The sequence below is a fragment of the Pseudomonas sp. Root329 genome, from assembly GCF_001424925.1.
In the GTDB taxonomy this organism is placed as follows: Bacteria; Pseudomonadota; Gammaproteobacteria; order Pseudomonadales; family Pseudomonadaceae; genus Aquipseudomonas; species Aquipseudomonas arabinosi.
Genome location: NZ_LMCV01000045.1, coordinates 1 through 162,966, shown reverse-complemented (window position 1 = coordinate 162,966; position 162,966 = coordinate 1). Strand labels below are relative to the sequence as shown.

General features: G+C 59.3%; 149 protein-coding genes and 3 pseudogenes. 66 read left to right on the top strand and 86 right to left on the bottom strand.

Annotation, left to right across the window (positions count from 1 at the left end; translation table 11 throughout):
• Positions 1-771 precede the first annotated feature (771 nt).
• Positions 772-2,043, top strand: coding sequence for an epoxide hydrolase family protein (locus tag ASC74_RS26240; protein ID WP_056745333.1), 1,272 nt, complete (start codon positions 772-774; stop codon positions 2,041-2,043).
• Between the two features lie 2 nt (positions 2,044-2,045).
• On the opposite strand, the gene ASC74_RS26235 is transcribed toward ASC74_RS26240, so the two are convergent.
• The 3 genes from ASC74_RS26235 to ASC74_RS26225 form a co-directional block, all read right to left on the bottom strand.
• Complete coding sequence (locus ASC74_RS26235; protein WP_056745331.1) at positions 2,046-2,645, bottom strand: TIGR00730 family Rossman fold protein; 600 nt, start codon at positions 2,643-2,645, stop codon at positions 2,046-2,048.
• 121 nt (positions 2,646-2,766) lie between these two features.
• Positions 2,767-4,185 (bottom strand): MocR-like pyridoxine biosynthesis transcription factor PdxR, encoded by a 1,419-nt coding sequence (gene pdxR / locus ASC74_RS26230; protein WP_056745329.1) that lies wholly within the window; start codon positions 4,183-4,185, stop codon positions 2,767-2,769.
• Between the two features lie 27 nt (positions 4,186-4,212).
• The gene (locus ASC74_RS26225) at positions 4,213-4,842 is read right to left on the bottom strand and encodes an FMN-dependent NADH-azoreductase (protein WP_056745325.1); all 630 of its coding nucleotides are present in this window, start codon (positions 4,840-4,842) and stop codon (positions 4,213-4,215) included.
• A gap of 189 nt (positions 4,843-5,031) precedes the next feature.
• Here ASC74_RS26225 and ASC74_RS26220 point away from each other — a divergent pair, with 189 nt between their 5' ends.
• A complete protein-coding gene (locus ASC74_RS26220) occupies positions 5,032-5,487 on the top strand; it encodes a carboxymuconolactone decarboxylase family protein (RefSeq protein ID WP_056745323.1) in 456 nt (151 codons plus the stop codon).
• Positions 5,488-5,568: 81 nt separating this feature from the next.
• A complete protein-coding gene (locus ASC74_RS26215; protein WP_056745321.1) occupies positions 5,569-5,889 on the top strand; it encodes a DMT family transporter in 321 nt (106 codons plus the stop codon).
• A 16-nt stretch (positions 5,890-5,905) separates the two neighbouring features.
• Here the strand turns inward: ASC74_RS26215 and ASC74_RS26210 are convergent, their stop codons facing one another.
• Positions 5,906-6,694 carry an alpha/beta hydrolase gene (locus ASC74_RS26210; RefSeq protein ID WP_056745320.1) on the bottom strand — a complete coding sequence of 263 codons (789 nt, stop codon included), beginning with the start codon at positions 6,692-6,694 and terminating at the stop codon, positions 5,906-5,908.
• Positions 6,695-7,096: 402 nt separating this feature from the next.
• Between ASC74_RS26210 and ASC74_RS26200 the strand changes: the two genes are divergently transcribed.
• Positions 7,097-8,041, top strand: a complete 945-nt coding sequence (locus ASC74_RS26200; protein WP_082555896.1) for an aldo/keto reductase — start codon at positions 7,097-7,099, stop codon at positions 8,039-8,041.
• An 18-nt stretch (positions 8,042-8,059) separates the two neighbouring features.
• Here ASC74_RS26200 and ASC74_RS26195 read toward each other — a convergent pair whose 3' ends face one another.
• Positions 8,060-8,740 carry a glutathione S-transferase family protein gene (locus ASC74_RS26195; RefSeq protein WP_056745313.1) on the bottom strand — a complete coding sequence of 227 codons (681 nt, stop codon included), beginning with the start codon at positions 8,738-8,740 and terminating at the stop codon, positions 8,060-8,062.
• Between the two features lie 148 nt (positions 8,741-8,888).
• Here ASC74_RS26195 and ASC74_RS26190 point away from each other — a divergent pair, with 148 nt between their 5' ends.
• Entirely contained in the window at positions 8,889-9,260 is a 372-nt protein-coding gene (locus tag ASC74_RS26190) for a nuclear transport factor 2 family protein (protein WP_056745311.1), read from the top strand.
• A 44-nt stretch (positions 9,261-9,304) separates the two neighbouring features.
• On the opposite strand, the gene ASC74_RS26185 is transcribed toward ASC74_RS26190, so the two are convergent.
• On the bottom strand, positions 9,305-10,696 hold the full coding sequence (locus ASC74_RS26185; protein ID WP_056745309.1) for an aldehyde dehydrogenase family protein: 1,392 nt from the start codon (positions 10,694-10,696) through the stop codon (positions 9,305-9,307).
• A 100-nt stretch (positions 10,697-10,796) separates the two neighbouring features.
• Between ASC74_RS26185 and ptrR the strand changes: the two are divergent.
• Positions 10,797-11,680 (top strand): annotated as a pseudogene (gene ptrR, locus ASC74_RS26180) (putrescine utilization regulator PtrR).
• A 37-nt stretch (positions 11,681-11,717) separates the two neighbouring features.
• Here ptrR and ASC74_RS26175 read toward each other — a convergent pair.
• The 4 genes from ASC74_RS26175 to ASC74_RS26160 form a co-directional block, all read right to left on the bottom strand.
• Positions 11,718-12,179 (bottom strand): MarR family winged helix-turn-helix transcriptional regulator, encoded by a 462-nt coding sequence (locus ASC74_RS26175; RefSeq protein WP_056745307.1) that lies wholly within the window; start codon positions 12,177-12,179, stop codon positions 11,718-11,720.
• 133 nt (positions 12,180-12,312) lie between these two features.
• Complete coding sequence (locus tag ASC74_RS26170) at positions 12,313-12,753, bottom strand: Ohr family peroxiredoxin (protein WP_056745304.1); 441 nt, start codon at positions 12,751-12,753, stop codon at positions 12,313-12,315.
• Between the two features lie 109 nt (positions 12,754-12,862).
• Complete coding sequence (locus tag ASC74_RS26165; protein ID WP_056745302.1) at positions 12,863-13,315, bottom strand: Ohr family peroxiredoxin; 453 nt, start codon at positions 13,313-13,315, stop codon at positions 12,863-12,865.
• Between the two features lie 76 nt (positions 13,316-13,391).
• Entirely contained in the window at positions 13,392-13,832 is a 441-nt protein-coding gene (locus tag ASC74_RS26160) for an Ohr family peroxiredoxin (RefSeq protein ID WP_056745300.1), read from the bottom strand.
• Positions 13,833-14,067: 235 nt separating this feature from the next.
• On the opposite strand from ASC74_RS26160, the gene ASC74_RS26155 reads away from it, so the two are divergent.
• Positions 14,068-15,075 (top strand): Ldh family oxidoreductase, encoded by a 1,008-nt coding sequence (locus tag ASC74_RS26155; protein ID WP_056745298.1) that lies wholly within the window; start codon positions 14,068-14,070, stop codon positions 15,073-15,075.
• Between the two features lie 131 nt (positions 15,076-15,206).
• Here the strand turns inward: ASC74_RS26155 and ASC74_RS26150 are convergent, their stop codons facing one another.
• From ASC74_RS26150 to ASC74_RS26080, 15 genes are all read right to left on the bottom strand, one after another.
• Positions 15,207-16,787, bottom strand: coding sequence for an aldehyde dehydrogenase (NADP(+)) (locus tag ASC74_RS26150; protein WP_056745285.1), 1,581 nt, complete (start codon positions 16,785-16,787; stop codon positions 15,207-15,209).
• Positions 16,788-16,988: 201 nt separating this feature from the next.
• Positions 16,989-18,386, bottom strand: coding sequence for a fosfomycin efflux MFS transporter AbaF (abaF, locus tag ASC74_RS26145; protein WP_056745284.1), 1,398 nt, complete (start codon positions 18,384-18,386; stop codon positions 16,989-16,991).
• A 73-nt stretch (positions 18,387-18,459) separates the two neighbouring features.
• Positions 18,460-19,377, bottom strand: a complete 918-nt coding sequence (locus ASC74_RS26140; RefSeq protein WP_056745283.1) for a dihydrodipicolinate synthase family protein — start codon at positions 19,375-19,377, stop codon at positions 18,460-18,462.
• A 138-nt stretch (positions 19,378-19,515) separates the two neighbouring features.
• Entirely contained in the window at positions 19,516-20,544 is a 1,029-nt protein-coding gene (locus ASC74_RS26135; RefSeq protein WP_056745277.1) for a trans-3-hydroxy-L-proline dehydratase, read from the bottom strand.
• Positions 20,545-20,663: 119 nt separating this feature from the next.
• Positions 20,664-21,386 carry an amino acid ABC transporter ATP-binding protein gene (locus ASC74_RS26130; protein WP_008157200.1) on the bottom strand — a complete coding sequence of 241 codons (723 nt, stop codon included), beginning with the start codon at positions 21,384-21,386 and terminating at the stop codon, positions 20,664-20,666.
• On the bottom strand, positions 21,379-22,029 hold the full coding sequence (locus ASC74_RS26125; RefSeq protein ID WP_056745275.1) for an amino acid ABC transporter permease: 651 nt from the start codon (positions 22,027-22,029) through the stop codon (positions 21,379-21,381). The genes ASC74_RS26130 and ASC74_RS26125 overlap by 8 nt, the downstream gene beginning before the upstream one ends.
• Positions 22,030-22,039: 10 nt before the next feature.
• Entirely contained in the window at positions 22,040-22,705 is a 666-nt protein-coding gene (locus ASC74_RS26120) for an amino acid ABC transporter permease (RefSeq protein WP_008157202.1), read from the bottom strand.
• Positions 22,698-24,476 carry a cis-3-hydroxy-L-proline dehydratase gene (lhpI, locus tag ASC74_RS26115; RefSeq protein WP_056745273.1) on the bottom strand — a complete coding sequence of 593 codons (1,779 nt, stop codon included), beginning with the start codon at positions 24,474-24,476 and terminating at the stop codon, positions 22,698-22,700. The genes ASC74_RS26120 and lhpI overlap by 8 nt, the downstream gene beginning before the upstream one ends.
• A 10-nt stretch (positions 24,477-24,486) precedes the next feature.
• Positions 24,487-25,305 (bottom strand): ABC transporter substrate-binding protein, encoded by an 819-nt coding sequence (locus tag ASC74_RS26110; RefSeq protein ID WP_008157204.1) that lies wholly within the window; start codon positions 25,303-25,305, stop codon positions 24,487-24,489.
• 250 nt (positions 25,306-25,555) lie between these two features.
• Complete coding sequence (locus ASC74_RS26105) at positions 25,556-26,305, bottom strand: AraC family transcriptional regulator (protein WP_056745271.1); 750 nt, start codon at positions 26,303-26,305, stop codon at positions 25,556-25,558.
• Between the two features lie 74 nt (positions 26,306-26,379).
• Positions 26,380-27,636 carry an NAD(P)/FAD-dependent oxidoreductase gene (locus tag ASC74_RS26100; RefSeq protein ID WP_056745269.1) on the bottom strand — a complete coding sequence of 419 codons (1,257 nt, stop codon included), beginning with the start codon at positions 27,634-27,636 and terminating at the stop codon, positions 26,380-26,382.
• Complete coding sequence (locus tag ASC74_RS26095) at positions 27,633-27,869, bottom strand: (2Fe-2S)-binding protein (protein ID WP_056745267.1); 237 nt, start codon at positions 27,867-27,869, stop codon at positions 27,633-27,635. Before ASC74_RS26095 ends, ASC74_RS26100 begins: the two co-directional genes overlap by 4 nt.
• The gene (locus ASC74_RS26090) at positions 27,862-28,977 is read right to left on the bottom strand and encodes an NAD(P)/FAD-dependent oxidoreductase (RefSeq protein WP_056745265.1); all 1,116 of its coding nucleotides are present in this window, start codon (positions 28,975-28,977) and stop codon (positions 27,862-27,864) included. The genes ASC74_RS26095 and ASC74_RS26090 overlap by 8 nt, the downstream gene beginning before the upstream one ends.
• Positions 28,974-29,906 carry a 4-hydroxyproline epimerase gene (locus tag ASC74_RS26085; protein WP_056745263.1) on the bottom strand — a complete coding sequence of 311 codons (933 nt, stop codon included), beginning with the start codon at positions 29,904-29,906 and terminating at the stop codon, positions 28,974-28,976. The genes ASC74_RS26090 and ASC74_RS26085 overlap by 4 nt, the downstream gene beginning before the upstream one ends.
• Before the next feature lie 113 nt (positions 29,907-30,019).
• A complete protein-coding gene (locus tag ASC74_RS26080; protein WP_174553771.1) occupies positions 30,020-30,691 on the bottom strand; it encodes a GntR family transcriptional regulator in 672 nt (223 codons plus the stop codon).
• Between the two features lie 201 nt (positions 30,692-30,892).
• Between ASC74_RS26080 and ASC74_RS26075 the strand changes: the two genes are divergently transcribed.
• Positions 30,893-31,699 (top strand): hypothetical protein, encoded by an 807-nt coding sequence (locus ASC74_RS26075; RefSeq protein ID WP_056745261.1) that lies wholly within the window; start codon positions 30,893-30,895, stop codon positions 31,697-31,699.
• A gap of 39 nt (positions 31,700-31,738) precedes the next feature.
• Here ASC74_RS26075 and ASC74_RS26070 read toward each other — a convergent pair whose 3' ends face one another.
• Together ASC74_RS26070 and ASC74_RS26065 are read right to left on the bottom strand one after the other, a co-directional pair.
• Complete coding sequence (locus tag ASC74_RS26070) at positions 31,739-32,479, bottom strand: hypothetical protein (RefSeq protein WP_056745259.1); 741 nt, start codon at positions 32,477-32,479, stop codon at positions 31,739-31,741.
• 217 nt (positions 32,480-32,696) lie between these two features.
• A complete protein-coding gene (locus ASC74_RS26065) occupies positions 32,697-34,034 on the bottom strand; it encodes a M15 family metallopeptidase (RefSeq protein ID WP_442965803.1) in 1,338 nt (445 codons plus the stop codon).
• 259 nt (positions 34,035-34,293) lie between these two features.
• On the opposite strand from ASC74_RS26065, the gene ASC74_RS31440 reads away from it, so the two are divergent.
• Positions 34,294-34,455, top strand: a complete 162-nt coding sequence (locus ASC74_RS31440) for a DUF2986 domain-containing protein (protein ID WP_080932575.1) — start codon at positions 34,294-34,296, stop codon at positions 34,453-34,455.
• A gap of 14 nt (positions 34,456-34,469) precedes the next feature.
• Here ASC74_RS31440 and ASC74_RS26060 read toward each other — a convergent pair whose 3' ends face one another.
• The 5 genes from ASC74_RS26060 to ASC74_RS26040 form a co-directional block, all read right to left on the bottom strand.
• Positions 34,470-34,925, bottom strand: coding sequence for a VOC family protein (locus tag ASC74_RS26060; RefSeq protein WP_056745253.1), 456 nt, complete (start codon positions 34,923-34,925; stop codon positions 34,470-34,472).
• 143 nt (positions 34,926-35,068) lie between these two features.
• A complete protein-coding gene (locus ASC74_RS26055) occupies positions 35,069-36,634 on the bottom strand; it encodes an amino acid permease (RefSeq protein ID WP_056745251.1) in 1,566 nt (521 codons plus the stop codon).
• Positions 36,635-36,788: 154 nt separating this feature from the next.
• Positions 36,789-37,949 carry an iron-containing alcohol dehydrogenase gene (locus ASC74_RS26050; RefSeq protein ID WP_056745249.1) on the bottom strand — a complete coding sequence of 387 codons (1,161 nt, stop codon included), beginning with the start codon at positions 37,947-37,949 and terminating at the stop codon, positions 36,789-36,791.
• A 3-nt stretch (positions 37,950-37,952) separates the two neighbouring features.
• Positions 37,953-39,344: an aldehyde dehydrogenase family protein gene (locus tag ASC74_RS26045; protein ID WP_056745238.1), complete on the bottom strand. Its 1,392-nt coding sequence runs from the start codon at positions 39,342-39,344 to the stop codon at positions 37,953-37,955.
• A gap of 10 nt (positions 39,345-39,354) precedes the next feature.
• Positions 39,355-40,728 (bottom strand): glutamine synthetase family protein, encoded by a 1,374-nt coding sequence (locus tag ASC74_RS26040; protein ID WP_056745236.1) that lies wholly within the window; start codon positions 40,726-40,728, stop codon positions 39,355-39,357.
• A gap of 212 nt (positions 40,729-40,940) precedes the next feature.
• Between ASC74_RS26040 and ASC74_RS26035 the strand changes: the two genes are divergently transcribed.
• On the top strand, positions 40,941-41,258 hold the full coding sequence (locus ASC74_RS26035; protein WP_056745235.1) for a carboxymuconolactone decarboxylase family protein: 318 nt from the start codon (positions 40,941-40,943) through the stop codon (positions 41,256-41,258).
• An 86-nt stretch (positions 41,259-41,344) separates the two neighbouring features.
• On the opposite strand, the gene ASC74_RS26030 is transcribed toward ASC74_RS26035, so the two are convergent.
• Positions 41,345-42,238 carry an AraC family transcriptional regulator gene (locus ASC74_RS26030; RefSeq protein WP_177338883.1) on the bottom strand — a complete coding sequence of 298 codons (894 nt, stop codon included), beginning with the start codon at positions 42,236-42,238 and terminating at the stop codon, positions 41,345-41,347.
• A 138-nt stretch (positions 42,239-42,376) separates the two neighbouring features.
• On the opposite strand from ASC74_RS26030, the gene ASC74_RS26025 reads away from it, so the two are divergent.
• The 4 genes and pseudogenes from ASC74_RS26025 to ASC74_RS26010 all read left to right on the top strand — a co-directional run bounded on the left by ASC74_RS26025 (position 42,377) and on the right by ASC74_RS26010 (position 45,188).
• A complete protein-coding gene (locus ASC74_RS26025; RefSeq protein WP_056745234.1) occupies positions 42,377-43,120 on the top strand; it encodes an SDR family NAD(P)-dependent oxidoreductase in 744 nt (247 codons plus the stop codon).
• 29 nt (positions 43,121-43,149) lie between these two features.
• Complete coding sequence (locus ASC74_RS26020) at positions 43,150-43,551, top strand: VOC family protein (RefSeq protein ID WP_056745233.1); 402 nt, start codon at positions 43,150-43,152, stop codon at positions 43,549-43,551.
• Positions 43,548-44,488 (top strand): annotated as a pseudogene (locus ASC74_RS26015) (saccharopine dehydrogenase family protein). The gene ASC74_RS26020 and the pseudogene ASC74_RS26015 overlap by 4 nt, the downstream one beginning before the upstream one ends.
• Before the next feature lie 163 nt (positions 44,489-44,651).
• Entirely contained in the window at positions 44,652-45,188 is a 537-nt protein-coding gene (locus ASC74_RS26010; protein WP_056745232.1) for a dihydrofolate reductase family protein, read from the top strand.
• A gap of 38 nt (positions 45,189-45,226) precedes the next feature.
• Here the strand turns inward: ASC74_RS26010 and ASC74_RS26005 are convergent, their stop codons facing one another.
• Positions 45,227-45,679 (bottom strand): hypothetical protein, encoded by a 453-nt coding sequence (locus ASC74_RS26005; RefSeq protein WP_056745231.1) that lies wholly within the window; start codon positions 45,677-45,679, stop codon positions 45,227-45,229.
• 238 nt (positions 45,680-45,917) lie between these two features.
• Between ASC74_RS26005 and ASC74_RS26000 the strand changes: the two genes are divergently transcribed.
• Positions 45,918-46,190 (top strand): DUF2790 domain-containing protein, encoded by a 273-nt coding sequence (locus ASC74_RS26000; protein WP_056745230.1) that lies wholly within the window; start codon positions 45,918-45,920, stop codon positions 46,188-46,190.
• Between the two features lie 63 nt (positions 46,191-46,253).
• Here ASC74_RS26000 and ASC74_RS25995 read toward each other — a convergent pair whose 3' ends face one another.
• The 5 genes from ASC74_RS25995 to ASC74_RS25970 all read right to left on the bottom strand — a co-directional run bounded on the left by ASC74_RS25995 (position 46,254) and on the right by ASC74_RS25970 (position 52,525).
• Positions 46,254-47,192 carry a LysR family transcriptional regulator gene (locus ASC74_RS25995; protein WP_056745229.1) on the bottom strand — a complete coding sequence of 313 codons (939 nt, stop codon included), beginning with the start codon at positions 47,190-47,192 and terminating at the stop codon, positions 46,254-46,256.
• Between the two features lie 228 nt (positions 47,193-47,420).
• The gene (locus ASC74_RS25985; protein ID WP_056745223.1) at positions 47,421-48,371 is read right to left on the bottom strand and encodes an aldo/keto reductase; all 951 of its coding nucleotides are present in this window, start codon (positions 48,369-48,371) and stop codon (positions 47,421-47,423) included.
• 23 nt (positions 48,372-48,394) lie between these two features.
• Positions 48,395-49,885, bottom strand: a complete 1,491-nt coding sequence (locus ASC74_RS25980; RefSeq protein WP_056745221.1) for an efflux transporter outer membrane subunit — start codon at positions 49,883-49,885, stop codon at positions 48,395-48,397.
• Between the two features lie 19 nt (positions 49,886-49,904).
• A complete protein-coding gene (locus ASC74_RS25975; protein WP_056745219.1) occupies positions 49,905-51,389 on the bottom strand; it encodes a DHA2 family efflux MFS transporter permease subunit in 1,485 nt (494 codons plus the stop codon).
• Entirely contained in the window at positions 51,389-52,525 is a 1,137-nt protein-coding gene (locus ASC74_RS25970; protein ID WP_056745217.1) for an HlyD family secretion protein, read from the bottom strand. Before ASC74_RS25970 ends, ASC74_RS25975 begins: the two co-directional genes overlap by 1 nt.
• A gap of 227 nt (positions 52,526-52,752) precedes the next feature.
• Here ASC74_RS25970 and ASC74_RS25965 point away from each other — a divergent pair, with 227 nt between their 5' ends.
• Both ASC74_RS25965 and mug read left to right on the top strand, forming a co-directional pair.
• Entirely contained in the window at positions 52,753-53,379 is a 627-nt protein-coding gene (locus ASC74_RS25965; RefSeq protein ID WP_056745215.1) for a TetR/AcrR family transcriptional regulator, read from the top strand.
• An 8-nt stretch (positions 53,380-53,387) separates the two neighbouring features.
• Positions 53,388-53,909, top strand: coding sequence for a G/U mismatch-specific DNA glycosylase (mug, locus tag ASC74_RS25960; protein WP_056745214.1), 522 nt, complete (start codon positions 53,388-53,390; stop codon positions 53,907-53,909).
• Here the strand turns inward: mug and yghX are convergent.
• The gene (gene yghX, locus ASC74_RS25955) at positions 53,906-54,793 is read right to left on the bottom strand and encodes a YghX family hydrolase (protein ID WP_056745213.1); all 888 of its coding nucleotides are present in this window, start codon (positions 54,791-54,793) and stop codon (positions 53,906-53,908) included. The genes mug and yghX overlap by 4 nt on opposite strands.
• Before the next feature lie 499 nt (positions 54,794-55,292).
• Between yghX and ASC74_RS25950 the strand changes: the two genes are divergently transcribed.
• Positions 55,293-56,861 (top strand): MFS transporter, encoded by a 1,569-nt coding sequence (locus ASC74_RS25950; protein WP_056745211.1) that lies wholly within the window; start codon positions 55,293-55,295, stop codon positions 56,859-56,861.
• A 114-nt stretch (positions 56,862-56,975) separates the two neighbouring features.
• On the opposite strand, the gene ASC74_RS25945 is transcribed toward ASC74_RS25950, so the two are convergent.
• From ASC74_RS25945 to glcD, 5 genes are read right to left on the bottom strand one after another with little or no spacing between them, the layout of a single operon-like run.
• Positions 56,976-59,156, bottom strand: coding sequence for a malate synthase G (locus tag ASC74_RS25945; protein ID WP_056745448.1), 2,181 nt, complete (start codon positions 59,154-59,156; stop codon positions 56,976-56,978).
• Positions 59,157-59,211: 55 nt separating this feature from the next.
• The gene (locus tag ASC74_RS25940) at positions 59,212-59,613 is read right to left on the bottom strand and encodes a heme-binding protein (protein WP_008157093.1); all 402 of its coding nucleotides are present in this window, start codon (positions 59,611-59,613) and stop codon (positions 59,212-59,214) included.
• A gap of 20 nt (positions 59,614-59,633) precedes the next feature.
• Complete coding sequence (glcF, locus tag ASC74_RS25935) at positions 59,634-60,851, bottom strand: glycolate oxidase subunit GlcF (protein ID WP_056745209.1); 1,218 nt, start codon at positions 60,849-60,851, stop codon at positions 59,634-59,636.
• 3 nt (positions 60,852-60,854) lie between these two features.
• Positions 60,855-61,916 carry a glycolate oxidase subunit GlcE gene (gene glcE / locus ASC74_RS25930; RefSeq protein ID WP_056745207.1) on the bottom strand — a complete coding sequence of 354 codons (1,062 nt, stop codon included), beginning with the start codon at positions 61,914-61,916 and terminating at the stop codon, positions 60,855-60,857.
• Positions 61,916-63,415, bottom strand: coding sequence for a glycolate oxidase subunit GlcD (gene glcD, locus ASC74_RS25925; RefSeq protein WP_056745205.1), 1,500 nt, complete (start codon positions 63,413-63,415; stop codon positions 61,916-61,918). Before glcD ends, glcE begins: the two co-directional genes overlap by 1 nt.
• A 234-nt stretch (positions 63,416-63,649) precedes the next feature.
• Here glcD and glcC point away from each other — a divergent pair, with 234 nt between their 5' ends.
• Complete coding sequence (glcC, locus tag ASC74_RS25920) at positions 63,650-64,417, top strand: transcriptional regulator GlcC (RefSeq protein ID WP_056745204.1); 768 nt, start codon at positions 63,650-63,652, stop codon at positions 64,415-64,417.
• A gap of 792 nt (positions 64,418-65,209) precedes the next feature.
• Here glcC and ASC74_RS25915 read toward each other — a convergent pair.
• On the bottom strand, positions 65,210-66,973 hold the full coding sequence (locus tag ASC74_RS25915; protein WP_046049267.1) for an L-lactate permease: 1,764 nt from the start codon (positions 66,971-66,973) through the stop codon (positions 65,210-65,212).
• Between the two features lie 172 nt (positions 66,974-67,145).
• On the opposite strand from ASC74_RS25915, the gene ASC74_RS25910 reads away from it, so the two are divergent.
• From ASC74_RS25910 to ASC74_RS25900, 3 genes are all read left to right on the top strand, one after another.
• Positions 67,146-67,382 (top strand): hypothetical protein, encoded by a 237-nt coding sequence (locus tag ASC74_RS25910; RefSeq protein WP_046049268.1) that lies wholly within the window; start codon positions 67,146-67,148, stop codon positions 67,380-67,382.
• Between the two features lie 42 nt (positions 67,383-67,424).
• Positions 67,425-67,862, top strand: coding sequence for a DUF1801 domain-containing protein (locus ASC74_RS25905; protein ID WP_201784103.1), 438 nt, complete (start codon positions 67,425-67,427; stop codon positions 67,860-67,862).
• Positions 67,863-68,487: 625 nt separating this feature from the next.
• Positions 68,488-69,891, top strand: coding sequence for an MFS transporter (locus ASC74_RS25900; RefSeq protein WP_056745201.1), 1,404 nt, complete (start codon positions 68,488-68,490; stop codon positions 69,889-69,891).
• 57 nt (positions 69,892-69,948) lie between these two features.
• Here ASC74_RS25900 and ASC74_RS25895 read toward each other — a convergent pair whose 3' ends face one another.
• The 3 genes from ASC74_RS25895 to ASC74_RS25885 all read right to left on the bottom strand — a co-directional run bounded on the left by ASC74_RS25895 (position 69,949) and on the right by ASC74_RS25885 (position 72,917).
• Complete coding sequence (locus ASC74_RS25895) at positions 69,949-70,875, bottom strand: sugar ABC transporter substrate-binding protein (RefSeq protein ID WP_056745199.1); 927 nt, start codon at positions 70,873-70,875, stop codon at positions 69,949-69,951.
• Between the two features lie 234 nt (positions 70,876-71,109).
• Positions 71,110-71,898, bottom strand: coding sequence for a TIM barrel protein (locus ASC74_RS25890; protein WP_056745197.1), 789 nt, complete (start codon positions 71,896-71,898; stop codon positions 71,110-71,112).
• A complete protein-coding gene (locus ASC74_RS25885; protein WP_056745195.1) occupies positions 71,895-72,917 on the bottom strand; it encodes a Gfo/Idh/MocA family oxidoreductase in 1,023 nt (340 codons plus the stop codon). The genes ASC74_RS25890 and ASC74_RS25885 overlap by 4 nt, the downstream gene beginning before the upstream one ends.
• Positions 72,918-73,110: 193 nt before the next feature.
• Between ASC74_RS25885 and ASC74_RS25880 the strand changes: the two genes are divergently transcribed.
• The gene (locus ASC74_RS25880; RefSeq protein ID WP_056745194.1) at positions 73,111-75,120 is read left to right on the top strand and encodes a sigma-54-dependent Fis family transcriptional regulator; all 2,010 of its coding nucleotides are present in this window, start codon (positions 73,111-73,113) and stop codon (positions 75,118-75,120) included.
• Here the strand turns inward: ASC74_RS25880 and ASC74_RS25875 are convergent.
• Positions 75,100-76,149: a substrate-binding domain-containing protein gene (locus ASC74_RS25875; RefSeq protein ID WP_056745192.1), complete on the bottom strand. Its 1,050-nt coding sequence runs from the start codon at positions 76,147-76,149 to the stop codon at positions 75,100-75,102. The genes ASC74_RS25880 and ASC74_RS25875 overlap by 21 nt on opposite strands.
• Positions 76,150-76,329: 180 nt before the next feature.
• On the opposite strand from ASC74_RS25875, the gene ASC74_RS25870 reads away from it, so the two are divergent.
• The 6 genes from ASC74_RS25870 (at position 76,330) to ASC74_RS25845 (ending at position 81,951) form a co-directional block, all read left to right on the top strand.
• Positions 76,330-77,442: a fatty acid desaturase family protein gene (locus tag ASC74_RS25870; protein WP_056745190.1), complete on the top strand. Its 1,113-nt coding sequence runs from the start codon at positions 76,330-76,332 to the stop codon at positions 77,440-77,442.
• A 37-nt stretch (positions 77,443-77,479) separates the two neighbouring features.
• Complete coding sequence (locus tag ASC74_RS25865; RefSeq protein WP_008151778.1) at positions 77,480-77,800, top strand: MocE family 2Fe-2S type ferredoxin; 321 nt, start codon at positions 77,480-77,482, stop codon at positions 77,798-77,800.
• Positions 77,801-77,818: 18 nt separating this feature from the next.
• Complete coding sequence (locus ASC74_RS25860; RefSeq protein WP_056745187.1) at positions 77,819-79,060, top strand: NAD(P)/FAD-dependent oxidoreductase; 1,242 nt, start codon at positions 77,819-77,821, stop codon at positions 79,058-79,060.
• 1 nt (position 79,061) lies between these two features.
• Positions 79,062-79,910 carry a hypothetical protein gene (locus tag ASC74_RS25855; protein ID WP_056745185.1) on the top strand — a complete coding sequence of 283 codons (849 nt, stop codon included), beginning with the start codon at positions 79,062-79,064 and terminating at the stop codon, positions 79,908-79,910.
• A 103-nt stretch (positions 79,911-80,013) separates the two neighbouring features.
• Positions 80,014-80,949, top strand: coding sequence for a Ppx/GppA family phosphatase (locus ASC74_RS25850; protein WP_056745182.1), 936 nt, complete (start codon positions 80,014-80,016; stop codon positions 80,947-80,949).
• Between the two features lie 561 nt (positions 80,950-81,510).
• The gene (locus ASC74_RS25845; protein ID WP_056745180.1) at positions 81,511-81,951 is read left to right on the top strand and encodes a cupin domain-containing protein; all 441 of its coding nucleotides are present in this window, start codon (positions 81,511-81,513) and stop codon (positions 81,949-81,951) included.
• 13 nt (positions 81,952-81,964) lie between these two features.
• On the opposite strand, the gene ASC74_RS25840 is transcribed toward ASC74_RS25845, so the two are convergent.
• Entirely contained in the window at positions 81,965-83,395 is a 1,431-nt protein-coding gene (locus ASC74_RS25840; RefSeq protein WP_056745178.1) for an MFS transporter, read from the bottom strand.
• Positions 83,396-83,529: 134 nt separating this feature from the next.
• On the opposite strand from ASC74_RS25840, the gene ASC74_RS25835 reads away from it, so the two are divergent.
• The 6 genes from ASC74_RS25835 to ASC74_RS25810 all read left to right on the top strand — a co-directional run bounded on the left by ASC74_RS25835 (position 83,530) and on the right by ASC74_RS25810 (position 90,549).
• A complete protein-coding gene (locus ASC74_RS25835; RefSeq protein WP_056745176.1) occupies positions 83,530-84,420 on the top strand; it encodes a LysR family transcriptional regulator in 891 nt (296 codons plus the stop codon).
• 482 nt (positions 84,421-84,902) lie between these two features.
• Entirely contained in the window at positions 84,903-86,291 is a 1,389-nt protein-coding gene (locus ASC74_RS25830) for a diguanylate cyclase domain-containing protein (protein ID WP_056745173.1), read from the top strand.
• A 5-nt stretch (positions 86,292-86,296) separates the two neighbouring features.
• Positions 86,297-87,625 (top strand): glycosyltransferase family 2 protein, encoded by a 1,329-nt coding sequence (locus tag ASC74_RS25825; protein ID WP_056745446.1) that lies wholly within the window; start codon positions 86,297-86,299, stop codon positions 87,623-87,625.
• Between the two features lie 2 nt (positions 87,626-87,627).
• On the top strand, positions 87,628-88,476 hold the full coding sequence (locus ASC74_RS25820) for a hypothetical protein (protein ID WP_056745171.1): 849 nt from the start codon (positions 87,628-87,630) through the stop codon (positions 88,474-88,476).
• A gap of 6 nt (positions 88,477-88,482) precedes the next feature.
• Positions 88,483-89,598, top strand: a complete 1,116-nt coding sequence (locus ASC74_RS25815; protein WP_056745169.1) for an HlyD family secretion protein — start codon at positions 88,483-88,485, stop codon at positions 89,596-89,598.
• A gap of 3 nt (positions 89,599-89,601) precedes the next feature.
• Complete coding sequence (locus ASC74_RS25810) at positions 89,602-90,549, top strand: NAD-dependent epimerase/dehydratase family protein (protein ID WP_056745166.1); 948 nt, start codon at positions 89,602-89,604, stop codon at positions 90,547-90,549.
• Here ASC74_RS25810 and ASC74_RS25805 read toward each other — a convergent pair.
• The gene (locus tag ASC74_RS25805) at positions 90,521-90,781 is read right to left on the bottom strand and encodes a hypothetical protein (RefSeq protein ID WP_046049286.1); all 261 of its coding nucleotides are present in this window, start codon (positions 90,779-90,781) and stop codon (positions 90,521-90,523) included. The genes ASC74_RS25810 and ASC74_RS25805 overlap by 29 nt on opposite strands.
• A gap of 429 nt (positions 90,782-91,210) precedes the next feature.
• On the opposite strand from ASC74_RS25805, the gene ASC74_RS25795 reads away from it, so the two are divergent.
• Together ASC74_RS25795 and ASC74_RS25790 are read left to right on the top strand one after the other, a co-directional pair.
• Positions 91,211-92,296: a hypothetical protein gene (locus ASC74_RS25795; RefSeq protein WP_056745163.1), complete on the top strand. Its 1,086-nt coding sequence runs from the start codon at positions 91,211-91,213 to the stop codon at positions 92,294-92,296.
• A gap of 2 nt (positions 92,297-92,298) precedes the next feature.
• Entirely contained in the window at positions 92,299-92,652 is a 354-nt protein-coding gene (locus ASC74_RS25790; RefSeq protein WP_056745161.1) for a DUF1428 domain-containing protein, read from the top strand.
• Between the two features lie 14 nt (positions 92,653-92,666).
• On the opposite strand, the gene ASC74_RS25785 is transcribed toward ASC74_RS25790, so the two are convergent.
• Complete coding sequence (locus ASC74_RS25785; protein ID WP_033056474.1) at positions 92,667-92,861, bottom strand: hypothetical protein; 195 nt, start codon at positions 92,859-92,861, stop codon at positions 92,667-92,669.
• A 60-nt stretch (positions 92,862-92,921) separates the two neighbouring features.
• Here ASC74_RS25785 and thpR point away from each other — a divergent pair, with 60 nt between their 5' ends.
• Positions 92,922-93,461 (top strand): RNA 2',3'-cyclic phosphodiesterase, encoded by a 540-nt coding sequence (gene thpR, locus ASC74_RS25780; protein WP_056745159.1) that lies wholly within the window; start codon positions 92,922-92,924, stop codon positions 93,459-93,461.
• 248 nt (positions 93,462-93,709) lie between these two features.
• On the opposite strand, the gene ASC74_RS25775 is transcribed toward thpR, so the two are convergent.
• The 5 genes from ASC74_RS25775 to ASC74_RS25755 form a co-directional block, all read right to left on the bottom strand.
• A complete protein-coding gene (locus tag ASC74_RS25775) occupies positions 93,710-94,807 on the bottom strand; it encodes a polyamine ABC transporter substrate-binding protein (RefSeq protein ID WP_056745158.1) in 1,098 nt (365 codons plus the stop codon).
• A gap of 69 nt (positions 94,808-94,876) precedes the next feature.
• Positions 94,877-95,761 carry an ABC transporter permease subunit gene (locus ASC74_RS25770; RefSeq protein WP_056745156.1) on the bottom strand — a complete coding sequence of 295 codons (885 nt, stop codon included), beginning with the start codon at positions 95,759-95,761 and terminating at the stop codon, positions 94,877-94,879.
• Positions 95,758-96,639, bottom strand: a complete 882-nt coding sequence (locus ASC74_RS25765) for an ABC transporter permease subunit (RefSeq protein WP_162247457.1) — start codon at positions 96,637-96,639, stop codon at positions 95,758-95,760. The genes ASC74_RS25770 and ASC74_RS25765 overlap by 4 nt, the downstream gene beginning before the upstream one ends.
• Before the next feature lie 29 nt (positions 96,640-96,668).
• The gene (locus ASC74_RS25760) at positions 96,669-97,811 is read right to left on the bottom strand and encodes an ABC transporter ATP-binding protein (protein ID WP_056745152.1); all 1,143 of its coding nucleotides are present in this window, start codon (positions 97,809-97,811) and stop codon (positions 96,669-96,671) included.
• A 337-nt stretch (positions 97,812-98,148) separates the two neighbouring features.
• Positions 98,149-98,910 carry a gamma-glutamyl-gamma-aminobutyrate hydrolase family protein gene (locus ASC74_RS25755; RefSeq protein WP_056745149.1) on the bottom strand — a complete coding sequence of 254 codons (762 nt, stop codon included), beginning with the start codon at positions 98,908-98,910 and terminating at the stop codon, positions 98,149-98,151.
• Between the two features lie 280 nt (positions 98,911-99,190).
• Here ASC74_RS25755 and ASC74_RS25750 point away from each other — a divergent pair, with 280 nt between their 5' ends.
• The 5 genes from ASC74_RS25750 to ASC74_RS31710 all read left to right on the top strand — a co-directional run bounded on the left by ASC74_RS25750 (position 99,191) and on the right by ASC74_RS31710 (position 106,491).
• Entirely contained in the window at positions 99,191-100,567 is a 1,377-nt protein-coding gene (locus ASC74_RS25750; RefSeq protein WP_056745147.1) for a glutamine synthetase family protein, read from the top strand.
• Between the two features lie 226 nt (positions 100,568-100,793).
• A complete protein-coding gene (locus ASC74_RS25745; RefSeq protein WP_056745145.1) occupies positions 100,794-102,284 on the top strand; it encodes an aldehyde dehydrogenase in 1,491 nt (496 codons plus the stop codon).
• Positions 102,285-102,336: 52 nt separating this feature from the next.
• Complete coding sequence (locus ASC74_RS25740; protein ID WP_056745144.1) at positions 102,337-103,635, top strand: NAD(P)/FAD-dependent oxidoreductase; 1,299 nt, start codon at positions 102,337-102,339, stop codon at positions 103,633-103,635.
• A 593-nt stretch (positions 103,636-104,228) separates the two neighbouring features.
• On the top strand, positions 104,229-104,777 hold the full coding sequence (locus tag ASC74_RS25735) for a cupin domain-containing protein (protein WP_007895886.1): 549 nt from the start codon (positions 104,229-104,231) through the stop codon (positions 104,775-104,777).
• Between the two features lie 247 nt (positions 104,778-105,024).
• Complete coding sequence (locus ASC74_RS31710) at positions 105,025-106,491, top strand: hypothetical protein (protein WP_156400855.1); 1,467 nt, start codon at positions 105,025-105,027, stop codon at positions 106,489-106,491.
• A gap of 541 nt (positions 106,492-107,032) precedes the next feature.
• Here the strand turns inward: ASC74_RS31710 and ASC74_RS25730 are convergent.
• The 9 genes from ASC74_RS25730 to ASC74_RS25690 form a co-directional block, all read right to left on the bottom strand.
• The gene (locus tag ASC74_RS25730) at positions 107,033-109,126 is read right to left on the bottom strand and encodes a hypothetical protein (protein ID WP_056745142.1); all 2,094 of its coding nucleotides are present in this window, start codon (positions 109,124-109,126) and stop codon (positions 107,033-107,035) included.
• 249 nt (positions 109,127-109,375) lie between these two features.
• Entirely contained in the window at positions 109,376-109,672 is a 297-nt protein-coding gene (locus ASC74_RS25725) for a hypothetical protein (protein ID WP_056745140.1), read from the bottom strand.
• A gap of 658 nt (positions 109,673-110,330) precedes the next feature.
• Complete coding sequence (locus tag ASC74_RS25720; RefSeq protein ID WP_056745139.1) at positions 110,331-110,732, bottom strand: hypothetical protein; 402 nt, start codon at positions 110,730-110,732, stop codon at positions 110,331-110,333.
• A gap of 153 nt (positions 110,733-110,885) precedes the next feature.
• Complete coding sequence (locus tag ASC74_RS25715) at positions 110,886-112,301, bottom strand: purine-cytosine permease family protein (RefSeq protein WP_056745137.1); 1,416 nt, start codon at positions 112,299-112,301, stop codon at positions 110,886-110,888.
• Between the two features lie 230 nt (positions 112,302-112,531).
• On the bottom strand, positions 112,532-113,695 hold the full coding sequence (gene argE / locus ASC74_RS25710; protein WP_056745136.1) for an acetylornithine deacetylase: 1,164 nt from the start codon (positions 113,693-113,695) through the stop codon (positions 112,532-112,534).
• Positions 113,692-114,369 (bottom strand): DUF1028 domain-containing protein, encoded by a 678-nt coding sequence (locus tag ASC74_RS25705; protein ID WP_056745134.1) that lies wholly within the window; start codon positions 114,367-114,369, stop codon positions 113,692-113,694. Before ASC74_RS25705 ends, argE begins: the two co-directional genes overlap by 4 nt.
• 164 nt (positions 114,370-114,533) lie before the next feature.
• Positions 114,534-114,950 (bottom strand): RidA family protein, encoded by a 417-nt coding sequence (locus tag ASC74_RS25700; protein WP_008027166.1) that lies wholly within the window; start codon positions 114,948-114,950, stop codon positions 114,534-114,536.
• A gap of 24 nt (positions 114,951-114,974) precedes the next feature.
• A complete protein-coding gene (locus ASC74_RS25695) occupies positions 114,975-116,285 on the bottom strand; it encodes a flavin-containing monooxygenase (protein WP_056745132.1) in 1,311 nt (436 codons plus the stop codon).
• A 160-nt stretch (positions 116,286-116,445) separates the two neighbouring features.
• Complete coding sequence (locus ASC74_RS25690) at positions 116,446-117,720, bottom strand: flavohemoglobin expression-modulating QEGLA motif protein (RefSeq protein WP_056745130.1); 1,275 nt, start codon at positions 117,718-117,720, stop codon at positions 116,446-116,448.
• A 180-nt stretch (positions 117,721-117,900) separates the two neighbouring features.
• On the opposite strand from ASC74_RS25690, the gene ASC74_RS25685 reads away from it, so the two are divergent.
• The 3 genes from ASC74_RS25685 to ASC74_RS25675 are packed head-to-tail and all read left to right on the top strand — an operon-like array spanning position 117,901 to position 121,262.
• A complete protein-coding gene (locus tag ASC74_RS25685) occupies positions 117,901-118,563 on the top strand; it encodes a hypothetical protein (protein WP_056745129.1) in 663 nt (220 codons plus the stop codon).
• Positions 118,564-118,621: 58 nt separating this feature from the next.
• Positions 118,622-119,443, top strand: a complete 822-nt coding sequence (ppk2, locus tag ASC74_RS25680) for a polyphosphate kinase 2 (RefSeq protein ID WP_056745127.1) — start codon at positions 118,622-118,624, stop codon at positions 119,441-119,443.
• 49 nt (positions 119,444-119,492) lie between these two features.
• Complete coding sequence (locus ASC74_RS25675; protein ID WP_056745125.1) at positions 119,493-121,262, top strand: SulP family inorganic anion transporter; 1,770 nt, start codon at positions 119,493-119,495, stop codon at positions 121,260-121,262.
• Between the two features lie 16 nt (positions 121,263-121,278).
• Here ASC74_RS25675 and ASC74_RS25670 read toward each other — a convergent pair whose 3' ends face one another.
• Positions 121,279-121,647 carry a DUF5064 family protein gene (locus ASC74_RS25670; protein WP_046049310.1) on the bottom strand — a complete coding sequence of 123 codons (369 nt, stop codon included), beginning with the start codon at positions 121,645-121,647 and terminating at the stop codon, positions 121,279-121,281.
• 213 nt (positions 121,648-121,860) lie between these two features.
• On the opposite strand from ASC74_RS25670, the gene ASC74_RS25665 reads away from it, so the two are divergent.
• Positions 121,861-122,340: a VOC family protein gene (locus tag ASC74_RS25665; protein WP_056745123.1), complete on the top strand. Its 480-nt coding sequence runs from the start codon at positions 121,861-121,863 to the stop codon at positions 122,338-122,340.
• Positions 122,341-122,377: 37 nt separating this feature from the next.
• On the opposite strand, the gene ASC74_RS25660 is transcribed toward ASC74_RS25665, so the two are convergent.
• Positions 122,378-122,803: a hypothetical protein gene (locus tag ASC74_RS25660; RefSeq protein WP_056745121.1), complete on the bottom strand. Its 426-nt coding sequence runs from the start codon at positions 122,801-122,803 to the stop codon at positions 122,378-122,380.
• Between the two features lie 198 nt (positions 122,804-123,001).
• Here ASC74_RS25660 and ASC74_RS25655 point away from each other — a divergent pair, with 198 nt between their 5' ends.
• From ASC74_RS25655 to ASC74_RS25645, 3 genes are read left to right on the top strand one after another with little or no spacing between them, the layout of a single operon-like run.
• The gene (locus ASC74_RS25655; RefSeq protein WP_056745119.1) at positions 123,002-123,373 is read left to right on the top strand and encodes a PH domain-containing protein; all 372 of its coding nucleotides are present in this window, start codon (positions 123,002-123,004) and stop codon (positions 123,371-123,373) included.
• 36 nt (positions 123,374-123,409) lie between these two features.
• A complete protein-coding gene (locus ASC74_RS25650; protein ID WP_056745117.1) occupies positions 123,410-124,075 on the top strand; it encodes a DUF2268 domain-containing putative Zn-dependent protease in 666 nt (221 codons plus the stop codon).
• A 40-nt stretch (positions 124,076-124,115) separates the two neighbouring features.
• On the top strand, positions 124,116-124,538 hold the full coding sequence (locus ASC74_RS25645; RefSeq protein ID WP_056745115.1) for an HD domain-containing protein: 423 nt from the start codon (positions 124,116-124,118) through the stop codon (positions 124,536-124,538).
• Between the two features lie 285 nt (positions 124,539-124,823).
• On the opposite strand, the gene ASC74_RS25640 is transcribed toward ASC74_RS25645, so the two are convergent.
• Both ASC74_RS25640 and ASC74_RS25635 read right to left on the bottom strand, forming a co-directional pair.
• Complete coding sequence (locus ASC74_RS25640; protein WP_056745113.1) at positions 124,824-126,500, bottom strand: MFS transporter; 1,677 nt, start codon at positions 126,498-126,500, stop codon at positions 124,824-124,826.
• A 188-nt stretch (positions 126,501-126,688) separates the two neighbouring features.
• Positions 126,689-127,480, bottom strand: coding sequence for an NAD(P)H-dependent oxidoreductase (locus tag ASC74_RS25635; RefSeq protein ID WP_056745112.1), 792 nt, complete (start codon positions 127,478-127,480; stop codon positions 126,689-126,691).
• A gap of 85 nt (positions 127,481-127,565) precedes the next feature.
• Between ASC74_RS25635 and ASC74_RS25630 the strand changes: the two genes are divergently transcribed.
• Positions 127,566-128,459, top strand: coding sequence for a LysR family transcriptional regulator (locus tag ASC74_RS25630; RefSeq protein WP_056745444.1), 894 nt, complete (start codon positions 127,566-127,568; stop codon positions 128,457-128,459).
• 4 nt (positions 128,460-128,463) lie between these two features.
• On the opposite strand, the gene speF is transcribed toward ASC74_RS25630, so the two are convergent.
• Positions 128,464-130,647: an ornithine decarboxylase SpeF gene (gene speF, locus ASC74_RS25625; protein ID WP_056745110.1), complete on the bottom strand. Its 2,184-nt coding sequence runs from the start codon at positions 130,645-130,647 to the stop codon at positions 128,464-128,466.
• A gap of 464 nt (positions 130,648-131,111) precedes the next feature.
• Between speF and ASC74_RS25620 the strand changes: the two genes are divergently transcribed.
• Positions 131,112-131,900: a DeoR/GlpR family DNA-binding transcription regulator gene (locus ASC74_RS25620; protein ID WP_056745109.1), complete on the top strand. Its 789-nt coding sequence runs from the start codon at positions 131,112-131,114 to the stop codon at positions 131,898-131,900.
• Between the two features lie 62 nt (positions 131,901-131,962).
• Here ASC74_RS25620 and ASC74_RS25615 read toward each other — a convergent pair whose 3' ends face one another.
• Both ASC74_RS25615 and ASC74_RS25610 read right to left on the bottom strand, forming a co-directional pair.
• Positions 131,963-132,862, bottom strand: coding sequence for a bestrophin family protein (locus ASC74_RS25615; RefSeq protein WP_056745107.1), 900 nt, complete (start codon positions 132,860-132,862; stop codon positions 131,963-131,965).
• Positions 132,863-133,058: 196 nt separating this feature from the next.
• Positions 133,059-133,910 (bottom strand): CAP domain-containing protein, encoded by an 852-nt coding sequence (locus ASC74_RS25610; RefSeq protein WP_056745441.1) that lies wholly within the window; start codon positions 133,908-133,910, stop codon positions 133,059-133,061.
• 175 nt (positions 133,911-134,085) lie between these two features.
• Between ASC74_RS25610 and ASC74_RS25605 the strand changes: the two genes are divergently transcribed.
• Both ASC74_RS25605 and ASC74_RS31430 read left to right on the top strand, forming a co-directional pair.
• Positions 134,086-134,706 carry a cell wall hydrolase gene (locus tag ASC74_RS25605; RefSeq protein WP_056745105.1) on the top strand — a complete coding sequence of 207 codons (621 nt, stop codon included), beginning with the start codon at positions 134,086-134,088 and terminating at the stop codon, positions 134,704-134,706.
• 177 nt (positions 134,707-134,883) lie between these two features.
• Positions 134,884-135,090, top strand: a pseudogene (locus ASC74_RS31430) (universal stress protein); the annotation flags it as partial.
• Positions 135,091-135,345: 255 nt separating this feature from the next.
• On the opposite strand, the gene ASC74_RS25600 reads toward ASC74_RS31430, so the two are convergent.
• The 4 genes from ASC74_RS25600 to ASC74_RS25585 all read right to left on the bottom strand — a co-directional run bounded on the left by ASC74_RS25600 (position 135,346) and on the right by ASC74_RS25585 (position 139,288).
• A complete protein-coding gene (locus ASC74_RS25600; protein ID WP_056745103.1) occupies positions 135,346-136,344 on the bottom strand; it encodes an NADP-dependent oxidoreductase in 999 nt (332 codons plus the stop codon).
• 77 nt (positions 136,345-136,421) lie between these two features.
• Positions 136,422-137,291 carry an alpha/beta fold hydrolase gene (locus ASC74_RS25595; RefSeq protein WP_056745101.1) on the bottom strand — a complete coding sequence of 290 codons (870 nt, stop codon included), beginning with the start codon at positions 137,289-137,291 and terminating at the stop codon, positions 136,422-136,424.
• Between the two features lie 47 nt (positions 137,292-137,338).
• A complete protein-coding gene (locus tag ASC74_RS25590) occupies positions 137,339-138,127 on the bottom strand; it encodes an SDR family NAD(P)-dependent oxidoreductase (RefSeq protein ID WP_056745099.1) in 789 nt (262 codons plus the stop codon).
• A gap of 72 nt (positions 138,128-138,199) precedes the next feature.
• Positions 138,200-139,288, bottom strand: a complete 1,089-nt coding sequence (locus tag ASC74_RS25585) for an alkene reductase (protein ID WP_056745097.1) — start codon at positions 139,286-139,288, stop codon at positions 138,200-138,202.
• Between the two features lie 147 nt (positions 139,289-139,435).
• On the opposite strand from ASC74_RS25585, the gene ASC74_RS25580 reads away from it, so the two are divergent.
• Positions 139,436-140,011: a TetR/AcrR family transcriptional regulator gene (locus ASC74_RS25580; RefSeq protein ID WP_056745095.1), complete on the top strand. Its 576-nt coding sequence runs from the start codon at positions 139,436-139,438 to the stop codon at positions 140,009-140,011.
• A 2-nt stretch (positions 140,012-140,013) separates the two neighbouring features.
• Here ASC74_RS25580 and ASC74_RS25575 read toward each other — a convergent pair whose 3' ends face one another.
• From ASC74_RS25575 to ASC74_RS25545, 7 genes are all read right to left on the bottom strand, one after another.
• Positions 140,014-141,126 carry a DUF1214 domain-containing protein gene (locus tag ASC74_RS25575; RefSeq protein ID WP_236713345.1) on the bottom strand — a complete coding sequence of 371 codons (1,113 nt, stop codon included), beginning with the start codon at positions 141,124-141,126 and terminating at the stop codon, positions 140,014-140,016.
• A gap of 66 nt (positions 141,127-141,192) precedes the next feature.
• Positions 141,193-141,723 carry a DUF2867 domain-containing protein gene (locus ASC74_RS25570; RefSeq protein ID WP_056745093.1) on the bottom strand — a complete coding sequence of 177 codons (531 nt, stop codon included), beginning with the start codon at positions 141,721-141,723 and terminating at the stop codon, positions 141,193-141,195.
• 81 nt (positions 141,724-141,804) lie between these two features.
• Positions 141,805-142,857 (bottom strand): alpha/beta hydrolase family protein, encoded by a 1,053-nt coding sequence (locus tag ASC74_RS25565; RefSeq protein ID WP_056745440.1) that lies wholly within the window; start codon positions 142,855-142,857, stop codon positions 141,805-141,807.
• 47 nt (positions 142,858-142,904) lie between these two features.
• Positions 142,905-145,925: an EAL domain-containing protein gene (locus tag ASC74_RS25560; protein WP_056745091.1), complete on the bottom strand. Its 3,021-nt coding sequence runs from the start codon at positions 145,923-145,925 to the stop codon at positions 142,905-142,907.
• Entirely contained in the window at positions 145,913-146,932 is a 1,020-nt protein-coding gene (locus tag ASC74_RS25555; RefSeq protein ID WP_056745438.1) for a substrate-binding domain-containing protein, read from the bottom strand. The genes ASC74_RS25560 and ASC74_RS25555 overlap by 13 nt, the downstream gene beginning before the upstream one ends.
• Positions 146,933-147,534: 602 nt before the next feature.
• Positions 147,535-148,338, bottom strand: a complete 804-nt coding sequence (locus ASC74_RS25550; protein ID WP_056745436.1) for a putative hydro-lyase — start codon at positions 148,336-148,338, stop codon at positions 147,535-147,537.
• Positions 148,339-148,429: 91 nt separating this feature from the next.
• Entirely contained in the window at positions 148,430-149,377 is a 948-nt protein-coding gene (locus tag ASC74_RS25545) for a LysR family transcriptional regulator (RefSeq protein WP_056745089.1), read from the bottom strand.
• Between the two features lie 266 nt (positions 149,378-149,643).
• Here ASC74_RS25545 and ASC74_RS25540 point away from each other — a divergent pair, with 266 nt between their 5' ends.
• Entirely contained in the window at positions 149,644-150,906 is a 1,263-nt protein-coding gene (locus ASC74_RS25540) for an OprD family porin (protein WP_056745434.1), read from the top strand.
• Positions 150,907-151,042: 136 nt separating this feature from the next.
• Entirely contained in the window at positions 151,043-151,258 is a 216-nt protein-coding gene (locus ASC74_RS25535; protein WP_008145745.1) for a TOBE domain-containing protein, read from the top strand.
• 35 nt (positions 151,259-151,293) lie between these two features.
• Here the strand turns inward: ASC74_RS25535 and ASC74_RS25530 are convergent, their stop codons facing one another.
• Positions 151,294-152,163 (bottom strand): LysR substrate-binding domain-containing protein, encoded by an 870-nt coding sequence (locus ASC74_RS25530; protein WP_056745087.1) that lies wholly within the window; start codon positions 152,161-152,163, stop codon positions 151,294-151,296.
• 252 nt (positions 152,164-152,415) lie between these two features.
• On the opposite strand from ASC74_RS25530, the gene ASC74_RS25525 reads away from it, so the two are divergent.
• From ASC74_RS25525 to metC, 9 genes are all read left to right on the top strand, one after another.
• On the top strand, positions 152,416-153,258 hold the full coding sequence (locus tag ASC74_RS25525; protein ID WP_056745085.1) for a transporter substrate-binding domain-containing protein: 843 nt from the start codon (positions 152,416-152,418) through the stop codon (positions 153,256-153,258).
• Positions 153,259-153,328: 70 nt separating this feature from the next.
• Positions 153,329-154,180, top strand: a complete 852-nt coding sequence (locus ASC74_RS25520) for a transporter substrate-binding domain-containing protein (protein ID WP_056745083.1) — start codon at positions 153,329-153,331, stop codon at positions 154,178-154,180.
• The gene (locus tag ASC74_RS25515; protein WP_056745081.1) at positions 154,177-155,601 is read left to right on the top strand and encodes an FAD-binding oxidoreductase; all 1,425 of its coding nucleotides are present in this window, start codon (positions 154,177-154,179) and stop codon (positions 155,599-155,601) included. Before ASC74_RS25520 ends, ASC74_RS25515 begins: the two co-directional genes overlap by 4 nt.
• Positions 155,598-156,809, top strand: coding sequence for an aminotransferase class I/II-fold pyridoxal phosphate-dependent enzyme (locus ASC74_RS25510; RefSeq protein ID WP_056745079.1), 1,212 nt, complete (start codon positions 155,598-155,600; stop codon positions 156,807-156,809). Before ASC74_RS25515 ends, ASC74_RS25510 begins: the two co-directional genes overlap by 4 nt.
• Complete coding sequence (locus ASC74_RS25505) at positions 156,806-157,540, top strand: amino acid ABC transporter permease (protein WP_056745077.1); 735 nt, start codon at positions 156,806-156,808, stop codon at positions 157,538-157,540. Before ASC74_RS25510 ends, ASC74_RS25505 begins: the two co-directional genes overlap by 4 nt.
• Positions 157,530-158,318 (top strand): amino acid ABC transporter permease, encoded by a 789-nt coding sequence (locus ASC74_RS25500; protein ID WP_056745075.1) that lies wholly within the window; start codon positions 157,530-157,532, stop codon positions 158,316-158,318. Before ASC74_RS25505 ends, ASC74_RS25500 begins: the two co-directional genes overlap by 11 nt.
• Complete coding sequence (locus ASC74_RS25495; protein WP_056745073.1) at positions 158,305-159,141, top strand: amino acid ABC transporter ATP-binding protein; 837 nt, start codon at positions 158,305-158,307, stop codon at positions 159,139-159,141. Before ASC74_RS25500 ends, ASC74_RS25495 begins: the two co-directional genes overlap by 14 nt.
• Positions 159,142-159,158: 17 nt before the next feature.
• Positions 159,159-159,755, top strand: coding sequence for a hypothetical protein (locus tag ASC74_RS25490; protein ID WP_056745071.1), 597 nt, complete (start codon positions 159,159-159,161; stop codon positions 159,753-159,755).
• A gap of 98 nt (positions 159,756-159,853) precedes the next feature.
• Complete coding sequence (gene metC / locus ASC74_RS25485) at positions 159,854-162,607, top strand: cystathionine beta-lyase (protein ID WP_056745070.1); 2,754 nt, start codon at positions 159,854-159,856, stop codon at positions 162,605-162,607.
• The last annotated feature ends 359 nt before the right edge of the window (positions 162,608-162,966 follow it).

Here is a 162,966-nt window from a genome sequence, read left to right as displayed (position 1 = left end):
GCCGCCATCGGCCATCCATGGCCGGGGGCGGCTACCGCGGCATCCTTGCCGCGGTGCCCCCTGCGCAATACCTGCGTTCGGCCTCTGGGAAAGGGGCAAGCAGATCAAGTTCAAAAGCCACAGCCACAGCCACAGCCACAGCAAGTCAAAAGATCGCAGCCTCGTTTCACTCGACAGCTCCTACCGGGGGAGGGGTGTACGCACGCTCCTCACCACTCAACAGGCCGAGCGTTAGCTCGCCTGCAGCTTTTGATCTTGATGCACCGCCCCCACGGAGCAGGACCGGAGCGAGGGCATGCCGAGCCTAGGCGAGGCACCGAACGACAGGGGCATGAGCGCTTTGGTTACTTTCGCGCTTTTCGAAAGTGACTCGCTGTAAAAGCGAAACCGTTAGCCGCCGTTACCGCAGAAACGGATATGTACCCCAACCTTAAGTGAACAGCATAATGGTCTGAGCCGGACCTGTTACGCAGCCAATGGCAAGGAAGCACCCAAGGAACTGTTCACGCGCCTCAGCAAAGCCCGCGCCTGAGTCGACATCGTCACCGATCGCCCTCCCTGCGCCCAGCCGGAAGGGCGTTTTGCTGTCTGGAACGCGGCAAGCGTTCAGCGTTCAAACATGAATGACCGGTTTCAGGTTGTGTGAAAACGTCCGGGATTGACTAACCTTCTGACGTCGAGATCGTAAAGGGCGCCATGCACCGCCCGACCTCCGCCCACGCCATTCTCACCACGGACGGACTCATCGTATCCCTCAGCTGAGGTATGAAGATGAAGCACACATTCGCGGTCGCTATTGCGACCCTCGCGCTTTGCGTCTCGGCCCTCGCCAGCGCCGCTCCCGCCGCTGATTCCCCAACCATTCAACCCTTCCACGTCAATGTGGCGGACAAGGACCTCGCCGATCTGCGTAACCGTATCGCGGCGACCCGCTGGCCGGACAAAGAGACGGTTTCCGATCGATCACAGGGCGCACAGCTGGAACAGCTGCAGGCGCTGGTTCGCTACTGGGGCACGGACTACGACTGGCGCAAGGCCGAGGCGCAGCTCAATACTCTGCCCCAGTACGTGACCACCCTCGACGGGGTCGAGATCCACTTTATCTGGGTGCGCTCCCCCCACCCGAACGCTTTGCCGATGATCATGACCCACGGTTGGCCAGGCTCCGTGCTTGAGTTCATCAAGGTCGTCGGTCCGCTCACCGATCCGACCGCGCACGGGGGCAATGCGGCAGATGCCTTCGACGTGGTGATTCCGTCCATTCCTGGCTACGGCTTCTCCGGCAAGCCGAGTGGCATCGGTTGGGATCCGGACCACATCGCGCGGGTCTGGGCGCAGCTGATGCAGCGCCTTGAATACACTCACTACGTGGCCCAGGGTGGCGACTGGGGCGCCCCCATTACCAGCGCGATGGCGCGTCAGGCGCCGGCCGGGTTACGCGGTATTCACCTTAACCTGCCCGCCACGATACCGGCGGAAGCGAGCGCGGCGCTTGCTGTCGGCGGACCGGCGCCGACGGGATTTTCCGAGAAGGAACGCGCGACCTATGACGCCGTCGCCACGCTCGTCAAACAGGGGAACCTGGCGTACAGCACGATGATGGCCGCGCGACCGCAGATGATCGGTTACGGCGCGACGGATTCACCGGCCTTCCTCGCCGCGCTCATGCTCGTGCATCCAGGCTTTGCCCGGTGGACATACGGCGCCGACCCCCAACAATCGCCGACCAAGGATGAAGTGCTGGACGACATCACGCTGTACTGGCTGACGAATAGCGCCACTTCGGCAGCAAGGCTCTATTGGGAGAACATGGGGCGAAGCCCTCTTTCTTCGGCCGCACAGAAGACCACCGAGATTTCGCTGCCGGTGGCCGTCACGGTGTTTCCAGAGGATGTCTACTGCCCGCCAGAATCATGGGCCCGGCGCGCTTATAGCAACCTGATCTACTTCCACCAGGCCGACAAGGGCGGCCACTTCGCGGCTTGGGAACAGCCGCAGCTTTTTACCGAGGAACTTCGCACGGCGTTCCGGTCGCTGCGCTAAGTTCAAACAACCTTGGGACCAATCCATTTCGTGACGGTGGGGGCTCGCCACTGCTCCAGCGCATCAATCAGCGTCGATGGATCGGTGTGGAAGATCAGCATCTCGCTGTGTTCGGCTTTCATGAAACCTTCGTTCACGGCATGGTTGAGCAGGCTGCGAACCGGATTGAAAAAATCGTCGATGTTCAGGCAGGCGACGCCTTTGTGGTGTTCGCCCAGTTGCGTCAGAGTCGCCACTTCAAACAGCTCTTCAAATGTCCCCAGGCCGCCAGGCAGCGCGATGAACGCATCGGCGCATTCACTCATGCGCGTCTTTCGACTGCGCATGTCTGGCGTCACTTCATGCCGGGTCAACCCGCCATGAAGATGCCCGAGGTCGAACAGCAGGCGGGTAATGATGCCAATGACTTCACCGCCTTCGGCGAGCACCGCATCGGCCATGACGCCCATCAGGCCTTTGTCGGTGCCGCCATAGACCAGGCGTATTCCGCGTTTTGCGATTTCCCGGCCCAGGGCTTGGGCACCGTCGACATACTCGGGGTTGAAGCCGAAATTGGAGCCAGAGAACACAGCCAGGCTACGAAGTGGAGGAGGCGTGGGCATCGGATTATTCCCGGTGGAAGGTCAGCCCCCATGATGCGCACGCCTGGAACTGCGAAGAAGATCCAAGAATGGGCTGATGGAGTGGGCCATGACCCTCGACAGGTGCGCAGCGCCGATGCTTTTACATCAACGCCAGAATGCGTTTGCCAAGCTGTTCGGCGGCATCCTGTGAGTCGATGTTGGCGAACCCGAGCAGCAGCGCAGAATCGGTCTGGCCACGGATACTCCAGTCGGTCAGAGCTTCTGCATAAATGCCCGCCTGTTGCAGACGCTCGACCAGCGACTTATCGGATTGCTGGTCCGTCAGCCGAAGGATCAGGTGCATACCGCCCGGCTGCGCTTCAATGCGAATGTGATCGCCCAGGGCTTTCTTCAGCCCCCTCGCAGTCGCCTCCCGGCGTTCGCCGTAGAGTTTTCGCATGCGCTGGATATGGCGGGCAAAATGCCCCTCGGTCAAGAACGTCGCGACGATGGCTTGAGTGAGTTCCGGGCAACCGCCGAGAAAGGTCTGGCTGACGTGTTCGAATCGTTCGACCTGCGCTGGCGGCACCACCAGGTACGCGAGCCGGATGCCGGGATACAGCACTTTGCTGAAGGTCCCGGAGTAGAGCACCCGACCATCACGATCCAGGCTCTTGAGCGCTGGCAGCGGTCGACTGATGTAGCGGTACTCGCCGTCGTAATCGTCTTCGATAATCCAGGCGTGCTCTTGGCTCGCCCACTCAAGGAGCGCCAGACGTCGCGGCAGCGATAGCGACACGCACAGCGGGCTCTGATGGGCCGGGGTGACAACCGTCGCACGCGCGCCGGGCGAACTGTTCACACCTTGCGAGACAAGCATGCCGTCCTGGTCGACCGGGACGGGGGCGACGTCCATTTGAAGATGTTCCAGCAACTGGCGGGTGGGCAGGTATCCAGGGTCTTCAACCAGCACGCGATCTCCCGGTTTGAGAAGCGCATAAGCGATCAGCGCCAGGGTGTTTCGGTAGCCCGAGGTGATGAACACTTGAGCGGGCGAGCAGGTAATTCCCCGTGCGACCTGCAAGTAGGTGGCAATCGCGGTGCGCAACGATTCCAGCCCATAGACAGACGGATTGGCCATGTCCGGGATCCGCGTGGCACGCACGCAGCGTGCGCCGATTTGCGACCAGATTTTCCTGGGAAAGGCGTCCAGCGCGGGCAGGGCCATTTGAAAGGGTAGGACCGGTGCCTTTTGCCTGATGGAAGGGCTTCCCGCTGAACCGAAGGGGCGCTCCGTGGGGGCAGAGGACGCACGCACGTTGATCCCCGGCGCCACGACCGTGCCGGCCTGGCCACGCGACTGGATGTACCCCTCGGCAGTCAGGAGTGAATACGCGCTATCGATGGTGCCTCTGGCCAGCCCAAGTTCTTTCGCCAGTGCCCGGGCCGCAGGTATCCGCTCTCCCGGTGTGAGCACGCCGTCAGTGATCGCGCCGCGGAACCGCCAGTAGATTTGCCGGTAAATCGGCTCCGTGGAGGCTGGATCGAGAGGTGAAAAACTGTTGATTTGATTGGCCATTAGCCTCGCCTGTGCATGCCTTCGCGCTCAGTCTGCGCCAAAAGCGCCGCCGGCATTAGTTAGAAAAAACGCGTGCAGCGCCTGATCTGTCTTGCTCCGGGCCTGCGCTACCGTCTCCGGGCCGAAGGCGGTTCCTTCGACGGTGAAAAACGTCAGGTCATGCAGCCCGATCATGCCCAGCACGGCTTTCAGATACGGCGTCAGAAAGTCTGGCTGACGTGGGTGTTCCCCAGAAAATCTGCCGCCCGATGACACTGCGATAAAGACGGGACGGTCCCGCAGCAGGCTGGTTTTGCCTTCCGGGCCGACATTGAATGTGCGACGAACGCGAGCGATATGATCGATCCAGACCTTCAGTGCGGCCGGTACAGTGAAGTTATGCATAGGCGTTCCAATCACCACGACATCGGCACTCTTCAGTTCTTCAATCAGCGCTTCCGAGCGGGAGATAGAGCCTTCTTGGGAGACGTCTGCGGACGACTGTTGGGAAGTTGCGTAAGGCTCATCCACCTGCGATAGAACGTCACCCGCCACCACTCGGTTTATGACAGTCGCCGTTGGATCGTTATTGAGTAAACACCCAATAATGTTTTTAGAAAGTCGCAAGCTCTCGGAACTGTGCCCGCGAGGACTGCAAGTCACGTGGAGGATTTTCATGATTCACCCGTTTTTGAAATGGTGTAGGGGAATCATTCTAGGAAGCCTATGACCCAGGTCAAAGGTCCATGAATGGAGTTTGTCACTGGGCCATCATGGTCTAGAACACAACACCGATCATGGACCTTATCAAATAGGCCAAGCCGCAGCACGATGGAGTCCTTCAACCCACCACTACAAGGATTCATCATGAGCAATCGTCTCGACTACGCCAAGGCTTCACCCGAAGGTTACAAGGCTTTTGGCGGGGTGTACGTCTACCTGCAAAACAGCGGTCTCTCACACGAGCTGATCGATCTTGTCTACCTTCGGGTGTCGCAAATCAATGGCTGTGCTTACTGCATCGATATGCATTCCCGCGACCTGGTGAAACTCGGCGTTACTGTAGAAAAGCTTGTACTGATACCCGTGTGGCGCGATGCCGGTGAAGTGTTCAGCACCCGTGAACGCACCGCCCTCAGTTGGGCGGAAACGGTCACTCGCGTCGCTGAAACCGGCGTTCCCGATGCGGACTATCAAGCCGCTGCTACCGAGTTCAGCGATAAAGAACTGGCTGATCTCACTTATGCGATCGGATTGATGAACGCCTTCAATCGACTCGGCGTTACGTTCCGCTCGGTGCCTGCGGCTGCCGGCAACGCTTGAAGTACCTCATCAGTCACTAGAACGCTCACCCCGTCTCGCCGAGCCGTAACGCTTGGCGAGTCACCCAACGGAATTATGACTATGGCCTGGGCACTGCTTGGCATCGCTGGCATCCTCGAAATCGCCTTCGCCTTCTACATGAAGGGCTCTGACGGTTTCACGCGATTAACCCCTGGACTCTTGGCGGCCGCCACTGGCTTGTCGAGTGTCTTTCTGCTTTCACTCTCGCTGCGAACACTGCCCGTGGGGACGGCCTACGCGGTCTGGACCGGTATCGGTGCGGCGGGCACCGCAATTCTGGGCATGGCCCTGCTGGGCGACGCCACGACGACGCTGAGGATAGTGTGCATCGTGCTCATTTTGGCCGGTGTCATTGGCCTGCGGTTGGTCGCCGGAAACTGAGGACCAGCGCTTTCACTTACAAACCATCACCCAACACCTTGAGGTACTCGGGACTCTCGGATATCGAGTTGTGCCCTGTACCCGGTATGACCTTCAGCGATGCCACCCCGTCGGCGAAATGCGTGAAGAGCCGCTCCGTGCTGGAACGCGGTATCACTTCGTCGTGCTCAGCCGCGATCAACAGCGTCGGCACCGTGATGTGGGCGGCGTACTTCCAGGATTCAAAGGTGTCCTTGAGCAACCACTTCACCGGGAAGATGGGGAATTGCCGGGCGGCGAGTTCTTCAACACTGTTGTAGGGCGTGATCAGCACCAGACGCGCCGCCGGGCGTTGGCTGGCGAGGCGTACGGCGACGCCCGAGCCCAGGCTGCGACCGACCACCGTAATGTGTGGATGGGTGGCGTAGACCAGGTCAAACAAGGTCATGGCGTCGCGCGAAATCATCTCCTCGGAGGGCGATCCGGAACTGCCACCGTAGCCTCTGTAGTGCAGCAAGTAGACGGCGTGATCGGAAAAAGCTTCGGAAAACGAAGGCAGGCTTCGGGAGACGTCCTCGGCATTCCCACCGAAATAGATCAACGCATTCGGCCCCTCGTGCGGTCTGACGGATACCAGCACCTGTGCGTCGTCGACCGACAGCGTGATCAGTGTTGCCGATGTACCGACAGCGCGGGGTTGCGGGAAGTAGATGAGGGCGCGCTGGAACACAAACAGCGCAGCGCACAGCGCCAGATACACAACGGCGACGATGACGACGATTGACACCAGGATTCGCGGCATTCGGCTAACTTTAGTGGGCGGCATTGACGGCTCTGGCCTGAAGACGGCTATCACTTGATCGCTGTCAGAGTGTAGTAGACCGATAGTGCGACGCAGCGCCCTCCAAAAGAGTGGCGCTGAGGCTAACGCCGATCAGTTAAGCCAAAACGCGATCCGTAGCAGCTGCCGAGCCCGCGAGGCTGCGTTCGGCTGCGTAGCAGTCGTGAAATCAGACGATGCGGTGTTTCAGGAAGACCGAAAACTCAGGTTTTACGACTGCTACGCAGCCGAACGCAGCCTCGCGGGCTCGGCAGCTGCTACAGATTGCGGTGCTTGTTGAGGGGCAAATGGTCGCCGGTAGCTATGCTGATGTGGCCAGCCTCGTGCGTCCGGCGCGAGAAGTGCGGTGGACCGTGGCTGACAGCAAAAATGTGGAAGGGCAATTCCATGAGCCACACTGATGGGTACACGCGTCGAAAAATACTCACGCTGGCTGCCGGTGCTTCGGCGGTTTTCATCTTCGATCCGGCCTTTGCAGCATCCACGCCGTCGAGCGAAACAGGAGGCAAGAACATGCTGACCCGGGCCATTCCTTCCAGCGCCGAACTACTACCGATCGTTGGGCTGGGCACGTATCGCGGTTTTGATGTCGAGCCTTCAAGTCCCGCCTACAAGCAGCTGCCTGCGGTGCTGCGCGCGTTGTTCGAGAAGGGCGGGAAGGTGATCGACAGTTCGCCGATGTACGGTCGCGCCGAACAGACGACCGGTGAACTGCTGTCGATTCATGAGCCGCGCTCGCCGGCGTTTCTGGCCACCAAGGTGTGGACCCGTGGCCGCGAAGAAGGCATCGCGCAGATGGAACAGTCTTTCAAACTGCTGCAGACCGACCGGATCGACCTGATGCAGATTCACAACCTGCTGGACTGGAAAACCCATTTGCCTACGCTGCGCAAATGGAAGGAAGAAGGGCGCATTCGTTACATCGGCATCACCCATTACACGGCGTCGGCGTATGACGAAGTGGAAGCGGTGCTCAAGGCCGAGCCATTGGACTTTTTGCAGATCAACTATGCCCTGGACGATCGCGGCGTCGAGAAACGCATCCTGCCGCTGTGTCGCGAGCGGGGCGTGGCGGTGATCTGCAATCGGCCCTTCGGCGGCGGTGATTTGCTCGCCCGCTTGAAGGACAAACCGTTACCGCGCTGGGCCGCGGATGTGAGGGTCAATAGCTGGGCGCAACTGGCGCTGAAGTTCCTGCTGACGCATTCGGCGGTGACCTGCGTCATCCCCGGCACCGGCAACCCGCGTTACATGGCGGAAAATGCCGGTGCAGGTTTCGGTCCGATGCTGACGGGGGCGCAGCGCGAGCAGTTGATCGACGTGCTGGGGTAGGCGAACTTTCGAGGCCCGTCAGGTGTTGTCCGGCGTCTGGCGAAACCGCTCCGGGATGGCTTCCGCAAACGGATAAAACGAAAACCAGGGCCTGGCTTCGTCAATGACTCGCTGGACGGACGGTCTGTTCATCAGCCTGTCGAAATAGGCTTTCAAGTGACCGTAGTCGTCGGGAAACGGCTCAAGCGTGCTGGCATAGAAAAGTGCCGGGGCCGCGGCGCAATCGGCCAGGCTGAAATCTGCACTGGCGAGCCAGATTCTGGACGCCAACTGGCGGTCGAGCATGCCGTACGCCGTCTGCAGTGTGGAACGTTCTCGGGTCAAATCGCCGTGAGCGTCGCGCAGGCGATCAAACACAATCTGTTGCAGCGGCGCCTGTAGATAGTGGTCGCACACACGGTCCCACAGACGGACCTCCAGTGCGGTGTCCCAATCGTTCGGAACGAGGGGATGTTCACCCGGATAAAATCGATCCAGGTACTCGATGATGATCGTGGTCTCTGCCACGTTGCGCTGGCGAGCGTGGTCGCGGATGACCGGGAACTTGCCGAGCGGCCATAGTGCTTGCAGCTCTGCTCTGTCTGCATCGTTGGCGAGATCGATGATCCGCTTCTCGAATTCGGTAGTGTTTTCGTAGAGCGCGATAAGCACTTTGTGGCAGAACGACGACAGCGGATGGTAGTAAAGAGTCAGCGACATCTCTCAGCTCCTCGAAAGGCAGGTGACCCCCATCATCATAGTCGCCCGTCCGGGACTGTTAAGCGCGCGGTGCTAGACTTTCAGGGTGGGATGGATGATCGAACAACCTGATCCGGCGGTGCGATGGTGAGAACGCTGGAGGTATGACATGACGACTCAACTGCTGGCTAAAGAACACATCAACGTGGTGGTCCGCAATTATGTAGAAGGCATGGTGTTCGCTGATGAAGCCTTGCTGCGACAGGCCTTTCATCCTTCTTGCCGCATCATTGGCCATTACGAAGAAAAGCTTGAATGGGCATCCCTGGAGGAATTTATCAGCGCGATCAAGGCCGAGGGGCCGGCAGCCAAAGAGGTCAAACCGTTTTGGGAAGTGCTCAGCATCGATGTCACGGGTGATGCCGCCGCGGTAAAAGTCACTGATGACTATCTCGGCATGCGATTTACCGATTATCTGTCGCTACTGAACATCAATTACCGCTGGATGATTGTGAACAAGCTGTATTACCTGAACGAATAGCGCGTGAGCCCGGGAGCCAAAAGCTCCCGGGCATCGTTATGCGATCAGTGGCGATCCAGCCACACCGTCTGGGCATTGCAGAATTCGCGCACGCCGAAATGCGAGAGTTCACGGCCAAACCCGCTTTTTTTCACGCCGCCAAAGGTGACGCGTGGGTCGGAGGCGCAATAGCCATTGATAAACACACCACCGGTTTCCAGTTCACCGGCCATCTGCTCGGCAAGCTCGACGTCGCGTGTGTAAATGGTGGCGGCGAGGCCGAACTCACTGTCATTCGCCAGTGCCAGTGCATGCGCTGCATCGCGTGCGGTGATGATCGAGGCCACCGGGCCAAACAGTTCCTGTTTGAACGAGGTCATCTGGTCGGTGACATCAGCGAAGACCGTGGGCTCATAAAAATTGCCAGGGCCTTCAGCCTTCTTGCCGCCCATCAGCAACGTCGCACCTTCTTCCAGGGTATCGCGCACCTGTTGATCCAGTTCATCACGCAGATCAAAGCGAGCCATCGGCCCGATGTAAGTGTCGGCGGCCAGTGGATCGCCGACCACCAGTTTTTGCGTGGCTTCGACGAACTTGCGTGTGAACTCTTCGACGATGCCTTGCTCGACGATCAAGCGTTTGGCGGCCGCGCAGACTTGCCCGGTGTTCTGGTAGCGGCCAATCACGGCGGCTTTGACCGCTTCGTCGAGGTCGGCATCGTTGAGGACGATGAACGGATCGGAACCGCCCAGTTCCAGTACACACTTCTTCAGCGCCGCACCGGCTTGAGCGCCGATGGCGATGCCGGCTCGCACGCTACCGGTGAGGGTGACTGCCGCGATGCGGGGATCGGCGATTGCGGTGGAGACGCCGTCCGGCGTGACGTTGATGACCTCGAACACGCCTTCAGGGAAGTCGGCTTGCTTGAAGGCCTCCCGCAACAGATAAGCGCTGCCCATCACGTTGGGCGCATGTTTGAGGACGTAGGTGTTGCCGGCGATCAATGTTGGGACCGCGCCGCGCAGGACCTGCCAGATCGGGAAGTTCCACGGCATTACCGCGAGAATCGGGCCAATCGGGCGGTATTCAATGCGCGCTTTTCCACCTTCAACCAGCGTCGGTTCAGCGCTCAGCATCGCCGGGCCGTGTTCGGCGTACCATTCGCAGAGCTGCGCACACTTTTCAATTTCGCCACGCGCCTGAGTGATCGGCTTGCCCATTTCCAGGGTGATCATGTTCGCCATCGCTGCGGCGTTATTGCGCAATGCCTGAGCCAGGGCGATCAACAACTGCGAACGTTGATCAACCGGTTTGCTGCGCCAGGCGCGGAACCCGGCAGCAGCGCGGGACAGGGCGGCGTCCAGTGCCGATGCGGATTCGAAAGGGTAGTGGCCGATCTGCTCACCGTTGGCGGGGTTGATCGAAATGGCATGGGTGAGGCTGGAAACTTGAGTCATGGCACCGTCCTGCTAGGTGGGGATGCGCTCAGGTTACGGTGGCGTTTGTTTTCTGGAAACTGAATAATACTGAGCATATCGTTCACGTTTGGAGAATGCCTTGGATCTGGTTCAGCTGGAAATTTTCAAAGCCGTCGCCGAACACGGCAGCATCAGCGCGGCGGCTCAGCACATCCACCGGGTGCCGTCGAACCTGACGACGCGGATCAAGCAGCTGGAGCTGGATCTGGGCGTGGACCTGTTTATCCGCGAGAAGAGCCGCCTGCGCCTGTCGCCGGCCGGCTGGAGTTTCCTCGACTATGCCCGGCGCATTCTCGACCTGGTCCAGGAGGCTCGCGCGACGGTGGCGGGCGAAGAACCGCAGGGATCGTTTCCCCTTGGGTCACTGGAGAGCACCGCTGCGGTGCGCATCCCTGAGCTGTTGGCGGCGTATAACCAGAAGCACGCCAAGGTCGAACTGGATCTTTCCACCGGACCTTCGGGGACCATGATCGATGGGGTGTTGTCTGGCCGACTGGCGGCAGCGTTTGTCGATGGACCGGTGCTGCACCCGGCCTTGGAAGGCGTGCCGGCGTTTGAGGAGGAAATGGTGGTGATAGCGCCGATCAACCATTCCCCCATTCATCGTGCGCGGGATGTTAATGGCGAAAATATCTATGCCTTCCGCTCCAATTGTTCCTACCGACACCACTTCGAAAGCTGGTTCGCCAAGGACGCGGCGGTGCCCGGCAGATTTTCGAAATGGAGTCCTATCACGGCATGCTGGCGTGCGTCAGCGCCGGTGCAGGCCTGGCGCTGATGCCCCGCAGCATGCTCAACAGCATGCCCGGATGCACCACGGTGAGCGTCTGGCCGTTATCGGAATCGTTCCGCTATTTGCGCACCTGGCTGGTGTGGCGCCGGGGGACGGTGTCGCAGAGTCTGACCATGTTTGTGCGCTTGTTGGAGGAGCGCGGGGTGGTGCGGGATGAAGTGGCGCGCTAGTTCGCGCGCTTGAGAATGTCCAGATCGGTGTGCCGGCTCATTCCCCGGCTTTTGTCGACTTGATGAGATTGTTGCGCAGTTTCACGACCGCTTTTTGCAGGATCGTGAACTCGTCGGGCGTCAGGCCCGTTGCGTCGGCGAGGCCCATTTCCGGTTGGCTTTCGCGCAGCTGTCGACCGTTCTTCGTCAGGCTGATCCGCACCTGGCGCTCGTCTTCGGGATCGCGCTGCCTTTGCAAAAAGCCCATCGCTTCCAGTTTCTTCAGGATCGGGGTCAGCGTGTTCGATTCCAGAAACAGCTTCTCGCCCAGGCTGCCGACGGTCTGATTGTCTTCCTCCCACAGCGCGACGATGGTGATGTATTGCGTATAGGTCAGCCCAAGCTGCTCGAGTATCGGCTTGTAAGCCTTGCCGAAGGCCAGGTTGGTGGAATAGACCGCAAAACACAGAAAGTCGGAGAGCTTCAGGTCGGCGGGGACGGCGTTGTCGGTGGGTTTCATGTGCATCCTCGTTGGCCAAAGACGGATGGCTCGCAAAAAACGAAATATACCTCGTATGCGATTGTATCGGAACGACTCTAACTGACGGTGGCGACCGGTTCGACGGCGAAAGTCGAACCGGTCGTACGGTGCATCACGCGGTCAGGGCGTTGATGACCACGTCGATATTGCCTCGCGTCGCTTTCGAGTACGGGCAGATCTGGTCTGCGGCGTGCGCCAGTTCCGTTGCGACGTCTTGCGTCAAGCCTGGCACGCGAAGAGTCAGCCGGGCCTGGAGGAAGTAGGCCGGACCGGTCTGGCCCAGATCGACCTCAATATCAATGGCCAGATTGGGCGGCAGCGTCACCTTCATATTTTTCGCCGCCAGCTCGACGGCAGCGGTGTAGCAGGCCGACCATGCGCCGGCGAAAAACTGCTCTGCCGTTGGGTGCGGCACAATGGCTGCGAACTCGTGTGCCAGTCTAGGGTTTCCAGGCGACGAGAGCTGGATGGAGAGACCGCGGGAAGAGTTGTCACCGTCGCTGAATGTCGTGTGGGTTTTGCCTGTGGCCAGGACTTTTTCGATCTTGTTCATGGTTGAGTCCTCAACGTTTTGTTGGGTTTGTGATTCGTATACGCTTAAAGCGCATACGATATATATGGCGTATCGACCATGCCGATCGATAGCAACGCCGCGCGGTGCGTCAAGCCGTGAGGACGTTCAGGGCCACGTCAATGTTACCCCGCGTCGCTTTCGAGTACGGGCAGATTTGATCGGCGGTGTGCGCCAGTGTCGTCGCGATGTCGTGGGACAAACCCGGCACACGCAGGGTCAATCGAGCCTGAAGGAAGTAGGCCGGACCGGTCTGGCCCAGATCGACTTCGATGTCGACAGACAGATCAGACGGCAGCACCACGTTCATTTCTCCGGCCACCAGGCCGACGGCGGCGGTGTAGCAGGCCGACCATGCGCCGGCGAACAGTTGCTCGGCCGTCGGGTGCGGCTGGGTGGCGGCGAATACGTGGGCTGGCTTGGCGTTGCCAGGCGTCGACAGGGTGATGTCGAGGCTGCCGTCATGGCCGCGCGAGGTAGTGCCAGCGTTACTGACGGTGGTGTGGGTTTTGCCGGTGGCCAGTACTTTTTCGATCTTGCTCATGATGATTTCCTGAGTTTCTACTGTTTTCGTATGCGCTTATATCGCATGCGACATATTTAATGGATTAAAACGATCTTCACGCCGTCAGGACGTTCACCGCCACGTCGATGTTGCCCAGCGTCGCTTTCGAGTACGGGCAGAGTTCGTGTGCGGCGTGCGCCAGTGCGGTTGCGACGTCGTGTGCCACGCCCGGCAAGCGGACGAAGAATCGAGCCTGAAGGAAGTAAGCCTGACCGGTCTGGCCCAGATCGACCTCGATGTCGACAGACACATCGGCCGGCAGCACCACTTTTTTCGCCTTGGCTATGTGTTCGATGGCGGAGATGTAGCAGGCCGACCATGCACCGGCGAACAGTTGCTCGGCGGTCGGGTGCGCTTGTGTGGCTGCGAACACGTGGGCCGGTTTTGCGTCACCTGGCGACGACAGCTCGATGTCTAGGTTGCCGTGGGCACGGGTCGCGTCGCTGAACGTGGTGTGGGTTTTGCCGGTGACCAGTACTTTTTCGATCTTGCTCATGGAGTGAATCCTCAACGTTTCAATAGGTGGCTTGTCTGTCGTATACGTTTGTATCGTATGCGATTGAAATAATACTCGCGCAGAGCTCAATCGGTGTCAAGGGGTGGTGTGGCGTGCAGCCGACGAATGGCCGGGTTACCGGGGTATGCCGAATTCGTCGTCGACCGGGCCTAAAGCGATCAAGCCGTGGCGTCGGGAATGGGCCAGTCTGGGCGGTCTGTCCAAGGAGTTGATGATGAAACGACTGTCCCTGGCCGAAGCTCGCGAGCTGGCCGAATCGATCTTGCTGCACAACGGTTTCAACCTTGCCCACGCTCAGGCGGTGGCCGCCACGGTAATTGCCGGCGAGCGCGACGGCTGCGCCTCCCACGGTCTGTACCGGGTTTTGGGGTGTGTAAATTCGCTCAGGGCCGGCAAGGTGGTGGCCGATGCCGAGCCACGGGTGATCGACCAGGCACCTTCGATCGTGCGGGTCGATGCGGCGGGTGGTTTTTCCCAGTTGGCGTTTCAGGCGGGTCTGCCATTACTGGAGGAGAAAACCCGGGCAAACGGGATTGCGGCTCTGGCAATCAATCGCTGTGTGCATTTTTCCGCCCTGTGGGTCGAGATCGAGCAACTGACCGCTGCCGGCCTGGTGGCGCTGGCCTGTAATCCCAGCCATGCCTGGGTCGCACCGGCGGGAGGCAGTCAACCAGTGTTCGGCACCAATCCCATCGCATTCGGCTGGCCGCGTTCGGGCAAGGATCCGTTTGTGTTCGACTTCGCTACGAGTGCGATTGCCCGTGGCGAGATCGAGTTGCATCGACGCGCCGGAAAAGCGATTCCCGAAGGCTGGGGCGTCGATGCAGACGGGCAGCCGAGTACCGATGCGAATGTGGTGCTCGATGCCGGCGCGATGCTGACGTTCGGTGGGCACAAGGGCTCGGCGCTGGCCGCCATGGTGGAGTTGATCGCCGGGCCGTTGATTGGTGACCTGACCAGTGCGGAATCGCTGGCGTACGACGCGGGCAGCAAGTCGTCGCCGTACCACGGCGAGTTGATCATCGCCCTCGATCCGCGGCGCTTTCTCGGCGAGGCCACCGAGCAGCACCTGGCCCGTGCCGAAGTCATGTTCCAGAGCATACAAGGGCAGGGCGCACGCTTGCCGTCGCAACGGCGTTACGAGGCGCGAGCGCGCAGTCTGGTGGAGGGCGTGCAGATTCCCGAAGCCTTGTACAACGACTTGAAGGCACTGCTGGGCTGAGTGAAAGCCGGACCTGTGGGAGCGAGCCTGCTCGCGAAGGGGCCATAACATTCAGCATTTCTGTCGACTGTTACACCGCTTTCGCGAGCAGGCTCGCTCCCACAGGAGGTCGCTGCACATTTGAGTGTTTTTTACAGCGGTTGGCGGTGGCTGTTGCCGTCGACCAGACGGGCGATGCCCAGCGGATTAGCGTTTTTCAGCGCCTCAGGCAAGAGCGCATCCGGGCAGTTCTGGTAGCACACCGGGCGCAGGAAACGGTCGATGGCCAGGCTGCCGACCGAGGTGCCACGGGCATCGGAGGTGGCCGGGTAGGGCCCGCCATGCACCATCGCATCGCAGACTTCGACGCCGGTCGGATAGCCGTTGAACAGTACCCGACCGACTTTCTGTTCGAGCAGCGGCAGCAGTTCGCTATGGGTTTGCAGATCACCGGCTTCGGCAATCAGGGTGGCCGTGAGTTGACCGTGCAAGCTCTGCAATGCTCGTTGCAGTTCAGCCTTATTGGCTACTTCCACCAACACGGTAGTCGGGCCGAAAACTTCTTCCTGCAACAGAGGATCGCCGTTGAGCAGCAGGCTGACGTCGGCCTTGAACAGCTGCGGCTGGGCCTGCTTGCCCTGTTGTTCGCGGCCAGTCAAGTGGCTGATGTGCGGATGCGCGTGCAGCGCCTGCACGCCCTTGGCGTAGCTGGTTAACGTGCCGGCGTTGAGCATGGTTTGCCCCGGCTGGTCGGCCATGATCGCACTGAGCGATTCAATAAATGCGCTGAACTCGGGGGAGCGAATGCCGATCACCAATCCGGGGTTGGTGCAGAACTGGCCGCAGCCGAGCACCACTGACGCGGCAAGTTCGCTGGCGATTTTCTCGCCCCTCAGTTGCAAGGCTTCGGGCAGTACCAGCACCGGATTGATGCTGCTCATTTCGGCAAACACCGGAATCGGTTGTGGCCGTGCGGCGGCCATGTCGCAGAGGGCGCGACCGCCTTTGAGCGAACCGGTGAAGCCGACCGCCTGGATCGCCGGATGTTTGACCAGTGCTTCGCCGACGCCCGCGCCGTAGATCATGTTGAACACGCCTTTGGGCATGCCGGTTTGCTCGGCGGCGCGGAGGATTGCATCAGCCACGAGCTCGGCAGTCGCCATATGCCCGCTGTGGGCCTTGAACACCACCGGGCAACCGGCGGCCAGGGCGGCAGCGGTGTCGCCACCGGCGGTGGAGAACGCCAGCGGGAAATTGCTCGCGCCAAACACCGCGACCGGGCCGACGCCGATCCGGTACTGACGCAGATCGACCCGTGGCAGCGGCTGGCGGTCGGGCAAGGCCCGGTCGATGCGCGCGCCATAGAAATCGCCACGGCGCAGGACCTGAGCGAACAGGCGCATCTGACCGCTGGTACGGCCGCGCTCACCCTGGATACGCCCGGTCGGCAGCGCCGTCTCGCGGGTGACCAGGGCAACGAACTCATCGCCCAGCGCATCCAGTTGCGCGGCGATGGCCTCGAGAAACTCCGCGCGGCGGCTCGCCGGCAAGTTGCGGAAGGCCGGGTAAGCGGCTGCTGCGGCCTGGGCGGCGGCGTCCACTTCCTGAGTGGTGGCTTGCATGAACGAGTAGGGCAGCGCTTCACCGGTGCTGGCGTCATGGCTTTGCACGGTGATGTTGCCGGCGGCACTGCGCGCACCGCCGATGTAGTTGTGGCCGATGATGTGGGGCATGAAAAACTCCTGTCAAAATGTAAAGCCAAATGCGTTGCCAGGTGCAGCGCATGACCTGTAGCAGCTGCCGAAGGCTGCGTTCGGCGGCGAAGCCGTCGTAAAACCATGCAACGCGGTATCTCTGTCACACCGTGTCGCCCGTATTGACGACCGCTACGCGCTCGAACGCAGCCTGCGGCAGCTGCTACAGGTTGCGTGAGGTCAAGCCAACGAATCACCCCGACGTGCGGTGGCGGGTTCGGCGGTACCCAAGGCAGCGATCCGCGCAGCGGATTCGGCATCCACCGTATGCAGCGACTTGCCACGGGTTTCCCGGGTCAAACCGACGGCGACGATGGAGATCAGCGCGGCGCCGACCAGGTACCAGGCGATCGGTGTCGAGCTGTGGTACTTGTTGAGCAGGGTGAGGGCAATCAGCGGCGCCAACGAGCCAGCGAAGATCGGTGCCACCTGATAGCACAGGGACAACGCGGTGTAGCGCACGTGGGTCGGGAACATTTCGGCCATCAGCGCCGAGTAAGGCGCGTAGGTCATCGACTCGATCGCCAGGCCCAGAGTGATTGCCCCGATGATCAGCCAGTTGTTGCCGGTGTCCATCATCGGGAAGCCGATGAAGCCCCAGAACGCGGTGAGGATCGCGCCGGTCAGGTACACCGGTTTGCGCCCGATCAGGTCGGATAGATAGCCCATCAGCGGGATCATGAAGAAGTGCAGCAGGTGCGCGCCGAACATCAGAAACAGAATCTCTGAAGTGTCCTTGTGCACCACCAGTTTCAGGTAGGTAATCGAAAAGGTCACGACGGTGTAGTAAAGGATGTTCTCGGCAAACCGCGCACCGATACCGACCAGCACCGCACGCCAGTGATGACGCAGCACTTCGACCACGCCCAATTGCTGTTGCTTGTTTTGTGCCTGACGGGCCTGGGCTTCCTTGAAGATCGGCGCGTCATCGACGCTGGTGCGAATCCAGTAGCCGATCAGCACCACCACCGCCGAGAACCAGAACGCTACGCGCCAGCCCCACGCGAGGAATTGCTCCTCCGACAGGTTCGACGACAACAGCAGCAACGCGACGGTCGCCACCAGGTTACCGGCCGGCACACCGGCTTGCGGCCAACTGGCCCAGAAGCCTCGGCGATTGTCCGGGCAGTGTTCGGACACCAGCAGAATCGCACCGCCCCATTCACCACCGAAGGCGAAACCCTGGATCAGCCGCAGCAGCACCAGTAACACGGGCGCGGCGTAGCCGATCTGGTCGAAACCGGGCAGGCAACCCATCAGGAACGTGGTGATACCGACCACCACCAGGCTCAATTGCAGCAGGCGTTTGCGGCCGAACTTGTCACCGTAGTGACCGAACACCAAACCACCCAATGGGCGGGCGAGGAAGCCGACGGCATACAGGGCGAAGGCGGCGAGGATGCCATCGATCGGGCTGTCGGTCTGGCGAAAAAACAGCTGGCCGAAGACCAGTGCCGAAGCGGTGCCGTAGAGGAAAAATTCATACCATTCGGCGACGGTGCCGGCCATGGCGGCGGCCACGACACGCTTGAGTCCCGCAGGTGAGGTCGCGGGGGCGGTGCTGTGAGGATTGGGCATGCTGACGTTTCCTGTAGAGGCGCAAAAAACAGGCAGCCGGGCCGGGTCCGCAAGGGACCCGCCCGGCAATCACTCAGAGACCGACGTCTGGCAGTTCCGGACGGTTGGCCAGGGCCTTGGCCATGATCTGCTCGACGAAAACCCGATCGGCTTCCGGCAGCGCCAGGCGTGGCGGACGGGTCAGGGCGCTGCCGCGACCGGCGATGGCTTCGCACAGCTTGATGCACTGCACCAGGTCGGCACGGGCGTCGAGGTGCAGGATCGGCATCAGCCATTCGTAGATCGGCATGGCTTCGGCGAAGCGACCGGCCTTGGCCAGGCGGAAGATGGTTTCGCCTTCTTTCGGGAACACGTTGGACATGCCCGAGACCCAGCCTTCGGCACCCACGGCGATGCTTTCCAGCACCACGTCATCGAGGCCGGCGAACAGCACAAAACGGTCGCCGACTTCATTGCGCACGTCGATGAAACGACGGGTGTCGCCGGAGGAATCCTTGAAGCACACCACGTTGTCGCAGTCGGCCAGGGAAATCAGGATGTCCGGGGTGACGTCGTTTTTGTAGATCGGTGGGTTGTTGTAAACCATCAACGGTACGTCGGCGTTCTTGGCCACGTAGCGGTAGTGCTCGGCGGTCTCGAACGGCTTGGAGCCGTAGACCAGCGCCGGCATCAGCATGACCCCGTCGACACCCACCCGGCGCACGGCGTTGGCGACTTTGGCCGCTTGAATGCTGGTGAATTCGGCCACACCGCAGATCACCGGCACGCGGCCGCGGGAAGCGTCGACCGCGACTTCGGTCACGGCGATTTTTTCTTCGGCGGTCAGCGAGGTGTTTTCCCCCACCGAACCGCATACCACCAGGCCCGACACGCCGTCACGGATCACGTTGGAAATCACCTGGTGGGTTTTTTCCAGGTTGATGGTGAAGTCATCGTTGAATTGAGTGGTCACCGCGGGGAAGACGCCACTCCAGTTAATGCGCTTGCTCATTGTTGCCTCCGGTTCATTTATTGTATTTCGTATACGATATTGCATGTGAAAAGACTCGGCCAGTGCTTTTTTCAGTTACGAGGGGTTTTTTACTAGCCGTTTGTCAGAGTTTTTTGGTGAGGGTTTGTAAGGCTGTGCTCAGGCACCTGGCCAGGTGTCAGACAGTCGATAGCCTTGTGGCCACGGATCGCTCGGATCCAGCAGTAACTGGTGGGTGCCGGTGATCCAGGCCCGGCCGGAAATGCACGGGTAAATCGCCGGGCGTCCAGCCACTTCCGTCAGCGAATCGATGCGGCAGTGGAACTCGGAACCGATGATCGAACGGCCGATAAAACGCTCGCCGACCTGCATCAATCCCTTGGCCTGCAGCACCGCCATACGCGCCGAGCAGCCGGTGCCAGTCGGTGAACGGTCGATCTTGCCGGGTTGAATCACCACCGCGTTGGCGCCGGTGGCGATGCCATTCTCATAGATGAGGGGCGCAGCGATCTGGCAGAAGGAAATGTGCGACCACTCGGGGTTCAGCGGATGGACAAAGCCCAACTGTTCATTGGCCGCGCGAGTGATTTTCAGCCCGACCTCGACCAGCTCCGCCGCTTCATCAGGACGAATGGAAAAGCCCAGGCGCTTGGCGTCGGCGATCACAAAACTGTCGCCGCCGTACGCGGTGTCGACCTGCAATGAGCCGACGCCTTCGACTTCGATCCAGGCGTCGAGGCGGTCAGCGAAGGAGGGCACGTTCTTGATTTCCACCCGTTCGACCTTGCCGTCCCGGCAGTCGGCCACCGCTTCGATCAGTCCGCCCGGTGCTTCGAGCACCAGTCGGGTTTGCGGTTCGGTCATCGGCAGGATGCCGCTGTCGAGCAACACGGTGGCCACGCACAGCGAGTTGGAGCCGGACATCGGCGGAGTGTCGGCCGGTTCCATGATGATCCAGGCCATCTGCGCCCGAGGATCCTTGGCCGGCACCAGCAGGTTGACGTGACGGAACACGCCGCCGCGCGGCTCGTTGAGCACGAAGTTGCGCAGGGTCTGATCCTTGGCAATCCAGCGTGACTGTTCCCACACGGTAGCCCCGGGCGGTGGCGCGACGCCGCCGACGATCACATCGCCGACTTCGCCTTCGGCGTGGCAGCTGACTACATGAATCACTTTCGATGAACGCATTGTCTGCTCCTTGTTTTGTCTGTTAGGGCCCCTTCGCGAGCAAGCCCGCTCCCACATTTGATTTTCAGTGCGACACAGATCCAATGTGGGAGCGGGCTTGCTCGCGAAGGGGCCATCCGCTACTTCACTGATTTCAGGAACGCCGCAGTTTCCGCATGCACCGGGTTACCAATAACCTGATCAGGCGAACCAATCTCATGCACCAGCCCATTGCGAAAGAACGCCACACGATCAGACACATCGCGGGCAAAGCGGATTTCATGAGTCACCAACACCATGGTCATACCGTCTTCAGCGAGCATGCGCATGGTGTCCAGCACCTCGCCTACCAACTGCGGATCGAGGGCCGAAGTGGCTTCGTCGAACAGCATGTAGTCCGGCGACATGGCCAGGGCGCGGGCGATCGCCATGCGCTGTTGCTGGCCGCCGGAGAGCTTGCCGGGAAAGGCCTTGAGCTTGTCGCCCAGGCCGACGTGAGTCAGTTGCTTGACCGCCAGTTCCTCGGCTTCGGCCTTGCTCTTGCCCAGCACTTTGCGCGGTGCCAGCATCACGTTTTCCAGCACGGTCAGGTGCGGGAACGCGTTCCATTGCTGGAAGACGATGCCGATCTTCTGCCGCAGACGGTTGAGGTCGGTGGCGCTGTGATGGACCTCGACACCGTCGACCCGGATGTTGCCTTTCTGGATCGGCTCCAGGCCGTTGATGCACATCAGCAGGGTCGATTTGCCCGAGCCGGAGCCGCCGATGATCGACACCACCTCGCCCTTGTTCACCGTCAGGTTGACGCCCTTGACCACTTCGAGGTTGCCGAAGGATTTGTGTACGTTGTCGATCTCAATCATTTTCTTGCCACCTTCTTTCCAGACGAGCGCCGAGGCGAGCGACCACCAGGCTCATGACGTAGTAGATGAGGCCCGCGATGCACAGCACCAGCAGCGGTTCCTGAATGCGGGTCACGATGGTTTGCGAGGCGCGCAGCAGTTCGACGATGCCGATCCACATCACCAGCGCGGTGTCTTTCATCACGCTGAGCACCAGGTTCAGCCAGCCGGGAAAGGCCACCCGCGTGGCCATCGGCAGGACGATCCAGCGCAGGTCCTGCAGGAAACTCAGCCCCAGGGAACGACTGGCCCGGCGCACGGTGAATGGCACCGAAAGCACGCCGCTGCGCACGATCTCGGTGAAGTACGCGGCGGCGTAGACCCCGAGCACGATGCAACCAACGCTGAAGGCACTGATGTTCAAACCGACGATGCTTTTCAGCGAGTTGAACAACACAAACTGGATCAGCAACGGCACGCTGCGAAACACGTCCAGCACCCAGGCCAGTGGCAGGCTGGCGCGCGGAAACAGCGCCCGCAGCAAGCCGAACAACAGCCCGGCGAAAGAGCCGAGGATGATCGACCAGAACGTGAGTTTCAGAGTGACCCAGGCGCCATCAAGCAAGAACAACAGGTCATTCCAGGAAAAACTGGTGGTCAACATGCTCACCTCCTCAGTAACGGAACAGTCGCCAGGCCATCAGCCGGGCGACGGCGACGATCGCCTTGGCAATCAGGTAATACAACGCCGCTGCGATGGCGAAGTATTCGAAGGTGCGGAACGTCTTGACGTTGTAGTCCTGGGTCACGCCGGTGAGGTCATTATTCAGCCCGACGATCACCCCCAGCGAGGTCATCAACACCGCCCAGACCATCTGGTTACTCAACGGGTAGAACACGATCCGCAGCAGCTGCGGGACGATGATCATCCGGTAAGCCTGGAAGGCACTCATGCCCAGCGAGCGCGCGGCGCGAACTTGCGTGCCCGGCACAGCCTTGAGGCCACCGCGAAAGTTTTCCGCCAGGTAGCCGGCGTTGTTGAAGGTGATCCCGGCCAGCAGTGCGAACCATGAGCTGACATGCAAATCCAGCGAGCCGAGGCCGAAGTACAGGACGTAGATCTGGAACAGCGACGGGGTGTTGCGGGCGATCGACACCCAGCCGTTGCCGATGCCGCGCAACAACGGTTGTTTGGTTTCACGCATCACTGTCAGGGCCAGGGCGATCAGTACGCCGAAGATCATCGACAGCGCGGCGGTCTCGAAGGTGACCCAGGCGCCGGCGAGCATGTCCGGCAGGGCGCGCAGGGTCGCGCGCCATTGGAAGGTGTAATCAAACATGCGCGGGGCTCTCCAGAGAGGCGGCCGATTGCAGCCAGGCCGGCAAACGTCCACTGGCTGTGGCGCAGCAGGCGGCATCGACACATTCGGCGAGGTTGGCGAAGTGCACCTTGCGGCCCACCAGGCCGGGTGCGTAATGGGCGTACTTGCCCGAGTTGGTCATCAAGGTTTTGGCCGCCAGCGGGATCACCGGCTCGCCGAGCATGCACCAGCAGGTGTCGGTGACCAGGGTCGCGCCGAAGGCTTCGATCACCGCGATATGTCCAGCCTCGCGGGCCTGCTCCAGCACCGCACGACCGCAGGTGATGGCGAGCACCACCTCGGGGTGTTTGTGCCGACCCCGGCACAGCCGCGCCAGATGCGCGAATTCGCTGAGGGAGAAATGCGGGTTGCCCAGCGAGACCACATCTACCCGACTGTCGCGGGCGCTGTTGAGCTCGCGCCAGCTGAGCAGCAAATCCTTCAGGCGGATTTTTTCCACCGGCACATCGGCATCCGCCTCCAGCACCTGCGTCGGGTCGAGTGCTTCCGGGGTCACCCCGGCGATATGGAACAGCGGCGCGGCGGAGGTGGTGGCGAAAGCTGCACCGAAAGCTTTCAGGTCATCCAGGCTCGGCTTGCTCTGTTCCAGTCCCAGCACCAGCGGAATCCGGCTGCCGGCCAGGGCACCGATGTGGTAACCGAGCAAGGGATAGAAGGCATCATCCAGCTCGTGCAAAACCGGTAATTCGATTTGCAGTTTCGCTTTACGCTGCGCGTCCAGATGGCAGCCGATCAGGGGCGCGCGGCCGGTCAGGGCGATGCAGATGTCCAGGTAGTCCGGGTATTTCAGGGTGCGTGCGCCGAGCACGCTGTTGGCATACACCACGGCGTTGGATTCGGCCCAGACGATTTGCTCGCCGGCCTTCGGCGCGCTGTCGAGCAGGTAAGGTGCGCAGGTGAAACTCAGCTGTGCACCCATCGCCATGTACGCATCGCCCAACGCACTGGCCGGTACGCCGAGTGCCGGGTCAATGCCCAACTCGCGCCAACGGCGCTGGTCGACAGAAATGGAATTGAGGGTGGTCGGCACCCGCACGTTTGCTCCCCACTGCACCAGTTGTTCAGCAAAGCGCAGGCTCGCAGGTCCGGTATAAATGCAGCCGTCGATGTGTGCCTGGGTGACATCCACCAGGTGTCGCGCACCTTGCAGTTCAGCCATGCGCAAGATGATCTGCATCGCCACTTGGGCGGCTTTGCCATGCTCGCCGTCGAGCAGCGCCTGATCGTGTTCGGTGAGTTCGATAGCGGTGTTTTTTTCTGCTGTCTGCAACGGACTGTCGAGTGCCTGCCAGGTATCGCCCGGCAGGTGTTCGAGCAGGGTCACGGTTGATTTTTCGACCCGAGCAAAGGCCTTGCCGCTCAACGCGGCGAAGGCCTCCTTGCCGATGCACAGCACCGGCAGGGAACGCTCGAAAATGGTCTGTGCCACAAGCACGCCCAGGGTCAGGATCTCATCGGGTTCGGCCAGCACCAGTGCGGCCGGCGCATGACCGTTGCTGATCAGTTCCATCAGCACACTGCTGCCGGTGCACGAGCCGCGGCCGCTGGGAATTGCCAGCACCCGGCCGGCCAGATGTTCGCCGCTGAGCGGGTGGTGACGGTCGATGACCTCGCCGCTGTACGGATCGACCCCGCCCCAGAAACTCAGCCCGACATCAGCAAACAGCAGGGCGCCTTGTGCGGCGCCGGCGACCAGGCTGCGACCGGTCAGAGAGGTTGGCCTAGGCATGCCGGACACCTCAGTAATAGACCTTGGGCACGGTCAGGTCGGTGGGTGAAATCTCGGTGCCGACCCATTTGGTGAACAGCTCGTTGTATCGGCCGCTGCGCACCTGCTGATTGACGAACAGGTTGAGGTAGTTGAGCAAGCCATACTCGTTGCGCTTGGCGCCCAGGGACACGTAGTCAATGGTGTACGGCGCGTTACCGGCGATTTTCAGGTTCTTGTATTTGCCCGACTTGATTGTGGCGGCGGCCACGGTGTTGGTGACCACGGTGGCGTCGATGTGGCCTTGGGCGACGGCCAGCAGCGTGTCGTTCTGCGACTGATAGGCGCGGAAGGTGCCGGTGCCCCAGTTCTTCACGTCTTTTTCCAGGGCGATGGCTTCATAGGTGCCGCTGGTGTTGCCCAGGGCTTTGCCTTTGATATCGGCGAAGCTGTTGATGCCGGTGTTGTCGCGGGTCAGCACCACCATCTGGAAGGCGAAGTACGGCACGGTGAGGCCGACGGTCTTGGCCCGTTCGAGGGTGTCGGATGTGGACGCAACGATCACGTCTGCGCGCCCGGAGACCAGCGCCGGAATTCGGTCCGGGAAGGGCGTTTCAACCACTTCGGCGTCGACCCCGAGGATCTTCGCCAGGTCGCGGCAGTAGTCCACGTCGAAACCGGCCGGGTTGTTACCTTCATCGCGAAAACCCATGGGCGGGAAGTCCAGAGTCACGGCGCAACGCAGCTTGCCCGAACCAATAATGTCGTCGAGCTTGTCGGCCTGGGCGGTGGCGATAAAGGAAGTACTGAGAACAGCGCTGAGGGCTACGGCAAATGCGGGGTTTTTCATAGAGGCCTCGTTGTCGGAAAGTGCTGTTGGATATCGTATTGTGAATTTCGTATACGATATGTGATTAGCAATGAGCGTGCCTGTTTCCGAACAGAGGCGAGAATTAATCGCCAAGCCTTGAGCTAAAGGTCTTACAAGATTGTGTGAGCAGGGCGTAGGAGAAGAACGCCTCGGTGGGCTGTATCAGGCGGTGTTACAGAAGGGAGCAGTGGGAACGCCGGGCGCCCCTTAAAGGAACACTTGCCCGGGTTCAGCGACGGCTTTCGCGATACTGACTTGGCGCCAGACTGGTCAAGGCACGGAACTGTCGGCTGAAGGCGCTGTGATCGGTGTAACCGCAGCGCAGGGCGATCTCGGTGATGGGCAGGTCGGTGTGCAGCAACAGTCGGGAGCCTTCTTCCAGGCGCGCCTTGTGAATCATCTGCCGTGGGGTGAGCTGGAACACCCGTTTGCAATGGCGCTCCAGTTGCGCCACGGAAAACCCGGCGATCGCGGTCAGTTCGGCAAGGCTGATAGGGCGGGCGAAATGGCTGCGGATATGCGCGTCCACCGCCGCGAGTTTCTGGAACGCCGGGTGGCTGGACTGTGGCGTTTGCAGGTCGCGGGAGATGCCGGCCAGGCCGACGATCTGACCTTGCAGGTCGCGCAGTGCGAGTTTGTGGGTCAGGCACCAGACTGGCTGGTTACCGTAATACAGGTGCAGTTCGAGTTGGTCGGCCAGTTCGCGGCCGGTGGACAGCACCCGCCGATCCTGCTCGGTGTACAGCGGGCCGAAGCGCTCGGGAAAGACCATGTCGGCGGTGCGCCCGAGCAGCTCGTCACTGTGTTTGAAGCCACAGCGCCGGGCCAGGGTCTGGTTGACGAAGGCGTAGCGGGCCTCGCTGTCCTTGATGAAAAACACCACGTCCGACAGGGTATCGAGCAGCGCCGCGATCGGCTGCAGACTGCTCAGCAGGGTGGGCAGGTCGCAGGGTTTGAAGGTAGTGAGCGAGGTATACATGGCGCTGGGCGTCTGGTGGCAATGCCCGGGATCATAAAGACTCGGCGACGGACCCGAAAGCCCCGGACCGGTATTCAGGCCGGCGGGGTGTCGTCCAGGCACAACAAGGTCTCTATCCGCGCCGGACTGAACGGCGGGCGTGGCGCCGAAGGTTGCCAGCCGAACAGGTGCTGCAATGCGCCGCCGCACACCCGGCCCTGGCAAGCGCCCATGCCGCAGCGACTGGCCAGTTTGGCCTCTCGCCAGTCAGCATGCCCGGCCAGCAACCCGTAAGGCACGTCTTCGCAACGGCACACCAGGGTGTCGGGTTGTGCCAGCGACTTGAGTTGCGGATCGAGGGTGAATGCTTTGTTGAGGGCGTTGGCGAAACCCTGCCAGCGCGCACGCCGCGGCCACAATGCTCGGGCCGAATCAAGGTCACCGACGGCGGCGTGGCCAGCGATGGCGCCTTCGACCAACGCCAGTTCACTGCCACCGAAACCGGTGCATTCACCCGCCGCGTAGTGATCGGCGCGGCGAGTGGCCTGCCAGGCATCGACGGCAATCGCCTGATCTTCTAGTTCGCAGCCCAGAGCCTGGCCGAGTTGGGTATTGGGGATCAGACCGAAGCCGCAAGCCAGGCGATCACATTCCAGTTCGACGACTTTCCCTTGCTGTTGCAGGCGTACACCTTCCAGCCGTTCATTGCCCAGGGCGGCCAGTACATAGGTCCCGGTACGGTAATGGCGCTCGAACAACGTGACCGACTGCATCAGTTTGTTGGGCCAGCGTGGCAGTTGCGCGGCGAAACCGGCGACGGCGGCCGCGCGGGCTTGCTCGGCGATGCGCAGGACCCGGGCGCCGTTGTGTTTTGCGGTGGCGGCGCTGGCCAGCAATAACGGTCCGCTGCCGGCAATCACAACGCGTTCGTCCTGCACCGGCAGCCCGCCTTTGATCAATGCCTGGAGGCCACCCGCGCCAGTCACGCCGGGCAGCGTCCAGCCGGGGAAGGGCAGGAGCAACTCGCGGGCGCCGGTACACAGAATCAGTTTGTCGTAATCGATCACCCAGCCTCGATCGGCGTCTTCCACCAGCAGTTGTTTCGGTCCGGCGCAGGCGATCACCCGAGTGCCGGAGTGCCGGTGGATGTTGCTGCACGCCTCCAGTCGCTGGCGCATCTGACGCGCCGGGTTCGGCAGCTTGGCTTGAGGCCCGTCGCGCCAGATTTGCCCGCCCGGCAGCGGGTTGTCATCGAGCAGGACGATGCGTGCACCGCTTGACGCCGCAGCGAGCGCAGCGGCCATGCCGGCGGGACCGGCACCGATGATCAGCAGGTCGGCGTATTCGTTCATGCTTGAGTCTCCACGTGCATGCCGTCACAGCACAGCGTCTGGCAGGCCAGGCGCCGGCGACCGTCGATGGTCACCCGGCATTCCTGGCAAATGCCCATGCCGCACAGCGGTGCGCGACGTTGGCCACTGACCGATGTGCGCGTGCAGCCATCGCCGCTCAGCGCCAGTGCAGCGGCGACACTGGTGCCCTCGGCAACCCGCAGGGCACGTCCGTCCAGCATCAATTCAGGCATAAACGGGCTCTCCGAGAAAACGTTGCGGCAGATACGGTTGCGCGGCCAGCGGCGGCGTTTCGTCGAACAGCTGCGCGACCAGCAGATCGGCGGTGCCGGGGGCGGTCGTCACGCCGAGGCCCTCGTGACCGACTGCCAGCCATAAACCTTTGCGTTGCGGGTGCTGACCCACCAGCGGCAAGCCGTCGGGGCTGGCAGCGCGAAAACCGGTCCAGGCGCGGATGCCGTTGAGCTGAGCCAGACCCGGCATGTAGTCGGTGGCACGCCGGAGCATTTTCGCCAGCATCCAACCCTCGACTTGCGGGTCGGTGGTGCCGAATTGTCGCGAGGCGCCGATGAACAGTTGCCCGGTCGGCCGGGGCTGAATATTGCATGCCGTCGATGGGCCAGTGGCGTTGTGGGCACTGGTGACGTAACCGAGTTCCACCAGGGTGTGGGTGACCTTGCCGGGGTAGCGGTCAGTGATCAGCAAGTGGCCTTTCTTCGGCTCGATCGGCAACTCCGGGCAGAGCTCGTTGGCCTGGACGCCGTTGGCCAGAATCACCGCTTCGGCGCTTAGCCATTGGCCGTTGTCGAGTCGCACACGGTTGCCGTCGACTTCGCTGACCCGCGCCCGGCGTTGGCTGATGTTCGGTGTGTCGAGCATCCAATTAGCCGTCGCCGGCGCATAGAGAATGCCGTCGCCATTGATCAGCAGGCCGCCTTCCAGGCCCTCGCGCAGTTCCGGTTCGCGTTGGTGCAAGGCACTGCTGGAGATCAACTCGCAGGCCACGCCTTGGGCCTGCAAGTTCAGGTATTTGCTGTGGGCGACGGCCATCTCTTCAGCATTGGCCGCCAGCCAGAGCGTGCCATTGCAACGGTAGGCGCAGCCGTCGGGCAGGGCTGGCGCCAGTTCGCGCCAGCGTTGCAGGGAATATTGACTGAGGGCCAGTTCGGCCGGGTTGTCGTCGAGGACCAGCAAGTGGCCCATGCCCGCCGCCGTAGCGCCGGGCAGGCCGGCGTCCAGCACCAGCACGCGCAAGCCGCGACCCGCCAGCGCCTGGGCACAAGCGGCGCCGATGATGCCGGCGCCGATCACGATCACATCGGCCACCAGGCCCTCGTTCACGAGCGAATGCCCCAGGCGAACGGGTCGTCCTGTTCGATGATCAGGCTGGCTTCGGCGCTGATAAAGGCGCGACCGCGAATGGTCGGCACGATGCGCTCGCCCTGAAGTTCGTAGGAACCCTCGAATTCGCTGCCGATGACGCTGGCCTGACGCCAGATTTGTCCCGGCTGCAATTTGTCGTCGGCCGCCAGGCACGCCAGTTTGGCGCTGGTGCCGGTGCCGCAGGGCGAGCGGTCGTAGGCTTTGCCAGGGCAGAGGACGAAGTTGCGGCTGTCGGCCTGCTCGTCATCGGCGAACAGCTCGACATGGTCGATCAAGCCGCCGTCTTCTCCGCGAATGCCTTGAACCTCCAATGCTTGCTGCACGGCGTAGGTGTAGGCGGTCAGCGTGTCGAGGTTATCGCCGGCAATGCGCAGGCCATGCTCGGCAATCAGGAAAAACCAGTTCCCACCCCAGGCGACATCGCCGGTCACTTGGCCGATCCCCGGCACCTGCAGCGCCAGCGCTTTGCGGTAACGGTAGGCCGGCACATTGCGCACGCTGACCGAATGGTCTTCGTGCAGCGTTGCCTGCACCGTGCCCACCGGGGTTTCGATGTTGTGCACCCCGGGGCCGATCTTGCCCAGATGCGCCAGCGAGGCCACCAGGCCGATGGTGCCGTGGCCGCACATGCCGAGGTAACCGCTGTTGTTGAAGAAAATCACGCCGGCACAGGCGCTCGGGTCCACCGGCTCACAGAGCAGGGCGCCGACCAGCACATCGCTGCCTCGGGGTTCGAGCACGCAGGCAGCGCGCCAATGATCATGCTGTTCGGCCAGCCGCTGTCGACGTTCGGCCATGCTGCCGGTGCCCAGGTCAGGAAAGCCGGCGGTCACCAGGCGGGTCGGTTCGCCGCCGGTGTGGGAGTCGATCACGGTGATGCGTTTCATGGGATGGCCACGTCCGTTCAGATGAGTGAACGAAAGAGTGGCCTGTGCGGGGGCTTGTCGGCTTGATGGTTTTATCCAGTGCCGATGACGAAATCGGCACAGTGCGGCAGCGGTCAGTGGTGGTGAGGCAGGTGCTCGAACAGGGTTTTGCAGACCCCGGCAATGTGCTCGTCGAGCAACTTCACCGCCAGGTCCACGTCACCGGCGCGACAGGCCGCGAGGATTTCACGGTGTTCGTGATCGGCGCGCTCCTTGCCGGCCGACAGGCTCATCTGCATGCGCAGGTAGCGCTCCAGTTTGTCGTTGACCGAGCGGATCAGGCCGACCAGAAACGGTCGTTGCGCCGGTTCGTAGAGACAAGCATGCAGTTCCCAGTTGAGCTCGGCCCAGCGTCCCACGTCATCTTCGCCGATGAACTCCTGGCAGATGCGTTCGGCGCGAGCGAAGGTTTCTTCGGTCATGTTGGGAATGGCCAGGCGCAGCACCTTGTCTTCGAGCAGCATGCGCACTTCGAACATCTGCGCCAGTTCTGCATCGGAAACCCGGGTGACCATCGCCCCGCGATTGCGCTGGAACATCACCAGGCCTTCGGCCTCCAGGCGCTTGAGGGCTTCGCGCACCGGAATCTTGCTGACGTTGAACTGGCGGGCGATGTCGTCCTGGCGAATCGGCTCGTCCTCGGCGAAATGCCCGGCGACGATGGCGTCACGCAGATGACGGGTGATGATTTCCGACGTCGAAGGCGAATTGCCAAGGTCGGGAGCGTTGAGTTTTGTCAGGGCCACGGTCGTGATCGTTAGGATGGAATTGCAGATATGGTATACGAATTTGCACTGAGTGTTCCTGCGGCAATGACCAGGACCTCCAGTCACTGCAATATCTTCCCGATCCGATTGCAACTGCTACGCTACGTTCTGGCAGCGCTCGAGTCGTTCATGGCCATCGAGGTGGCGGGCGACAGGCGGTTACCTGCAAGGAGGCAGGCTGTGGTGATCAAGCACATTGGCAATGCAAGTGCAGACATCGTTCCCGAGCCTCTCGCCCGGGAAGAAGTGGAGCGGGTGCTCGCGCTGTTATTGGCCAGCCCGTTGTTCGCCAAGTCCAGGCGGATGGGCAGCCTGCTGCGCTTTCTGGTCGAGCACGATCTTCAGTCCCCGGATATCCCCCTTACCGAGCACGCCATCGGCATCGCGGTGTTTCGCCGTGATCCGGCGGTCTACTGCACCGGCGATGATCCCGTGGTGCGGGTTCAGGTAGGCCGGTTGCGGCGCAAGCTCGCCAGTCATTACGCCACGTTTGGCCAACAGGATCCGGTGCGCCTGAGCATTCCGGCCGGTTGTTATCGGCTGGCGTATCAACGACTCAGACTCAAAGGCATCGCTGTTCGCCATCCTGTCCTGCAACTCCAGCCGTTTACCTGCATCACCCGCGACGGCGACGACTTTACCCAGGGCTTGTGCGAAGAGTTGAGTTGCAGGCTGTTCGAGTCGTTTGAGCAGACGCAAACGCCGGCGAACCATGTGCTGATGAAGGTGCCACGAAGTAGCGTAAAAGCACCGGACCTGGGGCGGGTCAGGCGCGGCAGCTATTCGCTGGAGGGCAGCGTGCGGGTGGAACCGGCCCGTGTCCGGGCCTCGGTACGTTTGATTGATGTCGCTCAGGGGCGAATCCGTTGGTCAGCGCAGTTTGATCGCAATCGACCTTATGGCATTGCCACTCAGGAAGATCTGGCCGAGTCCATCTGCCGGTCGTTGACCGGATATTTCGCCAAGGGTGGCAGCGACGATGCCTGAGGAGCAAGGGCAACGCGAGGTTGCCCCTGAGTATGACGGTTATATCGTTTTCCATTCACCGCCTTCGTAGAGACGAGCTGCATCATTGGTGAAGGTCAGGTCTATTTCGATAGCCTTGGAGCGCGAGGTGCTGAACATGGTGCTGGTCTGCACGTTCTGTTCGAACCACACGAGAATGGTCTCGACAGGGGTCAGAACCGTATTGCCGGTGACCACCTCGTTGACGGCCACGTAGATGGGCGTACTGACCTGATTGCCATCGATGCCGGTGGACAACTGGTTGATCCCCGGGTGAATGGGCGCGTAGTTGTTCACAAACGTGAAGGAAACGTTAGGACCGCCCGTCACTGCCTGGCCCAGCAGGCCGGAGTCGGCGAGTGTCGACGTTTGTCCCAGTCCGATGTTGACGATGTTGGTCGAGACTTTGACTTGCACGTTTTCCTTGAACACGTTGGAGGCGAATAGCTGGTATTGGGGCGTCCAGCTGAATTCATTGTTGCTCAGGTACTTGTCATAGGACTGCCAGACTACGTTGTAGTCTTCGGTACCCACTTTCTTGGCAAAGCACAGCTTGTAGCCGGACTTCTTGAGCTGAGTCAGATCGCCGGCGGCGATCTCGATAGTGACCGTTTTTTGAGTAGCTGCCAGGGTTGACCTCAACACCTTGCCGTAGTCGGCAGGGCTCAGGGCCTTGGTGGCGCCCAGGATCGACTTGACGGCTTCTTGCACGTCATCCTGGAGTTGCTGGCTGTGTTGGCTGACAGCGATTGATTTGCTCATGGTTTCCCTCTTCCTTGGTTGAGTGTTGGGCAATCAATGGGCAGCGGGTTTCCAATCCGGCGGACGGTGCCGATGATGTGTCACGACCCTGTAAGCACATTGATGGCTTCACGGTAGGCGGGTCGCGCAGTACGGCGAAGTGTCTTGGCGTTACAGTCAGGAGGGGCATTGGCGCCGGTGCAGATCAGGAAGTAACAACCGGCGTAACGGAGTTGTATCAACGTTCGGGAAGGTTCCAGCTTTCGCGGATTTGCTCATATTCCGCCTCGGGCATTTGAACCAGCAGAGGGGACTGGCGAGGATCCAGCCAATCGAACAAACGAGAAATATCCGCTTGATCCATAGCGGTGCAACCCAGCGTCGGTGAGGTGGGACCGCGCCAGATATGGAAGAAAATGCACGAGCCCGAGGCGGGGGACGCCGGCGTATTGTGCTCGATGAAAATGCCTTTTCGATACATGTCGTCATCGCGACGCATACGTTCGGAGCTGTTCCAGTCTTTCGAAATAGCCGCTCCGTCGACAAGCTCGTTGTAGCGTGCGGAGTGGCTGTCATCCACGCATTCGATGGTCGAGGTCAGCGCCAGGTAAGGCAGTTTTGTCTCGGCCGTGCTGTCGTAGCCAAACGCCGTCCCCAGTTTGAATACCCCGGCAGGTGCTTTGCCATCACCTTCACGTTTGACCGGACCTTCGCGTTGCTCAACGCTGCTCAAACCCTTGCCCCACGCCAGCCCGCTCTTGCCGACCACCACCGGAAACGACCCTTCGTATTTTCGAAAGGTGTTGCCCTGCCGTTCATAGCGCTGGGCTGTGCCCTGGATGTCAGTCCAGTTTTTTGTGGTGACCACAATCAGCTGATTGGCGGTGTCGAGAGCGTCGCGTGTACCCAGCGGCGTGATGGGGAAGTCCATGACGTTCTTCGGCGAACCTTCTCCGCTGTAGGTGAAGTGCCACCATTCCTTCGAGTACCCGGAAAACCCTTCTTTCTCCATGGCCCTGCTGAGCTTCTGGCGATTTTCTCTGGCGGCAGCGCTGATCGTCGGGTTGTCGGTATGTGCGCGCTCATCGAAGCAATCGAAACCGGTGCCCATGTCGAGCGCACCGTCGCGCCAACGCTGGCCATAAGGGGCCGTGCAATCGACTTGCCCGGCTGAAGGCGTCCAGCTATCGGCGGGCAGGGCATCGGGCCCGGTCAGTGTCAGGTCCACGGTTGAGCCTTTGGAGTGGTTCGACACCCGGGCCACGTAACCCAGGCGCCAGAAGTCCTGCTTGTCCACACGCGGATAGAACTCGGCCTTGCGTGGGTCACCCGGCACCAAAGCGAAACGCCCCATATCGGCAACGGCACGGCTGGGCCGATAACAGTCAAACACCTTCAAACCGTAGCCTTGCGCCCGCAATGCCGTTTGTACCCGAGCGAGGGCCTTGGCGGCGTCCAGCGATAACAGGCACTCCCCAGCGTCGTACCCGTCGAGTGGGTGCCCGGTGAAGTTGTGAGCGCTGGCATAGCGAATGTCTTGCTCGATGCCCGGATCAATCGTACGCAGATACACCATGTTCTCGGGTCGTGTCTCTGCAGCGGCCATGCCGGGCGCGACTATGCTCAGGCACAGAATCCATCGCCGAAGCGAAAACAGTGTCGAGGAGGGCAAAGGCAGGAGGGTGCAGAAAGGAGGCATGCGAGGCTCCAAAGAGGCCGATTCTCAAGCCGGTGACAGTAACATCGCACGACCCGCTGCACCGGGGCCGCTTCTACTTTTTTGCGCAAACCGCAAGCTGATATCATTCAAGAACTTACAAGCCGGGTAGAAAAAAATGAATCGTCGTAAAAAAATACAGCAGTTATTAAAGGCTCACGCCAAAAAGGCCAGTGCCAAATTGGCACCGTCAAGCAAGTCTAAATACATTAGTAAAGCTGACCGTTTGAAGCTGGCGGCTGAATCCAGTCAAGACTCAATCATTTCCTCTGAGAGCTGATCGATGTAGCTCACTCAGGCAAATGCAGCTTCTACAAATGCCTCCAGCGCCTTGTCTTCCAGGATCTCGATAGAGAAGTGCCCGAAGCGCTTGGGTAACCAGATGATGCGTGTCCCGGACGGGGAATGCAGGTTCGCACGGGCCAATGGCTTACCGTTTTCGTCTTCTGGCTGAACACCGGCGACCATCAATTCGTCATAGGCCTTTTCGATGTCCGGTGTCGAGAAGCAGTGGCGATAAATCATCCCCTCGCCCGAGGAGTCCAATAGCTCCTTCAGGTTCCCCGCCAACGGCTGTACAAGCATGAAACGCTCTTGGCCGATCAGCGCAATCGCGTAGCGCACGTGCAGACCATCTCGCTCCCAGACGAGCGTTTTGGAGATCCTGGCTTTAAGTATCTGCGCGTAGTACGCACAGGCTTCTTCGAGGTTCTTGACCAGTACATCGACGTGACTGAACTTCAGTTCCATTGCATGCCTCCTGCCGCACCGACGTCCTATTGACCTATGGATGAGAAATGGGTCCTGATCTCGAGACAGGTGTTGCCTTTTGGGGCCGCTGCGCAACCCAGCGGGAGCAAGCTCCCTCGCCACAGGTTACTCATCTTTAGCGATCAACTTCCAGCCCGCTTATTCAACGCCTCTTCCGCCGCGGCAATTTCAGCCTGACGCTTGACGATCATGTCGCCAATCGGCGGCCCCTGGAAGCGGCGGGCTTCAAAACCGAACCAGACGATGGCCGTCAGCACCAGAAAGCCGATGGTGATGTACAGGGCCCAATCGTTCGGCGGCTGGATGCCGATGACGAAAATGATCACCATCGAGAGGATCGAGAGGATGGCAAACACCGAGTACCAGAAGCGCCCCATGTTCCACGGTCCCATGGTTGGCCACTTCGAAGTGCCGTAGGTAAACAGGCCCAGGATGATGGGTATGACGAAGGAGAAGAACAGGAAGATCACCGTGCAGGACACCACGATGGTGTAGACCGGCGTTGCGCCGACCGATATCACCGACGATCCCCAGTCGAACAATACTGCCAGGGTGGCACCGGTCCAGATCGCCGCCACCGGGCTGCGATAGGTAGGCGAAACCGAGGCCAGTGCTTTCGAGCAGGGCAGGCCGCCGTCACGGGAGAACGCGAAGATCATGCGTGAGACCGAGGTCACGGTCGCCAGCCCGCAGAGGAACTGCGAGATGAAAATCGCCACGTACAGCGCGAGCTTCACGGTTGGGTTGACCTGTGTGTTCATGGCCCAGAAAAACACGTTCCAGCCTTGCTTCGCTGCCTCGTCCATGTTCGGCAGCATCAGCACAAACGAACTGAGCATGACCCAGCCGAACAGCAACGACCAGACCACGGACATGACCATGCCGCGTGGCACCGACATGGCGGCATTCCGGGTCTCTTCCGAGGTGTGCGCAGAGGCGTCATAGCCAGTGATGGTATAGATCGGCAACAGTAGGCCGAGCATGAAAATCCAGCCGTTGGACACCTGTGGCCAAACGCTGCCGCCAGCCTCGCCGGAGTAGTTGCTGAAGGTCCATAGCCGGGCGAACTCATAACTGGGTGCAGAGATCAGGCAGACGATGGTCAGCGCGAGCGCCGTGGCGAAGATCAGATAACCCGAGAAGTCGGTGAGCTTCGCGGTCAGGCCGATACCCAGGTGGTTACACAAGGCCTGGAGGCCGGTCAGGATCGCCAGGAAAATCACCCGGGTCGTGGTTGTGTCCTCCATTCCCAGGGCCGGTCCGAAGGCGCCGAAAAAGAAGTAATAGGTACCGACGTTGATCGCGCCGAGCACGGTGACCAGCCCCAGCAAGTTGAACCACGCGGTCAACCAGCCAGTGAAGCGGTTACCGAGAATCGAGCCCCAGTGATAGAGGCCGCCAGCGGTAGGGTAGGCCGAGGAAATCTGCGCCATGGCCATGGCGAAAACCCCGGAGATCAGGCAACCGATTGGCCAGCCGATGCCGATTGACGCACCGCCCGCACCTGAGGTGCCCTGAGCGAGTGAGTTGATACCACCCGAGAGGATGCAGATGATCGAAAAGGAAATGGCAAAGTTGGAGAAAACGCCCATCCGTCGTGAGAGCTGCTGGGCATAGCCCATGCTGTGCAGCACCTTGACGTCATCGTCTTGCGGCGCGCTCGTGCCGGGCTGACTTGCTGGATTCATGTTGTGTGCCCCTTAGGTTTTGATACGCATCCATCCGGGTTGTACGTGGCCGGATGGGCTGGCTTTCAACCCCTTGTCGTACTGCTCCTGTTCCTACGGATAAAACCCCATCCATGTAGCGTGTTCACACCTTGGCCATGGACAGGCAACTGCTCTACAGACGGCCGTGGTACGCCGCTTCGAAAATTTCTGCCGCGCCATTTCGGGTCAATGGCAGCGGGTTGCCGCCGGCGCAAGGGTCGACAATCGCCATGTCCGCGATCAGGTCGGCCTGCCGATCATCCACCCCCAGCTCAACCAGCGTATGGGGCACGCCGATGTCCTTGCGCAACTTGAGGACGAAGGCCAGAAAACTGTCGAAGCCGGGCGAGGGCAGGCGCAAATAAGCCGCGAGGCGGGTGATGCGTTCCTCGATGGCCGGGCGATTGAATTTCAGGACATAGGGCATGAACGTGGCGTTGGTCATGCCGTGATGGGTGTCGTACAGGGCGCCCACCGGATGTGAGAGGGCGTGCATCCCGCCCAGACCTTTCTGGAAAGCGGTAGCGCCCATCGCGGCCGCCGCGAGCATTTCCGCGCGCGCCTCCAGGTCCGAAGGTGTGTGCACGGCTCGCACCAAGGCATTGGCGACCAGGCGCATGCCTTCCACTGCAATCCCTTCGGCCATGGGGTGAAAACCGGGGGCGCAATACGATTCCAGACAATGCGCAAACGCATCCATGCCGGTGCCAGCGGTGACCTTGGCCGGCATGCCGACGGTGAGCGCCGGGTCGCTGATGACCACGCGCGGCATCATCTTCGGGTGGAAGATGATGCGTTTGGTGTGTGTGCGCTCATCGATGATCACCGCCGCACGGCCCACCTCGGAGCCGGTACCTGCCGTGGTCGGCACCGCAATGATCGGGGCGATGCTGCTTTCATCCGCGCGGGTCCAGTAGTCGCCGATGTCTTCGAAATCCCACACCGGTCGGGTCTGGCCGCTCATGAAGGCGATGAGCTTGCCCATGTCCAGGCCACTGCCGCCGCCGAAGGCGACCACGCCATCGTGTTTGCCGGCGCGCCAGGCGTCGAGCCCGCCCGCCAGGTTGGCTTCGACCGGATTGGGTTTAAGGTCGCAAAACAACGCGACGCCAAGGCCGGCAGCGCGCAAGGCATCCAGCGCTGCGGCGGTGATCGGTGCACGCGCCAGGCCACTGTCGGTGACCAGCAACGGTCGCTGGATCCCTTGGCTGCGGCAGATCTCGGCGAGCTCGGCGATGCGGCCGACACCGAAGCGGATGCTTGTGGGGTAGTTCCAGTTCGCGGTCAGGCTCATGGCTCAGATCTCGTGGCGCAAATGGAAGGATTTCGCTCGGGTCAGGTTGTCATAACCCAGGCGCGACAGCGTGACGCCGCGCCCGCTGTTCTTCACCCCGGTCCAGGCCAGGGCCGGGTCCAGGTAATCGCAGCGGTTCATGAACACGGTGCCGGTGTCGATCTCGTTGCCCAGGCGTTCGGCGACGGCAAGGTCTTGCGTCCAGATGGAAGCGCTGAGCCCGAACTCACTGTCGTTCATCAAGGCGATGGCTTCGTCGTCGCTGGCCACCGGCATGATGCCGACCACGGGACCAAAGCTTTCTTCGCGCATCACCGACATCTGATGGGTGACGTCGACTAATACTTGCGGTGCGAGGTAGGTGCTGCCCGGCGCGTCGGCAGGAAAGTCCTTTGGATCGATCAGCGCCCGAGCGCCCTGTGTCAGTGCGTCGGCGATCTGACCACGAACGAAATCAGCGGCGTTCGGTGTGACCAGTGGACCCAGTGTGGTGGCTTCGTCCAGTGGGTTGCCCAGCACGTATTGGCGAGTCAGCGCGACGAAGCGTTCGACAAACACCGGGTAGATTTTTGCATCGACATAAATACGCTCGACGGCGCAGCAACTCTGCCCGGAGTTGAAGAAGCTGCCATCCACCAGGTTTTCAACCGCGTGTTCGAGGTTGGCGTCTGCGCGGACGTAGGCCGGGTCTTTGCCGCCGAGCTCCAGGCCCACACCGAGGAAACCTCCGACGGCCGCGTGTTCCATGGCCTTGCCGGCTTCGACCGAGCCGGTGAAGTTCACCTGCTGCACGCGTCCAGAGGCAATGATCGCTCCGGTATAGAGATGACTCAGCAGCAGGTTTTGGAACAGTCCTTCGGGCAGATGGGCGCGGCGAAACGCCTCGGCGAACCGTTCACCCACCAGCAGCGTTTGCGACGCGTGTTTGAGGATGACGCTGTTGCCCGCCATCAGTGCCGGAATGATCGTATTCACTGCCGTCAGATAGGGGTAATTCCAGGGTGCGACGACCAATACCGTACCCACCGGCTCGCGTTTGATACAGCGCCGAAAGCCCGCGACAGGCGTAGGCTCAAGCGCTGCCAACGCTTCTGGCGCAATGGCGATCATATGGCGGGCACGCTCTTCGAACCCGCGCAGTTCGCCAGCGCCAAAGCGCACCGGGCGGCCCATCTGCCAGGCCAGTTCCGGCACGATGTCGGCCTTCATGGCCAGCATCGCGTCCACCGCGGCGCTACAGAAGGCGGCGCGTTCGCTCAGTGGCCGACGTTTCCATTGTGTCTGGGCAGCTTCGGCCGCTGCCAGCGCCTGGTCAATCTGCGCAGCATCGGCGCAGCGGCGTTCGGCATAGACCCGGCCATCGACCGGGGAGATCAGTTGAATGGTTGAAGTCATGATGGCGGTCTCAATAGCGCTCAAACCCGCGCTGCAGTTCCCAGTCGGTGATCCGCCGGTCGTACTCTTTCTGTTCCCATTCGGCGGTGTGCACGTAGTGGTCGATCACTTCATCGCCGAACGCCTCGCGCAACATGGTCGAGCCCTGGAGTGCGGCGCAGGCTTCGCGCAGGGTCTTCGAGACTTCAGGCAAGTGTTCGTCGACGTAGGCATCGCCCTCGAAGGGTGGCGCGAGGCTGAGCTTCTCGTCGATACCGGCCAGTCCCGCCGCTATCAACGCAGCGAAGGCCAGATAAGGGTTGAGGTCGGCGCCGCCAATGCGACATTCGATGCGGATGGATTTGCTGCCTTCTGCGCACAAACGGAAACCCGCGGTGCGATTGTCCCGACTCCACACTGCCCGGGTCGGGGCAAAGGTGCCGGCCTGAAAGCGCTTGTACGAATTGATGTAGGGCGCGAGAAAACAGGTGATGTCGTTGGCGTATTTAAGCTGCCCGGCCACCCAGGAACGCATCAGTTTGGACATGCCGAACTCAGCCTTGGTGTCGAAGAACAGCGGCTTTTTACCGTTCTTGTCCCACAGCGAATTGTGGATGTGGCTGCTGGAACCGGCGGCGTCATAACGCCACTTGGCCATGAACGTGATCGCCTTGCCCTGCAGTTGCGCGATCTCCTTGCAGGCGTGCTTGATGATGACGTGGTGGTCGGCCATGGTCAGCGCATCGGCATAACGAATGTTGATCTCTTCCTGGCCCGGCCCCCATTCACCCTTGGAGTTTTCCACGGGAATGCCGCTGGCCTGCAGATGCTTGCGAATCGCCCGCAGCACCGGCTCTTCACGGGTGGTCTGCAGGATGTTGTAGTCCTCGATGTAGTGACCGGCCGTTTTCGGCTTGTGGTAGTTGCGCTCGTGGATCGCCTCGTAGCTTTCGTCGAACAGATAGAACTCCAGTTCCGAGGCGAACATGCCGGTGTAGCCGCGCTCGCGCAGTCGCTCGACCTGCTTTTTCAGAATCGCCCGCGGGCTGTGCGGCAGGTCGCGCCGATGGTGATGATCGAGCACGTCGCAGAGCACCAGCGCCGTGCACTCAAGCCAGGGCACCCGTCGCAACGTGGCCATGTCGGGTTTGAGCACAAAGTCGCCATAGCCTTTGCTCCAACTGGCCGCGGCGTAACCCGGCACCGGTTCCATGTCGATGTCGTCAGCCAACAGGTAATTGCAGCAGTGGGTTTCTTCATGGCCGCTGTCGATGAAAAACTCGACCTGGAATCGTTTGCCGACCAGTCGGCCTTGCATGTCGACCATGCAAACAAGAACGGTATCGATCTCGCCGGAGGCGGCGGCACGCTTGAGTTGGTCAAAACTGAGGAGGGGCTCGGTCATCACGTAGTCCTGCGTGAATTGTTTGGGCCTGTCTGAAATAGCTGTTGCAGACGCTCTCCAGAACAAACCAAAACCTGCAGACGCGAGCATCGTGTGCAATAAGCTGCTGTAAGCGTAGCCTACTGTTGCAGTGTGCAAGTTTCGCAAATCGCAGCCTGATGACTCGGGCGCAAAGGCGAGAACTGATCGCCCTCCAACGCGAGGAAACCAACATGGCAAAGAAGAAAGCGCACAACACCTACCAACGTCTCGAACAGCAGTACCCGGATTATTTGGCTGCCGTGGAGGCTTTGGGTACGGCGGTGCGTCATACCGGCCCACTGGAAGAGATCGTTGTCCAGCTGATCCAGCTCGGTGCCGCGGCGGCCATCCGTTCTGAGGGCGCGGTGCACAGTCATACCCGACGGGCACTGGAGGCGGGCGCTACGCCAGAGCAGATCCGCCACACGCTGATCTCACTGACCAGCACCATCGGTTTCCCGACCGTCGTTGCGGCCATCAGTTGGGCGGACGATGTGATTGAGACGTGAACGTGTTGGCTGGAAGACAGGGCACCGGTTGCCTTGACCCTAAGCAACGGGGTGGGCTCCTTTACACTTCGGCAGTCATTTTTTAGCTATTTTCTCTGGCCCAGGGTTTCTCCAACAATCCGCGCGGCATCTCGCGAGGGCGGCAAGCCGAACACTCGTGCGTAATCGCGGCTGAATTGCGTAGCGCTTTCATAACCGACCTCGAACGCTGCACGGGTGACACTTTTGGCGTTGGCCACCAGCAGCGTCCGGGCCTGAAGCAAGCGAACCCTTTTTTGATACTGCAACGGGCTCAGGGCGGTGACGGCTTTGAAGTGCCGGTGAAAGGCCGACACGCTCATCGCCGCGTGTTGCGCCAGTGTCTCCACACGGATGGGCTTGGCGAAGTCCCGACGAATGTACTGGATGGCCAGGCTAACTCGAGCCATGGCGCTATCGGGTACCGCAATATCACGCAGCATCCAGCCGTGGGGCCCTTGCAAAACACGGTACAGAATCTCCCGCTCGTAGGCAGGTGCCAGGGCCGCAATGTCCTCCGGTCGGCCCATCAAACGCAGCAACCGCACCCAGGCATCCATCAGGTCGGGCGTGACAGCGGCTACCGAAAAACCTGCTTCCTTGTCGTAATGCCCGATGGGCTTTGGCAGATCCGCCAGCAGCGTCGCCAGGACCGTCGGGTCGAGTGTCAGGCTGACTGCCAGATAAGGCTCACCGGAAGAGGCAGGGTGTACTTGACCGACCGCAGGCAACTCGATGGACATGACGAAATAGGTCGCCGGGTCATAGCTAAGCGTGCGGTCTGCGATGGTCATGGATTTACTGCCTTGCAGGATCAGGTTGATCATCGGCTCGTAAACCGCGGCCAGCAGGTGCTCAGGGATTTCGCCCTGGACCATGGCTACGCGGGGGATGCCTGTCTCCGTGCGGCGGTTCTCGGCCCGGGCAGCCAGCGCGCGAAGTTCAATCAGTTGGTTTGTCATGGGGAACATCTGAACTCAGGCTGATACGCCCAGGCAAGCAAAAAGCAGAAACAGGCAGGATTGGAGCAGGAACGGCTGCGCTCGTTGAAATGGCGATGGTTACTGTGGTGACTCATCTCACCGATCCTGGAGCAGCAAATGAGCGTTATCGTAATCACCGGAGGCAGCCGAGGCATCGGCGCCAGCACCGCCGAACACTGCGCCCGACGCGGTATGGGGGTCATCCTGACCTACAAGAGCAATGCTGATTCAGCAAACGCTGTCGTCCAGCGTATCCAGGCATCGGGGGGCAAGGCTGTGGCGCTTGAGCTGGATGTCGCTGATGTGAAGCGGTTCGACAGCTTCAGAGAAACGGTGCAACTGACTTTGCGGGAAACCTGGGGGGTGACCACCCTCGGCGGGCTGGTGAACAACGCGGGCCATGGCTTGTTCAATCCCCTGGAATCGGTCACCGAGGCGCAGTTTGACGACTTGCTGAACGTACACCTCAAAGGCCCTTTTTTCCTGACTCAAGCGTTGCTGCCGCTGATGGCAGAGGGCGCAAGTATCGTCAACCTGACCAGCGCCACGACCCGTGTGGCCACGGCGGGTGTCGCGCCTTATGCGGTTTTCAAGGGTGGACTCGACGTGCTGACCCGTTACATGGCCAAGGAGTTCGGCCCTCGGCGTATCCGGGCCAATGCCGTCTCACCGGGGGCGATTCGCACCGAACTGGGCGGCGGTTTGAATGACGAATTCGAGGCGCTGCTCGCGTCGCAAACCGCCTTGGGTCGGGTGGGTGAGCCGGAGGATGTCGCGCGCGTTATCACCCTGTTGCTGTCCGAAGAAGGAGGCTGGATCAATGCTCAGACGATCGAAGTCGCGGGCGGGTATTTCATCTGAATCGGCACCTGAACAGTGAGGCAACCGCAATGCTTGATCATATTTTTATCTCGGTAAGCGACGTTGATCGTTCCATCCGTTTTTACACCGCGACTCTGACCCCGCTTGGCATTACGGGCAGGCTTGATTACGACGGCAAGGACGGTCCGCCAGGCCACCCGGATCTCAAGGGCTTCGGTGCCAATGGCCGGGTGTTTTTCTGGTTGCGCGAGGGGGTTGTGGAGGGGCGGGCGGCTCACGTCGGCTTCGTGGCGAACAGCAAGGCCGAGGTCGACGCAGCGTACGCCGCGGCTATTGAGAATGGTGCTATCGACAACGGTGCGCCTGGCGCACGCCTGCATTACGACCCGAATTATTACGCCGCCAATGTTCTTGATCCGGACGGTTACAGCCTCGAATTCGTCTACAAAAACTGGCAGCACGCTGAATGAAAAAATTAATGATCTACGGGGCGACGGGCTATACCGGTCGCATGGCTGCCGAGCATGCCAAAGCGCGGGGGCTGGATGTTGTGATCGCTGGCCGCAATGGAGCAACGCTGGAGACTCTCGCTGCGCAACTGGGCGTGCCTTGTCGAGTGTTCACCCCTGATGCCCAGCCCACTGAATCCCTGGACGGCATCGGCGTGTTGCTGAATTTCGCCGGGCCTTTCGCTCAGACGGCAGAGGCCTTGATGCAGGCCTGTATCAAGGCCGGGGTTGACTATCTGGACATCACGGCCGAGATCAATGTCTATCGGCTGGCGGAACAGCTTGGCGCTCGGGCGGCCGAGGCGGGTGTCATGCTCCTGCCCGGGGTCGGCTGGGACGTGGTGCCGACAGACTGCCTGGCGATGCATGTTGCTCGCCGTGTGCGCGAGCCGACATCGCTAAGGGTTGCGCTACAAGTCGCTGGCGCCATGTCGCGGGGATCGGCCTTAAGTGTCGGCGAAATCATTGGCGCGGGCCTGTTGGCGCGGGTTGATGGGCTACTGGTTGCAACACCCGATGCGCAGCCCCGGCACTTCGATTTTGGTGACGGCCCGGCACTGTGCGCGCCACCGGCATTCCCAATATCGCCATGTTCGTGAACATCACCGGCGACGCTTTTCCTGAAGGCGACCTGTCACAACTGCCCGACGGCCCAAGTGCTGAGCAGCGAGAGGCTCATCGCGCCCGTGCTGTGGCTGAAGTCATTGGCGCTGATGGCAGCCGTGCGCGTTCAGTGATCGAGACCGTCAACGGCTACACCTACACACCGTTGGCGGCTGTGGAGGCTGCGCGCCGGGTGCTGAACGGTGATCGGCGACCAGGCTTTGAAACGCCGGCGCGGGTGTTTGGCGTCGGATTCGCGCAGACGATTGCAGGTTCGACAATCACAGATTTTTAGGGCGCGACAACGTTCGATTTCGCACTGACCATGAGCAAGGCTGCCGACGTGACGCTGCTGGGTTCGACGGGCCGCATCATTAACATCAGCTCCATTCAGGGTGGGCTTTGTGTTTGGTCTTTGTTCTGATAAGGGTATATCGCGAATAAATAGGGAGCGTCCGATGATCACCGCACACGTTTTCATCGCCATAAGTCTGGATGGTTTCATCGCCCGGCAAGATGGCGACATTGAGTGGCTGTTACAGCGCGATGATCCGACCGAGGATCACGGCTACGCAGCCTTTATCGCCGACATTGACATGATCGTGATGGGTCGAGGAAGCTATGAAAAGGTGCTGACCCTCGACACATGGCCCTATGACCGCCCGGTACTGGTGCTTTCTGAACAGCTGGCCGATACACCCGTGCCCGAGGCGCTGCAGGACAAGGTTCGGTTCTGCAACCTCACGCCAAAGGACGCGATTGAGAAACTGGCGGGGCAGAACGTACGTCGGATTTATGTCGATGGCGGGCGGCTGGTGCAGTCATTCCTGCGCGAAGGGCTCATTGCCGATATGGTCATCACCACTGTTCCTGTGTTGATCGGCTCGGGAAGGCCGCTGTTCGGTGCATTGATAAAGGACATTGATTTGAGACTGGTATCCAGCCGTAGCTTTCCGTCGGGGCTGGTGCAATCCACCTATCGGCGGGCCCCATGACCTGCCCGAGATGAAGGCGGGGGCAGGCCAAATCGAGGCTATTTCCCCGGGCCTTTCTGTCTGATATCTCCGCAAAAAATATCGATGTTGCCACTGTCCGGTGCACTTCGAACGACAATGGAGTACTCACCGGAAAGCAGGACCGGCAGTGCGACCGGTGCGCTTCTTGAGAAAGCCCAGCCGCGTATGGCCTGGCGTTCGGTGGTGACATGATCATTCATGGCGTAAGCGACTGGCCCGGGATGCTGGCAGCTGCCTTTATTGATGAAGGTGTAGAGGCGCAAGGGCAGAGACGCTCCGCTTGGAGCACCACTGATGAAGAAACTGAACCCGGTGTCTTTGCCCCAGTCGGCCAACGTTACATTGCCGATCTGACCGGTGTTCTGCCGCGTGGCAACCAAAGTAACGCTCACGCCATGGTTTGATGAAGTGGTGCAGCCGAAAAGGCTTGCGGTGACCATTAGCGCTGCAAGTGAGTTTCTGCGCTTCATTGCCAACCTCCTGTGCTGAAGAACTGCAATGAGAGATTAGCGGGTATAGCTCATTAATCACCTCCCTGGCGTTGCCTGTTCGAAATTCTCCATTCATGCGGAATCTGGCAACAGTGTTTGTCCGGTGGGCTGCTGTTTGAGGGAGGGGTAAACACCTAGCATCGTCCCTACCCAGTGAGCAAACAGAGTCAATGTCAGCCCGCTCACGAGGTTAACTTTTGACGATAGGGTGAATACGATGAAAATCTCAAAACTGGCGATGTTTCTTGCGCTTGGCGTTTTAGGTACACAGGCCTTTGCAGGCGAGAGCCATTCAACTGCTGCGGACAGCAAGTTGCCTGTTGAAACGTACACTTACGACACGAAGCTGGATATCCAGAAAGTCATTACGGTGACCGATATTCCTGACCAGTGCGGGCCAGTCCCGGCGCAAATGACGTATGAAGACTCTCACGGTCAACGGCATATCCTGCAGTATCAAGTGATGGGAACTGGCTGTTCAAATGGTTGAGTCGTGTGTGGAAGATGGAGGGTCGACACTCCATGCCTGCCGCACTCGTGATTTCAAATGTTGTTATCGTTTTCCGGGTGAGCCTGTGATTTTTTCATCGGATGCCAACAAACCCGGAATATAACTTTTAAGAAACTCCACCCATGTCCTGATCTTTGCATCCACGAATTTTCGTGATGGGTAGATTGCAAACAAATTCAACGCTTCAAGATGATAGTCGGGTAATACCCGCACTAACGTGCCCGCCCTGAGTCCGTCGACTGCCGAAGCAATAGGCTGAATGCCGATGCCCATTCCGTTTGTAATCGCGATGGTCATGCCATCGGCGGTGTTGATGTGCAGGGGAGACAGCGGGATGTTGACGGTTTCCATGCCTTCTGGTCCCTCAAATGCCCAGTTTTCAGCCGGCATGACGGTATTAACAATTCTCAGACAATCATGTGAGCCAAGCGCACTCGGGAACTCCGGGTGTCCGCGTTTCTTCAGGTACGCAGGCGAAGCGCAGAGGATGCTGTAGGTCATGCCGAGCCGCTGAGCGACAAACCCTGAATCGGGTAAATCCCGCGCTAAGACAATCGACATGTCATAGCCTTCTTCCAGCAAGTCAGGAAGCCGGTTGGTCAGGGTCAAATCAAACATCACCGAGGGATGAGTCTCTCTATAGCGGGCGATGGCATCGATCACGTAATGATTGCCAATGGCTGACATCGCGTGAATTTTCAGCCGGCCAACGGGCAGGGTGTGAGCAGTGCCGGCTTCTTCGTCCGCTTCGCGCATCTCTTCAAGAATTTTCTCGCAGCGTTGCAAGTAGCGCAGACCGGCTTCGGTCAATGCCAGGCGCCGGGTTGTCCGGTTAATCAGGCGAGTTTGAAGCCTGGCCTCCAGGCTGGAGACCGCTTTGGAAACGTTGGTTGTTGTGGTGTCCAACATCTCTGCCGCCGCGGTAAAGCTTCCGCTTTGAGCGACCGCCACAAAAAAACGCATGGTTTGGAATACGTCCATCGTCTCCACCTCAGGGGTATGGATAAAAAGGGCGGCCAATCAGTAAGGAACGACACGATCCGTAGCAGCTGGCGAAGCCTGCGAGCAGTCGTGAAATCAGACGATGCGGTGTTTCAGGAAGACCGCAAACTCAGGTTTTACGACTGCTTCGCAGCCGAACGCAGGCTTCGCCAGCTGCTACAGATCGAGTTTTGGCTTAACTGATCGGCATTAGCCCTTAGTGGTGTATTACTTTTTCTGCGGAATAAATCCAGGTACACCCGTTTCTACTACTGAATTGAAGCGTACCCGGGTTGTAATCTCTTCCTGAATTTCACGCATGGCCCTGTGCGGCAGGGTAGAAATATCAATGTTTTCGCGGATATGACTCGGAGTAGCAGACGTGGTCAGAAAAGCGACTCCCCGCTGTACCGACCAGGCCAATGCCACTTGAGCCGGGGTCTTCTGTATGCGCTTGGCGATCCCTGTAATCACCGAGTCTTCCAGTACGTTCGGCTCCATACCATGGCCGAGTGGCGCAAACGCAAGAACGATAATTCCGTGCTGCTGACAAAACTCAAGCAGCTCCCATTCAGGCAGATAAGGGTGGGACTCGACCTGCACGACGGCGGGTTTTATCCGGGCCACTGCCACAATCTCTTGTAACCGCTCCAGCGTGATATCAGACAAGCCGATGGACTTGCAGCGGCCTTCATCCACCAGGCGCTCAAGTGCCCGCCAGGTCTCTATTAACGTCACGCCTGAATCGTAGATGACTCGACCGTGCTCGTCTCTTGGGTCCTGATCATCACCGGGTTGAAAGGCAAACGGCGTATGGATCAGGTAGCAATCGATGTAATCAACCTGAAGCCGTCGGCAACTGGCTTCAAAAGCAGGTTCGACTCGCTCGGGACGATGGTTGGTGTTCCACAGTTTCGTGGTAATGAACACGTCCTCGCGCCGGACCTTACCCGCCTCAATCACTTCCTGTAGGGCAACGCCGACCCACTCTTCATTTCGATAACGTTCTGCACAATCGAAATGGCGAAATCCTGCTTCCAGCGCGGCCTTGACCGCTTGTGTTGTCACGGAGAGATCCCGAAACAGCGTGCCAAAGCCAACGGCCGGCATCTCACCCGACCCGTGTATCAGAGGGAATCGGGTATCGCGAAGTGCGTCGTGAAATGATTCGTAAGGCATAGTTTTTACTCCAATGTCTGGCGCTACTGATAGGAAGGTTTCTGGTCTTCGCGACTGGCCACTCGTTGATCAAACACACCGGCGGAATTACCGCCGAGTGCCACGTACAGCCGCACCGTGTCGAGGTACTGCGCAGTCTTCACTCTGATTTGACCCAGTAACGCTTGCTCATAGGCACGCTCAGCCTCCAGCACCTGGAGAATGCTGTTCTCGCCTTGCGCGTAGGCTTGTTGGTTCAACCGGAAGCTCGTTTCAGCCGCTCGCAACGCGTCCTCCTGGGCGAGGTTTTCCTCTGCGTCATGATTGATGGCCTGCAGCGTGTCGGCGACCTGACCGAACGAATTAATGACGGTTTGCTGGTAGCCGGCGAGGGTTGCCTTGTAGCCGTCGACGGCGGCCTGGCGTTCAGCTTTGAGCGTTCCGCCATTGAAGATTGGAGCAGTCAGCCCCGCAGCGAAGCCCCAGAGTGCGGCGCCGCCATTGCCTGAAGCAGCCTGCGCAAGAGACGCGGACAGCTCGACATGGGGATAGAGGTTGGCTGTCGCCACGCCAACCGCGGCGCTGGCCATGTGCAGTTCTGCCTCTGCTTGCCGTACGTCCGGCCGGTCGTGGGCCATTTCGGAGGGCAGGCTGACGGGCACGTTTGCCGGCAAGGCAAACTCGGCGAGCGTGAAGTCAGGTGCGATCCAGTCAGCCGGGCCTTTGCCCGTCAGAATCGAGAGCGCGTGTCGGGCCGAATCACGCTGCTGGGCGAGGGGCGGCAACAGCGTGCGGTCCTGAGCGAGCCGCGTTTCGGCCAGCGAAACATCGATCTGCGTGGTGCTGCCATTGGCGTGCGCCATGCGCACCAGTTCGAGGTTCTTTGTGTCATTGGCCAGCAGTTTCTCGACGGCTGCCATCTGCGCGTTGGCCGAGGCCAGCAACAACGCCTGACTCGCGACATCGCCCGTGAGTGTCAGGTACGCCGCTTCGTAGCGATGCTTCTGCAGGTCGGTAAACGCTTGCTGTTGTTCGACCTGGCGCTTGTTACCGCCGAAAACATCAAGGTCGAAGCCAACCCGTGGCCCTATTGCATAGAAATTGGAGATGGAAGGTTCTTTCGCGTTGTGCACCCGTTGGCGGCCAGCCTGGGCGCCAAAGTCGACCTGCGGATACAGCGCTCCTTCCGCCGCAGCGACGAAGGAAGCCGCTTGCCGGATCGTCGCGTCTGCCGCGACGAGCTCAAGATTGCCATCAATGGCGCGACGGACAAGCTTGTCGAGCTTCGGCGAGCGAAACGCAGACCACCAGTCACCATTGACCTTTTTGCCCAGGTCAATGCGCTGTTCGCCAGGGTTGGTGCTGCCTTGGCCAAGACGCTGCTCGGCCTGCTGGTCGTAGTGCTGCGACAGGCTCGGTGGCGGCATTTGATAGTCAGGGCCGACGGTGCAGGCGGTCAGGAATGCAAGAGCCGACACCGCAGCGAACGTGGTTTTGAACATCTGTCTGTTGATGAAGCGTGCATTGGATTTCATTTGGCAAACTCCACGAAAACTAGTTGGTCGGAACGGGCTTGCGAAGAAAGACAACCAGTGGGCTGACCACCAGCATCGCGAACATCAAAATCTTGAACTGGTCGACCACCGCGATAAACGCTGCCTGGCCGGTGATCATTTCGTTGAGCCCCGCCAGTGCTTGCAGGGACGTCGGCGCGGAATGCGCAGCGGCGCGATACGGCGTCAGGTTACTGGCCAGCGCCATGTGCATCGCCTGCGTGTTGTTGAAGAAAAACAACTGCACAATCGCAACGCCGAGGGTGCTGCCGTACACCCGAGACAGATTGAACAGGCCGGTGCCTTCGGGGCGTAACGTCGGGTCGAGTGTGCTGAACGCGACCTTGGTCAGCGACGGCATCAGCATGCCGATGCCAATCCCCTGGATCGCACCCGCCACCGCCACGGGCGACCAGTCCATCAACGGCGAATAACCGAGCATCAGCCAGTTGGCATAAATCACCACGGCGACGCCTGCCGCCACGAACAGTCGACGGTCGAAACGCTCGGGCACACGGCCCATCAACAGGAACGCACCGACCAGCCCGATCCCGCGCGGAATCGTCAGGGAACCCGTGGTGTCAGGCGGGTAGCCGAGAATCTCGTCGAGCATCGGCGAGGTCAGCGCCATGGTCGACAACAGCACGAAACCCACGGCGAAAAAGATGACCGTCGACAGCACAAAGTTGCGGTCGTTGAACAAACGCTTGTTGAGGAAATGCACCTTCGTGGTCAGCACATGCACAGCGAACAGGTAGAGCCCCAGTGCACAGCCGATCGCTTCCAGCCAGATCTCGGTCGAGGAAAACCAGTCCAGGCGTTCACCACGGTCGAGCAACATTTGCAGACTGATCAAACCCAGCGTGAAGCTGCCGAAACCAAAGAAGTCGAACGACGGACGTTTCTCGGCCTTTTTCTCGGCAAGCAACAGCGCCATCACCAGGAAGATAAACGCCGACAGCGGAAGGCTGATGTAGAAGATCGGGCGCCATCCGAAATGTTCGCCAACCCAACCGCCGATGCTCGGGCCGCTGACGATGCCGAACAGCACGATGGCCGTCCACGTCGCGCCAAATTTCGCACGCTTCTCGAGTGGCAATGTCTCCAGCGCAATCGCCATCGACAGCGGTGCCAGCACGCCACTCGCCAAGCCTTGAATAATGCGCGCGCCAATGAATTCCAAAGGCGTTGTTGCCTGCGTCGCGAGCAGCAAGCCAAGGACGAAGAAGGCCAGCGCAGCTTGGTAAACCCGCTTCAAGCCAAAGCTCCCGGCGAGCCATTGCGCAATCGGCATAGTGATGGCGCTGGCCGCGAGGTACGAGGTGAATATCCAGCCAGCCTGGTCGTCGGTCATCGACAGGCTACCCTGAATCAACCTGAGTACTGCATTCGGAAGCGGCAGGTTCGCCGACTGCATGTAGGTGGCGAGCAACGCGGCGAACCTTAACGTTCCCGCACCTTGAGGTCCGGCAAGATTGGCGTTCATCAGAAGTTACCTGCGGTCAACAGCGCTTTGAGCGGGTGCCACCAAGGCGTGCGATACCGGGTATCGACCTTGACCGTGGCGCTGGTGCCCGAGAAAAGGGGCAGGGCAGGGTCCCTCTCATCGAGTTCGAGACGGACCGGTACCCGCTGCACAACCTTGACCCAGTTGCCGGTCGCATTTTCGGGCGGCAGCAGGGCGAAGTCCGATCCGGCACCGGGGCTCATGCTGGTCACGTGGGCTTTGAAAACGCGATCAGGGTACGTATCGATACTGATGGTCGCTTCCTGGCCTGGACGCATGTGGGTCACGTCGGTTTCGCGGAAGTTGGCCTCAACCCAGATCTCTCGATCGGACAGCAGCGCAAACGCTGGCGCACCGTTGTTCACATAGTTGCCAACCTGCAAGTCGTCGACCTTGGCCACGATGCCATCGTCCGGCGCATACACCGTCGCGTACGAGAGATACAGCTGCGCCTCGTCGAGCTGAGCCTTGGCCTCGCGAACCGTCGGGTGGCTATCGGCTTCGATGTTTGGATTGCCGTTCAAGGCAACGACCGTACTGGCGATCTGTTGTTCGACCGACGCGATTCGTTGTCGGGCAACTTTGAGGTCGGTGTCGGCGCGCTCGTAAATGGCGCGCGAAACGAACTCGGTCGCGACCAGCGCCTTCTTGCGTGCAAACTCCCGCTGGTCGAAATCGGCCGACTCTTTGGCCGATTGCAGTTCGGCCTGCTGCTGGCGGTAGCTGGCCTTGAGGCCATCGATGCGCAGCCGCGCAACGCTCAGTTGTGCTTGTGCACGGTCAACGGCGATCTGCAGCGGTTTCGGGTCGATCCGGAACAGTATCTGGCCCTTGTGAACAGGCTGATTGTCCTCGACGGCGATCTCGACAACTTGCCCGGAAATGCGCGCATTGATCGATGCCTTCGCCACTCGGGCGTAAGCGTTATCGGTCGAAACAAAGGGCTCGCCCGCCACATAGTGGGCGTACCCAACCGCAGCGAAGAGCAGAGGAAAACCCACCATCAGCACTGGCCGTAATTTCTCTTTTAACGGCTTTTTGATGAGCAAGTCAGACGGGTTCGGCCCTGGATGCTCGAAGGTCTGTGTAGCTGGGATGTCGAACTGTTTGGTCATGATCGAATGCACCTATTAACCGGGAAGTCGGGCTAACACCCACAAAAACAGCCATACCGTGTGGCGGTCAGGAGGATCGCTCCGCCGCCTCTGTTTCGTCGCCGCAATACCCAGTTCGAGCTCCGCTACAACAAACCTCAAAACCAAGGAATTTCTGGTTCCTTAATTTTGTGCGATGGTGTAAGAATATCCCCCGAGCCCATCTTCATTCAAGGATTTTGTACGACATGGCACAAAAAAAGATTACAGAGTCGAAAGGCCGCGGCCGCCCACGCGCGTATGACCCGCAGACAGCGCTGTTGCAGGCGCTTGATGTTTTTTGGAGTACCGGATATTCCGGTGCTTCTCTGGACAGCATTGCCACGGCCGCTGGCATGAATCGCCCAAGCCTCTATGCGGCATTCGGCGATAAGCACGCGCTCTATATCAAGGCGCTTGAGCAGTATTGGGAGTTTGCCGCTGCGGCCATGCAGGAAGCGCTGACGGACAACGAACTGACCTTGAGCCAGGCATTGATGCGGTTTTATGAGGGGCAGTTGTCGATCTACTTCTCGGGTGACGGCCAACCGCGCGGTTGTTTTGCGATCGGCACGGCGACGACCGAAGCCGTAGAGGACTCTGAAATACGAGACGTGCTGTCGGACCGGCTCAGCAGGCTCGATGCCGATCTCGAAACGCGTCTGCGAACGGCCATCAGTTCCGGCGAGTTGAAAAGCGATGTCGACCCCGCAGCCCTTGCCGTCCTCGCGTCATCCCTGCTGCATAGCATTTCCATACGTGCGCGGGCGGGCAAATCCCGCGCTGAACTGACCGAGCTTGCACGCAGTGCGGTCAACGTGATCTGCGGTGGGTGAGGTTTACGGTGAGTGAAGGACTTGAAGATATTCTTGCCGAACAGCTGGCCGTGATTTTTTGTGGGATCAATCCAGGCGTGACTGCCGCTGCCCAAGGCCATCATTTTGCGGGCCGGGGCAATCGCTTCTGGCGCACGCTGCATCTCGCCGGCTTTACGCCTGAGGAGGTGCGCCCGGAAAACGATCGGACGATTTTGCAGTATCAGTGTGGATTAACGGCCGTGGTGGAACGGCCGACGGCGCGAGCGGATCAGTTGTCTGCCCATGAATTCATCGCTGCGGCTGCGGACTTTGAACAAAAAATCGCGCGTCATGCGCCACGCTTTGTGGCGTTTCTCGGTAAAGCGGCGTATTGCGCGCTATCCGGCCAACGAGACATTGCATGGGGGCTTCAGCCAAAGACCTTCGGCAATGCCTCGGTATGGATCCTGCCCAATCCCAGCGGTCGAAATCGCGCGTTCACGCTTGATCAACTGGTGGGCGCGTACCGCCAACTCTATTTGGCAACAGGCGAGCAACCTCACCATTAAGCCAGGTACCGCCGAAACCACCCCAGCGTCCGGTCCCAGGCCAGCTTGGCCGCGGCCTCATCGTATCGAGGCGTGGAATCGTTATGGAAACCATGATTGGCCCCGGGGTAGATGTACGCTTCATACGTCTTGCCCGCGGCTTTCAGTGCCTTCTCATAGGCGGGCCAGCCTTCGTTGATGCGCGTATCCAGTTCACCGTAGTGAAGCATCAATGGCGCCTTGATGCGGGCGACATCCTTGGTCTCTGGCTGTCGGCCATAAAAAGACACGGCAGCCGCCAGTTCTGGATAAGCCACGGCCGCCGCATTGACGACGCCACCGCCGTAACAGAACCCGGTGATCCCGACTTTTCCAGTGGTCGCGTCATGCTTCATCAACCACTCGATGGCGGCGAAAAAGTCGTTCATGAGCTTTTCCGGGTCGACAGTCGCTTGCAACTCCCGGCCTTTGTCATCGTTGCCCGGATAGCCGCCCACCGACGTCAGGCCATCAGGGGCGAGGGCGATGAATCCAGCCTTGGCCACACGCCGCGCGACGTCTTCGATGTACGGGTTGAGCCCGCGATTTTCATGCACGACCACCACCGCCGGCACCTTGCCGGCAGCTTTCGCCGGGCGCACCAGATAGCCACGGACCTGCCCGTTGCCCTTGGGGGATGGATAGGTGATGTACTCGGCAACAATGTCCGGGTCGGTAAATTCCACCTGCTCGGCGAGCGCATAATTCGGACTCAGGGCGGCGAGGAGGGCGCTGGCGGTCAAACCGCCCAAGGTGAACAACGCCGCCCGATCCAGAAACTCTCGCCGGTTGATCTTGCCGTGGGCGTAGTAGTCGTACAGTTCGAGCAGTTCCGGGGCAAAGTCTTTCGCAGTGAGACGGGTCATCTGTGCGCTTCCTCTTGGGCGGGCCGATTGCTCTGTCGGTTGGACAGGGTGGGCGATACCTGTCGAGGGTAGCTGTTCACAAAAAAGAGGCCGGAGCAATCTGTAGCAGCTGCCGAAGGCTGCGTTCGGCTGCGAAGCAGTCGTGAATCCGGCTAACGCGGTCCGCCTGACGCACTGCAGTGGCTGATTTTACGACTGCTACGCAGCCGAACGCAGGCTTCGCCAGCTGCTACGGATTGTGTCGTTCCTCAACTGATCGGCATTAGCCTCGCAGACTGGGTTAAAACGCGGAGAGGGTGACTCAAGCAAACGCCCAAAATTGTTTGGGGCGCTTGCTTTTGGGGTGGGGCAGACGGAAAAGGGCTTTCAGCCCACATGTCAAACAATATGAAACAAATAGCCGATTGAGTTGTGATGTAACGAAATTATAGAAGTGTTCTGCTTTCTTAAACCCTCGCCATGGAAGTGCGCAGGGTTCGTTTCACGGAAATATTTCAAAATGTCCCGTGATTTTTTGGGTAATAAGGAGTTTCAAGCAATGCCGTTAATAAGTGAGACAGCGCAACACAAAGCAAAATCAAAACGATGGTCAGCCCTAACCGTGCTAATGCTGCCAGTACTACTGGTGACCGTAGACAATACGGTGCTTGGATTCGCGTTACCAAAGATTGCCGAGGCCCTGAGTCCGAGCGCTAGTCAGCAGTTATGGATGATCGATGCCTATTCGCTGGTATTGGCGGGATTACTGGTGTCGATGGGTAGTCTGGGCGATCGAATCGGTCATCGAAAGTTGTTACTGGCCGGGTCTTTGGGTTTTGTCATTGTGTCGGTGCTGACCGCCTATTCCCAAACGGCCATGCAACTGATTGCCGGTCGAGCTTGCATGGGGATTTTCGGTGCGATGTTGATGCCCTCGACGTTGGCATTGATACGTTCGGTGTTTCTGGATCGAGAGGAGCGCAGAGTCGCTGTCGCGATCTGGGCAACAACGCTGACGGTAGGATCAGCACTCGGTCCTTTGGTCGGTGGGGTTTTGCTGGAGTTTTTCAGCTGGGGGGCGATTTTCCTATTGGCAATACCCGTATTGGTACCGTTGTTGGTATTGGGACCAGTGTTGTTGCCCGAGTCCGAGAAAGACTGTTCAGGGCCATTGGATCCGCTGAGCATCCTGCAATCGATGGTTGCCCTCAGTGCCATCGTTTACGGCATTAAACACAGTGCCAGTAATGGTCTCGACTGGATGGCGCTGACAGCATTTGTAATCGGCATGGTTGCTGGGTGGATGTTTGTGCATCGGCAGTTACGTCTGCCTGTGCCGCTGATGGACCTGAGTCTGTTCCGAAGTGGCGCCTTTAGCGGCTCCGTACTAATCAATTTGATGAGCCTCGCGTTCCTCGTCGGCTTTGTGTTCTTCACCACTCAGTTCTTACAGATCGTCCTTCAGATGTCCCCGTTGAATGCCAGCTTTGCGTTAGTACCTGGTCAGATCATGGCGATCGTAGTGGGAATGGCAGTCGTGCCTGTAGCGCGGCGAGTACCGGTGCATGTGCTGGTACCGATTCTGATGGCGTTTGCTGGGGCGGCGTTTTTGTTGGTCGCCAGCATCGGCAGCAGCCTGACCGTTCTGGTGGTGGCTTTTGCCTTGCTGAACATCGGCGTGGGCGCGATTGCGACGGTATCCAACGATGTGATTTTATCGGCAGCACCGCCGGAAAGGGCGGGTGCGGCGTCCGCCATTAGTGAAACGGCCTATGAAGTGGGTGTTGTTTTGGGGACGACGGTGCTTGGTGGTCTGGTCACAGCCTACTATCGCGGTGCATTGCAGCTTCCGGGCTTTTTGAGCGAGGTTCAGACGATGCTGGCGAGTGAGACGCTATCGGGTGCTAATCATGTAGCGGTGCAGTTGTCAGGAGATCAGGCAAGAGAGCTGATGACGCAGGCGGGAAGTGCATTCGAGGGTGGAATTAATCTGGCTTCGTGGGTGACGTTCGGCTTGGCACTCATGGCGATATTGATTGCCTGGCGCGCTCTGCAGACACCGAAGACGAAGCTTGCTGAAGGGCAGTGATCGAAAACGAACGTCGGGCCGTTTGCCACACGGCCCGACTGTTTCAGTGCTCGCAGTTACCAAGCAGGTTCCAGGTTTTCACCCAGTCTGCTCAGACTCCGTTGTTCCCTCTGTTTACGCCCTCGACTGCTTACACACGCGCCGGAATTTATGCAGCAGCGGCTCGGTGTAGCCATTGGGTTGTGCGCATCCCTCGAACACCAGTGCGCAGGCCGCTTGAAATGCAACTGACTGCTCGAAGTCCGGCGCCATGGGTGTGTAGATCGGATCACCGGCGTTTTGCTCATCGACGACCCGCGCCATGCGCTGCAAAATCTCGACGACCTGATCCTGGGTGATCACCCCGTGTCGCAGCCAGTTGGCCATGTGCTGGCTGGAAATGCGCAAGGTCGCCCGATCTTCCATCAAGCCCACGTTATGGATGTCGGGCACCTTCGAGCAGCCGATGCCTTGTTCGACCCAACGCACCACATACCCCAGCAAGCCTTGCGCATTGTTTTCGACTTCCTGACGAATCTCATCGGCCGACCAGGATGGGGCGGTGACGACTGGCACGCTGAGCAAGCCTTCCAGAAGTGCCGGGCTGGCGGCACCGAAGTCCGTTGTTTCAAGGGACTCCTGCACCGAGCGCACGTTGACCTGATGGTAATGCAGCGCATGCAAGGTAGCGGCGGTCGGCGAGGGCACCCACGCGGTATTCGCGCCCGCTTTCGGTTGGGCGACTTTCTGTTTGAGCATATCGGCCATCCGGTCCGGCATGGCCCACATGCCTTTACCGATCTGCGCTCGCCCACGCAATCCACAGTCCAGACCGACGAGCACGTTGTTGCGCTCATAGGCCTCGATCCACGCGGTGTTTTTCATGTCGCCCTTGCGCAGCATCGCGCCCGCTTCCATGGCGGTGTGCATCTCGTCACCGGTGCGATCCAGGAAGCCGGTGTTGATGAACGCGACCCGTGAGGAAGCTGCGGCGATGCAGGCCTTGAGGTTGACGCTGGTGCGCCGCTCCTCGTCCATGATGCCCATTTTCAAGGTATGGCGTTCGAGTTGGAGCAGGTCTTCGATGCGGCTGAACAACTGTTCGGCGAAGGCCACTTCGGCGGGGCCGTGCATTTTCGGTTTGACGATGTAGACGCTACCGGTCCGGGAATTACCGCGACGTTGCAGGTCATGCAGGGCAATCAGGCTGGTGATGACGCCGTCGAGAATGCCTTCCGGGATTTCCAGTCCGCCCTTGTCGAGAATCGCGGGACTGGTCATCAGGTGTCCGACGTTGCGGATGAACAGCAACGAGCGCCCGTGCAGCGACAGTGAGCGGCCATCGGCTGCGGTGTATTCGCGGTCCGGGTTCAGCCGCCGCGTGATGGTTCTGCCGTTTTTCTCCAGGTCCTCTTTCAGGTCGCCCTTCATCAAACCCAGCCAATTGCGGTACACCTGCACCTTGTCATCGGCGTCAACCGCCGCCACCGAGTCTTCACAATCAATGATGGTCGAGAGCGCTGCTTCAATCAGCAGATCCTTGACCCCAGCGGCGTCAGCCTGACCGATGACGCTCTGCCGATCGATCTGAATCTCGACGTGCAGATCGTTGTTTTTCAGCAAAATGGCTGTGGGATCAGCGAGTGAACCCTGATAGCCAATGTACTGCGCGGCGTTCGACAAACCGGTTTGGCTGCCGTCATTCAAAGTGGCTTGCAGTGTGCCGTTTTCGATTCGGTAACGCGCTACCTCGGCATGGGAACCACTGCTCAAGGGGAATGCCTGATCCAGGAAGCCACGGGCAAACGCGATGACTTTCGCGCCGCGCACCGGGTTGTAAGTCCGGCCCGGTTCGGCGCCGCCGTCATTGGAAATCACATCGGTACCGTAGAGCGCGTCGTACAGCGATCCCCAGCGCGCATTCGCGGCATTCAGCGCATAACGCGCGTTGACGGCCGGGACAACCAGTTGCGGTCCGGCCTGTACGCTGATCTCTGTATCGACGTTGGCGGTGCTGACCTTGACGTCTGCGGGTTGCGGTTGCAGGTAACCGATACCGCTCAGGAAGCTGCGATAAGCCGGCATGTCCGTCACCGGACCCGGGTGGGCGCGGTGCCAGGTGTCCAGTTCGGATTGCAGGCGATCACGCTCAGCCAGCAGCGCGCGGTTGATAGGTGCCAGTTCATGCACCAGTGCGGCGAAACCACCCCAGAACGCCTGAGGGTCCAGGCCGGTTCCCGGCAGCACGTCCAGATCAACGAAACGTTGCAAGACAGGCGCGACCGTGAGGCCTTGGCAGTTCACGAAATCGGTCACTTTTTGCATCTCCATCACACAGTGTTATCGAGCGCTAAATCGCGCCCGGCTCAAGTCAGTTCAGGCATTGCGCCCCGGCCTTGGCCACCTGCGCATCCTGCTCGGCTTTGACACCGGACACCCCGACCGCGCCGATCACCTGGCCGTCGACAATGATCGGCACGCCGCCCTCAAGGGACGTCAGCAATGGCGCCGACAAAAAGGCATGGCGCCCGCCATTGACCATCTCTTCATAGCCTTTGGATTCGCGCCGGCCCAGGGCCGAAGTGCGGGCCTTTTCGGTGGCGATGTAGGCGCCAATCGGCGCGCACCCGTCGAGGCGTTCGAGGGCCAGGGGATGGCCGCCGTCATCGACAATCACGATGGTCACGGCCCATTGGTTGTTCTGCGCTTCGGTGCGTGCCGCCGCGAGGATTTGGCTGACTTCGGTCTGGCTCAGTACGGCTTTGCTTTTCATGGGGATTCTCCAGTACTCGGTTAGGGCAAGGCGGCTTCGACCAGTTCGATCCAGTGCCTGACAGGGGTTCGGCCCGCACCGTCGAGGTGGGACTGACAGCCGATATTGGCCGTGACAATGACTTCGGGGTGTCCGCTTTCCAGCGCAGTGAGCTTGTTGTCGCGCAGTTGTCGCGACAGTTCGGGTTGGGTGATCGAATAGGTGCCCGCCGAGCCGCAGCACAGGTGGCTGTCGGGAACGGCGGTGAGATTAAAGCCCAGACTCGTCAGAATCGCCTCAACGGCGCCGCCGAGTTTTTGCGCGTGTTGCAAAGTGCAGGGGCAATGGAACGCCAGACGCTGGCAGCTTTGTACGCCGAGTTTTTCCAGTGGCTCATCACGCAGCACTTCAACCAGGTCCTTGGCCAGTGCGCTGACCTTTTTCGCCTTGTCGGCATACCCCGGGTCGCTGCTGAGCAGGTGCCCATAGTCTTTGATAAACGCACCACAACCGCTGGCGGTTTGCACGATGGCCTCGGCGCCGTTTTCAATGCTTGGCCACCACGCATCGATGTTGCGGCGGGCGCGATCCAGGCCGGCCACCTGAGCGTCGAGGTGATAATCCACGGCACCGCAACAACCGGCTTCGCTGGCTGGCGTCACGCTGATCCCCAGCCGATCGAGGACTCGCGCGGTGGCCGCGTTGGTATTCGGCGACAGGCTCGGCTGCACGCAACCTTCGAGCATCAGCACGTGTCGGCTATGGCGGGTGGTCGGGCGTGGCTTCGCCGGATGCACGTGACGCGGCAATTTCACTTGCAGGGTATTGGGCAGCACGGCGCGGAAAATCTGGCCGCTGCCGACCAACCCCTTGAACAGTCCCGGATTGGGCACGACCGCACGTAACCCCTCGCGCAACAGCCGCTGGCCGAGTGGACGCGGCACCGCCGCATCGACCACGGCGCGGCCGATGTCCAGCAAGTTGTGGTAATCGACACCGGAAGGGCAGGTGGTTTCGCAATTGCGGCACGACAGGCACCGATCCAGGTGCTGCTGGGTTTTCTGCGTGACTTCGTTGCCTTCCAGTACCTGTTTGATCAGGTAAATGCGGCCTCTCGGGCCATCCAGTTCATCGCCGAGCAATTGATAGGTCGGGCAGGTGGCGTTGCAGAAACCGCAGTGCACGCAAGTACGCAGAATGCTTTCGGCTTCTTCGGCGCGAGGCAGTTGGCGGGCGTGTTCGCTCAGGGTGGTCTGCATGGGTCAAAGCTCCGCGTACAGGCGTCCGGGGTTGAAAATGCCCTGGGGGTCGAGTTGTTGCTTGAGGTTCTGGTGGTAGCGCATCAGCGCGGCCGGCAACGGTTGGAACGGGCTGTCGATCAAGCCGTGGCTGTAGCAGGTCACATGCCCGCCGACTTCTTCGACAACCTTGCGGATGAAGGCGGCTTCGGCATTGGATTTGAGCCAGCGCTGCGCGCCGCCCCAGTCGATCAGTTGACGACCGGGCAGGGACAGTTTCGCGGTGTTGTTCGGCAAGGACAGGCGCCAAAGCGGTTGATCCTCATCGAAGAAACTCAAGCGCTGCTCGTTCAGATCGGCCCAGTACGAGGCGTCCAGCAACTCGCCGCCCAAACGGTCGTGGGCGGCTGCCACCGAGCCTTCGCCACCCTCAAGCCGTAGGTGCAGGCGTTGACCGTCATGACACGCGGCGCTGATCGGCAACGGCTGCTGGCCCCATTCCGCCAGGCGCAACAAGGCGCGATCGCTGTCGATGTCCAGGCTGATGCTCATGCATTGACGCGGCTTGGGCAGAACCTTGAGCGAGACTTCGGTGATCAGGCCCAGCGAACCATAGCTGCCGGCCATCAACCGCGACAGATCGTAACCGGCGACGTTTTTCATGACCTCGCCGCCGAAGCGCAAATGCTTGCCGTGCCCGGTGATGACCCGAGTCCCGAGGACGAAATCGCGAACGGAGCCTGACCAAGGGCGGCGCGGTCCCGAGAGCCCGCTGGCGATCATGCCGCCCACTGTGGCGTCACCGAAGGTCGGCGGTTCGCAGGGCAACATCTGCTGTGCCGCGTCCAGCACTGCGGATAATTCTGCCAAAGGCGTGCCGCAGCGCGCGGTGATCACCAGTTCAGTCGGGTCGTAGCTGACGATGCCGCGGTGGGTGCGCGTGTCGAGCACTTCACCTGGCACAATGCGCCCCAGGAACGCCTTGCTGTTGGAACCCTGGATGCGCAGTGGCGTGGCGTTTTGCAGCGCCTGGTTGACCTGCTCCAGCAGTGTGCCGCTGTCATCGATATCGTGTTCGGTGCGCATCAGAAACGCTCCAGTTCAGGGAAGGGCATCTGACCCATATGGACGTGCATCGCGCCAAACTCGGCGCAGCGGTGCAGGGTGGGAATGTTCTTGCCGGGGTTGAGCAAACCGCTCGGATCGAACGCGGCTTTGACGGCATGGAACACGGTCAACTCATCGCTATTGAACTGCGCACACATCTGATTGATTTTCTCCCGGCCCACGCCGTGTTCACCGGTAATGCTGCCGCCGACTTTCACGCACAATTCGAGGATTTTGCCGCCCAGGGTTTCGGCGCGATCGAGTTCTCCCGGTTGATTGGCATCGAACAGAATCAGCGGGTGCATGTTGCCGTCACCGGCGTGAAAAACGTTGGCCACCCGCAGGCCGTACTCGGCCGACAACGCGGCGATCGCCTGCAGCACGCCGGGCAGCTCGCGGCGCGGAATCGTCCCGTCCATGCAGTAATAATCCGGCGAGAGACGGCCCACCGCCGGAAAGGCATTCTTGCGTCCGGCCCAGAAGCGCACGCGTTCGGCTTCATCTTTGGCCTGGCGCACTTCGGTGGCACCGGCCTGTTCCAGCACCTGGCGCACGCGGTCGCAGTCATCATGGACGTCGGCTTCAACGCCATCGAGCTCGCACAACAAAATGGCTTCGGCGTCGACCGGATACCCCGCGTGGATGAAGTCTTCGGCGGCGCGAATGGCCAGGTTGTCCATCATTTCCAGGCCACCGGGGATGATGCCGGCGGCAATAATGTCACCCACCGCACGGCCGGCCTTCTCGACGGAATCGAACGCTGCCAGCAGCACTTTGGCGGTCTGGGGTTTGGGCAGCAGTTTGACCGTGACCTCGGTGATGACACCGAGCATGCCTTCGGAACCGGTGAACAACGCCAGCAGATCGAAACCCGGAGAATCGAGCGCCTGGGAACCCAGGCTTAGGTGTTCGCCATCGACGGTGAGGATGTCGACCTTGAGCAGGTTGTGCACGGTCAGCCCGTACTTCAGGCAATGCACGCCACCGGCGTTTTCCGCCACATTACCGCCGATTGAACAAGCGATCTGCGAGGAAGGGTCCGGCGCGTAGTACAAGCCAAACGGCGCTGCAGCCTGGGAAATCGCCAGGTTACGCACCCCCGGCTGAACCCGAGCCGTGCGGGCAGCGGGGTCGATGTGCAGAATAGAGTTGAAGCGCGCCATCACCAGCAGCACGCCTTTTTCCAACGGCAATGCACCGCCGGACAAACCGGTGCCGGCACCGCGGGCGACCACCGCGACCTGTCGCTCATGGCAGAGTCGGAGCACGCCTTGCACCTCGTCGATGTGGCGCGGCAGCACCACCAGCATGGGCGTGGTGCGATAAGCAGAAAGTCCATCGCATTCGTACGGTTTGAGCTCTTCCTGTTGATGCAGGACTTCCAGATCCGGCCACTGCGTGTGCAGGGCTTGCAGCAGGGCAGTTTTGTCGACGTCAGGCAGGACGCCGTCGACGCGTTCATCGTAAAGAATGTTCATAGTCGGTTGACGACCCTCAGTTGTTTTTATAGGAGGTCTGTGTCCGTTTACCACTGACTTGCATGATTGGCCTGAGGCGTTCTACTGTCTATGTGTTGTTTGGCTGGTCGAACCAGTTTTTTGTTCGATGGTTTTTTATTGGTGCAAAAAAATAGTTTTAAAACATAAGCTTATGTTTGTGTTTGAACATCTGTGGTTTTGGCAGTGAGACTGGTCATACCAGTTGGAGAGTCGATGGAAAGCGCAGAAACGAGCCGCAACCCGCAAGTCGCCGACGTGGTCTGTGAACGCATCGAACGACTGATCGTGGACGGGGTGCTGAAGACCGGGCAACTGTTGCCCTCGGAGCGTCGTCTGACCGAAAAGCTCGGCGTTTCCCGCACGGCACTTCGCGAGGGGCTGAAGCTGTTGCGCGCTCGCGGGATTATCAAGACAGAGCAGGGCAAAGGTTCATTTGTCGCCGACCTTTCGGGTCACGGTGCCGCGTCGCCGCTGATGCACTTGTTCAGCTCACAACCGCGCACGCTCTACGATTTGTTCGAGGTCCGCAGCCTGCTCGAAGGCGAGTCCGCACGCCTCGCGGCGTTGCGCGGAACCGACGCCGACTTTGTCCTCATCACCCGCAGCTACGAGGCGTTGATCGATGGCCACAGCCGTTCGCTGGAGGCGTCCGAACACGCTCGACTCGATCATGCGTTTCACCTGGCAATCTGCGAGGCCTCGCACAATCCGGTGCTGGTGCAGACCTTGCGCTCACTGACGGACTTGCTGCTCAACACGGTGTTTGCCTCGGTCAACAACCTCTACCACCGAGAGCCGCAAAAGCGTCAGATCGACCGTCAACATGCGCGGCTCTACAACGCCGTCACCGGCCGAATGCCGGAACAGGCACGCAAGGCGGCCATCGCGCACATCCAGAGCATCTGTGAGAACCTCAAGGAAATCGAAAGCGAGGAACAACGATTGGTTCGGGCCACGCTGCGACTTGAGGGGTGGGCGTAATGCTCGGGTCTTTAGGTGGGCCGAGGGCTGATCGGGGGCTTTGATTGGGTGTATATCCGTTTCTGCGGTAATGGCGGCTGGCGGTTTCGCTCTTACAGCGAGTCACTTGGAAAAGCGCCAAGTAACCAAACGCTCTTGCCCCTGCTCCGGTCCTGCTCCGTGGGCCCGCCGCCATCGGCCATCCATGGCCGGGGGCGGCTAACCCGGCATCCATGCCGGGTTGCCCACTGCGCAGAACCTCTACTCGGCCTCTCGAGGGGGCGACTACCGCAAAAACACTGCGAGGCGGCCTACCGGCCGGCCTGTCTCTTCAAGCGTACGCATTCCCCCTGTGGGAGCGAGCCTGCTCGCGATGAAGCCCTGTCAGTCGACATCAATGTTGAATGTAAGTCCGCCTTCGCGAGCAGGCTCGCTCCCACAGTTGGATTTTTGGCAGGCATGACATAAGTGTCCACCGCCAATGACCTTGACAGACATCAGGTCGGCTATCAGGCCGCCTCGCTTTGGCTTTTGATCTGGCTTTTGATCTTGATCTGCCCCGTCGGAAGGCCGAGCGCAGGTTCTGCGCAGTGGGCACCGCCCCCGGCCATGGATGGCCGATGGCGGCGGGCCCACGGAGCAGGACCGGAGCGAGGGCATGCCGAGCCTAGGCGAGGCACCGTACGTCAGGGGCAAGAGCGTTTGGTTACTTGGCGCTTTTCCAAGTGACCCGCCGTAAGGGCGGAACCCTAAGTCGCCATCACCGCAGAAACGGATATGCCCCCCATCCCATCCCACCCCGAACTACATCAATCAATGCCCCCCAACAACCATATGACTGAACGGCGCCACATACGCCTGCAACGTCACCAAACCACCGACCAGAATGGCCAGGATGATCGAATGGAAAAACACGTAACGCAGGATTTCCCCTTCATGCCCGTACCAGCGGGTGGCGGTCGAGGCCACCACGATCGACTGGGCGTCGACCATCTTGCCCATGACCCCGCCGGAACTGTTGGCGGCAGCCATCAACACCGGGCTGAGGCCCAATTGCTCGGCGGTCACCCGTTGCAAGCCGCCGAACAGTACGTTGGACGCCGTATCCGAGCCGGTCAACGCCACGCCGAGCCAGCCGAGCAAGGTGCCGAACATGGGGTAGAAAATGCCCGTCGCGGCGAAGGCCAGGCCCATGGTCGCGTCCAGACCCGAATAACGGGTGAGGAAACCGAGGGCGAGCATGGCGGTAATGGTGATCAGTGAATAGCGCACCACCCACAGCGTTCGCAGGTACTGGTGGATCAATTGCGGAATGGAATAACCCATCAGCAACCCGCCGAGAATCGCCGACAGCAGGATGCCGCTACCGGTGCTGGTGAACCAGGTGAACTTGTAGACCGCGTCCTCGGTTTTAGGCGCGGGCACCACCGGTGGAACCTTCTCGATCTGCTGGTGAATCGTGGTGAACGTCACGACTGGAGCGAAGATCGGGTTCGCTTCGCGCATCGGTTTGCCTTGAGGGTCGAGCTTGGCCGAATGGGTGGCCGGATCAATCGCCGGGCGGGTATCGAACATGTTTTTGAAGCCCTGGGTGCCCCAGGCGAACACGAACACGGTGAGGATGATCCACGGCATCCACGCGCGCATCACCGCAGGTTTGGCATCGCTGGCAAAGGTCGCGCTGGCGACGGGTTTTTCGTCATGCTCTTCGGCTATTTTGGAATTGTCGACGCGCCCGGACAGCGCGGCGGAGGTATGCACGGTGGCCGGTTTCCAGACCCTGAGGAAACCGGTCAGGCAGGCCATGGAAATCAGCGCGGCGATCACGTCCACCAGCATCGGTCCGTGGTAGTTGGACACCAGGAACTGCGGCACGGCAAAACTGACCCCGGCCACCAGAATCGCCGGCCAGATTTCCAGCATCTTGCGCCAGCCGGCGAAGGCCCAGATCAACCAGAACGGCACGATCACCGAGAAGAACGGCAATTGCCGGCCGACCATCATCGACAGCTCCATTTCATCCAGCCCGGTCACCTTGGCCAGGGTGATGATCGGCGTGCCCAGCGCACCGAACGCCACGGGCGCGGTGTTGGCGATCAACGCCAGGCCAGACGCGGCCAGCGGCGAGAAACCCAGCCCGATCAGAATCGCCCCGGTCACCGCCACCGGCGTGCCGAATCCGGCAGCCCCTTCGAAGAAAGCACCGAAGCAGAAGGCAATCAGCAGCAGTTGCAGACGTCGATCGTCAGTGATGCGCGCGAGGGAATCCTGCAGCACTTTGAACGAGCCGTTCTCGGTGGTCAGCCGATGCAGGAAGATGATGTTGAGCACAATCCAGCCAATCGGCAGCAAGCCGTTGGCGGCGCCGTACAGTGCGGCCGAGCCGGCCATGTTCGCCGGCATGCCGAAGGCGAAGATCGCGATCACCAGCGCAGACGCGAGGGCCATCAATGCAGCCAGATGCGCCTTCACATGGAAAAACGCCAGGGCTGCCAGCATCACCACGACCGGCACTGCTGCCATGATCGTTGAAAGTATCGGGTTACCGAACGGATCGTAGATTTGCTGCCAGACCATGTTCCACCTCTGCTTTTTATTGTTGGGAGTGCAGACCCCGAGGGGGCGGTGGCTTCTAGTATAGGTGGCATTACGCCGCTGTCCTGGCAGGCCTTTGAGTGGGCCGTACTGAGCTAACATGGCCAATGGGTAAATGCGCTACTCGGACTTCAACGACGGGAGAAATGCAGCCATGACTGAACGCCATATGCACCACAAGGAAACGCTGTCGAACGGATGCAAGATCGAGGTCAAAACCGAGATCTTGAAGGACGGCTCACTGGGGATGTTCATCGGTGTTTACCGGCCGGACGGCACGGCCATTTTTGAGGACCATGATCCAAAACCGCATCTGCTGGACATGGAGGCTGCCTTTGACTGGGGGATCGAAAAGGCCAAGACCCTCGGCAACAGTCAAAAAACGCTGTAAAGCCCGGTTTTGGACACCCTCATGAAGCAGGCGACAACCACCATGAAGAAAGAGCAGGTCGGTGCAAAGGAAGAAGAGGGGGGAGCTTCGGCCTCTCAGCTGATAGACGCGAGAATCAAGGAGCTGGGCGATTGGCGAGGCGAGACGCTCGCTCGGGTCCGAACGCTCATCCAGCAGGCCGACCCCGACGTGGTCGAGGAATGGAAGTGGCGGGGCGTTCCAGTGTGGTCGCACGCCGGAATCATCTGCACCGGTGAGACCTACAAGCAGGTCGTGAAGCTGACGTTTGCCAAGGGCGCCTCGCTGGACGACCCTTCAGGCCTCTTCAACGCCAGTCTCGAAGGCAACACCCGGCGTGCCATTGATTTGCATGGGGGCGACACGCTTGATGAGAAAGCCTTGAAGGCGCTCATTCTCGCTGCCGTGGCGCTCAATACATCGACAGCGGCCGCTCGCACCAAACCGGCTGCGAAATCCTGATCCGTCTTCGCCGACCTGGCAGTCGAAAACCACTCTGACGAGATGACTGCTATCGATGTCTCTCGTCATGAGCTTTTTAAGTGCGTTGTCGTACAACAATGTTTAATCTTCAAAACCTTCATATCTCGCTGACAACACCCGATACATCCCAGCGCTAACTGGCCCACAGACTACGTCCTCTGGACCTGATCGAATTTCTATCGAGCAGCCTTTGTCGAGACGAACGGCTGTTTTTTCAGATTGACAGCCCGGTAGTGAACTCGATATAAAAGGCGCAGTTGTACGACGACAGACGATCACAGACTGTTGAACCCTAAAAATAAAAAAGAGTGTCGGCCTATCATGAACACAACCCGCCCGCGCATCGCCCTGAATGCCGCTTCCTATGGTTCGACCTTGACTGCTTGCCCATCCCCACAGTCAGGCTTGTTGCATACGACTATCCCACCAAACGCCCGATAGCTCTTGCCAAATGTCCGACTCCAGCCACTGAGCATGGAGTACCCATTTTCGAGCCCGCAATACAGTGGCGCTGACCCATCGCGTTTTGGCGATGCTTCACGACACAATTGATCTCGCTTGAAACCGAGAGATCATCACCATAATCCAACAATAAAGTGATGCCATGAATCTGAACGAGCCCATCAATCCGCAACGAATCGGCCAGGCCGTCGGCAAGTACCGCTGGACGATTTGCGCGCTGTTGTTTTTTGCCACCACCGTCAATTACCTGGACCGCCAGGTACTGAGTCTGTTGGCGCCGGATCTGTCGACGCAATTTGGCTGGAGTAACACCGATTACGCGAACATCGCCTCCGTCTTTCAGTTTGTGTACGCGATTTCCATGCTGTTCGCCGGCCGCTTCGTTGACAAGATCGGCACCAAGACCGCCTATGTGGTAGCGATCGGCATCTGGTCGACCGGCGCGATCATGCACGCCTTTGCGGTGCCGATGGGTGAGGGTATTGCCGGCATCAGCAGCGCCTTGGGCCTTGCCGTGATCCCGGTTTCGATCGCCGGTTTCATGCTGTCGCGCGCCGTACTGGCGATCGGCGAAGCGGGTAACTTCCCGATTGCGATCAAGGCCACCGCCGAATATTTTCCGAAGAAAGAGCGTTCCTTCGCCACCGGTATCTTCAACTCCGGCGCCAATGTGGGCGCGGTCCTGGCACCGATCTGCGTGCCGCTGATCGCCGGTATATGGGGCTGGGAAGCGGCATTCATCGTGATCGGTGCGTTGGGCTTCGTTTGGGTGGCGGTATGGATTGCGCTGTACGAAAAACCGGAGCAGCAAAAACGTCTGTCGGTGCAAGAGCTGGCCTACATCCGCAGCGATCAGGGCGCACAAGCGCTCACCGGAACAGACTCGGGTGCCGCCGCTAAAAAAGTATCGTGGTTCAAATTGCTGACCTACCGCCAGACCTGGGCCTTTGCCTTCGGCAAGTTCATGACCGACGGCGTGTGGTGGTTCTTCCTGTTCTGGCTTCCGACCTACCTGTCTGCGCAATACGGCATGAAGGGCCAGGCCATCGTGTTGCCGCTGGCCGTGCTGTACAGCATGACCATGGTGGGCAGTATCGGCGGCGGCTGGTTCCCGAGTTATTTCATGTCACGCGGCGATGCGCCGTATGACGGCCGTATGAAAGCCATGTTGGTGATTGCTTTCTTTCCGTTGCTGGTACTGCTGGCGCAGCCATTCGGTTACATCAGTTTCTGGGTGCCGGTGCTGCTGATCGGTGTGGGCGCATCGGCGCACCAGGCGTGGTCGTGCAACATCTTCACCACCGTGTCTGACATGTTCCCGCAAAAATCCATCGCATCGGTGGTCGGCATTGGCGGTTTGGCCGGCGGCTTGGGTGGGGTAGTGATGACCAAGACCGGTGGTTGGGTGATCGACCATTACAAACTGATCGGCGATATCCATACCGGCTACATGATCATGTTTGCCATCTGTGCGCTGGCCTATCTGGTGGCGTGGAGCGTGATGAAGGCGCTGGTGCCACGCCATAAGGAAATCACCGACCTGTAAACGGCCACGCGCATGGCCTGCTGACTTTCCGTCCGCAGGCCATGCGCCCGTTTGACGCTATTTGTAGCGTTGCTCAAACACGGCCACTTGCTCCGGCATGATCAGCTGGAAGGGCACCCAGACATCCGTCTCGACTGGCTCCCCTTTGATCATTTTGATGGCCGCTTGCAGCGCGCTCGTCGCTTGCGCTTTGGGGTCTTGAAATACCGAGGCGACGAGCATCCCGCGCTTGATGGCCGCCAGGCCGTCGGGCAGCCCGTCAATGCCGACAATCGCAATCTCGCCCTTGGCTTTGCCGGCTTGCTGCAATGCCATGGCGGCGCCGATGGCCATCTCGTCATTGTTGGCAACGATGGCATCAAAACTGGTACCTGCCAGCAGCCAGTTGCTGGTCAGGTCCATCCCTTTGTTACGCTGCCACTCGGCACTTTGTTGTTCGACGATCTTTATCCCTGGATAGTCCTTGAGTACCTGTTTGACGCCTTCGGTACGGTCGTGCGTGGAGTTTTGCGCCAGGTCGCCCATGATTATCGCGATGTTGCCTTTACCCCCCAGTTTGTCGGCCAGGTAGCGCATCTGCAGTTGACCGGCCTCAATGTCATTGGACGCCACCGTGACCACGCCTTTGGGCAAGACGCGTTCGTCCGGGTGGCGGTTGACGTAGACCAGCGGCGTCTTCGCCTCGACGGCAGCGCGCGTCATGTTGGCGGTGGCGGCGGTGTCCACCGGCAAGACGATGACCGCATCCACTTTCTGGCTGAGAAAGCCCTCGACCTGATTGAGTTGGCGAACCACATCACCCTGGGCGTCCTCGAACTGGATCTGGACATTCTCCTTTTTCGCGGCCTCTTCCAGGCCGCTGCGCACGTAGGTCATGAAGTTGTCATCGACCCTGGCAATGCTGACGCCGATGCGATAGCTGGCGGCGGCCCATTGGCTGAACAGTAGTAACAGCGTGGCAAAAAGCAGTGTGCAACGACGCATGATGGTTTTCCTTTTTTGTTATGAGTTGAAATTCATCAAGTTCAGTCAGTCAAGCCGTAATGCGATCTGTAGCAGCTGTCGAGCTTGCGAGGCTGCGTTCGGCTGCGCAGCAGTCGTGAATCCGGCTGATGCGGTCTGTCTGATACACCGCAAGTTCTGGTTTGACGACTGCTTCGCAGCCGAACGCAGCCTCGCAGGCTCGACAGCTGCTACAAAGAGTGCGTCGCTTAAGGCTCAATCCAGCGTGAAGGCCTGTCGGAAGCGTTCGAGTGCCGCTTCGCTGTCGCCACTGGCCCAGCCCTCGAGCCCGACGACTCCGGTGTATCCCATGCCAAACAACGCTTTGGCAATGGCCGGATAATGGATCTCACCGGTGCCCGGTTCCATGCGGCCGGGGACGTCGGCGACCTGGATTTCCCCGATGGCGCTGCCTGCGCGCTGGATCAGTTCGATCAGGTTTCCTTCGCCGATCTGCGCATGGTAAAGGTCCAGGTTCATCTTCAAATGCGGGCTGCCAACGGCCTCGATCAACGCCAGGGTATCGTCGGCGCGAGCGAACGGGGTGCCGGGGTGGTCCACCTCGGTATTGAGGTTCTCCAGCAAGAATACCCGGCCTGCTTCTTCACCCAGGCGGGCGATTTTTTCCAGGGTCTTGCAGGCGCTCAACCACATGCGTCCTGTGGTGAGGGCCACGGGTTTGACCGGCAAGCCTTTGTCGCCCAGGCCAGTGCCATGCAGGTTCAGGCTCGGGCAATTCAGTTGGGCGGCGACGGCCAGCGATTCGCGTGCGCTGTCGAGCAGGTGCTGGATGTCGTCGGGATCGGTCAGGTTGCCCGAGATGTAACCCGTCATCGAGGTGAAATCAGCGCCGGTGGCAACAAGGGCCGGAATGTCTTTCTGCGTCCAGTCCCAGAGTTCGGCGCTGAAGCCCAGCGCGTGAATTCGTTTGACGCGTTCGGTGAACGGCAGGTCGAGGAAGACCATCTCGGCACTGATCGCCAGTTTGAACGGTATGAAACTCATGAACGGGCTCCGTGCACGCGCACCGCTTTGCCTTGCTGGAAGGACTCGATGCACGCGCGGGCAATGGCCAGTGCCGCCCGGGCATCTTCGCCGCTGGCGAGGGGTGTTTCGCCGGTACGCAGGCAGTCGACAAAGTGGTTGAGCTCGGCCACATAGGCATCTCGCAGCAGGTCGGTGTCCAGGCGCTGGGTGTCGGCCTGGATGCCATTGGCCAGATAGCGAACCAGGTCAGAGTCATTGACGCTGCCCATGGTCAGCATGCCGGCGCTGCCGAACACTTCCCCCCGAACGTCGTAGCCATAGACGGCCTGGAAATTGGCCTCGGCCGTGGCGATGGCGCCGTTGTCGAAACGGATCGTCACCACGGCGGTGTCGAGGAAGCCCTTGTCCTTGAAGTCCGGTGCGATCAGGGCATCGGCCATGACAAAAACCTCGACCGCTTCGGCGCCGGGATTCAGGTAGCGCAGGGTATCGAAGTCATGAATCAGGGTTTCGAGGAAGATCACCCTCTGCGGCGAGGCGGCCGGATTGTTCAGCGCCGGGTCGCGAGTCAGCGAGCGCAGCAGTTGCGGCGTACCGATACGACCGGCGACCACGTCCAGGTGAGCCGTGCGGAAGCTTTTGGCAAAGCGCCGGTTGAAGCCGACTTGCAGCGTCACCCGTGCGTCGGCAGCGGCGGCGATGGCGCGGTCGGCTTCGTCGAGGGTGATGGCCATGGGTTTTTCACAAAACACCCCTTTGCCGGCGCGGGCTGCACTGATCACCAGTTCGGCATGGCTGCGGGCCGGGGCGGCGATCAACACGCCGTCTATTTCCGGGTCGTCGAGCAATTGCTGTGGATCGATATAGACCCGCTGCACACCTAATTCTTCCGCCAGGCGGGCGGCCTGGCCGGGTGTCGGGTCGGCGATGGCGGCCAGGCAGGCACCGGGAATGTGCCGCGAGGCCGTCAGACCGTGAAAGCTGCCCATGCGGCCAGCACCGATGAGACCCAGGCGGATGATCTTGGACGTACTCATGAAATGACTCCCTTTTATTGTTGTTCAATGACTCGACAGCAGGAATGTCCTCGCTGGTACAAAGCAGGGAGCAAGGGCTGTGCCAATATTTAAATCATTGATATTTAAGGGGATATTTAAAGGTGTTTGTAATAAGTGTTCATTTCGATGACATGTCTATACTGACATGTCGAAAATATGAACATAGGAGCAAATGGTGATCCCACAGCCAATGGCCTTCAGCGTGCAAGACCTCGATTACATTACGGCGCTCGGTCCGGCATCGTTAAACGAAGGACCGATCGCTGAGCTGGAGCAGGCCTGGCTGGCGTGTCTGAACGGTCGCACCGAACGACCTGCCGGGGTCAGGCAGGTGATTTGGGACTCCTGGCTACGCAGTGTCAGTGCCGGCCTCGATCCTGATGATGGTCAGTACCGATTTGTCACCCCCGATGTGCTGGCCGCGACACTGGCGACCAATCGTGTGTTGATCACGGCGGCGGCGGAGGTCATGCGCGGGTTGCTGGCTTACAACCCCCGGGGCCATATCAACCTGACCGATGCCGAAGGGACGACGCTGTATTTCTGCGGCCTCGATCTCACGCCGGTGGGCAGCCGGCTGCTGGAGTCGGTGCAGGGCACCAACTGCACGGGGCTGGCGCTTGCCGAAGACCGATTGGTGTATGTGCTGGCCGAGGAAAACTTCGGCGTCGGCCTGCGTCGGCGGCGCATGCATTGTGCCGCCGCGCCGATCCGGGATGCGCAGGGCCGGACACTGGCCATGCTGACCCTGACCGCAGAGCCGGGCTGGTTTCATTTCCATACGCTGGGCACCGTGCAGGCAGCGGCCGAAGCGGTCTCGCGGCAGATGGCGCTGCAAGCGTTGCTGGAAGAACAACAAACTGTGCTTGAAGTCCTCAACGAAGGACTGGTGGTGCTGGATGAGCGGGGCTGCATCAAGGCGCTCAACCGTTATGCCCGCCAATTGTTCCGCGTGGGCCGGGACCTGCTGGGCAGTCCGTTCCAGCGCTTGGGCCAGAGTGAACTGACCGATGAGATTCTGCTGCGCGGCGGGGAAGGGCTACGGGACCTGGACTGCACGTTTGAATTGCATGATCGCAGTCAACTGGCGTGCCTGGTGTCCGTGTGCTCGCTGGAGCAGGGTGGAAGCATCGTCTCGTTGCGGGAGAACCGACGCATCCGGGAAATTACCCGGCGAATCATCGGCACCCAGGCCAGTTACACCTTCGAGACCATTCAGGGCAGTTCGSGAGCCATACAGGACGCGTTGCACCTGGGGCGGATTGCCAGTCGCAGTGATTCGACCACGCTGATTCTGGGTGAAAGCGGTACCGGCAAAGAGCTATTCGCCCAGGCGATTCATAACGCCAGTGACCGTAGCAGCGGTCCTTTTGTGGCCGTCAATTGCGGAGCTATTCCGCGAGATCTGGTGCAGAGCGAACTGTTCGGTCATGTCGAAGGCGCCTTCACCGGCTCGGCCCGCGGCGGCTCTGCCGGGAAGTTCGAATTGGCCGATGGCGGAACGATCTTTCTCGATGAAATCGGTGATATGTCGTTTGATGCCCAGGTCAGCCTGCTGCGCGTCTTGCAAGAAGGCGAGGTGACGCGTGTGGGCGCGAAAAAATCGCAGCAGGTGAACGTGCGCATCATCGCTGCTACCCACCGCAACCTGAGCCAGGCGGTGGCCGAGGGTGCTTTCCGCGAGGATCTTTACTACCGGCTCAACGTCCTGAACCTGACGGTTCCGCCGCTGCGGATGCGCCACGAAGATGTGCCGTTACTGGCGCGGCATTTTCTCAGCCGTTGCGCCCGCTCACTGCGCAAGTCGGTGCAGGGCATCTCGCCAGAGGCACTGGATATTCTGTCGGCCTACCACTGGCCGGGTAATGTTCGCGAGCTGGAAAACACCATTGAACGGGCGACAAACCTGGCCATGACCGAACTGATCCAGCCGGGTGATCTACCGTTTGAAATCAAGCAAAGGCAGTGGCCGTCAGCGCCGGGAAATGTGCCCGAACCCCATACTGCACTGGACCTTGGCGCCCATGAAATGAATGCGATCATTGCGGCCCTGAAGGATACCCGCGGCAACATCCGCCTGGCGGCCAAACAGCTGAACGTTTCTCGTGGCGGGCTGTACAACAAGATGAATCGGTTCGGACTGAGTGCCGATGCATTCCGTTCAGGGCCGGGCATTCTCTGACGTGACGATCTGCAGTGGAATATGGATGCGATGCCGGGCCGGATCGAAGTCCGGCGCGGTCTGCAATTCCACCAACAAATCGACCAGCGCCGCCGCCAGCAATCGCGGCTGGGAATCGATGAGCAAACTGATCAAACCCTGCGACAAAGCCTGGCGCGACAGCTCGGTCGACTCCTGCAAAATGCAGCACAGCGACGGCCGCTTCGGTAACTGCGACAGGGCACTGATGATCCCGTCGCCGCCACCGCCGACCACGCACAAACCCCGCAAATCGTCATGCCGCGACAACAGTTCCAGCGTCGCCTCTTCGGTGATGTCGCAGTTGTCCAGGTTGATCACCGCTTCAAGCAGCCGCAACCCCGGTGCACGCTCCGCCAGGTAACTGCGCAGCCCTTCGACCCGTGCCTGATGGCCGAGAAAACGGTGACCGCCGAGCAGAACCCCGATGCTGCCTTTGCGCGCACCACAGGTGTGAGCCATCAGCCAGCCCATGGTGCGCCCGACCTCATGGTTATCCTGGCCGACGTAAGGCTCATTCGCGGCCTCATCGATGTCGGACAGCAGCGCGATCACCGGCACGCCGGCCTCTCTGATCTGGGCGATGGCGGCATTGATCATCGGGTGAGCGAAGCTGACCACCGCCAGGCCATCGCACTGCACCGCCAGTTGTTCGATCTGAGCAACGATGGCGCTCGGTGTGCGATCAAATACGTACTCGAACTGACAGCTCAGGTTGGCGCCGGTCTGACGCTGTGCTGCCTCGGTAATGGCGGCGGCAACATTGGAATAGAACGCTTGGGCGGTACCGAGCAACAGGATGCCGAAACGATAGCTGGGACGCCGTTCGCGGATCCGCTGACCGATCAGCCTGGCGGCAAAATAACCAACGGCTTCGGCGGCCTGGAATACTTGCTCGGCAGTGGCCGGGTTGACCGGCGCCCTGGCGTTGAGTACCCGGTCGACGGTGGCGACACTCAAGCGAGCGTGCTCGGCGACCGTGGCGATGGTGGGGCGTTTAGTGTTGGTCATGGCGGGTCCCGAAAACGCCTTGATAGAAAACTATCAAGCCTTGCTGGGCCTGGATGATAGCTTGATAGGGAATGTATTCAAGGGCTTGAGGGTAATCTTTGGGCTCTCTATCTTTTCTCCCACGATGTGATCCCGCGTCGAAAAGTGCCTGAAACCATCAAGCTTGCGGAGAACAATAAAATGCCTGAACAAAACGCAGCCTATGAAAACCGCGGTAAACCCGTGCCTCGGGATTATCGATTGATCGGTCCCGAAGCCGCCAAAGCGGCGCAAAAAGGCTTGGTGTCGGCCAGCTGGTACCAATCGCCCATTTCTCGTAAACGCATGAAGGAATTGATGCAGCGCCGCGACGGCCCGGCCTTGCGCGATACCGCGATCTGGTTGCTATCGATGGTCGTCACCGGCTTCGGTGGTTACTGGTTCTGGGGCTCCTGGGCCTGCGTTCCATTCTTCTTCGTCTATGGGCTGCTTTACGGCACGGCGTCCAATTCCCGCTGGCACGAAGCGGGTCACGGTACGGCGTTCAAAACCCGCTGGATGAATGATGCGGTCTACCAGCTGTCGAGCTTCATGTTCATGTTCGAACCCCAGGTCTGGCGCTGGAGCCACGCGCGGCACCACACCGACACCATCATCGTCGGCCGCGATCCGGAAATCGTCGAGCCACGTCCGCCGAGCCTGATCAATATGGTGCTGAGCCTGTTCAGAATGCCCTACGCGTTGAAGACGATGGGGTCAGTCTGCCGGCATGCAGTCGGGCGGATGGATGAAGAAGAGCAGACGTTCATCCCGGAATCCGAGTGGCCCAAAGTGGCGAGGGACGCACGCGTCTGGCTGGTGATTTATGGGCTTGTCGTGGGCGCTGCACTGTATTTGCAAAGCTGGTTGCCGCTGATGTTTATCGGTCTGCCAACCCTTTACGGCGGCTGGCTGTCCTACCTGTTTGGCCTGACGCAACATGTTGGCCTGGCTGAAGACGTACTCGATCACCGCAGCAACTGCCGCACGATTTACATGAACACGGTGCTGCGCTTCATGTACCTCGACATGAACTATCACCTCGAACATCACATGTATCCGATGGTGCCGTTTCATGCACTGGCGCAGCTTCACGAAGAGATCCGCCACGACTGCCCGCCACCGTATACCAGCCTGTTCGAGGCCTTCAAAGAAATCCTCCCGACCATCTGGAAGCAGCGCAAAGACCCTACTTATTTCATCCGTCGCCCTTTGCCACAACGCGCAGAACCTGCCGCAACCGCCCGGGCGGAAGCTGAAGTAACGCCGGCCTGACACCTTCCTGTCTGTACCCCTAACAAGAGAAAACGCCATGACCGATCAATGGATCGATGTATGTGCCGTGGGCGAGATTAATGAAGAAGACGTCATTCGTTTCGACCATGGCCAACACACCTATGCCGTCTACCGCTCCGCCGACAGCGAGTTCTTCGCCACCGCGGGCCTGTGTACCCATGAGTCCATCCACCTGGCCGATGGCCTGGTGATGGAGCATGTCATCGAGTGCCCCAAGCACAACGGGCGCTTCGACTACCGCTCCGGCAAAGCCCTTGGCGCACCGGTGTGCGTCAACCTCAAGACCTATCAGGTGCGGGTCGAGGCGGGGCGTGTCCTGCTCGCCATCACGGTTTAATTGCAGGGAGTCTGTGCCATGAATGCTGCCAATGCTCCACTGGTCATCGTCGGCGCCGGGCATGCGGGTGGCCGAGCCGCGCTGACCCTGCGTGCTGAAGGTTATAGCGGTCGCCTGATCCTGATAGGCGATGAATCTCACCCTCCGTATGAACGTCCGCCGCTGTCCAAGGGACTGTTGCAGGGCACGGTAGATCTGGCGGGCTACAGCTTGTGCGACAGCGCTCGGCTCGCCGAACTGGACATCGAACACCTGGCCGGCAATCCGGTGAAAAGTCTGGACCCGCAGCAGCATCGTCTGCAGTTGGCCGACGGTAGCTGGCTGGCCTATGCGCGTCTGTTGCTCGCCACGGGAGGGCGCTCGCGGCGACTGGCCTCTGTGCCCGAGCATCTGGGTAACGTGCTTTATCTGCGGACCCATGACGAAGCGCTGGCCCTGCGCGCTTCGTTGCGGCCCGGTGCTCGGTTGGTGATCATCGGCGGCGGCTTCATCGGACTCGAAGTCGCCGCGACCGCCCGTGCCTTGGGGTGCTCCGTCACCTTGCTCGAAGCCGGACCGCGCCTGGCCGGTCGGGTGTTGCCGGAGCAACTGTCTAGCGTCCTGCTGGAACTGCATCGCAGCCAAGGCGTGGATGTCCGCTTGAACGTGGTCATTGAGGCGGTGCAAGGCAACACGTGCGTCGAGGCGGTGCAACTGGTCGACGGCGAGCTTCTGCCTTGCGACCTGGTGGTAGTGGGCATCGGCATGCAACCCAACACTGAATTGGCCGAGGCTGCGGGGCTCGAAGTCGGGCAGGGCATCCGTGTCGATGCTCAGTTGCGCACCAGCGCGCCGGACATCTTTGCGGCGGGCGATGTCTGTGAATTTAAGCTGCACCCGCAAGGGGTTTTCCAGCGTCAGGAAACCTGGCGCAACGCCGAGACCCAAGGCCATCACGCCGCCCTGAATCTGTTGGGCGGCGAGCAACCTTTCGAGGTCATTCCCGGTTTTTGGTCTGATCAGTACGACTGGGGATTGCAGATCGTGGGTGTGATCTCGAACGCCGAACCCACGGCGAGCCGGGTAACCCCGGATGGCGGATTCCTGTTGTTCTACCTCGATGCCGAGCAACGTCTGCAAGGTGCTTGCGGTTGGGGCCAGGGCAATAGCGTCGCGAAGGACATCAAATTGTGCGAGAGGCTGATCGCCAACCATAACCCCCTCTCGGTGGACGCGTTGGCCGATGCCGGTGTGCCGCTCAAACAACTGCTCAGGAGCTGACATGCGTGAATTTCTGGTATTTCAGTCCCTGTGGGCCATGCAAAATCAACATGGCCAATGCGACCTTCCCATGGAAGCGCAGCTGGAGAAAATCGCCGCCGCCGGCTTCGATGGGATCACCGACCATTTCTGGGTCGCGCCACATGCGGCACGCCTGAGTGCCGCCGCCAAGGCGCAGGGCCTGCAAATCGAAGGTCAGCTGTTCCCCCGCACGGTGGATGATCTGGCGGCGGCGATTGATGTCGCTTCCTGCTACGGCTGCCACCACCTCACGCTGCAAGCCGACGTCCGTCCGCGCACGCTGGCGCAAGCGATCAAGCTGATCGAAGGCTGGCAGCGTCTGGCCGAACAGGTGGACTTTCCGATCCTGCTGGAAACCCACCGTTATCGCCTCACCAGCGACCTGTTATTCACCCTCGACATCCTCGCTGAAATGCCCGATCTCAAACTGTTGGCCGACTTGTCCCACTATGTCGTGGGCCGCGAACTGCCAGAGCCGGCCACCGCCGAGGACGACGAGCAGATCCACACGATCCTGCGCCACAGTTGGGGTTTCCATGGTCGCGTCGCCAACGGCGAACAGGTCCAGGTGCCGTTGAGTTTCGCCCAGCATCGACCCTGGCTGGAGCGCTTCCTCGGCTGGTGGCGCTATGGGATTGAGGATTGGCTGGCCCGACCGAACACCCCCGCCAGTCTGTCCTTCACCTGTGAACTCGGTCCGCCGCCGTATGCCATTACGGGTGCCGACGGAGCCGACATCACCGATCGCTGGGCCGAGGCGTTGATGCTAAAGGAGCTGATGCGCAAGGTCTGGAAGGACTGTCAGGTACGATCTCTCGAGGGGCTCTGATCTGCTCATCCGTAAAAATAGAGGGTGTCATCTTAGCGTCATCGACCCCATGGCAATATCCTCGCAAACCGCCTAGCGCGCTCAGCTTGCAAGGAATCGCCCCATGAAAGGAGACGCCTCTCTATTTGCAGCCATTGACCTTGGTTCTAATGCGTTTCGCATGATGATCGGCCAGTCAGTCCGACGGCGTCAGGGGTTCGTGATCCAGGAAGTGAAAACCCTGCGTGAACCTGTCCGTTTGGCGGAGGGGTTTCAAGGTGGCGCGCTGGACGAGTTGGCTCTGGATCGGGGATGGCAAGCGCTCGCGCGATTTGGCAAAAAGTTACGCGGCTTCGAGGCCGGTCGTGTGCGGGCGGTGGCGACCAGTGCCGTGCGCGAAGCCGACAATGCGCAACTGTTTTTAGCCAGCGCGGAGCGGCACCTGGGGTTTCGGATTGATGTCATCTCTGGGCATGAAGAGGCCCGACTGGTGTACGCCGGTGTTGCCCATACGATACCCGGTACCGAAAACAGGCGATTGGTCGTGGATATCGGTGGCGGCTCCACTGAATTGATTCTGGGGCAGGGCGCTCAGCCCTTGATGACCGAGAGTATTGCCATCGGCAGCGGCAACTTCGGCGCACGCTACTTTCAGGGTGGCTGTATCACGGCTAAGGCGCTCCTGGAGGCTGAGCGTGTGGCCACTGTTCAGTTTGAAAAAGTGGCGCGTCGTTATCGCACGCTGGGTTGGCAGCAGGTGATTGGCTCTTCAGGCACCGCACGGATGCTGGCTAAAGTCCTCAAGGCCAACGGGTTGAACGACTATGGCGAAAGCGGCATCACCTACAGCGGTCTGTTGCGTTTGTCGTTGCGCCTGCTTGAAGTGGGGCATGTCAAACAGCTCGGTCTGGCGGGCTTGCAAGCCCATCGCCAGAGCATCTTGCCTGGCGGTCTGGTGCTCATGCTGGCGGCATTCAAGGTATTTGGTGTCTCACACATGACGCCTTCCGAGCCAGGTCTGAGGTTTGGCGTTCTGCATGGTCTGATGAGTAAACACTGATCAGCCCGTAGCAACCTTGCCTCGATGAAGGCCCGGTCGTCATTGGCCCCAGTGAGGTGTGTCACTTGTGTTAGTGTTTTTCCATCCTGCCGCGCTTCCCACAGGGCAAAATCGTTCTAAAAAGCCCGCCTTGCGCTTTGGACTTTGGACTACTCTTGAAGATGTAGGTGAAGACGCAGACTGATGCGCAAGCGGATGGCGAGGAAACGTGGGGCGCGTTCCGAAGGGTACACGGTTAGAAAGATCTCCGCGCTGAGATCCAGCCCTTATGCCGTGTGAAGCAGGACAGCACAAAACTGTTCTGTGGGAGGCCTGATAAACCTTGTAAGCCGGAGACCAGCGCCGGCCACCTACTCGATTTACGAAGCCCGCCTTGTGCGGGCTTTTTCGTGTCCGCAGGATCCGTTTGTATCGGAACGTATCCCGCGCACCTGCAGCTACCTTCGCATACAAAACCAGGGCATTGGCGACACTTGCGCGATACACGGCGACCTCCAAATAGAGCCACCGCATCCGCGGCAAGCTCCGCGCGCATTCCCGCGCACTGATTGGAGAAATGCCATGTCCCGTTTCAACCGCCGTATTTCTGCTGGCATGCTCGGCGTCGCCGTTGCCGCGGCACTCACCGCCTTCGCGGGTCTCTCTCAAGCACAAGAGGCGCCTCCAGCAAAAAGCTGGCAGGCGGGTCTTCACCGCACCGATCTGCTGCGCCAGGATCTCGATGTCGCCGGGCGTGAAGTGATCCAGGTTCTCGTTGATTTTGAGCCGGGTGTGGTATCACCCAAGCATTCTCATCCCGGGGTGGAAGTGGCCCACGTGATCGAGGGTACGTTTGAATATCAACTCGAGGGTCAGCCTCCTGTAACGCTCAAGGCTGGCGATTCCTTGTACATCCCCGCAGGCACTGCGCACGTCGCGAAGAATATCGGCGCGAACAAAGCGTCTGAGCTGGCGACGTACATTGTGAAAAAAGACACGCCACTGGTCGTGCTGGAAAAGTAAACGCCCTGTCGACTTACCGACGGTCACGACGCACTGCCAGCGCGCGGCTTCCCAACGCGATGGCCAGTGCGACAGCGATCAGCACCAGCGCCACGGCGAAGGTGATCCGCAGACCGCTGGCAACCGCTTCGGGTCGCGCCGTTGCAATGTCGACCGAGGCCGATGCGAGCGCGAACACCGCGCCCAAGGCGGACGCCCCCGTGATGAGTCCCAGATTGCGCGACAGATTGAGCAGGCCGGAGATGACGCCTCGCTGGTCCGGCTGAACATCCGCCATGACCGCCGTGTTGTTGGCTGTCTGGAACAGGGCATAGCCGAGGGTCATCACGACCATCGGCAAAAGGTAGCCACCGATGCCGAACGTCTCTGGCAATACCGATAACGTGAGACACCCGGTCGCCATGGCGATGAGCCCGGCGAGGGTCATGCGCTGGGCGCCAAAGCGGTCGGCAATACGGCCGGCGGGCACACCCGTGAGTGCCGCGACAAACGGCCCGACTGACAAGACCAGTCCAACCCGAACGGCATCGAGGCCGAGCCCATGCGCGAGGTAGAAGGGCCCGACCACGAGTGTCGCCATCATCACGGTCGCGACGAGCAGGCTCATGGCGAGGCTGCCACTGAGCACGGGATCGCGGAACATCGCCAATCGAATCAACGGTGAGGTGACGCGAGCCTCGGTGAATACAAAGAGGCAGGCGCCGCCGCCCGCCGCCAACAGCAAGGCGATGTTGAACGGACCGAAACTGCCTCGGCCAAGGGTCATGGCCAGCGCATAAGCGGCCAGCGTCAACGCCAGCAGCAGCGTGCCCAGCGGGTCGAAGCCGGCGCGATCGGTCTTGGGCTTCTGGCGATCGGCGGGCAAATAACGATGCGCGAGCACCAGCGTCAGCAAGCCCAGCGGTACGGTGATGAGGAAGATCGCCCGCCAGCCAAACCCGCCAATCAGCAGGCCACCGAGCGACGGCCCCATCGCGGTGCCAATCGCCGACATCGTCCCGAGCAAGCCCATGGCGCTGCCGGTTTTTGCCTTCGTCACCGTCTCACCGACAAAGGCCATGGTCAGCGCCATCATGATTGCTGCACCGATTCCCTGCAGTGCCCGGGCGCCAATCAGCAGCCAGAGCGTGGGCGCAAAGCCGCACAGGGCCGACGCCAGGGTGAACACGCCGATGCCGGTCAAGAGCAGCCGCCGACGGCCAGTGATATCACCGAGCCGACCGACACTGACAATCAGGGTGGTAATGGCCAGAAGGTAGGCGAGGACGATCCACTGCACGTGCTGGAAGGAGGCGTTGAACACCTGGGCCAAGGTCGGCAAACCCACATTGGCGATGCTGGTGCCGAGCGAGGACAGCAACATCGACAGCGAAAGACTGGCCAGCGCCCACCGAACCGACGGTGTCTGTTGTGCACGCTCTGCGACTGCACTGATTGATTTCATGCTGTTCCTCTTTTCTGGCCACTCCCGAAGCGGAGCTATCAGAAATCTACGCCCCGGCCTAACATGGCGGAAGGCGCACCGTTTGCACTTGATACGTGCGTTCAACGCCATATCACTCTGCCACGGGGCGCCGCATGTCCACTCCCGATTTCAACTTGCTGATCACCCTTGATGTGCTGCTCGCTGAAGGCAGCGTGGCACGCGCCGCCAAACGCTTGCGCCTGAGCCCGTCGGCCATGAGCCGGGCGCTGGCGCGATTGCGTGAAACCACCGGCGATCCGCTGTTGGTCAGGGCCGGGCGGGGGCTGGTTGCCACTCCGCGAGCGCTCGAACTGCGCGAGCGGGTCAGTCAGCTGGTGCAGGACGCCGAAGCGGTCCTTCGGCCTGCCGAGCAACCCGACCTCAAACAGCTGAGCCGCACGTTCACGCTGCGCACCAGTGAAGGCTTTGTCGAGAATTTTGGCGCGGACCTGATTGCCCGCGTCGCCGAGCAAGCCCCTGGCGTGCGGCTGCGCTTTATGCACAAACCCGACAAAGACAGTGCGTCACTGCGCGACGGCACGGTCGATCTGGAAACGGGTGTGGTGGGGAAGGCCGCTGGCCCGGAGTTGCGTACCCAGGGCTTGTTTCGGGATCGTTTTATTGGCGTCGTACGAATGGGGCATCCGCTGAGCGAAGGCGAGATAACCCCCGCGCGTTATGCGGCGGGCAGCCACATCAGCGTCTCTCGGCGGGGGCTCGACAAGGGACCCATTGATGAAGCCCTTGAGCTCCTGGAACTGGAGCGGCCCATAGCAACAATCGTTGCAGGCTTCTCTACTGCGCTGGCGCTCGCCCGGGCCACTGACCTGATCGCCAGCGTTCCCGAACGCCACACCGCGAGCCTGCGCACCGGCCTGCACAGCTTTGCACTGCCGTTGTCTCTGCCGGCGTTCACCGTCGCCATGCTCTGGCATCCGCGACTGGATGCCGACCCTGTGCATCGCTGGTTGCGGGGTTGCCTTCGGGATGTTTGTGCCGAGTAAGAAAGTTGTCAGATTTGATCTATTGTTCATTGTTGAAACAGGGATGTTTCACTCGTGTAACTATTGCATGATTATTCTGGTTCTATAAGTGAGTCATTTTGGTATAAAAATACTTTGAACTTATTAATGTTCAGGCGGTAGCTAAAGCCATTTTAGCAAATGGGAATTAACTGCTGATACTATTAAATGGCGCAACGCTATCAATGGTGGCCATTAACTAGTAGTGAGTATGGTTGTAACGATTGAGTTACTTAATGTGCATAGCTTTATGAAATGTAAGTAATTATTTTTTATGGTGATAAGGCGCATTATCGCGCCGAAACTCGATGAGCAAGGCGGGATCCAATTAAAATTAATGGCGATATATTGGCGGCCTATATATCAGAAAATAACTTCATAATAATGCTGACGTTTTTCTGATGCGGTGCTAGTGTTTCTAACTCCTTTTAATCGTACTTGTCTGTCTGCAGAGGCCGTGCGTCATGCCGACTCCAACTCCACGGATTGCGATACTGGGTAATAGAGTTCCAAGCTTGAATCTTCCGGAGCTTGAGCACTTCGCCGATATGGGCAGCTTGTTGGCTGCACCCGCATTTGATGTCCTGCTGCTGGACCTGCCAGCGGTTTATGCCGGGCGGGTGCTTCGAAAGTTGCGCGCCATTCCCCCTTATCGCTACAGCCTCATTTACTGCTGCCGTGATCAGAACGGCTGGTGTGAAGCCTTGGGTGATGGCGCGTGCCCTGTCGATTCCAGCGAAACAAGAGCCCTCTGGGGGGTGTGGCGAGAACGCTACAGGTTGTTCAAACAGGGTTCTGCCCCCGAGCGTTTTGAAAGTCGGGTGCTTTCATGGTTGTGGTTGCGCGACAACGCTCACATCTATGCCCTTCGAGACCCGGAGGTGCCTCAGCATTATCGCTATCCGTTGCTGGACGCCCTGGCTGATAACGAGCAGGTCAACTCGTTTGTCTGGCTCAGTTTGATGGTGCAACAGGACTGGCTGGAAGAGGGGGTTCTGGTCGATCGCGTTCGGCTGTGTTCGGAGTGTGGCTCGGGCCGGCTCAATTACATTGATGTGTGTGCCGAATGTCAGGCCCTGGACATTTCACGACAGCCTTCATTGCACTGCTTTACCTGTGGGCATGTGGGGCCACAGGAATCCTTTCTCAAAGACGGGGTGTTGTTGTGCCCCAACTGCTTGAACCGGCTGCGCCATATCGGCACTGATTACGACCGCCCGATGGAGAACTATCGCTGCCGGTCATGTCAGGCGTTTTTTGTCGATGCCGACGTGCAGGCGCGCTGCCTGGACTGCGGCCTGTCACACACACCTGACAAGTTGCGAGTACGCGAGGTCAGAGATTTCCGCCTGGCCGAGGCCGGCCGTTTCCGCTGCCGCCAGGAGTTCAGCGATCAAAAGGCCCATCACTTCGGTCGACTCAATCTGTTAGGCGGCAAGGATTTCTATGACCTGCTGACCTGGCAGATGCAGGTCGTACGCCGCTACCAGTCGCCTGCCTTCTCACTGCTCGGTCTGCGCTTCGTCAACCTGGCCGGTACGTTGACTCGCCTGGGTGAACACCACGGCCATGCCTTCATCGATAGCGTGGCTGAACGATTGAAGGAAACCGTCAGGGATACAGACCGCTGCTCTCGAAGTACCGAAGAGTACTTCTGGATCATGCTTCCCCATACCGATGGCAACGGCCTGGAAACCGTCAAACAACGCTTGAGCCGGGTCGCCGAGTTGTTTTCAGCACCGGAGGTCAGCGACATTTCCTTGCGTGTCGTCAGCATCACGGCGCCCCAGGATCTGCTCGAGCAGGAAGATGGCGAACTACTACTGGCCCGTCTGGCCAGTGAGTTGGCGTGACCGCCATGAGCCCTTTCCTGGAGCAACTCCTCAACGCACTCAGCGGGATCATGGGACCGGATGGTTTGAGTCGGGTGTTTTTCATGCTTTTCCCTTTGTTTCTGATCTTTGAATTGCCCCTGATGATCATGGTGATGCTGGGTGTTTTGCGCTGGTTCACACGTCGGCGCACCCGTGTACCGAAGATCAGTCTCTATCGGCCCAAGGTCTCTTGCATCATTACCTGTTACAGCGAAGGGATGGACGTTCAGACCACGCTGTTAAGCCTGTGCGAGCAGACGTACCCCGGCCACATCGAGATGATTCCGGTGGTGGACGGGGCCACGGTGAACCAGCCGACGCTCAGCGCCGTGCGCAGTTTCAACGTGGATCCGCAGTTGTACCCCCGGCGTCATTTGCGCCCGATTGCCAAGTGGCAGAGGGGCGGGCGGGTGTCGTCGTTGAACGCCGGCCTGTCGCTTGCCAGCGGTGAAATCGTGATGGCGCTCGACGGTGACACGTCCTTCGACAACAACATGGTCAGCTCCATCGTGCGCCATTTCGCGGACCCGTCGGTGCCTGCGGTCGCCGGTAGCCTGCGAGTGCGCAATGTCTGGGCTTCGTGGGTGACCGCAATGCAGGCGCTGGAATACCTGTTGTCCATCCACATGTCGAAAATCGGTCTGGCCGAATGGAACCTAGTCAATAACGTCTCGGGGGCCTTCGGGGCATTCCGCCGCAGCTTTCTGGTGAAAATCGGTGGCTGGAACACGCACACTGCGGAGGATCTGGACCTGACGTTGCGCATCAAGAGTTACTTCAAGCGACACGACTTGAGGATTCCCTTCGAACCGGAAGCGATTGGACACACCGATGCACCGTCGACGCTCAGTCAGTTTCTGATGCAGCGCTTGCGCTGGGATGGCGACCTGTTTTTTCTGTACATCAGAAAGCACAACCGCAACATCAACCCCAACTTGTTGGGCTGGCCGACCTTTCTGATGATCCTGCTCAGCGGCTTCTTTTTTCAGCTGGTGCTGCCGTTCCTCATCTTCAGCTACACCTTGCTGGCGTTGTTTGTTCTGCCGGGCAAGACGCTGTTGTTTCTGTTTGTACTGATCTATGCGCTGTACCTGACGATCACCGCGATGTTGTTCGGCGCCATGTTGTTGATGGTGTCCGACCGGCCTGCAAAGGACATGGTCCTGGGGTTGTTGGTGCCTTTCTTTCCGCTGTTCATGCTACTCCTGCGGTGCTGGAGCGCAGTGGCCATGCTCAACGAGATCTTTCGCCGGGGCCACGAAGAAAGCTCTATGGCACCGTGGTGGGTGCTTAAACGAGCCACGAGGTTTTGATTATGCGATCGATACTTCTGCTGCTGACGCTGTCGTTGCCCCCCATGATACTGGCCGCACAACCCCTTTCGGCTCAAGCGGTGGGGGCGCCGACGAGCCAATGGTCCCAGGCCAGTTATGTCTGGGACAGCGAAGCGTTGCTCGATCCCGATCAACGTAAGGCGGAGCTCGAGCAGCTGCGTAAAGCCGGGATGGACAAGATCTACCTTGGCCTCAAGTCCTCCCAGTTGAAAGACCTTGCAACGACGCGCCAACGGCTGGAGCAATTGCTGCAGGACGCGGCCGGCAAGGGGGTGCAAGTCAGCCTGTTGCTCGGCGATTCGGCCTGGATCGAACCGCAGGATCGCCATCAGCTCACCGATTTACTGGCCAAGCTGAAGGGGCTTTCATTCACCAGCCTGCACCTGGACCTGGAACTCGAACAACTGGGCGTGCCGGTCCCGGATCAGCGCGTGAAAGACTTGCTCGACACCTTGCGCGCCGCCTCCGCAGCCAGCCCTTGGCCGGTAGAGATTTCCAGCCACCATCGCTGGTTCGCTGAGGCAAAACCCGGAAAAACCTGTCTGCCGTGCGCGCTTCCCGAGGCGGGCGTGCGTCAGGTCAGCTTGATGATCTACACCCGTAACCCGAAAAACAGCGCACGAATGGCAGAACAGATCGCCCAACGTTGGCCTGATCTGCAGTTTCGCCTGGCGCAAAGCACGGAGCCGCAACTGGATGCCACAGAGTCCTGGGCCGGCGCGTCACCTGAGCAGTTGCAGCACCAGACCAGTGTCTGGCGCGAACAGCTGCAACCACGGGGGATTGCCGGCATTGACTGGCAAGCCTGGCGAGACTTTCCAAAACGGTGAGCCGTCATGAAGATTCGATTCGACAGTCGCAAAGAACTGAACCCCACCCAGGAACAGGGTTTGACTGTGCTCTACGCGCCGGGCAAACGCATGGCGTTTCGCGTGCGTTGGTATTTAATCCTGTTCCTGGTCGCGAGTCCCTTGCTTTGGCTGGGAGGGAAGCTGGCTTACGGCATGTTGATGATCGACGCACCGGCGCAATTGCGCCTGCCGATTCTTGAGGTGCGCGCGCGGGATGCCGGTAGGGTCGATCAGCTGTTTGTCATGGCCGGGGAGCAGGTCCAGATCGATCAGCCGTTGGTCAGTCTCGACAATCCCGAATGGCGTGCACGGCTCTCGCAGCTCGCCGCGATGCCGACCAAAACGGTGCCCACCAACAACGCCAAACTGGACACCAGGGAGCGTCAGTTGCTCAAGACCCGAGTGAGCAGGACGGAGGAGCGTGTGCAGGTGCTTGAAGACCTCGTCACATCAGGCGCCGTCTCTCGTGGAGAAGTGCTGGCAGCCCAGTCTGAACTTGATGCTTTTAAAGCCGACCTGTTGGCGTTCGAGCGCCGCGAGCAACTGGCCCGTCAGTCGCCGTTGAGCGTTGAGCGCGAGATTATTCAACAGACCGCCGAACAGCAGTGGTTGAAAACGCGCCTCGCCGCATTGTCGGTCAAGGCTGCGCAGAGCGGTCGGATTGCGGAGGTGTTGGTCACGCCCGGCGAAAACGTCGGTGCGGGAACGTTGTTGATGCGTCTTGAGCGGCTGGAAGAGCCTCTGCTGTGGATTTATCTGGAACCGCTGAACATCAGCTATGCCGCGATTGGCCAGCCGCTGCGCGTGCGCATGCCCGATGGCGAGTGGTTGGCGGCCCATGTTGTCCAGGCCGTCGACAGCGCCGGTCGCACGCCGACGGTGTTGCGTGGGCCATTCGCTGCCAGCGAAATGGGCTTGCAGGTCGCCGCCCGGTTTGATCGCCCTCTGTCGCCGCGCTGGAGAATCGATCAACTGCCGTTGAATGTGCGCTTTCCCACCGACTGGGAACAAATGCTCAGTAACAGCCGTGAATTCATCGAGCAAATAGGCGACTTCATTGCAATGGATCGAACACCCACCACTGCACCGGGGAGTAAATAAATCATGACTGCTGATCGAATTCTTGTGACGGGCGGTGCCGGTTTTATCGGTTCGCACCTGGTCGAAGCACTGCTTGAAAGTGGTTATAGCGTTCGGGTTCTGGACGATCTTTCCAGTGGAAAGTTGTCGAACTTGCCGATTGATCGCTGCCATTTGACTCTGGTGGTGGGGGATGTCGCCGACGCGCCGACGGTGGAGCGGGCGATGAAAGACTGCAGCGCGGTGGTGCATCTGGCGGCGGTGGCCTCGGTGCAGGCGTCGGTCGATGACCCGGTCGCGACTCACCAAAGCAATTTCGTCGGTACGCTGAATATCTGCGAAGCCATGCGCCAGGCAGGCGTAAGACGGGTGGTTTATGCGTCCAGTGCGGCGATCTATGGCAACAATGGCGAGGGCATGGCGATTACCGAGGACACGCCCAAGAATCCGCTGACCCCGTATGCCACCGACAAACTGGCCAGCGAACATTTCCTCGATTTTTACCGACGCCAGCATGGTCTTGAACCGGTCATTCTACGGTTTTTCAATATTTACGGACCCCGTCAGGACCCTTCATCGCCTTACTCCGGTGTCATCAGCATTTTCAGCGAGAGGGCGCAAAAAAAACTCCCCATCACGGTTTACGGTGATGGGGAGCAAACAAGGGATTTTGTTTACGTCGATGACCTCGTAAAGGTCCTGGTACAGGCGGTCGCTGAGTCAGAGCCGATTATCGAACCGGTCAATGTCGGGTTTAACCGGTCCACCAGCGTTAACGAACTCGTGGCGACGTTAAGCGAACTCCTGGGACGCCCCGTGACGTTGAACCACGACGCGCCGCGTTCCGGTGATATCAAACATTCGCGCGCCGACAACAGTCGCCTGCTTGAGCGTTTTTCCTTGAACTCACCGACCTGTTTTACCGAGGGCCTGGGTCAGCTGCTCAGAAGTATTGATTCCGGGGGGCGGTAGCGGCGAGCTCAGTCGCCAGCAGGTGCTCCTCCAGCACATCGCTCAGGAATCGGAACTGATCATTGAGCCCGATCACTTCGTTGTTGAAGTGATTGGCGGCGGACGGCATCAGCAACGCCTCGAAGTTTTTGTCGAACACCAGTTCAAACGTTTTGCGGGAAACGAATGACTGGGAATAGTAGTTGTTGCCGAACACCGCAAAGCTTACGGCCAGGGTCACGGAGTGAATCATGACGTGCGCTCCTCGGACAGGACGTACCAGGAAAAAGCGCTCAGTGTGACGGCCGTCAGGGCCAGGCAGGTCAGGAGATGGATAATCATGATTCGCCCCTCCGATGCGGGGTTTTGCGTTGGGTTAAGGCTGATCCTACGCTGACGGTTTTTGAGCGGAAGGCATTCGCGGCGATGGTGAATATCGACATAAGTGATGGTGGGATCATCGCTGGCTGTTCCGGCCCATTCGCGAGCAAGCCCGCTCCCACATTTGATCTTCAGTGGACACAGTGAGCGCCGCCGGCCAAATGTGGGAGCGGGCTTGCTCGCGAAGGCGGCCTCAAGAACACCTCAACCCCAAACGAACAAACACCGACACCTATACTCAAATTAATAGGCCTTTGAACACCGGACATCCCGTTCGGGCAAGTCTGTAGGAACCGCGATCTTGAACGTGCGTTCGCTGATCGTCGCCGTGTTGGTGGTGCTGGCGGGATGCGTCACGACTGCGCCTGCCCCGGTGGAAGTGGTGCCGGTGATTGTTTCCCAAAGCACCTGGCAGATGGTGGACCGGGAGATTGTCGCGGCGTCCCAATCGGCCACCGAGCAGACCAAAATCTACGCGCGTGGTGCCATGGATTACTGGCGAACGCGGGTCTATGAACTGACCGAAGAGAACTTCATCCCATGGTTCAGCAGTTACTGGACCCAGGAATGGCTGTCGATGAAGGTCAGCTGGTACACGCTCAGCGCCAAGGGCGAACAAGATGCCTCGGCCAAGCGCCTGGCGGCCTATCTGCTGGAGCAATATCAAGAGCGTGTGCTGGCGCCGGTCGCGGTGGAAATCGATCCCGACGCGATTCTTGGCCTGGCGACGGCGTTCTACGTGGACATTGTTCAGGAAGAACTGCAGAAAATCTCCCAGCGCCACGGCGTGCCGATGGCTCAGCTCAATGGCCGAATCCAGAAAATCCCCGCCATCGCCCTCGGGCCACCGCCGGCCCGGGACGCCTCGCTGTATCAGGTCGTGCACACCCAACCACTGAATACGCTGCCGGCCTATGCAGCGCTGATCGACAAGATCCACAAGGCTGGCGGTGAAAAGGGGGTGGCTTCGACAGACACCGCCATGGCCCCAGTGGCCAAGCGCGCCAGCAAGCGGATGGAGGCAGAAATGGCCCCGCGAGGGGCGGCCAGTGCAGTGGCCGCGGCGGCAGGGAAACTGGCCGGAGGACTGATTACCGTGGGCGTGGCGGGGATTCGCGCGCTTATCCAGGCCAATGACCGGCCTGACAGCGAGGCACTGATTCGCAGCAGTCTGGGTAACACGTTCGACAAGGCCTGGCTGAAGCTGGTGCAAAACCCGACCACCGGTGTGATGGCCGGTACGTTCTACATGGCGGCGCAGATCGAGGGCAATCTGGCGGGGAGCGCCGAAGTACCGTCGGTCAGTTCGGGCAGCGGATCTGTCGATTGGGGGCCCAAGGAATCGACTAACCAGCAGAACGACCCTCTACCCCCAGCAGGAGAATGACCATGTCTTACGTTGATGGCTTCATCGCAGCCGTACCCACCGCCAACCGCGAAAAATTCAAGAAACACGCCGAAACCGCCGCTGTCATTTTCAAGGAAAGCGGCGCCCTCAGCGTCGCCGAATGCTGGGGCGACGACGTTCCTGACGGCAAAGTGACCTCGTTTCCGATGGCAGTAAAACTCAAGGAAGACGAAACCGTGGTGTTTTCCTGGATCATCTGGCCCGACAAGACCACCCGAGATGCAGGCATGGACAAACTCATGAACGATCCGCGCATGCAACCGGACGTCAACCCGATGCCGTTCGATGGCCAGAGGCTGATCTTTGGCGGTTTCGAAATGATCGTAAAAGCCTGAAACCAACGACAGGATCACTCCGGCGTCGGGGTGATCCTGCAACTCTTGCGATTACGGATTTCGCTGTCTGTCGGCCGCTCTTTGATGAACTCGAAGCGCGGCTCACCTTCGTTGTAATGAACCAGCCAGCCCCATTCCAGCTCGGACTCATCCTGACCGGGTTTCGGTGGCACGGCCCACCACGGTTCCTTGCTGATGATCTCGCGCATGGCCCCCTCCAGTTGAATCGTTTGCATGAACTATAACTTGGATGTCAGGAGGTGCCAGATATGAGCGACGAATCCCATGAGCCGTTAAAACGACTGTTTTTTGCCCTGAACTGCACACCCGAGCAACGTCGGGCCATTGCCCAATGGCGCAGCGCACTTGAGCTCAGGAGCGGACGGCCGGTGCCGGTGGAAAACTTTCATCTGACGTTGATGTTTTTGGGGGCTGTCGAGGTGGCGAAAATCGCCGATATCTGCACGGCCGCTGCCAATGTTCGAACGCCGGGTGTGCCTTTGAGGGTTGCGCTTGATCGGTTGGATGTCTGGCGCAGGGCAGGGGTGTTGGTGCTCGCGCCGGAGCAGGCATCACCTGAGTTGCTGCGGCTGGTGTATGCCCTGGAGCAGGCGATGTTGCCGTTCGGGTTTGAGGATTCGCCGAAGGAGTTTCGACCGCATCTGACGCTGATGCGCGATTACCGAGTGCCGGTGCCAGAGTCCGCGACGCCGCCCGAGTTCTATCTGCGGGCCGATCACTTCACCCTGTTCGAATCCCATAAGGGCCGCTACCGAGCGCTGGCCGAATGGCCGCTCGTCCCATCATAAAAAAAAGGCGCCCGAGTAGGGCGCCCAAATTCACCTTAACCGAGGAAGCCAGGTGAGGCCGTTCTGCAGATAGGAGTGCAGCGGTGGTAAGGCGCTGCGTGAACGGAAAACAGGAAAACACCACCGATCAAATGTGGGAGCGGGCTTGCTCGCGAAAGCGGTGGTTCAGTCCCCATCAATGTTGAATGTGACGGACCCTTCGCGAGCAAGCCCGCTCCCACATTTGATCAGTGGTGTTGCATATATTTTTACTTACCCAGCTTCACCCGCGTCCACCCGCGGGTCATCACCCGCTGAACGCCAATCGGCATGTCCGGAATGGCATACAACGTCGCCATCACAGCCTGCGACGGATACGACCCCGGATCATCCCGAATCGCTTCATCCACCAACGGCGTAGCCGCCGCGTTGGCATTGCTGTAGCCAATGTTGTTGGTGATCTCGGCGATGATGTCCGGGCGCATCAGGAAGTTCATGAACAGGTAAGCGTTCTCCACGTTCGTCGCGTCCCGAGGGATCGCGACCATGTCGTAGAAACTACCGGCGCCTTCCTTGGGAATGCTGTAGTCGACCTTCACCTTGTCGCCCGCTTCTTGGGCGCGCGCCTTGGCTTGCAGCACATCGCCGGAGTAACCGACCGCTACGCAGATATTGCCGTTGGCCAGGTCCGAGATGTATTTCGACGAATGGAAGTACGCCACCGAAGGACGAATCTTCATGAACAGCGCTTCAGCTTCAGCAATCTGCTCCTTGTTCTGCGAGTTCACCGGGTAACCCAGATAGTGCAGGGCGGCCGGGAGCATCTCGGTCGGCGAATCCAGGAAACTGATGCCGCACGCTTTCAATTTCTCAGCGTTTTCCGGTTTGAACAGCAAGTCCCAGGAATTGGTCGGGGCATTGCTGCCGAGCACTTCCTTGACCTTCTCCGGGTTGAAGCCGATGCCGATCGAGCCCCACATGTACGGGAAGGCATGACCGTTATCCGGGTCGCTGGCGGCAGCGTTTTTCAGCAGCACCGGATTGAGGTTCTTCCAGTTCGGCAGCTTCGATTTGTCCAGTTCCTGATAGACGCCAGCCTTGATCTGCTTGGCGAGGAAACTGTTGGACGGCACGACGATGTCGTAGCCGGATTTTCCCGCCAGCAGGCGGGCCTCAAGGGTTTCATTGCTGTCGAACACATCGTAGGTCACGCGGATGCCGGTCTCGTCTTCGAACTTCTTGACGGTGTCCGGGGCGATGTAATCCGACCAGTTGTAGACGCGCAGTACCTTGTCATTGGCCTGGGCGCCGGTGGCAATCGCGCCCAATAAGGACAGTGTCAGCAGAGTCCTGCCAAACATTTTCATCGGTACAACTCCATTCTTTTTTTCAGCTCTTGTTATGAAAAGCATGCAAAGCTGTGAAACGCGACGGCACTAGGCCGTCGCTTCTACCATTTGCTTTTTAGGTTGCTGCCAGGATTCGCTGGCGGTCTGGTCCATCGCTTCCTGGATCGCCCGTTTACGGGTGGCTTCGGCGCGACGGCTGAAGTACCAGACCATGAAGGTCACGATCGATACGGCGAGCAGAATCAGGCTGGCCACGGCATTGATCTCAGGCTTCACGCCCAGACGCACCGCCGAGAACACTTCCATCGGCAGGGTCGTCGAACCCGGGCCGGACACGAAACTCGCCAGCACCAGGTCATCCAGCGACAGGGCAAACGACATCATGCCGCCGGCCGCCAGTGACGGCGCGATCATCGGAATGGTGATCAGGAAAAACACCTTGAACGGCTTCGCACCGAGGTCCATGGCCGCTTCTTCGATGGACAAGTCCAGCTCACGTAAACGCGCCGAAACCACCACCGCCACATACGCCGCACAGAACGTGGTGTGGGCGATCCAAATGGTGACGATGCCACGCTCCATCGGCCAACCGATCAACTGCGCCATCGCCACGAACAGCAGCAACAGCGACAGACCAGTGATCACTTCCGGCATCACCAACGGCGCCGTCACCAGGCCACCGAACAACGTGCGGCCCTTGAAGCGAGTCACGCGAGTCAGCACAAACGCCGCCAACGTCCCCAGCGCCACCGCGGCAATCGCGGTGTAGCAGGCGATTTCCAGCGAACGCACCACCGAGCCCATCAGTTGCGAGTTATCAAGCAGGCCGGCGTACCACTTGAACGACCAGCCGCCCCATACGGTTACCAGTTTGGAAGCGTTGAACGAGTAGATCACCAGAATCAACATCGGCAGGTAGATAAACGACAGGCCGAAAATCAGCATGAACTTTGAAAATCCGAAGCGTTTCATCCCCGTGCCTCCATCTCTTTGGCCTGGCTGCGGTTGAACAGCAGAATCGGCACAATCAGGATCAACAGCATCACCACCGCCAGGGCAGACGCCACCGGCCAGTCGCGGTTATTGAAGAACTCTTGCCACAGCACGCGACCGATCATCAGCGTCTCCGGGCCGCCCAGCAGTTCCGGAATCACGAACTCACCCACCACCGGAATGAACACCAGCATGCAGCCGGCAATAATCCCGTTCTTGGCCAGCGGCACAGTGATTTTCCAGAAGTTGTTGAAGTTGCTCGAACCCAGGTCCGAAGCGGCTTCCAGCAGGCTTTGATCGTGCTTGACCAGGTTGGCGTACAGCGGCAACACCATGAACGGCAAGTAGGCGTAAACCACGCCGATATACACGGCCGTGTTGGTGTTGAGGATCTCGATTGGGTGATCGGTCAGCCCGGTCCACATCAGGAACGCATTAAGCAAACCGTTGTTGCTGAGGATGCCCATCCACGCATAGACGCGGATCAGGATCGCCGTCCAGGTCGGCATCATGATCAACAACAGCAGAACGTTTTGCGTTTCCTTGCTCGCCTTGGTGATCGCGTAGGCCATCGGGAAACCGATCACCAGGCACATCAGCGTGCTTAAAAACGCCACCTTCAACGAGCCGAAGTAGGCCGAGATGTACAACTCATCCTGAGTCAGCAGCGAGTAGTTGCCGAGGTTCAGCAACAGCTGAAATTTCTGCTCGGCGAAGGTGTAGATCTCTGAGTAAGGAGGAATGGCCAGGGCCGCTTCCGAGAAGCTGATCTTCATCACCAGGAAAAACGGCAGCATGAAGAACAGGAACAGCCACAGGAAAGGAATCCCGATGACGAGCTTTCGACCACTCGGCATCAGCCGCATAAACTGCTGATTGAGTGTTTTCATGAGCGCAGTACCACGCCGCTGTCGTCTTCCCACCACACGTAGACCTTGTCGTCCCAGGTCGGACGTGAACCACGGCGTTCGGCGTTGGCCATGAACGACTGCACAACCTTGCCGCCAGGCAGCTCCACGTAAAACACCGAGTGACCGCCGAGGTAGGCGATGTCATGCACCTTGCCGCTGGACCAGTTGTAGCGGGTATCGGGTTTGGTGGTGCTGACCAGCAGTTTTTCCGGGCGGATGGCGTAGGTGATCGACTTGTCCTGCACCGAGGTGCTGACGCCGTGACCGACGTAAATCTTCTGCTCCAGGTCCGGGCTGTGAATGATCGCGTGACCTTCAAGGTCTTCCACAACCGTCCCGTCGAAGGCGTTCACGTTGCCGATGAATTCGCAGACCATGCGGCTGACCGGCGCTTCATAAATGTCCACCGGGCTGCCGATCTGCGCGATCCAGCCGAGGTGCATGATGGCGATGCGCTGGGCCATGGTCATGGCCTCTTCCTGATCGTGGGTCACCATCACGCAGGTCACACCGACGCGCTCGATGATTTCTACCAACTCCAGTTGCATCTGCGAACGCAGCTTCTTATCCAGCGCGCCCATCGGTTCGTCGAGCAGCAACAGCTTCGGACGCTTGGCCAGGGAGCGAGCCAAGGCCACACGCTGACGTTGACCGCCGGACAACTGATGGGGTTTGCGCTTGGCGTACTGGGTCATGTGCACCAGTCGCAGCATCTCTTCAACGCGGGCATCGATTTCGCTGGCAGACAGACGATCCTGCTTCAGGCCGAAGGCGATGTTCTGCGCCACCGTCATGTGCGGGAACAGCGCGTAGGACTGGAACATCATGTTGATCGGCCGTTCGTACGGCGGCATGTCGGTGATGTCGACACCGTCGAGCAGAATCCGCCCTTCGGTCGGGCGTTCGAAGCCGGCGAGCATGCGCAGCAGGGTCGATTTACCTGAGCCGGAACCGCCGAGCAGGGCGAAGATTTCCCCTTGATGAATCTCAAGCGAGACATCGTCCACTGCGGTGGTTTCGTCGAATTTCTTGGTGACGCGGTCGATTTTCACCAGCACCTTTTTCGGTGACTGGTGACCTTCAAGAGCCTTCCTGTAGATGCTGGAGGCGTTTGCCATGTGAAACTCCCAACAGGTTTCAGTCGTCGGGCCAACGCGGCCTGACTTAATAGTTGATTGCAAGCCCGAGCTGTACGACGCCAGTCAATTCAACGGTGATCCCGTATCAGGCAGCATCAACGTCGACTGACACTCCCTCTTCGCGAGCAAGCCCGCTCCCACCCTGGATTTGCGTTTGACTCACTGGCATCGTCCGGCCTGGGCTTATTCGGCGCCGCCGTCCTGGCTGCCTGGTGGTACTTGTTGTTATCGCGTTTGTTGTTGTCGTGAGGGACCGGCGCGCAAAGGCACGCCCGCCTGACTCACGGGGCAGTAAATTGATTAATCAAGTGTTAAGTCAGCGCTTGTTACGTAACGCGGCCCGTCGCCGGCATGCATCACCGAACGCCTGGAAAATACTCAAATAAGGAGGATTCGACAGAACCTGCCATTCCGGGTGCCATTGCACGCCAACAGCGAAGGTCGGGCTGTGTTCAACCGAAATCGCCTCGATCAAACCGTCCGGCGCAATCGCTTCGGCACGCAGGCCGGGCGCCAGTCGGTCGATGCCCTGGCTGTGAATCGAATTGACCTGGAACACCTGCGGCAAATCCAGCGCCTCGAACACACCGCCCGGTTGCACGTTCACCGCATGAGCCGGTGCGTATTGCACCGCCAATTCCGGATGATTCGCTTCCCGGTGATCCAGCATGCCCGGGAGTTCGTGGACCTTCTGATGCAGGCTGCCCCCGAACGCCACATTCATTTCCTGAAAGCCCCGGCAGATGCCGAGCACCGGAACGCCCGCCGCAATGGCCGCACGCAATAAGGGAAGGGTGGTGGCGTCCCGTTGCGGATCGTGATCCGTGCCGGGGGCGCTGTCGGGGCCTTGATAGTGGAAGGGTTCCACATTCGAGGGCGAGCCGGTCAGCAGCAGACCGTCGAGCTGCGCGAGCAGGTCATCGATTTCGGTCAGATCGCCTAAGGAAGGAATGACAACCGGCAGCCCCAAAGCCGCGACGCTGACAGCACGCAAGTACTTGTCGCCGCTGACATGGTAGGGGTGCAGGCCAATCTGTTTGACGCACGCTGTAACGCCGATCAATGGCTTGAATGCCATTTTTATCACCTCGAAGTTTCACACTTGAACGAGCTTTTCCGGAGCTTAGCCTTGTTGATTTTAATTAACAACTCTCATGTAAAAAATTCTAAACGCCGTACGTCCGATCTTCAGGGTTTACGCGGTGCGCAAGACTGATCTGGCACTCTCGTGCCCAAGAAAGGCCCGAAAATAAAGGTTGAGAGGCCAAGTGTTCGCTATTGACTTCACTTTGCCGTTCGGGTTGACTGGGCTCGCAACAAGGTAGTGAACATAATAATTAACAGCTAATAGGTGCATCATGTCGGTCCCTCTGCGTACCGTTCAACTCAACGAAGCAAACGCATTCCTTAAGAAATATCCTGAGGTTTTGTACGTCGACCTTCTGATTGCGGATATGAACGGTGTGGTGCGCGGCAAGCGCATCGAGCGCACCAGTCTTCATAAGGTTTACGAAAAAGGCATTAACCTCCCGGCGTCGCTGTTTGCTCTGGACATCAACGGTTCTACGGTGGAAAGCACCGGCCTGGGTCTGGACATCGGTGACTCAGACCGAATCTGCTTCCCCATCCCTGACACGCTCAGCATCGAGCCCTGGCAGAAGCGCCCGACCGCGCAACTGTTAATGACCATGCACGAACTCGAAGGCCAGCCGTTCTTCGCCGACCCTCGCGAAGTGCTGCGTCAGGTCGTGAGTAAGTTCGATGCAATGGGCCTGACCATTTGCGCAGCGTTCGAACTCGAGTTCTATCTGATCGACCAGGACAACGTGAACGGTCGTCCGCAATCGCCACGCTCGCCGGTGTCCGGCAAACGTCCGATGTCGACTCAGGTGTACTTGATCGACGACCTGGACGAATACGTCGATTGCCTGCAAGACATCCTCGAAGGCGCGAAAGAGCAGGGCATCCCTGCCGACGCCATCGTCAAGGAAAGCGCCCCGGCGCAGTTCGAAGTGAACCTGCATCACGTCAACGACCCGATCAAGGCCTGCGACTACGCGGTGTTGCTCAAGCGTCTGGTGAAGAACATCGCCTACGACCACGAGATGGACACCACCTTCATGGCCAAGCCGTATCCGGGCCAGGCGGGCAATGGTTTGCACGTGCACATTTCGATTCTCGACAAAGAAGGCAACAACATCTTTGCCAGCGAGGATCCCGAGCAGAACGCCGCACTGCGTCACGCGATCGGCGGTGTGCTCGAGACCCTGCCGGCGCAGATGGCGTTCCTCTGCCCGAACGTCAACTCGTACCGTCGTTTCGGCGCGCAATTCTACGTGCCGAACTCGCCGAGCTGGGGCATCGACAACCGTACCGTTGCGGTACGTGTGCCGACCGGTTCGCCGGACTCCGTGCGCATCGAACACCGCGTGGCGGGCGCCGATGCCAACCCGTACTTGTTGATGGCGTCGGTCCTGGCCGGTATTCACCACGGCCTGACCAACGAAATCGAACCGGGCGCACCGGTTGAAGGCAACAGCTACGAGCAGAACGAGCAGAGCCTGCCGAACAACCTGCGCGATGCACTGCGCGAGCTGGACGACAGCGAAGTCATGGCGCGCTACATCGACCCGATGTACATCGACGTGTTCGTGGCGTGCAAGGAAAGCGAGCTGGCCGAGTTCGAGAACTCTATTTCGGACCTTGAGTACAACTGGTACTTGCACACGGTTTGATGAGCCAAGTGGTGTACGCATTCTCTGCAGACACCACCTATCAAATGTGGGAGCGGGCTTGCTCGCGAAAGCGGTGGATCAGTCAACAATGATGTCGCCTGACACACTGCTTTCGCGAGCAAGTCGAATCGTCGCACCGCCGCTCCCACAAGGGATTGCATTTCAAATCCTCAATTGACTGGCACCAATCCAACGATCATCTATTCCTCTGCGTCGAGTCACAACCATGACAAACACTCGCAGCGACTGGGAACAACGCTTCCAGTCCCTAACCATCGAAGGCCGCGCATTCATCGACGGCCAATACCTCTCGGCACTCAGCGGCGACACCTTTGAATGCATGAGCCCGGTCGACGGCCGCTTCCTGGCCAACGTCGCCAGCACCGACGAAGCCGACGCCAATGGGGCCGTCGCCGTCGCGCGCCGCACCTTCGAATCCGGCATCTGGGCCAAACTCGCCCCGGCCGAGCGCAAACGCATCCTGATCTGCTTCGCCGACCTCATCCTGGCCAACCAGGAAGAACTCGCCCTGCTCGAAACCCTCGACATGGGCAAACCGATCAACGACTCGATGAACATCGACATCCCAGCGACCGCCAACGCGATCCGCTGGAGCGCCGAAGCCATCGACAAGATCTACGACGAAGTAGCCGCCACGCCGCACGATCAACTCGGCCTCATCACCCGCGAACCTGCCGGTGTTGTAGCCGCCATCGTGCCGTGGAACTTCCCGTTGATCATGGCCAGCTGGAAGTTCGCCCCAGCCCTCGCGGCCGGCAACTCGTTCATCCTCAAACCTTCGGAAAAGTCGCCACTGACCGCGATTCGCATCGCCCAACTGGCGCTGGATGCCGGCATCCCGAAAGGCGTGTTCAACGTCCTGCCGGGCTACGGTCACACCGTCGGCAAGGCGCTGGCGTTGCACATGGACGTCGACGTGCTGGCCTTCACCGGTTCGACCGCGATTGCCAAGCAACTGATGATCTACGCCGGCCAAAGCAACATGAAACGCGTATGGCTCGAAGCCGGCGGCAAGAGCCCGAACGTGGTGTTCGCCGACGCGCCGGATCTGCGCGCGGCAGCCCAAGCGGCGGCCGGTGCGATTGCCTTCAACCAGGGCGAGGTCTGCACCGCCGGTTCGCGCTTGCTAGTGGAGCGCTCGATTCGCGAGCAGTTCATTCCACTGTTGGTGGAAGCCCTGCAAGCCTGGAAACCGGGGCACGCCCTTGATCCAGAAACCACCGTCGGCGCGGTCGTCGATCAGCGTCAACTGGACAACGTGCTGCGCTACATCCAGATCGGTAAAGACCAGGGCGCGCAACTGATCGCTGGCGGCAGCCGCACCCTCGAAGCCACCGGTGGCCTGTACGTGGAGCCGGCGATTTTTGACGGTGTGACCAACGCCATGACCATCGCCCGCGAAGAAATCTTCGGCCCGGTGCTGTCGCTGATCACCTTCGACACTGAAGAAGAAGCGCTGGCCATCGCCAACGACAGCATCTTCGGCCTGGCCGCAGGCGTCTGGACCAGCAACCTCAGCAAGGCCCACACCTTCGCGCGCGGCTTGCGCGCCGGCAGCGTCTGGGTCAACCAGTACGACGGCGGCGACATGACCGCGCCGTTCGGCGGGTACAAGCAGTCGGGTAACGGTCGAGACAAATCGCTGCACGCGTTCGACAAATACACCGAACTCAAAGCGACCTGGATCAAGCTCTAACACCTCTACAACGGCGGCCGCCGGCACGTGCCAGCGGCCATCGGAGAAACCTATGAAACAAGACTCTGTTAATCAAAAGCATGTAAACAGCTACTACGCCGCCACCCGCAACTTCACCGGCGACTTCCCGGTGCTCGAACAAGCGGTGGACTGCGACGTCTGCGTGATCGGCGCCGGCTACACCGGTTTGTCCTCGGCCCTGTTCCTCGCCGAAGCCGGCTACAGCGTGACCGTGCTCGAAGCCGCCAAAGTCGGTTTCGGCGCCAGCGGTCGCAACGGCGGCCAACTGGTCAACTCCTATAGCCGCGACGTCGATGTCATCGAAGAACGCTACGGCGACAAAACCGCCGAAGTCCTCGGCAGCATGATCTTCGAAGGCGCCGACATCATCCGTCAGCGCATACAACACTACGACATCCAGTGCGACTACAAGCCGGGCGGCATCTTCGCCGCGCTGAACAAAAAGCAACTCAAAGGCCTGGCCGAGCAGAAAAGCAGCTGGGAACGCTACGGCAACAAGAACCTGAAAATGCTCGACGCCGCAGACATCAAACGCGAAGTCGGTTGCGACAACTACGTCGGCGGCCTGCTCGACATGCAGGGCGGCCACATCCACCCGCTGAACCTGGCCCTCGGCGAAGCCTCGGCCATCATCGGCCTGGGCGGCAAAATCTACGAACAATCGGCCGCAGTGGAAATCACCTACGGCGAACCGATCACCGTACGCACCGCCAAAGGCGTGGTCCGCGCCAAGTACCTGCTGATCGCCGGCAACGCCTACCTGCCTCAAGACCTCGACAACCGCGTCACGCGTAAAAGCATGCCGTGCGGTTCGCAAATCGTCGTCACCGAGCCGTTATCCGAAAAAGTTGCGCGCAGCCTGATCAAAAACAATTACTGCGTCGAAGACTGCAACTACCTGCTCGACTACTACCGCCTCACCGCCGACAACCGCCTGCTGTACGGCGGCGGCGTGGTCTACGGCGCCCGCGAACCGGACGACATCGAGCAACTGATCAAACCGAAAATCCTCAAAACCTTCCCGCAACTGAAGGACGTGAAAATCGACTACCGCTGGACCGGCAACTTCCTGCTGACCATGTCCCGCATGCCGCAATTCGGCCGCATCGAAAAAAACGCCTACTACATGCAAGGCTACAGCGGCCACGGCGTCACCTGCTCGCACCTGGCCGGCAAACTGATCTCGGAAATGATCCGCGGCGACGCCGAACGCTTCGACGCATTCGCTTCGCTCCCGCACATGCCCATGATCGGCGGCCGCACCTTCCAGGCCCCACTCACCGCCATGGGCGCCGCGTACTACGCACTGCGCGACCGTTTCGGCATCTAAGCCCTATGCAGATAATGTGGAAACACCACTGATCAACTGTGGGAGCGGGCTTGCTCGCGAAGGCGGCTTAACATCCAACAATGATGTAGCTGACACACCGCCTTCGCGAGCAAGTTCACTCCCACAGGAGATCGCCGGTGAACACCCCGAATCAAATGTGGGAGCGAGCCTGCTCGCGATGAGGCCATCCCAATCACCACCATTCGGCGCCATACACAGATTCCAAAAACACCACCGGCCAAATGTGGGAGCGGGCTTGCCCGCGAAGACGGCAGCACTGCCAACATTGATCCTGCCTGACACACCACCACCCTGTAGGAGCCGAGCTCGCTGGCGATGAGGCCATACCAATCGCTATCAATCCCACCTGACACCCAGTAACCGCATCCACAATTCGCACAGCCAAACCACCCAACTTCAGGCCGAAACAACCTTTTTACCCAACCATTTATCGAACCTGCTGAGCAACACCACCAAACGTGATTTAATACCCGCCTTTCAAATTTCCGGGACAGGGAAGCGGTGTTTTCGCGGCCAAAAGTCGCCCGCCATCCACCCCCATAACCCTTAAGTATTTCTCGCATAAGGCTGTCATGGACACGGGCTCACGACTCAAATTAGTACGCGAAAGCTACAAACTGTCCCAGCGCGAGCTGGCCCGGCGTAGCGGCGTCACCAATGCCACCATCTCCCTGATCGAACAAAATCGCGTCAGTCCCTCCGTCAGCTCCCTCAAAAAACTGCTCGAAGGCATTCCTATGTCTTTGGCGGACTTCTTTACCTTTGATCAACCGCCGCGTGAGCATCAATACGTGTTTCGGGCCAATGAACAGCCGGATCTCGGCCGGCATGGGTTGCGGTTGTTGCTGATCGGGGCTTCGGTGCCGAGTCGGCAGATGCGCTTGTTGCGCGAGCAATACGCGCCTGGGGCGAGTTCCGGGGAAGAGCCGATTGTGCACTCGGAAGGGGAGGAGTGTGGGCTTGTTACGCGGGGGACGGTTGAGCTGACTGTTGATGGGCAGATTAGTGTGCTGAATGCTGGGGATGGGTATTACTTTCCGACGACGCTGCCGCATCGGTTTCGGAATATTGGGGCGGATGAGGCGGAGATTATTAGTGCGAATACGCCCGCGAACTTCTGATTCATTAGCTTGGTGTCTGCGTCCTGCCCCAATGTTTTTAGCCTTGGCCTAGTTGGCTATTTTGACAAGTCCTACGGGTTTGGAAAACTTCTCCTCCATAGATATTTTCTATGGAGGAACAGTTGTAGCAGCTGTATTCCTTGGGGCAACTGTATATTCACGTCTAGCGAATATCAGAGCACTTTTATACGTAATACTCATAGATTAAACGAAGCGGTGGTACCGCAAAAAAAGGTAGGGGTGCGACATGGATGGGCAACGTACAAGTCGACGTTTTATTGCGCTAGCGGAAGTGCTGAATGATGAAAGCGATCCAGACGGGCAATGGGTGACTTTTGACGGCATTGCGGAGGACGTCATCAATAGATACCGATATCCTGATGACTGGCAGATTGGTGAGTTTCGCGATTCAGGTCTGTTGACCTTGCGAGCACCGCTAAATGAAGTAATGCGAAGATTTTCCACAATTGAGCGAATCGACGGCAGGTGGGTATGTGTCGAAGTGACCGCTAGCGGTGACCAGGACCTATTACAGGCAGGTGTGATTCTGTTTGGCGACAATGCTGAGTTTCCTCAAGTTGGCATAATGAGCATAGAGTTCCTAGAGCCACGACTGTGTTCTCGACTAGATCGATTATCCATGTTGCTTGATGAGCAACGTGCATACTCTGGTTTCATTGCGGCAGTATTGGATGCCTCGCTTCGAGGATCACACGGTCTCGCAGTTGCCGCCTATGACGTCGGTCAAGGTAACTGCAATGCGATCATCGATTCTTTTGAACATCCTCGCATTTTCTTCGACTTGGGGTGGGCTCCAAACTTCCATGCTTCAACCCGACCAGTATCTGCCCCTAACTTGTTCTCCTGTCATATGCATTCGACGTCCCCAGTCGTCCTATCACACTGGGATATGGATCACTGGTCTTATGCGATTGAGAGAAGCGCTTTCAATTCTCATAACCTGACTACCAGTCATGAATGGCGTCAGGATGCGTTGAGCCGGTTTTGGATAGCCCGAGCCCCCGAAGCGGCGGCGCACAAGCTTGGCCCCCTGACCATGGCGTTTTGCGCAGCATTGGGACGAACGCATCTTTTTCATGGATTCAAGGCGCTGCTCCTTTGGCCTGCAAACACCAAAAGAATTCGCTTCGCAGCGGGTTGGGTGGAGGCATGTAAACCGGGGAAAGGGTTGCCTGATGATCGAAATAACAGCGGGCTGGCTTTGTTTGTAAGACCAAATGTTAGAGGCGCGGCGGTGGTTCTGACTGGTGATGCTGACTTCCTCTCCATCCCAAGTCTTGCGGGTAAGAAAGTGCCTCCGCTAGCAGGGTTAGTTGCGCCACATCACGGCTCTTACGTCACGACGAGCGCGGTTCCAGCTCCGAAGAAAGGTACTCCGGCTCGGGTCGTTATGTCAGTTGGTAAGGGCAATACTTACGGGCATCCGAAGCAGGCAGCAATTGACGCCTACGCGCTTCAAGGCTGGGATGTGACTCTCACGCAAGATCGACATGATTGCACTCACTGTCACGCCACACACAGAAATGGCAATTCATTGTTGAAGTTCACTATTAAGTCGTCCGACCCACGTTGCTCCTGTTGCTGCGTTGGTGAAGGCCATTTGTGTCTTGTGCCTAGTAGCAGGCTCGCTCCCATCGCTGTCGCAGGAGTAAAAAAATCTCGAAAGTCTGCCAAGACGGTTGCTTCCATATAAGGGGGAAAGGTGACAGATTTATTTTGAGAGCAAGTGTGCTCAAACAACAGATCTGTTACCTTTTTCAGACCCTGTTCTCCGATGTCATCACGTCCATCGGATTTTTCACGTAGACCAAAAAGGTTGTGGATTTACTGGTCGTAAGACATGTAAAAGTTTCGGCGACATTAGGTAATGTCTTTCCATTTTTTCAGGTCGTCAATCATTCGGCCACTCGCGGGCGTTTCTGCTATTGGAATCGGTGATAGGAACGGTAACCCTGTCAACTTCAATATGCCTTTTTCGTCAACACGGTACATCGTTGCAGAACCATTACAGTTCCCGCTAGCTGACTTTGTTGCACTGTAAAGGCCGATAAGACTTGCCAGCGTATCTGGGTTTTTTTGTCCGCCTCCTGGCCGGCTGTTATCACCATATTACTGTCAGTTTTGTGTGTGAAATATCCAGAGAAAAGCTGATAGGTCTATTTGACAAATAGATCTGTCAGCTTGTTTTGTTTAAACGTATTACAGTGCATGGTTTTTATGCGCGATAAATATGTCTAAAGGCTTTCTACAAACACATCGCATTCGTCTATTACATATTGCGGAACAAGCTGAAATTGTGAGGGGTTTAATTGGTAGATATAGTTATTCTCGATGTGAAATGCTTCATTGATGAATTTTCGGATAACATCTGACTCAATGTCCTTGGATTTGCCATCGAATAGCATTCTATAGATGTGAAGCTTTTCGTAGTTGTTTTTTGAATCAAAATATAGTTTCTTCATTTGTGTGTCATCTTGCATTAGCTTGATGAGTCTCTCGTATTCAAAGGTTTCTACAAATTTACGTATGTGTTCGGTACCTTCTTCGAACTCATCTACTGTCAAAGCTATATGCTCACCTCCAACGGATTTTTTTGATGCAATGGATCTCTTATGGAAAAGACTTGAAAGAATATCAAAGCTTAGTTGTTTATTTTCGGTTATCTCGTAGTAACGGCGAAGATAAACTAATCTATTGATTTCATGGCAGTCGGTACGGGAATTTGTCATGGCTATTTCTATGAAGGTTTGAATGTCTGCTCGTTCTATGAGTTTTTCACTCAACTGACCCTCATTGTTTTCTAGGAAAAAAACAGCAGGTTTTATGAAGCGATCTGGGTGATGAAGCATCATATCTACGACAGGCTCAAAGTCATGTGTAAGAAGAAGAACAGTCTTTTCTCTAAATGAGTTCTCTTTACGAAACAATGCATCAACAATCGCGTACTTTTTGTTTTTGTCAAACGAGGAGATTGGATCGTCAAGTATAATTAATTCGGCCTCGCTTTTTAGACAGTCGTACATAAATAAAACTAACGAAAATGCATTTCTTTCTCCATAACTGAGATGGGACCTTACATTTTCAATCTCCCCGTCAATAGAGTCGTGGATGAGTTTCAATCGATAACTTTCTCCATCCTCCACCAGCTTTACTGAGTAGCTATATCCAGCATTCCGTAGAAAATCATTAATGCCGGTGCCGTTAGTTCGAATAAGTTTCTCGATTAAGCGTTTCTGTTTTGCAACGCTTCCCTGCAGCTTTCCTGCTTTCTCAAGTAATCCATCAATTCCTTTATTTACTATTTCTATTTTTTGAGCCGTGGACTGAGAGTTGAGATGAACAAACAATTCGAGTTGTATTTTGTGGTTTCTAAGCTCCTCAATTATAACTTCCACGTTTTTTAGAGATGAAAACCCTAAATTTTGTACTTTTCTTAGGCTCGTAGATAAGCGGTCAATTTGCTCCCATACCTCACGAATGTATTCCGCCTGACTGTCCGTGTACCCGTCGATATTTTTAATGAATCCATCGATGTTGGTGCGTGTGTCATCTGAAAAATACTTATTGAGTTTTGAAAAGATTGCTAAAGTTTTCGATAAGCTTTCAATGGATTTTGAATCGTATGCTTCTGTGACTCGGGTTATTACATCGAGTGTGTCTTGAACGTCGTGTGTGCAATATGGGCAGTCGGATGAGATTTCTAGAAAAGCTTTTCCTTCCTGCTGCCATTTAATCCATTTGTAATTTTGTTCGTGTTGTATCAGGCTAGCAAATTTTTCAAGGCCCTCGGGGATGGATGCGACTTTGTTGCCAGACTTGAGAGCTTTGGCGACATTGCTTGATGCATGAAATCCATTTTTTACAGGCTTTCCAAATGCAGTTGACAGTTCTAGCAAGTCAGAGATTAATACTGCTATTTCGGGGTCGGCTACTAGCAGATCTTTCATGTCACTAGTAAGGGTTTTGATTTCCTCCATACCTGCTTCGTATTCTTTATCTCTCACGAAAATATCGAAGCTCCCTTTCACAAGTTCGTCAGGTTGAAAAACGAAATCGTTGATGTAAGATTCGTCAAATATTCTAAGTTTGGTTATGTGTTCTGTACCTGATATTTTAGGGGGCATGTCCTTGTTGCCGGCGTTTTTGAATGAGGTAAGCTCGGCTAGCTTGTTAGATCCCGTAAGTTTGTCAGTTGTGGAAGTCGCTAAGGCTCTTGCTACGGTGCTTTTGCCAGTGCCGTTGGTTGCATATTTTATATTGAGTCTGTTGGGCGAAATATGAAGGGTGCCCGTATCAATATTGTTGCAGTTGGCGATTTCGATTTCCATATCCGACTCCTTAGCATAAATGTGAGCTTGAATGGTAGCTCATGGACGGTTTTGTGCTACGGATGAAGGAAAATAGAAAAAGTGACGTATATATTTGAATAGCGATCGATGAGAATCAGGAGTACCAAAAAGGTTAAGTATCTTTTTTAGGACGATGTTCTTTGTAAATCGAGCTTTGTTCATTTTTAGGAAAATCGTAATAGGAGCTGGAAAAAACCCGCAGCAATGCGGGTTTTTTACGGCTGTAATTCAGTCACTGCCTTTAGGAGTATCAAACCCACGCTGCTCAATCACCCGAAACACATCGCTCACATCCTGGATCATAATCCGTGCGATGTTGGTGACTGTGTTGATGTCGTTTTCGGCGTAGTCGGGGAGGCTGGTGCAGGCCATGAGGTTGAGGTACTTGAGGACGGCGCTGAGGCGTTCGCTGACGCAGTTGTGGAGTTCGCGGAGTGGGGCGTCGCTGTCGATGAGGAGGACGGGGTAGTCGGTGGCGAATTGGGACATGGGGGTGAAGCGGCGGGGTGGGTTTTGGGTTGTCATGGTTTTAGTCCTAGAAAGATGAATCACATCCGTCATAACCAATTCACAGTCGGAAATCGGCTGTGTTGTGGCTGGCGGTACTTGGTGTCTTCTTTTTAGGGCTGCGAAACCCTGCCGCTAACTGCGTGTTGCTGTCAGCGACGGGGCGAACTATATGCGGCGGATTTGCCGTCTGCAAACAGGTGTGTAGGACGACAGGTCGGGTTTTGCGGTTGATGGTGGAGACTGCGATTGGCTGCTTAGCAGTTGTGTTGTCAGAAGTTGTTTAGTGTCAGATCGACCTTGCTTGCTAGATTTACGGCTGCTGCGCAGCCGAACGCAGGCTTCGCCAGCTGCTACAGGATTGGGTTGATGTTTAAAAGTTGGGGAGGGTTTGGGGCTGCTTCGCAGCCTAGCGGGAGCAAGCTCCCTAGCCACAGATGGTGGATTCCTACGAGATTTTCGGAGCGGAAGATCAAAAGATCGCAGCCTTCGGCAGCTCGCGGGACGGGCAGCCAGAAATGACAAAGCCCCGAATCAACGGAGCTTTGGCCTTAAAAAATGTCGCCGTTTACGGTCGCTATCCCGAGCCGTCCGGCTTTATTTTTTTTGGTTTGCGGAATGCGAACCAAGGGAATAACCCCGTCTCCTGTCGATTCACGGCCCCTGAAACGAGGTGTCAGGGTTTTTTGTTGGCCGCTACGAGGGCTGTCGTCATGTGAGGTACTGCATAGGCCTTGTACCAATGATTCATCCCTTCAATGGCTTTCTTGGCGGGGGCAGTTTCGTAGGCTCCGACCAACTCTGCGCTCGCCTGAGCCATGGCAACAAGAATCCGGGCGAGTTCGGGGACGTAGGGAAGATCGCTTCCAGCTTCATGGCGCTCACGAATAATCTGGTAGCGAATGTTTTCTGGCAGTGTCCAGGCACTGATTAGAAATTCCTGAACAGAGTAATCGACGCCGTTTATTTCTACCGTTGCTGATCGATGTTCTTCACTAAAACCTGCCGCTTCGATCTGCTCACAGCTGTCGATGACCGTGTTCATCATTTCTCGAATTTGCTGCCAATCAGTTTTCATGCGAATTCCTTTTCAGTTTGGTCTTCAGGATCTATCGAGCGTGCGAAGCATACATCTGCGTCTCGATCTTTTCCTGCCAAACACATGAAGGATGGTCCACGATTTCTCCGTAAGACGGTTTTTGAAATCGTGGTCCGCTCCGGTGTTTCTCGCTTACATGCTGCTAGCGAGTTTCCCACTCGACAACCGACGCTTGTAAGCACTGTCTCGATTAGCCAGCCAGAAATACAAAGGCGAAGTGACTAACAACCCCACCAACCACGACAAGTCAGCGCCGTTGATGTGTTCGGAGATGGGCCCGACATACAGCGGCGTATTCATAAACGGAATCTGCACCACAATCCCGATCGCATACGCCAGCAACGCCTGCGGGTTGTACCGGCCATAGATCCCGCCATCGACTTTGAAGATCGAGCCGATGTCGTACTGACCTTTGTGAATCGCATAGAAGTCGATCAGGTTGATCGCGGTCCACGGCACCAGTACGACGAGCAGCACCAGCACCATGTCGACGAAGTGGCCGATGAAGTTGGCGGAGGCGCCGACGGCGGCGAAGCAGCAGGCGGCGAGGACGATGATGGAGAGGACTGCGCGGCTTTTGGCGGTGGGGATCCAGCGGTAGGCGAAGGTTTGGACCAGGGTGATCAGCGACAGCACGGCGCCGTAGAGGTTGAGGGCGTTGTGGCTGATGACGCTGAGCAGGAACAGCACGAGCATCAGTGGGCCGATGGAGCCGGTGGCGAGTTTGACGGCGTCCATGGTGTCCATGCCGACGGGCGTGGCGAGGACGGCGACGGCGCCGAAGATGAACGAGAGGCTGGAGCCGAGGACGGTGCCCAGGTAAGTGGTCCAGAACGTTGCGGCCACGGGCACGTTGGCCGGCAGGTAGCGCGAGTAGTCGGAGACGTAGGGCGCGAAGGCGATTTGCCAGAGCGCGGCGAGCGATACGGTGGCGAGCCAGCCGGAGATGTTGAAGCTGCCACGGGTGAGGAAGTCGGCGGTCTGCACGTGGGTGAAGATGTAGCCGAAGCCCAGCACGATGCCGGCGCCGAGCACCCAGGTGCCGATGCGGTTGAGCACGTGGATGAAGCGGTAGCCGATGATGCCGATGATGCCCGAACCGAGGGCGCCGATGACGATGCCGACCGGCACCGGCACGCTGTCGACCACGCCGTGCAGGGATTTGCCGGCGAGGACGATGTTGGAGGCGAAGAAGCCGATGTACATGATGCCGGCGATCAGCACCACCAGCAGTGCGCCGAGCGAGCCAAACTGGGCGCGGCTTTGGATCATTTGCGGAATGCCCATCTGCGGGCCTTGCGCGGAGTGCAGCGCCATCAGCACGCCGCCGACCAGGTGGCCGACGAGGATGGCGACGATGCCCCACACCAGGTTCAGGTGAAACATCTGCACGCCGAGAGCGCCGGTGACGATGGGCAGCGGCGCGATGTTGCCGCCGAACCAGAGGGTGAACAGGTCGCGGGTTTTTCCGTGGCGATCTTCGGGCGGCACGTAGCCGATGGTGTGTTTTTCGATGAGCGGGGCGGAGGTTGTTGCTGCGGTAACCATGACGGACTCCAAGGCAAAAGTGAGTACGTGGACGTACTTCGGTGAGCGCTGCACGGGGGCGACGCTTTTCTTGTTGGAGTTGATGATGTGCGGTGGGGAGTGAGAGATAAATTAGTAAGTTTGTGGGTATAGACGCTAAAAAATGTATGTCAGTGGGAACGGTGAAAACCCTGTGGGAGCGGCGGTGCGACGATTCGACTTGCTCGCTCCCACAGGGGATTTTGGGGTGTTCAAAATCTTTGCTTTTCGCTGATTGATTGCAGCATTCGATGGAGCATGGCGTCGCAGCCGTTCAATTGCGCCAGGCTGACGAATTCGTCGGGTTTATGGCCTTGATCCATGCTGCCGGGGCCGCAGACGACGGTGGGAATGCCTGCGGCGTCGAATAGTCCGCCCTCGGTTCCGAAGGCTACGGTGCCAAATTCTCGAGAGCCTGAGAATGCAGCAATTAGCTCAGCCGCTTCACTTCGCGCATCGGTCGCTAAACCGGGGTACGCCGACAACTCGCTGAAGCGAATCTCGCTCTGTTCACTCACCGCACGCATGCGCGGCAAAACCTGCTGCTCGGCGTAGGCTTTCAACTCCTGCGCAACCTCACTCGGATCATGCGAGGGCAGGGCGCGGATTTCGAAGTCGAAGCGGCAATCGGCGGGGACGATGTTCAAGGCCTTGCCGCCGGAAATCACACCAGTTTGTACCGTGCTGAACGGCGGATCGAATCGCGCGTCGTAATGCTCGGGCGCTTTGAGCCGGTTACCGATCCGTCCCAGTTCACCGATCAGTTCAGCGGCGTATTCAATCGCATTGACCCCGAGCGGGGCGTACGCCGAATGGCACGCTTCACCGTGAATGTCGCAACGCATCGCCAGTTTGCCCTTGTGGCCGAGCACCGGTTTGAGTTCGGTCGGTTCGCCAATGATGCAGAGCATCGGTTTGACCGGGCGTTTTTCCAGTTCCGACAGCAGCGAGCGCACACCGAGGCAGCCGACTTCCTCATCGTAGGAGAGCGCGATGTGCACCGGCAGCCGTAGCGTGGCGTTCACCAGCGACGGAACCAACGCGAGTACGCAAGCAATGTAGCCTTTCATGTCCGCCGTGCCGCGACCGTACAGTTTGCCGTCGAGCTCGGTGAGCTCGAACGGCGCAACGGTCCACGGCTGGCCGTCGACGGGCACCACGTCGGTGTGCCCCGATAGCACGATGCCCGGCCGATCCGTCGGGCCAATGGTTGCGAACAGATTGGCCTTGCTGCGCTGCTCGTTGTAGACCAGCTCGCAAGGCACGTCGAAGCGTTCGAGGTAATCGCGGACGAACTCGATGAGGTGCAGGTTTGATTCGCGGCTCGTGGTGTCGAACGCCACCAACGTTTTCAGCAAATCGAGGCTGTTGCTCATCGATCGTCTCCGGCGACACCGTAGCCAGGGGATTTGTCGGGGGCGAGGGCGCGGTCGATGTAGTCCTGAACCTGTGGACGATAGGCGTCCCAGAGTTTTTCAAGCTGGCCGATTGGATCGTGATCCGCCCAATCCACCCGCAGGTTGATGATCGGCCAGGTCAGCTCGCCGACCACCACCACCGCCGCCGAATGCACCGGCCCGGCTTCGCCGCCCGCCGCGATGGCTGCTTTCATGGCCGCCAGCAATCGGTCGGTCAGTTGACCTTCGCCATGTTCGAATGCCTCGACCATCGCTTCGATCACTGCACGGTCCGCCAGCATGTTGCCGGCGGCGACGCATTGATCGCCGGACACGGCGTTGTGGTTGCCCAGGGTTTGCGCGCCGCTGAAGTGTGCGGTTTGGCCGAGGTGGTCAATCGCGGTGATTTGGCGGTATTGGCTGTAGCCGTTGCGGGTCAGGACCTTGTCCAACGCCTCGGCGGGGGATAGGCCTTGTTCCATGAGAGCGAGGGTTTCCGGGCCGAGGGATGGCAGGGTGATGTTTTGCGTAGAAACGGCGCCGACACCCGGCAGCAGCCAGGGGCAACGGGCGCCGACGGCGATGCTGGAGGAACTGATCGCAATGCCGAACTGACCGGTTTCGGGGCAACGTGCTGCGATGGAGAAGGTCATGGTTTTGCTCCTTGTTTACCGTGGAGAAATGGGCGCCTGGGCGGTCGCCTTCGCGAGCAAGCCCGCTCCCACAGGGGGGCTTTAGTGGCCACAGTTTTCTGTACGACGCAGATCAAAGTGTGGGAGCGGGCTTGCTCGCGAAGGCCGCGACTCGGTAAGCCTGCTTACTCAGGGATGACCGCAATCACATCAATCTCCATCAACCACTGCGGCTGCCCCAACGCCGACACCACCAACCCGGTCGAGATCGGAAACACCCCTTTGAGCCACTTGCCCACTTCCTGATACACCGGCTCGCGATACCGCGGATCGATCAGGTAGGTGGTGGTTTTCACGATGTGGCTGAGGTCGCTACCGGCCTCTTCCAGCAACTGCTTGACGTTGCGCATGGCTTGCTCGGTTTGTGCTCGCGGATCACCGAGCCCCACCAGATTGCCTTCGAAATCGGTGCCGACCTGACCGCGGACATAAACGGTGTTGCCGGCCCGGACGGCTTGGCACAGGTCGTTGTCCAGGCTCTGGTTCGGGTAGGTTTCCTTGGTGTTGAACATGCGAATGCGGGTATGGGTTGGCGTGGACATTTGAAGCTCCTAAAGAAAAATGGCTCAAGCGCTGACGGTTGCTTTATGGGCGGCCGGGACGGTTTCAGCCTCGCGCTGCGCGGCATCGTGGTAGTCGAGGTATGAACGCTGGATGGCGATGTGGTCAGCCACGTACTTAGCGTCATGCCAAACGCCCCAGATGAACGAAGAGCCGCGACGGGACTGCCACGGCAGACCGAGGAAATACACGCCAGCTTCGCTCGACACACCGCGCTGATGCGCCGGTTTGCCGTTGTCGTCGAAGGCATCAACCTTGAGCCAGCTGTAATCCGTGGCAAAACCGGTGGCCCAGATGATCGAGGTCACGCCGGCCTTGGCCAGGTCGAGTTCTAGAATCGGGTTAGTCACGCAGTCCGGATCGGAAAAGGTAATGCGCGCTTCAGGCTCTTCCGGCAGGTCCAGGCCGTTGCGTTCGATGTAGGCATCGGCGGCATTGAGCAGCGTCAGATAGTTCTCATCGCCGCGTGCCAGGTTCTCGGCAAGGTTCGGTTGAAAAGTCGCTACGCCGCCGTTGAACGATTGGGTCAAACCCACCAGTGTCATGCCGCGATGGGCCAGTCCACGGAAGTCCACGGTGCGGCCGCCATGTGCGCCGCTCACCGCAATGGTCACGTGTTCCCGGCCCGGTTTCATGGCCGCCTGATCCCACTCGCCCAGCACACCCAACCACCAGCAGAAATCACGGTTGCGATAGGCGCGAGGAGGGCGATCGTGTGCACCCACCGAGAGGTATACCTTCTTGCCGGCACGCTGCAATTCATCGGCGATTTGCACGCCCGACGAACCGGCACCGACCACCAGAACCGCGCCTTCGGGCAGTTGCGCCGGGTTGCGATAGTCGGCGGAGTGGATCTGCAGGAATGGCTGATCTTTCGGCGCGATTGGCGGGATGACAGGGCGCTGGAAAGGCCCGGTGGCAGCCACCACGCGGTTGACCTCGATCACGCCTTCAGAGGTTTCAATGGTGAAGCCCGGGCGACCGACATTGCGCTCGACCTTAAGCACGTCCACGCCGGTGCGGATCGGGGCGTTGAATTTCTTGGCGTAGGCTTCGAAGTAGTCGGCGACCCGCTCTTTCGGGGCAAAGTCGTCGGGGCTGAGGTCGTCGAAATCGAGACCGGGAAAACGGTCGTGCCAGGCCGGACCGTTGGCCACCAACGAATCCCAGCGCCCGGTGCGCCAGCGCTCGGCGATACGGTTGCGCTCCAGCACCAGGTGCGGCACGCCGAGTTTGCTCAGGTGTTCACTCATGGCCACGCCAGCCTGACCGGCGCCAACAATCAGCGTATCTGTTTTTATTTTTTCAGTGGTCATCTCAATACCCTTCGAAGTTGGATTTAGGTCGGTAACGGCCTGCCATTTCTTGGGGTCAAGACTAGGGATCACCCTGGTATCGGTAAAATATTATTAAGCTGGCATTTGAGTATAAATAACTGATGCAGAGCGTTTGGTTCGGTGGCTCACCCTTTAAACGCTAGGCGCTGGCATCGGCTTCATGCTCATCGGCGAAGGCCATGAGCACCTCCAGATCGAGTACATCCAGCTTGATCCGGGAAATAAAAGCGGAGAACGCCAGGTTGGCGGCGAGCAGGCGCAGGTCGGAGGCCCAGGCCGGGACATGGACCGGCCCCTGCAGCCAGCCGGACTCGAAGAGCGGGGCCAGGCGCACGGTATCGCCCAGACTGAGGCGCCCGGCGAACAGATGGCCCACCAGTTCCGGCCGGTTGTCGCGGATCGCGATGCGCAACAGGGTATGCACGCCGAGCAAACCGGTCAGGTAGGCGGCATCCTTGGTGAATGCCGAACCGCCGCGCAGGTCGGCGCCGCGGAACACCCGCTGGGTCGAGCGGAAGGATTCCTCTTGCGACTGACCGGCCGCGAGAAAACCTTCGAATACCTGGATGAAATCGGCGCCATCCAGCGCCTGCTGGACCGCGAGTACGCGCAGGGCGAGGCGGCGCAGGCGGTTGATGTCCATGCTGCCGGTGAACAGCTCGGCCAGGGTGGCGATGCCCTCCTGGGTCTGGGTCGTGCGGGGCGCCCCCAGGCCCAGGCTTTTGAGGTTGGGTTGCAGCGCGCCGTTTTGTGCCGTGGCGACATGCACGAAGGCCTCATGTTGCAACAGCTGGTTCTTGTCCAGTTCCGAGAACAGTGCGCTGGCCCGCAGGCGGATGCGACTGGCCCCGGCGATGGCCTTGGCGGCCAGGGTCGGATCGAGCACGACGGTGATCCGGCCCGGTCCGAAGAAGCGGTCGAGTTCCGGCTGCATCCAGGCGGCGAAGACCTCGGCCGGGATTTCTGCCGGGCACGGTGGAATCCGCGCACCGCCCAGAAGGGCGTCGGTGGTCTTGAGGAAGAATTGGGCCGCGTCCAGCATGCTCAGTTTCAGGCGCGAATAGTAGAAGTCCGGGCGCCGGTACAGCGCTGACGAATACTGCGTAAAGGCGGGTGTGCCAATGGCACCGAGCATGAGCCCGGCCGTGGCATAGCTGCGTGCCGTCATGGCGAGGTGGCGCCCGGCCGGATGGCCCTCATCGCAGCGGCCGATAAAGGCTTCGAGGGCGGCGATGTCGGTGCTGTGGTCGCGCGGGCGCAGTTCAACCCTGGGCAGTTCTGCCTGCCCGGCGCGCCAACGTGTCAGGAATGCTTCTTCGACCCCATCCGGCCAGGCCAGTGCATCCAGCACGCGGATCTTGCGGGCCAGACCGGGCAGGGCGGCATCGAGTTCGGACAGGGGCGCGGCGGTCATGGAGATCTCCTTGGGAAACAAGGCTCAATCGAAAAAGCTTAGTCGTTGTCGATGCATTGCGTGGTGAGAGGTCAAGTCTGAACTAAGCTTTTCGATGTGCTTGCGGATGCAGGGTCTTGGCCATCCTGGCACGGCTGAAAACCAGGACCACGCTGACGCAGCCGTGGCGAGGATGAGCGCATGCAAAGCACTGGAGAGCAAAAGCGGGCCCGTGTACTTGATCCGGTCGATCGTGTCACGGAGGTCATCTTCGGCCTGCTGATGGCAATGACCTTCACCGGAACCATCAGCGTGGCCACGTCTGGCCAGGAGGCGGAACAGACGATGATGATCGCCGCGCTGGGTTGCAACCTTGCCTGGGGACTCGCGGACGCTGTGATGTATTTATTGCGAACCCTGATCGAGCGCACACGCAACCGTACGCTTCGTACCAATCTGCTCGGTGCGACGGATGCAGCTGCCGGGCAAGCGCTCATTGCCGAGGCGTTACCCCCGCGTCTCGCAGCAGCGGCCGGCCCTGAAGAGCTGGAATCGTTGCGTCGCCGCCTGGTCGATTATTCATCCATGCCGGTACAGCCGCGCCTCGGCTGGGATGATTTCAAGGGCGCTGTCGGCGTTTTCCTGTTGGTGGTGTTCTCGACATTCCCGCTTGTCGTGCCGTTTCTGCTACTTGATCAGACAGCGCTCGCGGTACGCCTGTCTAACCTGGTCGGCCTCGGGGTGCTGTTCATCGCCGGTTGGATGCTCTCGAAGTACGCCGGCGCAAAACCGTGGCAAGGCGGTCTTGCGACGGCCGTCACCGGGGCCGTTTTAATCACCGCGATCATCGCGCTCGGCGGATGAGCAGATAGCAACCTACGCTGTTTACCTACTGGCGACTGGCATCTATGAGGTCTTGGTCATGGCAAAGGACAAGAAGAAATCCCCTAAGCGTAATGCTGCTGAAAACCTGAAACTGAAGAGCAAGGATTACCTTGAGCAACTGCGCACCCTGCACGTCGAACTGGTCAAGTTACAGGAGTGGGTAAAAGCCAAGGGCATCAAGCTCTGCATCGTCTTCGAGGGGCGCGATGGCGCTGGCAAGGGCGGGACGATTAAGGCGATCACCGAACGCGTCAGCCCGCGTGTCTTTCGGGTGGTGGCGCTGACGGCGCCGAGTGATCGAGAGAAAAGCCAGATGTATGTCCAGCGTTACTTGCCGTACCTGCCCGCGGCGGGCGAAGTGGTGATCTTCGATCGCAGTTGGTACAACCGCGCGGGCGTCGAGCGGGTGATGGGGTTCTGCACCAAAGAGCAGGTTGCCAATTTCCTGAAGACAACGCCGTTGGTGGAGCGTGCAATCGTCGATTCGGGTGTGATCCTGCTCAAATACTGGCTGGAAGTCAGCGAAGAGGAGCAGACCCGCCGGCTTGAGGAGCGCATCAAGGATGGACGAAAAACCTGGAAACTGACCCCCATGGACCTCAAGTCATACAGCCGCTGGTATGACTATTCACGTGCACGTGACGACATGTTCAAGGCGACTGACACCGATCATGCCCCATGGCTGGTGGCCAACTCGAACGACAAGCGGCGGGCCCGCCTTAACATCATCACCGATTTACTCAGTCGCATCCCGTACAAGGAAGTCGAACACGAGAAGGTGATATTGCCCAAGCGGCAGAAGCCAGGCGGCTATCGCGACCCGGATTATCCGCACCGGCGAGTGCCCGAAAAGTTCTGACGGGCACGTGTAAGCGAATCTGCGCTGTACACCTAAAGGCCACAGTTCTATGAGCGATTCGGATGCTTCGCCTCCCGTCCCGGAACCGGGCCGGATTGCACGCCGGGATACCGGCGACGATACCGGCTGGGGCCGCTGGCTTCCTGGACTTCGCACGCTGCGTGGGTACCAGATTGCCTGGTTGCGTCACGACATCATGGCCGGGCTGGTGCTCACCACGATGTTGGTCCCCGTCGGCATCGCTTACGCGGTGGCATCGGGCGTACCCGGCATCTATGGCCTCTACGCGACCATCGTTCCGCTACTCGCTTACGCATTGTTCGGGCCTAGCCGGATTCTGGTGCTGGGTCCGGATTCCTCACTGGCCGCCGTTATCCTCGCTGTCGTCTTGCCCCTGTCGGGCGGCGACCCGCATCGCGCCGTCGCCCTTGCGGGCATGATGGCGATCGTTTCAGGCGTCGTGTGCATCCTGGCGGGCATCATGCGTTTGGGCTTCATTACGGAGTTGCTGTCCAAGCCGATCCGCTACGGGTACATGAACGGCATCGCGCTGACCGTATTGATCAGTCAATTACCCAAAGTATTCGGTTTTTCGATTGAGTCCCACGGCCCGCTGAGAAACATATGGGCCATTGTCTCAGGGGTGATGGATGGAAAAACCAACTGGACCGCGTTCATGATCGGCGCCGCCACCTTGGTCGTGATCCTGCTGCTCAAAGGCAACAAGCGTGTGCCGAGCATCTTGATCGCAGTGGCAGGTGCAACCGTCGCCGTCGGTGTGCTGGACCTTGCCGCGCGCGCGGGAGTGTCGGTCCTCGGTGCTCTTCCACAAGGTTTACCTGCGTTCGCCATCCCCTGGATCACCCAGGCCGATATTGTCCCCGTGCTCATCGGCGGTTTTGCCGTGGCCCTGGTGTCGTTCGCCGACACTAGCGTGCTCTCTCGTGTCTATGCGGCACGGACCCGTACCTTCGTCGATCCGAACCAGGAGATGGCAGGGCTCGGTTTTGCCAATCTGGCGGCTGGATTTTTCCAGGGTTTTCCGGTCAGTAGCAGTTCTTCGCGCACCCCCGTGGCCGAAGCTGCCGGCGCCAAAACCCAGTTGACCGGGGTTGTCGGCGCGTTGGCCGTTGCCCTGCTGTTGCTGGTGGCGCCGAACCTGTTGCAGAGTTTGCCCAGCAGCGCACTGGCCGCGGTCGTGATCGCGTCGGCCATCGGCCTGATTGAAATCGCCGACCTGCGGCGCATTTATCGCATCCAGCGCTGGGAGTTCTGGTTGTCGATCGTCTGCACCGTCGGTGTGGCCGTGTTCGGTGCGATTGAGGGCATCGGGCTGGCCATCGTGATCGCCGTCATCGAATTTCTGTGGGATGGCTGGCGGCCGTATTCCGCGGTGCTGGGGCAAGCCAAGGGGGTCAAGGGTTACCACGACATCCAGCGTTATCCCGACGCGAGCCTTATCCCCGGCCTGGTGCTGTTTCGCTGGGATGCGCCGTTGTTTTTCGCCAACGCCGAACTGTTCAATGACCGAGTGCTCGACGCCGTGGCGTCGTCGCCTACGCCCGTGCGCTGGTTGGTCGTTGCGGCGGAACCCGTCACCAGTGTGGACGTGACCTCCGCCGACATGCTGGCTGAACTGGACGACACCTTGCACGCGGCGGGCATCAAGTTGCGCGTGGCCGAGATGAAGGACCCGGTCAAAGACAAGCTGAAGCGATTCGGGCTGTTCGCACGGCTTGGCGAATCGGCGTTCTTTCCAACCATAGACGATGCCGTCGACAGCTACCTCGTGATCCATCCGGTGGACGAGGCGCGCTGAGTGGCATTGGCGTCACTCAGCGACGGTCTTTCTCAGCATTATCCAGATTGACTGGATCGCCCGGTTTGACGCCGAGTTTGTCGCGAATATCCTCGAACATCGCGTCGTATTCTGTGTGCCCGCGCATGATGAGACTGGCATTGGCGGGCACGCCATGCTTGGCCGCAGCCTTTGCCACGCGGCTGGCAAAGTTGAAGGCCGTGTCGCGGTGCATATCGAACTCTTCGGTGAAGCTTTTACCTGATACCGCTCCGTCCATCTTGAAGTGCATCAGCATGCCTTCCTTGGGGTCGCGGCGGACTTCATAGAAGACATCAATGTTGTATTCCGGGACTCCGGGAGTGCCAGGAGCATTGGTACGGTTCAGGTGACCGGGCTTGAACATGGGTGGCTCCTTTTCGGGTGGATGGCTACCTTCTTGGAATCATGGAAATAGCATTAACAAAGCGTATTCCATAGCGTGGTGCTATCAATTTGCAGCAGCGCAAAATCCCCCCTTAGAGCTTAGGTGATTGCTTGGGGTTTTCTACCTTCAAGGTGCACGAAGAGAGAATCCGTACCAGAATGCACGAACCCATTCCGATTCTGGAGAACCATGATGATCAGCAAAAACACGATTTGTCTGTGGTACGACGGCACCGCGTTGGACGCTGCGACGTTCTACGCCGAAACGTTTCCCGACAGCGCTGTGGGAGCTGTCCTTCGCGCGCCCGGCGACTATCCGGCAGGCAAGCAGGGCGATGTCCTGACAGTCGAGTTCACGGTGATGGGCATCCCTTGTCTCGGACTGAACGGGGGCTCGGCGATCAAGCACAACCAGGCTTTTTCGTTCCAGGTGGCGACCGACGACCAAGCCGAAACGGACCGCTTGTGGAACGCGATTGTCGGAAATGGCGGCCACGAAAATGTATGCGGCTGGTGCCAGGACAAGTGGGGCGTGTCATGGCAGATCACCCCACGCGTTCTGACCGCTGCGATAACCAACCCTGATCAAGCAGCGGCCAAACGCGCGTTCGACGCCATGATGGAGATGGGAAAGATCGACATCGCTGCGATTGAAGCGGCTGTTAAGGGTTAACCAGCGCTGCTGGGTGTCGGGCACCGTTCTTGAGTGGCTACTGCGCTTTCCAGTGACCACCGCCCGACTCGCAATCAATTTTCGCCTGACTCAAATGCTCAGCGTCGTAGTAATACGTAGTGACCTGAGCATTGTTCGGAATACTCAGCGATGTGCTGCTCTTGTCCTTGCTGGTGGAGTGAGGATTGGCCAGTGATTCTTGCGTCAACGTCGCGATGCAAGTGGCCTGAGAATGATCGGCGCATTGTTCGACTTTTTTCTTGGTGCTGGTCAGCATGTCTTTGCTCTCGTTGCTGCAAGACCAATCAATGGAGCTCACCGGCATGCCTTCGTACTCATAGCAGCTATGCGTTTCGACCACCGGCACGGAAGGGCTTTGGGAGCGAGTCAGCACGTCACAGCCTTCAGCCATGACCAGGGTGGGACTCAGGCTGGCAAGCAGAAACAGCAGTCTACTGTTCATCGGGGTTTCCTCTCCAATGGCGCCTTGTTTGCTCAAAGATCAGCGCTGATAGAGTTTCGAAAACGCGATGAGGCGCTCGGTTCCATTGGTTTTTCAGATCCGCTGTGGAGGGGGCGCAAAAAGCGCAAGCCCGATGGTATGCTCGCCGCGCCACGCGCTGGCAATCCAGGGAACACTCTTTAAGGAAGGGGATGGCGGATGATCGATTTCAACAACAAAGGCTTTTTCAAACTCAAGCAAAACAACGAGTACGCGGAGCGAGTCACCGCGCTGCTGCTGGACGGCGAGCAGGTCATTGATGCCTATAAATCCATGCGCGACGGCGTGGTGTTTACCAATAAACGAATCATCGCGGTGAACGTGCAAGGCATCACCGGCAGCAAAAAAGACTTCACTTCGTTGCCTTACAAAAACATCGTCGCTTACTCCGTGGAAACCTCGGGCACCTTCGACCTGGATTCTGAGCTGGAAATCTACTTCTCGGCGCTGGGCAGAGTGAAGTTTGAGTTCACTGGGAGGACGTCGATGGTCGAGATTTCCAAACTCATCTCACAGTATCTGTTGGGCTGAGTTTTCAGGTTTCGTGACAGTTTTTCAGAGGTAACAATGGACGCATGGACACTGCATTGGCTGGAAGCCTCGGGGAGTCTTGCTGAACTTCGCTCCGATCTGATCGGCGAATTTGATGCCGCTTACAAGACCGTCTCCCGTCTGATGACGCCTCCGCGACTCGATGTGTTGATCCAGCGGCTCCCTGGCGAGACCATTCCTGAAATGGGCCTCGTGGGGCGAGCTTATCGAAGCACCATGTTCACGATGACCATCGATCCGGACAACCCGAGTTTGTTGCCAAGCCTGCGCACGGGCACGCTGCATCGACAAATCGTCCATGAGGTTCATCATTGCTTGCGCATGGCGGGGCCTGGCTATGGTTGGACGTTAGGTGAAGCCTTGGTCAGCGAGGGACTTGCCGGACAGTTTGTCCGGCATTTGCTCGGCAACCACCCAGAGCCTTGGGAGTGTGCCGTTACCGACGCCGATCTGCTTCGCTCCCCGGTAGACCTGAAGACCCTTGAGTCCACGCACTACAATCACAGCGAGTGGTTTTTCGGTGTTGGTGCGCATCCGAAATGGTTTGGCTATACGCTCGGTTATCAGATGGTTGGGCGCTGGCTTGCGTCAGTGGGCGAAATCGATGCTGCAACCTGGATCAACGTGCCTGCTCAAGATATTGTCGCCTCAGCGCTTGAGGAGGGATTTGTGTTGCGCTAACCCAACGACCGTTAAGGCATTCAAGCCTGGGAGCTGCGAGATGACTCAAACACTGGAACGCGCCATTGCCATCGCCGCCGCTGCGCATGAGGGGCAGGTCGACAAGGGCGGTAGCCCTTACATCCTGCATCCGCTAAAAGTCATGTTACGGGTCAACACGCTGGAAGAACGCATCGTCGCAGTGCTGCATGACGTGGTCGAAGACTGCAGCATCAGCCTTGATGACCTGCGCAAGGAAGGCTTCAGCGAAGCCGTTCTGACAGCCATCGAGTCGGTCACCAAAGTGCCGGGTGAGTCCTATGAAGCCTTCGTCGAACGCGCGGCGCAGAACCCGATAGGCCGGGTGGTGAAACTGGCGGACCTTGAAGAGAACAGCGACTTGTCGCGGATCGCGCAGCCGTTGTGGGAAGACCTGGAGCGCATTGAAAAGTATCGGCGGGCGATCGGCGTGTTGCGCTCCTGACGAGCCGAACAAATAGATCAATTGCGCCCCGCACTGTGTAGCAGCTGGCGAAGCCTGCGTTCGGCTGCGCAGCAGTCGTGAAACCTGAATACACGGTTTTCCTGAATCATCGCGTTGCCTGACATCACGACTGCTGCGCAGCCGAACGCAGGCTACGCCAGCTGCTACACAGTGCGTGTTGCGGCGCAAGTAACCGAGATTACTGCGCAATGAACCCGTGAATCGCTCGAATGGTCTGCGTTGGCGCTTTGCCCTCTCCCTGGCAGGAGAGGGCGGGTGCCAACCTTAGGTGTGATGAATTTCCCGATCCTTGGTTTCCGGCAGGAAGAACGTGCCAAGAATGGCCGTCATCACCGCGATGACAATCGGGTACCACAGCCCGTAATAGATATCACCCGTGGCCGCGACCATGGCAAACGCCACGGTGGGCAGAAAGCCGCCGAACCAGCCGTTGCCAATGTGGTAGGGCAGCGACATCGAGGTGTAGCGGATGCGCGCCGGGAACAGTTCCACCAGCCAGGCGGCGATCGGGCCGTAGACCATGGTCACGTAGATCACCAGGATGGTCAGGAGCAGCAGCACCATCGGGTAGTTGGTCTTGGCCGGGTCGGCTTTCTCGGGGTAGCCGGCGTCCTTGAGTGCGGTGCCGAGGGTGGCGGCGAAGGCGTCGTTCTTGACCTTGAAGTCGGCGCCCGGCATGCCGGTGCCCTCGAAGCCCTGGATCACCTTGTCGCCGATGCGCACCTGCGCGACGGAGCCCGGTTCGGCTTTCTCGTTCTTGTAGGGAATGGCCCGCTTTGCCAACACAGTCTTGGCGAGGTCGCAGGAGCTGGTGAATTTGGCCTTGCCCACCGGGTCGAACTGGAACGAACACTGGCCGGGATCGGCGACCACCGTGACCGGGTTCTTCTCCTGCGCGATGAACACGTCGGGGTTACCGTATTGGGTCAACGCATGGAAGATCGGGAAGTAGGTCACTGCCGCCAGGATGCAGCCGGCCATGATGATCCCCTTGCGGCCGATACGGTCGGACAGGCTGCCGAATATGACGAAGAACGGCGTGCCGATCAGCAGGGAGCCGGCAATCAACAGGTTGGCGGTCTGCGGGTCGATCTTCAGCGTCTGTAGCAGGAAGAACAGTGCGTAGAACTGCCCGGTGTACCAGACGACGGCCTGGCCGGCAGTGCCGCCGAGCAGGGCCATGATCACGATTTTGAGGTTGTCCCAGCGGGCGAAGGATTCGGTCAGCGGCGCCTTGGAGGACTTGCCTTCGGCTTTCATCTTCAAGAACACCGGCGACTCGCTGAGTTGCAAGCGGATGTACACCGAGACGATCAGCAGCAGGATCGACAGCAGGAACGGAATCCGCCAGCCCCAGGCCTCGAAAGCTTCGGTGCCGAGGATCGTGCGGCAGGCGAGGATCACCAGCAGCGAAAGGAACAGCCCAAGGGTCGCGGTGGTTTGAATCCACGAGGTGAAGTAGCCGCGTTTGCCTTTCGGCGCATGTTCCGCCACGTAGGTCGCCGCGCCGCCGTACTCACCGCCCAGGGCCAGGCCTTGCAACAGGCGCAGGCTGATCAGGATGATCGGCGCTGCCACGCCGATGGTCGCGTAGCCGGGCAGAAAGCCCACCACGGCGGTGGAGATACCCATGATCACGATGGTGATGAGAAAGGTGTGTTTGCGCCCGATCATGTCCCCCAATCGGCCGAACACGATGGCGCCGAAAGGGCGTACCGCGAAGCCCGCGGCGAACGCGAGCAGCGCGAAGATGAAGGACGTTGTCTCATTGACGCCGGCGAAGAAGTGCTTGGCGATGATCGCGGCGAGAGACCCATAAAGGTAGAAGTCGTACCACTCGAACACGGTGCCCAGGGACGAGGCGAAAATGACCTTGCGCTCCTCCTTGGTGATCCCGTGGTGGGGCGCGCTGCTCGTGGAAGTGTTGTCGATTGCGGCCATGAGTCTTCTCCGTCGTTCTTGTTATAGGCCGGAGTACCTCGTTACCTTTTTGCCGCACCCAGGCCCTGGGGCTGATGTCGTCGGATTACGGATTGCGCGAAGCATGCACACAGGCTGACGGCCTCGCATCGCTGCAAGGTTTCCTGAAGCATAATAGGCTTCGCGCAGATATCCACTCGCCATCACGCTCAACCCCGGGCTGATTCCCCAATGTGAGCCGCAAACCCGAATTCATCCGCCGCAATCTCATCGCGCAACGTCAGTTGCGGAATCTCATACGCCCCCGAATTCTGCGGACGAAACGCGATGGGCTGCGTAGTCCAAAGGTCATCCAGGCGCTGCCCAAGTGCGTCACACGTCGCTGAAAAGCGTGCGTCGTCCATTCGGCCAGTGCGATAGATCATGAACGGTGGCAGCACCTCGAAACCTGGGTAAAACAACACGCCGTGCTGGATCGGGAATAGCAGGTCGTCGATCGGACCGTTGATGCCTCTCGGGCTGTAATGAGACTCCCAGCCGCCGGCGGTCACGACCAGCATCGCTCGCTTGCCTGCCAGCGTGCCTTCCCCATAACGGTTGCCCCAGCGCGCGTCGGAATGTTCCCCCACGCCATAGGCGAAACCATAGGCGTAGACCCGCTCCACCCAGCCTTTGAGGATCGCCGGCATCGAAAACCACCACAGGGGAAATTGCAGAATCACCGCGTCCGCCCACATCAGCTTCTCCTGCTCACGCGCGATGTCGTGTTGTTGCAGGCCTTCTGCGTACGCACGCTTGGAGTCCAACGACGGATCGAAACGCGAGTCGCTGGGCCGGCCGATGCTGTCATCGGCATCCAGCGGGGCTTTCCAGTTCATCGCGTACAAGTCTGAAACCTGGACCTGGTGGCCGGCAGCTTCCAGCCGTTCGACGGTGAAATCTTTGAGCGAGCCGTTCAAGGACTTGGGTTCAGGGTGGGCATAAACGAGCAAAACATTCATCACTGAGTCTCCGGTGTCTGGAGGCTGCAGGATCGGACGTTGACCGGTATATTGGAAATGAATAACCAATATGCCAGGTATTGTCATGAATAATCTGCGGCGGCTGGACATCAACCTGTTGCTGACCCTTGATGTCCTGCTTTCGGAACACAACGTGACCCGCGCGGCGCACCGTCTGAATCTGTCGCAACCGTCGGTGAGTGTGCATCTGGCGAAGTTGCGCGATATTTTTGGCGATCCGCTGTTGCTGCCGGGCCCACGGGGCATGCGGCCCACCGGCCGCGCCGATGAATTGCGCGAACCGCTGCGCCAGGCACTGGAAGCACTGGAGCGCGCGGTGTCGCCGGCCGACGCTTTCAACCCGGCCGAGGCGAAACAGACGTGGAAGGTCATGGCGTCCGATTACGGCGAGTCGACCATCCTGTTGCCCGCATTGGCCGGGCTGCGTTCGGCAGCACCGGGCACGCGCCTGGCGGTGTTTGACCTAGTCCCGCCACGACTGGCCAAACAAGCGGAGCAGGGCGCCATCGATCTGGCCTTTCATACCAGCGAGGACTCGCCACCCGGTATGCATCGCCGGGCACTGTTTACCGAGCGCTATGTGCTGGTGGGACGTGCCGGCCATCCGCGTCTGCAAAAACGGCCGACGCTGGCGCAATTCTGCGAGCTAGATCATGTGATCGTGTCGCCGGATGGCGGCGGCTTTCACGGCACCACCGACAGGGCGCTCGCCGAAGTCGGGCTGACGCGCCGGGTCGTGCTGTCGGTTCCGCACTTCCTGTTTGTCCGCTCGGTGCTGGAGAGCACGGACCTGGTGGCGATGCTGCCCGCACGGCTGGTTCGAGACGTAAATGGGCTGGCGGTGCTCGAGCCGCCGCTGGAGGTGCCGGGTTACGAGATGAGCATGCTCTGGCCGGAGCGCTGTCATCGCGATCCGGCGCATCAATGGCTGCGAGCATTTATTGTGGGCGCGGTGTGAAGACTCACGTCTTGATCACGTACCCATAGGCTCGAATGCGATCACCTTCCTGTTTCAAGTACACGCCCTGGAGTTCCGGCGTGAAGCCGGGCAGTGAGTTGATGCCTTCCTCCAGCGCCAGGAAGTATTTAAGTACCGCACCGCCCCATATTTCCCCGGGCACCACGCAGAGCACGCCGGGTGGATAGGGAAGCGCACCTTCGGCAGCGATGCGACCCTCGGCGTCTGCCAGCGCCACCAGTTCGACGTTGCCACGGATGAATTCGAACTGTGCGGCCTGCGGGTTCATCGCCTTCTTCGGGAAGTGTTCCTTGCGGAACATTGCCTTCTGCAATTGCTGGACGTTATGGGTTCGGTAGAGGTCGTGCATCTCCTGGCAGAGTTGGCGAATGGTGTAGTTGCGATAGCGCTCCTGATGCTGCGCATAGATGGCCGGCAACACCCGGCTCATCGGCGCGTCATCACTGATGAAGCGTTCAAAGCGCGCGATCTGTGCGGCGAGATGAGTCATCTTCGCCCAGTCTTCGGCCGGGGTGAGCAGGAACAGAATCGAGTTCAGGTCGCACTTTTCCGGAACGATGCCATTCTCGCGCAGGAAGTTGGCAAGGATACCGGCATGGATGCCGAAGTCGGTGTAACTGCCATCGATCGGGTCGATACCGGGCGTTGTGAACAACAGCTTGCAGGGGTCGATGAAGTATTGCTTGTCGGCGTAACCGCCAAAGGCATGCCAGCGATCCTTCGGATGGAATTCGAAAAACCGGATGTCGTTGGCGATGTCCTCAGTCGGATGGTCCTGCCAGGGGCGCCCGTCAATGGTATCCGGCACGAAGGGGCGAACCAGGGTGCACGCTTCCAGAATCAACTTGCGCGCGTCGATGCCGAACTTCACACAGTCTTCCCACAGGCGCAGGCCACTGCGGCCGGAATGGATGCGCGCGTTCACATCCAGTGAGGCAAACAGCGGGTAAAACGGGCTGGTAGACGCTTGGGCCATGAAGGCGTTGTTCAGCTGCGCATGGTTGCAATAACGGGCCTGGCCCTTGATATGGCGATCTTTCTTGTGGATCTGCGACGCCTGGGAAAACCCTGCCTGCTGTTTGTGCACCGATTGGGTGACAAAGATCCCGGGGTCGTTCTCGTGCAGATCCAGCAGCAGCGGCGAGCAATCCTTCATCATCGGGATGAACTGTTCGTAGCCCACCCACGCCGAGTCAAACAGGATGTAGTCGCACAGTTTGCCGATGCGATCGACGACTTGTCTGGCGTTGTAGATGGTGCCGTCATAGGTCCCCAGCTGAATGATCGCCAGGCGAAACGGCCGTGGCAGCTCGGCCTTGTCCGGTGCGACTTCGCTGATGAGTTCGCGCAGGTAATCTTCTTCGAAACAATGGGCGTCAATCCCGCCGATAAAACCATAAGGGTTGCGCGCGGTTTCCAGGTAAACCGGGGTAGCCCCCGCCTGGATCAACGCACCTTGGTGATTGGATTTGTGGTTGTTGCGGTCGAACAGCACCAGGTCGCCAGGCGTGAGCAACGCGTTGGTGACCACCTTGTTGGAGGCCGAGGTGCCGTTGAGTACGAAGTAGGTCTTGTCGGCGTTGAACACCTGCGCCGCGTGTTTTTGCGCCAGAAGTGCCGGGCCTTCATGGATCAGCAGGTCGCCGAGCTTGACGTCGGCGTTGCACATGTCGGCGCGAAACAGGGTCTCGCCGAAGAAGTCGAAGAACTGCCGGCCAGCCGGGTGTTTACGGAAAAACTGGCCGCCCTGGTGGCCCGGGCAGGCGAACGTCGCGTTGGCCGATTCGGTGTAGTGCTTGAGCGCGTCGAAGAACGGCGGCAGGAGACTTTCTTCATAGGCTTTTGCCGCGGTCTCCAATTGATTGCCATGGTATTCGGCGTTGTTGCGCGAGGGGTCAAAAATGCCATTCACCTGAAGCAGAACATCCTGCAGGTGTTTGTAGACGTCCCGGGCGCGGTTGCCGGAACCGGGGGAGGCGACGAGAAATATGGGGATATCGAAACCGGTACGTTGCAGGACGTCCAGGGCGCCCGCCATCACATCCTCCACAGAGAACACCGCAACCGCGACGTCGGTGTAGTCGGTTTGATTGAGCGGAATCACTTCTCGGGAGGTCTGGAAACAATCGAACGCGGAATCACTGGCGGCTATTTTCAGGGTTTTCATGCGAGGAATCTCCTAGCGGACAGTCACTTGTCGGCTTTTTTTCAAGAGATCAATTTAGCGAGGGAGCCTTCAAGGTTCCCTGATCCAAATCATGTCGACACTGGTTATAGACCATGTTTGGCAAGGCTTATGGCTTTTCTGCCGGCGTTCCCCAAGTACCGCGGCGCTCGACCCCCTCTGATGCGCTAACCCCTTGGTTTCCGCTGATCAGGCGTGGCCTAACGCAATCGCGAACGAGACCACGATCATGCAGGCAAAGGCAAAGTTTAGATTCATGAAGTTTTCATCCAAAACATTTTTGATGGCGCCATCTTGAATAGGTCACAAACAAATAAAAAATTCGGCTTCATGATATGAATCATCGAAACAATTGATAGCCGGCTGGTTTGTGTTTATCTCGCGCTTTGGCTAGTCTCGCACAAACACGCAGTTACGCGCAAAAACGGGCAAAAACGGGCAAAAGCATGCACGACTCACACTCAGCCGCCGAGCTCCCTTATCTGCGTCGGCAAAAAATTCTATTGATCCTGGAACGTGATGGCAAGGTCATGGCCAGTGAGCTGAGCCAGCATTTCGCGGTGTCCGAAGACACCATTCGCCGTGACCTGGCGGAGCTGGCCAGCGCCGGGCTGGTGCAGCGGGTGCACGGCGGGGCGCTGCCGCGGCCCAAGGATACCGGCAAGGATTATTTCACCCGCGTCAGCGAAACCGATGAGGTGAAAACACACCTGGCACAACTCGCCGCACGCCAGGTGCACAACGGCCAGATTGTGATTTTCGATTCGGGGAGCACGACGCTGCAGATCGCCCGTTCTCTACCGTCGGACATTTCCATCACGGCCGTCACCGCCTCGCCGATGATCGCGATCACCCTGGCCGAATACAAAGGCATCACGGTGATTCTGGCCGGCGGACAACTCAACCCTGCGACCATGTCGGCCAGCGGACATGAAACCCTGAGGCTGATCGAGGGCATCAAGGCTGATCTGCTGTTCACCGGGGTCTGCGCGATTCACCCGGAAGTCGGCATCAGCTCCCTGCATTTCGACGAGGTGCCGGTCAAACAGGCGATGCTCGCCAGCGCCTCCCATGTCGTTGCTGTCACTACCGCCGACAAACTGGGGGCGGTGGAGCCGTTCGTGGTTGCGCCGTGTCAGCGCATTCATACCCTGATCACCGAGCGTCATGTGGCGTCGGGCAATGTCGAGGACTATCAGAAGCTCGGGATCGAGGTGGTGCAGGTGGAGGCGTGAAGCGCCATGCAATGAGCCTGCTGTGGGCGGAAGTAAGGAGCGTACTGACTCAAACGCCGAACTCACCCCAACACATAGTCGACGGGTTCCAGAACCGGGGGAAGCTGCGTTGCACCCAGCGCCGCCAGGACATCACGTTCGATGTTGCGCACCATTGCATCGGTAGGCAGGTCGTTTTCATCGCGGCCGAACGGGTCCTCCAGCTCATCGCCAATCGCATCCAGACCGAAAAAGGTATAGCTGACGATGGCGGTGAAAACCGGTGTCAGCCAGCCCAGTGGTTCGGCCATCGCGAAGGGCAGCAAAATGCAGAAGAGGTAGATGGTTCTGTGCAGCAACAGGGTGTAGGGGAAGGGCAGTGGCGTGTGTTTGATTCGTTCACAGACCGCCTGGGACCGGGTCAGACTTGTCAGGTGGTTGGCCATTAGCGTGTAGCGCCACTCACTGATTACCCCTGACTCGCCAAGTGCTGAACACTGTTGGCCGACCTGGATCAGAATGCGCCCACTGATGTCAGGTGCGTTGCCCTTCGGCATCGGCTCAAGCCAGTCGCAACCCGCGTCCAGTTCATTTTCCGCGCGCAACTTGGCGTTCAGCGCATGGGCGAAACCGCAGAGGTTGCGCAGGATCTTCTGCCGCTCTTTCGCGTCCTTGATGACCTGGGTTTCACGAATCATCGAACGGATCGCGACCATCATTTCGCCCCAGGCTTTACGCGCTTCGTACCAGCGGTCATAGCAGGCGTTGTTGCGAAAGCTCATGAAAATAGAAAGGGACAAGCCCAGCAACGTGAAGGGCGTCGCGTTGACCTTTGCAAAGTAGCTGGGGTGCATTGTTTCGACGAGCACGATGGCGGAGGCCAGCAGCGTCACCATCAGGCTACGTAACGCAATTCGCTTGGCAATCGAGCCCTTGAGCGCAATCAGGATGTTGATCAGGTTGGGTTTGGGTCTGACGATCATGGTGTTCTGCCTGCGCAGGAGTCCATTGTTAATGGCTATTGCGCTGTTTACGGAGTTGGTTAGCGCAGGCTAAAAGCAACTTGGCGGGACGTCCAATCACTATGGATGACCAAGTGATCGACAGAATCTATGACGGGTTTTTACTGTCCGGAGCCCAACAGTGAGTTCCGGGTTTGTGCCTGCAAAAAAACGGGCGTTACTGCGCCCCGAACATCGCCGTCCAGTAAATCCCCGGATCACTCTTCGGATCAACCGCATAGGCCGCGCCCATCTCCCGGTAATTTGGGTTCATCAGGTTCGCGCAGTGACCGGCGCTGGACACCCAGCCATCGACCACCTTGCGCACGGTGTCTTGGCCGGCAGCGATGGTCTCGCCGACCTGCCCGCCGCTGTAGCCTGCCAGCTCAGCCCGATCACCCGGCATGCGGCCATCGCGGTCCTTGTGATCGAAGTAATTGTTGTTGGCCATCGACCGGGCGTGCTCCTCGGCCGCCGTCGCCAGTGCGGCGTTCCAGGCCAGTGGCGTGGCGGCGGCAAAGGATTGCGTGCCGCACTGGCGCGGCTGACTGCGTGCGATGTTGAGTTCGGCCAACAGCTTCTGACCTTCCGACTGCCAGTCGCCCAGGCGACCGCTCAACAGTGGACGCGCCAGCACGATGCGCCACTCGCGGTCCTGGTGGCTGACGCCGACATCGACGAATTGCGGGTCCAGCACGATCTGGCAAAAACTTTCCTGAATAGCTTTCATCGCCGACGGCGCATCGCGCGGCCCGGACAGGCTGATCGCCTGTACGTTCTTCATCGGATAACCCGCGCTGGCCATTGCCTGCTGCAGATTGCCGACGCTGTTGGCGTTCAGCGCCAGACGTGGATCACCGGCCAGCGGTGGCAGTTCCTGCGATACCTGACCCGCGCAGCGCTGCACCTGGCTGCGGTAGAGGTTGATCGAATCAATCAGTTGTTTCTCGTCGGCCGCCAACGCATTCATGGCGAACAACATCCCCAGTGACAACGTGGCAAGACGCATAGCAGATGATATGAAGCGCATGGAAATCCCCTTGAGCTGACTGCGCCCATCATGCGCGATTTCACCCCCGCGAGCGCAATGACTTTTCATGCCCGAAGACAGTTTTTTTGTCCGTCTGTTGGAATGAATTTTGGCAACTACAATCAAGCAAAGTCGCCAGTGTGGCGTGCTTCCGGTTCCGTCAGAAAGGTCGATCATGCGAGTTGTCTGGATAGCCACCTGCTTCGCAATAACCCTTCTTGCCGGCCACGCCATCGCGTCTGAACAGGAGCAAAAAAAGGAAGTGGCTGAGGACAAGGCCGAGGTCCTTGAGCAGAAAGCCGCGGAGAAGGGCGCCGATGTGCCGGTGCCCAAGTCCGAAACCATCACCACATCCGAGGCTCAGGCGGTCGATCCGGCCGGTCAGTCGCCTATGGACGATGCAATCACCTGCCTGGCCCGCTCCATCTATTGGGAATCCAAAGGCAAATCGTCCGCCGACATGGAAGCCGTCGCCAGCGTCGTCATGAACCGCCTGGGCCATGAGGGCTTTCCGGACACGGTATGCGCCGTGGTCAAGCAGGGCTCTGAAACCAAAAATTGTCAGTTTTCGTGGTGGTGTGATGGACGCTCGGATCAGGTCCAGGAAGAAACCCAATACGCGATTGCCAAGGAAATCGCACGCAAGGCGCTCAACAAGCAACTGAACGACCGAACCCACGGCGCGATGTATTTCCACGACAGGAAAGTGAAACCCGCTTGGGCCAGGAAATACATCAAGACCACCGAGACTTCGATGTTTCTTTTTTACAAGCCGCGTGGTGGGACGGCGAAGTAGGGACGTTCGCATGAGCGAGGTCCACGCCATCCTCAAAGCCTATGGCTTCAAGCTCGGGAATCCGGGCGTCTATTGATAGTGTCGATCCAGATAGTTGAGGCGAAAGTAAATCGTCGGTGGTGTGACAGTCGAGAGCGCTGGGGGAGCTGGATATCCCGGAACGTTTGGAGGTGTTACATGAGCCAATATCAACGACTCTTTCTGATAACCGGTCCAGGCATGCGTCACACCCCGGCGTTGGAGCGCGCTGTCGCCATTGCCGAAGCCACTGGCGCAGCGTTGCACATCACGGTGTTTATCGAAGACTCCAGCCTCTTGGGTTTGATGAGCGCCGGTGCGCGTTTTCGTGAGGTCTGTCAGCAAGAAAACGAAAAGTGCCTGAAGACTGTGGATTCAACCGGTCGACGCAACACAACTAAATTCTGTGTAAGCAGAAGGAGTGTTGCAGATGAAGCATTTCTCATTACTGCTCAAGCATCAAGCTACGCCAAATGATCATCGGCTTTTCTACAGGCGCGACTTCCGGTTGCAACTGCTCCTGTGTGTGCCTGTTGTGCGGTGGCTGCTCCTCTGGTTCAGGCGCTGGAGTCTGATACTTGGCGGCATGCACGTTATCTACTGACATTTTTTGTAGTGCGCTTATTTGATTGTTATGGTGACTTTGCCTTTTGATCTGCCCTGCTCGACGTACCGCAACGCCTCGGCAGTCGATTCAAAAGGGAAGGAACGATCGATGACCGGTTTGATGACGCCAGCCTCGATAAGCGAGGTGATTTTTTGCAGTTGCATCCCGTCGGCACGCATAAACAAAAATGCATAGTTCACCCCGTGCTTGCGGGCTTTTCTGCGAATACCGCTGCTCAGCAGGCGCATGACTTGCCCCAGCACCCAGGACAAGCCTTGCTCTTGGGCAAACTGCGCGGTCGGCGGCCCCGAAAGGGAAATGAGCTGTCCGCCAGGCTTGAGAACCTTGACCGATTTCTCCAGTACATCGGCACCGAGGCTGTTCAACACCACGTCGAAATCGCGCAACTCGTTTGCAAAATCCTGCTGTTTGTAATCGATGACCACATCCGCCCCGAGTGCTTTCACCCATTCGACATTCGCCGTGCTGGTGGTGGTCGCAACGAAGGCGCCAAGGTGTTTGGCGAGCTGGATGGCAAGCGTGCCGACACCGCCGGATCCGGCATGAATCAACACCTTCTGGCCTTTTTTCACCTGGGCGGTCTCAACCAGCGCCTGCCAGGCCGTCAAGACGGCCAAGGGGATGGAAGCCGCTTCGGCCATGTCGAGATTCGAGGGTTTCAGCGCGAGCGCGTTTTCGTTCACGGCGATCAGTTCAGCAAACGTCCCGATCCGTGCCTCGGGAGGACGTGCATAGACTTCGTCTCCTGGCTTGAATCGCTTCACCGCCGAACCCGTGCGAACGACCACTCCAGCCAGGTCATTGCCCAATACCAATGGAAATGTATAGGGCAGGATCAGTTTGAATTCCCCGGTTCTGATCTTCGAGTCCAACGGGTTCACGCTCGTTGCATGCACCTGGATCAGAACGTCATGCACACCGACCGCAGGGTCGGGCACTTCGCCAATCATTCCGTTCTGCTTGCCGTAGCGGTCGATAAAAAATGCCTTCATGTTGCAGCTGCTCTTGTCGGTGGAATGAGAATGGGGCGCGGCCCCGGCAACGTTGATGCGATGAGACGTGCAGGCGGTCAGGCGTCGAGGAACGCCAAAGCCTTGGCCACGAAATCGGTAGGGTGCTGGAAAATGCTGCCGTGCCCGGCGTCCGGGTAAATGATCAGTTGCGCGTTGGGGATTCGCTTTGCCAGCTCAATCGAGTTAACAGTGGGCACCATGATGTCGTTGTCCCCGTTGGCTATCAGCGTCGGCATCCGCAGGCGACCGAGTTCTTGCGGCGCCTGCTTGCCCCACGCAGTAATGGCTTTCAATTGCCGTAAAAACGCGCGGGGTGTCGGGCCTTTGTCCCGGTCTTGCCGGCGCTCTTTCAATCGTTGTAAATACTCGGACGCGGCGCGTTGTCCGTTGGCCGTGGTGGTAAAGAACAGGTAGAACTTGGGATCTCGTAGCGTCAGCAAACCTTTGATCATTAATGGCCAGGTCACCGAACCGACGCTGTCGATGCCTGTGCCACCGGCCGGTCCGGTTCCGGTGAGGATCAGCCTGCGCACGCGTTCGGGAGCTTTCAGGGCGATGTCTTGAGCGACGAAGCCGCCGAGTGAAAAGCCGAGCAGGTCCACCTTGTCAAAACCCAGCGCACGAATCAGGCCGATGGCATCGTCAGCCATCTCACCAACGGTCAATGGCGCGGCGCCGCCCGAGCCACCGATACCGCGGTAATCAGTAGTGATGACACGCCGGTTTTTTGCCAGACCGTCGATGATCCTGGGGTCAAAGTTATCCAACACTGCCCCCCAATGGTTGAACATGACCAGCGGGACCTCCGTCCTGGGCCCCAGGTCACGATAAGCGAAGGGTATCCCGCCAATCAGAACCGACTGGTTCGCCGCGTTGATAAATGACGACTGCGAACCCGGGTGATTGCTTATAACCATATGGGTCATGTTTACTCCGTCCGATTGCGAGGCGAGGCCGACCTGCTCGACATGGGTCAGACTTGAGTCAAATAACGTTCAGCCACGGCGGACTGCCTGATCTGCGACAAAAGACCCTGACGCGCAGTTTGCAGGGCATCCCAGCGCTCGCCTTCATGCAGCGGAGGAATGGTCACCGGTTCGCGACGGTCGAAGCCAACCAGTGCGGCATCGACCAGATCATCCACTTCCATGATTTCGCTCAAGGTGTTGATATCGATACCGGCGCGATCCCAAATCTCCGTGCGGGTGGCGGCGGGCAGTACGGCTTGCACATAAACACCCTGAGGCAAAAGTTCCAGGCTCAGGCCTTGGGAAAGGAACAGCACAAACGCCTTGGTCGCCCCATAGACCGACATGCCGAACTCAGGCGCCAGACCCACCACCGAACCGATGTTGATGATCGCGCCTTCACCTGCTTTGGCCAGGCGTGGCGCGATGGCGCTGGCGAGCCGCACCAGCGCGGTGGTGTTGAGGGCCACCAGGTGCGCAACGCTGTCGGTGCTTTGCTCGATGAAGTTGCCGGACTGTGCGGCGCCGGCATTGTTGACGAGGATGCCGATGCGCGCGTCATCCCGCAGGCGCGCTTCGACGGTGTGCAGGTCGCTGAGTTGAGTCAGGTCGGCCTGAAGCACTTCAACGGCGACGTTGTGTTCGCCACGCAGCTTTGCGGCGAGCGTTTCCAGGCGCGAGTGGTCGCGGGCGACCAACACCAGATCATGCCCACGTTGGGCGAAACGCTCGGCGTAAACCGCGCCGATGCCGGTGGAAGCGCCAGTGATGAGAACGGTAGGGTGAGTAGTCATGATGTCAGCTCTTTATCAGGAACATGGAGTGGGATTGATGCACGAGTAAAACCAGGCTCGATCAGTCAGTGCCTAGTTCGCGGCAGCGCTTGATTCGGCAAGCGTCGGGTAGTCGATGTATCCCGCCGCACCGCCGCCGTAGAGCGTGGAGGGGTCGAAGGCAGACAGTGGCGCACCGGTCTTGAGCCGCTCCACCAGATCAGGGTTGCCGATAAAAGGGCGGCCAAAGGCGATCAGGTTGGCCTTGTCATCCGCAAGGCGTGCCGTGGCCAGGTCCAGGTCATAGCCGTTGTTGGCGATGTAAGTGTTCTTGAAGCGCTGGCGCAAGGCGTCGAAATCAAAGGGCGCCACGTCGCGTGGCCCACCGGTCGCGCCTTCGACGATGTGCAGATAAACGATGTCCAGAGTATTGAGTTGGTCGACGATGTAATCGAACTGAGCCTGTGGATCACTGCTCGATACACCATTGGCCGGCGAGACGGGCGAAAGACGAATGCCCGTGCGATCAGCACCAATCTCGGCGGCCACCGCGGCCGTCACTTCCAGCAGCAGGCGCGCACGGTTTGCGATCGAGCCGCCGTAGGCATCAGTACGCAGGTTGGCGCCGTGATCCAGCAAATAGCCGTTTGCACCGTGGATTTCCACGCCGTCGAAGCCTGCCGCAATGGCGTTTGCCGCCGCTTGGCGGAAATCGTTGACGATGCCCGGCAGTTCGTCAGTCTCCAGCGCTCGCGGCTCGGAAACGTCCTCGAAGCGATTGTTTACGAACACCTTGGTCGCAGGACGAAGCGCGGAAGGGGCTACCGGCGCCGCGCCGTGCTGTTGCAGATCGACGTGGGAAACACGGCCCACATGCCACAGTTGCAGGAAAATTCTCCCGCCTTTGGCGTGAACGGCATCGGTCACCTTGCGCCATCCCTCTATCTGAGCCGGTGTGTAAATGCCTGGCGTGTCCTGATAGCCCTGTCCCTGCTGCGAGATCTGCGAGGCTTCGGAAATCAGCAAGCCCGCGCTGGCTCGCTGGCTGTAATAGGCAGCAGCAAACTCACTCGGCACAAAGCCTTTGCCTGCGCGATTGCGCGTCAGCGGGGCGAGAACCACGCGGTTTGACAGCGTCAGGGTGCCAAGCGTGTAGGGGGTAAACAGATTCAGGTCGCTCATGGGTGTTTGTTCCGTGCCCGTTGGTAAATGGTCATATCGCTTACGATTAGGATGATGATCGAAATCTAAACTGTCAACGGTTTTGATTATGGTCAGCATCTATGTATCATCAGCCGATGAATTTTCAGCGGTAGCGAGGTATCGAACATGCGAGTGTCCAAGGCTCAGGCCCAGGCAAATCGGGAGCACATCGTCGAAACGGCCTCAGTCGTGTTTCGCGAGCGCGGTTTTGACGGTGTCGGCGTGGCTGACCTGATGGCCGCCGCCGGTTTCACCCATGGCGGTTTCTACAAACATTTCGGTTCGAAGGCTGACCTGATGGCCGAAGCCTCGGCCAACAGTCTTGCGCAGTCACTGGCCAGCGCCGAAGCATTGAGCGTGAAGGATTTCATCGATGTGTATGTGTCCAGGGATCATCGCGACGGGCGCGCCACGGGTTGCACCATGGCGGCGTTGTGCGGTGACGCGGCGCGTCAGTCAGGCGATTTGAAGTCGGCATTCGCTGAAGGCATCGAGCGCACGTTGCAAACGCTCGGCGAAAAATACCCGACCGGGCCGGATGCGGTGCCGGGTGAGGCGAGGGTGAAAATGATCGACCTGCTTGCGCGCGCGGTCGGCGCGATCATGTTATCGCGCGCCTGTCCTGACGACTCGGCGCTGGCCGATGAAATTCTGGCGGCGTGTCACGCGCAAATGACCGCATCATTATCTATTCAATCGTAGATTCAGTCGTAGAGGGTCCATGCCTTGTCGAAGAACGCTTTGGTCGGGCCGTATAACCGCAGAATCACGAAGTAACCTTCGCCCGGCAGGGTTTTGATCCAGTTTTTACCGGCGCCTGGTGAGTTCGGGCCGAAATGCACGTCGATTGAGCCGTCGGTGTTGGTGACGGGTTTGTCTATGGTATTCAGCGACGGGAACGGCTGGCCGTTATCCAGGCCTGATGCCGTGATCGAGTCATACGCCGTCACCGACCAGAACAGTGCCGCCGGAATGCCTTTGGGCAGGTTCAGCGAGTAGCTGTTGCTGCCGGACAGGAATTGGCCTTTGGCATCGACGAAGGTGGCCGGGTACTTGGCGCCGACGTTTTCCATGTTCACCGCCATGCCCGTGCTGGCCGAGTAGGCATTGGTGAAGAAACCGGTGCGCGGGTCGATGTAATTGAAGGTGTCGGCGGTGAACGTCGCATTGCCGGGGAATACGTTCAACCACTTGCGATCCGGATACCAGGTGCCATTGGCGACAATGGTTTGCGGTGTGTAGGAAATGGCATGGCCGATCTTGCTTGCGGTTTTCGCTGCCTTGTCGAGCAGGTCGCGGGTGGCAGGCTCTGGTTTGAACGGTTTGCCTTTGACGATACCCAGTGCGGCGAGCATGCCGCGCATTTCCATGTCTTGCGGGTCAACGTATTCGTGGCCGATGAACCGCGACAGCATGTCGAACGCGCTGCCATCGGTGGGGTAGAGCATGTTGACCGGAGTTTTCGAGGCATTGGGAAACGCCATCGCTTTGGCCGTGGCCTGTTTGCCCAGCGGATAGATGCGCGTCTGCTCCATGACCGCGACCGGAGCCTCCAGTTGTTTCGGGTCCTTGAAGAATCCGCGCCAGAACACGAACACGCCGTAAGTGCGCGAGCGGTAAGTCAGATAGCCCGGCGGTACCTCACCCTTGTAGTCCGGTGGCAGCACCAGATACTTGGCACCCTTGCCTTTGTCCGGTCCCGGCAGCCCGACATCACCACACCACTGGCGACCTTCGATCTGGCCCTCGGAGCAGATCGGCCGCTGGAAGAAGTCATCGAGAATGCCCTGCAAACCTGGCGGGACTTCGATCACCATCGGGCTGTCCTGCTTGAGAAAATAAATCAGTCCCCTTTTTCCTTGGGGCACACAGCGTTCTCAGCCTTAGGGGCAGGTAGCCAGAGGCCAACCGACTTGCGCTGCACGGAGGAGGCTGGCCTTAACAACCAAGCGGTGAAATGGGGCAATGACGAAGATGTAGGCCCGGCCTAGACGGTTGTGGCACTGGACCACGGTCGAAAAAACGAGTTGGTGACTGCCTTCTGGCTCTGCCTCTCCAGAACACAGAACCGATATCCGGAAGTCGAGGTGCTTGTCGTCCTCTCCCAACACGATTTCAGTCTGGTTCGTGCTGTAGACCTTGAAGATTCCAATCCGATGAGCAAGTGTTGCCAAGTGTTTGGCTGTCTTGAGACCAAAACAGGCAACGATAGTGTCTCGGACTTTCAAGAGCCATCCGATCCAGGATGGCTGGTGGGAAAAGATGAATCGAGCTAGCAAATCCGGATTGCTGGATGTGCCCGCAGGGAGCCGAATCGCAAAAGCGTCCGCCAGGTTCATCGACTTGTAAAAGTGGGAGATGCCGGACCTCAAGGGGACTGGCACGGACGTAATGAGCTCGAATTCTCTGGGCATCGGGGATCTTTCCTTAGGTCTAATTACTAATTAGGCGACATACCATGTCGCGTTTCTTGCGGCAGTTCTCGTACCGCGATTTTACAAACTGCCTTCTTTGTAGATAGATGACTGAAGAAACTCTGCTATCAGCGATGTAATCTGCTGTTGAATCACCCCACGCGGGCGAGCGCTGTCGCCATCCCGGCAAATGATGCCATCGCCTGGTACTTCTTCTTCGAGCAATACCTCCGCGCCAGGTTTGCACTCCGACAAGAAACTGAAATGGCTTGCGTCGCTGATTTCGACGTAACGGCTTGACGCCGCAGGCAGGCGTTTGGCCAGGTTGGCAGACTCCAACTCAGCGGGAAGCTCGCGCGACGGTACGCCGGCAGCGATCACCAGCGTTGGTACCGGCAGCGCGGCCAGGCTTTCATCGGTCATGCCCCGTGAAAGCCCCAGGTCCAATGTAACCACGGCAGTGACGCGTTTATCGCGCCAATCGGCGGCCAACGCGGCCTGTGATTCTGAGGTGCTTGCGGGGTTTATCTTTCCATAGACGGTGCAACTTGCTAACTGCGGGTGTGCTTTGCAGTCATGGGCGAAGCGGTCTGGATCGAAACGAGCACCGGCGATCTCCAGGGCGGTCCAGCCGCCGAGTGAATGGCCCACCACTGCAATTCGGTCATTGGCGACCAAGCCGAATTTTTCAGGTTGAGTGGTGACCCTATCAATGGCTCGGCGCAAATCAACGGGCCGCTGCCATAACTGCGCCGCTGCTTGAGGGCTACGGTCATGAGTGGTGGTGCCAGGGTGATTGATTGCGGCGACGATGTAACCCCTATGAGCCAGAGCACTGGCAAGCCAGATCTGGTTGCTCCAGTTACCCCTGTACCCGTGGGAGAGCACCAACAATGGATGCTTGCCAGCAGCGGGCGGCGCGTCACGAACGGCAGAAGCACCGACGAACACCGCATCATCGCCAATCATTTGCGTGGCTGCGGTAGTTGCACTGGGGTACCAGACGACCATCTCCAGTGCGCGGTCATTGTGCGAGTCCGCCAGTGTGGAGGAGTGGAAGCCGACAGGGTTCTCGTCAGCGAGTGCGATAGTCGTCAGCCAGGTCAACAGCAGGGCGCCAAAAGCTATTTTCAATGTCGTTTCTTCCTTGATCAGATAAGTGCATAGAAACTGCTGAGTCATTAATGCCCGGGCATTGGACTGCTTGGGCGCTTTACATCGCGTTTTCGCCTTACCGGGTCAGGGCTCGCAATGCGGCTCGGTTGAGGCAACCGGGGCGTACGCAGTAACAGACTGATTTCCTCTGCGCTGACCGCTCTGCTGAAAAAGTGGCCCTGAATTTCATCGCAGCCGTTTTCACGCAGGAAGGTTTGCTGCTCTTCGGTTTCGACACCTTCGGCAATGACCTTGAGGTTCAGTTTGTGCCCCAACGAAATCACTGCGGTGGCGATGGCTTTGTCGTTCTCGTTGTCGGGCAGATCGCGCACGAAAGACTGGTCGATCTTGAGTCTCGCGATCGGGAAGCTTTTCAATGCTGCGAGGCTGGAGTAGCCGGTGCCGAAGTCGTCGATCGAGAGACTGATCCCCATTGATTGCAGTTCCTTCATTTTGCTGATGGCTTGCTGAAGGTCTTGCATGATCAGGCTTTCGGTCAGCTCCAGCTCAAGGTACATCGGGTCCAGTCCGGTTTCTTGCAAGGCATGCATCACCCGGTCGATCAGGTCCCTTTCGATGAACTGGCGTGCTGAAATATTCACCGACATGGTGATCGGCGGCCAGCCCGCATCCTGCCAGTCCTTGTTCTGTCTGCACGCGGCATGAATCACCCAGTCGCCGATGGGCACGATCAACCCGGTCTCTTCGGCCTGCGGAATGAATTTGATTGGAGACACGATGCCGAGCTCGGGGTGCTGCCAGCGGATCAGTGCCTCTACGCCGATAATCTGACCTGACTGCAAATCCACCTGTGGCTGGTACAGCAGCAGGAACTCGTCATGGTTGAGTGCGTTTCGAAGCCCGTCTTGCATGGCGAGCTTGCCCTGAACCTTGTTTTTCATCTCGCTCGTATAGAACTGGTAACTGTTGCGACCCAGCTCCTTGGCCCGGTACATGGCGGCGTCCGCGTTGCTGAGCAACGTGTCGGTATCGTTGCCGTCGGCAGGGTAGGTGGCCAACCCCATGCTGCAGGTGACGTGGAGTGTATGTCCGCTGAGCTGAATCGGCCGCAGGATGGCTTCCTGGATTTTGTGCAGGGCTGGAGTAACGCCGTCGAGGTCTGAGGGCTGGTCGAACAGGATGATCACAAACTCGTCGCCACCCAGTCGCACGACGGTGTCGGTGCGTCGTACACACTCCAGCATGCGCTGGGCGACGGTTTTCAGCAGTTCGTCTCCAGCACTGTGCCCAAGGCTGTCATTCACCAGTTTGAATTTATCCAGATCGAGAAACACCACCGTCACCAGGCGGTCGTAGCGCTGAGCATAAAGTATTGCCTGCTTGAGACGGTCTTCGAGCAGTGTGCGATTCGGCAGCCCGGTCAATGCGTCATGGTCGCCCATATAGCGAATGCGCTTTTCGGTAAGTTGGCGTTCTATCGCAATGCCGGCAAGCGGTGTCGCCATGTCGATCAGTCGCGTTTCGGTCGAGCTAGGGCTGCGTACGGTGTTGGAATACAAGGCAAACGTCCCCAATACCTTTCGCTCATGGGACAGAATCGGCGTCGACCAGCAGGCGCGAAATCCATAGGGTGCAGCGACTGAACGGTACGCCTCCCACAGCGGATCCAGCTCGATATCCGTGACGATGACCGGTTCTCGTCGATACACCGCGGTGCCGCATGAACCGACGTTCGGACCGATCGCAATCCCGTCAATGAGCTGGTTATAGGCTTTCGGCAAACTGGGGGCAGCCCCGTGCAGCAGGTGCTTGCCATCCTCATCCAGCACCAGGATGGACACCATCATCCCCTCTAGCTGGGACTCCACCAGGTGAGCCAGGCTGTCGAGGACTTCTGCAAGCTCGGTGCTTCTGGCGATCAGCTCCAGGACATGACCTTGTCCGGCACGGATGACGGCTTCTTGCTCTAATCGGCTGTTTTGCAGGGCGAGTCGCTCTGTGGCGATACTCAATTGGACCGTTCTTTTTTCCAGCTGAAGTCGGTCTTTGAGGAATTGATTCACCGCGCGAGCCATGTTGCCGATCTCGTCCTTCCCATGTTCCGCCATCATCAAATGCGTTTTGTCAGTGTGTTCCTGACGCAATTGCCGGCTGATTTCATTCAGGCGCGCGAGCACATGACGGCCCATGAAGACCCGGGTCACGAACCAGGCGAACACCAGGCTGGCGCCCAACATGATAAGCACCCATTGCTGGCTACGATTTGAGGCCTCGACCAGGCGCTGCAGGGCTTCGCGATAGTCTTCGGTGTAAGCACTGGATTGTGCGCGGGCCACCGCGACCAGAACCCCGGCCTCATTCTTCAGTTCCTCATTGAAGCGCTGTATGACGTTGTGCTGATTGATGAGTCTCAGTCGCAGGGAGAAGAGATCGGGCGTCTCCACATCAGCGTCGGGTAACTTGCCTGCGGTGCGTGACAGGCGCTCATAGCGGATCCGCAAACGTTGCACGGCATCACTGTCAACAGCCTGCGGCAGATCGAAAAGCAACATCGCCAGTTCCAGGCTGGCCCGGGTCTGAGTCGCGGTTAACCGGGTGGTGTGATCCTCCATGGTTTGCTCGAAGGTGACCTCGGTTTGCAGCAGGCTTTCTCGCAGCTGCGCAACGATGTTGGCGGTATTGCGGAACATCTGACTCGACTGATGCATGTCGAGTATCGCCACGCCACTGTTCGCGGCAGTCAGCTGCTGCACCAGTTGATCAAGGGCTTCAAGCTGTTCGACGGTCGCGGCATAGCTTGAGCGCAGGGTGTCGGGGGAGCGGGTTGTCAGAAGCTGATCGGTCTGGCGTTCGATCAGCAAGGTACGCTGCAGCATGTCTTGCCCATCTTGCATGCGGACCAGTCGTTCATCCGTCAGCTGGCGGGTGGCGTTGTTTGACGTGCGCAAGGCGTAGACCGCCGTTGCACCACTCGCCAGGATCAGCAGCGCCAGCGTCAGGAACGCCAGTGTGAACTGTGCGCGTAGCGATTGCGGCAATAGCTGGCGTCCGAGCCGGGAAGTAACGTCCAATATCAGGGATTCCATTGGTGGCGATAGATGTCTCGATAGCCATTGTCAGGGTCGTACTGGAATTTCTTCCCGCCGTCGAAGGCGATATTGTCGGCATTGACCAGGTGAATCGGCGCGACGAAGCCACTCACCGGCTGATCTGCAAACAGCCGGTTCAATTCATCCATCACTTGCCAGCCATGCAGGTTGAGCGGCTCGGCCACGGTGACGGTCTGGTAGGTTTTTGCCTGTATGCGCAAGAAAGCCGAAGCGCTGCCATCACCGGCAGACAACAGACTGATGCCGTCGCTGGGTATTGCGGCGTTGGTCAATGAGGCAATCGAGTAGTCGAAATAGATATCGTTGATGGCCAGCGTGTGGGTCCAGCGCTTGCCATAGCGCTGAAGCAGTTCCTTGGTGATCGCCGGCATCTTCTCGCCACTTTCGGAGATCGCGACATCGCGCACTTCCAGCAACGTGCATTCCGGACAGGCCCGAATGACGTTTTCCATGGCCTTGGCTTTCGCCATGGCGATGCTGTACTTGGAGTCGGTCAGGATGACCACGCCGGCGTGTCCGTTTGACTGTGCCACTGCCGCCATGGCCGTGAGGCGAGCCACTTCGAGCGGGTCGGTCGTGACGTTCATGGCCACCGGCGTGCCGTCAATCGGCCCGGGTCGTGCCCCGGCGTGCCAGCCAACCACCGGCACATCCCGTTTGGCGAAGAGGATCAGTGCCGCATTGTTCTCAAGGGCATCGGAGCCGCACAGAATGAGGCCGTCGGGTTTCGCTGCCAGGGCATCGGAAAAGGCCTTTGCGCGCCCGGCCGATGATCCAGCGCCATCGAATATTTTCAGCGTCCAGCCCATCGCCTTGGCTGCCTCGCGAGCGCCCTGCGCGACACCGACAATTCCTCCGTTACGCAAATCTTCTGCGACAAAGGCGATGCTCTTGCCCCGCGGGGCTTGCGGGCCGGATACAGGGCCGCTCCAGCGAACGGCATCGAGGGTGGCCCTGGAAACAATTTCCTGCGCTTGAATCACCGTAACCGTGGCGTTTTCGGCACCCGCTGCGGTTGGCAGGTTCTGGCCGAACCCGGGCGTTGCCGTGAAAAGACAGAAAACCGTAATTGAAGCCATCCAGATTAGCCCGGGCCTGATCAGGCAGGTTCGATCACCGCCTGTGATGCCGGGTCTGGAGCCGATGGCGCGATCATAGTCTGGCATGGCGTCCCTTTTTGCCAAGAGTGCAGCGTTCACTGCCCGAAAGGATAGTCGGTTCTGCTGTCATCCGGTCTTTTGTGGGTGAAGTGCGCGAACTTTAGTCCTGAACATTCAGGAAATGGGGCAGGGTCCATGGCACAAAACAAGGGACGAAGGCCAATTGCATCGTTGACCACATTGAGTGGTTTTACAAGGCTTCGACTTTGCATAGGCAGCCAAACCACGATCTGTAGCAGCTGTCGAGCTTGCGAGGCTGCGTTCGGCTGCGCAGCAGTCGTAAAACCTGTGTGCGAGGTTTAACTGAAACACCGCACTGCCTGATTTCACGACTGCTGCGCAGCCGAACGCAGCCTCGCAAGCTCGACAGCTGCTACGGATGGTGTCGTTCCTTAACTGATTGGCATTACGGCACACTCACGCCTTTACAAAGCACTGTTGTACAAATCCGTCACCAGCATGCAGCCGGGGGCATGGGTGATGCACAGTGGTGGACGTGAAGCCTGCACCACCGATTGAGGCGTCACACCGCAGGCCCAGAACACTGGTATTTCGTCAGCTTCAATGGGGACGGCATCACCGTAGTCCGGGGTGTTGAGCGCGTGGATGCCGATCAGCGACGGATCGCCGATGTGCACAGGAGCGCCGTGGACGTTGGGCATACGTGCGGTGATTTGAATGGCCTGGATGGCGTCGACGGCTTTCATCGGCCGCATGCTCACCACCAGCTTGCCACCGAGGCGAGCGGTGGGGCGCGTGTCGATGTTGGTCTGGTACATGGCGACATTGCGCCCCAGGTCGATGTGCTTGAGGGGGATGCCGGCATCCAGCAGCGGTTGTTCGAAGGAGAACGAGCAGCCGATGGCGAAGGCCACCAGGTCATCCTGCCAAAGGTGCTCGATATCCAGCGGTTCATCGCTCAGTTCGCCATGGTGATAGACCCTGTATCGGGGCACGTCGTGGCGAACATCAATGGCTGTCCCGAGATTGCGAAAGTACGGATCGCCCGGCTCGGTAATGTCGAGCAGCGGGCAGGCTTGACGATTGAGGGTGCAATACCTGAGGAACTCGTTGGCCCAATCACTGGGCAGAATCACAATGTTGGCTTGCACCCGGCCTTGGCCCAGGCCGCTGGTGTGGCCCTGATAGTGCCCGGCGGCGATGCTTTGGCGCAGGGCGAAAGGGGTGCTGCGCTGCAGTTGTTCGAAGGACAGGGCGGGTTGATTCATCATGGCATCTCGGCAGGATCGTTGACCCTTTTTAGAAAACCGCGGTGATGCCGTCCAACAAGGAATGTTGTTGCCCCCAGACAACTAAAAGTTATTCAGGGGGCAGTCGGCTGTCGAGGCCCGGTGCCGCGACCATGAGTAGCGGACCGACATCCGCCGCGTATTGGCAGACCACCTGGCGGCTCATCTCGATGATGTTCTCGATCAGTTCCAGCCCAGCCCCCGCACGCCACGAGGCCACGACATCCAGTTGCGGCAAGCGGCTGCCGGGATCCAGCTGGATCAACTCGCCGCTGGCCAGGGGTTTGGCCACCAGTGCCGCCGGCAAGGCGCCGATACCGAAGCCGTCACGAATCAGCCGGGTCATGGCCGACACCGAGTTGACGCAACTGACGCGCGGTGTGCTGATGCCATGGGCGTGCAACAGGTTGAGTACATCCTGATGCGGTCGAGAGTGTTTGACGAAGGTGATGATGCGCTCACCGGCCATCTCGGTGAGCGAGGCATAAGGCCGGGCGTAGATCGAATTGCTGGCGGCGATCCAGTGCATGGGGTAATGCGCCAGCTCAAGGTTGCGCACGCTTTCGTGGCGGATCAGGTCCGTCTGGAAAACGATGTCCAGATAGCCCTTTTGCAGTTGCTCGCAGAGATTGCGCGCGGTGTCGGCAGTGATCTCGATTTCCACGGCGGGGAAGGTCTGCATCAGGGTCGACATCAACGGGCTGAGCCAGGTGTGAATCACCGTATCCATCACGCCGATGCGCACCAGCCCCTGCTGCGGACTGGTGTTGTCAAGCGAGTGTTTCAGTGCGCGCTGAACCTCGAGCATCTGCTCGGCGTAGTCGAGCACCTTGAGACCTTCGGGCGTCAGCGACACCCCGCGTGAATCGCGCACGAACAGGCGCAGTCCCAACTCATCTTCCAGCGCGGCGATCCGGCTGGAGATCGCTGCCTGAGTGCTGAACATCTTCTCGGCGGTCAGGCTGAAGCTTTGCAGGCGGGCGACCCAGACGAAGGTTTCGAGGAATTTGAGGTTCATGGCGGTTCCCTTGGCGCTTATGGCTCTTGTAATGAAGGGGCGAGTTGCAATTGTTACTCCAGAGTTCGCCATCGCGGGCATCAAATTTTCTTATGCATAACCTCGTCTTTTTCCCGTTTGACGCCGTTCTGCTCCGGCACGAAGAATCCGCTCCACGACGCAGGTCGCTGCGTCCGCCCCCCACGACAACGCCTCCACAAAAAAACAATGAGGCGTGTCCGTCATCTTCGCTTGCTGTCGCAGGAACCTCTTCCATGGGAAAAATCATGACTGTCCACGTGCCTTCAAAAGTGGGTCGCACCCGCCCATTCAATGGGTACGCCCCGGTTGGTACATTGCTCGGCCTGGGTCTGCTCTGTGCACCGACCGCTCAGGCGGATTTCGTCGCGGACAGTAAAGGCAGCCTGGAAGCGCGCAACTTCTACTTCAACCGCGATTTTCGCCAGGACGGTTCGCGCGACAAGGCCGAGGAGTGGGCGCAGGGTTTTCTGTTGCGGATGGAGTCGGGTTACACCGCTGGAGCGTTTGGGTTTGGCCTGGATGTTTTGGGCATGGCCGGTTTCAAGCTGGACTCCGGTGGCGGGACGGCGGGGACTAATCTGTTGCCACCGGATTTGTCCGGCGGCTCACAGGATCGCTATGGCGAGTTAGGCCTGACAGCGAAAATGCGCGTGTCCAACAGCACCCTGAAGTTCGGGACGTTGCAGATCAAGGACCCGGTGGTGAATTCCAACGATACCCGCCTGTTGCCGAGCACGTTCAAGGGTGGGCTGGTGAATGTGCAGGAAATCGATCGTTTGAAGCTCACGGGCGGTCAGCTCACACAGATCAATTTTGTCGACTCCACCGACTATCAAGACATGACCGCCAACCGTATTGGCGGGCAAAGCGACAGGTTTCAGTTTGCCGGGGCTGACTATCAGTTCCTGCCGAACCTGACCGCGCAATACCGCTACGGCCAGCTGGAAAACATCTACCAGCAAAATTACCTCGGGCTTGTGCACACGCTGGACCTGGGCGCCGGCCAGTCGCTCAAGAGCGACGTGCGCTATGCGCGCAGTACCGAAGACGGCAACTTTCGAGATATCGATAACCAGGCCTTCGGTGCGATGTTCACCTATAGCCTGGGCGGTCATGCGTTGGGCTTTGGCTATCAGCGCATGAGCGGCGACGATCCGTTTCCGTATATCGGGCGCAGCGATCCGTACCTGGTCAACTTCGTGCAGATCGGTGACTTCGCCAACATCGATGAACATTCCTGGCAAGCGCGCTACGACTACAACTTTGTCGCACTCGGCGTACCGGGATTGACCTTCATGACGCGCTACATCTCTGGCGACAATGTGCAACGCACTGCGCCGGGTGAGGGCAAGGAATGGGAGCGCAACACCGATATCGCTTACGTGGTACAGGACGGTTCTTTGAAAGGGCTCGGTGTTAAATGGCGTAACGCGTCAGTGCGTTCGAACTTCGGTAATGACCTGGATGAGAACCGCGTGATCGTAAGCTATACCGTGGCGTTGTGGTAAATGCTGAGTGGACTTTATATTCGATTCAGGAATAAGCAAATCGATATTTATTCCTTTTAATATTTGTTCGTGAGGTTCATTTTGAAGGCCTGCACATCCGTGCGGATGTATTCGACATCAGACAGGAAGCCTCATCATGACCATCAAAGCGATCAACGTCCGCAACCAGTTCAAGGGTGTCATCAAGGAAATTGTGACAGGCGAAGTGGTCTCCGAAATCGATGTGCAAACCGCCTCCGGCATCGTCACCTCGGTGATCACCACCCGTTCAGTGCGCGATCTTGAATTGAAAGTGGGGAGCGAGGTGATTGCCTTCGTCAAATCCACAGAAGTCTCGATCGCCAAGCTCTGAAATGGCCAGGGCTTGAATCCGCGGAGCCGCTCACGTCAGGAAAAGGACAGCCCCTGGCTCGCACGAATCAAGTCATAGGCCTTTCGGGCAATCAAGTTCGCGGTGTTGGGCCTGATCCACAGGTAGTAGGTCACGTCCGGCAGCCGCGGCAATCCGTCATTTTCACCCAGCACGCGCATGTCTGGACCGAGCATCTCCATGCTTCGGGGGGTGACACCCAGGCCTGCGCGGGTCGCGGCCTTGATGCCAATCAGATTCGACGCCAGGTACGCCTGGCGCCAACTGATGTTGGCGCGTTCCAGCGCCTCCAGGGCATAGCGCCGGTAGATACTCGGTTCATCCACGAGGATCAGTGGCAACGGTTCGCCGGGATTGTGAATGTACTGCGCCGAGCAGATCCACCACACCGGCGAAGTGCGTAAGGCGAAGCCTTCCAGGCTTGGGTCCTGGCGGGTGGAGATCACCATGTCGACCTTGCCCCGGTGCAAGTCGTCCATCAGAAACGGGCTGCGCCCGACATCGATTTCCAGTCGCAAACGCGGCGCCGAGCGGGCGATGTGGCTGAGGATCGGCGGCAGGATGGTGTCGGCAATGTCGTGGGGCGAACCGATGCGCAACACACCGCTCAAGCTGCTTTCACGCAGGGAGTTCAGCGCATCGTCGTTGAGCGACAGCATCTGCCGGGCATGACGCAGTAACTGCAAGCCGGGTTCGGTGAGTTGCTTTTGCCGCCCGCGCTTTTCGAACAGGCTCACCCCCACTTGCTGTTCCAGGCGTTGCATGTGTTGGGTGACCGACGATTGCGTGCGGGCCAATTGCGCGCCGGCCTCGGCAAAACTGTGGTGATCAACCACGGCAATGAAGGTGCGCAGTAATTCGAGATCGAGAGTGGGTGAGGTCGGCATGGCCAATTCCGGGGCTGTTTTTATATCAAGGCTGAAAACATAAACATTACGTTTATTTATGTGTTTTTGCTGGGTTTTTCGCTTCTAGAACTTTAGCGCCAGTAAATACGGGTCTTGTTGAAGTGCGCTCCCGGTGAGAATACGGGAAGTTATAACGATATTAGATATTTGAATTTCCGTTACTTCAAGGCTGTACCTAGGATGCCTCCACATCAGGTCGGGGTACGCCGATCAATCATCAGGGGAAGATCCATGTCGAAAAAGTGCTCAGCCGTTAAACAATTGTTGCCTGTGATGCTGGGCGCCTTGATCTCGCTGGTTGCCAGCACCGGTGCCCGGGCTGATGCAACCTTGGACAAGATCGAGCAACGGCATGTGCTGGTGGTCGGCGTATTGCTGTCCGGCGGCCCGTTTGGCGGGATTGATCCAGCGAGCCAAAAGCCGCGCGGTTTGAATGTCGATCTCGCTCAGGAACTGGGACGGCAACTGGGCGCCGAGGTGGAGCTGGTGCCGGTATTGCCCGCCAACCGCGTGCAGTTTTTGCAGCAGGGCAAAGTCGATTTGCTGATTGCCAACATGGAGTGGACGGCCGAACGCGGCGAGATCCTCGGGTTTGTGCCGACACCGTTCTACCGCGTAGGCGGAACCGCAGCGGTGCTCAAGGACAGCAAGATCACCCGTTGGGAAGACCTGAAAAACCAGCCGGTCTGCACCTCCCAGGGCAGCAGTTACATCAAGCCGCTGACCGAGTTGGGCGTCGAGATCAAAGCCTTCAAGAGCTCTTCGGAATCCTTGCTGGCCCTGCGCGGCAACAACTGCGTCGCGGCGGTGCATGACGCCACACTGATCAATCCGTTGCTCGCCGACACCGCCGAATGGCAGGGCTATCGCGCGCTTACGCCTGAACTCAATCCCGCGCCGTCGGTGATCTGGACCCGTCCCGGAGAACGCGATACCCAGGCCAAGCTCGATCCGATCATCAAGGAGCTGCACCGCAGCGGCTGGTTGATTGAGGCCCAGACCCGCAACCACATCACCCCCGCGTCGCCCGCTCTGGTGGAACTGCAGAAACAGTTCCAGGCCAACGGCGCCTGATCCCGGTTCTCCACCTCATCGTTTTCAACAGACCGTCCTTTTGCCGGGCGGTCGTTCAAGGTAGTCGTGCATGAACCGATATTTTTCCGCCAGAAGCCTGACCACGCTTTGCCTCGCCTGGTCCGCCGCGTTAGGCGCCAGCCTTGCCCAGGCCGATGCCACGCTGGACAAGATCGAGCAACGCCACGCCATCAGCGTCGGGGTGATTCTCAGTGGTCCGCCATTCGGCACCATCGACCCGAAGACCGGTGAACACCTGGGCTACAACGTCGAACTGGCCAAGGGCATCGCCAAGGCATTGGGCGTCGAAGCGAAGACCGTTTCGGTACTGGCACCCAACCGCGTGCAGTTCCTGCAACAGGGCAAGGTCGACATCCTGATCGCCAATATGCAGTTCACCGAAGAGCGCGGCGAGATTCTTGATTACGTGCCCACACCTTATGAAGAAGTCGGCGGCGCCGCGTTGATTCGCAAAGGCGCTGGCGTGACTCAATGGGCTGATCTCAAGGGCAAGCCGGTGTGCGTGTCCCAAGGCAGCAACTTCATCAAGCCCTTGCAGGAAACCTACGGCGCAGAGATCAAGGCGTTCCGCAGCCAATCCGAATCGTTGTTGTCGCTGCGCGGCAATGGTTGCGTGGCGGCGGTGCATGTCAGTCCGACCATGCATGCGCTGCTGAGCGATGCCGAGTGGGCTGATTATGAAATCCCGCTGCCGGGTGATTTGATCCCGTCGAACTCGGTGATCTGGCTGCGCAAAGGCGAGCACGATACCCAGGCGAAACTCGATGCCATCGTGCGCGACTGGCACCGCAGCGGCTGGCTGATCGAACTGGGCGAGCGCACCGGCATGACGCCGTCCCAAGCGTTGCGTGATCTGCATGAGCAGTACCGCAACTCGACTCCGCTGGCATCGCAACCATGAGTCGGCAATTGTTTGTGGCCTTGCAGCAACTGCTCGGCCCCAGCCATGTGCAGAGCAGCGAAGAGGCCGCGTCCTACCTGACCGACAAACAGGGTCGTTACGTCGGGCAGGTCATCGCTGCGGTGCATCCGGCGAACACCGAAGAAGTCGCGGCCGTGGTTCGTGCCTGTGTGGCCAGTGATACGCCGGTGGTGGTGCAGGGCGGCAATACCGGACTGATGGGTGGCGCGACCCCGGATGGCAGCGGCCGAGCGGTGTTGCTGTTGCTCGATCGGCTGAATCGTGTGCGGACGGTGGACACCGACAACGACACCCTGACCGTCGAAGCGGGCTGCATTCTGCAAACCGTCCAGGAGGTTGCTCGTGACGCCGGCCGTTTGTTTCCCCTGAGTCTGGGCGCCGAAGGCAGTTGCACCATCGGCGGCAATCTGGGCACCAATGCTGGCGGCACCGCGGTGCTGCGTTATGGCAATACTCGCGAGCTGACCCTGGGCCTGGAAGTGGTCACCGCCGAGGGCGAAATCTGGCATGGCCTGCGCGGCTTGCGTAAGGACAACACCGGCTACGACTTGCGTGACCTGTATATCGGCAGCGAAGGCACCCTCGGCATCATCACCGCCGCGACCCTGAAGCTCTTTCCGCTGCCCAAGGCGCAGGCGACGGCACTCCTGGCCTTCGACTCTCTGGCCCAAGCGGTGCAATTGCTGTCCCATGCCCGCGCCGGTTTCGGTGCCAGCCTCACCGCGTTCGAACTGCTCAGTGCCGACTGCCTCGCGCTGCTGCGCGAGCAATTTCCGCAAGGTCCGCAACCTTTTCTCGGTGCTGATCAGCCTTGGTTTGCGCTGTTGGAACTGTCCGACAACCACAGCGAAGCCCATGCCCGCCAAGCCTTTGAAGAAGTGCTGGGGGACGCCTTCGAACGCGAGTTGCTGGCCAATGCGTTGATCGCCGAAAGCCTGGCCCAGAGCGAAGCCTTGTGGCTGTTGCGGGAGAACATGAGCGAGGCGCAGAAGCGCGCTGGTCGCAACATGAAGCATGACATTTCAGTACCGATTTCCCAGGTCGTGGCGTTTGTCGCCCACTCCGATGCGTTGTTGCAGGCGCATTTTCCCGGTGTCCGTCACTTCACCTTCGGCCATTTGGGCGACGGCAACCTGCACTACAACGTTGCTCATCCGCTTGATTCGACGGTCGAGGCGCACATGGCCCATTACGCGGCGCTCAGCCTGCTGGTTCATGACAGCGCCCACGCCCACGGTGGCTCCATCAGTGCCGAGCACGGCACCGGCCAGCGCAAACGGGACATGCTCGGGCGCTACAAAAGTCCGGTGGAGCTGGACCTGATGCGTCGCATCAAGCAGGCGCTGGACCCAAAAAACCTGCTCAATCCGGGCAAGGTATTGGAGGTGATTCAGTCATGAGTCTTCGCCTGTCCAAACGCGTGCAGCGCGTCTCGCTGTCGGCCAATGCCGCCGCCAAATCCCAGGCCACGGCGTTGCGTGATGCCGGTCGCGACATCCTCGACCTGACCACCGGCGAGCCGGATTTCGACACCCCCGAGCACATCAAACAGGCTGCTTATGCCGCCATCGCCGCCGGTGCCACCAAGTACACCCCGACGCCGGGCGTAAAAGCCTTGCGTGTCGCCGTGCAACGCAAACTCCAGCAGGAAAACCGTCTGGACTATCCGCTGGAATCGATCGTGATTGCCAACGGGGCGAAGCAGATCATCTTCAACGCCTTCGCCGCGACCCTCGACGACGGCGATGAAGTGCTGGTGCCGACGCCGTACTGGCCGTCCTTCCCGGACAGCGTGCGCTTCAATGGCGGCGAGCCGGTGTTTATCGAGTGCGCACTGGCGCAGGGCTGCAAGCTCACCGCAGAACAGCTGGCCCAACACATCGGCGAGCGGACTCGCTGGCTGATCCTCAATGGCCCCGGCAACCCCAGCGGCGCGGTGTACAGCGTGGCCGAGCTGCAAGCCTTGGCCGAGGTGCTGCGTCGCCATCCGCAGGTGCTGATTCTGTTGGATGAACTCTACGAACATATCCGCTTTGACGGCCAGCCGGCGCAGAGCCTGCTCAATGTCGCGCCGGACTTGCAACCGCGCTGCCTGCTGGTGGGCGGTGTGTCCAAGACGTACGCGATGACCGGCTGGCGCATCGGTTTCGGTGCCGGGCCGCAAGTGCTGACCAACGCCATGGCAGTCGTGCAGTCGCAATCTACGTCGGGAGCATCTTCGGTAGGACAGGCTGCTGCGTTGGCGGCCTTCGAGGGTGGCCTGGACTTCTTGCCGGAGCAGGTGGCGGCCTATCAGCAACGCCGGGATTTACTGGTGAGCGCCTTACGCGACGTGGACGGTCTTGAAGTGCTGGAACCCCAAGGCGGCTTCTTCGTGTTTGTTCGCTGCGCCGGGTTGCTGGGGCGTTATCGTCCGGATGGCGTATGCCTCAACAGCGACACCGATGTCGTGGCGTATCTGCTGGAGGAGGGCGTGGCCGGTGTGGCGGGCGGCGCTTACGGCCTGTCACCGTGGTTTCGCCTGTCCATCGCCACGGCGACCGACAGCGTTGCCGAAGCCGGGCGTCGCATCGCTCACGCCTGCGGGCAATTGCGGGGCGAACCATGAGTCATTGGCTGCAGCTTTTTGTCCACTGGACTGCCGGGTTCGGCCTGAACTACGGTTTTCTGCTGGACGCCTACCAACGCGGAACCCTGGCGCAGGGCGCGTTGACCACGGTGCTGCTCTGCCTGTTCACCATTGTCGGCAGCTTGCTGGCCGGTGTTGGATTGGCGGCGATGCTGACCTCTGGAAAACCCTGGTTGGCAAAATCGGCCCGAATATTTGTCGAGGTCACCCGCAACACACCGACCCTGGTGCAGCTGTATTGCGCCTTCCTGGTGCTGAACATGCTGTTGACACAGGCTGTCGGCGCGGCCAACCCGCTGACGCCGTTCGCCTGGGTGGTGATCGTGATCTCGTTGCACAAGGGCGCGTTCCATGCCGAAGCCTTGCGCGCCGGCATCGAGGCGGTGCCGACCGTGACGCTGGAAGCGGCCAGTTCACTGGCGTTCAGCAGCCGTCAGTTGCTGTGGAATGTGCAGCTGCCATTGGCCCTGCGTTTTGCCTTGCCGTCGCTGATCAACAACCTGATCGACCTGGTGAAAATGACGGCCGTGGCCTCGGCGATTGCCGTGGGGGACATCACTTACGCGGCGATCATGATCTGGACCCAGAGCGACAACGTGCTGGAGCTGATGATTCTGATCCTGAGCTTTTTCGGCCTGCTGAGTTTTATCGTCAATTGCGTGGGGCGCTACCTTGAAGCGCGCCTGAGGATGCCCGGCTATGGCCATTGAATCGTCCGTCACCGCCCCGGTGGCCTGGCCTCGGCGGCATGTCGGCAAGCTGCTGTTGTTGATGTGTGTCGTGCTGTGGCTGGTGTATGTCGCCCCGCACAGCCCGGTGTTCATGGCCTTGCTGCAATGGTCGCCGGCCTTGGCCGTGGGCTTTGGTCAGAACATTCTGATCAGCCTCGTCGCCATCGGCCTGGGGTCGTTGCTGGGGCTGTTGGTCGGCGCGTTGGCGCTGTCCCCGCTGCGACTGCTGCGTTTGCCGGCACGGATATGGGTGCAGATTTTCCGCAATGCGCCGTGGTTGGTGCTGATCTATTTCACCACCTATGTGTTCCCGTTCGAGATCCACATCGGCAGCGCCTATGTCTCGTTCCCGGACTGGGTCAAGGTCACCCTCGGCCTGGCGTTGCCGGCGAGTGCCAACGTCGCGGAAATCTTCCGTGGCGCCATTGCCTCGATCCCCAGCACCCAATGGGAAGCCGCACGTTCCCTGGCGTTCACTCGCGGACAGATTTTCCGTTCGATCATCCTGCCGCAGTGCTTCAAGCGCATGTTGCCGCCGTGGATGAACCTTTACGCGGTGATCACCATGGGCACCGCGCTGGCGTCCCTGGTGGGCGTGCATGACGTGATCGACACCGCGCAAATCGCCAGCAACACCGTGAACATGACCGGCTTCACCGTGGTGATTTACCTGAGCCTGTTGGTGCTGTTCTTTGCCTATTGCTACCCGATTTCCCGACTCACCCAACGCCTGGAGCGACGTTATGCCTTCTACTGAAACCGTCGCCGAGCCCCTGGTCAGTCTGCGCGACCTGCACCTGTCGTTTGGCACTAACCCGGTGCTCAAAGGCATCGACCTTGATGTGCATCGCGGCCAGGCCGTGTCAATCATCGGCCCGTCCGGCTCAGGCAAATCGACCATCCTGCGCTGCATTACCGGCCTGTTGCAGCCCCAGCGCGGCAGCATCCGCGTCGGTACGACCGAGGTTCACACCCTGGCCCAGGAAGCCCAGCGCATCGAATTGCGCAAGCGCGTCGGGTTTGTGTTCCAGCAATACAACCTGTTCCCGCATTTGTCGGTACTGGAGAACCTGGTGATTGCCCCGCGCAAGGTGCTGGGGCGCAACCGGATCGACGCCGAGAAAGACGCCCGCGCCTTGTTGGCCAAGGTGCGGATGGAACACAAGGCTGATGCCTATCCGGGCCAGCTCTCGGGCGGTCAGCAACAACGGGTGGCGATTGCCCGCGCCCTGGCGATGCGTCCGGAACTGATTCTGTTTGATGAGGTGACCTCGGCCCTCGATCCGGAGACCGTCGGCGAAGTGCTGACGGTGATTCGCGAGCTGACCGAAGAGGGCATGACCTGCGTGCTGGTCACCCACGAAATGCGTTTCGCCGAAGAGATCAGCGACATCGTCTACTTCACCGAGAACGGCGTGATCGTCGAGCACGGCAGCGCCGCGCAAATCTTTCAGCACCCCACCAGCGAGCGCACCCAGGAGTTTTTGCGTCACGCCCTGGGTGATCCGGGGCGCCGGCCGCCCATCGCCAATGATCCGTATCTGTTGACCAACCTGGGTCGCTACAGCCTGTCCGTCTAATACCGAGGAGCCTGTTCATGAGTACCGTTAACCGTGCCGCCGTCATCGAGGATTTCCTGAAGAAAATCCGCGTCATCCATCAACGGGGCGTCGACCGCGCCGCGCTGGTGGAAATCGTTTCCTTGCTTGAAGTCCTGGCCGAGCGCCGCGATCTGTTCAATTTCGACGAGTTCCCCGCGCCGGTGCCGGGGCAGGGCAGCACCGCGTTCCGCTACCGTCTCAATGACGACGGCGACACGCCGACGCTGTACCTGAACTCGTTGTTGCCGGGCAAAAGTACGATCCCGCATAACCATGAAACCTGGGCGATCATCAGCGCGGTCGAAGGCCAGGAAATCAACTACGTCTACCGTCGAGACGACGAAGGCCGCGAGCCCGGTTTCACCACCTTGCACCTGGAAAAACAAGTGATCGTGCAACCCGGCACCTCCATCTCGTTTCTCGGCGAAGACCTGCATGGCATTCGTGTCGAAGGCGAGCAGGCGACCCTGCATTTCCACCTGTACGGTTTGCCGCTGGAGTCCCTCAATGGCCGTTACGGCGTGGAAGCCGACGGGCGCATCCTCAATTACAACGCCTCGCAAATGGCGCCGTCGATCAAGGCCTACGCATGATCGATCTGTATTACTGGCCCACATGCGAAGGGCCGGGAAGTCGCGGCCAATGAGCGCTCTCTGGCGCTTCAATAACTCTTTTTTCAAACGGGACTCCCATGAGCCAGACCGTAACTCCAGGGCAACTGCAGCAGTGGCTGTTCGACGGGCAGGAAATTGCCCTGTTTGACGTGCGCGAGCACGGCCAATATGGCGAAGCTCACCTGTTTTTCGGGGTGAATTTGCCCTACAGCCGTCTGGAGCTGGAGGTCCGGCGTCTGGCGCCGAATCCCCAGGTTCGGCTGGTGATCTACGACCAGGACGGCGGGGATGTCGCGGCGCGTTCTGCTCAGCGTCTGCGGGCGCTCGGATATGGCCACGTGCATGTGCTCGAGGGCGGTGCCGATGGCTGGCAGGCTGCCGGGTTCCAGCTGTTTGCCGGGGTGCATGTGCCTTCCAAGGCCTTCGGTGAATTGGTCGAAGAGGCCAGCCATACGCCGCATGTCACCGCGCAGCAACTGGCCGAATGGCAAGAGCGAGGCGAGCCGCTGGTGGTGCTCGACGGTCGGCCGTTCGATGAGTACCGCAAGATGACCATTCCTGGTTCGGTGTGCTGCCCGAATGGTGAACTGGGTTATCGCGTCCACGATCTGGTGCCGGACGAAAGCACCCCGATCGTGGTCAATTGTGCCGGTCGGACCCGCAGCATTATCGGGGCCCAGACGTTGATCAATCTGGGGCTGAAGAATCCGGTCTACGCGTTGGAGAACGGCACCCAGGGTTGGTATCTGGAAGATTTTCAGCTGGAGCATGGCAGCATCCGACGTTACGCCGAGGTGGTGTCGTCTGGCCCGTTGCCGGGGCAGCGACTCGCTGCTGCGCAACTGGCGGAGCGGGCTGGTGTGAAGACCGTTGAGGCTGGGCAGGTCGAGCAATGGGCCAGGGAGGCCGGGCGCAGCCTGTTTTTATGCGATGTGCGCACTGCCGAGGAGTTTGCTGCGGGCAGTCTGCCGGGTGCGCAACACACGCCGGGCGGGCAGTTGATTCAATCCACCGATCTGTATATCGGCGTGCGTCAGGCGCGGTTGGTGCTGCTCGACAGTGATGGCGTGCGCGCACCGATTGTTGCCAGTTGGCTTCGACAGTTGGGGCATGAGGCGTATGTGCTGGCAGGCGGCGTGAGCAGTGATCTGGTGTTGCCCGCGTTTGAGGTGATCGCTCACGAGGCGTTGCCATCGATCACGGCGCGGGCCTTGGCCGACGCGCTGAAGGATGACGCGGTCGCACTGATTGACCTGCGACCGAGCATGACCTTCCGCAAGGGGAATATCGCCGGGTCGCGCTGGTCGATTCGCTCGTTGCTGGCGTCTGAAGTGACCGGTGAGCAACGGCCACTGGTGTTGGTCGCCGATGATCCGCGGCTGGCTGCTTTCGCGGCGCAGGAGCTGCCGGAAAATCAGCGCCTTCAAGTCCGGCTGCTGGACGGCGGGATCGATGCCTGGCGCGCAGAAGGGTTCGCGGTGCAGGAAAATCCGACCACGCCTTCCGATCAGCAGTGCATCGATTTTCTGTTCTTCACCCACGACCGTCACGCCGGCAACAAGGACGCGGCGCGTCAGTACCTGGCCTGGGAAATCGGTTTGTTGGCGCAGATGAGCGACGACGAGATCGCCAGTCTCAAGCCGCTGCGCGTCACAGTGCCCCGCGACGCCCGGGTGCGTACGCGTCTGGTCCATTCGGCGCGTACCGAGCAGGGCGGTGGCGGTCGGGCAGTCAACGTGCCGGTCACGCGGTTGAGCACGGTGCTGTTCGATAACCTGGCGCAAATGCGCGACGCCCGTGCTCGCCGTGATAGTGAGCGGGTCTTGAGCTATGGCGCCCGAGGCAATCCGACGGCCTTCGCCCTGGAAGATCTGGTGACGGAGCTGGAGGGCGGTTACCGCACCCGCTTGTTCGGCACCGGGCTGGCGGCGATCGCGCAGACCTTCCTGGCCTACCTGCGGCCCGGCGATCACATACTGATCAGCGACGCGGTCTACGCGCCCGTGAGACGGCTGGCCCGGGAGTTTCTCGAGCCGTTCGGCATTCAGGTCGGCTACTTCGCGCCTGATGGCAGTGGCCTGCATGCGCAACTGCAAGCCAACACCAAAATGGTCTACACCGAAGTGCCGGGCTCCTTGCTGTATGAGCTCTGCGACTTGCCGGCCATCGCTGCCCTGTGCAAAACGCGAGGCATTCTCCTGGCCGTCGACAACACCTGGGGCTCGGGTTACCTGTACCGACCGCTGACCCTCGGCGCGGACATCTCGATCATGGCGTTGACCAAGTACCTGTGCGGCCACAGCGATGTGGTCATGGGCAGCGTCTGCACCCAACAAGACGTGTGGCAGCCACTGGCGTCCATGGGCGACACCTTTGGCGCCACCGTCAGCCCCGACGACGCCTATCTGGTGCTGCGCGGCGCGCGAACACTGGCGCCGCGACTGGAAGTGCACGAGCGCCAGGCCTTGCAAATCGCTCATTGGCTGCAAGCGCAACCGCAGGTGAAACGGGTGTTCCATCCAGCGTTGCCCGAGCATCCCGGTCACGCCTTGTGGCAGCGCGACTTCAATGGCAGCAATGGTTTGCTGTCCTTCGAGCTGCGTGATGCGGACCCGACCTACGTCGAACGCTTTATTGATTCGCTGCAGTTGTTTGGGCTCGGCGCTTCCTGGGGCGGTTATGAAAGCCTGGTCACCGTCGCCGATACCACGGATCGCGACAGTGTTGCGGATCGTTCGTTGAATCCGGTGTTGCGGTTGCATGTCGGGCTTGAGGATGTCGAGGCGTTGATTGAGGACCTGCAGCGCGGGTTTGCAGCTATGGATAACTAGGTTCCACCGCCAACAGTTGAAAGGGTGCCTATTCGTTATTCCAGCAGAACTCATAAAAAACGCCGCTCACTGAGTGTGATGCTGTTCACTTAAGCTCGGTGTTTCCAGGCACACATATGCGTAGAGAGGGGCGGTGGATCAAGAGCGAGGTGGCTGACCTGTGTTTTGTTTTTTGTGTGCATATCCGTTTCTGCGGTCACGGCTGCTTATGGTTCCGCTCTTACAGCGGGTCACTTGGAAAAGCCTCAAGTAACCAAGGGCTCTTGCCCCTGACGTTCGGTGCCTCGCCTAGGCTCGGCATGCCCTCGCTCCGGTCCTGCTCCGTGGGCCCGCCGCCATCGGCCATCCATGGCCGGGGG

Excerpts from the sequence above, each read along its gene's own strand:
- ASC74_RS25720 (WP_056745139.1), bottom strand. The coding sequence starts at position 110,732 with ATGAAAACTGATTGGCAGCAAATTCGAGAAATGATGAACACGGTCATC.
- ASC74_RS25670 (WP_046049310.1), bottom strand. The coding sequence starts at position 121,647 with ATGTTCAAGCCCGGTCACCTGAACCGTACCAATGCTCCTGGCACTCCC.
- ASC74_RS25740 (WP_056745144.1), top strand. The coding sequence starts at position 102,337 with ATGAAACAAGACTCTGTTAATCAAAAGCATGTAAACAGCTACTACGCC.
- ASC74_RS25805 (WP_046049286.1), bottom strand. The coding sequence starts at position 90,781 with ATGATTCACTCCGTGACCCTGGCCGTAAGCTTTGCGGTGTTCGGCAAC.
- ASC74_RS25520 (WP_056745083.1), top strand. The coding sequence starts at position 153,329 with ATGAACCGATATTTTTCCGCCAGAAGCCTGACCACGCTTTGCCTCGCC.
- ASC74_RS25605 (WP_056745105.1), top strand. The coding sequence starts at position 134,086 with ATGCGAGTTGTCTGGATAGCCACCTGCTTCGCAATAACCCTTCTTGCC.
- ASC74_RS26175 (WP_056745307.1), bottom strand. The coding sequence starts at position 12,179 with ATGAAACCCACCGACAACGCCGTCCCCGCCGACCTGAAGCTCTCCGAC.
- ASC74_RS26200 (WP_082555896.1), top strand. The coding sequence starts at position 7,097 with ATGAGCCACACTGATGGGTACACGCGTCGAAAAATACTCACGCTGGCT.
- ASC74_RS25515 (WP_056745081.1), top strand. The coding sequence starts at position 154,177 with ATGAGTCGGCAATTGTTTGTGGCCTTGCAGCAACTGCTCGGCCCCAGC.
- ASC74_RS25785 (WP_033056474.1), bottom strand. The coding sequence starts at position 92,861 with ATGCGCGAGATCATCAGCAAGGAACCGTGGTGGGCCGTGCCACCGAAA.
- ASC74_RS25545 (WP_056745089.1), bottom strand. The coding sequence starts at position 149,377 with ATGAACCTCAAATTCCTCGAAACCTTCGTCTGGGTCGCCCGCCTGCAA.
- ASC74_RS25665 (WP_056745123.1), top strand. The coding sequence starts at position 121,861 with ATGATCAGCAAAAACACGATTTGTCTGTGGTACGACGGCACCGCGTTG.
- ASC74_RS25540 (WP_056745434.1), top strand. The coding sequence starts at position 149,644 with ATGACTGTCCACGTGCCTTCAAAAGTGGGTCGCACCCGCCCATTCAAT.
- ASC74_RS25985 (WP_056745223.1), bottom strand. The coding sequence starts at position 48,371 with ATGCCTTACGAATCATTTCACGACGCACTTCGCGATACCCGATTCCCT.
- ASC74_RS26000 (WP_056745230.1), top strand. The coding sequence starts at position 45,918 with ATGAAAATCTCAAAACTGGCGATGTTTCTTGCGCTTGGCGTTTTAGGT.
- ASC74_RS31710 (WP_156400855.1), top strand. The coding sequence starts at position 105,025 with ATGGATGGGCAACGTACAAGTCGACGTTTTATTGCGCTAGCGGAAGTG.
- ASC74_RS25815 (WP_056745169.1), top strand. The coding sequence starts at position 88,483 with ATGAAGATTCGATTCGACAGTCGCAAAGAACTGAACCCCACCCAGGAA.
- ASC74_RS25980 (WP_056745221.1), bottom strand. The coding sequence starts at position 49,885 with ATGAAATCCAATGCACGCTTCATCAACAGACAGATGTTCAAAACCACG.
- ASC74_RS26010 (WP_056745232.1), top strand. The coding sequence starts at position 44,652 with ATGATCACCGCACACGTTTTCATCGCCATAAGTCTGGATGGTTTCATC.
- ASC74_RS25725 (WP_056745140.1), bottom strand. The coding sequence starts at position 109,672 with ATGACAACCCAAAACCCACCCCGCCGCTTCACCCCCATGTCCCAATTC.
- ASC74_RS25620 (WP_056745109.1), top strand. The coding sequence starts at position 131,112 with ATGCACGACTCACACTCAGCCGCCGAGCTCCCTTATCTGCGTCGGCAA.
- ASC74_RS25685 (WP_056745129.1), top strand. The coding sequence starts at position 117,901 with ATGCAAAGCACTGGAGAGCAAAAGCGGGCCCGTGTACTTGATCCGGTC.
- ASC74_RS25885 (WP_056745195.1), bottom strand. The coding sequence starts at position 72,917 with ATGAGTACGTCCAAGATCATCCGCCTGGGTCTCATCGGTGCTGGCCGC.
- ASC74_RS25845 (WP_056745180.1), top strand. The coding sequence starts at position 81,511 with ATGTCCCGTTTCAACCGCCGTATTTCTGCTGGCATGCTCGGCGTCGCC.
- ASC74_RS25645 (WP_056745115.1), top strand. The coding sequence starts at position 124,116 with ATGACTCAAACACTGGAACGCGCCATTGCCATCGCCGCCGCTGCGCAT.
- ASC74_RS25915 (WP_046049267.1), bottom strand. The coding sequence starts at position 66,973 with ATGGTCTGGCAGCAAATCTACGATCCGTTCGGTAACCCGATACTTTCA.
- ASC74_RS25560 (WP_056745091.1), bottom strand. The coding sequence starts at position 145,925 with ATGGAATCCCTGATATTGGACGTTACTTCCCGGCTCGGACGCCAGCTA.
- ASC74_RS26065 (WP_442965803.1), bottom strand. The coding sequence starts at position 34,034 with ATGGTGTATCTGCGTACGATTGATCCGGGCATCGAGCAAGACATTCGC.
- ASC74_RS26085 (WP_056745263.1), bottom strand. The coding sequence starts at position 29,906 with ATGAAACGCATCACCGTGATCGACTCCCACACCGGCGGCGAACCGACC.
- ASC74_RS25825 (WP_056745446.1), top strand. The coding sequence starts at position 86,297 with ATGAGCCCTTTCCTGGAGCAACTCCTCAACGCACTCAGCGGGATCATG.
- ASC74_RS25850 (WP_056745182.1), top strand. The coding sequence starts at position 80,014 with ATGAAAGGAGACGCCTCTCTATTTGCAGCCATTGACCTTGGTTCTAAT.
- ASC74_RS25900 (WP_056745201.1), top strand. The coding sequence starts at position 68,488 with ATGAATCTGAACGAGCCCATCAATCCGCAACGAATCGGCCAGGCCGTC.
- ASC74_RS25610 (WP_056745441.1), bottom strand. The coding sequence starts at position 133,910 with ATGCGCTTCATATCATCTGCTATGCGTCTTGCCACGTTGTCACTGGGG.
- ASC74_RS25820 (WP_056745171.1), top strand. The coding sequence starts at position 87,628 with ATGCGATCGATACTTCTGCTGCTGACGCTGTCGTTGCCCCCCATGATA.
- ASC74_RS25615 (WP_056745107.1), bottom strand. The coding sequence starts at position 132,862 with ATGATCGTCAGACCCAAACCCAACCTGATCAACATCCTGATTGCGCTC.
- ASC74_RS25575 (WP_236713345.1), bottom strand. The coding sequence starts at position 141,126 with ATGGTGATCGAAGTCCCGCCAGGTTTGCAGGGCATTCTCGATGACTTC.
- ASC74_RS25905 (WP_201784103.1), top strand. The coding sequence starts at position 67,425 with ATGAAGAAAGAGCAGGTCGGTGCAAAGGAAGAAGAGGGGGGAGCTTCG.
- ASC74_RS25765 (WP_162247457.1), bottom strand. The coding sequence starts at position 96,639 with ATGCCGAGTGGTCGAAAGCTCGTCATCGGGATTCCTTTCCTGTGGCTG.
- ASC74_RS25535 (WP_008145745.1), top strand. The coding sequence starts at position 151,043 with ATGACCATCAAAGCGATCAACGTCCGCAACCAGTTCAAGGGTGTCATC.
- glcD (WP_056745205.1), bottom strand. The coding sequence starts at position 63,415 with ATGAACATTCTTTACGATGAACGCGTCGACGGCGTCCTGCCTGACGTC.
- ASC74_RS26045 (WP_056745238.1), bottom strand. The coding sequence starts at position 39,344 with ATGACTTCAACCATTCAACTGATCTCCCCGGTCGATGGCCGGGTCTAT.
- ASC74_RS26225 (WP_056745325.1), bottom strand. The coding sequence starts at position 4,842 with ATGAAAATCCTCCACGTGACTTGCAGTCCTCGCGGGCACAGTTCCGAG.
- ASC74_RS25735 (WP_007895886.1), top strand. The coding sequence starts at position 104,229 with ATGGACACGGGCTCACGACTCAAATTAGTACGCGAAAGCTACAAACTG.
- argE (WP_056745136.1), bottom strand. The coding sequence starts at position 113,695 with ATGAGCAACAGCCTCGATTTGCTGAAAACGTTGGTGGCGTTCGACACC.
- ASC74_RS25965 (WP_056745215.1), top strand. The coding sequence starts at position 52,753 with ATGGCACAAAAAAAGATTACAGAGTCGAAAGGCCGCGGCCGCCCACGC.
- ASC74_RS25600 (WP_056745103.1), bottom strand. The coding sequence starts at position 136,344 with ATGAAGGCATTTTTTATCGACCGCTACGGCAAGCAGAACGGAATGATT.
- ASC74_RS26100 (WP_056745269.1), bottom strand. The coding sequence starts at position 27,636 with ATGAACGAATACGCCGACCTGCTGATCATCGGTGCCGGTCCCGCCGGC.
- ASC74_RS26240 (WP_056745333.1), top strand. The coding sequence starts at position 772 with ATGAAGCACACATTCGCGGTCGCTATTGCGACCCTCGCGCTTTGCGTC.
- ASC74_RS25700 (WP_008027166.1), bottom strand. The coding sequence starts at position 114,950 with ATGTCCACGCCAACCCATACCCGCATTCGCATGTTCAACACCAAGGAA.
- ASC74_RS25770 (WP_056745156.1), bottom strand. The coding sequence starts at position 95,761 with ATGAAACGCTTCGGATTTTCAAAGTTCATGCTGATTTTCGGCCTGTCG.
- ASC74_RS25890 (WP_056745197.1), bottom strand. The coding sequence starts at position 71,898 with ATGAGTTTCATACCGTTCAAACTGGCGATCAGTGCCGAGATGGTCTTC.
- yghX (WP_056745213.1), bottom strand. The coding sequence starts at position 54,793 with ATGACCCGTCTCACTGCGAAAGACTTTGCCCCGGAACTGCTCGAACTG.
- ASC74_RS25695 (WP_056745132.1), bottom strand. The coding sequence starts at position 116,285 with ATGACCACTGAAAAAATAAAAACAGATACGCTGATTGTTGGCGCCGGT.
- thpR (WP_056745159.1), top strand. The coding sequence starts at position 92,922 with ATGAGCGACGAATCCCATGAGCCGTTAAAACGACTGTTTTTTGCCCTG.
- ASC74_RS26035 (WP_056745235.1), top strand. The coding sequence starts at position 40,941 with ATGGCAAAGAAGAAAGCGCACAACACCTACCAACGTCTCGAACAGCAG.
- ASC74_RS26030 (WP_177338883.1), bottom strand. The coding sequence starts at position 42,238 with ATGACAAACCAACTGATTGAACTTCGCGCGCTGGCTGCCCGGGCCGAG.
- ASC74_RS25870 (WP_056745190.1), top strand. The coding sequence starts at position 76,330 with ATGCCTGAACAAAACGCAGCCTATGAAAACCGCGGTAAACCCGTGCCT.
- ASC74_RS26155 (WP_056745298.1), top strand. The coding sequence starts at position 14,068 with ATGAAACGACTGTCCCTGGCCGAAGCTCGCGAGCTGGCCGAATCGATC.
- ASC74_RS25640 (WP_056745113.1), bottom strand. The coding sequence starts at position 126,500 with ATGGCCGCAATCGACAACACTTCCACGAGCAGCGCGCCCCACCACGGG.
- ASC74_RS25910 (WP_046049268.1), top strand. The coding sequence starts at position 67,146 with ATGACTGAACGCCATATGCACCACAAGGAAACGCTGTCGAACGGATGC.
- ASC74_RS26040 (WP_056745236.1), bottom strand. The coding sequence starts at position 40,728 with ATGACCGAGCCCCTCCTCAGTTTTGACCAACTCAAGCGTGCCGCCGCC.
- ASC74_RS26190 (WP_056745311.1), top strand. The coding sequence starts at position 8,889 with ATGACGACTCAACTGCTGGCTAAAGAACACATCAACGTGGTGGTCCGC.
- ASC74_RS25635 (WP_056745112.1), bottom strand. The coding sequence starts at position 127,480 with ATGAATGTTTTGCTCGTTTATGCCCACCCTGAACCCAAGTCCTTGAAC.
- glcF (WP_056745209.1), bottom strand. The coding sequence starts at position 60,851 with ATGCAGACCACCCTGAGCGAACACGCCCGCCAACTGCCTCGCGCCGAA.
- ASC74_RS25495 (WP_056745073.1), top strand. The coding sequence starts at position 158,305 with ATGCCTTCTACTGAAACCGTCGCCGAGCCCCTGGTCAGTCTGCGCGAC.
- ASC74_RS25630 (WP_056745444.1), top strand. The coding sequence starts at position 127,566 with ATGAATAATCTGCGGCGGCTGGACATCAACCTGTTGCTGACCCTTGAT.
- ASC74_RS25730 (WP_056745142.1), bottom strand. The coding sequence starts at position 109,126 with ATGGAAATCGAAATCGCCAACTGCAACAATATTGATACGGGCACCCTT.
- ASC74_RS25660 (WP_056745121.1), bottom strand. The coding sequence starts at position 122,803 with ATGAACAGTAGACTGCTGTTTCTGCTTGCCAGCCTGAGTCCCACCCTG.
- ASC74_RS26050 (WP_056745249.1), bottom strand. The coding sequence starts at position 37,949 with ATGAGCCTGACCGCGAACTGGAACTACCCCACAAGCATCCGCTTCGGT.
- ASC74_RS25775 (WP_056745158.1), bottom strand. The coding sequence starts at position 94,807 with ATGAAAATGTTTGGCAGGACTCTGCTGACACTGTCCTTATTGGGCGCG.
- metC (WP_056745070.1), top strand. The coding sequence starts at position 159,854 with ATGAGCCAGACCGTAACTCCAGGGCAACTGCAGCAGTGGCTGTTCGAC.
- ASC74_RS25860 (WP_056745187.1), top strand. The coding sequence starts at position 77,819 with ATGAATGCTGCCAATGCTCCACTGGTCATCGTCGGCGCCGGGCATGCG.
- ASC74_RS25675 (WP_056745125.1), top strand. The coding sequence starts at position 119,493 with ATGAGCGATTCGGATGCTTCGCCTCCCGTCCCGGAACCGGGCCGGATT.
- ASC74_RS25865 (WP_008151778.1), top strand. The coding sequence starts at position 77,480 with ATGACCGATCAATGGATCGATGTATGTGCCGTGGGCGAGATTAATGAA.
- ASC74_RS26020 (WP_056745233.1), top strand. The coding sequence starts at position 43,150 with ATGCTTGATCATATTTTTATCTCGGTAAGCGACGTTGATCGTTCCATC.
- pdxR (WP_056745329.1), bottom strand. The coding sequence starts at position 4,185 with ATGGCCAATCAAATCAACAGTTTTTCACCTCTCGATCCAGCCTCCACG.
- glcC (WP_056745204.1), top strand. The coding sequence starts at position 63,650 with ATGGAAAGCGCAGAAACGAGCCGCAACCCGCAAGTCGCCGACGTGGTC.
- ASC74_RS26005 (WP_056745231.1), bottom strand. The coding sequence starts at position 45,679 with ATGAAGCGCAGAAACTCACTTGCAGCGCTAATGGTCACCGCAAGCCTT.
- ASC74_RS26060 (WP_056745253.1), bottom strand. The coding sequence starts at position 34,925 with ATGGAACTGAAGTTCAGTCACGTCGATGTACTGGTCAAGAACCTCGAA.
- ASC74_RS25790 (WP_056745161.1), top strand. The coding sequence starts at position 92,299 with ATGTCTTACGTTGATGGCTTCATCGCAGCCGTACCCACCGCCAACCGC.
- ASC74_RS25975 (WP_056745219.1), bottom strand. The coding sequence starts at position 51,389 with ATGAACGCCAATCTTGCCGGACCTCAAGGTGCGGGAACGTTAAGGTTC.
- ASC74_RS25585 (WP_056745097.1), bottom strand. The coding sequence starts at position 139,288 with ATGAGCGACCTGAATCTGTTTACCCCCTACACGCTTGGCACCCTGACG.
- ASC74_RS25875 (WP_056745192.1), bottom strand. The coding sequence starts at position 76,149 with ATGACCAACACTAAACGCCCCACCATCGCCACGGTCGCCGAGCACGCT.
- ASC74_RS26195 (WP_056745313.1), bottom strand. The coding sequence starts at position 8,740 with ATGTCGCTGACTCTTTACTACCATCCGCTGTCGTCGTTCTGCCACAAA.
- ASC74_RS26220 (WP_056745323.1), top strand. The coding sequence starts at position 5,032 with ATGAGCAATCGTCTCGACTACGCCAAGGCTTCACCCGAAGGTTACAAG.
- ASC74_RS25690 (WP_056745130.1), bottom strand. The coding sequence starts at position 117,720 with ATGACCGCCGCGCCCCTGTCCGAACTCGATGCCGCCCTGCCCGGTCTG.
- ASC74_RS25755 (WP_056745149.1), bottom strand. The coding sequence starts at position 98,910 with ATGGCATTCAAGCCATTGATCGGCGTTACAGCGTGCGTCAAACAGATT.
- ASC74_RS25505 (WP_056745077.1), top strand. The coding sequence starts at position 156,806 with ATGAGTCATTGGCTGCAGCTTTTTGTCCACTGGACTGCCGGGTTCGGC.
- ASC74_RS26210 (WP_056745320.1), bottom strand. The coding sequence starts at position 6,694 with ATGCCGCCCACTAAAGTTAGCCGAATGCCGCGAATCCTGGTGTCAATC.
- ASC74_RS26095 (WP_056745267.1), bottom strand. The coding sequence starts at position 27,869 with ATGCCTGAATTGATGCTGGACGGACGTGCCCTGCGGGTTGCCGAGGGC.
- ASC74_RS25995 (WP_056745229.1), bottom strand. The coding sequence starts at position 47,192 with ATGGACGTATTCCAAACCATGCGTTTTTTTGTGGCGGTCGCTCAAAGC.
- ASC74_RS25810 (WP_056745166.1), top strand. The coding sequence starts at position 89,602 with ATGACTGCTGATCGAATTCTTGTGACGGGCGGTGCCGGTTTTATCGGT.
- ASC74_RS25895 (WP_056745199.1), bottom strand. The coding sequence starts at position 70,875 with ATGCGTCGTTGCACACTGCTTTTTGCCACGCTGTTACTACTGTTCAGC.
- ASC74_RS25940 (WP_008157093.1), bottom strand. The coding sequence starts at position 59,613 with ATGAAAAGCAAAGCCGTACTGAGCCAGACCGAAGTCAGCCAAATCCTC.
- ASC74_RS25855 (WP_056745185.1), top strand. The coding sequence starts at position 79,062 with ATGCGTGAATTTCTGGTATTTCAGTCCCTGTGGGCCATGCAAAATCAA.
- ASC74_RS25550 (WP_056745436.1), bottom strand. The coding sequence starts at position 148,338 with ATGAATCAACCCGCCCTGTCCTTCGAACAACTGCAGCGCAGCACCCCT.
- ASC74_RS25580 (WP_056745095.1), top strand. The coding sequence starts at position 139,436 with ATGCGAGTGTCCAAGGCTCAGGCCCAGGCAAATCGGGAGCACATCGTC.
- ASC74_RS26125 (WP_056745275.1), bottom strand. The coding sequence starts at position 22,029 with ATGTTGACCACCAGTTTTTCCTGGAATGACCTGTTGTTCTTGCTTGAT.
- lhpI (WP_056745273.1), bottom strand. The coding sequence starts at position 24,476 with ATGCCTAGGCCAACCTCTCTGACCGGTCGCAGCCTGGTCGCCGGCGCC.
- ASC74_RS26070 (WP_056745259.1), bottom strand. The coding sequence starts at position 32,479 with ATGAGCAAATCAATCGCTGTCAGCCAACACAGCCAGCAACTCCAGGAT.
- ASC74_RS31440 (WP_080932575.1), top strand. The coding sequence starts at position 34,294 with ATGAATCGTCGTAAAAAAATACAGCAGTTATTAAAGGCTCACGCCAAA.
- ASC74_RS25745 (WP_056745145.1), top strand. The coding sequence starts at position 100,794 with ATGACAAACACTCGCAGCGACTGGGAACAACGCTTCCAGTCCCTAACC.
- ASC74_RS26130 (WP_008157200.1), bottom strand. The coding sequence starts at position 21,386 with ATGATTGAGATCGACAACGTACACAAATCCTTCGGCAACCTCGAAGTG.
- ASC74_RS25650 (WP_056745117.1), top strand. The coding sequence starts at position 123,410 with ATGGACGCATGGACACTGCATTGGCTGGAAGCCTCGGGGAGTCTTGCT.
- ASC74_RS26120 (WP_008157202.1), bottom strand. The coding sequence starts at position 22,705 with ATGTTTGATTACACCTTCCAATGGCGCGCGACCCTGCGCGCCCTGCCG.
- ASC74_RS26140 (WP_056745283.1), bottom strand. The coding sequence starts at position 19,377 with ATGAGCAAGCGCATTAACTGGAGTGGCGTCTTCCCCGCGGTGACCACT.
- ASC74_RS25525 (WP_056745085.1), top strand. The coding sequence starts at position 152,416 with ATGTCGAAAAAGTGCTCAGCCGTTAAACAATTGTTGCCTGTGATGCTG.
- ASC74_RS26105 (WP_056745271.1), bottom strand. The coding sequence starts at position 26,305 with ATGTATACCTCGCTCACTACCTTCAAACCCTGCGACCTGCCCACCCTG.
- abaF (WP_056745284.1), bottom strand. The coding sequence starts at position 18,386 with ATGCCCAATCCTCACAGCACCGCCCCCGCGACCTCACCTGCGGGACTC.
- ASC74_RS26135 (WP_056745277.1), bottom strand. The coding sequence starts at position 20,544 with ATGCGTTCATCGAAAGTGATTCATGTAGTCAGCTGCCACGCCGAAGGC.
- ASC74_RS25715 (WP_056745137.1), bottom strand. The coding sequence starts at position 112,301 with ATGGTTACCGCAGCAACAACCTCCGCCCCGCTCATCGAAAAACACACC.
- ppk2 (WP_056745127.1), top strand. The coding sequence starts at position 118,622 with ATGGCAAAGGACAAGAAGAAATCCCCTAAGCGTAATGCTGCTGAAAAC.
- glcE (WP_056745207.1), bottom strand. The coding sequence starts at position 61,916 with ATGCGCACCGAACACGATATCGATGACAGCGGCACACTGCTGGAGCAG.
- ASC74_RS25595 (WP_056745101.1), bottom strand. The coding sequence starts at position 137,291 with ATGACCCATATGGTTATAAGCAATCACCCGGGTTCGCAGTCGTCATTT.
- ASC74_RS25490 (WP_056745071.1), top strand. The coding sequence starts at position 159,159 with ATGAGTACCGTTAACCGTGCCGCCGTCATCGAGGATTTCCTGAAGAAA.
- ASC74_RS25500 (WP_056745075.1), top strand. The coding sequence starts at position 157,530 with ATGGCCATTGAATCGTCCGTCACCGCCCCGGTGGCCTGGCCTCGGCGG.
- ASC74_RS25590 (WP_056745099.1), bottom strand. The coding sequence starts at position 138,127 with ATGACTACTCACCCTACCGTTCTCATCACTGGCGCTTCCACCGGCATC.
- ASC74_RS26055 (WP_056745251.1), bottom strand. The coding sequence starts at position 36,634 with ATGAATCCAGCAAGTCAGCCCGGCACGAGCGCGCCGCAAGACGATGAC.
- ASC74_RS26150 (WP_056745285.1), bottom strand. The coding sequence starts at position 16,787 with ATGCCCCACATCATCGGCCACAACTACATCGGCGGTGCGCGCAGTGCC.
- ASC74_RS26160 (WP_056745300.1), bottom strand. The coding sequence starts at position 13,832 with ATGAGCAAGATCGAAAAAGTACTGGTCACCGGCAAAACCCACACCACG.
- ASC74_RS25835 (WP_056745176.1), top strand. The coding sequence starts at position 83,530 with ATGTCCACTCCCGATTTCAACTTGCTGATCACCCTTGATGTGCTGCTC.
- ASC74_RS25970 (WP_056745217.1), bottom strand. The coding sequence starts at position 52,525 with ATGACCAAACAGTTCGACATCCCAGCTACACAGACCTTCGAGCATCCA.
- speF (WP_056745110.1), bottom strand. The coding sequence starts at position 130,647 with ATGAAAACCCTGAAAATAGCCGCCAGTGATTCCGCGTTCGATTGTTTC.
- ASC74_RS26170 (WP_056745304.1), bottom strand. The coding sequence starts at position 12,753 with ATGAACAAGATCGAAAAAGTCCTGGCCACAGGCAAAACCCACACGACA.
- ASC74_RS25510 (WP_056745079.1), top strand. The coding sequence starts at position 155,598 with ATGAGTCTTCGCCTGTCCAAACGCGTGCAGCGCGTCTCGCTGTCGGCC.
- ASC74_RS25840 (WP_056745178.1), bottom strand. The coding sequence starts at position 83,395 with ATGAAATCAATCAGTGCAGTCGCAGAGCGTGCACAACAGACACCGTCG.
- ASC74_RS25705 (WP_056745134.1), bottom strand. The coding sequence starts at position 114,369 with ATGACCTTCTCCATCGCAGCACGTTGCCCCGAAACCGGTCAGTTCGGC.
- ASC74_RS25655 (WP_056745119.1), top strand. The coding sequence starts at position 123,002 with ATGATCGATTTCAACAACAAAGGCTTTTTCAAACTCAAGCAAAACAAC.
- ASC74_RS25830 (WP_056745173.1), top strand. The coding sequence starts at position 84,903 with ATGCCGACTCCAACTCCACGGATTGCGATACTGGGTAATAGAGTTCCA.
- ASC74_RS25530 (WP_056745087.1), bottom strand. The coding sequence starts at position 152,163 with ATGCCGACCTCACCCACTCTCGATCTCGAATTACTGCGCACCTTCATT.
- ASC74_RS26185 (WP_056745309.1), bottom strand. The coding sequence starts at position 10,696 with ATGACTCAAGTTTCCAGCCTCACCCATGCCATTTCGATCAACCCCGCC.
- ASC74_RS26165 (WP_056745302.1), bottom strand. The coding sequence starts at position 13,315 with ATGAGCAAGATCGAAAAAGTACTGGCCACCGGCAAAACCCACACCACC.
- ASC74_RS26215 (WP_056745321.1), top strand. The coding sequence starts at position 5,569 with ATGGCCTGGGCACTGCTTGGCATCGCTGGCATCCTCGAAATCGCCTTC.
- ASC74_RS25750 (WP_056745147.1), top strand. The coding sequence starts at position 99,191 with ATGTCGGTCCCTCTGCGTACCGTTCAACTCAACGAAGCAAACGCATTC.
- ASC74_RS26235 (WP_056745331.1), bottom strand. The coding sequence starts at position 2,645 with ATGCCCACGCCTCCTCCACTTCGTAGCCTGGCTGTGTTCTCTGGCTCC.
- ASC74_RS25570 (WP_056745093.1), bottom strand. The coding sequence starts at position 141,723 with ATGCCCAGAGAATTCGAGCTCATTACGTCCGTGCCAGTCCCCTTGAGG.
- ASC74_RS25950 (WP_056745211.1), top strand. The coding sequence starts at position 55,293 with ATGTCCCGTGATTTTTTGGGTAATAAGGAGTTTCAAGCAATGCCGTTA.
- ASC74_RS25760 (WP_056745152.1), bottom strand. The coding sequence starts at position 97,811 with ATGGCAAACGCCTCCAGCATCTACAGGAAGGCTCTTGAAGGTCACCAG.
- ASC74_RS26025 (WP_056745234.1), top strand. The coding sequence starts at position 42,377 with ATGAGCGTTATCGTAATCACCGGAGGCAGCCGAGGCATCGGCGCCAGC.
- ASC74_RS26110 (WP_008157204.1), bottom strand. The coding sequence starts at position 25,305 with ATGAAAAACCCCGCATTTGCCGTAGCCCTCAGCGCTGTTCTCAGTACT.